The organism is Candidatus Paceibacterota bacterium, from assembly GCA_030583765.1.
In the GTDB taxonomy this organism is placed as follows: domain Bacteria; phylum Patescibacteriota; class Minisyncoccia; order 2-02-FULL-40-12; family GWA2-44-9.
The window spans coordinates 170,281-400,966 of record CP129474.1; the positions used below are offsets into that span (position 1 = coordinate 170,281).

The 230,686-nt window shown below is 52.4% G+C and carries 234 protein-coding genes, 18 tRNA genes, 2 other RNA genes and 1 pseudogene (2 of these 255 running past the window's edge); 79 read left to right on the plus strand and 176 right to left on the minus strand.

From position 1 onward, the window contains the following. The 6 genes from lon to ruvA all read right to left on the minus strand — a co-directional run. A protein-coding gene (gene lon / locus QY311_00890) for an endopeptidase La (protein WKZ27299.1) crosses the window boundary here: on the minus strand, positions 1-1,946 show its 5' portion. 382 nt of this gene lie to the left of the window's left edge; the window shows 1,946 of its 2,328 coding nt (coding positions 1-1,946); the start codon lies at positions 1,944-1,946; its stop codon lies off the left edge, out of view. A 65-nt stretch (positions 1,947-2,011) separates the two neighbouring features. Further along, a complete protein-coding gene (locus tag QY311_00895) occupies positions 2,012-3,394 on the minus strand; it encodes an MBL fold metallo-hydrolase (protein ID WKZ27300.1) in 1,383 nt (460 codons plus the stop codon). Positions 3,395-3,402: 8 nt separating this feature from the next. Continuing rightward, on the minus strand, positions 3,403-3,879 hold the full coding sequence (locus QY311_00900; protein ID WKZ27301.1) for a hypothetical protein: 477 nt from the start codon (positions 3,877-3,879) through the stop codon (positions 3,403-3,405). Between the two features lie 31 nt (positions 3,880-3,910). Further along, complete coding sequence (locus QY311_00905; protein ID WKZ27302.1) at positions 3,911-5,143, minus strand: UDP-N-acetylmuramoyl-L-alanyl-D-glutamate--2,6-diaminopimelate ligase; 1,233 nt, start codon at positions 5,141-5,143, stop codon at positions 3,911-3,913. Then, entirely contained in the window at positions 5,140-6,063 is a 924-nt protein-coding gene (locus QY311_00910) for a peptidoglycan bridge formation glycyltransferase FemA/FemB family protein (GenBank protein WKZ27303.1), read from the minus strand. The genes QY311_00905 and QY311_00910 overlap by 4 nt, the downstream gene beginning before the upstream one ends. Beyond that, positions 6,063-6,671 (minus strand): Holliday junction branch migration protein RuvA, encoded by a 609-nt coding sequence (ruvA, locus tag QY311_00915; GenBank protein WKZ27304.1) that lies wholly within the window; start codon positions 6,669-6,671, stop codon positions 6,063-6,065. Before ruvA ends, QY311_00910 begins: the two co-directional genes overlap by 1 nt. A 23-nt stretch (positions 6,672-6,694) precedes the next feature. Here ruvA and uvrB point away from each other — a divergent pair, with 23 nt between their 5' ends. Together uvrB and rpsT are read left to right on the plus strand one after the other, a co-directional pair. Then, the gene (gene uvrB / locus QY311_00920; protein ID WKZ27305.1) at positions 6,695-8,701 is read left to right on the plus strand and encodes an excinuclease ABC subunit UvrB; all 2,007 of its coding nucleotides are present in this window, start codon (positions 6,695-6,697) and stop codon (positions 8,699-8,701) included. Between the two features lie 32 nt (positions 8,702-8,733). Further along, entirely contained in the window at positions 8,734-8,994 is a 261-nt protein-coding gene (gene rpsT, locus QY311_00925) for a 30S ribosomal protein S20 (GenBank protein ID WKZ27306.1), read from the plus strand. A gap of 48 nt (positions 8,995-9,042) precedes the next feature. Here the strand turns inward: rpsT and ftsW are convergent, their stop codons facing one another. The 5 genes from ftsW to QY311_00950 are packed head-to-tail and all read right to left on the minus strand — an operon-like array spanning position 9,043 to position 14,004. Further along, positions 9,043-10,125: a putative lipid II flippase FtsW gene (gene ftsW / locus QY311_00930; protein ID WKZ27307.1), complete on the minus strand. Its 1,083-nt coding sequence runs from the start codon at positions 10,123-10,125 to the stop codon at positions 9,043-9,045. A 12-nt stretch (positions 10,126-10,137) separates the two neighbouring features. Beyond that, complete coding sequence (gene mraY / locus QY311_00935; protein ID WKZ27308.1) at positions 10,138-11,214, minus strand: phospho-N-acetylmuramoyl-pentapeptide-transferase; 1,077 nt, start codon at positions 11,212-11,214, stop codon at positions 10,138-10,140. Positions 11,215-11,217: 3 nt separating this feature from the next. Beyond that, positions 11,218-12,168, minus strand: a complete 951-nt coding sequence (locus QY311_00940; GenBank protein ID WKZ27309.1) for a serine hydrolase — start codon at positions 12,166-12,168, stop codon at positions 11,218-11,220. Between the two features lie 12 nt (positions 12,169-12,180). Further along, the gene (aspS, locus tag QY311_00945; protein WKZ27310.1) at positions 12,181-13,572 is read right to left on the minus strand and encodes an aspartate--tRNA ligase; all 1,392 of its coding nucleotides are present in this window, start codon (positions 13,570-13,572) and stop codon (positions 12,181-12,183) included. Positions 13,573-13,632: 60 nt separating this feature from the next. After that, complete coding sequence (locus QY311_00950) at positions 13,633-14,004, minus strand: cupin domain-containing protein (protein WKZ27311.1); 372 nt, start codon at positions 14,002-14,004, stop codon at positions 13,633-13,635. A gap of 53 nt (positions 14,005-14,057) precedes the next feature. On the opposite strand from QY311_00950, the gene QY311_00955 reads away from it, so the two are divergent. Further along, positions 14,058-14,429, plus strand: a complete 372-nt coding sequence (locus tag QY311_00955) for a hypothetical protein (protein WKZ27312.1) — start codon at positions 14,058-14,060, stop codon at positions 14,427-14,429. Between the two features lie 450 nt (positions 14,430-14,879). Here QY311_00955 and QY311_00960 read toward each other — a convergent pair whose 3' ends face one another. The 16 genes from QY311_00960 to QY311_01035 all read right to left on the minus strand — a co-directional run bounded on the left by QY311_00960 (position 14,880) and on the right by QY311_01035 (position 31,106). Continuing rightward, entirely contained in the window at positions 14,880-15,167 is a 288-nt protein-coding gene (locus QY311_00960) for a hypothetical protein (protein ID WKZ27313.1), read from the minus strand. A 14-nt stretch (positions 15,168-15,181) separates the two neighbouring features. Further along, a tRNA-Lys gene (locus tag QY311_00965) sits at positions 15,182-15,254 on the minus strand. A 37-nt stretch (positions 15,255-15,291) separates the two neighbouring features. Beyond that, positions 15,292-16,938, minus strand: coding sequence for a type IV secretion system DNA-binding domain-containing protein (locus QY311_00970; GenBank protein WKZ27314.1), 1,647 nt, complete (start codon positions 16,936-16,938; stop codon positions 15,292-15,294). Positions 16,939-16,960: 22 nt separating this feature from the next. Beyond that, positions 16,961-18,271: a hypothetical protein gene (locus tag QY311_00975; GenBank protein ID WKZ27315.1), complete on the minus strand. Its 1,311-nt coding sequence runs from the start codon at positions 18,269-18,271 to the stop codon at positions 16,961-16,963. Between the two features lie 55 nt (positions 18,272-18,326). After that, positions 18,327-19,391, minus strand: a complete 1,065-nt coding sequence (locus tag QY311_00980; GenBank protein ID WKZ27316.1) for a sigma factor-like helix-turn-helix DNA-binding protein — start codon at positions 19,389-19,391, stop codon at positions 18,327-18,329. A 62-nt stretch (positions 19,392-19,453) separates the two neighbouring features. Next, entirely contained in the window at positions 19,454-20,356 is a 903-nt protein-coding gene (secF, locus tag QY311_00985) for a protein translocase subunit SecF (protein ID WKZ27317.1), read from the minus strand. A gap of 3 nt (positions 20,357-20,359) precedes the next feature. Continuing rightward, a complete protein-coding gene (secD, locus tag QY311_00990; GenBank protein ID WKZ27318.1) occupies positions 20,360-21,688 on the minus strand; it encodes a protein translocase subunit SecD in 1,329 nt (442 codons plus the stop codon). A 61-nt stretch (positions 21,689-21,749) separates the two neighbouring features. After that, positions 21,750-23,192: a TM0106 family RecB-like putative nuclease gene (locus tag QY311_00995; protein ID WKZ27319.1), complete on the minus strand. Its 1,443-nt coding sequence runs from the start codon at positions 23,190-23,192 to the stop codon at positions 21,750-21,752. 2 nt (positions 23,193-23,194) lie between these two features. Continuing rightward, entirely contained in the window at positions 23,195-23,938 is a 744-nt protein-coding gene (locus QY311_01000; GenBank protein WKZ27320.1) for a PD-(D/E)XK nuclease family protein, read from the minus strand. A 96-nt stretch (positions 23,939-24,034) separates the two neighbouring features. Continuing rightward, complete coding sequence (locus QY311_01005) at positions 24,035-24,598, minus strand: hypothetical protein (GenBank protein ID WKZ27321.1); 564 nt, start codon at positions 24,596-24,598, stop codon at positions 24,035-24,037. 157 nt (positions 24,599-24,755) lie between these two features. Next, on the minus strand, positions 24,756-24,929 hold the full coding sequence (locus tag QY311_01010; protein ID WKZ27322.1) for a DUF378 domain-containing protein: 174 nt from the start codon (positions 24,927-24,929) through the stop codon (positions 24,756-24,758). A 161-nt stretch (positions 24,930-25,090) separates the two neighbouring features. Next, complete coding sequence (locus QY311_01015) at positions 25,091-25,525, minus strand: hypothetical protein (GenBank protein ID WKZ27323.1); 435 nt, start codon at positions 25,523-25,525, stop codon at positions 25,091-25,093. A 233-nt stretch (positions 25,526-25,758) separates the two neighbouring features. After that, a complete protein-coding gene (locus QY311_01020) occupies positions 25,759-26,250 on the minus strand; it encodes a hypothetical protein (protein WKZ27324.1) in 492 nt (163 codons plus the stop codon). 96 nt (positions 26,251-26,346) lie between these two features. After that, positions 26,347-28,986 (minus strand): preprotein translocase subunit SecA, encoded by a 2,640-nt coding sequence (gene secA / locus QY311_01025; protein ID WKZ27325.1) that lies wholly within the window; start codon positions 28,984-28,986, stop codon positions 26,347-26,349. Between the two features lie 12 nt (positions 28,987-28,998). Next, positions 28,999-29,331 (minus strand): ribosome-associated translation inhibitor RaiA, encoded by a 333-nt coding sequence (gene raiA / locus QY311_01030; protein WKZ27326.1) that lies wholly within the window; start codon positions 29,329-29,331, stop codon positions 28,999-29,001. A 47-nt stretch (positions 29,332-29,378) separates the two neighbouring features. Next, positions 29,379-31,106, minus strand: a complete 1,728-nt coding sequence (locus QY311_01035) for a hypothetical protein (protein WKZ27327.1) — start codon at positions 31,104-31,106, stop codon at positions 29,379-29,381. 81 nt (positions 31,107-31,187) lie between these two features. Here QY311_01035 and QY311_01040 point away from each other — a divergent pair, with 81 nt between their 5' ends. Next, complete coding sequence (locus QY311_01040; protein WKZ27328.1) at positions 31,188-32,486, plus strand: sugar transferase; 1,299 nt, start codon at positions 31,188-31,190, stop codon at positions 32,484-32,486. On the opposite strand, the gene QY311_01045 is transcribed toward QY311_01040, so the two are convergent. Together QY311_01045 and QY311_01050 are read right to left on the minus strand one after the other, a co-directional pair. Further along, positions 32,483-34,756: a tetratricopeptide repeat protein gene (locus QY311_01045; protein ID WKZ27329.1), complete on the minus strand. Its 2,274-nt coding sequence runs from the start codon at positions 34,754-34,756 to the stop codon at positions 32,483-32,485. The two genes, QY311_01040 and QY311_01045, sit on opposite strands and share 4 nt — an antisense overlap. Positions 34,757-34,769: 13 nt before the next feature. Then, positions 34,770-36,119 (minus strand): oligosaccharide flippase family protein, encoded by a 1,350-nt coding sequence (locus QY311_01050; protein ID WKZ27330.1) that lies wholly within the window; start codon positions 36,117-36,119, stop codon positions 34,770-34,772. 71 nt (positions 36,120-36,190) lie between these two features. Between QY311_01050 and QY311_01055 the strand changes: the two genes are divergently transcribed. Genes QY311_01055 through QY311_01080 form a run of 6 tightly spaced genes read left to right on the plus strand, consistent with a single transcriptional unit; the run spans position 36,191 to position 42,393 of the window. Further along, the gene (locus QY311_01055; protein WKZ27331.1) at positions 36,191-37,981 is read left to right on the plus strand and encodes an ABC transporter ATP-binding protein; all 1,791 of its coding nucleotides are present in this window, start codon (positions 36,191-36,193) and stop codon (positions 37,979-37,981) included. After that, positions 37,978-39,168 (plus strand): hypothetical protein, encoded by a 1,191-nt coding sequence (locus QY311_01060; protein ID WKZ27332.1) that lies wholly within the window; start codon positions 37,978-37,980, stop codon positions 39,166-39,168. Before QY311_01055 ends, QY311_01060 begins: the two co-directional genes overlap by 4 nt. Next, complete coding sequence (locus tag QY311_01065) at positions 39,168-40,001, plus strand: NAD(P)-dependent oxidoreductase (GenBank protein ID WKZ27333.1); 834 nt, start codon at positions 39,168-39,170, stop codon at positions 39,999-40,001. Before QY311_01060 ends, QY311_01065 begins: the two co-directional genes overlap by 1 nt. Next, positions 39,998-40,705 (plus strand): sugar nucleotide-binding protein, encoded by a 708-nt coding sequence (locus tag QY311_01070; protein WKZ27334.1) that lies wholly within the window; start codon positions 39,998-40,000, stop codon positions 40,703-40,705. Before QY311_01065 ends, QY311_01070 begins: the two co-directional genes overlap by 4 nt. A gap of 6 nt (positions 40,706-40,711) precedes the next feature. After that, complete coding sequence (locus QY311_01075; protein ID WKZ27335.1) at positions 40,712-41,419, plus strand: class I SAM-dependent methyltransferase; 708 nt, start codon at positions 40,712-40,714, stop codon at positions 41,417-41,419. Continuing rightward, positions 41,416-42,393 (plus strand): hypothetical protein, encoded by a 978-nt coding sequence (locus QY311_01080; protein ID WKZ27336.1) that lies wholly within the window; start codon positions 41,416-41,418, stop codon positions 42,391-42,393. Before QY311_01075 ends, QY311_01080 begins: the two co-directional genes overlap by 4 nt. Here QY311_01080 and QY311_01085 read toward each other — a convergent pair. Genes QY311_01085 through QY311_01105 form a run of 5 tightly spaced genes read right to left on the minus strand, consistent with a single transcriptional unit; the run spans position 42,383 to position 47,556 of the window. Next, the gene (locus QY311_01085; GenBank protein ID WKZ27337.1) at positions 42,383-42,730 is read right to left on the minus strand and encodes a cupin domain-containing protein; all 348 of its coding nucleotides are present in this window, start codon (positions 42,728-42,730) and stop codon (positions 42,383-42,385) included. The genes QY311_01080 and QY311_01085 overlap by 11 nt on opposite strands. Next, a complete protein-coding gene (locus QY311_01090) occupies positions 42,720-43,436 on the minus strand; it encodes a methionine biosynthesis protein MetW (protein ID WKZ27338.1) in 717 nt (238 codons plus the stop codon). Before QY311_01090 ends, QY311_01085 begins: the two co-directional genes overlap by 11 nt. Then, positions 43,433-45,289: an asparagine synthase (glutamine-hydrolyzing) gene (gene asnB, locus QY311_01095; protein WKZ27339.1), complete on the minus strand. Its 1,857-nt coding sequence runs from the start codon at positions 45,287-45,289 to the stop codon at positions 43,433-43,435. Before asnB ends, QY311_01090 begins: the two co-directional genes overlap by 4 nt. Continuing rightward, on the minus strand, positions 45,276-46,088 hold the full coding sequence (locus tag QY311_01100; GenBank protein WKZ27340.1) for a hypothetical protein: 813 nt from the start codon (positions 46,086-46,088) through the stop codon (positions 45,276-45,278). The genes asnB and QY311_01100 overlap by 14 nt, the downstream gene beginning before the upstream one ends. Positions 46,089-46,092: 4 nt before the next feature. Beyond that, positions 46,093-47,556 carry a hypothetical protein gene (locus QY311_01105; GenBank protein ID WKZ27341.1) on the minus strand — a complete coding sequence of 488 codons (1,464 nt, stop codon included), beginning with the start codon at positions 47,554-47,556 and terminating at the stop codon, positions 46,093-46,095. A gap of 87 nt (positions 47,557-47,643) precedes the next feature. On the opposite strand from QY311_01105, the gene QY311_01110 reads away from it, so the two are divergent. Then, positions 47,644-48,615 (plus strand): radical SAM protein, encoded by a 972-nt coding sequence (locus tag QY311_01110; GenBank protein WKZ27342.1) that lies wholly within the window; start codon positions 47,644-47,646, stop codon positions 48,613-48,615. Positions 48,616-48,662: 47 nt separating this feature from the next. Here QY311_01110 and QY311_01115 read toward each other — a convergent pair whose 3' ends face one another. The 3 genes from QY311_01115 to QY311_01125 are packed head-to-tail and all read right to left on the minus strand — an operon-like array spanning position 48,663 to position 52,665. Beyond that, on the minus strand, positions 48,663-49,631 hold the full coding sequence (locus tag QY311_01115) for a KpsF/GutQ family sugar-phosphate isomerase (protein WKZ27343.1): 969 nt from the start codon (positions 49,629-49,631) through the stop codon (positions 48,663-48,665). Next, a complete protein-coding gene (locus QY311_01120) occupies positions 49,628-50,479 on the minus strand; it encodes a glycosyltransferase (GenBank protein WKZ27344.1) in 852 nt (283 codons plus the stop codon). Before QY311_01120 ends, QY311_01115 begins: the two co-directional genes overlap by 4 nt. Further along, positions 50,476-52,665 (minus strand): glycosyltransferase family 4 protein, encoded by a 2,190-nt coding sequence (locus QY311_01125; GenBank protein ID WKZ27345.1) that lies wholly within the window; start codon positions 52,663-52,665, stop codon positions 50,476-50,478. The genes QY311_01120 and QY311_01125 overlap by 4 nt, the downstream gene beginning before the upstream one ends. Before the next feature lie 89 nt (positions 52,666-52,754). Between QY311_01125 and QY311_01130 the strand changes: the two genes are divergently transcribed. From QY311_01130 to QY311_01145, 4 genes are read left to right on the plus strand one after another with little or no spacing between them, the layout of a single operon-like run. Then, positions 52,755-53,576, plus strand: coding sequence for an alpha-1,2-fucosyltransferase (locus tag QY311_01130; GenBank protein ID WKZ27346.1), 822 nt, complete (start codon positions 52,755-52,757; stop codon positions 53,574-53,576). Further along, the gene (locus QY311_01135; protein ID WKZ27347.1) at positions 53,573-55,345 is read left to right on the plus strand and encodes a glycosyltransferase family 9 protein; all 1,773 of its coding nucleotides are present in this window, start codon (positions 53,573-53,575) and stop codon (positions 55,343-55,345) included. Before QY311_01130 ends, QY311_01135 begins: the two co-directional genes overlap by 4 nt. A 22-nt stretch (positions 55,346-55,367) precedes the next feature. Beyond that, positions 55,368-56,294, plus strand: coding sequence for an NAD-dependent epimerase/dehydratase family protein (locus QY311_01140; protein ID WKZ27348.1), 927 nt, complete (start codon positions 55,368-55,370; stop codon positions 56,292-56,294). Between the two features lie 21 nt (positions 56,295-56,315). Further along, positions 56,316-57,260, plus strand: a complete 945-nt coding sequence (locus QY311_01145; protein ID WKZ27349.1) for an NAD(P)-dependent oxidoreductase — start codon at positions 56,316-56,318, stop codon at positions 57,258-57,260. On the opposite strand, the gene QY311_01150 is transcribed toward QY311_01145, so the two are convergent. From QY311_01150 to QY311_01190, 9 genes are read right to left on the minus strand one after another with little or no spacing between them, the layout of a single operon-like run. Next, complete coding sequence (locus QY311_01150) at positions 57,257-58,408, minus strand: glycosyltransferase (GenBank protein ID WKZ27350.1); 1,152 nt, start codon at positions 58,406-58,408, stop codon at positions 57,257-57,259. The genes QY311_01145 and QY311_01150 overlap by 4 nt on opposite strands. Next, positions 58,405-59,007 carry a class I SAM-dependent methyltransferase gene (locus tag QY311_01155; protein ID WKZ27351.1) on the minus strand — a complete coding sequence of 201 codons (603 nt, stop codon included), beginning with the start codon at positions 59,005-59,007 and terminating at the stop codon, positions 58,405-58,407. The genes QY311_01150 and QY311_01155 overlap by 4 nt, the downstream gene beginning before the upstream one ends. Positions 59,008-59,038: 31 nt before the next feature. Continuing rightward, positions 59,039-60,088, minus strand: coding sequence for a glycosyltransferase (locus QY311_01160; protein WKZ27352.1), 1,050 nt, complete (start codon positions 60,086-60,088; stop codon positions 59,039-59,041). Beyond that, positions 60,085-61,104, minus strand: a complete 1,020-nt coding sequence (locus QY311_01165) for a glycosyltransferase (protein WKZ27353.1) — start codon at positions 61,102-61,104, stop codon at positions 60,085-60,087. Before QY311_01165 ends, QY311_01160 begins: the two co-directional genes overlap by 4 nt. Then, positions 61,101-62,144 carry a glycosyltransferase family 4 protein gene (locus QY311_01170; protein WKZ27354.1) on the minus strand — a complete coding sequence of 348 codons (1,044 nt, stop codon included), beginning with the start codon at positions 62,142-62,144 and terminating at the stop codon, positions 61,101-61,103. Before QY311_01170 ends, QY311_01165 begins: the two co-directional genes overlap by 4 nt. Continuing rightward, positions 62,141-63,274, minus strand: coding sequence for a glycosyltransferase (locus tag QY311_01175; protein ID WKZ27355.1), 1,134 nt, complete (start codon positions 63,272-63,274; stop codon positions 62,141-62,143). Before QY311_01175 ends, QY311_01170 begins: the two co-directional genes overlap by 4 nt. Then, the gene (locus QY311_01180; GenBank protein ID WKZ27356.1) at positions 63,250-64,407 is read right to left on the minus strand and encodes a glycosyltransferase family 4 protein; all 1,158 of its coding nucleotides are present in this window, start codon (positions 64,405-64,407) and stop codon (positions 63,250-63,252) included. Before QY311_01180 ends, QY311_01175 begins: the two co-directional genes overlap by 25 nt. Then, on the minus strand, positions 64,404-65,105 hold the full coding sequence (locus QY311_01185) for a glycosyltransferase family 2 protein (protein ID WKZ27357.1): 702 nt from the start codon (positions 65,103-65,105) through the stop codon (positions 64,404-64,406). Before QY311_01185 ends, QY311_01180 begins: the two co-directional genes overlap by 4 nt. Continuing rightward, complete coding sequence (locus tag QY311_01190; protein WKZ27358.1) at positions 65,102-66,223, minus strand: glycosyltransferase family 4 protein; 1,122 nt, start codon at positions 66,221-66,223, stop codon at positions 65,102-65,104. Before QY311_01190 ends, QY311_01185 begins: the two co-directional genes overlap by 4 nt. A gap of 47 nt (positions 66,224-66,270) precedes the next feature. On the opposite strand from QY311_01190, the gene QY311_01195 reads away from it, so the two are divergent. Beyond that, positions 66,271-67,467, plus strand: a complete 1,197-nt coding sequence (locus QY311_01195; protein WKZ27359.1) for a glycosyltransferase — start codon at positions 66,271-66,273, stop codon at positions 67,465-67,467. On the opposite strand, the gene QY311_01200 is transcribed toward QY311_01195, so the two are convergent. The 13 genes from QY311_01200 to QY311_01260 all read right to left on the minus strand — a co-directional run bounded on the left by QY311_01200 (position 67,424) and on the right by QY311_01260 (position 85,128). Then, positions 67,424-68,890, minus strand: a complete 1,467-nt coding sequence (locus QY311_01200; GenBank protein ID WKZ27360.1) for a hypothetical protein — start codon at positions 68,888-68,890, stop codon at positions 67,424-67,426. The two genes, QY311_01195 and QY311_01200, sit on opposite strands and share 44 nt — an antisense overlap. Then, positions 68,887-70,644 carry a tetratricopeptide repeat protein gene (locus QY311_01205; protein WKZ27361.1) on the minus strand — a complete coding sequence of 586 codons (1,758 nt, stop codon included), beginning with the start codon at positions 70,642-70,644 and terminating at the stop codon, positions 68,887-68,889. The genes QY311_01200 and QY311_01205 overlap by 4 nt, the downstream gene beginning before the upstream one ends. 3 nt (positions 70,645-70,647) lie before the next feature. Further along, the gene (locus tag QY311_01210) at positions 70,648-71,202 is read right to left on the minus strand and encodes a hypothetical protein (GenBank protein WKZ27362.1); all 555 of its coding nucleotides are present in this window, start codon (positions 71,200-71,202) and stop codon (positions 70,648-70,650) included. 21 nt (positions 71,203-71,223) lie between these two features. After that, a complete protein-coding gene (locus tag QY311_01215) occupies positions 71,224-72,987 on the minus strand; it encodes a tetratricopeptide repeat protein (protein WKZ27363.1) in 1,764 nt (587 codons plus the stop codon). A gap of 42 nt (positions 72,988-73,029) precedes the next feature. Continuing rightward, a complete protein-coding gene (locus tag QY311_01220; protein ID WKZ27364.1) occupies positions 73,030-74,799 on the minus strand; it encodes a hypothetical protein in 1,770 nt (589 codons plus the stop codon). After that, positions 74,796-76,067, minus strand: a complete 1,272-nt coding sequence (locus tag QY311_01225; protein WKZ27365.1) for a PQQ-dependent sugar dehydrogenase — start codon at positions 76,065-76,067, stop codon at positions 74,796-74,798. Before QY311_01225 ends, QY311_01220 begins: the two co-directional genes overlap by 4 nt. A 106-nt stretch (positions 76,068-76,173) precedes the next feature. Beyond that, positions 76,174-79,833: a hypothetical protein gene (locus QY311_01230; GenBank protein ID WKZ27366.1), complete on the minus strand. Its 3,660-nt coding sequence runs from the start codon at positions 79,831-79,833 to the stop codon at positions 76,174-76,176. A gap of 643 nt (positions 79,834-80,476) precedes the next feature. Continuing rightward, the gene (locus QY311_01235) at positions 80,477-81,445 is read right to left on the minus strand and encodes a lamin tail domain-containing protein (protein ID WKZ27367.1); all 969 of its coding nucleotides are present in this window, start codon (positions 81,443-81,445) and stop codon (positions 80,477-80,479) included. 131 nt (positions 81,446-81,576) lie between these two features. Further along, complete coding sequence (locus QY311_01240; protein ID WKZ27368.1) at positions 81,577-82,167, minus strand: hypothetical protein; 591 nt, start codon at positions 82,165-82,167, stop codon at positions 81,577-81,579. Between the two features lie 262 nt (positions 82,168-82,429). Then, entirely contained in the window at positions 82,430-82,945 is a 516-nt protein-coding gene (locus QY311_01245; protein WKZ27369.1) for an FKBP-type peptidyl-prolyl cis-trans isomerase, read from the minus strand. A gap of 6 nt (positions 82,946-82,951) precedes the next feature. Continuing rightward, on the minus strand, positions 82,952-83,869 hold the full coding sequence (locus QY311_01250) for a DUF5671 domain-containing protein (GenBank protein WKZ27370.1): 918 nt from the start codon (positions 83,867-83,869) through the stop codon (positions 82,952-82,954). 82 nt (positions 83,870-83,951) lie between these two features. After that, positions 83,952-84,389 carry a lycopene cyclase domain-containing protein gene (locus tag QY311_01255; protein ID WKZ27371.1) on the minus strand — a complete coding sequence of 146 codons (438 nt, stop codon included), beginning with the start codon at positions 84,387-84,389 and terminating at the stop codon, positions 83,952-83,954. A gap of 220 nt (positions 84,390-84,609) precedes the next feature. Then, the gene (locus QY311_01260) at positions 84,610-85,128 is read right to left on the minus strand and encodes a peroxiredoxin (protein ID WKZ27372.1); all 519 of its coding nucleotides are present in this window, start codon (positions 85,126-85,128) and stop codon (positions 84,610-84,612) included. A 188-nt stretch (positions 85,129-85,316) separates the two neighbouring features. On the opposite strand from QY311_01260, the gene QY311_01265 reads away from it, so the two are divergent. The 3 genes from QY311_01265 to QY311_01275 all read left to right on the plus strand — a co-directional run bounded on the left by QY311_01265 (position 85,317) and on the right by QY311_01275 (position 88,013). Beyond that, positions 85,317-85,787 carry a hypothetical protein gene (locus tag QY311_01265; protein ID WKZ27373.1) on the plus strand — a complete coding sequence of 157 codons (471 nt, stop codon included), beginning with the start codon at positions 85,317-85,319 and terminating at the stop codon, positions 85,785-85,787. A gap of 10 nt (positions 85,788-85,797) precedes the next feature. Continuing rightward, complete coding sequence (locus QY311_01270; GenBank protein ID WKZ27374.1) at positions 85,798-87,393, plus strand: hypothetical protein; 1,596 nt, start codon at positions 85,798-85,800, stop codon at positions 87,391-87,393. 80 nt (positions 87,394-87,473) lie between these two features. Continuing rightward, a complete protein-coding gene (locus QY311_01275) occupies positions 87,474-88,013 on the plus strand; it encodes an undecaprenyl-diphosphate phosphatase (protein ID WKZ27375.1) in 540 nt (179 codons plus the stop codon). A gap of 192 nt (positions 88,014-88,205) precedes the next feature. Here the strand turns inward: QY311_01275 and QY311_01280 are convergent, their stop codons facing one another. The 4 genes from QY311_01280 to QY311_01295 form a co-directional block, all read right to left on the minus strand. Next, positions 88,206-88,433, minus strand: coding sequence for an MGMT family protein (locus QY311_01280; protein WKZ27376.1), 228 nt, complete (start codon positions 88,431-88,433; stop codon positions 88,206-88,208). A 73-nt stretch (positions 88,434-88,506) separates the two neighbouring features. After that, positions 88,507-89,379 (minus strand): A/G-specific adenine glycosylase, encoded by an 873-nt coding sequence (locus tag QY311_01285; GenBank protein WKZ27377.1) that lies wholly within the window; start codon positions 89,377-89,379, stop codon positions 88,507-88,509. Continuing rightward, entirely contained in the window at positions 89,312-89,953 is a 642-nt protein-coding gene (gene nth / locus QY311_01290; GenBank protein WKZ27378.1) for an endonuclease III, read from the minus strand. Before nth ends, QY311_01285 begins: the two co-directional genes overlap by 68 nt. A gap of 6 nt (positions 89,954-89,959) precedes the next feature. After that, a complete protein-coding gene (locus tag QY311_01295; GenBank protein WKZ27379.1) occupies positions 89,960-90,301 on the minus strand; it encodes a methionine--tRNA ligase in 342 nt (113 codons plus the stop codon). Positions 90,302-90,392: 91 nt separating this feature from the next. Here QY311_01295 and QY311_01300 point away from each other — a divergent pair, with 91 nt between their 5' ends. After that, positions 90,393-90,887, plus strand: coding sequence for a hypothetical protein (locus tag QY311_01300; GenBank protein WKZ27380.1), 495 nt, complete (start codon positions 90,393-90,395; stop codon positions 90,885-90,887). Between the two features lie 58 nt (positions 90,888-90,945). Here the strand turns inward: QY311_01300 and QY311_01305 are convergent, their stop codons facing one another. The 4 genes from QY311_01305 to QY311_01320 form a co-directional block, all read right to left on the minus strand. Continuing rightward, positions 90,946-91,233 carry a hypothetical protein gene (locus tag QY311_01305; GenBank protein ID WKZ27381.1) on the minus strand — a complete coding sequence of 96 codons (288 nt, stop codon included), beginning with the start codon at positions 91,231-91,233 and terminating at the stop codon, positions 90,946-90,948. 5 nt (positions 91,234-91,238) lie between these two features. Continuing rightward, positions 91,239-91,532 (minus strand): hypothetical protein, encoded by a 294-nt coding sequence (locus QY311_01310; GenBank protein ID WKZ27382.1) that lies wholly within the window; start codon positions 91,530-91,532, stop codon positions 91,239-91,241. A gap of 107 nt (positions 91,533-91,639) precedes the next feature. Further along, positions 91,640-91,885: a hypothetical protein gene (locus QY311_01315; GenBank protein WKZ27383.1), complete on the minus strand. Its 246-nt coding sequence runs from the start codon at positions 91,883-91,885 to the stop codon at positions 91,640-91,642. 2 nt (positions 91,886-91,887) lie between these two features. Beyond that, a complete protein-coding gene (locus QY311_01320; protein ID WKZ27384.1) occupies positions 91,888-92,055 on the minus strand; it encodes a hypothetical protein in 168 nt (55 codons plus the stop codon). Between the two features lie 98 nt (positions 92,056-92,153). Between QY311_01320 and QY311_01325 the strand changes: the two genes are divergently transcribed. Next, positions 92,154-93,473: a S41 family peptidase gene (locus tag QY311_01325; GenBank protein WKZ27385.1), complete on the plus strand. Its 1,320-nt coding sequence runs from the start codon at positions 92,154-92,156 to the stop codon at positions 93,471-93,473. Here the strand turns inward: QY311_01325 and QY311_01330 are convergent. The 7 genes from QY311_01330 to QY311_01360 form a co-directional block, all read right to left on the minus strand. Continuing rightward, complete coding sequence (locus QY311_01330; protein ID WKZ27386.1) at positions 93,470-93,703, minus strand: exodeoxyribonuclease VII small subunit; 234 nt, start codon at positions 93,701-93,703, stop codon at positions 93,470-93,472. The genes QY311_01325 and QY311_01330 overlap by 4 nt on opposite strands. A gap of 29 nt (positions 93,704-93,732) precedes the next feature. Further along, positions 93,733-94,866: an exodeoxyribonuclease VII large subunit gene (xseA, locus tag QY311_01335; protein WKZ27387.1), complete on the minus strand. Its 1,134-nt coding sequence runs from the start codon at positions 94,864-94,866 to the stop codon at positions 93,733-93,735. A 12-nt stretch (positions 94,867-94,878) separates the two neighbouring features. Next, positions 94,879-96,258: a pyruvate kinase gene (pyk, locus tag QY311_01340; protein WKZ27388.1), complete on the minus strand. Its 1,380-nt coding sequence runs from the start codon at positions 96,256-96,258 to the stop codon at positions 94,879-94,881. A 98-nt stretch (positions 96,259-96,356) separates the two neighbouring features. Next, on the minus strand, positions 96,357-96,755 hold the full coding sequence (locus tag QY311_01345; protein WKZ27389.1) for a DoxX family protein: 399 nt from the start codon (positions 96,753-96,755) through the stop codon (positions 96,357-96,359). 91 nt (positions 96,756-96,846) lie between these two features. Continuing rightward, entirely contained in the window at positions 96,847-97,362 is a 516-nt protein-coding gene (locus QY311_01350) for a hypothetical protein (GenBank protein WKZ27390.1), read from the minus strand. A gap of 6 nt (positions 97,363-97,368) precedes the next feature. Next, positions 97,369-97,770 carry a vitamin K epoxide reductase family protein gene (locus QY311_01355; GenBank protein WKZ27391.1) on the minus strand — a complete coding sequence of 134 codons (402 nt, stop codon included), beginning with the start codon at positions 97,768-97,770 and terminating at the stop codon, positions 97,369-97,371. Between the two features lie 5 nt (positions 97,771-97,775). Beyond that, positions 97,776-98,378, minus strand: a complete 603-nt coding sequence (locus QY311_01360; protein ID WKZ27392.1) for a hypothetical protein — start codon at positions 98,376-98,378, stop codon at positions 97,776-97,778. Positions 98,379-98,575: 197 nt separating this feature from the next. On the opposite strand from QY311_01360, the gene QY311_01365 reads away from it, so the two are divergent. After that, entirely contained in the window at positions 98,576-98,851 is a 276-nt protein-coding gene (locus QY311_01365) for a hypothetical protein (protein ID WKZ27393.1), read from the plus strand. 350 nt (positions 98,852-99,201) lie between these two features. Here QY311_01365 and QY311_01370 read toward each other — a convergent pair whose 3' ends face one another. Beyond that, a complete protein-coding gene (locus tag QY311_01370) occupies positions 99,202-100,449 on the minus strand; it encodes an abortive infection family protein (GenBank protein WKZ27394.1) in 1,248 nt (415 codons plus the stop codon). A gap of 355 nt (positions 100,450-100,804) precedes the next feature. After that, positions 100,805-100,875: transfer RNA gene (locus tag QY311_01375), tRNA-Gln, on the minus strand. An 83-nt stretch (positions 100,876-100,958) separates the two neighbouring features. Between QY311_01375 and QY311_01380 the strand changes: the two genes are divergently transcribed. Together QY311_01380 and QY311_01385 are read left to right on the plus strand one after the other, a co-directional pair. After that, complete coding sequence (locus QY311_01380) at positions 100,959-101,165, plus strand: hypothetical protein (GenBank protein ID WKZ27395.1); 207 nt, start codon at positions 100,959-100,961, stop codon at positions 101,163-101,165. Between the two features lie 66 nt (positions 101,166-101,231). Continuing rightward, positions 101,232-101,489: a hypothetical protein gene (locus QY311_01385; GenBank protein ID WKZ27396.1), complete on the plus strand. Its 258-nt coding sequence runs from the start codon at positions 101,232-101,234 to the stop codon at positions 101,487-101,489. On the opposite strand, the gene QY311_01390 is transcribed toward QY311_01385, so the two are convergent. The 20 genes from QY311_01390 to QY311_01485 all read right to left on the minus strand — a co-directional run bounded on the left by QY311_01390 (position 101,484) and on the right by QY311_01485 (position 118,883). Then, positions 101,484-102,044, minus strand: a complete 561-nt coding sequence (locus QY311_01390; protein WKZ27397.1) for an HAD-IA family hydrolase — start codon at positions 102,042-102,044, stop codon at positions 101,484-101,486. The genes QY311_01385 and QY311_01390 overlap by 6 nt on opposite strands. Before the next feature lie 3 nt (positions 102,045-102,047). After that, entirely contained in the window at positions 102,048-102,959 is a 912-nt protein-coding gene (locus tag QY311_01395) for a permease-like cell division protein FtsX (GenBank protein ID WKZ27398.1), read from the minus strand. Between the two features lie 5 nt (positions 102,960-102,964). Next, entirely contained in the window at positions 102,965-103,648 is a 684-nt protein-coding gene (ftsE, locus tag QY311_01400; protein WKZ27399.1) for a cell division ATP-binding protein FtsE, read from the minus strand. Beyond that, positions 103,645-104,421 carry a PCRF domain-containing protein gene (locus QY311_01405; GenBank protein WKZ27436.1) on the minus strand — a complete coding sequence of 259 codons (777 nt, stop codon included), beginning with the start codon at positions 104,419-104,421 and terminating at the stop codon, positions 103,645-103,647. The genes ftsE and QY311_01405 overlap by 4 nt, the downstream gene beginning before the upstream one ends. After that, a tRNA-Thr gene (locus tag QY311_01410) sits at positions 104,387-104,461 on the minus strand. The genes QY311_01405 and QY311_01410 overlap by 35 nt, the downstream gene beginning before the upstream one ends. A gap of 166 nt (positions 104,462-104,627) precedes the next feature. Beyond that, positions 104,628-104,873, minus strand: a complete 246-nt coding sequence (locus QY311_01415) for a GIY-YIG nuclease family protein (GenBank protein ID WKZ27400.1) — start codon at positions 104,871-104,873, stop codon at positions 104,628-104,630. A 73-nt stretch (positions 104,874-104,946) separates the two neighbouring features. After that, positions 104,947-105,017 (minus strand) — tRNA-Gly (locus tag QY311_01420). Between the two features lies 1 nt (position 105,018). Continuing rightward, a complete protein-coding gene (locus tag QY311_01425; protein ID WKZ27401.1) occupies positions 105,019-105,408 on the minus strand; it encodes a septum formation initiator family protein in 390 nt (129 codons plus the stop codon). A gap of 135 nt (positions 105,409-105,543) precedes the next feature. Beyond that, positions 105,544-107,343, minus strand: a complete 1,800-nt coding sequence (gene lepA, locus QY311_01430; protein WKZ27402.1) for a translation elongation factor 4 — start codon at positions 107,341-107,343, stop codon at positions 105,544-105,546. A gap of 20 nt (positions 107,344-107,363) precedes the next feature. Next, the gene (gene murJ, locus QY311_01435) at positions 107,364-108,710 is read right to left on the minus strand and encodes a murein biosynthesis integral membrane protein MurJ (protein WKZ27403.1); all 1,347 of its coding nucleotides are present in this window, start codon (positions 108,708-108,710) and stop codon (positions 107,364-107,366) included. Positions 108,711-108,718: 8 nt separating this feature from the next. Next, on the minus strand, positions 108,719-111,223 hold the full coding sequence (locus QY311_01440; GenBank protein ID WKZ27404.1) for a DUF4012 domain-containing protein: 2,505 nt from the start codon (positions 111,221-111,223) through the stop codon (positions 108,719-108,721). Positions 111,224-111,280: 57 nt separating this feature from the next. After that, positions 111,281-112,375, minus strand: a complete 1,095-nt coding sequence (locus tag QY311_01445) for a glycosyltransferase family 1 protein (GenBank protein WKZ27405.1) — start codon at positions 112,373-112,375, stop codon at positions 111,281-111,283. A 98-nt stretch (positions 112,376-112,473) separates the two neighbouring features. Next, positions 112,474-113,553, minus strand: a complete 1,080-nt coding sequence (locus QY311_01450; protein ID WKZ27406.1) for a glycosyltransferase — start codon at positions 113,551-113,553, stop codon at positions 112,474-112,476. Beyond that, positions 113,550-114,932, minus strand: coding sequence for a sugar transferase (locus tag QY311_01455; protein ID WKZ27407.1), 1,383 nt, complete (start codon positions 114,930-114,932; stop codon positions 113,550-113,552). Before QY311_01455 ends, QY311_01450 begins: the two co-directional genes overlap by 4 nt. A 55-nt stretch (positions 114,933-114,987) precedes the next feature. Beyond that, positions 114,988-115,380, minus strand: an RNA gene (rnpB, locus tag QY311_01460) — RNase P RNA component class A. A 108-nt stretch (positions 115,381-115,488) separates the two neighbouring features. Continuing rightward, complete coding sequence (locus QY311_01465) at positions 115,489-115,848, minus strand: hypothetical protein (protein WKZ27408.1); 360 nt, start codon at positions 115,846-115,848, stop codon at positions 115,489-115,491. 69 nt (positions 115,849-115,917) lie between these two features. Beyond that, positions 115,918-116,361: a ribonuclease HI family protein gene (locus tag QY311_01470; GenBank protein ID WKZ27409.1), complete on the minus strand. Its 444-nt coding sequence runs from the start codon at positions 116,359-116,361 to the stop codon at positions 115,918-115,920. Further along, entirely contained in the window at positions 116,348-117,433 is a 1,086-nt protein-coding gene (pgk, locus tag QY311_01475) for a phosphoglycerate kinase (GenBank protein ID WKZ27410.1), read from the minus strand. Before pgk ends, QY311_01470 begins: the two co-directional genes overlap by 14 nt. Continuing rightward, positions 117,430-118,179 (minus strand): triose-phosphate isomerase family protein, encoded by a 750-nt coding sequence (locus tag QY311_01480; GenBank protein ID WKZ27411.1) that lies wholly within the window; start codon positions 118,177-118,179, stop codon positions 117,430-117,432. The genes pgk and QY311_01480 overlap by 4 nt, the downstream gene beginning before the upstream one ends. Continuing rightward, complete coding sequence (locus QY311_01485) at positions 118,176-118,883, minus strand: glycosyltransferase family 2 protein (protein ID WKZ27412.1); 708 nt, start codon at positions 118,881-118,883, stop codon at positions 118,176-118,178. The genes QY311_01480 and QY311_01485 overlap by 4 nt, the downstream gene beginning before the upstream one ends. Before the next feature lie 81 nt (positions 118,884-118,964). Between QY311_01485 and dprA the strand changes: the two genes are divergently transcribed. The 3 genes from dprA (at position 118,965) to QY311_01500 (ending at position 124,530) form a co-directional block, all read left to right on the plus strand. Beyond that, complete coding sequence (gene dprA / locus QY311_01490; GenBank protein WKZ27413.1) at positions 118,965-119,846, plus strand: DNA-processing protein DprA; 882 nt, start codon at positions 118,965-118,967, stop codon at positions 119,844-119,846. Further along, positions 119,843-121,879: a type I DNA topoisomerase gene (gene topA, locus QY311_01495; GenBank protein WKZ27414.1), complete on the plus strand. Its 2,037-nt coding sequence runs from the start codon at positions 119,843-119,845 to the stop codon at positions 121,877-121,879. The genes dprA and topA overlap by 4 nt, the downstream gene beginning before the upstream one ends. 728 nt (positions 121,880-122,607) lie before the next feature. Beyond that, on the plus strand, positions 122,608-124,530 hold the full coding sequence (locus QY311_01500; protein WKZ27415.1) for a RelA/SpoT family protein: 1,923 nt from the start codon (positions 122,608-122,610) through the stop codon (positions 124,528-124,530). Here the strand turns inward: QY311_01500 and QY311_01505 are convergent. Beyond that, complete coding sequence (locus QY311_01505; GenBank protein WKZ27416.1) at positions 124,527-125,414, minus strand: ParB/RepB/Spo0J family partition protein; 888 nt, start codon at positions 125,412-125,414, stop codon at positions 124,527-124,529. The two genes, QY311_01500 and QY311_01505, sit on opposite strands and share 4 nt — an antisense overlap. Before the next feature lie 2 nt (positions 125,415-125,416). Beyond that, positions 125,417-126,181 (minus strand): ParA family protein, encoded by a 765-nt coding sequence (locus QY311_01510; protein WKZ27417.1) that lies wholly within the window; start codon positions 126,179-126,181, stop codon positions 125,417-125,419. Between the two features lie 340 nt (positions 126,182-126,521). Here QY311_01510 and QY311_01515 point away from each other — a divergent pair. Together QY311_01515 and QY311_01520 are read left to right on the plus strand one after the other, a co-directional pair. Then, positions 126,522-126,607, plus strand: a tRNA-Leu gene (locus tag QY311_01515). Between the two features lie 6 nt (positions 126,608-126,613). Next, a complete protein-coding gene (locus tag QY311_01520) occupies positions 126,614-127,093 on the plus strand; it encodes a DUF3750 domain-containing protein (GenBank protein WKZ27418.1) in 480 nt (159 codons plus the stop codon). On the opposite strand, the gene QY311_01525 is transcribed toward QY311_01520, so the two are convergent. The 6 genes from QY311_01525 to rpmF form a co-directional block, all read right to left on the minus strand. Further along, positions 127,090-127,926 (minus strand): bifunctional 5,10-methylenetetrahydrofolate dehydrogenase/5,10-methenyltetrahydrofolate cyclohydrolase, encoded by an 837-nt coding sequence (locus QY311_01525; GenBank protein ID WKZ27419.1) that lies wholly within the window; start codon positions 127,924-127,926, stop codon positions 127,090-127,092. The two genes, QY311_01520 and QY311_01525, sit on opposite strands and share 4 nt — an antisense overlap. Beyond that, a complete protein-coding gene (locus QY311_01530; GenBank protein ID WKZ27420.1) occupies positions 127,895-128,563 on the minus strand; it encodes an L-threonylcarbamoyladenylate synthase in 669 nt (222 codons plus the stop codon). Before QY311_01530 ends, QY311_01525 begins: the two co-directional genes overlap by 32 nt. 49 nt (positions 128,564-128,612) lie before the next feature. Continuing rightward, complete coding sequence (gene rpsP, locus QY311_01535) at positions 128,613-128,897, minus strand: 30S ribosomal protein S16 (GenBank protein WKZ27421.1); 285 nt, start codon at positions 128,895-128,897, stop codon at positions 128,613-128,615. Positions 128,898-129,122: 225 nt separating this feature from the next. Beyond that, positions 129,123-129,839, minus strand: a complete 717-nt coding sequence (gene rnc, locus QY311_01540) for a ribonuclease III (GenBank protein WKZ27422.1) — start codon at positions 129,837-129,839, stop codon at positions 129,123-129,125. A gap of 28 nt (positions 129,840-129,867) precedes the next feature. Continuing rightward, positions 129,868-130,392 (minus strand): transcription antitermination factor NusB, encoded by a 525-nt coding sequence (gene nusB / locus QY311_01545; protein WKZ27423.1) that lies wholly within the window; start codon positions 130,390-130,392, stop codon positions 129,868-129,870. A gap of 10 nt (positions 130,393-130,402) precedes the next feature. Then, the gene (rpmF, locus tag QY311_01550; protein WKZ27424.1) at positions 130,403-130,627 is read right to left on the minus strand and encodes a 50S ribosomal protein L32; all 225 of its coding nucleotides are present in this window, start codon (positions 130,625-130,627) and stop codon (positions 130,403-130,405) included. A gap of 94 nt (positions 130,628-130,721) precedes the next feature. Here rpmF and QY311_01555 point away from each other — a divergent pair, with 94 nt between their 5' ends. After that, the gene (locus QY311_01555) at positions 130,722-133,940 is read left to right on the plus strand and encodes a DNA polymerase III subunit alpha (GenBank protein WKZ27425.1); all 3,219 of its coding nucleotides are present in this window, start codon (positions 130,722-130,724) and stop codon (positions 133,938-133,940) included. Between the two features lie 50 nt (positions 133,941-133,990). On the opposite strand, the gene QY311_01560 is transcribed toward QY311_01555, so the two are convergent. Then, positions 133,991-134,179, minus strand: coding sequence for a hypothetical protein (locus QY311_01560; protein WKZ27426.1), 189 nt, complete (start codon positions 134,177-134,179; stop codon positions 133,991-133,993). 8 nt (positions 134,180-134,187) lie between these two features. Further along, positions 134,188-134,436, minus strand: a complete 249-nt coding sequence (locus QY311_01565; protein ID WKZ27427.1) for a hypothetical protein — start codon at positions 134,434-134,436, stop codon at positions 134,188-134,190. A 103-nt stretch (positions 134,437-134,539) separates the two neighbouring features. Between QY311_01565 and thrS the strand changes: the two genes are divergently transcribed. From thrS to QY311_01580, 3 genes are all read left to right on the plus strand, one after another. Continuing rightward, positions 134,540-136,282, plus strand: a complete 1,743-nt coding sequence (gene thrS, locus QY311_01570) for a threonine--tRNA ligase (GenBank protein ID WKZ27428.1) — start codon at positions 134,540-134,542, stop codon at positions 136,280-136,282. A gap of 274 nt (positions 136,283-136,556) precedes the next feature. After that, positions 136,557-137,441 (plus strand): tRNA (adenosine(37)-N6)-dimethylallyltransferase MiaA, encoded by an 885-nt coding sequence (gene miaA / locus QY311_01575; protein ID WKZ27429.1) that lies wholly within the window; start codon positions 136,557-136,559, stop codon positions 137,439-137,441. Between the two features lie 39 nt (positions 137,442-137,480). Then, positions 137,481-137,930 (plus strand): nucleoside-diphosphate kinase, encoded by a 450-nt coding sequence (locus QY311_01580; protein WKZ26827.1) that lies wholly within the window; start codon positions 137,481-137,483, stop codon positions 137,928-137,930. Between the two features lie 39 nt (positions 137,931-137,969). On the opposite strand, the gene gatB is transcribed toward QY311_01580, so the two are convergent. The 7 genes from gatB to QY311_01615 all read right to left on the minus strand — a co-directional run bounded on the left by gatB (position 137,970) and on the right by QY311_01615 (position 144,843). Then, positions 137,970-139,457 (minus strand): Asp-tRNA(Asn)/Glu-tRNA(Gln) amidotransferase subunit GatB, encoded by a 1,488-nt coding sequence (gene gatB / locus QY311_01585; protein ID WKZ26828.1) that lies wholly within the window; start codon positions 139,455-139,457, stop codon positions 137,970-137,972. 84 nt (positions 139,458-139,541) lie between these two features. After that, on the minus strand, positions 139,542-140,186 hold the full coding sequence (tmk, locus tag QY311_01590) for a dTMP kinase (protein ID WKZ26829.1): 645 nt from the start codon (positions 140,184-140,186) through the stop codon (positions 139,542-139,544). A 77-nt stretch (positions 140,187-140,263) separates the two neighbouring features. Next, the gene (rplK, locus tag QY311_01595) at positions 140,264-140,686 is read right to left on the minus strand and encodes a 50S ribosomal protein L11 (protein WKZ26830.1); all 423 of its coding nucleotides are present in this window, start codon (positions 140,684-140,686) and stop codon (positions 140,264-140,266) included. 63 nt (positions 140,687-140,749) lie between these two features. Next, on the minus strand, positions 140,750-141,295 hold the full coding sequence (nusG, locus tag QY311_01600) for a transcription termination/antitermination protein NusG (GenBank protein ID WKZ26831.1): 546 nt from the start codon (positions 141,293-141,295) through the stop codon (positions 140,750-140,752). 3 nt (positions 141,296-141,298) lie between these two features. Beyond that, positions 141,299-141,472, minus strand: a complete 174-nt coding sequence (gene secE, locus QY311_01605; GenBank protein ID WKZ26832.1) for a preprotein translocase subunit SecE — start codon at positions 141,470-141,472, stop codon at positions 141,299-141,301. 78 nt (positions 141,473-141,550) lie between these two features. After that, positions 141,551-143,617, minus strand: coding sequence for a DNA topoisomerase (ATP-hydrolyzing) subunit B (gene gyrB, locus QY311_01610; protein WKZ26833.1), 2,067 nt, complete (start codon positions 143,615-143,617; stop codon positions 141,551-141,553). A gap of 59 nt (positions 143,618-143,676) precedes the next feature. Beyond that, positions 143,677-144,843 carry a hypothetical protein gene (locus QY311_01615; protein ID WKZ26834.1) on the minus strand — a complete coding sequence of 389 codons (1,167 nt, stop codon included), beginning with the start codon at positions 144,841-144,843 and terminating at the stop codon, positions 143,677-143,679. Between the two features lie 38 nt (positions 144,844-144,881). Between QY311_01615 and QY311_01620 the strand changes: the two genes are divergently transcribed. Next, positions 144,882-145,337, plus strand: a complete 456-nt coding sequence (locus QY311_01620) for a hypothetical protein (protein WKZ26835.1) — start codon at positions 144,882-144,884, stop codon at positions 145,335-145,337. A 65-nt stretch (positions 145,338-145,402) separates the two neighbouring features. Beyond that, complete coding sequence (locus QY311_01625; GenBank protein WKZ26836.1) at positions 145,403-145,693, plus strand: hypothetical protein; 291 nt, start codon at positions 145,403-145,405, stop codon at positions 145,691-145,693. Between the two features lie 101 nt (positions 145,694-145,794). On the opposite strand, the gene QY311_01630 is transcribed toward QY311_01625, so the two are convergent. From QY311_01630 to QY311_01715, 18 genes are all read right to left on the minus strand, one after another. Next, positions 145,795-145,869: transfer RNA gene (locus tag QY311_01630), tRNA-Asp, on the minus strand. Continuing rightward, entirely contained in the window at positions 145,860-146,549 is a 690-nt protein-coding gene (locus tag QY311_01635) for a hypothetical protein (protein ID WKZ26837.1), read from the minus strand. The genes QY311_01630 and QY311_01635 overlap by 10 nt, the downstream gene beginning before the upstream one ends. A 57-nt stretch (positions 146,550-146,606) precedes the next feature. Next, positions 146,607-147,155 carry a C39 family peptidase gene (locus QY311_01640; GenBank protein ID WKZ26838.1) on the minus strand — a complete coding sequence of 183 codons (549 nt, stop codon included), beginning with the start codon at positions 147,153-147,155 and terminating at the stop codon, positions 146,607-146,609. Further along, positions 147,148-147,609, minus strand: a complete 462-nt coding sequence (locus QY311_01645; protein ID WKZ26839.1) for a hypothetical protein — start codon at positions 147,607-147,609, stop codon at positions 147,148-147,150. Before QY311_01645 ends, QY311_01640 begins: the two co-directional genes overlap by 8 nt. Before the next feature lie 86 nt (positions 147,610-147,695). After that, positions 147,696-148,622: a hypothetical protein gene (locus QY311_01650; protein WKZ26840.1), complete on the minus strand. Its 927-nt coding sequence runs from the start codon at positions 148,620-148,622 to the stop codon at positions 147,696-147,698. A gap of 166 nt (positions 148,623-148,788) precedes the next feature. Continuing rightward, on the minus strand, positions 148,789-150,009 hold the full coding sequence (locus QY311_01655; protein WKZ26841.1) for a pitrilysin family protein: 1,221 nt from the start codon (positions 150,007-150,009) through the stop codon (positions 148,789-148,791). Positions 150,010-150,032: 23 nt separating this feature from the next. Beyond that, positions 150,033-150,506 carry a hypothetical protein gene (locus QY311_01660; protein ID WKZ26842.1) on the minus strand — a complete coding sequence of 158 codons (474 nt, stop codon included), beginning with the start codon at positions 150,504-150,506 and terminating at the stop codon, positions 150,033-150,035. Positions 150,507-150,559: 53 nt separating this feature from the next. Next, the gene (locus QY311_01665; protein WKZ26843.1) at positions 150,560-151,525 is read right to left on the minus strand and encodes a hypothetical protein; all 966 of its coding nucleotides are present in this window, start codon (positions 151,523-151,525) and stop codon (positions 150,560-150,562) included. Positions 151,526-151,642: 117 nt separating this feature from the next. Continuing rightward, the gene (locus QY311_01670; protein WKZ26844.1) at positions 151,643-151,834 is read right to left on the minus strand and encodes a hypothetical protein; all 192 of its coding nucleotides are present in this window, start codon (positions 151,832-151,834) and stop codon (positions 151,643-151,645) included. 201 nt (positions 151,835-152,035) lie between these two features. Then, positions 152,036-152,743, minus strand: a complete 708-nt coding sequence (locus QY311_01675) for a hypothetical protein (GenBank protein ID WKZ26845.1) — start codon at positions 152,741-152,743, stop codon at positions 152,036-152,038. A gap of 344 nt (positions 152,744-153,087) precedes the next feature. Then, positions 153,088-154,725: a PKD domain-containing protein gene (locus tag QY311_01680; GenBank protein WKZ26846.1), complete on the minus strand. Its 1,638-nt coding sequence runs from the start codon at positions 154,723-154,725 to the stop codon at positions 153,088-153,090. Between the two features lie 4 nt (positions 154,726-154,729). After that, positions 154,730-155,206, minus strand: a complete 477-nt coding sequence (locus QY311_01685; protein ID WKZ26847.1) for a hypothetical protein — start codon at positions 155,204-155,206, stop codon at positions 154,730-154,732. 95 nt (positions 155,207-155,301) lie between these two features. Further along, a complete protein-coding gene (locus tag QY311_01690) occupies positions 155,302-155,595 on the minus strand; it encodes a hypothetical protein (protein ID WKZ26848.1) in 294 nt (97 codons plus the stop codon). A gap of 15 nt (positions 155,596-155,610) precedes the next feature. Beyond that, on the minus strand, positions 155,611-156,051 hold the full coding sequence (locus QY311_01695) for a DUF3232 domain-containing protein (GenBank protein WKZ26849.1): 441 nt from the start codon (positions 156,049-156,051) through the stop codon (positions 155,611-155,613). Continuing rightward, positions 156,048-157,349, minus strand: a complete 1,302-nt coding sequence (locus QY311_01700) for a glycine--tRNA ligase (protein WKZ26850.1) — start codon at positions 157,347-157,349, stop codon at positions 156,048-156,050. The genes QY311_01695 and QY311_01700 overlap by 4 nt, the downstream gene beginning before the upstream one ends. 6 nt (positions 157,350-157,355) lie before the next feature. Beyond that, complete coding sequence (locus QY311_01705) at positions 157,356-159,107, minus strand: hypothetical protein (GenBank protein ID WKZ26851.1); 1,752 nt, start codon at positions 159,105-159,107, stop codon at positions 157,356-157,358. 8 nt (positions 159,108-159,115) lie between these two features. After that, on the minus strand, positions 159,116-159,766 hold the full coding sequence (gene recO / locus QY311_01710; protein WKZ26852.1) for a DNA repair protein RecO: 651 nt from the start codon (positions 159,764-159,766) through the stop codon (positions 159,116-159,118). Next, positions 159,763-163,209 carry a class I tRNA ligase family protein gene (locus QY311_01715; GenBank protein WKZ26853.1) on the minus strand — a complete coding sequence of 1,149 codons (3,447 nt, stop codon included), beginning with the start codon at positions 163,207-163,209 and terminating at the stop codon, positions 159,763-159,765. Before QY311_01715 ends, recO begins: the two co-directional genes overlap by 4 nt. Before the next feature lie 90 nt (positions 163,210-163,299). Between QY311_01715 and QY311_01720 the strand changes: the two genes are divergently transcribed. Continuing rightward, entirely contained in the window at positions 163,300-163,692 is a 393-nt protein-coding gene (locus QY311_01720; GenBank protein ID WKZ26854.1) for a hypothetical protein, read from the plus strand. Here QY311_01720 and argS read toward each other — a convergent pair. Continuing rightward, on the minus strand, positions 163,689-165,407 hold the full coding sequence (gene argS / locus QY311_01725) for an arginine--tRNA ligase (protein WKZ26855.1): 1,719 nt from the start codon (positions 165,405-165,407) through the stop codon (positions 163,689-163,691). The genes QY311_01720 and argS overlap by 4 nt on opposite strands. A gap of 100 nt (positions 165,408-165,507) precedes the next feature. Here argS and QY311_01730 point away from each other — a divergent pair, with 100 nt between their 5' ends. Beyond that, positions 165,508-166,536 carry a trypsin-like peptidase domain-containing protein gene (locus QY311_01730; GenBank protein WKZ26856.1) on the plus strand — a complete coding sequence of 343 codons (1,029 nt, stop codon included), beginning with the start codon at positions 165,508-165,510 and terminating at the stop codon, positions 166,534-166,536. A 2-nt stretch (positions 166,537-166,538) separates the two neighbouring features. Then, on the plus strand, positions 166,539-166,982 hold the full coding sequence (smpB, locus tag QY311_01735) for an SsrA-binding protein SmpB (protein WKZ26857.1): 444 nt from the start codon (positions 166,539-166,541) through the stop codon (positions 166,980-166,982). On the opposite strand, the gene QY311_01740 is transcribed toward smpB, so the two are convergent. From QY311_01740 to QY311_01755, 4 genes are all read right to left on the minus strand, one after another. Further along, on the minus strand, positions 166,948-168,141 hold the full coding sequence (locus QY311_01740) for a glycosyltransferase family 4 protein (GenBank protein WKZ26858.1): 1,194 nt from the start codon (positions 168,139-168,141) through the stop codon (positions 166,948-166,950). The two genes, smpB and QY311_01740, sit on opposite strands and share 35 nt — an antisense overlap. Beyond that, the gene (locus QY311_01745) at positions 168,138-168,854 is read right to left on the minus strand and encodes a PIG-L family deacetylase (protein ID WKZ26859.1); all 717 of its coding nucleotides are present in this window, start codon (positions 168,852-168,854) and stop codon (positions 168,138-168,140) included. The genes QY311_01740 and QY311_01745 overlap by 4 nt, the downstream gene beginning before the upstream one ends. A gap of 88 nt (positions 168,855-168,942) precedes the next feature. Next, a complete protein-coding gene (locus QY311_01750) occupies positions 168,943-169,968 on the minus strand; it encodes a hypothetical protein (GenBank protein WKZ26860.1) in 1,026 nt (341 codons plus the stop codon). 317 nt (positions 169,969-170,285) lie between these two features. Next, on the minus strand, positions 170,286-170,558 hold the full coding sequence (locus tag QY311_01755; protein ID WKZ26861.1) for a hypothetical protein: 273 nt from the start codon (positions 170,556-170,558) through the stop codon (positions 170,286-170,288). A 74-nt stretch (positions 170,559-170,632) separates the two neighbouring features. Between QY311_01755 and ssrA the strand changes: the two genes are divergently transcribed. Beyond that, positions 170,633-170,983, plus strand: a transfer-messenger RNA (tmRNA) gene (gene ssrA / locus QY311_01760). Between the two features lie 110 nt (positions 170,984-171,093). Here ssrA and QY311_01765 read toward each other — a convergent pair. Next, on the minus strand, positions 171,094-172,008 hold the full coding sequence (locus QY311_01765; GenBank protein WKZ26862.1) for a thermonuclease family protein: 915 nt from the start codon (positions 172,006-172,008) through the stop codon (positions 171,094-171,096). A gap of 128 nt (positions 172,009-172,136) precedes the next feature. Here QY311_01765 and QY311_01770 point away from each other — a divergent pair, with 128 nt between their 5' ends. The 5 genes from QY311_01770 to QY311_01790 all read left to right on the plus strand — a co-directional run bounded on the left by QY311_01770 (position 172,137) and on the right by QY311_01790 (position 174,427). Next, positions 172,137-172,343 (plus strand): hypothetical protein, encoded by a 207-nt coding sequence (locus QY311_01770; GenBank protein WKZ26863.1) that lies wholly within the window; start codon positions 172,137-172,139, stop codon positions 172,341-172,343. Positions 172,344-172,485: 142 nt separating this feature from the next. Then, complete coding sequence (locus QY311_01775) at positions 172,486-172,731, plus strand: hypothetical protein (GenBank protein WKZ26864.1); 246 nt, start codon at positions 172,486-172,488, stop codon at positions 172,729-172,731. A gap of 103 nt (positions 172,732-172,834) precedes the next feature. Continuing rightward, a complete protein-coding gene (locus QY311_01780) occupies positions 172,835-173,461 on the plus strand; it encodes a hypothetical protein (protein ID WKZ26865.1) in 627 nt (208 codons plus the stop codon). A 91-nt stretch (positions 173,462-173,552) separates the two neighbouring features. Continuing rightward, positions 173,553-173,969, plus strand: a complete 417-nt coding sequence (locus tag QY311_01785; GenBank protein ID WKZ26866.1) for a DoxX family membrane protein — start codon at positions 173,553-173,555, stop codon at positions 173,967-173,969. A 2-nt stretch (positions 173,970-173,971) separates the two neighbouring features. After that, a complete protein-coding gene (locus tag QY311_01790; GenBank protein ID WKZ26867.1) occupies positions 173,972-174,427 on the plus strand; it encodes a peroxiredoxin in 456 nt (151 codons plus the stop codon). Positions 174,428-174,453: 26 nt separating this feature from the next. Here the strand turns inward: QY311_01790 and QY311_01795 are convergent, their stop codons facing one another. Next, complete coding sequence (locus QY311_01795; GenBank protein WKZ26868.1) at positions 174,454-174,966, minus strand: hypothetical protein; 513 nt, start codon at positions 174,964-174,966, stop codon at positions 174,454-174,456. A gap of 50 nt (positions 174,967-175,016) precedes the next feature. Between QY311_01795 and QY311_01800 the strand changes: the two genes are divergently transcribed. Genes QY311_01800 through rplT form a run of 4 tightly spaced genes read left to right on the plus strand, consistent with a single transcriptional unit; the run spans position 175,017 to position 176,713 of the window. Then, positions 175,017-175,559 (plus strand): 3'-5' exonuclease, encoded by a 543-nt coding sequence (locus QY311_01800; protein ID WKZ26869.1) that lies wholly within the window; start codon positions 175,017-175,019, stop codon positions 175,557-175,559. 58 nt (positions 175,560-175,617) lie between these two features. Further along, positions 175,618-176,181, plus strand: coding sequence for a translation initiation factor IF-3 (infC, locus tag QY311_01805; protein WKZ26870.1), 564 nt, complete (start codon positions 175,618-175,620; stop codon positions 176,179-176,181). Beyond that, positions 176,135-176,362 carry a 50S ribosomal protein L35 gene (locus QY311_01810; GenBank protein WKZ26871.1) on the plus strand — a complete coding sequence of 76 codons (228 nt, stop codon included), beginning with the start codon at positions 176,135-176,137 and terminating at the stop codon, positions 176,360-176,362. The genes infC and QY311_01810 overlap by 47 nt, the downstream gene beginning before the upstream one ends. A 9-nt stretch (positions 176,363-176,371) precedes the next feature. Then, positions 176,372-176,713, plus strand: a complete 342-nt coding sequence (rplT, locus tag QY311_01815) for a 50S ribosomal protein L20 (GenBank protein WKZ26872.1) — start codon at positions 176,372-176,374, stop codon at positions 176,711-176,713. Between the two features lie 589 nt (positions 176,714-177,302). Here rplT and QY311_01820 read toward each other — a convergent pair. Then, positions 177,303-177,374, minus strand: a tRNA-Glu gene (locus tag QY311_01820). Positions 177,375-177,443: 69 nt separating this feature from the next. Here QY311_01820 and tsaD point away from each other — a divergent pair. The 7 genes and pseudogenes from tsaD to QY311_01855 all read left to right on the plus strand — a co-directional run bounded on the left by tsaD (position 177,444) and on the right by QY311_01855 (position 181,834). Further along, a pseudogene (tsaD, locus tag QY311_01825) lies at positions 177,444-178,526 on the plus strand (tRNA (adenosine(37)-N6)-threonylcarbamoyltransferase complex transferase subunit TsaD). Then, a complete protein-coding gene (locus QY311_01830; GenBank protein ID WKZ26873.1) occupies positions 178,507-178,656 on the plus strand; it encodes a hypothetical protein in 150 nt (49 codons plus the stop codon). Before tsaD ends, QY311_01830 begins: the two are co-directional and overlap by 20 nt. A gap of 5 nt (positions 178,657-178,661) precedes the next feature. Continuing rightward, positions 178,662-178,964 (plus strand): class I tRNA ligase family protein, encoded by a 303-nt coding sequence (locus QY311_01835; protein WKZ26874.1) that lies wholly within the window; start codon positions 178,662-178,664, stop codon positions 178,962-178,964. 307 nt (positions 178,965-179,271) lie between these two features. Beyond that, the gene (locus tag QY311_01840; protein ID WKZ27430.1) at positions 179,272-179,571 is read left to right on the plus strand and encodes a class I tRNA ligase family protein; all 300 of its coding nucleotides are present in this window, start codon (positions 179,272-179,274) and stop codon (positions 179,569-179,571) included. Next, the gene (locus QY311_01845) at positions 179,534-180,679 is read left to right on the plus strand and encodes a class I tRNA ligase family protein (GenBank protein WKZ26875.1); all 1,146 of its coding nucleotides are present in this window, start codon (positions 179,534-179,536) and stop codon (positions 180,677-180,679) included. The genes QY311_01840 and QY311_01845 overlap by 38 nt, the downstream gene beginning before the upstream one ends. A gap of 36 nt (positions 180,680-180,715) precedes the next feature. Beyond that, positions 180,716-181,444 carry a PrsW family glutamic-type intramembrane protease gene (locus QY311_01850; GenBank protein ID WKZ26876.1) on the plus strand — a complete coding sequence of 243 codons (729 nt, stop codon included), beginning with the start codon at positions 180,716-180,718 and terminating at the stop codon, positions 181,442-181,444. 6 nt (positions 181,445-181,450) lie between these two features. Beyond that, positions 181,451-181,834 carry an Hsp20/alpha crystallin family protein gene (locus QY311_01855; protein ID WKZ26877.1) on the plus strand — a complete coding sequence of 128 codons (384 nt, stop codon included), beginning with the start codon at positions 181,451-181,453 and terminating at the stop codon, positions 181,832-181,834. Here the strand turns inward: QY311_01855 and QY311_01860 are convergent. From QY311_01860 to QY311_01910, 11 genes are all read right to left on the minus strand, one after another. Then, a tRNA-Leu gene (locus QY311_01860) sits at positions 181,835-181,916 on the minus strand. Positions 181,917-181,997: 81 nt separating this feature from the next. Then, positions 181,998-182,369 (minus strand): pilin, encoded by a 372-nt coding sequence (locus tag QY311_01865; protein ID WKZ26878.1) that lies wholly within the window; start codon positions 182,367-182,369, stop codon positions 181,998-182,000. 32 nt (positions 182,370-182,401) lie between these two features. Further along, positions 182,402-182,854, minus strand: a complete 453-nt coding sequence (locus QY311_01870) for a hypothetical protein (GenBank protein WKZ26879.1) — start codon at positions 182,852-182,854, stop codon at positions 182,402-182,404. Between the two features lie 10 nt (positions 182,855-182,864). Beyond that, positions 182,865-183,206 carry a hypothetical protein gene (locus QY311_01875; protein ID WKZ26880.1) on the minus strand — a complete coding sequence of 114 codons (342 nt, stop codon included), beginning with the start codon at positions 183,204-183,206 and terminating at the stop codon, positions 182,865-182,867. Then, complete coding sequence (locus QY311_01880) at positions 183,203-183,649, minus strand: TrbC/VirB2 family protein (protein ID WKZ26881.1); 447 nt, start codon at positions 183,647-183,649, stop codon at positions 183,203-183,205. The genes QY311_01875 and QY311_01880 overlap by 4 nt, the downstream gene beginning before the upstream one ends. Before the next feature lie 29 nt (positions 183,650-183,678). Next, positions 183,679-184,629 carry a hypothetical protein gene (locus tag QY311_01885; GenBank protein WKZ26882.1) on the minus strand — a complete coding sequence of 317 codons (951 nt, stop codon included), beginning with the start codon at positions 184,627-184,629 and terminating at the stop codon, positions 183,679-183,681. After that, positions 184,626-185,987 (minus strand): extracellular solute-binding protein, encoded by a 1,362-nt coding sequence (locus tag QY311_01890; GenBank protein WKZ26883.1) that lies wholly within the window; start codon positions 185,985-185,987, stop codon positions 184,626-184,628. The genes QY311_01885 and QY311_01890 overlap by 4 nt, the downstream gene beginning before the upstream one ends. Beyond that, entirely contained in the window at positions 185,984-186,535 is a 552-nt protein-coding gene (locus tag QY311_01895) for a methyltransferase domain-containing protein (GenBank protein ID WKZ26884.1), read from the minus strand. The genes QY311_01890 and QY311_01895 overlap by 4 nt, the downstream gene beginning before the upstream one ends. A 41-nt stretch (positions 186,536-186,576) precedes the next feature. Then, positions 186,577-189,030, minus strand: coding sequence for a DNA gyrase subunit A (gene gyrA / locus QY311_01900; protein WKZ26885.1), 2,454 nt, complete (start codon positions 189,028-189,030; stop codon positions 186,577-186,579). A 23-nt stretch (positions 189,031-189,053) separates the two neighbouring features. After that, entirely contained in the window at positions 189,054-189,416 is a 363-nt protein-coding gene (locus QY311_01905) for a hypothetical protein (GenBank protein ID WKZ26886.1), read from the minus strand. A gap of 11 nt (positions 189,417-189,427) precedes the next feature. Then, positions 189,428-190,066, minus strand: coding sequence for an MBL fold metallo-hydrolase (locus QY311_01910; protein ID WKZ26887.1), 639 nt, complete (start codon positions 190,064-190,066; stop codon positions 189,428-189,430). Positions 190,067-190,164: 98 nt separating this feature from the next. On the opposite strand from QY311_01910, the gene QY311_01915 reads away from it, so the two are divergent. The 3 genes from QY311_01915 to QY311_01925 all read left to right on the plus strand — a co-directional run bounded on the left by QY311_01915 (position 190,165) and on the right by QY311_01925 (position 193,177). Next, the gene (locus tag QY311_01915; protein ID WKZ26888.1) at positions 190,165-191,223 is read left to right on the plus strand and encodes a S1 RNA-binding domain-containing protein; all 1,059 of its coding nucleotides are present in this window, start codon (positions 190,165-190,167) and stop codon (positions 191,221-191,223) included. A gap of 66 nt (positions 191,224-191,289) precedes the next feature. Continuing rightward, positions 191,290-193,104, plus strand: coding sequence for an ATP-dependent zinc metalloprotease FtsH (gene ftsH / locus QY311_01920; GenBank protein WKZ26889.1), 1,815 nt, complete (start codon positions 191,290-191,292; stop codon positions 193,102-193,104). Continuing rightward, positions 193,105-193,177 (plus strand) — tRNA-Ile (locus QY311_01925). A 98-nt stretch (positions 193,178-193,275) separates the two neighbouring features. On the opposite strand, the gene QY311_01930 is transcribed toward QY311_01925, so the two are convergent. Both QY311_01930 and QY311_01935 read right to left on the minus strand, forming a co-directional pair. After that, positions 193,276-193,641: a hypothetical protein gene (locus QY311_01930; GenBank protein ID WKZ26890.1), complete on the minus strand. Its 366-nt coding sequence runs from the start codon at positions 193,639-193,641 to the stop codon at positions 193,276-193,278. A gap of 268 nt (positions 193,642-193,909) precedes the next feature. Next, the gene (locus QY311_01935; protein ID WKZ26891.1) at positions 193,910-195,160 is read right to left on the minus strand and encodes a hypothetical protein; all 1,251 of its coding nucleotides are present in this window, start codon (positions 195,158-195,160) and stop codon (positions 193,910-193,912) included. 105 nt (positions 195,161-195,265) lie between these two features. Between QY311_01935 and QY311_01940 the strand changes: the two genes are divergently transcribed. From QY311_01940 to QY311_01960, 5 genes are all read left to right on the plus strand, one after another. Then, positions 195,266-195,339: transfer RNA gene (locus QY311_01940), tRNA-Val, on the plus strand. Between the two features lie 172 nt (positions 195,340-195,511). After that, entirely contained in the window at positions 195,512-196,204 is a 693-nt protein-coding gene (locus QY311_01945) for an RluA family pseudouridine synthase (protein ID WKZ26892.1), read from the plus strand. 12 nt (positions 196,205-196,216) lie between these two features. Then, the gene (gene rplS / locus QY311_01950; GenBank protein ID WKZ26893.1) at positions 196,217-196,636 is read left to right on the plus strand and encodes a 50S ribosomal protein L19; all 420 of its coding nucleotides are present in this window, start codon (positions 196,217-196,219) and stop codon (positions 196,634-196,636) included. Positions 196,637-196,833: 197 nt separating this feature from the next. Further along, a tRNA-Leu gene (locus tag QY311_01955) sits at positions 196,834-196,917 on the plus strand. A 13-nt stretch (positions 196,918-196,930) separates the two neighbouring features. Further along, a tRNA-Val gene (locus QY311_01960) sits at positions 196,931-197,004 on the plus strand. Here the strand turns inward: QY311_01960 and QY311_01965 are convergent. Continuing rightward, positions 197,005-197,646, minus strand: a complete 642-nt coding sequence (locus QY311_01965; protein WKZ26894.1) for a uracil-DNA glycosylase family protein — start codon at positions 197,644-197,646, stop codon at positions 197,005-197,007. Positions 197,647-197,682: 36 nt separating this feature from the next. On the opposite strand from QY311_01965, the gene QY311_01970 reads away from it, so the two are divergent. Both QY311_01970 and QY311_01975 read left to right on the plus strand, forming a co-directional pair. After that, positions 197,683-198,162, plus strand: coding sequence for a hypothetical protein (locus QY311_01970; GenBank protein ID WKZ26895.1), 480 nt, complete (start codon positions 197,683-197,685; stop codon positions 198,160-198,162). Positions 198,163-198,269: 107 nt separating this feature from the next. After that, complete coding sequence (locus QY311_01975; GenBank protein WKZ26896.1) at positions 198,270-198,902, plus strand: HD domain-containing protein; 633 nt, start codon at positions 198,270-198,272, stop codon at positions 198,900-198,902. A gap of 53 nt (positions 198,903-198,955) precedes the next feature. Here the strand turns inward: QY311_01975 and QY311_01980 are convergent. Continuing rightward, positions 198,956-199,030, minus strand: a tRNA-Phe gene (locus QY311_01980). Between the two features lie 308 nt (positions 199,031-199,338). Here QY311_01980 and QY311_01985 point away from each other — a divergent pair. The 6 genes from QY311_01985 to QY311_02010 all read left to right on the plus strand — a co-directional run bounded on the left by QY311_01985 (position 199,339) and on the right by QY311_02010 (position 201,633). Next, the gene (locus QY311_01985; protein WKZ26897.1) at positions 199,339-199,869 is read left to right on the plus strand and encodes a hypothetical protein; all 531 of its coding nucleotides are present in this window, start codon (positions 199,339-199,341) and stop codon (positions 199,867-199,869) included. A 46-nt stretch (positions 199,870-199,915) separates the two neighbouring features. After that, positions 199,916-199,986 (plus strand) — tRNA-Gly (locus QY311_01990). Between the two features lie 191 nt (positions 199,987-200,177). Beyond that, on the plus strand, positions 200,178-200,738 hold the full coding sequence (locus QY311_01995; protein WKZ26898.1) for a hypothetical protein: 561 nt from the start codon (positions 200,178-200,180) through the stop codon (positions 200,736-200,738). Positions 200,739-200,833: 95 nt separating this feature from the next. Next, positions 200,834-200,905 (plus strand) — tRNA-Arg (locus QY311_02000). A 173-nt stretch (positions 200,906-201,078) separates the two neighbouring features. Beyond that, positions 201,079-201,151, plus strand: a tRNA-Lys gene (locus tag QY311_02005). A 116-nt stretch (positions 201,152-201,267) separates the two neighbouring features. Next, positions 201,268-201,633 (plus strand): hypothetical protein, encoded by a 366-nt coding sequence (locus QY311_02010; GenBank protein ID WKZ26899.1) that lies wholly within the window; start codon positions 201,268-201,270, stop codon positions 201,631-201,633. Positions 201,634-201,675: 42 nt separating this feature from the next. On the opposite strand, the gene QY311_02015 is transcribed toward QY311_02010, so the two are convergent. Genes QY311_02015 through nusA form a run of 4 tightly spaced genes read right to left on the minus strand, consistent with a single transcriptional unit; the run spans position 201,676 to position 205,855 of the window. Beyond that, positions 201,676-202,851 (minus strand): cysteine desulfurase family protein, encoded by a 1,176-nt coding sequence (locus QY311_02015; protein ID WKZ26900.1) that lies wholly within the window; start codon positions 202,849-202,851, stop codon positions 201,676-201,678. 1 nt (position 202,852) lies between these two features. Then, complete coding sequence (locus tag QY311_02020) at positions 202,853-203,230, minus strand: DoxX family membrane protein (protein ID WKZ26901.1); 378 nt, start codon at positions 203,228-203,230, stop codon at positions 202,853-202,855. Positions 203,231-203,262: 32 nt separating this feature from the next. After that, positions 203,263-204,552 (minus strand): trigger factor, encoded by a 1,290-nt coding sequence (tig, locus tag QY311_02025; GenBank protein ID WKZ26902.1) that lies wholly within the window; start codon positions 204,550-204,552, stop codon positions 203,263-203,265. A 4-nt stretch (positions 204,553-204,556) separates the two neighbouring features. Next, on the minus strand, positions 204,557-205,855 hold the full coding sequence (gene nusA, locus QY311_02030) for a transcription termination factor NusA (protein WKZ26903.1): 1,299 nt from the start codon (positions 205,853-205,855) through the stop codon (positions 204,557-204,559). A 91-nt stretch (positions 205,856-205,946) separates the two neighbouring features. Here nusA and QY311_02035 point away from each other — a divergent pair, with 91 nt between their 5' ends. The 4 genes from QY311_02035 (at position 205,947) to QY311_02050 (ending at position 209,772) form a co-directional block, all read left to right on the plus strand. Then, entirely contained in the window at positions 205,947-207,725 is a 1,779-nt protein-coding gene (locus QY311_02035) for a GspE/PulE family protein (protein ID WKZ26904.1), read from the plus strand. 238 nt (positions 207,726-207,963) lie between these two features. Next, the gene (gene ruvB / locus QY311_02040; protein ID WKZ26905.1) at positions 207,964-208,965 is read left to right on the plus strand and encodes a Holliday junction branch migration DNA helicase RuvB; all 1,002 of its coding nucleotides are present in this window, start codon (positions 207,964-207,966) and stop codon (positions 208,963-208,965) included. Beyond that, the gene (gene ruvC, locus QY311_02045) at positions 208,931-209,455 is read left to right on the plus strand and encodes a crossover junction endodeoxyribonuclease RuvC (protein ID WKZ26906.1); all 525 of its coding nucleotides are present in this window, start codon (positions 208,931-208,933) and stop codon (positions 209,453-209,455) included. Before ruvB ends, ruvC begins: the two co-directional genes overlap by 35 nt. Before the next feature lie 98 nt (positions 209,456-209,553). Beyond that, positions 209,554-209,772 (plus strand): hypothetical protein, encoded by a 219-nt coding sequence (locus QY311_02050; protein ID WKZ26907.1) that lies wholly within the window; start codon positions 209,554-209,556, stop codon positions 209,770-209,772. Between the two features lie 33 nt (positions 209,773-209,805). Here the strand turns inward: QY311_02050 and tyrS are convergent, their stop codons facing one another. Next, on the minus strand, positions 209,806-210,984 hold the full coding sequence (tyrS, locus tag QY311_02055) for a tyrosine--tRNA ligase (protein ID WKZ26908.1): 1,179 nt from the start codon (positions 210,982-210,984) through the stop codon (positions 209,806-209,808). Between the two features lie 67 nt (positions 210,985-211,051). Between tyrS and QY311_02060 the strand changes: the two genes are divergently transcribed. Then, on the plus strand, positions 211,052-213,166 hold the full coding sequence (locus QY311_02060) for a PBP1A family penicillin-binding protein (GenBank protein WKZ26909.1): 2,115 nt from the start codon (positions 211,052-211,054) through the stop codon (positions 213,164-213,166). Here QY311_02060 and QY311_02065 read toward each other — a convergent pair. The 3 genes from QY311_02065 to dnaA form a co-directional block, all read right to left on the minus strand. Next, complete coding sequence (locus tag QY311_02065) at positions 213,149-213,448, minus strand: hypothetical protein (protein ID WKZ26910.1); 300 nt, start codon at positions 213,446-213,448, stop codon at positions 213,149-213,151. The genes QY311_02060 and QY311_02065 overlap by 18 nt on opposite strands. A 5-nt stretch (positions 213,449-213,453) precedes the next feature. Next, positions 213,454-214,545, minus strand: coding sequence for a DNA polymerase III subunit beta (gene dnaN / locus QY311_02070; protein ID WKZ26911.1), 1,092 nt, complete (start codon positions 214,543-214,545; stop codon positions 213,454-213,456). Positions 214,546-214,802: 257 nt separating this feature from the next. Beyond that, entirely contained in the window at positions 214,803-216,185 is a 1,383-nt protein-coding gene (gene dnaA, locus QY311_02075) for a chromosomal replication initiator protein DnaA (protein ID WKZ26912.1), read from the minus strand. A 182-nt stretch (positions 216,186-216,367) separates the two neighbouring features. Here dnaA and rpmH point away from each other — a divergent pair, with 182 nt between their 5' ends. The 3 genes from rpmH to QY311_02090 all read left to right on the plus strand — a co-directional run bounded on the left by rpmH (position 216,368) and on the right by QY311_02090 (position 217,716). Continuing rightward, a complete protein-coding gene (gene rpmH, locus QY311_02080) occupies positions 216,368-216,505 on the plus strand; it encodes a 50S ribosomal protein L34 (protein ID WKZ26913.1) in 138 nt (45 codons plus the stop codon). Between the two features lie 309 nt (positions 216,506-216,814). Further along, a complete protein-coding gene (gene yidD / locus QY311_02085; protein ID WKZ26914.1) occupies positions 216,815-217,036 on the plus strand; it encodes a membrane protein insertion efficiency factor YidD in 222 nt (73 codons plus the stop codon). Next, on the plus strand, positions 217,036-217,716 hold the full coding sequence (locus QY311_02090) for a YidC/Oxa1 family membrane protein insertase (protein ID WKZ26915.1): 681 nt from the start codon (positions 217,036-217,038) through the stop codon (positions 217,714-217,716). The genes yidD and QY311_02090 overlap by 1 nt, the downstream gene beginning before the upstream one ends. Here QY311_02090 and QY311_02095 read toward each other — a convergent pair. The 14 genes from QY311_02095 to QY311_02160 form a co-directional block, all read right to left on the minus strand. Further along, positions 217,700-218,773 carry a hypothetical protein gene (locus tag QY311_02095; protein ID WKZ26916.1) on the minus strand — a complete coding sequence of 358 codons (1,074 nt, stop codon included), beginning with the start codon at positions 218,771-218,773 and terminating at the stop codon, positions 217,700-217,702. The two genes, QY311_02090 and QY311_02095, sit on opposite strands and share 17 nt — an antisense overlap. Beyond that, entirely contained in the window at positions 218,770-219,309 is a 540-nt protein-coding gene (locus QY311_02100) for a hypothetical protein (protein WKZ26917.1), read from the minus strand. The genes QY311_02095 and QY311_02100 overlap by 4 nt, the downstream gene beginning before the upstream one ends. Positions 219,310-219,311: 2 nt before the next feature. Beyond that, entirely contained in the window at positions 219,312-221,060 is a 1,749-nt protein-coding gene (locus tag QY311_02105; GenBank protein ID WKZ26918.1) for an ATP-binding protein, read from the minus strand. Continuing rightward, positions 221,057-221,695, minus strand: coding sequence for a hypothetical protein (locus QY311_02110; GenBank protein ID WKZ26919.1), 639 nt, complete (start codon positions 221,693-221,695; stop codon positions 221,057-221,059). The genes QY311_02105 and QY311_02110 overlap by 4 nt, the downstream gene beginning before the upstream one ends. After that, positions 221,695-221,970, minus strand: a complete 276-nt coding sequence (locus tag QY311_02115; GenBank protein ID WKZ26920.1) for a PrgI family protein — start codon at positions 221,968-221,970, stop codon at positions 221,695-221,697. The genes QY311_02110 and QY311_02115 overlap by 1 nt, the downstream gene beginning before the upstream one ends. A 6-nt stretch (positions 221,971-221,976) precedes the next feature. Continuing rightward, entirely contained in the window at positions 221,977-222,378 is a 402-nt protein-coding gene (locus tag QY311_02120) for a hypothetical protein (protein WKZ26921.1), read from the minus strand. A gap of 1 nt (position 222,379) precedes the next feature. Then, positions 222,380-224,665: a hypothetical protein gene (locus QY311_02125; protein ID WKZ26922.1), complete on the minus strand. Its 2,286-nt coding sequence runs from the start codon at positions 224,663-224,665 to the stop codon at positions 222,380-222,382. Between the two features lie 68 nt (positions 224,666-224,733). Further along, positions 224,734-226,272: a hypothetical protein gene (locus QY311_02130; GenBank protein WKZ26923.1), complete on the minus strand. Its 1,539-nt coding sequence runs from the start codon at positions 226,270-226,272 to the stop codon at positions 224,734-224,736. Next, positions 226,269-227,168 (minus strand): hypothetical protein, encoded by a 900-nt coding sequence (locus tag QY311_02135; protein ID WKZ26924.1) that lies wholly within the window; start codon positions 227,166-227,168, stop codon positions 226,269-226,271. The genes QY311_02130 and QY311_02135 overlap by 4 nt, the downstream gene beginning before the upstream one ends. Before the next feature lie 97 nt (positions 227,169-227,265). After that, complete coding sequence (rsmA, locus tag QY311_02140) at positions 227,266-228,048, minus strand: 16S rRNA (adenine(1518)-N(6)/adenine(1519)-N(6))-dimethyltransferase RsmA (protein WKZ26925.1); 783 nt, start codon at positions 228,046-228,048, stop codon at positions 227,266-227,268. Then, a complete protein-coding gene (locus QY311_02145; GenBank protein ID WKZ26926.1) occupies positions 228,045-229,997 on the minus strand; it encodes a 3'-5' exonuclease in 1,953 nt (650 codons plus the stop codon). The genes rsmA and QY311_02145 overlap by 4 nt, the downstream gene beginning before the upstream one ends. A 185-nt stretch (positions 229,998-230,182) precedes the next feature. Continuing rightward, positions 230,183-230,255 (minus strand) — tRNA-Ala (locus QY311_02150). Between the two features lie 61 nt (positions 230,256-230,316). Next, positions 230,317-230,387: transfer RNA gene (locus QY311_02155), tRNA-Pro, on the minus strand. A gap of 34 nt (positions 230,388-230,421) precedes the next feature. After that, positions 230,422-230,686: the 3' portion of a CCA tRNA nucleotidyltransferase gene (locus tag QY311_02160; GenBank protein WKZ26927.1), read on the minus strand. The gene runs 1,211 nt beyond the window's last position; only the last 265 of its 1,476 coding nucleotides appear in the window; the start codon falls outside the window, past its right edge; it ends in the stop codon at positions 230,422-230,424.

Genomic DNA, 230,686 nt, shown 5'->3' on the forward strand with positions numbered 1-230,686 from the left:
CCACGCGCAAAACTCAAAGCAGCTTGCGCAGACTCACGGGTCATGTCTCCCAGTTGTCCTGTAAGAGTAAGACGTCCTTTGCCAGGCATCATCGTCGCCTCGATCGTGAGTACGTCGCCGCCAGTTGGCATCCACACCATGCCTGTTGCTACACCAATTTCATCTTTTGCTTCCGCTTTCTGGTGGGTGAACTTCACGGGGCCTAGGTACGTATGAAGAGTTGCAGGTGTAATTGCAATTGATGTCTTCTTAGGATTTTGCACGAGTTGGCGCGTAGCTTTGCGCACAACGGTAGCAATCTGCCGCTCGAGATCGCGCACGCCCGCTTCATAGGTATGCTTGGTGACAATATCCTTAAGCACTGGAACAGGGAATGTTACTGAGCGCTTCGTCAGGCCGTGATTTTCGAGAACCTTTGGGAGGATAAATTGTTTCGCGATCTCAATTTTTTCAAGCTCGGTATATCCAGGGAAACGGATGATCTCGAGACGATCACGCAACGCCGGTGGAATGGTATCAAGCGTATTCGCCGTTGCGATAAAAAGAACGTCCGAAAGATCGAATGGTACCTCAAGATAGTGATCTGAGAATGAACTGTTTTGCTCCGGATCAAGGGCTTCAAGGAGCGCCGCGGATGGATCTCCTCGAAAATCGGCGCCGATTTTATCGATTTCATCGAGCATAATCACGGGATTCTTCACCTTTGCGTTGTTCATGCTCTGAATGATGCGGCCCGGCATCGCCCCTACGTACGTGCGACGGTGCCCACGGATTTCAGCTTCATCGCGGATGCCGCCAAGCGACATGCGCACAAAAGTGCGCCCCAGTGCACGGGCGATAGATTTCCCGACAGATGTTTTTCCAGTTCCTGGCGGACCGACAAAACACAAGATAGGACCGCGGAGTTTCGCAACCTTCTTTTTTACGGCAATATATTCCAAAATACGCTCCTTCACCTTCTCCATGCCGTGGTGGTCGGTGTGTAAGATTTTTTCCGCCTCCTTGAGATCGATTTTTTCTTCCGAGATTTTCTGCCACGGTAGCTCAATCAACCAATCTAAGTATGTACGGATGTAAGAGGTCTCCGGACTGTATGGGGGCATGCGGGAAAGGCGGCCAAGCTCCTTGAGGGCCTTCGCCTCTGTTTCTTCTGGCATATGCGTTGCGAGAATTTTTTCACGCAATACCTCAAACTCAGCCTGCTCGTCATCAACGCCAAGCTCTTTTTCAATACTCTTCATTTGCTCACGCAGGAACATCTCTCGTTGCATCTTTCCAATCTTCTTCTTTGTTTCGCGGGCGAGCGAGCGTTCTGTTTCAAGAATTTCTAGTTCGCGCGCAATGAGCACGTTTAAATGAGAAAGCGCATCCTTGCTTGCAACCTGCTCAAGCACACGCTGCTGATCGTCGGGGCCACCATGGTTCACGTTCACTGCAACGAAGCTAATAATTTGTTCGACGTCTTTACTGTTAGAGATCATGAATGCAACCTCTGGGGCAACTGATTGCACAGAGCGTAGTTCTGAAATTTTCAAAAACTGATCAATAACACGGCGCAGCAAAACCTGCGTCGGGAGATCATCGTGTGTGTGCTGCAGAGGCAATGCGGAAACGCGCACGCGGAACAGCGGATCATCCTGAAGGATGTTTTCCAAGCGCACACGCATGATGCCCTCTACGTCTACCTTTGCCGAACCGTCCGGAAGGCGGAATACAGAAATAACTCTGCCCACAACGCCAATGCGATAGAAGTCATCCGCCGAGACATCATCGCGCATATCCTTTTGCGCAACAAAACACACGAGCTGATCTCGAGCCATAGCAACATCTAAAGCATGCACAGACTTCTGGCGCTGAACCACCAGAGGCATGACGATCTTTGGGAAAAGCACCGTATTTTTCAACGGAATTAACGGCAGCTCTTCTGGAATTGAAATGGTTGCCATATGGAGAGAATAACGGACAAGCGCCCCTATCCTAGCATGGAGGGCCGCTAAAATCAACCCGTTTTTTATTTTTCGTCAAGAGGGAATGAAGCCCCTTGGTCTGGCGTGAACGCCTCAACGCCAAGCTCTGTAGTAATGCGCTCACTTAATGCTGCAACAGCATCCGGCTCCCCTTGTACAACAAACACGCGAGAGAGCTTGCCCTTAGCATGAATGCGCTTGAGAAAATCCATGAGCCCCTGCTGATCTGCGTGTGCTGAATATCCGCCAATTGCCTTCACGCGGCATTTCACCGGAACCGGTTGGCCAAAGATGGTGACTTGCGGCTCTTTGTCGAGAATGCGCCTCCCAAGACTTCCTTGTACTTGATACCCCACAAATAAAATGGTGCTCTTTGGGTCGGGAAGATATCGCGTTTCATGGTGCAAGATGCGACCACCTTGCGACATACCCGATCCTGCAATAATAATCTTCGCGCCTCGGACATTGTTAATGCTCTTTGATTGCTCCACTGTGTGCGTGAACGTAAGCCACGGGAAAGAGAAGAGGCCGCCATATTTCTCCAGTGTTTGCACTGCATCACTATTCATATAGTTTGAGAATTTACTGTATACCTCAGTGATATGAATAGCGAGCGGGCTGTCTACAAACACAGAGATGGAGCTAGGAATTTGCCCCGTGCTGAAAAGCTCTTCGAGTTCAAGTAAAATTTCCTGCGTTCGCTCAATGGCAAACGAAGGGATCATCAGCGTTCCTTCCGAACGGACTGTTTCTAAAATAGTATCGCGCAAGATCGTGCGTCGTTCATCACGATCCTCATGCAAGCGATTGCCGTATGCGGCTTCAATAATGACATCGTGAGCAGCTCCTGGCTCATCAATGGGATCCAAAATAGCCGAAGGAGGATTGCCGAGATCGCCCGTAAAGAGCACAAGTCGCTCCCCCGACGCCTCAGGGATGCGCACTTCTACAAATGCCGAGCCGAGAATGTGGCTTGATTGACGAAATGTGACCGTCAACGAGCCGACACCTCGCGGCTCGTCGTAGCGGATAGGTTCAATGAGCTGAAGGACGGCTTCAACATCTTCACGATAATACATCGGCTGACGGCCTTCCTCCTGGGCATCTTGCATCATCTTCTCAAACGTATCAAAAAGTGCGACGCGCATAACTGCAGCTGAAGGCTCGGTTGCCAACACCGCTCCGCGAAATCCATCACGATAGAGCTTCGGCAAACGCCCTACGTGATCTGCATGACTGTGGGTAATGCAAATAGCACCAACAGAAACTGGATTATATGCGAAAGGCTCAAAGTTGAGAGATTCATTGTAGCGTGAACCCTGGAAGAGGCCGCAATCGATGAGAATACGTGCATCATTAGTTTCAATAAGGTAGTTCGATCCCGTAACCGTTTTTGTGCCCCCGTGAAATGAAAGAGTTTTTGCCATGAGTAATGTTAGCGTACCATGATTGCCCCCGTTTCTGAACTGTCGCGCTCGTTATGATATCCAAAGATACCGACTTTCGTAAAGGTAAAAGCAAAATAACTTCCTTGTGGAATATCGGAAATACTATCAAAACCTGGTAGACCTGTGTGGGAAGGGTGCGGATCACTCACAACTCGCAACGGAGCGATGCCATCATTCCGTATACGCACCGTGTCCCCTACATGAATGCGCAAATTTGTAGGACTAAAGACACCGCCACGATATGACACAGTGTATATGCGTGGCTGGCGAACCTCTGTCTGTGTAGGCGTTGGTTGAATGGTTGTACTGGGATCAACCGGATCTCCAGCGCGGAACATAAGGACGGCGGCCACTAACAGCAGGAGTACGAGCACAATAAGCCCCCAAAAACCACCCGTGTCGCTGAGTGTATTGAGACGCTGTTCTTCGCTACGCGCAAGGCGTGCATAGAGCTCCTCATCCATAGTAAAAGTATAAACCAGTCACCTGGGGTTGTCAGGACCCTAATGCCTGCTGTGCAGTCTCCGCATCAGACCACGAAATACGAAGGCCGCGAGGACCCGCAATTGATGTTTCTGAGCCCTTCCCGGTAATGACCACAACATCACCAGGCTGAGCGAGACGAATAGCGGCTCGAATTGCCTGGCCACGATCCATAATGACACGCACCGATGCTCCCGCAGGGATACCCGCATGCACTGCGCGCACTATCGCATCAGGATCTTCGTCATACGGATCTTCATTCGTAAGAATAATTTCGTGTGCATGTTCTCCAGCAATTGCTCCGAATTGAGGACGCTTCCATGTATCGCGCCCGCCGCCAGCCGCTCCCAGTACCACAATTAAACGCCCGCTGCCCTGTGGCTTCAGTGTTTCGTATACCGCCCGCAGAGAATCTGGCGTGTGTGCATAGTCAATCACAACTGCAAAGGGCTGGCGCTGCACATACTGCATACGTCCCGGCACCATGGTGAGAGCTTTTAAAGCGGCGCAACTGGTTGGCACATCGATGTCATACATTGCCGCAGTTGCAATTGCTGCCAGCGCGTTCATGACCATAAAACGACCCCCCAGCGGCAGCGTGCATTGCGTGTCAAATACCTGAAACGATGCTGAATATGCGTCGGCAACCACATGACTCGCACGAATATCTCCACGCTCAATGCCAAAAAAGATGGTGCGTTGCGCAGGGTGGCGTGCAAAAAATTCACTCGCGGCATCATCGGCATTAACGATATGCGTACCTGGTGTGACAGCGAATAGCTTTTCTTTTGCCTCCCGATACCGATCAAAAGATCCGTGGGATTCAATGTGCTCGGGATGCAGGTTAGTAAACACCGCAGCATCAAATGAAACGCCGTAGTGACGATTCTGGGCGAGTCCCTCAGATGTCACTTCCATAACCACATACTCACAGCGAGCCTCGCGGGCACGCGCAAGAAAGCGTTGCAAGTAGAAACGCCCTGGCATCGTCATTTTGAGCGTATTCGGCCACGACTGGCTGCCGATACGCGTCCCAAGAGAACCAATCGAAGCAACGCGGTGGCCGGCGGCCTCCAAGATGTGGGCTATCATGAGAACGACAGTCGACTTCCCCTTTGTTCCCGTCACCCCGATGACTTTCATGTGGCGTGATGGGTGGCCATAATATACTGCCGCCAGATGGGCAATGCCGCCGTGATACCACGGCGCGATAAAAGTTTTTATACGACGAAAAAATGTACTCATGAAAATCGAAGAGCACGGGCAATGCGGTACACGACATGCCACCCGCGCGATATCGTCATATCACATGCGCCCGGATATTCAACCTCCCCACCCCCGAACCCTGTTTTAAAGCGCGTGACGCCAGGCCATCGATCATCGTCAATGCCCCAGAAGTTATACCACCGCATCCCCTTGGCTTGATAGTGACGAATAATTTCCCAGCGCATAAAACTAGGCGCTTTGAGTGTTTTATACGCGCGGTCCATGGCCCCATGAAGGTAATAGATGGTATCGCCGTATATGAGGATAATAGCACCGGCAACAAACGCATCTTCGTACCGCACAAGAAAGAGCTGTATCTGAAGAGGACCTGGGCCCGCGAATGTATCAATGAGAGCCTGGTAGTAAGATGCCGGATGCGGTGAAAAGCCATCATGCTTTGCAGTCTGCTGCATAAGACGCCAAAACGCGGTCCCGTCCATACTTGGCTCGAGGCGCAAACCCTTTCGCTCACCCAAACGAATGTTATACCGAGTTTTGTGATGCATGCCCGCAAGGAGCTCCTCTGCCGACTGAGAAAGATCGAGTAAAAGAGAGCGGGTGGGCTGTAGGGCTTTATCGCTATGCGAAAATCCAGAGCGAATAAGCATCTGCTTCACCGTGTCGTGGAGCGGTTCACATTTCACAAAGATGCTGCACTCTTTTTGAGCTATCGCAACAAGAGCATCTACAAAAGCTCGAATGGCACGATCATACCCACCACGCGCTGCCTGAGTATCGAGTATCGGCCCGTGCGGAACATAGAGATAATTTTTTCCAAAAGGAAGATCGTGGCGAATGATATTTGCCACAACGCCGCCCGCATCATATCGCCAAGCCGCGCGACCTAGTGTTTTTTGGAATGTCAGCCATTCTGGCGTCGTAAGGAAAGATGAATCCATTATGTCTGTTTACTAAGAATACGAAGCGCTTCTCGAACGCGCTCACGAGCATCGCGCGCCTCGGCTGGCACGTGAGATAGCGCCTCCTTCGCCTGGTATACTGAGTATCCAAGTGCAACAAGTGCCTCCATTGCCTGCCGCTCTGCATCAAGATCGACATCAGGAGCAGACCCAACATCCATGCCCTCAATCTTCGTCTTCAGCTCAATAATTAACCGCTGCGCCGTCTTGGGACCAAGGCCCGCCACTGTACGCAGGTAATCCGCATCTCCTTTCATAACAGCCGCCTTCAAAAGGGCGGGGTCAACGGTTGCAAGAATACTCATGGCATTCTTGGGACCAATCCCTGATACCGAAGTAAGAAGCACGAAGAGCTCCCTTTCACGCTCTGAAAGAAAGCCGTATAGGTCAAAAACGCCCTCGCGCATGTTCATTTGGGCATGCACAAAAGCCTTGACGGTGGCGCCTATTTTTGTTACACTTTCCTGCAATTTTGACGTACAGACAAGGGTGTACCCCACCCCTCCTGTAACAATAGTGAGCGTGCGTTCACCACGCGCGATCACCGATCCTTCCAGATAACTCATCATACGTATACGCCAGAGCATAGCACGATTCTTCTCTCAGCGACATGCCACTCTTCAACCTCAAAGCAGCCTATGAACCGGCCGGCGATCAGCCGGATGCCATTGCGCAGCTCACCAAGGGACTCAAAGAAGGCCTCCGTGACCAGGTGCTTTTAGGCGTCACGGGCTCCGGAAAGACGTTTACCATGGCCCACGTCATCCAGAAATATAACCGTCCAACGCTTATTATCTCTCACAACAAGACGCTTGCAGCACAGCTCTATCGAGAATTCAAAACATTCTTCCCTGACAATGCCGTACATTATTTTGTAAGCTATTTCGACTACTACCAACCGGAAGCATATCTACCAACCACCGATACCTACATTGAAAAAGATTCGAAGATCAACGAAGAAATTGATCGCCTGCGCCACGCCGCAACCCAGGCGATCATGAGCCGTGATGATGTTATTATCATCGCATCTGTTTCATGTATCTATAACCTTGGCTCTCCAGAGGACTATAAGAAGATGGGCCTTGAATTGTTTAAGAAGAAGAAAATGACGCCTTCTGATCTCGCGCGGAACCTCATGCGGCTCCAGTACGCCCAGGACATCGAGCTCAAGCGTGGCACATTCCGTAAAACACGCGATGAGATTGAGATTATCTCGCCAAGCGCTCAAGAGGTGACCCGCGTAACGTTCCGCGGTCCGACCATTGTTAATATCGAACAGGCCCGAATCCCTGATCCTGATGAACTTGCCACACTCACTCCAGTGTATGAGCCTGTCGAAGAAACGACGATCTTTCCAGCAAAATATTGGATCGCTGATGATTCAAAAAATGGAATCGCGATCGAGAATATCAAAAGCGAGCTGCAGAAACACATTAAAGTGCTTAAGGCGCAGGATAAACACCTAGAGGCCGGCCGCCTTCACGAACGGACACTCCATGACATGGAGATGATCCGCCAAACTGGCTACTGTCATGGCATCGAGAACTATTCGGCACATCTTGATTTTCGTAAACCAGGAGCGCCCCCATACACACTGCTCGACTTCTTCGCACAAAAGGGAGAGTTTCTCACTATTATCGATGAGTCCCATATTTCTGTGCCTCAATTGCGGAGCATGTATGCAGGCGATCACGCACGCAAAACGACACTTGTGCAATATGGATTTAGACTCCCATCTGCCATTGATAATCGCCCACTGACGTTCACGGAATTTTCAAAGCGTATTCAAAAGACGGTCTACGTTTCCGCAACTCCAGGAGAATATGAGCTGAAGAAGGCAAAGAAAAAGGGCATAGCCGAGCAACTGGTGCGGCCAACAGGACTTCTTGATCCGACCGTAGAGATCCACCCAAGCGAGGGGCAGATCCAGCATCTTTTGGAGCGCATTCGGGAACGAAAGGCCAAAAACGAGCGCGTCATCATAACAACACTCACGAAGCGCATGGCGGAAGACTTGGCCGAGTTTTTAGCGCGCAATGATGTAAAAGTAAACTATCTCCATTCGGAAATTAAGACACTTGATCGACTTCAGATATTGAAGGACTTTCGCCTTGGGACATACGATGTCATTGTTGGCGTGAATCTTTTGCGTGAGGGGCTCGACCTCCCAGAAGTATCGCTCGTTGCTATTCTCGACGCAGACAAAGAAGGGTTCTTGCGCAATACAACGACCATGATTCAAACCATGGGTCGAGCAGCGCGCCACGCGCAAGGGCACGTCATTCTCTATGCTGACAAAGAGACGAAATCAATCCTCGCCGCCGTTGGAGAGACGCAGCGTCGCCGCGCAAAACAAGAAATATATAATGCCGAACGTGGCATCACTCCGCAGAGCGTTCAAAAGCATATTGGCGGATTCGATCTCCCCGTAAGTCGCGCACCTGCGGAAGTGCAAACGCCTACCATTGCTCAGCTTGCAAGCTCTGGCTCACAGGGTGCCGTTGCACAGCTCACCAAGATGATGGAGCGAGCAATCCGTAAAATGGACTATGAAACGGCAATGAGCATCCGCGATCAAATCCAAAAGATCAAACATCGAGATAACACGAATACTTGATTTCGTTCAACCATTATTGTATACTCGCGACCATGCCAAATACGAAATCTGCAGAGAAGGCACTCCGCCAATCAAAGACGCGACGCGCTCGTAACGTTGTGCGCGCAAAGGCATATAAAGATGTTGTGAAGCAATTCCGCAAACTCGTTGAAGCGGGCAACATCAAGGAGGCGCAAAAACTCCTCCCTGCCGTGTTCCAAAAGATTGATAAGGCTGCAAAAACTGGTGTTATTAAGCCAAATAAGGCCAGCAACTTGAAGTCTGGAGTTAGTAAGCGCCTTGCAAAGAAATAGATTGTCACCGCACATCTACAACACCACCGCCTCAGGCGGTGGTGTTGTTTATACGCGCTGCTCGCGTGCAATGGCAAGCGTCATACCAACTCCCGCCAGTAGCGCAACGAGTGCCGTCCCGCCAAAGCTAATGAATGGGAGCGGCACCCCGGTAAGCGGCAATACACCGACCATTGCCAAAATATTCACGAGCGCTTGGATCATGATCCATGATTGCATGCCGACAACAACCAGCTTTCCATACATATCATTCGTCTCGCGCGCCAATTGTGCATACGTAACACAGAGGGCTCCAAATGCCAGGAGCACCAGCATGCCGCCCACAATACCAAGTTCTTCCCCAATAATGGCAAAAATAGAATCACCAACAGCTTCAGGGAGAAAGCCGAACTTCTGCGTGCTCTGTCCAAAGCCATTCCCAAACACCCCTCCAGAACCGATCGCGATAAGCGACTGGCTCACTTGGTACGAACTTCCACGCGGATCAGAAATGATACCAAGCGCTACCTGGATACGCTGGAGACGATAAGGCTGCACCGCAACAAAAATACCCAGAAGCGCAACGCCCAGAAGCGCAACCACGCCAAGCTGTTTTAATGGCATGCCTGCGGCAAAATATACCGCTCCTGCAATGGCAAAAATAATCGCCAGTGTTCCCACGTCGGGCTGAAGCCCAACTAGTAGGGCGATGATGCCGAGCATGGTAAGAAATGGCGCAAGTCCGGCAGACCAGTGCCCACTCCGCTCTTTTCTCCCACTCAACCACGCAGCAAGGTAAAGAATAAATCCTAACTTAAGAAATTCCGTAGGCTGGAACGAGAAGCCGCCCAACATAAGCCAGCTCTGCGCCCCTTTACGCTCATCTCCAAATCCAGGGATGAGCACAAGTACCAGCAAGCATAGAATAAGCAGCAGTAGGAGTGGAGAAACCCGCCGCCAAAAACGCGAAGGCGTAGCGCGCGCTATGCCGAGCGCCACGAGACCCGGCAAAACACCCGCCGTTATTTGGTGTAATACAAAATAATATGACGAGCCAAACTTCTGCTCACCCAACACAATACCCGCCGATGACAGCATCACCAGGCCGAATACCACAAGTCCACCAACGAGCCAAAAAATGCGACGCTCCATGAGAGCTGAAGCTTACCGAAAAAGCGGAGGAATTTTGCTGTCCACGAGGAACAGGATAAGTCCCACTGCAGCTCCGATTGCATTAATCATCCAAAACCGCATTGTAATTTGTGTCTCGTGCCACCCGAGCGCCTCAAAGTGGTGGTGAATAGGCGATGAGTGAAACACTTTTTTGCCTCGAAGCTTCTTAGAGATCATTTGTACAATAACTGAGAGCGACTCAATGACTGGGATAATAGCAATGAACAAAAGAAGAAAGGGCGTGTTGGTTAACATAGCTACCACGCCTGCGGTGAAACCCAGCGCCATAACCCCCGTATCTCCCATAAAAAACTTTGCAGGGTAGATGTTGTACCACAAAAACCCGATCAGCGCCCCCATAATTGCCGCCAGAAGCGCTGCCATGTCCATGCGTGCCTGATCGAACGCAATCACTACAAAAGCGCCAAAGATGGTAAGGAATACGCCCCCCGCGAGTCCGTCTAAGCCGTCCGTTTCGTTCATTGAGAATGCTGTGGCAACAATGATAAAAACAAAGAGTGCAGCATACCACAGTGGACCAATTACAAATTCTCCCAAGAACGGAATGGTGATGGCGTCACGGCCAAGCTTCTCTACGAACCACCACGCGCCGATACTCGCCACAAAGGTGTAGAGCAGCAAACGCTGCTTCATAGAGAACCCACCACGTTTGAAGATACCGAAAACATCATCCGCCATTCCCACCAGTCCTGCGATTACGAGGAATCCGAGCGGTAGATACGTCTGAGGGCGCGACAGGAAATTCATTTTAGACCAAAACCCATCAACCGTATTTGCGAGAATCGCGAATACTCCCGCGAGGAACGCCACGGTAACCCAAATAGGAAGCCCGCCCATAGTTGGGGTCCCCTCTTTCTTTTTATGGAGTGCGTTAAATACGGGGGCGCCTTCTTTTTCTATCTCCTTACCAGGACGAAAATATCGAAAGAGAACCTTCGTCCACAACCACGTCACAATCAGATTCAGGACAAAAGCGATTGTCCCAACGGCAAACAATCGCACTACATTAAAAACAGTAAATTGTTCAAAAGCGATAGAGACATCCATACATTATTGCCACTGAAAGGCGGTGCGTGCCCATGTCACGAGTTCCGCAGTATGGGTAAAGCGGTCTTCCGAACCCAATAGTACAGCTGCGATAGTGTCGCGAGTTTCGGGCACTCGTACGAGCAATATCATACACCCACGCGCACCATCTGTATACCCCGTCTTACCGCCCCGAATATCTTCTAGTGTTTCGAGGAGCTGGTTCGTATTGGTAACAGTAACCACGCGCGTTTCATCAACGGTTGTTATAGAGATCACCTTTTCACGCAATGGGCTAAAAATATGGTCCTCGTAACGCAATGCATAGCGAATGAGAAAGCTTAAGTCACGAGCCGTCGCATAGCCGGTGTCATCAAGACCAGCTGGATCCTTAAATACAGTATGCGTCATGCCAATACGTACCGCGGTATTATTCATCTCTTTCACAAAATCAATCCCATGCTCACGGGCATACACTGCCAGCGCAACAGCCGCATCATTTGAGGACTGCACGAGCATGTATCGCATAAGGTCTGATACGGTAAAACGATCCCCCACGGTCAAGTCTCGCTTCGTACCATCAACCCGTATCGACTCTGGCGTAACCGTTACCACGTCGTGTGCGTGGAGATGCTCCAATACAACGATTGCGCTCATGATCTTTGTAAGCGACGCAATAGGCAGACGCATGTCTTCATTTTTTGCAAAAAGTGGGCGAAGCGTTTTCACGTCAAAGAGATAGGCGGCCCGAGCAGGAGTTATTGCCTCAGCACTCCCAGCCTTACGGGCGGGGAAGATACTTGCTTCCGCGAGAGGAAGCAGATACGCTTGCGCGTCATTAATATCAGAGAGCGCCTGTCCCCATGCCGGAGTCACTTCGGCCGCTGGAGGCGTTGGCCAATGCACAAAGGCGCTTATACCAAGCGCCATGACGCCACCGATCACAACAATTGTTGCTCCATAGATGCGTCCCATAAAAGGTGTGCCTTATGAGCGAGTTACGATGTGTAGCTCGCGCTGCTGCTTCTCTTCAATCGGTGAAGGACTCTGCATCATAAGGTCTCGTGCGTCCCCCGTCTTTGGGAACGCAATGACCTCACGAATATTCGGTTCGTTCTGCAAAATGGCCATAAACCGATCAAAGCCCCAAGCAATGCCACCGTGTGGCGGTGCCCCAAATTCAAGCGCCTTGAGCATGTGACCGAAATTTGCCTCGATACGCTCTGCCGGAAAACCCATAATCTCAAATACCGCGCGGAGAGCTTGAGGCTGATGATTGCGGATACTGCCGCCACCGATCTCAAACCCGTTCAACGCGACATCGTACTGCGTGGTAAGAATCTCGCCGATGTTTTTCTGTGCAAGGAGATCAGACATGTGTTCCGGTTTTGGCGCTGAAAATGGATTGTGCGTAAACGTCCATCCGCCTTCGTCCGTTTTTTCGAAAAATGGGAAATCAATAATCCAGCAAAACGCGAGGAGGTTTGGATCCTCTTTATCAGTGCGAAGATCGGGACGATCTGTGCCGTACTTTTCCATCGCCTCCTTGTATGAGATCCGTGGAAATGGGATCTCCTGAATTTTCTTTTCTGGCCACAATTTCTGGACAAGGTGGATGAGTAGCTCTTCGTTAAGCGCCATGACGTCCTCCCGCTGCACAAAGCTCATCTCCATATCGAGCTGAGTAAATTCAGGCTGACGATCACCTCGAGTATCTTCGTCTCTAAAGCATCGCGCGATTTGAAAATAACGCTCAACGCCCCCAGCCATGAGAAGCTGCTTATACTGCTGCGGGGATTGCGGCAACGCGTAAAACGAGCCTGGGTAGAGGCGAGAGGGTACGACGTAGTCGCGGGCCCCTTCTGGCGTAGACTTCGTGAGAATAGGAGTCTCTATCTCAAGAAATCCGTGATCAGAAAGCCATGTGCGAATGGCGAGTGCCGCCTTATGTCGCATGTCGAGCGTGCGCGCAAGGCGATCGCGTCGCATGTCGAGGTAGCGATATTCCATGCGATGCTCTTCTCCAATATCATACCCCGGACCATCGAGTGGGAACGGCGGCGTTGGAGATTCGTTGAGAATTTCAAGCGCCGTCGGCTCAACCTCTACGCCGCCCGTAGGGATGTCAGCGTTTACCATTTTTGCCGGACGTTCTTTTACGAGGCCCTTGAGCCGCACAACCCACTCATTACGTAATTTTTGTGCATCCTCATATCCAGGAGATGACGGCGTGAACACTACTTGTGCAGATGCAGATCGATCACGAATATCAATAAAAATAAGCTTTCCGTGATCACGACGGTTCGCGATCCACCCATAGAGCTCAACTTCCTGACCAGCTAAACCCGCTATGTCTTTTACCCACGTTTCTTTTGCCATGATGGCCAATCGTACCACATCACACTCCCCACAGAAAAGGCCCGTTTCCGGGCCTCGTCTTTAGTGGTGCGCCGCATCGGCTTCCGCCTTCGTGGCATGTATGGTCCCATCCGGATGCTCTGGCGGCGTATAGAGCGTGTATAAGCGCATCGGCTCGGTCCCCGTATTTACAATGTTATGCCTTGTTCCCGCCGGAATAACGAGCGCGGAGCCATCGGCGAGATCGTAGGTTGTCTCGTTCAGAAACGCCTTACCTTCACCAGACTCAATGCGAATAAATTGGTCGTGCTCTGGGTGAGTTTCAAGGCCAATTTCTTCACCACCACGGAGCGTCATGAGCACTAACTGCGAGCGCGACGTTGTGTATAATACTTTTCGAAAAAACTCATTTTCGAGCGTATCTTTTTCTATGTTGGTGTGGAATCCGTCCATATCTGTCATCATATGCCGTCCAAAAAGAATGCGCAACGTGCTATGCTGTGTGCATGGAAGATCGAACTCCCTTAGAAGAACCGAAAACGTTGAGCCCGCAGGAGGGTCAGGAGCTTGCTCGACAGCTTGAAGCAGCTGGGTTGCGAGACAAGCAGGCGCCACCCATAGACACCTCCCAGCGCCTCTCGCCAGAAGATGGTGCAAAGGCGTGGCGCATCGCCCAAGAAATCATGCGCCAAAGAGCTGAAGCAGAAGCGCGAGCACAGCGTGAGGCAATGCCCACGCGGCACGACGAACCTAAAGATCACGTGCAAGAGCTTTCAATAGCGGATATCCAAAAAGCACTCCTCGAAAAAGACGCCATCGAACGAGCAGAGAAAAAGCAGGCAGTATATCGCCAACTCCAAGAAATCTACGGTTCTTGACGCACGTTCCGCCGGGTGCTATCTTCGCAACGGGTCAGATCCTTGAAGACATTCCCCTAGCTCCACTTCTCCCTGGTGAATAGCCTGGGAGGGGTGCCTAGCACGTTGTTCACACCAACGTGAAACTGCCGCCAAGTTCAGCGAGCCTAGGCTTAATGAACAAGGCCCCGAGGGATAACAGTTCTTACAACTGTGGGTTTAAAACCTACTACTGGGCAGCCTGCGAGGGTCTTGCATACCCTAGCCGAGGCTGGTGAGTAGAAAGAGGTGGGATGGCAAGAAAGGGGCTTGCGCAAACGCACGTGGCGAAAGGAAAGCTATGCGCGGAGCGTGGGCAACCATCTTAGCCGAACGAGGAGGCATCCTCAAACCACAACGAGGGTCTGACCCACCCTCTCCATCATTCAGTTCTTTCGTTCCCCACGAGCGCTCTACCCGAGCGCTCTTTTTTTACAAAAATTTTAGAATAAATGTCTCAACAGCTCCTACGGCAAGCTCTGCCCACACTACAAGGAACACGAGAATAATGACGACATACGCAGCCATGCGCTGCGCCGGGCGCTGAAAACGCTGTGAGGCAAGATCGAGGGCGATACCAACGCCCGCGAACATCACTGCAGCAAACACAAAATCGAGCACTCCCCAATTCCATCCATCAACCGAAAAGTTCGCAATCAAACAGGCAAAGAGAATAGCACCGACCACTGTCACAATTCGCGTAGGATGTTCTATGTGCATAGGAAAAAATCTAGTGCCCCCACCAGGACTCGAACCTGGGACCGTCTCCTTAAAAGGGAGCTGCTCTACCAACTGAGCTATAGGGGCAAATGCAGAGCCTAGTGTATCAGATATGGCCCGATTTTCAACGTTCATCGGCAGTTGAGGCAACAGCCTCCTCTTTGCCAAGTGCAACAGCGAGCACCTTGCGCAGCTCTTCGTTATTCATATGTTGCCGTGGTTCTTGAGGCTGGCCTGGCCCCGTTTTCTGCGACGTAAACGGCATAACTCCCTGCCGCATCGCCTCTGCAAGCGAAAGTTCCTTTCCTCCCACAGAAACAGTGATCTTCCCGCTTGGTGCCGGCCGCTCGGACTGAGATCCACCACGACCACCGCCTCCGCCTCGAGAACGGCGAGGTGGCCTATCTCCTTGTGAACGACGTGGGCCAGCAGATTGCTCCCGCGCTGATGAATGCCCTTCTGATGCGTGATCATCACGGGCTACACCAGCCTCTCGCCAGTCCCCAATTGTTTTTTCTACCTCAGCGCGAGGACGACCAAAGGTTTTCCGAGACGCTTCAATTGCATTAAAGCGCTCCGTTGTTTCTTCTGGCGGCAAGGTGTCCATCGTCATAGCAGAAAACGCCTTAGACGCGACTCCGTCAATCATGAGTTTGAGATAAATCTGCCGCTTACCAAGGTTTACAATATCCTGCGCCACAAATTCCGGTGCAAATTCTTTTTCTAACATTTCTGCATCTTCCGCGCCCACGCGGAATGAGATAATAGTGCCTACGTTTCCAAACACGGCATCACGCACAGCATCTTCCATCTGTGCGATGTATTGGTTTGCGATCACAAGACTCAGATTAAATTTACGTGCTTCGGAAAGGATGTTTGCGAAAGAAGCGGTGGCGAAGTTTTGGAATTCATCAACTACAAGGATAAAGTCATTGCGCTCATTCTTTGCGATATCTACACGAGACATGGCAGCAAGCTGGATCTTCGTAATAAGCATGGCGCCCAAAAGACGGCTTGCATCTTCACCCACGCGCCCCTTAGAAATATTCACCAGCACGATCTTGCCCTCGTCCATCGCTTTGCGCATATCGAATGCTGATTTTTCCTGTCCGACAATATTACGAATGAGTGGGTTGGAGACAAATTGACCAATTTTATTCTGAATGGCGGCCGTTGCTTCCCCGGCATACCGTTCGTTATATTTCGCAAATTCCTGCGTCCAAAATGCTTTTACCTCTGTATCAGTAACTTGATCTACCACAGATTTACGATACGCCTTGTCCGCCAACATACGATTAATTCCCAGAAGCGTAGAGCCAGGCGCTTCAAGAAGTGCCAAAATCGTATTGTTGAGAATGTATTCCATACGAGCTGACCATTGATCAACCCAGAGCTTCTTGAATACCGCCATCATGCCATCTGCAACAAGGTGACGGTTATCAAAACTGACATGCTCCATGATATTAAAGCCAATCGGGTGCTCTAGATCTGCGGGATTGAAATAAATAACATCCTTCACGCGGTGTGCGGGAATAAAGTCCAGAAGATCTTCAACAGGATCTCCGTGAGGATCGATGAACGCGATGCCACGTCCGTCACGAATGTCTTGGATGGCTAAATTCTTCAGCAGTTCTGATTTCCCCATGCCCGTCTTTCCAATGACGTACATGTGGCGACGTCGATCGTCCATCTTAATGCCAAACGGCCGCAACTCATTGCGGAAGGTTGTTTGTCCAAAGAGGACTACCGGATTTTCTGGAGGAAGCGCCATGTATTGTTAGTGTACCACGAAACTAAAACCCCGGGAGGTTTGCTGGTGGCGTACTCTTCTTTGCCTCAACGCGAGGTAAGCCAGCAGCCTTCACATTCAAGCCAGGCAAGTGCCAAAGCGTTGCAAGCTCTTCGATATTGAGAATCGCATAGTCTTTCACGAATTCGCGACCACGATATTTTCCAAGAAGATCAACTTTCTTTTTGTATTCTGCCTCTGCGGCACCGAACCCACGCCCCGAAGGGAAAAGCCAGGCTAATTTACCATCGGCTGCGGTTGTGACCTCTCCATTTGGTTTAAATGAGTTAAGGTCATTCGCATAAAATTGCTTAAAGTATCCAATTACACCAGCAATGCGCGCACGATTAAATACCGTCTTATCTGCAAGGTATACAAAGCGAAAGCCCGCCTTAAACGCAAGCTTTGAGAGTTTTAATTCAATCTGCTCTAAGGCTGCGCGCTGACCAGGTGAAAGTGCCATGACATTAAAATCTTTTTTCTCCTTTTTCTCTTCGCTGGCCTTGCCGCCCGGAACGAAAAGATCAATAAACGATATGACTTTTTGCCCAAACGTTGGGTCCGGAGCTTTCGGATCTTTCCCCATGATTTTATCGACGACCTTCTGGCCTTCCTTTACCCAGTCACCGCCTGTGGGGCGCAACGTGAGTTGCAACCACACATGTTCACCCGGGCGAAGGGAGCTCATCACTTCGGCCAAAGCTGCCATAGGATCAGTACGGACGTATTCATCCTTTCCACTCTGCTCTTCAAAAAATGGGTACGTGCGGATGGGATATGCGTGTTCTTTGGTGAAAATAAGCTCAGTGCCAAAGAGATCATACTGCTCATTGGGTATGTCCTGCGGGAGACGAGAGGTGTAATCTTCTGCTTCGCGAATTTCGGCTTCAGGCCACTGAGCAAAGACATGCGCCTCAAGAAGGTTTCGATGTCCCGCAGGGGTGCGTATATAAAAACGCATACCCTGTGCATCCCCTACAATTTCACAGGTAAACCAGTCAGGAATCTTGCCGTCAAAGAACATTTTTTTCCACTTCAAAGAGCTCCCATAAATACCATGGAGGCCCGAGAAGAAGTTCTCGGCAATTTTTGGACTCCGCTGTACCTCGGGAGGCGGGACAACCTCCAAAAGCACCCATTTCATGCCTCGGAGATACCGCGTGCGCGTATACTCTTGCCACTGACGCAAGGCGAGTGATGCAAGCACGATGGGCAGCCAAAGCCACCATACACTAAACAAGATCCCCACAATAAGACGCGCTACCGGAAGAACCGGCTCAAATACAGAAAACGTCTGAGAGAGAATCGAGAGCATACAAGATCCTCTGTATCATACCACGACGGCGCCTATGGCGCCGTGAGTGTGTGGACTAAGCTTTGCGAAGAGTGTATGTACCGTCTGCCTGTTTTGCGAATGTCGCACTGTCCTGGAGGTTGAGAACGATGGTGCTTTCTTTCACCATACGGTTTGCAAGCACACGAGAAATGAGTTCCGCCTTCGGTAGAGGTGACTTCGCCTCTTTCAGAGTATGCACAAGAACGTCCTTTACTGTTCCGGCTTGGTAACCCCATTCCGAGAGGGCATAGAGTCCGCGGCCAACGAGAATAAAGCGCTTGTCTTTAATGAGCTCGTTGTGAACCGTCTGCATGTTCACGCGCTTACCGTCTGGGAACGTAGCAGAACTAATGAGTTTGGTAATTGCGGAGAAATGTTGTGGCTTTGCTTCGCGCTTAAGTACTAAATATGCCTTATCACGGATGCCCTTCGGATTCACCTGCGGCCATGCAGAAAGACCAACTTGGCCATAAATGTTCTTGCCGATATCCTTAGAAATGGCGAGAGCGGCAACAAGGTGCTTTTCATTGACCGGCATGCCCGTCGCAAGCACCGCACTGGTAGACTTTGCAACGCCACAAAACGCTTCCCACTCCATTGGTTCTGCGTGCGACTTAAGCGCCTGGGAAAGTGCCTGGATACCCGAACGAAAAGCATCAGCTTGCGCACGATGTGCTGCCCAAAATGCATGGAAATGATCGCCCTCGGGAGCATGGAACACCTGGTTGCTCACCGTCAGTACAAACACGAGTGCGGCATTCGTGGTGGTAAGGCTTGGAGACCCGCTCATCTCCTGGAAAAGAAGGTCTTGGCGCATAACGCCACCTTCGCGCTGCAATACATCAATCACGGAGGCTACCACGGCATTTACGTCAGCGTCGCGCTGGGCGATTTTAGCAACCGCCGAAACCGTTGCTTCTTCAATCTGGCGTACGCGTTCGCGAGTAATCCCATAGCTCGAGCCAATCGCCTCAAGGGTCTCGCGACGGCCGGAAGCAAAACCAAAGCGTCGCGCAATAATATCGCGATTACGAGGTGCTACTTCGCGCACAAGGCGGGTAACGAGTTTTTGAATGCCGGTAAGTGATGAACGTGCCATAAGATTTCGATGTTTTTAGAATATCACTTTCTTTACATACTGTCAATTATGCTGTGGATAATCTACCGCTTTCTTGGCGAAAGCCACAAAAGGAGCGGCGATGCCACGAATACGGATGAATACGCCCCAAGCCCTATGCCAAGGATGAGCGCAAGGGCGAAATACTTCACGCTCTCCCCTCCAAAGAAATACACCGCAAACAACGAGAGTAGCGTAGTAAGCGTCGTGTTCAACGAGCGGACCAGCGTCTGCCGAATACTAAGTGGAATGATTTCTTCTAACGAACTACGGCCATTACTGCGGATAATATTCTCGCGCACACGGTCAAACACAACCACGGTGTCGGAAATCGAGTAGCCTAATACCGTCAGGAGCGCGGCAACAAACACCGCACCGATTTCGACATGTGCTGCGTGCCCCAGATACGCAAAGACTCCAACGGGAATGATGAGATCGTGCAGGAGACCAACCAACGTAGCGAAAGCCATTGTCCACGAAGAAAGCACGGGGCCTACGCGGCGGAACACCCAGGCGATGTAGAGGCCAACGAGCACCAGCACGATGACAATCGCTTGGATGCTTTTCGTCTTGAGCTCTCCCCCAATTGTGGGGCCAATGGAATCAAATTTATCCTCTACAAATGGGTGTTGGGGAAGTCCTTTTTGTAATGCCTGTAGCAACAATTGGTGCTCTGCTTCCGTGAGCGGGCCAGTGCGAATAATCATTCCCGCATCATTTGCGGGTGTCACCGTTGCAGACGCCCATGGAGCGTCGGCTCGCCCCGTTAGCACTGCCTGCATGGTTGCGACATCGGGACGCTCATTCTCAAACGATATCTCCATGACTGTCCCTCCGGTAAAATCAACGCCGAAGAGAAGTCCGTAGCGCACAAACGACCCAGTAGCCACGATCATCGCAATGACCGAGATTATGAAACCAATAGTGAGGATGCGTCGAATATTCATACGTTATGAAAAAAGCCAACGGATTTTACCTAATCGCGTATTCGCAACGCCGCGCAAGAACGCCTGCGTAACAATAGTCGCGGTAAATAGACTCGTGAGCACACCAAGGCCTAGTGTGAGCGCGAACCCCTTCACCACAGAAGATGTAAATCCATAGAGTACCCCAGCACCAATGAGCGTTGTCATGTGTCCATCACGGATAGAGAGCCAGGCACGAGAGAACCCTTCGGTAAGCGCTAATGAAAGCGCCTTGCCCTGAGCAAGTTCCTCGCGCATACGCGCAAAAATAAGCACGTTCGCATCTACGGCAATACCAACGGAGAGGACAAACCCAGCGATACCTGCAAGTGTGAGCGTAACAGGAATCGCCTTATAGAGCGCGAGCACAATGAGCGTGTACACGCCAAGCGCGAGCACAGCCATAACGCCAGGCACGCGATAGAACAGGATCATGAAGAGCGCCACAAAAAGAAATCCGAAAAGACCTGCGCGCAAGCTCTGCGCAAGAGACACGGCGCCCAGTGAAGCACCAACGGTCTGTTGCGAAATGAGGGAGATCGGCACCGGAAGCGCGCCAGAGTTGAGACGCGTCGCAAGTGTCTTTGCTTCCGCGGGCGTAAAGACTCCGGAAATAACCGCTTCACCATTTGGAATTTCAGATTCAACGATGGGAGCGGAGATAATTTGCCCGTCAAGATAAATGGCGACGATCTTCCCAAGGTTGCGTTTGGTAATTTCGGCAAAAAGTTTTGTACCCTCTGCGTTCAGGTTCAGACTCACTAAAGGGCGGCCCGTATTGGGATCAAAAATGACTTGAGCACGAGCGAGGTGGCGGCCATTGAGACCCGTTGTTACAAAGCCATCGTCCAGCGGATTTGGCGTTGGCGTCGGCCTTCCCGGAGCTACTGATGGAGTAGGGACCATTTCCTTAAATTCCAAAAAGGGCGTCTCACCAATGAGGCGGATCGCCTGGTTGATATCAGTAATACCTGCGAGCTCAACGATCAAACGATCGCTGCCGCTCACCTGCACCAGAGGCTCAGCAACGCCGAACGCGTTCACACGACGTTCGATGACATCACGAATACCTTCCATGGCGTCGTCGGGATCAATGCCCGAGATTTGCGAGAGGTCAGCCTGATAAAGCAAGTGCGCACCGCCGACAAGATCAAGACCGAGGTGGAAATCAGATGCGGGAACGCGTGGTAGAGAAATCCCTATCTTCCCGTCAATCCATGCAATCCCCCGGTTCACAACACCTGGCGCAACATAGACAAAAAGCGCTAGCGAAAGGACAAGTAACACAATGATTCGAGTCCGCTGTGAGTTCATAGAAAATGCGCTCGCGCGCAACGCTCGTCATTCAACCACACTGGCTTTGAAAGTCAATAACCTACGATGCATCAAGCATTTCATGCTCACCTTTTTGGGGCTTCTGCGCCGCCAGCCACTCCTTCACGAGCCGTGTTGCGCGCACGTCATCTTCGTTATACGCGAGGAGCTGCTCTAAAATCGCCGCATCACCTGTGCTGATATACTGATCAAACCAAAGCACCGATTCAGCACCACCCGCACGCGGATCACGCCACGTAAATCCAAGGAACTTTGCTACATCTTTGAGTGTGTAGAAGTAGAGCGGCAACACCACCGCATCTAATACGCGCTGGTGTACGTCAATGGATCGCTCGCGAAATGCGTCAACGATCACGCTCGGCGCATTGTATTTAAGCGCAAGACGATCGAACACCTGCCGCTCATATCCTGCATAGTGATATACCGCATAATTTTCAAGCGGCGCAAGAAAATCAAGAAACGACCGCCACATCGCCTCCTCACCCGACGCATCTTTTGCCACAAAAGAATGGTAGGTGCCCTTACCCGTTGCACTCTCAACCTGCAAAACACCTAATAGATAGTCAACATCCCGAATAGGGTCGCTCTCGATGTCAAAATAGAGCTCCGTAGCAACTTCAGGAAATGATGTCGTGCGCAATACCAGGGGTTGGCCGGAGTGCAATGCGCGCGCTTGGTTAGAAAAGCGGATGATTTTATCGTATGGCCAATCCTCCAGCTGTGTGCGGAGCATTTCTGGGTTTGCTTCGGCCAAGTCACGCACTGTGTGAATACCGATGTCATAGAGTCGCCGCTGGTCTGATTGCGAAAGTCGATACACCAACGAAACATCATTGCATCCCTCTGTCTCTTCTAAGCATAGAGAGTACCAGGGTGTACGCTTGCAGGTGGACTTCAAAAACGGCGCGGGCTTTTCACCATCAAGCACGCGTTCTATTTCTTCACGCGTCAGGTGGAACTGATCAACAAAATCCGCGATCGCGAATGAACGTTCATTGCCGGCGGGATCAATCATGTACGCTTCGGTGGGTCGCACACCCTGAATGGTTTCGAGAATGAGACTATAGAACACAAGCGGAAACTTGTGCTCATCGCGCAATTCGAGCGAACGCTGGGCATCGTATACCACATACTGCCACGGACCGAAGCGAGAGGAGCCAGGGCGCGCTTCAAGCAAGTCTGGCATACCTACCCATTCATTGTGCATTAAAACGCCATGGTAAATATTCTTCCCCTGCTTCATAAGCTCCAGCGTGGCGCGGTGTGCTTCTTCTAAATCTTTATAGGCTTCTGGCTTGAGTTCTTCAAATTTTTTGTGCGTCCTTAGAGCGCTACTAGCTGCCGATGTCTTCCCACGGTTAATCAGCTCTAAGAGTGCAGGTACCGCACCCTTGCGCGACTGATCGCCATAGATGTCATACCAAATCCAGTGCGGACACTGAAAGAATTTATAAAAATGTTCTGCGGTAAGTGGTTTGTTCATAATTATTCAGGGACAATCACGTAATCAGCGTCACGGTCTGTCGCGGCGAGCTCGGGCAAGCCATGTGCCGCGGCGCTCGCAACATAGTAACAGTGTACGCACTGTGGCGCAGGCGCTGGTGCTTCTTTCTGGCGCGACGTAGTAACCGCACGAGCAAATGCGTCTGGCACCCACGAAGGATCCACAGACACCTGTCGCACCGCACTTGTAAACGGTAGCGCATCTTTAAAGCCCCCGCCCGTTTTATCCGCCATGTAGAATACAAAATATGCATGCGGCTGCGTAGTATATCCCATGTGCTGGAGAATGTACGTGTAGGTGTCCATCTGCTTTTGGTAATCCGCGTACACCGTTATCTCGCGTGCGCCCGTTGATTTATAATCCACTACCGCAAGCGAACCGTCAGCGAATGTGAGAATGTCATCTATAGCACCATAGAGCGTTGCTTGCAGGTCTTCATCAGTGTAGGCGATGCCTTTGAAGTTATTGCGCCATGTTTCCAAGTCCGGTCCGTCGTAGAGCTTCGCATCAATGCCAGCACGCACAAGCACCTCAGGGAGCACGCCGCGAACACGATACGTGTCGAATTCTTGCTTCACGAGATAGTCTACTGCGGCGGCGAGGGTGTAGGGGTAGCTCGGCGGCCGTTTGATTTTATGGTGCGTGTCGAGCCAAAAACAACGCGGGCACTCTAGAAAGAGCTTTAAGCCACTCCGCGAGATGCGCATGGGGCGTGCGAATGCCATGCCCAATCGTACCAGCATCACCATCCACAGTCCACGCAAAACAAAAAGAAAGCGCTCGTTCGTGTTATGCGAACAAGCGCTGAAAGGTCAGGATGCCTACTTACTTGCCATGTCGGCAGGCAGTTGAACCGCGGCTATCCAAGTATTGTAGCCCCACCTGCGGTTGCGGTCTTCAAGAATTAACACGCGTCTCGCATCACGCTCCGCGAGATACGGAACGTACGCGTAATCCTGACCACGCAAAGGCGTCCACGCAGACCCCAAGGCAACAATCGGGAACCTGCGCTGGTAGGATGGATACGTCGCGCCGAAGGCGAGCAACTCGGGAAGAGTCGCCGAGCGCATGCCTCTGGACTCAAGCTCCCATCGCACCTCTTCAGCCGACATGCTGGAACTGAAGTACACAAGCTCGATCACAACCCTCTGCTTGCCGCTGCCCCGTATCGGGAAGTGGTTCGCGGTGATATGACCGTCAACGTATACGTACTTGCCCTGCGCAACCATCTGCGCCAGGCTCTGCCCGTAGTCCACGATGACGCCGTGTCGATAGATCGTAGCGCTCGCCCCGTCATCTCCGTCAGCTGCGAAAAGAAGCATCAAGAACCACAGGGAGAGAAACGCTGGCAACGGCGAACCAGATCTACCTCTTTCCATCGTCATGACTCATTCTCCTTATTGTGGGATGATCACACGCGGCCCACAAAAACTGCGCGTGAAGAAATAATCATATAATAAATATAGAAAATGTCCAGCCGCCCCACAGTCCACGCAAAACAAAAACGCCCCACGTATGAGAGGCGTTTTTGTTGGTGTCGCCTTATGAACGACGGAGCAACTGGTATATTGCCGAGAGACCGACGGCAACATAGATGACTCTTGGAAGCCACGAAGCGATATCTACTAGGAAGTATCCGATTTCCCAGTTGAACAAGCCCAGCAAGAGCCAGTTCAAGCCACCAATGATCAACAACCAGAAGGTGAGTTTATACATGCGACACCCCCTTTCTTTTTATCGCCGTCTGCGGCAAGCCGCCCGGCAACTACTTAATGCAAGTATACCATTCCTACCACTCGCGCGAGCGCACCCTGTGCAAAACAAAAAGAAAACCGCCCGCCTCTGCATGATGCAAAGACGGGCGCTTGGTTTTGGGACTACTTGCGAACGGCGGCGACCCGACAGTCGTCATCCCACCTCCCGTCGTACCAGCTCAGGCTCAGCCCGCGCTCCGAGCCGATCCTGTCGAGGCAAGGCGCGAAGCGGCCGCCGTCGCGATGCTGCCACACGGAGCCGAGGGCGACGATCGGGAACTCGTACTGGAGGTCGGGATGGCTGGTTCCCAGAGCGAGAAGCTCCGGCAGTGTCGCCGGACGCATGCCCTTGGACTCCAGGTCCGCGAGCACTTCGCTGGTGGTCATCTCACGCCCATCGTAATAGACGGTCTCGACAACCACCTCCTGCCTACCATTGCCGGTGAGCGGGAAGTTGCTGGCGTTGATGTCGCTGATGGCGTAGTCGTACGCGCCGACCGCGATCATCTGCGCCAAGCTCTGCCCGTAGTCGACGACGACGCGGTAGCTCTCAGTCATACTGCACGTCCTTTCTTTAATCTTAAGGTTCTGGGTTAATTATAGCACTTTTTTACTGAAAAGTCAACCTACACTGTGCGTGCAAAAATGTCTAGAAATGGGCGAAATAAGGACGATTATCCCTTATGGTGTGGGGCGTTGATGAGAGTCCACACTTTTTATATTTGTCGCACCCTATCCCTATAGGGATGTGTCAGAAAAGATCACGGTGATTAAAAGGGGTCCACACTCACTTATTTACTATTTAAATCTTTTAATTTTTCTTCTATATCGGTTAAGCCTATTTCTTTTCTTTCTGCATCGGTTTTAGTACCACTCTCGAACGGTTCCGTTAGCCGCCATGGCCCGTCAGCAGTTTTTCTACTAAATTGAGTGCCCCAAATCTGAGCCTTACCGATAGACAATAGATAACGATCTTCAGCTAATGCAGAGAATCTTTTCCCATCAGGGTGACCACGTTCCCCGGCTTTTCTTGATAGCTCCATAGCCCTTAGGTAATGCTCGGGCTTATCCCCGTGCTGATATATCATTGCGGCATTATACATATCATCAGGAGTTTGTAATAATCCTCGGGCGTATAGCTCCTCTATTCTTTTCAGCCGAGCATTGTCTCGTGGTCTAACGGTTTCCCAATCAGTGCCAGTACGCCAATTCGCCCGATCCTCTTGATCTGCGTCGTACATCTCTTGTAATTCCTTACTTACGCTATTCGGCTCTTGTTCCATAACTATATCATGAACTATATCATGAACTATATCATGAACTATATCATGAAATTACTTCCCACAGCATCTCAATACAATCTATTTACTCCAGCACTCCTACGCCCCGTGACACTTTTTATACTTCTTTCCGCTGCCGCAAGGGCACGGGTCATTGCGGCCAACACTTCCCTGCGCTGATTGTGTCGATGGCGAAGCAACTGCTTCTTGTCCTTTTTGCAGGGTCATCGTTTCTTGCATCGGTGTTGGGCGCGGCTGTTGCGTTACCTCTACTTTGTAGATCACGTGCGCAAGCTGACCACGGACTCCCGCAAGGAGTTCGTTGAACATGCGCTGTGCTTCAAGTTTATATTCTACGAGTGGCTCGCGCTGACCATAGGCGCGCAGGCGTACAGAATCTCGCAAGTGCTCCATGAGCTCCAAGTGATCCATCCAGAGCGTATCAATGGTGCGCAGAAGCACCATGCGCTCCACTTGACGCATAGAATCAGCGCCAATCTTTTCTTCTTTCAGCGCATAGGCACGCGCCGCCTCTTCAGAGAGAAATGCAATCACGTCTTCCGGAGACCCTGATTCGCTCTTTTCTTCCAGAGCCTTCTGCACAGAAGCCCCGGGAACAAGCGCAGCGAATGATTCGGCGATCTGCTTTGTATCCCACGCACCGGTTTCAACGCTCATGTGCGTGCGAACCATGGCATCGATTGCTTCTTGAATCGCATCACGCACATAGGAAGCGAGATCTTCGCCCATGAGCGCTTTGCGGCGAAGGCCGTAGATCGCCTCGCGGTGCTTGTTCATGACGTCATCGTATTCAAGGACGTACTTGCGGCTATCAAAATGGTGCCCCTCTACGCGCGTTTGTGCCTGCGCAATTGCGGACGTCAGCATGGAATGCTCAATGACGTCGTCTTCACCCAGTCCCAACCGTTCCAAAAGGTTTTTGACGCGGTCGCCCGCAAAAATACGCACGAGCTCGTCATCCAGTGATACAAAAAATTGCGAAGAGCCAGGGTCACCCTGACGACCTGCGCGGCCGCGGAGCTGATCATCAACACGGCGAGAGTCATGACGCTCTGTGCCAATCACATGCAAGCCGCCCGCAGTGCGAACTTTTTCTGCATCCTCTGGCGTTGGTGGGTTGCCACCCAAAAGAATGTCCACGCCACGGCCAGCGAGGTTAGTTGCCACGGTTACCGCTCCGCTCTTGCCCGCTTGCGCGATAATTTCTGCTTCTTTTTCATGGTTCTTTGCATTCAACGTGTTGTGAGGAATGCCCTCCTGCGTGAGGAGTTGGTCCATGAGTTCATTTTTCTGGATAGACGACGTGCCGATAAGCACGGGCTGACCTTGTGCGATACGCTCGCGCACTTCGCGAACCACGGCACGGAATTTGCCTGCTTCTGTTTTGTACACGCGGTCTGGCTGGTCTGCACGAATCATGGGGCGGTGCGTCGGCACCGAAATAACATCGAGACTATATACCTTATGAAATTCTTCACCCGAGGTGCGTGCCGTACCCGTCATGCCTGAGAGTTTTGTATAGAGACGGAAGTAATTCTGGAATGTCACCGTTGCGAGCGTGCGCTGTTCCTTTTGAATGCGCACACCTTCTTTTGCTTCTACCGCTTGGTGGAGCCCACCGGACCAGCGACGTCCGGGCATGAGGCGGCCCGTGAATTCGTCAACGATCACTATTTCTCCTTCACGGATGACGTAGTCGCGATCGCGCTTAAAGAAGACATGGGCGCGAAGTGCTTCTTCGAGGTGGTGTACGTAGCGCACACCCCCTTCGTCGTAGATGTTGCCGATTCCTAAACGCTTCTCTACTTTTTCAATGCCTGCTTCAGTGATACTTACTGCTTTGAGTTTTTCATCAATCGTAAAATCAGATTCCTGTTGGAGCTCGGGCACAATGCGCGCAAATGTTTCGTAGAGCTGTGTGCTCTCCTGATCTGGAGCTGAAATAATGAGTGGCGTGCGCGCTTCATCAATGAGAATAGAGTCGACTTCGTCTACGAGCGCAAAGTGGTGCCCTCGCTGTACCATGTCTTCAGCACGGTATGCCATGTTGTCGCGGAGATAATCGAACCCGTATTCGTTGTTCGTGCCATAGGTAATGTCTGCCGCGTACGCTTCTTTACGCTCTACGGGACGCAAAAACTCATGCACAACACGAAAACCACCCGTGACATCACGCGCCTCGTCTGCTGCGTCTCCTGATTCCGCCTTCGTGCTCTGGTGCGTCGCATCATACTGATAGCTCGCATCGTGGTTGATGCAGCCAACGGTCATGCCGAGCGCATCGTAGATTTGCCCCATCCACACCGCATCACGGCGGGAGAGGTAGTCGTTCACCGTAACCACATGTGCACCCTTGCCCTCAAGGGCATTAAGATACGTGGGGAGCGTAGCAACGAGCGTTTTCCCCTCACCGGTGCGCATTTCTGCGATAGCGCCCTTGTGCAATACTGCGCCGCCCATTATTTGAACATCAAAATGTCGCTTGTTGAGTGTGCGTCGCGATGCTTCACGAACCGCAGCGAACGCTTCGGGCATGAGATCTTCGAGCGTTGCACCATTTGCAAGCCGCGCGCGAAATTCGCTCGTCTTTGCGCGAAGATCAGCATCAGAAAGTGCCTGCATCTCCTCTTCGAGTGCGTTGACTTGCGCAACAAGCGGAGAAAGCGCGCGAATCGCGCGCTCATTGGCATCGCCAAATATGCGTGAGAATAAAGACATGCAGATGGAATCCTATCTCTTCTTGGTCCTGCGAGCGAGGGCTTTTTCTTTACGCTTTGCAAGCTGTGCCTTGAGCGCCTCACGTACGTCAACAATGGCGGCGCGAAGATCATGGTGGGTGCTCTCTGCGCGGAGCGTAGCGCGACCCATTTTCAGCATCGCTTCAGCGTAGAACACTTCACCACTTTTGTGATGGCGCGATGGCTTGCCGATCTCCACCACTGCGTAGCCCTCTTTCAATTCAGGAACTCCACGATCCAAGCTGCCAATCTTCTCTTCCACAAACGCGCGAAGCGGGTTTGTGAGCTCGATCATTTTACAGGTAATATCGAGTTTCATAGGCATATGGTAGCACACCCGTAGACACGAGCAATGCTTCACAAAAGGGTTCGTTATTGCGTAATATCCACCCCTGTTTTATAGGCAGCAGCTTCGGCTGGAGAAACGGTAAAGATTGCGTTCCAATCGCGTCCAGAAGCCCCAAATTGCGCTCCGGACATGCGCAGCCAGTGCTTTGTGCCGTCGGGCCACACGGCATAGACTTTCTCATCCCCCTCAACGCGAATGTAGCTAGCGGTCGGGTAGCTATCAAAGACCGCGGGTTCTAGCGGGATTACTCGCGCAGGATCTAAGTGGCCATAGAGCGCGATAATCTCTGGGCGCAAATAGCGCTTGTATCCGCGCGTAATAACATACATCTCCGTTTCCGCGTTATTCCGCTTTATGAGAGCGCCCTCGAGATCCGTCGGTGTGCCAGGAATCATAAAAGCGTCGGATGGAATCTCAGTAAGAGGAATCACACGCATGCGAGCCTCCCAAGGTAGCGCGGGCGACTGCTCCCAGTTGCTCTGCTGACCAATGTGGGCGCCGGCTATTACTATACGTTCAATAGTATGTCCTGGCTCTATGATGAGCGTCGCTGCCCCTCCGTTGACCGGCACGTCATATGCGCGAAGCGCGCCGTCTCTGTTGATGGTCACCGCGCGAATTTTCCAAACACCACGCGAATCGCCATTGACCGCGATGCGCACCGCAGAATCTCCAGATGCTAAGACGTCTGCGACTCGAAAATCATGAGTTATCGGCTCCCAGCCTGCTGCTTCCGCAACCGCAACATGTTCTGTGTCCTGGCGCGCTAAGGCAACAAAAGAAGGTTGTGCGTGCATTGCTGTAAGCTCCGGGCGTGCATAGCCGAATCGCGGATCCGCAATTGGATCATTCACAATGTTGGCGACCCACCAGTCCGCGATAACATCAGCAAAGCGTTCACGGTGTCCGCGACCTGCAAGCCATGCATCGATCGACGCAATACCTGCAGCGTTTGCGCGTAGCGTATCACGCAAGATGCCCTCACCAAATCGCCCCACAAGATATTCTGCAAGGAGCGCCACTTGACCATAGTCCGCGCGCGTCCCGCCCCACGCAAGAGCGCTATCAGTAGGGAACCTCTTGAGCGTATCCACTCGGCTCTCAAGACTTGATCCTGCGAACGGCGTGTTGTACCCCATCAGCGATACCGTATATTCTGCGCGCAGCTCGTTAAGCCATACATCTTCAGAAATGCCCCAGGTAAATTCCTTCTGATTCAATGAAATCAGGTGCTGGAATTCGTGCGCCAAAAAAATATGCGCCTGTCGCGAAAGCAAAGAGTCGAGATTCACTACAACCATTTCACGCGCGTTGGTCCCCTGCGCCTGCTGCGGACTATAGCTATGAATGGTATCAAAGTAGCCACCCGCACCTTGATTGAGTCTATGTAAAAGGATGGTGATGCGCGCATCGCCATCAATGCCAGGTCGAGCTTCAGCGCCCCACATGGCGGTGGTAGTAGGGTATATGCGCGTATCGAATTCGGTTGCGAGCGCCACCAGCGCCTCAGAAATGCGCACGCGATCTGTGGATGCAAGTTCGGCCCATGCCGCATCTTCGATATACCAATATGCACGCTCACTGATACGGTGTAATGTAGCATCGAGGCCCTGACGGTTTGCAATATCAAAGCCAGCATTCACAAAAAATGCCTCACGTTGGCCGAGAATATCTGCAGAGGCATGCGGTACCCAAAGCGCCATGCCCACCAAAAAAGATACGAAAAAACGCGCAACTATGCGTGGTGACATATACATGAGAGTATACCATGGATATGCGCACACGATTCATTGACAAAATGAGTTAAAAACTGTATTATTTATCAACTCTCTATGCGTCGTTTTCTTATCTTATGCGCAGATATTGTAGCCCTCGCTGGGGCCCTTGCGCTTACTATCTGGGCACGTTATCCGGATACTTTTGAGGCACAGTTCCTCCTCCACGGGATCCCCTTTTTATTGATCGGCTTAGCGTGGATCATTGGTCTGTATATCGCCAACCTCTATGACCTCACTGCACAGAACACCTCTGCGCACATTGCAAGCGGCGTCATTCAAGGCGCAGCACTTGCATCGGCAGCGTCGATTGCGCTGTTCTACCTCTCTCCATTTTTTGAGATTACTCCAAAGACAAACCTGTTTCTCTTTATTACCATCGCGACGTGTCTTTTGATCACAGCGCGCATGATCGTCATCCGTGCCTCGGCTCGTATTGCACTTCGTACGCTGTTTATTGGCACAGACGCAGCAACCGAAGAAGTTATGGGAGCACTCGTCGCAAACCCATATCTCGGATACATACCTCTGCGCATGCCCGAAGGCTTTGATATTCTCTCCGCCATCACGCACGGCGCATATGACATTATTGTCGTCGGCCCACAAGCGCACACAACTCATCGCGTGCGCGATCTCTTTGCTGCATGCATGGAGCACAATGTGCGCTTTATGCGCTTGTCTGATTTTGCAGAAATGGCACTTGGAAAGGTGGTGCTCGGAGCCGTAGATAATGAGTGGGTTACCAGTAATATTCCTACGGCATCCCAACGTGGCTATGCGATTGCTAAGCGCGCCGTAGATATTACATGCGCCGTAGTCCTTGGAATTCCGACGCTCCTTGCGCTTCCGCTCGTCGCAGGAGCGATTCGCCTCTCTTCTCCTGGTCCACTCTTATATCGTCAAATGCGCATCGGAAAAGGACTCAAACCTTTCACACTGCTCAAATTCCGCTCTATGGTTGCAAATGCGGAGGCACACACAGGCGCCGTCTGGGCTCAAAAAGAAGACCCTCGCGTTACGCGCTTTGGACGATTCATGCGCAAGACACGCATTGATGAGCTGCCTCAACTGTGGAATGTTTTGAAAGGCGAGCTTTCATTTGTTGGTCCGCGCGCCGAGCGTCCAGAATTCCATGGCATGCTCCGAGACGCAATCCCGTTCTACAATGAGCGCTACCTCGTAACGCCTGGGCTTACAGGGCTTGCACAAATCTTGTACGACTATGGCGCCTCAGTGCGCGACGCCGCAGAAAAACTCCAGTACGATCTCTATTATATTAAACACCGCTCTCTCGTGCTCGATGTGAGTATTTTACTTCGTACCATTGCACTTGTTCTCTTTGGAAAAGGCCGCTAGAGTTCCCGCCCAAGACTCCGCGCGAACATGCGCGCTTCATCAATAAGCTCCGGATTGATCTTCACTGCCTCACGTGCCGCTTGGAGCGCATCGTCGATTCGTCCAGCGCTCGCATACGCCGCAGAAAGTGAAACGCGATACTGAGCATCGGCTGGCTGAATTTTTACGAGCTCTTCAAAAATCTGCACAAGTCGCGTGTAGTTGTTAAATTCGTTATAGAGCGGCACCACCCGATTGTAGTCCACTTCTGTGCCGACATAGCCACGATCAAATGCTTCTTCGAAATAATCCATCGCAACTGCTTTGTTATTGCGCTCCAATTCAACGGCGCCAACATACCAGTAAGAAACTGCTACTTCTGGGTTGAGCTTCGCTGCCTTTTTAAACCAGGCAACGCCCGTTTCGTAATCGTTCTTATTGAGATACGCCTGACCGATCTCATAGTATGTACGCACAAATGTTTCTGAAAGCTTGAGAGCGGCGGTTGCGTTTTCAAGCGCCTTATCGTTCCACGCAGATGTAGGATCATCTTTCCCAAGCGTCACATAGAGACGGGAGAGGTAGAGAAGTGGTAGATAGTCGTGCGGATTTTTAATTTTATTTTTTTCCACCTCTGCAATTGCATATTGCATCGCATCAGTAAACTGCACTCCCAGTGGCGCGAAGCGGCTCACGTCATCAAGGAGGAACTGCGCAAAGCGATGGCGATATTCATATAGCCCAATAGTGTTCTTTTCAATGCCTTCTTTAAACGAGCTCACCGCGCGAGGAAAATCATTATTCCATCCATACACGATGCCCCACGTAATGGCGCGGTTTGCCCTCGCCGGGATTACCGCAGTTGTCCAAATGAAGATGCACGCGATAATACTCAACGCAACGCCGATAGCTGGGGCAACCCAGCGGGCCGCGATCAGCCTCTGTGGAGCGGTGGCGCCTTGACCAAAGCGCTCCCACGCAATGAAGGAAAAGATGGCAAAGAAAAGGAGCCAATTAGCCGTAGTATCAAAGATAAATGCATTGTGGATCATGTACGCCACTGTGCCACTCCCTAGTGCCCACGCCATGCGCCACGAAGCATCGTCGCGCTGAGAGATGCGGTAGAGAGCCCAAAATAGCGTAGCAAACAAGGCTACATAGCTCCCTAAGCCTAAAAGGCCCATGGTAACGAGCACCTCAACAAACATATTGTGCGCTCGATCAAAGAATGTTTCCGATCCATAACCACGGAAAAATTGTGGGTTGAAATGTTGTGCAAAAGGAATGTTGAAGTTTTCAGGTCCCCAACCAAGGAGCATCGTTTTTGGCGACTCCTGCCATCCACGCAAGCCAGCATCCCATGCCCAAAAACGCGTTTTCGCTGTGTAGGAATCAAATGATGTATCGGTGAGACGACGCATGAAGCGTGAGCCCTGAGCGATTGAGGAATCCTTTAACGCAGGGACCGAGATAAGAAGACCGAGAATCGCGGCAATCCCGAGCACACCAACAAGCGCATTGCGCGACCACGTTTCACGAAACTTCCACCACATGCCTGCCGTGAAGAGCAGCGCGCCAAGGCCCACACCAAGGAGCGAACCACGAACAACGGTCATAGTAACCGCCAAAAGACCAAGCCCGATCATAGCCTGATAGAGACGGCGCTCCCACGTAGAACCCTGTCCCCTCACCCATAGCGCAAGAGCTAAAAACACTACAGAGATCTGATACCCCGCAAACAGAGCCGCATTACCTATAGTACCAAAAATACGTTCACGGCCTCCGCCTCCGATAAACCACGATGACAGCGCACAAATACCCGAAGAGCCAGGTGTACACACGGGGAGCTTTTGGCCAAAACCATACAGCGCCGAAAGCACTCCGCCAGCGACAAGAAGATTCAAAAAGAATATCCAGTGCGCTCGTTCACGAAGGACTGATGGCACAATGAGCGCAAACGCAGTGAAATGGAGGAAGCTAAAGAACCCACCCATTCGTTCAAGTGAGCCCCAAAAACTCGCCCATGGCACAATGCTTGTCGCCGTTGCGATACCGAATGCCGCAGTGAAGGTGAGCATGGCCACGGTGAGGCCGTGCATACGAGGCGCATAGGAGCGATCAACGATCACGAGCATACCATACACCACCACTAGAAGCTCTATGATCGAACGAAAGATAATCGCCTTCCCAAAATGAAATGGGGAAATATACTGCGCAAAAATAATCAGCGGCACCACTGCCGTTGCATACACGAGAACGCGCGCGATCCGAGCCAGGGTCTGGGATTGCATAGCTTGTAGCAGTTTACGGAATTATCGGTGCTGTGGCAACGGCTATCCTTCGCGACATAATACGCCAGAGCATAAGCCACGAGACTATGTGCGAGGCGCCATACCATACTGTCACCATCCCAATCGCGCCCAAAACTCCGAAATGCCCCATAGCCCACAAGCCTGTTGGGATGCCGAGAGCGAGCACGCCGATATTGATGCCTATGGAATAGTGTACCGCATGGAGCGCGCGCCATAGGGGCCCCAACGCAACGCCAATGCCGTATACCACGCCATACCCAAACAAGAGCGCAACAAGGTGCGAGGCATCTGCGAACAGTTCGCCGTAGAGTATGGGAAATACCGTTGGAGCGATGAGCGCCAGTACGCCAGCGATAGCGGCTGTTATAACAACACCAACGGACGTAGCGCGCACAAAGGTGCGCCGTACGGCTGCAAGCCCAACAAGTTCAAGACGTGGGAATTCCCCATTCAATAGCGTGGAGAGCGGCCCAATCATGCCGACGCCAATATTGATAAAACCAAATGCGACCTTAAACGCTCCCACCTCTCCCGCAGTGACAAATGTACCCAAGAGGACCACGGGGAGCACCGCAAAAAGCGTACCGATGTTTCTATCAAATGCCACCAGGGCACTTGCGCGCATGTAGCGCGCAAGTGATACGCGAGCAACGTGCGAAAGAATTTCTTCCCAGCTCGGCATGAGCGAATCTCTCACGTGAGTGCGCTGGAGAAGCCAAGCGCTCACAAGAGCAATGACACACGCACCTACAAAGTGTCCCGCCATTGCACCGGCAACTCCAAATCCTAACAGAATAGCGCCGAGAGCAAGACCGTTGCGTACAAAGATATCGAGAAATACAAATGCAGAAAGCGAACGCACGCCGCCAGAAATCTGTAATGCAACACTCGCAAGCGCGAAGAAGAGAGTCGAGATCACCGACGCGCACACCACAACAAGCGCATACCATCCGATTGCGGAAGCACCGTACCACGCATGGGCGATCCACGGCGCCAGAGCCCCAATCGCAATACCACACATTCCAAGCATCAGCGAAGCCTTGAGCGCATATGCAAAAAGAGAAACTACCTCCGCCCGATCACTGCTATGATACGCACGACCAACCATCGACGTTACTGACTCTTGTATACCGACGCCAAACACAATACTCATCATGCCAGCCAGCCCCATCGCAAGTGCATAGATACCAAACGCTTCTGGTGCCAAAAGCCGCGCAATAAGAACGCCGGCAACTGCCTGGGTCAGAGTCGCCGCAACAGTACCAATTTGCAAAATTGCAACCCGCCGCACAAACCAGTGTTGCAGGACACGCCCTATGCGACCGCGAAGATGTGCGTACATTTTGCGTATCATAACAACCCCGAAAAACATTGTAAAATCAATAAAAATATGGTATGGTATAAGTCGCAAATATGGCACTCGTCCCAACAAAAAAACTAATCTCTATAGCGCAGCTCGTGCTCTTTGCGTTTCGAAAATATAAGCTGCAATTTGCCGGTCTCATCGGCCTTGGGTTCTTAGGCGGTCTTTCCGAAGCGGTTGGCATTAGCGCTGCGATCCCGCTTTTTTATCTGATGACGGGGCAGGATCTTCCATCCGCGAACATTATCACGGACTTTATTACTACAGCATTCAATGTTTTACACATACCCGTCACACCACCGTTCCTACTTGGCTTTATCATTACCCTTTTCATTTTTAAAGCCGTAGTGCAATTTGCCGTGCGCTATATGAATGCCCTTACTGTAGCACGCTTTGAGGAGCAGACACGAAACGACCTGCTTTCCAAGACGCTTCAGGCAACGTGGCCATATCTTCTCAATAAAAAAGCTGGGCATTTAGAAGCGGTCATGATTATGGATGTGGAACGCGGCGCAATGGTATTTAACCAAGTAAGCGCTGTTGCTATTTTTCTCACCGGATTCATAACCTATGCCCTTGCCGCGCTCAGCATCTCAACGCCAATTACTCTTTTATCGATCGGTATTGGTGGAGCGATGTTTTTTCTCTTAAAGCCAGTTTTCTATCGCAGCCGCAAATTGATCGAAGAAGCTGCCACAAGCACACGAGATATACACCATTATCTCAGTGAGAGCTTTTTTGGCATTAAAGCTATTAAGGCCGCTGCGCGCGAACATCCTGTGCTCGACACGGGCAGACAATATTTCCGGAACCTGCGCAACGCGCGTGTCAAAACTTCTTTTTACAGACAGTCCGCGCTCGCGCTCATTGAGCCGGTGAGTTTCATTTTTATCAGTATACTTTTTGCCCTCTCATACACTGCACCAACATTTTCTATCGCATCATTTGTGGTGATCATGTATCTCATTCAAAAAATGTTTTCCTTTTTACAATCAACACAGAGCAACCTCCATGCAATCAATGAATTTACTCCGCACCTAAAGAGCATACTCCGATATCGCAAAGAAATCGTAACACAACGGGAACAGAATACTGGCACTACGCCCTTCTCTTTCCAAAAAGAGCTCACGTTTGACAATGTAGACTTTGCTTACAATGAAACAAAGAAAATTCTTGTGAATGCGTCTTTCTCGGTGCCACGCGGATCATTTACCGCAATCGTTGGTCCTTCGGGCATTGGGAAAACAACCATCGGAGACATACTTCTACGACTTCTGACGCCTCAGGCTGGGCGTGTCACCATAGACGGACATGACATTTCTACTATTGATATGCATGAATGGCGCAAGCACATAGGATACGTGCCACAAGACCCGTTTCTACTCAACGATACTATTGAAAACAATATCCGTTTTTTTGATAACGAGGTGACGCAGGAGCAGATCATACAAGCCGCAAAACGAGCGCATATATATGATACCGTTATGGAGCTCCCTGAGCAGTTCGCGACAAGAGTTGGCGATCGTGGATTAAAACTTTCTGGCGGGCAACGCCAACGCATAGTGCTTGCGCGCGCACTCGCACGCGAGCCAAGCATTCTTATCTTAGACGAGGCGACAAGCGCCGTAGATCATGAGTCAGAAGAGCTCATCCAAAAAGCACTGCAGAATCTTCGTGGAAAGACGACTGTCATCGCCATCACACATCGCATTGCGTCAATCCTTTCTTTTGACCAAATTATTGCCCTCGATCACGGAAAAGTTGTAGAAGCAGGCAACCCTCAAGACCTCCTTGGGCAAAAAGATTCTTATGTTGCCCGACTTTCATCGATACAATTATGAAAAAAGCACGCTATCTCCTTGCGCACGGGCTTCGCAAACTCGCTTCGCGTATCATGCCGCGCGGGCACGCGCAGGGAATCACGTATCCAGACCTTGGTAGCGAGCGTCTTCCGAACGACGCGCCACGAGCACTGATTATTTATAGCGCAACCGGTATCGATCGCTACGTGCGCGGCGTGCCTCTCTCTGACCCTATTTTTAATAAGCACACCATTTACTGGGAATCAGTCAGGATGGTTCAAATCCTCAACGATGCCGGATATATCGTTGACTATTGCGATGTTTGGAAGCCATTCTCGGTCGATTGGAAGCGGTATGCCATTGTCATAGATAACCTCAACAATCTCAAAGATATACCCGAGGAACTCCCCATTAAGAAAGTATACTGGGCAACGAATAACCACTGGCTCACCTGGAATGCTGCCGAGCTACGGCGTCTTACGTGGTTCCGCGAGCGCACGGGCATAACAGTACCCATGGCGCGACAACTACCCAGCACACTCTCAGATGAGTATGCCGATCACCTCACCTATTTTGGCACCGCACTCCAACGAGATTCATTCAGCCAGCGCCCACGTGGTCATTGTATTCCTATAAGTAGCTGTGTACTCCCTCCATATAAGAAAAAAGATCTTTCAGTAGCTCGTAATAAATTTATATGGATGGGAGGTGGTGGTCTTGTACATAAAGGCTTAGACATTGTACTTGAAGCATTTTCGAGAATGCCACATGCAGAGCTGTACGTCGTGGGCAACATGCAAGAAGAGCCGCGGTTTTGGCAATGGGTACAACCGCTTATTGCAACTCATGCAAACATCCACCCACTAGGATGGATGGACCTTACATCAAAAGAGTTTTGTGATATCGCAGACCAATGCATCGCTACCGTATACGCAAGTGCGGCAGAGGGCGGTCCTGGCACTATTGCACGATTATTACATCACGGTACGATACCTATCGTTACTCCAGAAAGCTTCGTGCGCGCAGAAGTGCACGGATTTCAAATCAACGGGTCAACAGATCAGGAGATGATCGCCTCCACCATGCACCTCGTAGAGATGGTCATGCGCATGCCCGATGGCGAACTCCACAACGCCTCGGAGAAAGCCCGCGCATTTGCTAAAGACAACCATACCCGTCATGCGTTCGAAAAAAGCTTCGCATCATTCATTAAAGAAATAATGTAATGTCTCATATCTACGTCACGGGGGCGCGCGGAAACATTGGCTCAATGCTCCTCCAATATATGCCGCATGCAACCCCCGTATATGGCAACATACTCACCGAGCCATTGTTGGAAGACGCTTTTGAGCCCCATAGCATCCTTGTACACCTTGCGGGGAAATCTAATATTCAGGAAAGCTACACGAAGGAACTGGAATACCACAAAGTAAATGTCGCCGGTCTAGAGCGCATTGCACGCATGTGTTTGCAAAAAAATATAAAGATGATATTCCCATCATCCATTCACATATACGGATCAAGCCCTCCCCCGCTTACAGAACGCGCCCTCCTACATGCGTATAGCCCCTATGGCGAAACAAAGATACGCGGCGAGCACATACTGCACCAATGGGGGCGCGAAGGATTAAAATATGTCATCTTGCGGCCAGGTGGTATTTTTGGCTATTCTCCAGGCATGCATTTTGATACCACAGTTAATAAATTTACTTTTCAAGCATTTCAAAATGTGCCGCTCTCTATTTGGAAGGAGGCCCTTCATAAACGGCGAGGGCATCTATATGTTGGCGACGCAGTGCGAGCAATCGCGTTTTTTATAGAGCATGATATATTTACCAACGACGCCTATAACGTTATTACGGGCAATTTCACCACCAACGAGATAATGCAAGCCATCCGAGAATACATACCCCATGTACAGACTACCTACAGGACAAGTATAGCCGCCAACACTCACCTCGAAATCAGCGATGAGAAGATAAGGAATCTCGGGTTTGTCCCCACAGGCACCTTGAAGCAAGGAATCGGTGAAGTCATGCGCCACCTCCAAGCACTATGAAATATCTCGTAACAGGAAGCCATGGAAAGCTGGGCGCTGAATTGTGCCCCCTTATACCCTGCGTGACGCCAACTCATGCAGAAATGGATATTCTGAATCCCGATGCCGTGGAACGCTTCGTGTCTCGAGAGGATATAAACGCGGTCGTGCATCTTGCCGCAATCACAAGCCGCGCTGCAGCAGAAAAAGATAAGCTGCAATCATATAGAGTGAATGTACAGGGTACGCGCACGATCGCAACAGTCGCCGCGCGCCACCAAAAAAAGGTCATATATATTTCCACCGAGATCGTATTTCCAGGGTCTGAAGGAAATTATCGAGAAGACGACACCCCATCACCTAAAGACTGGTACGGGTTCACAAAACTTGCAGGAGAGTTTGAAGTGCAAACTGCAACAGATGATCACCTCATCATCAGAACTACATTCCGCCCAAAGACATGGGAATTCCCAACAGCCTTTACGAATGTAGTGACCGTAGGAGACTATGTAGATATCATTGCGAAAGAGATCGCCCTCTGTCTCACTATAAATCCCGTTGGGATCATTCACATTGGAACTCCAAAGAAAACTTTTTTTGAGCTCGCCAAACGAAGGAAGCCCGACATACAAGAGGAACTATTTCCAGATAACACGTTCTTAAGGAGAGACCTTAATATTGAAAAGTGGGAGATGCTCAAAAAAGAGAGCGGTTCTCATATGTAGACCAACATGAACGAATATCAAAAGAACCATCTTGCCACGATCACTGAAACCACCATCCGTGGCATCGGAGATTCTGACCGACATGCGCTCACACTCTTTGGTATTGCCGCTGGCAGCAAGGGCAAGCTCTTCTTAGAGCTAGGCGTACGCAATGGTGATAGCACGTTGCCGCTTCTCCTGGCCGCTCATCTGGTTGGCGCCAAACTCATCTCCGTAGACATCCAGCAGACAACATTCACTCCGCCACCCGACCTTGCTCCACATTGGCAATTTATTCAGAGCGACGCGCTCGCCTATTTGAGTAACGTCCCGAATGATACCGTTTTTGATATTGTGTTTGTTGATGATTGGCATACATACCCGCATGTCAAAAAAGAACTAGAGCTACTCACGCGCCACGTTACACCACAGAGCATCGTCTGTCTCCATGATCTGATGTATGGGGGTACAGAGCCTCGCTATCATACAAATCCTGGCATGCATAAGGGTGAGTGGGCATACGGTGGGCCATATAGGGCCGTTGCGAACCTCAACGACTCGTGGGAGTGGGCAACGCTCCCTTGGCACAGCGGGTTGACCATCTTACGCAAGAAAGATAGCGTCTTTGCAGAAAGCCGCATTAAAATGTGGGCTAAGCGCACTATACGCCACTTAGTACCAAATCTATGGCAGAGGCTTCTCGCAATATACCGACACTTTAAAACATTATCATGAGTCCAAAGATTTCATTCATCATGGCGGGGAGAAACGACGACTACGGCGGCAATTTCCTCAACCGCATGCATACATCGTTGCGCACACTACTCTATCTTGCAGAAAAGCACGCCGCCCCTATTGAAGTGGTAGTTATAGATTATAATCCACCTATTGAAGTGCCCACACTTCGCGAGGCGCTAGGTCTTTCTGGCAACGCTTGGTGCACGCTCCGATTTATCTCTATCCCCGCAGAATTTCATGCGCGCGTCAGTAATGGCGGAAAGAACCCATTTCCTGAATACATCGCCAAAAACATCGGCATCCGCCGAGCGCGAGGCGAATACGTTGCTTCTGTAAATCCAGATATTATTTTTTCGGAAGCGTTCTTTTTGAGCATTGTAAAAGGAGATCTTCACCCCACATCGTTCTACCGCGCCAATCGCCACGACCTTGGCATTCGTGCCATCGACCCAACCATCTCCGTCCCCGATGTACTCCGCCTGTGCGCACAAAATACCGTGCGTATATGGACGAATAACGGCTCACCTTACGTATCATGGAAACGATGGTTTAAGCGATTCCGTAAAAGTCCAAAACCCTATAACCTTTTCTTTGCGCCGATATTTAACTTCCTCCATGACTGGAAGGTTGCGAAGAACCCAAATCGCCTCCACGATGCAGCATCTGGCGATTTTATGATGATGCATGCAACAGGATGGGCAACAACGCGCGGATTTGATCAAGTCCCATTTCTTTCGTATGTGGACGGATACCATCTCCACCTTGCGCATTGTCTCGGCCTCTCACAGGTTATTCTTAAAGACCCGATCTATCACGTTGACCACCGCACCAGTAACGGCACCCGCCCGAGCCTTGATCTACAAACATACCTTGATACCACGCAAAAAATGCTCACGACTGGTATCCCGTACAAAGAGTACGATGCCAACTGGGGATTCCCTGACACAACATTCAGCGAAACTACTGCGTAGAAGGCCCATCAACTGCAACGCCCCAATATAAAAAACGGTGAGGGGCTTCAAGCACATCCTGAAAGTGCCTTGTTTTCGGTGGCACCGCCACCACATCACCGGGTCGCACTTCGTGTATCGCATCTCCCACAACATAGCGAGCCACGCCCGCAAGGATATAGTAGACCTCCCACATGGTTTCGTGTGCATGAGCGTACTGTTCCGTTGACCCAACGTTGACGATCTCTCCGTGCGCAACTTGGGTGAGGTGTGGCACGTCTCCGTTTTTGAGAAAAACCTTCTTCAAGCCCCCATGTGCGGTCTCAATGACCGGTGATGCATCTCCTTTAATAAGCATGGTCCGTATTTTTAGGCACCACCACCATGAGTCCCGCCGCAAAAAGGGAGGGCCATAGCTTATATAGTACCGGGACTCCGACATAGCCGATAACTTGTGCGTGCTGATACCCAATCGCATCGAGCCACCATCGCATATCTCTCAGCGTCCAAAAACGAACGTGCTCTGATGGATGCGCGCGCCATTGGAGCGGAAAGCGTCCCAATAGAAGCCGTAGTCGATGTGCAAAAAATCCTGTGTTGGGGACTGAAAAGACAACTGCTTTGCGGGCGTGCGCCATGCCCCACTCAAGGAGCTTCTCGGCGTGGGGCATATGCTCTAAAACTTCGAAGAAGGTTACATAGTCGTGCATATCGATCGCAGGTAGCGCATCTGGATCGGCAATATTTCCTTTAATGACATCAATTCCATTACGCCGCGCAGCCTCTAGTGCGCTTTCTGCGATATCAACGCCTCGTAGCTCTCCAGTCTTCCCGTGCTCTTTCAAAAAAGCAAGCATTGCCCCAGTGCCACATCCAACATCAAGCACCGAGCTTGATTGGCCTATGACACCACATAAAAACAGTGCACGCGCTCTTTGAAATGCGTTCAAGCGCACTACGCCACGGGACTGCCAATAAGCTGCATAGTCAACGCTATGCTCGTTGTAGCGTGGATACTTAAATAAGTCACGGATATAGTGTTTTGTTGTGTTAAGAAAACTCATAGCGTTATACGTAATTGCTTTGCCCACATTTGAAATGTGAAAATAGGGAAGAATGCTTTGATGCTATTTTGAGAATGCGCCGATCCTGATGCGGTGTATGTTCGCAAAAGCTCGAAGTTAAAGAGCGGGGCTGTTTCATTGTAGAAGTTTGGCTCGAGCACCTCGCGTACCATATCACCAAATTGCGAACGCATCCAGAGCGCTACTGGCGCAGTCCAGCCTGATTTATGCTTCTCCGTGACATAGGTAGGGAGCATGTCGTGATACGCCTTACGAATAAGACCCTTGGTCCCCGGCGCTTGTAATTTCTCCTCGGAAGAGATACGAGACGCGTAGTTAGTGACACGTGCATCAAGAAATGGAAAGCGTGCCTCCATACCAAAATGCATACCGATTTTATCTGTCATTGTAAGAGAGTCTTCGGGAAGCCAGAAAAGTCGGTCAAAATCTGCAACCGCATTACCAAAATCATATGATGGGCTTTGCACACATGGCATGCTGATATGTTCCAGATGGGAGAGCGCACTGCTCACTTTGAATGGAAATGTGAAAAGGTTAGCGTGCCGCTGTGTGAGGAGCCGACTCACATACCACCAGCGCGTTAAAGGCTCATTGAGGCGCAATGGCAATCCAAACGGCGCCTTACCCTGATACGCTTCTCGTAGGGAAAGTGCCGCATTAAGCACCCATGTGGGATAGCGCTGATAGAGCTTCGACAGCGCTGCGGAGCGGTAATACTTGGGGTAGCCCATGTATTGCTCGTCTCCGCCATCGCCCGTCAAAATAACAGTGCATGTCTTACTCGCCTCTTGCGCGAGAAGATAGTACGCGGGACGAGAAGAGTGGTAGCGAGGCTCTTCGATCACATCGATGGCTTTCAATGTTGCGTCAGTGAATGCCCTTTCGGTAATTAAAAGCTCGTCATGTTCTGCGCCATACTCTCTGCTTAGTCGCTGAGCGATATCAGCATCTTCATTAAACCGCGGATCGTTCGTATCAAATCGCGTGGTGAACGTGCGCGGTTTTTGTATGCCATGAGCAACAAGCTCGTGGAGTACGATCGATGAATCAAGACCGCCGCTGAGATACATCCCGAAAGGACGCAACCCCATCGTGTGATCAATAATCGCCCCTCCTAGTGTTTCACGGAACTGCTCCACGTCAAACGCCGTACGTTCATGATCATTACTGAGATCTTCTTGCCATCCAGTCTCTAAAAACTTCCGGTCTCGCAGAGAGAACACTTTATATTCTCCCGGCATCACCTTATGAACATCTTTGAGTAATGTCGCCGATCCGGGGAGATATCCGATGCTAAAAAATGCCGAAAGCACTTCATGCCGTAACGCCCGAGGCATTCCAGGATCTTCTAGCAGTCCTCGCAGCTCTGAAGCAAACGTAAGCACCCCGTCGCGCTCAACATAATAGAGCGGCTTCATGCCGGCTCGATCACGGGCAATCATGAGCATTTCTGCATCTCTGTCATACCAGGCAAGCGCAAACATGCCATTGAGGCGATGGAGAAAACGATACCCCTCGCGCCGCAAACCCGCAAAAAGTACTTCTGTATCACCGCGCGTATGGAATACCTCTCCGAGACGTTCGAGCTCGCGCTTGAGATCAAGATAGTTGTAGATTTCGCCGTTATATACGAGCGCGTAGCGTTTATCATCTGAAATCCATGGCTGAGAACCGACGCTAGGAGTTTCTGTGATGGCAAGGAGGTTGTGCCCGAGACTCACTGAACGATCCATAAAAACGTGTGCCCCGTCAGGGCCACGGTGACGCAGCGCGTGTGTCATGCGATCAATGCGCTCTCTATCGGGAAATGTAAAGCCGCTAATGCCACACATGTCGTATAATTTTATCCAAAAAACTCTCACGATATGCTCGAATATCAAACAATGGGTCCCTCACTTCTCCTATCACGTTAAAAAGTAGGCGTGGGAATCGCGTTACTGACCGAGGCGAGACGCCATGAATCGCATGAGGGGTATTGAGAAAAAAGACAAACGTATTATGAGTATATGGGATTGAAGTAATTTTCTCTACGAATCGATTCGCGATTAGACGTGGGCCGTGGAATCGAGGCTGGCGTTTGGCGCGATATATCTCTAAATCACCTCCCTGTGAGTCGTCGCGAGGGTCGCGCAGATATAAAAGTCCTGCAAAAAGCTCGCGCTCGTTATCAATGTGGGAAATTTTTACAGACGAAGCCCGGTCAACAACGGGAGTATTAATGGAAATTTGGGCATCCAGTAAAATATCGCGATCTGTAAACGTATCCTTGTTGCGCATGCCCACGCGCCATGAGTCAACGCCCCCTATGTGCCCTGAGATGTTTGGATACTGTGCTTGCATATGCTCCTTAAAGCGAGAAAGCACCTCCCCAAAAAATGATTGGGACACATGATAGCTCACCATGTCACGCCATTCGCGCGAAAGGGATGCATTATCTAATGCCTCTGCTGCCGTATAGCTAAATCTCTGATTTGATACATAGGGCTCGCCACCCGTGATAGCACTAAGAGGTGGAAAGGAACGCAAGAGCGCATCACACAAATCCGGGTCCAACGCATTGGGAATAACAACATAAGGGAAGGGGGCCTTATGAATCTGCGCTGACGTAATGCGTCCAAGAAGAGAGTGCATGTGCCTATGTTACTGTTTCTAAAATCTGAGGCAAGGTACTATGAAGGTCGTCCACTGAGCGCAGCACGGAGCTGCGGCGCGCCAATACATCCTGAGGTAATTCCGCCAAGGCTCGTACTGTCGGTACAATATCTGACACGCTCACCAGCTGTGCTAATTCTGCTTCGACCAGATCCTGTGCTTGAGTGCTTTGCATTTGCAGAACGCCAACAGGCTTTTGGGCCTCAACCATTTCATATAAGAAGGTGGAGTAACTGCCCAATACAACATTAATCGTGGCGAGCGTTGCAGGCGTAAGTTGTTGTACACATGCAAAACGGGGATGCTGTGTTATGGCATCCGAAAGGCCACGTAACTGATCTTCTGCCGACGCATCAGGCCTCACTTTGAAATAAATGTGCGCCGCTGGGTCTTGGAGTAGCGCCAGTATGTATGAAGAAACTTCTTTTCTATCAGCTTGTGGCTCAAACGGGATGAGAATATGCAACTCAGCGCCGTTCGTAGTGCCTGGCATTGGTACATAGTGCGTTTTGTGCGGGCTCCCTCCAATAAGAATGCGCTCAGCGTGCAATGCGAATAATGGACTCAGGGACATTAGTTGCTCCCGCCAAAACTGATTCCATACTACATAGCGATCCGGCATTACGCACAGGCGCGCATCAATGCCTACATAGCGCCACCCCACGAGGTGTCGATTAAAACGGCCGTGCTGAAATACTAGAGATGGAATGTGCGCACCGCGCGCGGCAGCAATAACTTCGTGAAAGTTTCGAATATCATCAATACTTAATACACGAACCGTCCCCACCATACGGAATACACGCTCTAAGAATAGTATGCGATAAACAGAAAGTTGCGCTTTCTGTTTATACGTCTGAATAAGATATGCAACGAGTGGGGTTTCTGACGCATTGAAACGCTCCGCATCAATAGGAATGTGAGGGAATTGTACTAGATTTAGAAGTCTAAAACTTTTTAACAAACCGAAGAGTATATCGATTCCTTCGAGATATATCACTGGACGCCGCCGAGAAAAAAATCTCCGAATAAGCCCGCCGTTCATGCGGCCATGGATAATTTCGAAAAAAGACTCACGCTGCTTATACAAAACCTCATACACCTTGTGTAAGCGTGGGTCATTCTTAAAATCGCCTACAGCAATATCAACCGTATAGAGGGCGTTGCGAGGACGTCTCAGAACAAGCCATGCACATGAGAACAAAGAAATGCATAGGGCAGCATATCTCAAAAGCCAATCTTTTAAGCCCATGGACGGTGGCGTGCACTGCTTCTGCGGAGACCACGAACGGATTTCAGACCAAAGATGCTGCTGAAAAAACGACCAGAGTGAGTATGTGCGGAATACAAAAACGTCGGTTAACGAGCCGGAGCCGACGCGCATCGTATTAAGCCGCTCAAGTAAATTCAGATGTTCTGCAAAGGAAAGCATACCGAGTATAGAGAGCATAGCATCCTATTGACATCGATACAACTAGACATTCTAATAACGTTTGCTATAGTGCTAAAAGTTCTTCTCACAACGAAACGAAAGGAAATGTACGTGGAAAGGATCACCGATCGGATCGATGCCATAACCAAGATCCCTGAAGCATATCGGACCACGACCCCACCGCCCCCCAAGAGCGTCAAGATCGAGCTGACGGGGCGATGCAATTACCGGTGCGGTTTTTGCGCTCTTCGCACGCGCGAAGCGCAACCAACGCAAGACATGTCCTGGGACTTCTACGCATGCATCGTCAGCGAGATGCGCAATGCTGGCGTTCAGGAGCTTGGCGTTTTCTTCCTGGGGGAACCCTTCATGAATCCCGATCTCCTCGTGCGCGCCATCAGGTACGCCAAAAAGGAGGTTGGGTTCCCCTACGTCTTTCTCACCACGAACGGTTCGCTTGCGCAACCTGAGTACGTTCAGGCGTGCATCGAAGCGGGACTCAACTCTCTCAAATGGAGCCTGAACAACGCCGATCCAGAGCAGTTTGCTCGGGTGACCGGTGCACGCCCCTCCCTGTGGAACCGCGCCCTCCACAACATGGAGCACGCGAAGGCCATTCGTGATCGTATTCACGCCAAAACGGGCCACCGTTGCATCTTGTCGGCATCCAGCATTCAGTACGACGGGGACCAGCAAAAAAAGATGCAGGCGCTCGTCGACGACATTCTGCCCTTCATTGACCAGCACTACTGGCTCCCCCTCTACTCGATGGGAAGCCTCGCCGCACAGAGGGAGAAGGAGCTTGGATATCGCCCGATTGCTGGCAACCAGGGGCGCATCGGCGCACTCCGAGATCCGCTGCCTTGCTGGTCGGCTTTCACCGAAGGACACATTACCTCCAGTGGCAATTTGTCGGCATGCTGCTTTGATGCCGATGAACGCTGGGCGATGGCAGACCTCAATACGGTTGGGTTCATGGAGGGTTGGCACAGTGCAGCCTTCCAAAAACTCCGCGCCGCACACCTGCAAAAAGACGTGCGCGGCACGGTGTGCCAGTTGTGCGTTGCATACACGTAAAGCACTTCCGTTCTCGCGTGCCCCCAAGTCTCATTGGGGGCACATTTTTATATAAACCCTCGCGACACAATATGATGCATGTGAATAATCCCTACCGGTAGACCGTCTGTGGTGACGAAGAGGGAGGTAATTTTAAATTTCTCCATATCATAGAGAGCCTCTTTGAGCGTACTTTCCTTACTCGTTGTTTTTGGATTCAAGGTCATGATATCTTTCGCCTGTAAATCTTTTGAAAACGTTTTTTGAGCAAGGGCGCGGCGCAAATCACCGTCAGTAATAACGCCACGCAGTAGACCATCGCGGGAAATAACACCTGTCACGCCAAGCCCCCTTTTCGTGATCTCCTTCACAACCTTTGGAACTGCTTCATCAAGGTACACTAGTGGTAGGCGCGTTTTTCCATGCATGCGAGCGCTCACACGTGTAAGCTCTAATCCTAATGAGCCGCCAGGATGTGTCCGCGCAAAATCGTTTTTCGTTGTGCACGCATATGTGCTCAGACCAACCGCAAGCATGTGACCAATACCGAGCGAAGCAACCGCACTAGCCATCGGAGCTAGGTTGAAAGGAGACCCCTCGGTAGGCGCAGAAAAGCAAAGAGCCACCTGGCTCATCTTTACAAGTGGCGACTCTGCGCGCCCAGTGATTGCAATAACCGGCACCTTTATCCGACGCACATACGCCAGCGCATGTATTAATTCCTTTGTTGCTCCACTCTGAGAAAGAGCTATCAGAACATCCCCTTTTTGTACCATTCCAAAATCACCATGCATTGCCTCTCCGGGGTGGAGCGGGGTCGCTGGAAATCCCAGACTCGTCAAAGATGCAGCAATTTTTTGGCTGATATGCCACGACTTCCCAATGCCGCACACAATAATTTTGCCCCTTCTTTGCCTCAGGAGATCGAGGGCGCGCGAAAGAAGGCGTGGCGAAATGAGGGAAAGGCTTGCGATTGCTTCTTGCTCAGAAGCAATGAGGTACCTTACAGCTCGCATGATCTCATGTATTCCTTTCATATATAACGAGAAATGCACTCCCAGAGGTCTTGCCGCACATGGCCTCGTTCTATTTCATGCTGGATCTCTGTTCTCGAAATAGTATTGGCTTGCAACGCCCGCGCAACAAGCTTGAAAAAGTATGCCTCAATCTCCGGGTCAGGATGGCGTTGATATGTCATATGGTATTTCCCTAATACACGCAACAGCGGCTCACGAGGAATGATTCCAAAAATCTTCGGCAATGGACGCCGTTTAAAATCTACAGGTAAGCCAGTTTTCCATGGTTGCGTAATACGATTCGTCGTGTGGAGCATGCGAGCACCTGGTGATAACACATCAAGGCTATTCCAATCTCGGGAGAGCTCCAAAACAGACCCCTCGCGCGCCAACGTCATAATTTCATCATAATCACGCTCGTGACTATAGAGATCATGGAGGAGATCTTTTATGCGCCAGTGCGACAATTGAGCACAGTCGAGCAGCATAACACTAGAATCCCAAGCGCCCTTCTTAGCACATGCTGCAATTGCTCGCCCCTGCATATCTAAAGAAAAAAGTTCTCCAATATCGCTCAGGGCAAATATGTCAGGGTCAATCACAATCGCCCGCCCCTGAAATCCCATGAGCTCTGGAGGCATAAATCGGCTTAACGTAAACGACTGTAAGTCCGCCTCCGATGCGTCAATCAATTGCCCCCACCGCTTAAATGTCTTCCCGTGTACATGGGCAAAAGGTGATAAAGAGTCAACGTTTAATATTTCAATATGAAATGCACGCGCATCCTTTGCGGTCATTGTTAATGCGAATGCCGCGAGACGCGCTCCAAACAGTTGTTTATTATTTGCCTGAATAAAAACTGTGTTCATGAAAGAATGCTCCTATAGAGGCCGCCGTATGCCGCCCGCGACCGTGCAGAATCGTGCGCGCGAGCATGCTGAACGCTAGCCACACCCATACTACGACGCCTCGCCTCATCCACCAAGAGTAACTGCATGGCATCGGCTAGCGCCTCAATATCGTTCTGAGGCACGAGAATCGCATTTTCTTCAGAGACCGCATCTTCCGCCCCAGTGCCTTGTGTTGCGATAATAGGCAATCCAGATGCGGCAGCTTCTACACACACAATACCAAAGCCCTCAACATGGGCCCCACTATTCACTGAAGGGAATACAAATAGCGCCGCTCCTTTATACAGTTTTTTTAAGCGCTCAGAAGAAGCTAGGTTCTCAAAGAAGACGTGTGCATCTAATCCAAGTTCACGCACCAATGCTCGCACACGATGCATATATGCTACGTCTCTCTGATCGCCAACAATAATATAGCGCGCATCCGGAGCAGCGGATCTCGCTTGAGCAAACGCGGGGATACTTATGTGATATCCCTTTCGCTCTTTGAGAGCACCGACACTTAATATGTACAGTGGATGCTCTTCTTCGTGGCGTTGCGTAAACTCTTCTATATGAACTGCTGGATGAATAACATCGATGACTCCGGAAGAATAGATGCCTCGGATACGTCGCTGCATGAATGAGCTAATCGCGATTCGCGCGCGCGCACCCTTAAGCGCAAGACGTGCAATATACATTATTGGCCAATGCTGTAACGGACCGAGAGAATACGTCCCTACAAGAGTTATGACATATTTTCGCCGCACCATACGTGCAAGCACCCATGCCACAATGCCTAAGGGGTTTATATCAATCGCATGTATAGAAATACTTGCTCGAACTAGGGGCAGCGCCCTCCACATCCCCCAGAGCATCTCCTGACGTCGCCCAAAGAGTGGTAGCGCACCACCCTCTTGAAAGCCGGCCATAGTGACAACCCCGACTCTATATTGAGCATCGCGAAGCCCTTGCACAATGTCGGCAGAAAGTCTCCCCCAACCTGATACCAATCGCGCATCCGGAGTCAGAAATGTGATGATGTGCTGTGAGTAAAAAAGGGCAATATTCTTCGCCCGTTGATCCCACGTCATTTTTTGCACTTCTGTATATGCTCGCTCAATCATTTCAGAAGCGCCTTCGCCAACTAACGCGCGCTGTAGGCAACGCATTAATGAGTTTGGATCATCGGGGACAAACCATAACGCGCTCTCGTCGCTCAAAACTTCGCGAAGCGCGGGCACATCTGACGCTACAATGACACGCCGAGAAGCCATATATTCGAAAACTTTCAGTGGTGAGGTAAGCGTCCTCGAGCTTTCATAGCGACCCGAATTGGGAATCACGAGCACGTCCGCCGCGCATAAGAACATGGGCATCTCGTGGTGTGGCCGATGACCTATTATGTGAATGTTGGGAAAGTTCTGATACCGCTCCTGAGCACGCTGCACGTCTTGAGGCATGCCCCCTACAAAGACAAAGTGTGTGTGGGGCATCTGTGTCGCCGTCTCAAGAAGTGTGTCAGCTCCTTTGTGCGGAAAGAGTTGGCCAGTGTACATGATAAGACGTCCATCAATCGGGAGATCGAGCATAGATCGAGCATCGTGGCGAGATAGAGATGTCTGAAAAAGAGATACATCAACGCCGTCAGGCGCCGAAAGTATGAGAGCATCAAAAAAGCCATGATCCACAAAGGCTTTACGAATTGACTCATTAATAACTACAAGGCGAACACCAGAACGACGAAGGTACCAATAGATAAAAGAGCGACGCTTTGAAAATGTGTGCGCTTCAAACACGATCCGCCGAGGAGAAATGATGGCAACACACAGTGCAACGAGCTCGTCGCGCGTATATACCAAATCAGCATCAGATCTCCACGCGTGCCACGCAAGAATGAGTCCTGAAAAAACCTGCTTACCCCAAAAGAGTAGTTTTTCTGGAAAAAATGGGTGTACCCATTCGGGTGCCCATACTCGCCTCACCGAAAAGACACGAGGCACATTATAGTAGGCGAAAATGTCCTCTCCAACCCTTGGGTGCCGCGTTGGGATGAGCAGTTCAGTGGAGATGCCGCTCTGCCCAAACGCTTTACACATATGGGCAATCTGTACGCCGTACGCCTTTTCAGTGGGGAGACGCTGACTACTGATGTAGAGAAGCTTCATAGGAGTTCACGATACTCTACGAATAAATAGACGCGCGGTCAATTGCTTTTTAGCTGCAAAAATATATGATGGTGCCAGATTTCTCCTTTATGATCACATTCCGCTCTCTTGGGCAACTAGGGCGATTCGGCAACCAGCTTTTTCAATATGCAGGGACGCGCCTCTATGCAGAAACCCACGGCTTCGCGCATGCATTCCCCACGTGGATAGGCGCTCAAGTATTCAATAATATTGCCACCTACACTCTCACAGAACAGCTTCTCGCAAGCATCCTGCCGACAATCCAACTCGATGATATCCAGTCGTATGGCGTCAAACAAAAGATTGCTTTCGCTCTTGGCCTCTCACCCTCACTGCCATACACCGTCTCCCTATCAAGTCTCTACGCTCATCCGCGTGATCACAAAAATCTTTTTGGATATCTCCAAGATCACAAAAGTCTCTCCCTCTTAGCGCAGCACAAAGAAAAGGTGCGCACGTGGTTCTCGTTTCATGACAAGATAAGCTCCGCGTACACGAAAGCAACGCGCAATCTAAGCCCATGGATCGGCGTCCATGTGCGCAGAGGAGATCTCGTAAAGCGCGGCGTTACTGTGCCGCTGCACTCATTCTTAGAAAAGCTCGATAGCGTGCGAAACGGTCGGCCGGTTTTCGTTGCATCCGACGACCCTAATATGCATTCCGAATTTGCACACTGTGATCCGATCCGCATACGCAACCCATTACCTGAAGTACCGCGAGAAATTTTCGATTTTTGGATGCTCACGCAGAGCCGTGCGATCATTGGTTGTGGATCAACATTCTCATGGTGGGCAGCATATATAAGTGGAACGCAAGAATACTACGCCCCGCTTCTTACGCATCTCTGGCCCGCTGGATACATCCCCGTGCTTGAGCAACAATCAATATGATACGCCGCCTATTTAAACGCCTCTATCGAGCAGTATTCAAAAATCGATTCATCACTCCACTGATAGAAGTGAGGCCGTTCAACGTATTCAATTATATCGCCTACGCTCTTGATTATGCGGTATACCGTCGCATGCTTGGAGCTCAACGCGACAGCGTTTCACTGTGGCCACAACTTGGAGAAAAAACACCGCGCACATCAATTGATCCACACTATTTTCATCAGGGAGTATGGACTGCTCAAAAAATTGCACACGCGAAGCCGGGGCGACACGTAGATGTCGGGTCGCAGGCGGATCTGATCGGCTTTCTCACCACGCTTACGCATGTCACCTTCGTTGACCTTCGCCCATTGCCAGTGCGTATTGCTAATCTGGAAAATATAAAGGGAGATATTCTCCATCTTCCATTCTCGAATAATTCGGTTGACTCTCTTTCATGCCTCCATGTAGCTGAGCACGTGGGGCTTGGACGATATGGCGATCGCCTTGATCCCGATGGGACTATAAAAGCCTGCGCTGAGCTTTCTCGAGTACTTGCGCCAAATGGCAACCTCTATTTTTCGATACCGATCGGTTCACCGCGAACATTTTTTAATGCTCACCGCATACATGCACCCGAAACAATCCGGAGATATTTTAGTGAACTATCTCTGGTTGAATTTTCAGCAATCGATGATCGTGGCAACGTCATACGCAACGCAAACATGGAACAACTGCGCCACGCTAAATATGCCTGCGGACTCTTCCATTTTACAAAGAAAGATCCGGCCCAAGTGCAAAATATCCTTATTATCAAAATGGGCGCTGCAGGAGATGTCGTCCGCACTACAGCACTACTGCCCGGCTTACAAGAGAAATATCGGGGAGCAACGATCGATTGGCTTACCCAGCCACGTATGGAACCCCTCCTGCGCGACAACCCGCACATCGATCGCATTCTTATAGCGCCGACCGATGCGTGGCGCGAACGTGAATACCAACTGGTTATTAATCTCGATGAAGAAGAGGAGGCATGCCGCATTGCGTCGGCAGCAAGAACGCAACGTATTTTTGGCGCGTATATAGATGGTGACAAAATATCATACACTAATGATGCCGCGCCGTGGTTCGATATGGGCCTGATATCGAGATATGGAAAAACAAGGGCGGATGAATTGAAAAAACTAAACCGGAAAACATACCAGGAGCTTTGTTATGAAATGCTCGATATCCCCTATAGAAAGCAAGAGCCGCATTTCCCTCTCTCGGGCGTCGACACAGCATTTGCACAGCAATTTGCAGAAAGATACGGCATAAAAAAGAATACGCGCGTCATTGGCATAAATCCTGGCTCTAGTAAGCGATGGGTCGACAAGCGCCTTCAGGTGCACGAGGCGCGGGCCCTTATAGCTGGACTCCGCGGGAAATATCCAGATGCGAAAATCATACTTTTTGGAGGACCAGAAGAGCGTGAATACATTAGCGCAATCATTGAAGCGACGCGAGATCTCAGTATTATCGACGCGGGAATTGAAAACTCCCTTGGGCAATTTGCGGGCCTTATTAATCTTTGCTCCGACGTCATCACTAGTGATAGCATGGCCCTCCACATTTCCACTGCGCTAAAGAAAAAAGTGGTCGCCTTCTTTGGCCCGACGTCACCATGGGAAATAGAGCTCTATAATCTCGGAACAAAAATACTCCCCGTACGTGGATGTCTAAGTTGCTATAATAAAAACTGTAACACACCTCCCGAATACGACATTGACGCTCTTATAAAAGAAGCCTAGTATTCTCTTTATCTAAAATACCATGAATAAAGTACTTGTACTCGGTGGAACTGGATTCCTTGGCACTCAAGTTATGCGATTGGCTCGTGAGCAGGGGTATGATCCCGTATCTCTCTCTCGAGGCGAAGGGACGGATATTCGTAATTTCGACCAGCTCTCCGCACGACTAGCGGAAATCAAGCCGGACGTTATCCTTAACTGCGCTGGACACGTAGGGAATGTGCACTACGTAACAAAAATGGCCGGAGACGTTATTCATGATAACGTACAGATGGCCATTAATCTTTACCGAGCAGTAAAAGATGTTGTGCCACATGCGAAGATTGTGAACCCCTTTGGCAACTGCTCCTACCCTGGAAGCGCTGACGTGCAGCGAGAAACGCAATGGCAAGATGGGCCCGTCCATGACTCCGTTCTTGCTTTCGGCTTTGTAAAGCGTGTCCAGCATACACTTGCCGAGTCATATCGAAAACAATACGGCATTAAGACTGTAAACTGGCTCGTGTGCAATCCATATGGACCAGAAAACCATATCAATCTTGATAAAATGCACGCCCTGAACGGCATCATTATTCGCATGATGCGCGCTCAGCAAAATGGAGATAAGACTTTTGAGATTTGGGGAACGGGAACACCTATACGTGAATGGCTCTACATTACCGATGCAGCACGCATAATGGTTCACTCCATTGAACACGTAGCCGAGCAAACGCACCCGGTCAACGTCGCCAAAAAACAGGGTTACTCGATTAAAGAAATTGCCGAACTCGTCTCGAAAATACTTGAATATCCAGTTGAATTCGTATACAAAACCGACATGCCTGACGGAGCTCCCGTAAAAATCATGGATGATGCACTGTTCCGATCAAAATACCCAGATTTTACATTCACGAAATTAGAAGATGGCATTCGAGAGACAATAGCGCACTTTAAGCCAATGCTTGTATAAATATTTATGGATAATACACATATGAAAGTTCTTGTTACAGGTGGCGCAGGATATGTCGGCACAACGCTGGTGCCACAACTTCTAGAAAAAGGCTACGAGGTGACTGTTCTCGATCGCCTCATGTGGGGCGGTGCCGTTTTGATCCCATTCTTTAAACATCCCAATTTCCACTTCATTAAAGGAGATGTAAGGAATGAAGAGCTCATGAAAAAAGTGGTTGCTGATAAGGACGTTATTATTCATTTAGCAGCAATAGTTGGATTTCCAGCATGTGACGCAAACCCTATCATGGCAGATACAACAAATGTTGAATCCTGCCGCATTCTCAGTAAATTAGTGAGCAAAGGCCAGCATGTTATTTTTGCCTCCTCTGGATCTAACTACGGGCGCGTTGTCGGCCAAGTTTGCACAGAAGAAACACCAGTTAACCCTATTAGCCGCTACAGCAGAAATAAGCTAGAAGGGGAGAAAATATTAATGGAGGGCACCACGTGCACCGCCCTACGACCTGGGACGGCATTTGGAGTTTCTCCTCGATTGCGCCTCGATCTCCTTCCTCACGAACTTACACTCCAAGCACTCAAAACAAAAAGCATTGTACTCTATGAAGCATGGGCGATTCGTCCCTTCATTCATGTACACGACTTTGGGCGCGCATTCGTGTTCGCGGTTGAGCATAAAGATGCTATGAAAAATCAAATCTATAACCTCGGGGCGGACCCGCTCAACTACACCAAGCGACAGATCGCGGATCTTGTTGCAACGCACACTGGCGCGACCGTTGAAGAATCAAATGCGTGGCAGGATCCAGATCAGCGCCACTATCAGGTCTCTTATAAGAAGCTGCATGACGTTGGGTATCGACACACGATTAGCATGGAAGACGGCATCAAAGAACTACTTCGCGTGCTCCCCGTAGCAACACTCTTCAACCCGTACTCAAACCAAAACGAAATGCTCGGTTAGGGCAGAAGAGATACGAAAAACTGAAAAAACCGCCGACGAACCTCTGTATACGCATAGTGGGCTTTAATAAATGCCCGGCCCGCTACTCCGAAACGCTTTCGCTGAGCAGCATCTTGCGCCATTCTCACCATAGCATCCATAAGCGCATCACTATCCTGAGGCGGCACAAGCAATCCTGTCTCGCCATCACGAACTACTTCGCTCATAGAGCCGGAATGCGTTGCAATAACCGGCAGCTCCATAAGCGAAGCCTCGGCCATAGAATAACCGAATTGTTCCTCCCACCCACCATACGGGATGCTCGGATAGACAAATACATCGGATCTATTCAGAATATCGCGCACGCTCTCGCGCGAAGTCCATGGAATGCGCTCCACATATGCCTCTAGCCCACGTTCCACGATCGCGTTTTGTATGACAGATTCCTCTTCACCAGAACCAGCAAGAATAAATCTGACGTTTGTATGTCTACGGAGAACCTCAGATAATGCATCGAGTAGGTAGAGAAGCCCCTTGCGAACACCGATCGCCCCAATGAAGGTAAATGTACAGACATCGGCATGCCCCTCGTCCCGTGATGGCGCAAAGAAGGCATCGTCTACGCCGCTCATTGGAATGATGGCGGTGTGTTTAAAAAATGGAGCATGAATCCGCTCACTTTTCTCGTTGCCGCATACTATTCCGTGTGCGAGTAGTCCATGCACCCTAAGTAGGAGTTGCTTGATCGCAAGATGCACGCCCTTTAACTTTTGTTCATACGGAACATTCTCCCACGAAAAAAGCACGAGCCTTTTGCGCATGAGACGCGACCAGAGAGCAACATACAGCGTCGATAATAACGTGGGTTCGCCGCACCAATAGACAAGATCGACTTTTCTCCGATGTCGGAACAGGAACAACGGAAAAAACGGCATCCATCCTTTCAGAAGGCCTCCAATAACTGGGTAGTGCGAGTGGTGAAAAAAGGTTGATGTTATATGCACGCCCTTCCACTGCGGAGGGGTATAGATGAATGCCCCTTGTTTGATGGGCCAGCGGGCGGGCAAGAGAAAGAGCATTCCATCATCCGCGGGATGCTCATTATCTAAGAAGAAAGTTTTTAGGTAGTTCTCCCGCACATAAGGAAAACCCGCAATGAGAATCTTCATGGTGATATTTTGCGCGCACGGACAATAAATTGGAATGCGAAAAAGCTCGGGAAAAAACGCGCTACGAAAGCAAGCTTGCCGGGGAAAAGGATGTGTCTCTCCTTTTCTATGGTAAATCCAACATCACGGAGCGCACGCTGAAGCGAAGCGTATGTAAACCATCGAATGTGGCCAAAATCAAACATTCCTTGATCTTGGTATTCGAAGAAGCCGAACATAAATCGAATACGGTTTGTCCAAGTAAGGAAGTTAGGGGTGGTAAGAATAATAAACCCATCGTTTCGAAGAGCGCTATGGCACTGACGAAGGAACGGCTTTGGGTCAAAAAGATGTTCGATCACCTCTGACGCTATGATGCCGTCGAACGGCTGGCCTATCACTTCTCTGGGCCACTCTTTTTCGATATCGCACACCCATGCGCCATCAAGCACGTTGCGCGCCGCCTCAACCGCACGAGGAGAAATGTCGACACCGAAGACCGCATGCCCACGCTCTTTGGCGTGTGCGCCAAGACGACCTTGAGCGCACCCGATGTCCAGAATACGAGAGGGGTGCGATGGCAGGAGAGATAGTATGCGATCGCGCCGCGTATGGCTCATACCGTATTGAGGGGCTTTGTGAAGATAATAATCAGTAGGCATAAGAGGAGAGGATGTCGTCAATCTCTATGGCAAGTTGGCGCGTAGATGCCTGACGTACATACTGCAAACGCGCACCTTCTCCGAGCATTGTACGCAGTCCATGGTTATCCGCAAGCGTTTGGATGGCATGAGCTAGCGCGCGGGCATCGCCAGCGGGGACATAATAAATCGCTTTATCATCAAAGAGCTCTCTCATCGCAGGAGTATCGGCACTAATGATCGCCCTACCAGATGCCGCAGCCTCGAAAATTTTATTTGGTATTACAAGATCTGTCTTCTGACTTGTACCAAAAATACCCAAGCATATGTCAGAATTCGCTATGTATTCTGCTAAATTCTTATATGAAACGGAATCAATGAAAGTTATTGAGGGCACTTCATGAGCCATTTCACGAACTCGCACATACGTCTGCCCTTTTCCTATGAGGATCGCGCGTACATGCGTCTGGGGGCGCAGCATACGCATGGCCTCAACGATAACTTCCACTCCGTGAAGCGGAATAAAAGTACCGTGAAAATGTACCACGATCTCCGAATGGGGAGCGCTCGACGCGCGTGGAAAGAATACTGATTCGTCAGTACCAACAAATATACGGTGAAAAAGTTCCCGTGGCAGCTTAAACTCGCGCATGAAAAAATCGATATGCGCCTGGGTGTCCAAAAGTACTTTATGTGCGAGCTTGCACGACCACGTATCAAGAAATCTATACCACCATGCGCGAATACTTTTTGTCCCTGCTTTTTTGCGATCTAAAATATATCCACCGTAGTGGGATGTAAACGCATCGAAAATAATAGATCCCCTAAACAGTAGGCGGGCTAAGAACATAACTTTTTGGCCAGGGAAAAGCACAAGCATTATAGAGAACGCCTCCTTGCGGCGCATATATTGCACGCATAAATCGATGTAGCCGCGAAGCCCCTCGTGCTCTGTGCGCATATGCGTAATGCTATACCCCGCCATTAAGCACGCCTGCGCAAGCACCCTATTGCGCGCATAGAGAGGATCATATGTTCCAAAGAAGAGAATGTTCTTCATGGTGTGCGGAATATGATAGAAAGGGCCTGTTGTATACGCACACGCATGGTGTGATCGCGCAACACTCGGTTGCGCCCACGAGCGGCGATGGATTGACGCTCTACAGGATGAGCGAGCCAGTACATAACCTTAGGCTGCAGATCGGATATGTGTGTAAATGTAGCAACTTCCTGCTCAATAGCAAAAACGTCTTTAAGACCAGCGCGCTCATCGGTAAGCTCAAACCCCCCTGCGGCAGGTATCTCAAATGTCTTCACATTCACCCCGTGCGTTTCAGGGAGCAAATTCATATTGATACAAATCGCTGATCGCCGATATATCTCTGCGGCTTCCTCCGGAGTCACCGAGCCGCGATAAAACCTAGCAAGTGGCGTTGCGCGCCACCCTGACCACCCGAAAAGTCCAAGACGTATGTGCGGCAACGTAGTAAGAGTCATGAGAGCCTCCTGACGCTCGGGATATGGGGCGCCAATAAAACACACGTCGAATTCGGGCGCCGCGGGCATGGATCCATGGAATCTTTCAGGCACAAGCGCAAAGGGCAATACAAAGAAGCGATCTCGCCGTTCTTCCGGCATATACGTCACCGCGCTTGCATCAAATGAAAAAAATGTATCATACAATCCGGCAACCGAACGCATCCATGATGCATAGGGTTCGTGGGCGACATTTTCCGGGCACCAGTGAGCTACGCGTACTCCGCGATCTTGTGCATAGCGTATAGTGTCTGGCTTTACTAACAAACTCTTGTGCACAAAGAGAGCATCCGGCCGCCAAACGTCTATATGCTGCCGTATCATTGCGGCAAGGCGCTGGTTACTTATGCGGCGCAGCATGTGTATGCGCCGAGTAGCGCGCCACACCCACCCACTCTGCAATAAGCTCCATGCAGGGAAAAGCCAGTTGAAGCGGTCATCGACCCAGCGCACATCGCAATCATTCTCACGGAAGCCCTGCATCATCTGTTCCGTGAATGAGCCTCGTGGCGCGATAAGAAGAATGCGTTTTTTCGTCATAAGCCGACACAAGTAAGAATGCGGGCGGTAACACCAAGTACCGAATGCCGCTCTCGCACACGACGCATCAAATAATCACGCATTTCTTCTCGCTCTGATGCACTGAGCACGAGTATCTGTTTGATACGCTCCGCTACAGCGTGCTGTGGCAGAGATTCATCAAGTAAAAGAAGGTGTGCGTATGGCCCAAAATCATCGTGAAATATGTGGTTGGTTGTAATCGGAAGAACGCCATACGCCATCGCTTCCAGAACGGCCTTATCAAGCCCTCCCCGTGGCGCTAAATTCACCGCGATATCAGCCCATGCATAGTGTGCTGCGATCTCATTATGTGGCACCGAGCCTGCCCACTCGATATGAGCGGCGTGTTGTGCACGAGCATGAATGCTTCTAGCGTATTGCTCATCGCTCGGCATCATTGGAGAACCGACAACACGCAAGGTATGCGAAATACCTTCACGCATAAGCTGCAAGGACGCCTCAATAATTCGGTTAATGCGTTTTAAGGGCGTAATGCGAGCTACGCTGATGATGTGAAGCCCCTCGTGCTCGTCTCGCGCCCGAGGGACATCGGGGATAGAAATACCGTGCCCAACGCTCACAATCTTTGAAGATGTGATGCGGAGACTGCGCGCATCGGCAGTAATTAAAGCATCGCTCAAGAAAAGAGCGAGGCGGAGACGAGTAGTAACCGACCGGTGTAAGTACCAAAGGAGTAGTTTTGTTTTCGAAAAAAGTGTCCACGGCCATGCGGTGATAGCGAAAATGGGCGACATGTGAGCCAGCACAGCGCGTGAACCGGGGATCAGCCGCGCAGTGAGTATGAGATAGCGAAAAATCTGAACCAATTTAGACACACCCCGCTCTTTTCCAAGTGAATAGACGGATACATTGGATGGTAGTGAATAAGCGCCCTTTGCAAGCGTTATCACATCAACATGATCAACGCGATGCGCCAAAGCGCGGATCCACGCCACAAAAAATCCAAGCACATCACTACGCTCATCAACGCTCTGGGTTATGATGACGATGCGCTTCATAGCTGAAAAATATTCTGGATGGCACGGGCAGAGGCGCTTATAACCTGTTCACGAGCATACCTTTCACGAATGTCGTGAGATCCTTTCTCTGCCCGAATCTGCCACGAAGGATCTTCGAGCACATCTCGCATCCCCTGCACAATATCGTCTAGCGACCAATGCACGATACGTACTGCTGCGCCCTCTTGTCCAAGGTCTTGGATAACCCCCACGGGAGTTGCGATCACTGGAATACCGCACGCGAGCGCCTCTACGGCAACGCGCGGACCCCCTTCACTGTCTGACAACATCACCAAAGCCCGAGCTTCTCTTATTGCTTGTAATACCTCGGCCGCTGAATCGACCCACCCACTCCACGTTATACGGCTGCTCACTCCCTGTTGGCGTGCGTATTGCTGCGCCCAGTCCAAGAGAGATCCTGTACCAATAACACGCATCGTTGCGTGCTCAAGACGCGCAAGCGCCTCTATGGCACGCTGAATGCCTTTATTACGCTCTATACGCCCTACAAAAATAAAGTCGTGTGTCACGGGCATTTGAGGGGGCTCCTGCATCGTGGGGAGAAAGAGAGCGGGAATGAGATGGAGCTTCTCGCGAGCTACACCCCACGCTAAAAGACGCTTCCCCGTTTCACTCATATTCATCACACGAACGCCCGAAGCAATGCGCGCTTCGACGGGCACTATAATCCGCGAGAGATACCGGTAGACCACCTCACGGAATGAGCCGGCCCGAGGGACTCCTGGAATATGAAAAATCTCGAGAAGCGCGGGAATACCCAAACGTCTTGCAAGGAAAAGCCCCCCTATTCCATTGTAAAATGGTGGGTATTCATGGATGGTCATACCTCCGTATGTGCGCTCGCGCCCAAGGCGCATCCCCGTGCGAAAGATATGTAGCCACTGCATCAGGAGAGGAAGGCGGGATGCATGCACATATACATTAGGGAATGGATTCTGTCGTACCATACACCCTCGCGCTACTCGAGGCACAATAATATCAATACGGTCCCAGTGCTTATGGAACTCTGTGAGCATGTGAAAAAATGCTCCGTCCATACCCGCAGCAAGCATACGATCACCGCTCACCATGAGAAGTGTTTTATTCATAGGTGTAGCGCCTTTATCCATGCCTCACGCATACGCGCCTCATCATACAAGCGAGCCGTTGCCTTTCCCGCCTCACTCATGTGTGCGCGAAGCTCTGGCATATCCCATAGCGCACGAATGGCTTCGCGGAGATTGAATTCATCATTGTACTTTACCATCAAACCATTCTCTCCCTGCGAGATAATTTCGCGATTGCCGCCGGCCGTGGTCGTAATCACAGGAACGCCCGCAGCCATCGCCTCAATGATCTGATGCGAGAATCCTTCATATCCTGTGTTAAGCACGAAGAGATCTGCCGCAGCGAGATACGTCGGGAGCTCTTCATGGGACTTCGCTCCGACAATAAACACCTTCTTCTCCAAACCAAGATTTCTAGCCATGGTACGAAGTACATCGCGCTCAGGACCATCACCCACGATCACTAATCTGAAAAACTGATTAAGCTCGAGAAGTTGCGGCATGATTTTGATGAGCATGCGAAATCCCTTCCAAGGAACTAACCGGCCGACCGAAACAATAAGTGTCCCCGGGATACCGATTCGCGTACGTGCATCTTGCTGCGAGATCTCTGATGGTGAAAATGTTACAGCGTTGGGCACAATCACGATACGCTCGGAATCGTACCCCCATCCCTGCACAATAGATTGTAGGTATTGAGATGGCACAACCACCTGAGCACTACGACGCACAACCCACCGCTGTATGCGGCGAAGCATACCCGCCCAACCACCTATCTGCACACCCTGAAAATCATCAATGAGAAGATGCGTGTGGCGCTTTTGTATTGCATATTCCCATGCATAGTCTCCAGCAATACGCACCGTTACTGGAATGCGCCGCAACATGCCCGCTATATGTGCGGCAATTCCAGGCGTTTTTCCCGAAAGCGCCAAGAGGTGGGTCGCTCCTGCACTTACCCACCACACCCGAAGCGCGTAGAGGATATGGCGCACCATCCAAGGCCACCAGCGCGATACACGATACACCTCAATACCCTGCTCCTGCTGACCCCGCCCAAATGCCACCACGCGCACGCGTACCCCACGCTCATGAAACGCACGCGCTACCGCATGCGCAACGGTTGCTGGGCCACCTATATCAGGGGGATAAATGCCAGTTGCGATAACAAGAAGTGGTTTCTGTTCGTTACTCATGAAAAAAATGACGCACGAATGATGTGCCATATTGCCGCGACACCGTCGGCCCATTGAATTTTCTTTCCTTCTGCATACGTGCGACCTCGATACGAAATCCCCACCTCATATATACGGAGTTTTTGCTGAGCTACCCGTGCTGTAATCTCCGGCTCAATGCCAAAACGAGCCGCGCTGAGATGTGGCAGAATGCGCATGAGTGCATCGCGCGTAAAGACTTTGTATCCCGTTTCCATATCAGAAAGATTGAGCCCCGTGCACATATTTGAGAGAAATGTGAGGAAGACGTTTGCAACATAGTGAGAGAAGTAGAGCGCACGACGCGGGAATGCAGAAATAAATCTCGAGCCGTAGACCACATCTGCATCGCCAGCAAGAATGGGCTCAAGAAGGAGCGGGTACTCTTTGGGACTATATTCTAAATCTGCATCCTGAATGAGAATGACGTCTCCAGAAGCTTTTGCAAAACCAGTGCGGACCGCGGAGCCCTTCCCCAGATTCTGCGCGTGGCGCACCGTAACCCATCCCGGACGCACATGATGTGCAATGACCCGAGCGGTGTCATCAGTTGACGCATCGTCAACAATCACAAGCTCCTTCTCCCATTCCGGCAGGACAACTGCATCAATGGCCGCAAAAAGCTTCGGCAATGTGGCGGCCTCATTAAATACGGGAATAATAATGGAGAGCTTTTTCATGCCAAAGTATCGTACACTGCAGCCATGCGCGGGGCAATAAGGCTCCAAAGATACTCTTGAGAGACCATGCGTTGTGCTGCAGACACAACAGCATCTCGCTCAGCGCCCGATTGCGCCGCACGCACCAGAGCGCGCGCCACAGAGGGGATATCATCGGGATCACATACGAAGCCTGTCACGCCATCGTGCACAAAGTCGCGTAGCCCCCCACGTCGCGAGGCAACGACAGGCACGCCCGCAGCCATCGCTTCAAGAAACGCGATGCCCTGTCCTTCAGATCGAGAAGGCCGCGCGTAAACATCTGCGGCCCCTAGTTCCTGGAGCACGTCACGGTGGCTCACGGGCCCGCGCCAGACGATGCGATCATGAAGGCCGAGACTTTTTGCCAACGTTTTCAGCGCGTGGGCATCCTCTCCAGTCCCGGCCAAAACAAGACGCCACGGAAAGGAAAGTGTTGCACACGCACGAATGAGAGCATCGATGCCATTCTTTGCGACAAGACGACTTGCGGAATATATGCACACTTCATCAGCACGCACTCCCCACGACTCACGCAATTGAGCTCGCTCTTGAGCAGAGCACGTGGGCGCTGCGTCGACTCCATTAGGAATCAACACGACCTTTGCATCATGGCGCACGTGGCGTGCATAGGTCGCAAGAGGAGAGCTAATTGCCGTCACCACATCTGCATATCGTACCGCAAGCCATCGGCCAGCCCGGACAAGAAAAGATTGCCGGCGAAAATCGGCGCCCTCTTGGAGCGTGAGGACAAGTGGCGTGCCGGAAAAGAGCCGTACCACCAACGCCGCGAGAGCTGCATATGACGCCTGGTACGCATGGAGTACCGAAGCGTGGCGCGCCTCCCAGAGACCCACAATCGCACCGAGCACCAAAAAGAGATACTTATCAAGCCACGCGATACCAAGACCGATGCGATAGATCCGCACATTGTCGTACGTTTCTCTAGCGGGAAATGTCAGCGAATGGCGCGGCGTGAGCACCACAAAAGAACGCTCAGACATATGGCGCATAAATGCCTCGAGGGCCAATTCCGACCCGCCAATAAGGGGTCGGAAAGCAGGGGAAAAAACGAGAATATTGCTTGCTGAATGGGTCACGGGTTGGTACTATCATAGCGCGCATAGCAACGTAAAACAACGCCCTTATGCCCCACGAATCCTCGGCTTTAATCCGTATTCTGTGCATCATAACCCAGTCTGATATGGGCGGAGCACAGCGTTTCATCAGCGAACTTGTGACGCATAGCGATGCACAGCGTTTCACATTCTCTGTTGCCGCAGGTCCTGATGGCAATCACGCATTGCGCAATGCGCTCCCAGAGCGCGTTGCGTATCGCCCCATTTCGTCTCTACGTCGCGCAATTGCGCCATGGCACGATCTACGTTGCATCCGAGATATCCGTGAACACATCCTCGCGGAGAAGCCTGACATCCTGTTCCTCAACAGCTCTAAGGCGGGTATTCTTGGTGCCATAGCGGCGCGCTCATGCAGAAAAGCCCTCCCTCACATGCGCATTGTGTATCGTATTGGTGGTTGGCAATTCCGAGATCCCATCCACCCGCTTCTCCAAACGACATACCGAACGCTTGAGCGTTGGTCTGCGCGCTGGAAAGACGTCATAGTCGTTAATAGTGAATCAGATCGCGACGCTGGCATCACTCACCACATCGCGCCACGAAGGGAGCTCATAGCCATTCACAATGGCATTGATCCCTATCCAACAACGTATACGAGAGCAGAAGCCCGTGCGCACATTGCTGAAGCAATACAAATACCGATCTCGGATACCACAACTCTCATTGGCACGATTGCGAATGCGTATCCAGCAAAGGATCTGCCAACATATATTCGTGCCGCCCTCCACTTTAATCCTCAAGCGCACTGGATCATTGTCGGAGACGGACCGGAACGCCCCGCGCTTGAACAACTCATACGCCGCTTAGATCTACAATCCCGCGTTCACATCATAGGCCAACGGCAAGATGCTAAAATGCTCATTCCCGCATTTGACGTTTTCGTGCTTGCCTCAGTGAAAGAAGGGTTTCCGTGGGCGCTCCTTGAAGCAATGGCTGCTAAAGTCCCCAGCGTTGCAACGCGTGTTGGTGGCATTCCGGAAATTATTACCGACGGCGAAGACGGCTTACTCGTTGAGCCACAAAATCCAGCAGCACTAGCGCAGCGCATACACACGCTCGTTGCAGAAGAGCGACTCGCCCACGATATTGTCATTGCCGCCCATCAGCGGATCGTCACGCGCTTTTCGCTCCAGAGCATGATCGCCGCGTACGAGCGCCTTTTTATAACCCTTTTGCGCGAGCAATCTCCTGCGGGATCAAAATAAGCGTAGAGCTGTCACGAAATACTTCCTTCCAGCGCGTGTCGCTCGCCATGCGCTCTAAAAATGTACGAGACCAAGGAGTGAGATCCCTGTGCGACCACACAATCATTTGGATATTCCAGCGAGCACGCTCCTCCTCCCACACCGCAGCATTTTCTTGCATGGGGATATACACTGACGACGCAAAGTCGGAAGGATATGCCTCTGGCCGCCCATCTACAAATACTTTTTCTTCAGGAAGCTTCCAAATTAAAAAGCTACCAATATCAAAATTATTAAACAGAGGGCCCTTTAATTCATGAGCCCGAATAAAATCAACTGCCGCCTGCGCACCAACGGGCACATGCACACCGAATTGTTGCGGTAGACGGGCAAGCGGGAAGAACTGCCCACTGATAACGCTGATGCCTATAAGTATAATGAGCACTCCGGAAATCCAAAAGCCTTGGCGCAGCCGCACGGGATGCTGTTGGGCAAGTGCTCCAAGCGCCGCAATCCCCGCGAGCCCAAAAATGGCATAGTTTCGGATCATGATCTGCGCGAATATAAACGTTATCACCGCTAAGGCTACTGGCCCCACAACATGGCGCACCCGACTGCCGGCAATAAGACTATAGATACATACGCAACTGGCAAGCACAAACAGCATCACCGTAGTAATCATCGGATACCCCCACGCTAAAAGAAAGAACGGGCCCTTATTCTCAAGCACTGAGTAGCCATATCCGGACATGATCTGTAGCGGATAGAGAGCGCCAGAAAGCCCCCACGGATTTACCAGCAGAGCAAGCGCCAGCGCGATACCAAGAGGCAACCACTGGCGAACAGACTCACGCCACAAAGGAAAAGCACGCACCACATCACCCATCACGATACAGAGATATATAAGGGGACCCATAAAGAATGTGATGTGTGTATTCACCCATACCGCCTGCACCAAGGGGAGCGTCCAGCGCAATGAACTCCGCGGATAACGCAGGAGCACAAACAAGAACCACCCCATAAAGAGGTAGCTAAATATCTCAGGCCGAACATCGGTTCGCTCTAACATAACCCCCCATGCCACAAGGCCTGCGAAGCCCATGAGATACGCTCCGTCTCGTCGCCAGGCACTTGCTAATGCCAGCATAAAAGCAGTGGCCAGAATCAGGGCTTTTATGGGAATGAGCCCCGGAACGCCGTTAATGCCCGAAAGCCAATATAAAAACACCTCACCCAGCCAGTGGTGATTAAGGAATGGCTGGTCGGGATGCGTGAAGGAAAAAAGGTTCGTCGCGGGAACCGAGCGAGTTGAAGTAATAATCTCTCCAAGACGAAGATGTCGCCCGATATCTTGATTGATCGAGGTGAGTGTATGAATGCTCGAGAGCGCCATGAGCGCCCCAAGTAAAAGAATCAATATGCTATAGCGAAGCTTTGACATCATGGTTGCGGCAATACGTCCTCGAGCGCACGCTGCAATCGCGGCGTAGTGATGCCCGCCCCTAGCGCTCGCGCATCTTCAGTGCGACCTTCTGCGTGCGCGAGCAGCGCCCGTGCAAATGTAAGCTCGTCAGGGACCGCTCGCGCCGCGTGTGTATCTAATAATACACGCGCTGCATCAGTATCCCCAAGCGCAATGTGTACAAGGGAGAGGTACCACACTTCACTCCAACGTGGGTATACGGCTAACGCATCGGAAAGCACCGCACGCGCGTCTACAAAATAACCCGCATCATAGTACAGCGCTCCAAGGCCACGATACGCATTGAGATAATCAGGACGAGCCTGTATCGCTCGCTTCCAGAACCCCTCAGCAGCCGTGTAGTCACCTTGGCGTTGCGCGATAGCGCCCGCAAGATTCAACGCTGGAGCATGCTCCGGAGCTTTAAGTAGTACCGCGTCAATACGCGAGCGTGCATTTGCAAGGCGCTCGTTTTTGAGATCGAGATACGCCATATTCGTTTGATTCACCACGCTCTCTGGCTGTGCAGCAAATGCGCTCTGGAATAATGCTTCTTCTGAAACCCATACACCCGAACGCTGGAAAGACACAATCGCATACACCGCTATCGCCGCGATTCCCCCAACCCGCACTATACGAGGCCATTGCTCATACATGCGCATACAGACGCCAGCGGCAAGAAGTGAAAGCCCAGCAGAGGGAATATACCACAGTCGCTCTGCGAAGATCGTACCAATAGGCACAATGATATTCGCCACAACGAGAAGAGGAAAAAGAAAGAGCGCGCCCGCATATCCATACAGCGTGTTTCGATAGCGCACGACGGCAAGGATCGCACTCAATATAATAAGGGCACCTAGCAGGCTACCAAACCACGACAGCGATGAAAAGACGCTGTATGAATAGTCGGACGAAAGCGAGAAAGGCGCCCATACCCGCGCGAAACCCTCCCACACGACGCGCAGCGCCATAGCAACCCCAGTGAGCCATGAGGGCGCATGCGCAATTGCGTTATAAACCATAGACGCATCAGTAGAAAAAGCATACTCACCTAACACCATAATGCGAATCCCCAGAAAGAGGGCGAGCGCGGCAACGTGCCAACGCATTGCCATCGCGATATCCCTCATACCGACCCCCCGATACCACAGCATCACCCCAAGCACCGGGAGGACTGCAACAGCAGTTTCTTTGGATAAGAGCCCTGCAAGGAACAAGAGAGCAGAAAGAAAAGATTTTCTGGAAAGTCCCGCTATGATGGCGCCTAGAAAGCCAAGTGCCATCATGAGCTCCGCGCGCCCGACGATAGAAGCGACCGCTTCTACATGTATTGGCAATAGAGCGAAAAGGAGTGCCGTCGCCCCAGCAATGCGAGGTGTAGACAGCATACGAACAAGCACAAATACTGCGGTGATCACTCCTGCATGCAGTACAAGGTTCACTACGTGAAACGAAACAGGCCCATCCCCAAAGAGCCACGCATTCAACGCGTACGAAAGAATAGTCAGGGGCCTATAGAGTCCCGTGCGCGGTTGGTATGCATGGTATGAGGTACTAAAAATGCTTCCCACGTCAGGAACGCCTCCGATCAGAGGGTTGCCGACGATGACAATGCCGTCATCAAATACAAATGCGCCGCCGATACTCGGCGCAAAGAGCACCACGGAAAGCGCAAGGGCTGTCAGAAAGACAGCCCAGGGGGTTCGTGCTACCAATGCGCGCTCAAAAAATGCCATAGGCTAAAACGCCACGTCGACAACAATCGAACCACTACACTTTGCCTGCTTCACCACCACGTTGCCATCAATAACCTGCCCGTAACCAACCTCCGCTCCAAGTGTATAGCGCTTCGCAGGGTTTGCCGGAAGGGCCACAGTAATGTCAGATGACCCGCTCGGAAGATTAAGTGACTCAAAAATATTAGGGCCAATGTTGAGCCCACCCGATGGAGTTGTCTTCCACACGATGTTGCGCCCTCGACTATCAATATTCTCCCAAGAGATGCGGGCATCTCTTAACTCGTACGTATCTTTGCTCAAAAACCGGACAGACCCCTCAAGTTTGCATGATGCTGGCGCCTTGAGTCCTGTTGGTCCAAAAAATGGAGTTGTCGTTGGACGCGGTTTTTCTGAGGGAGAGGGCGAGCTACTCGGCGACGGAAGAACGCTCGGACTTCCTGAAATGCTCGGCGATGGAGACGCTTCTATGCGAGCGTCATTCCAGCGTACAACCCCCCACGCGAGAGCAAGCACAGCCCCCGCAATAACCGAACCTACAATAAGTGATTTCTGCATATAAGGCATCATAGCAAGCTCCTAGAGAGAGCTCAACTCCTTCTCAATGAGGGCTCGAATCTCGCTCCCCGGCGCCGCTAGGGAGAGCCCCTTTTCTAATGCCGCGAGCGCCTCCGCCCTATTCCCGATCCTTGCCTCAATGCGCCCTAAATTCAGATATCCGATAGGATGGGAGGGAAGGAGTTCAACCCACTTTTGTATCATCGTGCGGGCAAGCGCCAAATCACCCTCTTTTGCAGCAATGCTGGCGAGTCCCTCATATGCATAGGGAAAGGCGGGGTCAATGGCAACGGCCTTTTCAAATGCAGCTCGCGCGCCATAGATATCGTTACGGGCCAAAAGAATACTCCCGATATTATAGTGTGGCTGTGGGAAGGTATCTTCGGCAGCAACCGCTTTCCAGTAGTACTCTTCAGCGCGCGCGTATTCACCTCGATCGTAGTAGATGTTGCCGACATTGTTGTTAATGCGCGCACTCTGTGGCTCATAGCGAAGAATGTCTAGATAGAATGCGAGCGGATCTCCCCACAGACGATTGCGCTGGATCGAAAGTATGCTGAACACGATGACAGCCACCACAAACCCTGTAGCCATGAGTGGGCGCACCCACGTAAACATATTCCGTTCCCATATACGCCATGCGGCCCACGCGCCTGCGGTAAGTGGCCCCACCATCGCAAGGTAGAGCCAATGTTCATAGATCAGCGCGTTCACGGGCGTAATGCCCGAGGTCAACGCCATGCAGGAGAAGAACCACCCCAGCGCAAAAAACAAAAGGTGCGCGCTGTTCGGGCGGCCCTCCTCAACGGTTCGCAAGCGTCGCACCAATATGACACAGAGGCCAATAAGCGCACTCACAAAAAGTACCGGGATCAGGACGGGTAGCTGCAAAATGTGCGTGTAGACCACCGCGGAACGCTCCATGTGCAATCCAAGAGGCCACAAGAACATCGATGCATATTCGGTCAGCAGCGACGCAAAGGTCATGAGTCGGACAAACACACTCTCCGTATATGGATTGCTCTGCGCAAAGAAATTAAGTGTATTTTCAAAATTTAAAACCGTAAGGCGCAATATGCCGTACACCAACGAAATGCCGAAAAACGGCCAGAGGTAGCGCGCCACCCCCACAATCGCCTGTCGCACCGATCCCACCGCAACAAACGAAAGAAAATACACTGAAGCAAGGAGGGGGAAGATAACTGCGGTCTCCCTACTTAAGAGCGCAAGCACGCTTGCCACCATGGCGCCGATATACCAGCGTCGCGCATGTGTTTCACGGGCTTTCAGAAGCATCCAGAGCGCCGCAAGCATGCCGAAAACATGGAGAGGATCTCCGCGACCGGCAACGTATGTCACCGCCTCAGTTTGGAGCGGATGCAACCCAAATATCGCCGCAACAACAAAGGGGATAAAGCGCTTCTGAAAGGCGCGCTCTAGAAGCAAGAACACAAGCACTACATTCGCAATGTGGAGTACGTTGTTCACAAGGTGATACCCAAAAGGAGCCGCACCGTGGAGCACATAATTTATGGCGAACGTAAAGAATAAGAAGGGGCGATAATAGTTGCTCTGCAGACCAATACCGGCAAGCGTATTGTGCGAAAACCAAAACGTAATAGTGTCCCACGAGATAGAGTGCACCGCGGGATTGTTGACGATCCAATCAGTATCATCCCAAAACAAGGGATTTTGTAAGTTTGTTGCGTATACAAAAAATACCGAAATGCAAAGACCGAGAATCATGAGCATGCGGGTGCGTTGTTGTGCGGATGATCCCAACATAGGCAAAGATAAGTATGCCAAGCAACAAGCGTCAGCGCAATCCTACGGACGACCGAGCCACAGTGCGCTCTGTCCAGCGTGTGTGTGGGCCATACGACGAGCATAATCGCGCGCAGCTGTATCCCCAAGCACGTCGTAACATTCAGCAAGCTTCCGATACGCAACTCCTCGCGCAATGCTTGAACCCGTCAGCGGCAACCATGTGTCTCGCGCAAGGTCGCATCGCCCAAGTGCTTGGAAGAACATACCCAGACGCATACGCGGCAATACCGCATCCGGTGCTCGCTCGAGCACGCGTGTATATTCGCGTAAAAGCTCTGGAATACGTGCCTCGGGAATTTTACGAAGCGTTGCTTCAATGGTGTCATTGATGTGCGTAATGGAAAGCGCATAGCGTTCTATCAGCGTGGCATGCTCTGGAATGCGTTTTACAAAAATCATGCCGAAATTATCCCAGTAGACAAGCGCCCAGTCTGCACGCGTCGAAAGCATATATGCGAGCGATTCCCACGGGCGCACGAGCGCGCTTGTGAACTGGTAGCGTTCCAATATTTCATCTACGCGCTCTCCTTGTGCGAACGCCACAGAGTCTTGAAGTGGGCCGTCGTAGAAACATTCGCACCCGCCCCATAAGAAGACGTTACGCTCGGGGTAGTGGGCGAGCATATAATTCCCCCATGTCATCGTGTGATACATGCGAGCATCTCCGGGCACATGAGTATCTGCGAAATGTATGAGATCTCGTGGCCACACGGCATAGGGATCTCGCAACCCCGCCCCTGCACGCCATCCGAAAAAGAGAACAACGCAGATCGCGCACGCAGCACACACCCACTCCCATCGCACGAGCACGCGCAGGTGGGTCATCGCGCGAAGAGCCATAGGCAGCAGTACGAGCCACGCAAAAGGAATGTACTTCATGGACACCCACGGCATAAGCCAAAAACCAACTGACAGACCAAGCGTTCGGAATGCACGATTCTCAGAGCGAAAAGCATACCAGAGCGCAAGCGCCCCCAACACTATATGCATCACAAAAATAAATACGCCCTGGCTCGTGCCCATATGGGCGGTAAGTGGCATTGTCTCAAGCAGTGCCGCAAATACACCGGTTTGTCGTAATGGTTGGAGGGCATACGTATAGATCGAAGCGCCGAGAGGATTTGCAAGCGTCGCTAAAAATCCGACGCCCAAAGAAGAAAAGAGGATAGTCTTTGTCCGAGAAGATACATGGGACAAATTCCCCCACACCGTATCAAGGATGAACGCTAGGCCAACTCCAAGCGCGAGAATGATCGAAGCATGCGTATTCGCCCAAAAGAAAAGCGTGCCCACAAGGAGCGCGCCCCATCGCCATGATGCATGCGCAAAGAGGCGCTCCAGCACAAAGAGCATCCCCGCCAATCCTAGGTATGCAAAAAGTTGCGGGCGGGGAGTGATAAAAGGCGTCAGCGCTCCGGCAACCAAAACAAAAAGAAGCGCCGTGTGTCCCGATAGTCGCCCGCCGCGCCATGAAAGCGCAAGAACCGCCGCGCCACAAAATGCAGAAAACCACGCCACAAGAGGCCACTCGCCTATGCGCCACACCAACGCGGCAACGGCTTGGAATAACCACTCGTGGTTCTCCCATGCCGCACCAAAGCGCGAAAAAGAAAATGATTCAGTGCGTATAAAAGATCCTTGCTGAAGTAATTCTTCGCCAATACGGAGATGGAACCACGTATCAGCATCGGGGGCCACAGGAACAAGCATGGCTATAACCAGCAATGCGCCAACAACAGAGATCACGATGCGCTGACGTAACGAGATCATGATTGCGGAGCAACGCGCCAGATAGCACCAGCGGCATCGTCAGAAATATACAGCGCACCATCGGGACCAAACTTGAGATCAACGGGCCTCCCAAAGAGCTTGCCGTCACGCAACCACCCGGTAATAAAGTCACCGGAATCACTCACGTTACCTTTCGCATCCACGGCGAAGCGCACCACCTTATACCCTGTGGGCGTACTCCGATTCCATGAGCCGTGATATGCCACCAGTAATTGCCCGCCGAGTGAGCCCCAGCCCTTCGCCGGAACAAATGCAATACCCAAAGGCGCTGAATGCGCAGGAAGCTCAATCGCCGCGGGAATAGTTTTTGCACAATCAGTTTGAATATCCGTTCGCGAGAATCTCCCTGGGTTAAACTTCGTATCACGCACCCGATCACCATAACAAAACGGCCATCCATAGCTCTGCTCTGAACGAATAATGTTTACTTCGTCAGGCGGAAGATCGTCTCCCAAGTTGTCGCGACCCATATCGGTGCCCCATATTTCTTTCGTTATGGGGTGAAATGTAAAAAAGACCGTATTCCGCAAACCGCCCGCAAACTCTGCAGTATACGTGCCCTCAGGGTCCGCTTCGAGTAATGACCCGTATTTCCACGTCGCCTCTTCAACGCACACATCACACGAAGAGCCGACCGTTGCATAGAGCTTTGTCTCACTCAAAAATCCTGAAAGTTTTGGCGCTCCAGGGCCACTCACGATCTCATTTTTACGTAGCTTTGGCCCAAAGGCGATTGTGCGCGTCACGTGCCTCCCGCCAACAGGAAATGACATGATCTGCTCTCGCTTCGCAGTGTTGGTAATACTGCCCGTTGCGAGATCATAGGGATACCGCCACACACCACGCTCCTCCGCAATGTAGATAAAAGTCTTTTTTGCGTCGTTCGTATAAAACGCAATCCCGTGGGGATTCGTAAGGCCAGCCATAAGCACCGTGCGGGCCTCAGCGCTCCCATCGCGATTTGTATCATCAAGGCGCGTGATGCGTCCTGCTTTCATCTCACTTACCACCATGCGGCCGCGCGGATCAAACGCAATGGCGCGTGGTCCTTCAAGACCCTGCGCAAATGCGCGTGCGCCAACAGTTGGAGGAAGCGTGAGGAAATCAGCAGAGCCGTCGGCAGGAATTGGTGTCGGTTCTGGCACCCGATACCCGACCCAATAAGCGATACGCATTGGTCCAACGATAAAAATAGCGGCAATGAGCACCGCAACAATGCCGACACCTATAAGAAGCTTTTTATGCATATCGCCATTCTATGCAAAGACTAGGACCGATGCAACAAAAACCAAACCCCGCCCTTTCAGGCGGGGTTGGCTCTTGATGAGTGCTCGTGAGAGCGCTCATTTCAGATTACTGCGCGGTGAACTGGTAGCCACTCATCGGCAGGTTGCGCAAGAAGCCTTGCGTCGACGCAACGTCAGCATCCGAAGATGAGTTCGTTGAGTTATCAACCCACTGAATCAAGCTGTCCTCGTTGTCACGCAATACGAGCTGGAAGTAGTCCGATGCAACGCCAGAGCTGGTGTTGGTCGGCGTGTTGAAGCCCGTGATGGTGTCCAAGTAGACCCTGAGGGTCTTCGAGGTACCGCCCGTGATTTCAACGTCCTGGCTCGAGAAGTCGATCGTCATGCTTGCACCCACGGATGGGTTCGAAGCATTCGTGATCGTACCGGTATCAACAATCGTTCCAACTTCATCGCGAACGGTGAAGGTGGGACTTGCGGTACCAGTGGCACCAGATGCAACGGTATCGAATTTAATCGAACCGGATGCAGTTGCGGTGTTGTCGAAGAACAAGCGGGAGTCCGAGAGACCCTTTGCCGTGATGGTAAAGGTCAAGACTGGATCAACCGTTGAGAGCTTCGTTGCGGTTGGAGCAACAAGTGCAAATTCTGGGAATACGCGGTAGATACGCGTACTGCGGCCGGCGTCTGCCAAGTCGCGATTTACAATGTTGGAATCCGAAGCATCAATCGTGACACCGGATTCGCCGGTTGCCTTGAAGATGCTTGTCGCGCTTACACCCGCCCCATGGTCACCAATGAAGGCGAGATCCCAAACTTTGCCGGAGGTTGCACCCTCAGCCTTAGTCATGTAATCCACCTTAAGGATGATATCGAGCGAGCTGTCTTTCGCAACATACGGACGATCATTGTCAGCGAAGCCGCTGAATGACGCTGTTGCGAGAGCACCATTGGATGATTTCGTGATCTCAGAGCCAGCCTTGTTCTTGTACGTGATGTACATATTCTTTGCGTTTTGGGCAAAGTCGGTCTTCTGAGTTCCGTGGTCATCTTCACCAAATGTGATGGTGTCGATGTAGTAGCCTTCGTTTGCCGCTGTAAAGCGCCATACGCCTGCTACATCACCATTTTGACCCCAGTACACAGAGTGCTTCTGTGGAGAGTCGGCTGTGTTTGTAGCAACTGTTAGAGAACCTGAGTTCTTGACAGTCACTATTGTGGTCGGTGACGTACCACCATTTGGATCAGCATTGCCTGCGTTTACCTGGCGAGATGAATCATCAAGCGCGGTAACATCAGTCGTTGCATCGATGTCGAACGAGAAGTAGTCACTGCCTGATGCGCTCGTTGCATTCGCGCCAAGGTTGACACGAACTAAGAGCGTCTTTGTTGCACCAGCTGGGATATTCCAGTTCATGTTATTGAACGAGACCTTACCAGTGGTCGCTGAGAGCGAGGATGCCACACCCGAAGCGATCGGGTTCGTCATGTTTTCGCTATCGTAGAGAGCAACCGAGCTAACGAGGTTAGCAATAGTGATCCCCGTATCAGGCGCTGGAGCAGTGCCTGCCCCGAAGGTACCAGCAACGCCAGAGTCAGAAACATAGCCCGTGAGGGAGATGTCCGTCACCTTAAGCGCTGAAGCCTGGGAGGCCTTGAATGTGATGCCGACGGCGTCAACATTACTGGTTCTGCGTACAAACGTCTGACTATTTACTGAGCCGAGACCAAGCGTCAGTGAAGAAGCCTGGATCGTCAGCGCTGGACCCGCCATATCAGATTGCGGAACGATGTCTGCATCTGCTACCGCGGTGTTGGTGCCCGCATACTTCATGACAGTGATGTCAGGAGTATCGTCGGTGAAGTTGTCCAAGAATACCTGGATTGCATCACCAGCTGCGAGCGCAGTACCGGAGCGGCTGTTTGCCGTCTTGATGTCTGCAGTGACCTTGAAGTTGTAGGTTTTGCCTGCAACGAGATCGTAGGTGTCAGTAAAGGTCTTCTGTGCACCCGTTGCGCTATCTTCACACGTGCCCGAATCGGACGTGGTGAAGGCCGAGCCATCCTGAGGACCCATAACCGTTACGCCGGTGTCCTTGTTGACGACCTTGAAGTCATCGAGGTCTGCCCAACCGTTGGTGGTGTCTGCCGCGTTTGCGTAAGAACCATCAGCACCAGGATCATGACAGAGCGTGAACTCCGTCTTGCGAACTTCGATGTTGCTTGCGGCAGTCATCGAGTACTCAAGCAAGGTGGTGTCGGCTGTATCCGTACCAATGTTTGCTGAGCTCAACGAAGACGAAACAATCGTAAGAACGCCACCCTGGAGGGTTACGTCGAACGCTTCCGCTGCGGAGTCCATGTCGGAGATCGTTGCGGCCATACCAAAGCCGTACTGATCACCGATCGCAAGGATATCGGTCGAATTTTCGAAGTAGAGGTTTACGTCCTCATCTTTGCGCCCGCCAAGATCTGCATAGACCTTGAAGACCTGCTCACCACCCTTCACGATAGAGAAGCCAGAACCAAGATCAAACACGAGATAGCTGTCGCTCGTCATTGAGCCAGACCATTCGTTCGTGCCTGCCTTGAGCTTGATGTTCGTGATGTCAGACGGCTTGACCGTGCCACCCTGGAACATCGTGATGCGCTTCACGGAAGCTGCTTCGGTGTTTGCCGTAAGCTTGAATTCCGAGATCTGTGCGCCCTTCTGACCAACCGTCGGGTTCGGGATCGAACCAACCTTGTTCATCGTGATGCCACCGCTGTCTGAACCAGAGATGGACATTGTGTTGCCCGTGACTGGCAAACCGCCGACAGAACCCGATGCGAGCATTGCGCCCTTGAGCTCAAAGTAGTTGACGTTACCGCCCGTTGCCGAGAGGTCACCAACCAATGAGAGTTCGCGAGTACCGCTCACCGAAAGGTTGAGGTTCGCAAACGTCACTTCACCCGTGGAAGATGAGAGCGACTTGCCTGAGGTCAAACGGCGTGCACCTTCGTACACGTACAGGTTGTCGAAATCGTCGGTGGAACCTGCACCCAAGCGCTTGAACGTTACTTCGCTCAATGTGCCCGTGCCCATAACCTTAAAGCGGAGGAACTCAACACCCTGTGCGTTCTTGGTGAGAGTTGCTGATGCTGGGTTGTTCGAAGACAAGCTGAAGTTTACCGATCCAGAAACTGGAGAGGATGACGGGCTTGCTACGCCACCGCGGGTGTATGCAGGAACCTGCAACACAGAGGAAAATTCTGCACCCTTGTTGTAAGAGTTGAATTCAGCTGTGTTGATGCAGAAGACCTTCGCAAAGAAGTTCGGGTCATCTGCGACTGCCTGCGCACCGGAGGTGTTTACCCAACGGAGAACTGCGGTGTCTTCACCAGTAACATCGATACCGTACACCTTCTGATCGCCTGCTTCACAGTTGCGGAAGAGGCCAGAGGTGCCGAATGCATCGCGGGTTGCTGGCGTGACTGACTTCACATTGGCGAAACCGCCAAGGTGACCGTACATGTTGAAGATTGCTGGGTTCAAGAACAAACGCTTGTACCCGTGCTCATTCACAATGTACACGTCCGGATCCGAAGATCCAGCAGCGCTGATAGTGTCGCCTTCCTTAAGACCATAGTCTGACGGCTTTGCAGCCGCGAGTGCTACGCCAGAGGAAAGGACCAGCGCCATGCCCGTGAACGACAATACTGTCGCTACGGTTGTGAGACCTGCGACAACTCGCTTGAGTGTCACAAGGTTTTTTGAAGTTAACATGGCTTAAACCTTTCAGAACCACACTTCACGTCATACGCCGCCAAACGGTGGAGTATATACGCGAGCAGTGGTAGTAATACGAACACTAACAATTGCCCTGTATAGGGCGAGGCCTTGATTGATTCTGCTCCTCCTCCAGCGGGAGGGAATTTCCGCTAGGTGCGTTGTGCTCGTTCTTTCGACCGAACACGCAGCTGGAGCGAATCTTCGACGCCAAGACCTTTTATGAATGCGAACTGACCGTTGCAATGGAAAATGGGGAATGCACCGTTCGTCTCTATCATCTCTTTAGCCATTGCTTTCGTTCGTGGTTGTCAACGATCTTTTCTGCACTCCCTCCCGCTACGTGTCACCAGGGGGGTGGCATCGTAAGGGGAGAGGGTTCAGACGGCAAAACGCAACCATGGGCATGGTTGCTCGTTTTTTCCTGCTATGTGTAGATAGTTCCCATTGCGTGAGGTTGCGCATTCCACGGGTGCGCTTCCCTATGCTTCGGGCCGACTTACCGCCTTATATGATAGCAAAAAGGCTGGAAAAGTCAACATTTTCCCGACATTCGTCCCCGACGGTTTTCAGGAGCGAATACCTACAGTATAGAGCTTGCAGAGAGGGAAGCAACAGAAAAGATGTGGATATGCCCATATTACCTCATTTTTGGGCTTCCCAGCACTGGATTTCCACCCCCATCCAGCCCCTGCCCCGGGCCAGAATACGTGCGCCATGAAGACCCCTGCGAGCCGTCTAAAGCGCCCGAAATACGCTCCATAGAAGCATACGTGGCCGCATTGCCCGCAAACCACCCAGAAGAGCAATCTACGGCGTCTTTTTCGCTTCCGTCGGGCCCAATAAGTACGATACGCTCCCCGTTATTCTTAATACCGCCACGGCCAAAGCTCGTTGCGAGATCAGCCACAACGTCTGGTAGGGCGTTGTCATCAACGGTCCGCTCTATGAGAAACGTTCCACGGGCAGGAATGGTGCCAGAAAGTGCAATATCTGGGCTTCCGTCATCAGATCTCAGGCGCCAGCCCTCAAGCGACACGGGGGAGTCGCCATCATTCCCTAGCTCGATCCATTCATCAGAAGCAGAGTGTCGCGTCCCCGCCCAAGCAATTTCAGAGATAAACACGCGTTCACGAGATGGCGTCGGTTCAGGTGTTACGGATAGCGTAGGTGTCACCGAAGGTGTACTGATTGGTGTCACGGTAGGTGTCACGGATGTCTTTGGTGTCACCAATGGTGGCGTAGGTGTCACGAGTCTTGGAGTTAGTGTCACGGTAGGTGACACGCGTGGCGATGACGTTATAGTTGGCGTAATATATTGTGTTTTTTGCGTAGGTGTCACCGAAGGTGTACTGATTGGTGTCACGGTAGGTGTCACGGTTGTCTTTGGTGACACCAATGGTGTCACCAAAGGTGGCGTAGGTGTCACGAGTCTTGGAGTTGGTGTCACGGTAGGTGACACGCGTGGCGATGACGTGTCACCTACCGCCTCCTGAAACAAAAACGCGGTACCGTCAGTAGGTACCGCGTTTTGGCGCGACGACCACATGCCACCAAGTACAATGGCAATGCCAGATACACCAACCATGAGAACGGGGTAGCGGCCCATACTTCAGACAGGAGCTTTCGCCTACCACCTAGACCGTGCATTCAGGAGGGATGCGAATTCACGAGGTGATAGGAAAAAGCCCCCGTACGTACCTAGAGAGCATACCGTATCAGACCAACCACATGCAAGAACTATCGCGCGGCGTACGTGACGCTCCTTCCATCGACGATGCGCTTGACGACGCGCCCCCTTACCAAAAACTGTACGGCTCGCTGAACGGTTCGCCGAGAGTGCTCTGGAAATGCTTGGATCACCTCGTTCAGCGCCACATTGGGATGCGTACGAATAAAACCGAGCACATCTCCGTATCTTTGCTCCCCGTTACTTTCGTGCGATGCGGGTACGGCGTGGGTTGGCGCGCTCTGCGTCCGCTCAACTCGCGCACGCTTCGGTGCCACCCGTTTTGTTGGCTGCGCATCACGTGAAATCAACTCAAGCGCTCGTACACGAAGCAAGAGAACCGTACGAGCCTGACGAGTCGCATCGATAGACGTGCAAAACCCCGATGCTTCACAGAGCGCTATGCGTTCAAGCATCTCCTGCACCGCACGGGCGCAGAAGGAGTATGAATCTTGAGTAGGATGATGGGCATGAGCAGTAACGCTTTGAGCAAGTCTCTGGCTTGGCTCTTGGAGTAGTCGCGCAGCTCGCGCATCGCGCGTGAGCGCTCCAAGAGCGATAAGCGCATCGGTAAGCTCACAAATAAGCGGAGAAGAGGCCATGGGTAATACGGAAACAAAGAAACACTCTGTAATGGGCCGGAACGTATCACGTTTGCAAAAAAACAGCAACGCAAGCACAAGAGCGAGCGAAAGAATGCGCAGCGTACAAAAACGCACACACGCCACACGATAGTGCTCGTGTGGCGTGTGTTTTTGTGTGATGAGTGGCTATGAAACTGTCTTTTCGACTCTAATATTGTGCGACGTTAGAGGATGGGGAAACAAAAGTTATCCACAGGTTATATACATCTATCAAGGTTGCCTATTTTGCTTGCGGAGCAACGCCTACAAGCTCAACCTCAAAGCGGAGATCGGCATTCGGTGGAATTACATCCCCCGCTCCCCGCGCACCATACCCCAACGCTGAAGGAATAACGAGTACACGCTTCCCTCCTACGCGCATGCCAGCGATACCGAGATCCCAGCCACGAATCACCTGACCAGCGCCGAGCGTGAACGAGAACGGCTGTCCACGATTATACGAGCTATCGAATTCTGTTCCGTTCATGAGTGTCCCGCGGTAATGCGCAGTCACTACCATACCAGGCTGTGCTTCCGCGCCCTTTCCGACAACATAATCCTGTACCTGCAAACCGCCTTCGAGCGTACGGATTTCTGGTGTGACGAGCGGCGCATCCGCTCCCGGTGCAACGCTTACCGTTGGTGTATCAGTGGACATAGGCTCCAGTGGCGCATCATTTTTGAGCGAGAACAGCCACGCGGCAGTACCGACAGCAAGAATGACGACAAGAAAAATAAAGAATGTTTTAGTGTGCATGATTCGTTAGCGGTTCTTTAGGGGTGGATAGAGGTCGGGATCAATAGTGCGCTCAAAGCATGTCCGCTCTGCACCATGTTCCCATGATTCGTTTTTCTCCATCGGATACGCAAGTGACTGCTGGCTACCAATTGTGTCGGTTGCAAACGTAGCGCAAAGCTCAAAAGAACGAGCGCCGGTGACACGATATTCATATGCCATTTTGGTCACTGGGTCAGTGGGCACCAAAAAGCCAGAAAGCTCATTGTTGAGCACTTCAAGATTTGCAGGGAGTGCATTTTTTGCCTGCCAATATTGAATAATCTGCCACTGAATCGCGCTCAGATCGCCTATGCGGCGGTCGTCGAGGCGGACGAGACGTTGTGACTGTGGTGTACCGGCGATAACAAGACCGGCAACAAGCGCCGCCACTACAAAACCCATTGCACCAGCCTCAACTGCGCGGTGAACGCTCGTGCGCACGCCATTCAACTCGGAGCGATACACGGACATAATAACCCCTGCGATGAGAAGCACCGAGAGCGCCTTTAAGAGAAAGCGCAACGACAGATCACCCTGCAAATATGCATGGAGTACGGTAACAAGATCGCCAATAGCTACCAGTCCTGCGACAAAAAGCGTGAAATACAAGAGCCAGCGACGTACACGCATGTCGCGCTTTTCTGGGAATGCGGCGACGTCTCTGCGCAAGAAGCGAAGCGTCCAGAGCAGCGCAGGGAATGTGATCACGAGCACCGCGATCGCCCAGCGCATCAGGCTACGAGTCACTTCTCCACTCCATGCCCCGTCCAGAAATGGATCAGGAATACCAATATTCACCAGCTGGAATGCGAGCATGCCAACGTGGATCGAAACGAACGCAAGCAAAATGGTTGACAAGATGTATAAAAATACATCCCGTGGAAGATTTTTTGAATCAGACATGTTGCTATACTAGCACACTCTAGATCGCAAACAACGTTAGGACAATCACATAGCAAGAAGACCGGTATGTCTATATTCCGGATCACTCAGAGAGCTTATCATTACGAGATTTCTTCATTATTGGGATAAGTATAGCAAGCAATGTCCAAACCCCAAAAGTTGGCACAAGTACTCTCATTAAAATATTGCCGTGCTGAGCAAGATTGATAGCTTCCCAAGTGAATACAATATAAAGACTCGCAAAGATATAAAACATGTATTCTTCAATGGGAAGTCCTAAAAATTTAATACCTAACGTTTCGTTGAAGTTGAATTGCCACAGCCAGCCTGAATCTTTTCTACCGTGACGGGTTGCCCAAATATCCCAGATACTTCCCAATAACAAGATTCCGAATACAAAACTTACTAGATTTACAACATTGATCCTATCAATTAAGAGATACCCCTCAATGAAGGCAGGGATACCGAAAGCAAATAATAATGTGAGTAAGTAATAAAACTTTTTTGAGATAATCCCCATGAGATAGTAAGTACGGTAAAATATACCAAAATTCGAAGTAGTACGCAAAAAGCGATGGGGTGTCCTTCTGAAGACCATTCGGAGCCCGAGCGGGCAGGGTGTGCAAATAAAAAGAGTGGGGTTAGGCCACTCTTTTTATTTGCACGAGCGAGGGCGAGTGAGACCGCGCAGTCCCGCTGGGACTGCGACGGGAGTCGGAAGAAGGATACCCAGAGCGCGCCTACTTCCCCAGCGTCTTTTCGCCCGGATTCCATTCAACAGGGCAAAGCTCCCCTGTTTGCAGCGCCTGTAGTGCGCGGTGTACCTCTTTTACCGAACGGCCAACCGAGTTGTCGGAGACCATCATCCATCGAAGCGTACCCTCTGGATCAATGATGAAAGTGCCGCGCTGGCTCGCGCCATCAGAGCCGAGCACATTGTATTCCTGTGAGATGATCTGCGTCGTATCTGCGAGAATAGGATACTTCACTTCGGGTAGATCGCGCTCAAACCATGCCTTGTGAGAATGTTCACTGTCCGTTGATGCGCCGAGAATAACCGCGTTGCATTCTTCAAATTCTTTCTCAAGGCGCGAAAATTCTTTAATTTCCGTGGGACATACGAATGTAAAGTCACGTGGATAGAAAAAGAGCACTACCCAACGGCCGCGATAATCTTCGAGCCCAACCTTCACGAACTGCCCCGCATGATACGCCTGTACGTGTGAAAACGACGGCGCTCGTTCTCCAATTTTTACCATAGATATGACTCGCCTATCGGCCACCAGCGCGCAGCGTGCGCGCATGGAGAACATGAGACGAGGTATTGCCGAGTTAGTATACCCAACAAAAGCAAAGAGCGCGATATTGACTTAGCGTCAAAAAATCAGCAAAATGCGAAAAGCGGTATGGCACATTAACAATTTCATACCCTGTTAAGGAGGTTCTTGTGAGTATCGACCGCTTGATTGACCTCGCACGTCGCTTTTTCGAAGATGTGCAAAAGCGCGCTCCAGGAAGCGCGGCGCGCACCGTCGGCATGGGCATCAACGCCTTTTCGGAGCCCTTCTACGATCACCTCGTTGGGAGTACGAAGCTCGGTGAGCGCCTGCGAGCTCTGGGGCCCGAAAAAACGTTTGCACTTCTTGGGATGCTGTACTTCGCGTATTCGAGCATCCCCAAGACGTCGCCGTTCGCACAGCTCCTCGATGAGCTGTTCAGTAACGCACCGTCGGAGATCTTGGCGAGACTCATGCGCCACCACGATGCACGGTCGCTTCTCGAGGCACTCTTCGCACGCATCCGCCAGGAAAAGGGGTTCGAGCACGTGACACAGCAAGACATCGCCGATCTCATGGCGGCCCTCTGGCGCAAACAGCGCAACGAAAACTCGGCGGCTTTCAAGCCACTTCTTCCCTAAAGGAGAACCCATGATGACGCCCATTCGCCTCGTGCCAGCGCACGAAGTTCCGTGGCGTAACGCGTTTCTGGCGCTCTTCGGAGCGCTTCTTGCCGGAACGATCGCGTGGCCGATCTTGTTCATGATCGGAATTGCGATGGATAGCGGCGGCCTGCTCCTGTTCACGCTTGCTCTCGGAGCCGCCTTGACCATCGCATGGTCCGTCGCGATCTCTCCGGCACTTCTGTTCGCATGGGTCCTCACCTACATTCCGGGTGCGGGACGCATCGTCACCGGCATCGGAACAGCTGGAGTATTTCTCGTGACATCGACGACCCTCGCGTGGGTCTTCGGTTTCGCACAAAAGCCCAGCGTGCTCGCTACGTACACCGTGGTCACCATCGTCGTCGCGTGCCTCTTGGTGCTCTTCGGCGAGGAGTCGACGTTCACATGGATTCGCGAGTTCTTCTTCAAAAGACTTGCGGTTCTATGGTGTCTCCTTACCCTACTCGGCCCCGCCTACATGATCGTCGGCGACATTCCTCTAGCCGTGCGCGATCGAGCAAGAGCGAACGCCGCGCGCACCGCGGCGAACATCCGCAAGGGTGAGATGCAACGAATCACATACGCAACGCGAGCCGACCTCGGAAAGATCCAGTTCTTCGATTCTGAACTCCTGGATGGTCAGACCGTGCCGCGGCCTCTCGTTTGGAAAGGGTGCGCAGATCCCACAACAGGGCTCGTGCGCCTTTTCTACAACGGAGAAGGACGCGTGGACGGCAACTGCGGCAAGCCGCTCTCCAGCACCGGCCCAGATGATCCCGAGCTGCTCGCTGGCATCACGGCACACCAGGAAAAACTGGCTGAAGCAGCCGCCCAACAAGCAGCTGCTCGACCAACGCCAACCGTGGAAGCCACACCAGAGCCAACGGCTACCCCGAGTCCGCCTTCCACACCAACACCTGAACCGACCGCGGAACCGATGACCACCGCGCAAGTGCTCGCACAGGCGCACGAGCTTCGCGAACGCGAGCGTAAGAGACAGGAGGAGGCCTATGGTGCGCCGACCACAACATTACCGACGTGGTATCGCGCGACACCCACACCAACTCCCGCCCCTACGCGAGAGCCAGACTTCATCCGAGAAGGTACGGAGCTGGACATCACCATCAGCGAAGACTTCAACCTCTCTCTGCGCGAGCGCGCAATTTCCTTCTCGTGCGTCGTACGAACTGAAGTGCGCACGACGCACGGAACAGTCGCCATCCCCAAAAACTCCCCGTGCCGCGGACGCGTATCGCGCCTCTGGGAGGAGGACGGCACCATGCAGGCCGTGCTCTCCATCGTACAGGCTGGCACCATCAGCGTTGCCGAAGAGCAGATCGCCACGCGCGCGAGCTCCAAAGGCCAAAACACCAAAAAGCGCAGCATCGTCGGAGCCATCATCGGCGGAGCTGTCGGCGGCGCAGCCGGCGCCGTCGCTGACGGCGAGCGTGGCGCAAAACGCGGCGCCGCCGGAGGTGCCGGCGCTGGCCTTGCCGTAGGCATCGCCACCAGTAAAGGCCCTCACATCAAGAAGGGCACGGCGATCACGTTTTCGTTCTGGAGCAGCGTCTCTCTCTACTAGGGACGGGCGCGCTCACCACTCCCCACGTTGTCATAAACAGCGTGGGGAGATTTTTTATGCAATGTGCTACACTAGCGCGCATGGATATATTGCACGCGCTCATTCTTGGCGCCATACAAGGGCTCACCGAATTTCTCCCTATTTCATCATCAGGCCATCTCATCCTCGTCCCCCGCTTCCTTGGCTGGGAGGATCAGGGTCTTGCATTTGATACCGCCGTACACCTTGGCACTCTTGTTGCGGGTCGTGTGGGCATTCCGCACACGCATTCTTTCATTCATCAAAACGGTGGGCGGTCTTCTCGTGAAGAACAAAAGCTCGCTCAATATATTGTACTCGCCACTATCCCCGCCGGCGTAGCCGGCCTCGCATTCGGAGACGTGATAGAAAACACGCTCCGCTCCCCGCTCATTGTGGGCGCTTCGCTGATCTTTTGGGGCGTCATACTGTGGTGGGTTGATCGCGGCAGTAGCAATACACCGTCACACGCGCCCGACAATGCGCACGTGGCTCTTTGTGGGCTTTGCACAAGCACTTGCGCTGATCCCTGGAACATCTCGTTCGGGAATTACCGTTACTGCTGGTCTTGCCAAAAACATGTCCCCGAGCCCAAGCAGTAGAGCTCTCATTCCTTCTTTCTATCCCTATCATTGCCGCGGCGGGCATTTCACAGATTATAGACGTGGGCATCGCCTCCCTCCTTACCGCACCCATGATGCTCGGCATTCTCTCAGCGGCGGGTTTCAGGTTTTTCTCGCTATTCGCATCCTCGAGCACATCGCACGCACACGATCTCTGGCACCATTCGCCTACTATCGCATTATCCTTGGCGCAGTCGTACTCGTCCTGTTTTGGTAATTGCTCCTTCTTTGCGTAAAAAGTGCTTCTTTCGCACGCGCACCCTTATTATAGCCTCCAAGCGAGCCGTCGGAACGAATCACCCGATGGCACGGGATTTCTTTATTCGTATTCTTGTTGAGCGCGCTCCCTACGGCGCGTACCGCTTGTGGATTGCCAATCTTCTGCGCAACTGGCCGCATACGTCATCACTGATCCTCGCGGAATTTTTTGTACCACTGCATATACCTTTTCTGTGAACGAAAGAGATTTCTTTCATGTGAGAACAATAGAATTTTTTATTCGTTTTATGAAGCCCTCTTGTTGGAGAGCAGAAAGCGCACGAGTAAAGTGCATATGCATATGATCGTTGAGTTCATGGTGCAAAGCTTGTATCGATAACGACCGCCGCTCGGTCATGAGTCTCAATATTTTCCCGCGCATTTCACGCAAAGAACCGCGAAATGGTTTTTGTATCACATAGCCTGCGCTCCGCTTATTCGGATTGTCGATACTACGCGCCAAAAAAGCTCCATAATCCATGAGCGCAGCAAACCACTCGTGGGGACGGCGCGTGCTCATGGTCTGCTCAATCACCGGCAACAGCTCACGGTCAGGAACCCCCATGCGCCCAGAGAAAAAATGGTGCATATACACGCGACGAATATTCGTCTCGATCATTGGATGCGCCTGCTGAAACGCAAAAACACACACCGCCCGTGCCGTATAAGGACCAACGCCTGATAACTGCGTGAGAATTTCTGGGTCTTCGGGAACAACACCAGCGTGACGCTCCACAAGCTCTCTCGCACACGCATGCAGCATGCGCGCACGACGATTATATCCAAGCCCTTGCCACGCCTTTAGCACGTCTCCGAGAGATGCCCGCGCAAGAGCGCGTACCGTTGGAAATGTTTTTAAAAATGCCCCGAACTTTGGGACAACGCGATCAGTTTGCGTTTGCTGCAGCATCACTTCGGAAACCAAGATAGCATATGGGTCTCGCGTAGTGCGCCACGGAAAATCTCGACGATTCTTGCGCCAAAATGACCATATAGTACGGCGAAATGCGCGCGTTTTGCTATCCGAGATCCGCAAGAGGGCACGCACTGTGCTTGTGCTTTTTCGCTTGGCAATACGCTCTTCCATAATCAATAATTTTATATGTCAGATCGAACCATCTGGCGCGAGGGAAGAGTTCCATGAGATCGCGCTCAATGCGCACGGGGTCGCTCTGCTGTGTAAGTCCCCACCGACGCGCAAGGCGCTTTACGTGCGTGTCAACGGCGATGCCCTCAACAACGCCATATGCATTCCCGAGCACGACATTGGCGGTCTTCCGCGCAACACCGGGCAGCTTCAGGATGTCTTCCATGGTGTTTGGCACAACACCTCCGAACACATCGCGCACCATGCGTGCCGCTGCGAGGATATTTTTCGCCTTCTGTTTATAGAACCCCGTAGAGAAGATGGCTTTTTCAAACGCACGCGGCGATGCATTACAGTAATCGTCGAGCGTCCGGTACTCGCGAAAGAGTTTCTCCGTCACCTCGTTTACCTTTTTGTCCGTGCACTGCGCAGAAAGTTGCACCGCAACGACCAGTTCCCACGGGTTGCTGTAGCGCAATATCATGCCCGCCTTTGGAAAAAGCTTGGAAAGCACGCGCCACACACGACGAGCGCGCTCTTTTTGAGAAAGCGTTTTGCGAAGCGCGGTCTTCATAGCGTGCTATTTAACACCACTCCCTGCGGGCACGGGCGTAAGTGGGGTGAGAATAACAGGACCTTCTGCATCGCTCGCGGCAAGAAGCATGCCCTGGCTTTCTATGCCCATGAGAGCACGCGGCTCAAGGTTCGCGACGACCACAATTTGCACGCCAACAAGCGTCTCGGGTGCGTAACGCTTTCCGATCCCCGCAAGGATTTGACGATACACCACCTCCCCCGCCTCAGATCGCTCTCCTAAGTCAACAGAGAGTTTTACAAGCTTCTCTGAACCCTCGACGCGCTCCGCACTTTTCACCGTCCCTACCTTTAATTCTGTCTGTGCAAAAATATCATACGAAATCATGCCCCTAGAGTAGCACGGCCACATGACACAGCAATTGACTTGTTGATAAAATAGTGTATAATTATATTTCGTTCTTTTGAAAGGAGTGTGCGTGGAACAGGTGATTAAGTTAGGGTCGGGACTCCAAAAGATCGGGGTCACTCCTCATCTGCGGCGTCGTGTCGCAGTGCTTCGTCTCTGCGACGGCATCCGCCCAGAAACTGTAGAGGTGCCGTACGGACACTTTCTTGATGACTTCATCCACATCCTGGAGATTGTGCTGCTAGAGGTTACGTCGCGCAGCAGGCTGCGAGCCATCGTTGCTGAAATCGCATCACGACTCACTGCGCCAGACCCCCAGGCGCACCTCTTGTACCACAGACAGGACGCCAAGCGTATCTGCAAGGAGTTGCGTCGCGGCAACGCCGTCCGAGCGATCGTTGCAGATGAGCTCATCTGCGAGATCACTCTCGTGGGGAGGAAGACTGTCCTGGACTTCCACCACAAATCACGCCTGTCGGTGCGCAGCCTCGTGCGCCTTTCAGCTTCGGTAGAGGGGTTGCGGGGACTCCTCCGCGCCCTCAAGGCACTCCGCGTCTCTCCCTAAAAACCCAACGGCCCCGTGCACAGTGTGCGCGGGGCCATTCTTTTTATACAGATCACACCTACTTTGAAAGCTCGCAGACGGGGGCGCAAACTGCAGCGCACACTTCAGCGCCGGGAGCGCAGAGTGAGCCGCACGGATTAAACTTCCCGCCACGGTTTAGGCAGTGACGCGCGTACATTTCTTCATTCGATCCATCCATCATTTCATACACGATCCTGTTGCGATCCTCACGCTGGATAGAAACACCACGAGGCACCTGCATGTACCAGTACATGCCAGCAAGACTCACTACAAACAGCAAGACCAGCAGAACCTGCGGTGATGAGAAAAGATGTTTCAGCTTCATAACGCTTACTGCAATTCTTTTTCAGCAGACTCTAGGCTACTCATCTCAGCATCGAGATCACCGAGATCAAGATTTTGTAACTCTGCTTCACGTGCGCGGGAAAGTGCCTTAGCGCGAACCATGGCCATGACGTTTGCTGTATATGCTTCGTCATAGTCCGTGGCGAGCTCTTGTCCTTCAAGCCAAACCGCGTTCACGGCAAAGGCCGCGACGAGTACCGACAAGGAAAGATAAAAAGCGCCCTTATCGCTTGCTGAAAACTCTGAAAACAATGTTTGTAGTGAATTCTGTTCTTGCATATAGAGCAAGTATACCAGCGAATTGCCTATAAGACATAGGGGCTTCTGTTGATAGAAAAAGGCCGCGTGCTTCATGCACACGGCCTCGGAAAGAACGTCTTTGCGCCTTACGGCGCCGCAACCGCCTCTGACTCGGCGATCTCGATCTGGAGCAGTGCCATCTCAACGGAGATGCACTGCCCGTCGTACATCTGGAAACCGAGTTCGACGAACCCGTTTTCTTCCAGCGCCTTACGCAGATGGTACCGAGCTTCCTCGGTCATCACACAGGCGCACGCGAGCGGGCCCAGTCTGAACCGCTGCGCCACCTTCTCGATTGCGGCCCGAGCCCCGCTGTAGTTTTTCTCGGCCACGGCTAGCTCCTCCTCTCCTCTGCCTGATGGCGACGGCCACCACGATAGCGGTTCACGAGCTGACGCGCTTCGCCAGAGACCACCAGCAGAGCCAAAGGCACGCCGATGAGTGGCAACAGGAACAAAGCGCCCGCCACCGCATAGCGAGCACCGCGCACAACCTTCTCCATGCCCCCACCTCCTGAAATCCTATTATACCACAAAAATAGAATAGACTCAATATACTTATCCCTAGGGGCTTCTGGGGAGTGTTGCGTATACTCGAGAGATGATTCGCCCCACACTCATAAGCCTCGTGCGCTCCCCCGTTCGCATTACCCTCATCGCAGTCGCCGCCTTGAGTATTGCTGGTGGCGTCTATCTATCACAGCGGGCGGAAATAAACGATTCAGCTGCCGCCACTCTGCAAGAGCCGCGAACCGCGTTCATTCTTGAGGTGTTCGACACCATCCTCTCCTCACATTGGGAAAAACTCGAGCCCCAAGCCCTCGCAGAGCTCATGGAGAAAGGCATCGAAAAACTCACTGAAAAAGACTGGGCGCTTGCGACCCCCGACCGCGCAGGTGCAGAAAAGCTGTTTACCGAAGCACTCGCCTCGATCCCCGCCGAAAAACAGAACGAATTCACTGCGACGCTCGGCGACATTATGCTCGCCAATCTGAAACCGTTCGGACGAAGTCGCCTGTATAGCAAAAAAGAAGAGCAGAAACTGCGTGATACCGTCCTCAATAAAGATACGGGAGCAAACCTGTACACCTCACTCGGCGTAGACAAATCTGCATCTACAGCAGAGGTCGCAAAGGCATATGAAGCCAAGCAAGCGCAGCTTGCCGCGCAACCCGCGACACCAGAGACACAAGAGGCAAAAGTAGAGCTCGAGCGGGCCTTCACGGCTCTTCAAGACGAAAATCGCCGCGCACGCTATGATGAACATGGCGTTGAGCCAACGGTAACCGCCAAGGCAGTAGCAGATACTGTAGGCCTCGTCCGCATAACGCAAGTGTCTCCGCTTTCGTTTGAAGAATTTAAAACAGAAATGGCAGCGCTCTCAAAAAATAAAAGGCTCAGCTCGCTCATTATTGACCTGCGCGGCAACATTGGCGGTGCCGTCGACACTCTCCAATACTTCCTCGGCCCATTTATCGGCGCGGGACAATATGCATACGATTTCTTCCACCAAGGAGAACCTATGCCATTTCGCACGCGTACCGGGTGGCTTGAAAGCCTTGTACAGTACAAACGCGTCGTTGTACTCATCGATAGCAACACGCAATCTTCAGGAGAAGTGATGGCCGCAACGCTAAAAAAATATAATGTTGGCGTCTTGGTGGGAGTCCCCACAAAGGGCTGGGGCACCATTGAACAGGTGATGCCACTAAAAAATCAGTTCTCTGAGACGGAGACATATTCACTCTTCCTCGTACACAGCCTCACGCTGCGCGAAGACAATGAGCCTATTGAGGGTCGTGGCGTGGATCCAATGATAGACATCCGCACAAAGGGATGGGAGAAAGAGCTGGCACTCCACTGGAATGACTCTCAGCTCGTCCGCGCAGTACAGAATCTCATCGCAGGCAAAGATCGCTAGAGTGGCCTTTGCATCTCCTTTTCAAGATCTCGAAATTCGTTCTCGATATCAGTAATGCGCCCGCGGATGCTCGAGATAAGCTCCGCGCCTTGGCGCGTTTTTTTCAGAGCCTCCTCCAAGTCCACTGTGTCTTGGGCGCTAAACCACTGGACAATCTCTTCCAGTGTCGCAAGCGACGTTGCGAGAGAGTCTTTGTCTGCAGATTGCTTCTTTTTTGATGATGGCGACATAGGTAGTGCGTAGTGTACCGTGACCGTGCTCAAGATTCAATCTTGGCATCGCGCGAACCATCGCGCATGCGAATGCGTACCTTGTCGCCAGGCGCAACATCACGCGTCGTGCGGACAACACCATGAGGCACCCGCGTCACGACACTATAGCCACGCTCCAGCACGCGCTGAGGATCAGCGCTCTCAAGCAACAGCGCAAGTGAAGCAACGCGATCATGTGAGCGAGCCAGTGCAGTTCTCACGTGCGCCAAGAGCGGGGCCGCGTCGACCAGCGCTCGAGCACGATGTAAGGCGGTATCAGTTGCCCGTATCAACTGCTCCCGCAGACGTTCTACAGAAACAACAAACGGCTCCCACGATTGCGCAACCGCCATTGCAGCTGCGGTAGGAGTTGAGGTGGCAACATCAGCGGCTAGACACGCCAGCGGAACGTCGCGGTCATGCCCAATCGCACAAATAACAGGTATGGAGAGGCTGTGAATAGCGCGCACGACGCCTTCGGTATTAAACGCTTGGAGATCTTCGAGGCTACCACCGCCACGCATCACGGCGATAACATCAAAGTCATCGGCATGGTCCTGCATCCATGCACATGCATGAATAATCTCTTCCGGAGCGCGAGCTCCCTCAACGCGGACGCTGTAGAGAGATAGCGACATACCGCGCTGTGGAAGATTCTTCCGAAAATCATCAATAACTGCCCCCGTACGAGACGTGATGATGCCGATCCGCGAAATACGCTGTGGAAGTGGTCGCTTGCGAGCAAATAAGCCCTCGCGCTCCAATTGCTCCTTCAGCAATAGGTACGCGCGCTGGAGCGACCCTTCCCCAAGCGGCTCAAGATATTCAACGCGCAATGAGAAGCGTCCTTTTGGCTTATAGATGCTTGCGTTGCCTGCAACCTTTACCCGCATGCCGTCTTCTAGCGTTGACGCCATCATGCGCGCGGCATAGGGATTCATGTAGCAGTCTAAGAGGCTCCCGTCTTCGGGGTCCTTGAGTGAAAAGTAAAGTCCGCTGGGATGGTGGTGGACACCCGTTGTTTCGCCAAACACAAGAGCTGGCGCCTCTGCCAATACTGCATTGACGCCATCAAGAAATGCACTCACAGAGACCATGAGCGCCTCCTCGGCGGCTTTCGTCACCCGATTCGATGCAGTCATGACCCTATGGTATTAGAGTGTTTGCACAAGAACAAGGTTTGTTGTGCCCGTTGTGCCAAATTGGTCGCGGCCGGCAACCACAATATACCGCTCTCCTTTTTTCGCATATGCCTTCGCATGAGCTCGCGCCTCAGGGATTGCGGCGTCAAATGAGGCAATCTTCCCCGCCGCTACACCGGCAACGCCCCACGAGAAGTTCAGACGTCGCGCAATGGTCGCGGATGGCGTCAATGCAACGATGTGCTGATCATGACGGTATCGAGCAATGCGCTGTGCAGTGCGCCCCGTTTCAGTAAACGAAATGATCGCGCGCGCATCGAGCTGGTCAGCCATGTGTACCGCAGACGCTGCGACCGCATCGGCAATAAATGTATTCTCTGGGAATGTCTGCGGCATCACGTCTACTTGGGCACGCGTGATAATCCGCACCATGGTGCGGATGACCTCTTCTGGATATGCGCCACGAGCCGTTTCTCCTGAAAGCATAACCGCGTCGGTACCATCTAAAATAGCGTTGGCGACATCAGTTACTTCTGCACGCGTCGGCAAGTGATTTGCGGTCATAGATTCTAGCATCTGCGTTGCTGTAATTACCGGCTTACCCATCGTGCGGGCAACACGAATCAACTGCTTTTGGATGTGAGGCACCTCTGCAAGAGGGACGGCAAAACCGAGATCACCGCGCGCAACCATAAGCCCATCTGCTTCGCGTAAAATTTCTTCAACACGATCAACGCCAGCTTTTGTCTCAATTTTTGCGATCAGCATAGGCGTATATCCCTTAGGGCATGCTTTGCGCACTGCCTTCACGTCAGCCGCACTCTGCACGAAAGAAATTGCCAGCGCATCTGCGCCAACCTCCGCCATCATTTTTATGTCTGCTTTATCTTTTGCAGAAAGCGAAAACGCATTCACGTGCATCCCCTGCGCCGAAAAGCCCATTTTTGATTTCACAACTCCCGGCACGATAACGCGCGCTGTCACTATGCCTTTCTGTATCCGAGTCACTTCTAGTTTTGGCGCGCCATCATTAAGATAAATCTCTGCGCCAACCGCGAGGTGGTCAATAATCTCCGGAAAATTAATCGTGAGCGCATCAGTACCATCGTCACTCTTTACAAAGCGCAGCGTATCGCCCGCCTGCACGTGCCGTTCTGTGGTCATGCCCGTACGTATCTTTGGGCCTCCGAGATCGCCCATGATCGCCAACGGACGTTGTAGCTTTTCTTCGGCTTCACGCACTGCCTGCGTGCGCGCATGTGATTCTTCTAGTGTTGCGTGGGTAAGGTTAAAACGGAACACGTCCACGCCAAACTTTGCGAGCTTGAGGATCATCTCCGGTGAATCACTCGCGGGGCCGAGCGTAGCGACAATTTTCACTTTTTTATGCATAGAATGGTTTTTAGACAAAAAGGATATGCATTGTAGCTGAAGCACGGAAAAAAGAAAAGCCCCACAAAGGGGCTTTTCTCGATCAGCGTGCCGCGTGCTTACGATGACAAGCGGCGTGAGAATGCGAGCGGGCCAGGGCCAAAGGCGGACACACAAAGCGCGAGCGCGAGAAGACCAATTTCAAGCTCATAGCCACCGACAAAGCCCATTTTGAACTTCACCAGCGCGATTGCGCCCACCATCACGAGCGCCAAGAGGCGGCCGGCCCACAACGTCCATGCGCCAATGAGCACTGCGATACCGCCCAAGAACTCAACAAGGGCAACGACGTATGCCATGAACGCCGGCATGCCAAGTGTTCCAAAGAAGCCCACGATTGCATCCATGTTGTTCAGCTTCTGCCAGCCATGGGCAATAAAGACAGCGCCGAGCACTACACGAGCAAGAACAATAACCCATCCTTGCATTTTCGGTCCTGGAGCAAAAAATTCCTTCATGTGTCACCCGCATGTGTAGGTGCAACGCGTGCCACAGGCCAAGCGCTACATTCACGCATGCGCGTCTTTAATTGCTGTCTATTGTACACGCCTATACTGCACGCGCAATGCCAGCGATAAGGAAAATACCGATCGCGTTCCCCACAAATGCGAGGAGGAGAAATTGCCAGCGAGCCAACTTTGCAACTCCAAGAACAGCAACCCCTAACTCATCCGGCAATGGGCTTGCGATCACCATGGCACCCAGCACCCACAAGAGCGCGTGCGTAACTGGAGAGCACGGAGGACGGTGTAGCCAACGAGTCATGCGCTTCATAGGAAGCGCCCGATGAGCGGCAGATAAGAGAAGCGAGTCCCCCAACATGGCGCCAAGACCGCCCCACAGCGCCATCACCCATGGCGAGAAAGCGTCAGACATTTCAATAAAGAGCGCGGAGGCTGGCCCCGTAGTAAGGAGTGTCGTGAAACCGATGCCCGTCACAAATACTCCCAGCCACTTGAGATCAATCAGGAAGCGCACCAAAAAGTCATCGTCCGTCGACGCGAGCATGAAAAGCGCAACGCCAATGCTCGCGAGCGCGAAGATAAGAACTTTAAGAGCTTTCATGGGTGATTAGAGCAATCCAAACGTCACGACAAAGAGCACAAGGAAGTTGAGCGCAGACACCACGCACCACGTGCAGAACGCACGAATGACGGCTGCCTGTATGTACACAAAGTACATGGAGAAAACGAAGCCGAATGCAACCACTGCTTGGATTGCCGCGAAAGATGCAGTGCCAGATGCAACGAGCCCGCTTAACACCAACAACAATGTATAGATACCAAGTCCTGCTACGGAGTTCGGAATGCCGAACGTTTTACTATACGGACTGTGCTGCACTTTTCTGCACCACTCCTGCGGGAAGAACCAGCAAGCAACATCGGTGCCCCGCATTTTGTGATAGATCAGGTACAGCGTATCGAGGATGCCGATCACCGCACACACTTTTACGATTTGAAGCGTCGTTTCCATGAACATTATTTTCCAGAACCCGCGATGGTGAAGCTCTGTACGAACGCTTCAAAGTCACGCGTTACAGAAGAATTTGGTTTATACGGATAGTGTCCTAACGTGATCACTCGACCATCACCTGTGAAATAGACGTAGGTGAGCGTATCGCCATCGGCAATGTTTGCGCTCATCACCACGCGCGTCATGGTAAGTGGCCCCACCTTCACCGACCTACGCTCTTTGAGAAATTCACTCCCTAGTACCATGCCATTGCCCGTGAACCACTCTTGTTCATTGCGCGCTCCACTGCTCTGTCCCAATGGCGCAACGGTTACCGAGAATTGGTTGCCGTATGCGTATCCCTCTGTCCCCTCCAAGACCTCAAACTCTTTCTTTTGCGTAAACAAAACATGTCCCGACGTAATCTCATGCGGATACCACCCCGTAGGAACAGAGGCGGTATACAATCCACCCGCTCCACGGTATACACCCGTGTTTGAAATATCTGGCGTACCACTCACAGTCGGTTCTGCGGTTTCTGCAGGCGCACTCTCCCCGCCGCGCGTGAACAGCCACACACCGAGCACCACCACGAGCAATATTCCTGCAACAACAATAATGCGTTTCATATACGTATAGTATACCAAAAAACAAACGGGCACGCCCCTTTGCGTGGCGGTATTTGACTTATGCGATAAACAGACGTAGTGTATGGCCCGAAGGAGGACGCATGCGCAGTTGGCTTTTGATCGCAGTGCTTGCTCTCGGAGCGCTCTTCGGATGCACTCCGCCGCAAGAGCCCAAACACCGTCCCCCACAGCCCGTGATGACGCCCACCCCGGAACCGGTGCACTGGTTCCGGATCACGCGCCCCGGCCGGGAGAACGAGCTCCTAAAGGTCGTGGGGTACATCCGGGTCTACGCAAAGGACGGGTGCGTGACCATCACAAGCGACGCCCCGTTCATAGCCGCCGACACCAAGTTCCACGAATGTGGAGTCGGGGTCACGAACATCTCCAACCCCAACAAGGTGTCGATCGAGACCGAGCAGCGCCCGGGAACCCCGCAGCCCAAACCGCCGCAGCCGCTCGAAAAGCCGTAACTCCCAGCCCCGTGCACGATGTGCTCGGGGCTGTCTTCTTTGCTGGTTACAGATGTCTATAGGGTTACTACACCAGTCCCCGCCTGCGTATTCCATGGAAGAGTGCCTTACGTCTCAATGATGTACGAAATAGGCGTCTAACGATGCTTATCAATCCATCCTGATAAGTAAAATAGTAATGCCGACGGGATCGCAACAAACAACAACTTTTTTGTTAACTCCTCACTGCAAACAAAACTCGGCCATAAGCAGTTGTAATATCCGTCCACAGAGAGCAGGATCAGAATCGACGCCAAGACGATAATTGCTAATTGTATTTTTGATATATTGTACATAGTGTTTTAGCTTCCTCAGGTCTCGGGCGGAAAGTTATCATAGAGGTTCGCGAGAGCGGCCCCAAATAGCCCTGGCCGCTCCTTTTCAAGCTCTTCCGAGAAATCCCCCCATCCAATCATTTGGTCGTTTGTCTGACTTTCAATATACATATTTTCGATATCTTTTTGAGTCAGAACGTCCATAAGAATTCTCATGGCAGCAAAAAATATATCGCTTTGACGATAACTATCAACATTGTAATTTGCGATGATCTCATCCTTAATTAGTCTTCGGAGATACATATCGGAGTCAGCTAAGAGCCCTGAAATTATTGTGTCTTCGAGGAGTTCTTTCCTGGAAAGAAATCTCTTATTACTATTCAATGCAGTTAATAAATCCCTTGCCAAGTGTGTTTTTTGGTCCACCTGAAATTCAAGAGAACTATAAAGAAAGTCGGAAATTGTCTTGGCACTATCTACAACAAGCTTCGCCTGATGTTTAGCTGGTTTGAGTGAGCGACGATGGCGATCCCCTAGACGATTACTGAGAGAGTCAAGGTTCTGGATAATACCATTAAACCCTCGGACTAGGCCCTTCATTCCCTCATGCGCATGCTCATCTTCTGAAAGATTTAAGAGGCCTTTCACTTTCTTATAATCCGATAGTAGATTCCCAGTCTCCTCCAGTTGCTGACCGGTGCACTGCAGGTACACCTCACCAAGTATGCCTTCGACCAGAGATCGAGCGTTTGTGATTGCGCCGTCGTAATCACCGGTTTTTAATTTATCATCACACTTTATTATCTGCTCACGAACAAAACTGGAAGAAATTCTTTTCTCGGTGGCAATCTGAATAATTTCTGTCAGTAGTCGCGCAGCGTAAACGGGTCGCCCAGAAATCATGCGCGATTCAAAAATTTCATAACCATCTCCCTCGAGATGCTGGTTAAAAATCTTTAGGAGCTTAACGACCTCCTCGGACTTTGTTCGAACAACTGGGTGCAACATCTCGCAAATAAACATCAAAAACTTATCATCAGTGCATGCGAGAAGGTTAATGCGCTTATCTGTGAATACCCAATTATCTGGCCAATCAGAGTTATGCAACCTGTGCTGAATGATTTCGGCTTCCATGATTGGGAAACGAACATCATATGAAGGCATCTCACTCAACCTATACAAACGAGACAGGAAGTCGACCTCACTAAGTCTTCCGTGCCAAGCAAAAGTCGACCCTTGAATTTCATCGATGATATCCCTTCGAGTTACTTCTGATATAGCCATAATAACCTCCGGTCTCTCTGATGCTTAAAGTCAGCGACCCTGGCGGGGCCTGGACACAAATCTAACGCTATCTTTTCCCCACCTTACGCCCTTCGTTTTTCGCATGCAAGACCGCATTCTGGGCCCCAGAACACAAAGCGCCCATACATGGGCGCTTTGTTAAATAGATGTATGTGCTCATCGCCTACACTATGCGGGGCCTGGACTCACCTTCCGCTCTCGACCTTGCCGTCGCAAGGTCTCGGCTTCAGGCTCCTGCCCTCGCGGTACCATCTGCTGATGATACATCGCTCCGGGCAATGTATGTACCCGCCGCCTACTGGCGCTGGGCACTGCGCTCCTCTTCAGTCGCTTGCTGCGGGGCCTGGACTCGAACCAAGATTTTTAGGGCCAGAACCTAACGTCCTACCATTAGACGACCCCGCAAGAATCAAACAGCCCCGAGTGTACACGAAAAAGGGGCTTTTTTCAACGGCCCTCATTTCTGCTCGCCCTAATATTCTGGTACTATGGATGACATGGATACGCTCATTACGTTGAGTGCAGCGCTTGCCCTTGCGACGGTTATTGAATTTTACACGCTCGCATTGCGGCTTTCCTTTCATCTCAAATCACGGCACATTCAACAAGATGTGATCCGCATGCCACGCATCCACCACTCCTACCTTGGCATTGCCCTACTCATCGTTCACTACGCGTTCTATCCCTCGCTGTGACTTGCGGTCATTGGATGGGCGCTCATTCTCTCTGATGCCTTTCACCACGCCATAGCGCTTCCGCTCATGAAAAAGCGTGGCTATGACATTGGCATGCGTCGCCATGCACATGCGCACTCCTACTTTAAGCACGGCCTTGCAGTAGTGCTCATTGCAACAGGCTTGGTAGCATTTCTCACGCCATTCACGCCCGGTTCATGGCTTGTGTTCCCAGGTGTCGCGCTCATTGTTGGCAAAAAAAATGCACGCGCACTTGCACGACGCATACTAGGAAAGAAGCTCGTGGAGAATCCCCACGTAGCACGCATGCTTCAGAGGTTATAAGAGGCGACGTTCGTATGCCCTGGCAACACGAATGAACCATGGATCGGCGCTTGGCTCAAAAGGGCGCACGTGGATAGATTTCCACCCCGCCGTATTTGCACCGAGAATATCCGTGAGCACTTGATCCCCAATGTGCACGCACTGCTGCGGCGCAAGATTCCATCGCCGCTGCGCCACTCGAAAACCGTCAACTGACGGTTTTCTTTTTCGTGCCTGAATGACCGGAATATCAAGAGCTGCCCCTGCACGAGACACACGACTGCCGATAGCATTCGACAGAACGCACACATTACCACTAAATATGTGTGCCCACTTGGAGAGTATGGGGGCAAGCGAAGCATCTACTACACCAGAGCCATAGGCGGCGAGCGTTTGATCAAAGTCAAAACTCACACCACGGATTCCCTGTGCATACAGAGTGTGAGGATCTATGCGCGCAACAGATGCGTGGGCCTCCCACGGTCGCAACAACTGCAACGCGCGCTCATTGAGCGCGCGAAAGGGATTGAGATATGGGAGTAGGACAGGGTTCGTGAGAAAATCGATAGCCACCATTGGCTAAATGCGCAGGAAGCGGCGGATGGCGATCGTGCTGGACACAACGCCCAAGAGCACACCGATCACCAGTACCGTCAGCACCGTTTGCGGCGCATGACTTATGAAATATTGTGTAAGTGCAACGCCAGGAATTTTATCAGCTACATCGGCGCTAATGAACGAAAGCGCCGGATAAAACACGGCCAGCGACAGGAGCGACGCAAACACGCCGTACAGCACGCCTTCCACCAAAAATGGTGCGCGAATATGCCAGTTTGATCCCCCCACCAAGCGCATGATCTCAATTTCTTGGTGTTGCGTGTAGATTGTCAGGCGCACCGTGTTAAAGGTGACCAACACGGCGATGATCGAAAGGAGCAGTGTCGTTGCCATGCCCCAACTCCGCAAACCCTTAGAAATACTCTGCACGCGCGCGATCACTTGCTCGTTCTCATAGAAGTTAATCTTCTCAATCAGAGGACGAAAGCGCGTGCCTTCAAGGTAGTTGGCGATGCCCGCATATTCAGATGAGTCTTTCGCTTTGATGTTCACCGATGCCTGGAGCGGGTTATCGTCGAGCTCCGCGAGCGATTCTTGAATGAGCGCGTTACCCGCATGGCGCGCTTTAAAATCTTCAAAAGCTTTTTCGCGTGAAATGTATTCTACATATGCAACCGCAGGAAGCGCTTCAATGTCTTGCTGAATCTTTAAAATATCCTCTTCTGCGGTGGTGGTCTTGAAATACACACTCACGTCTACCTTGTCTTCGATGCTCTGGGTAATCGAGTTTGCGATCACATTGAGCGTCATGAGGCCCAAGAATACAAAGAGCACGAGCGCCATCACTCCCGTAGTGCCGAAGCTCACGTAGCTGTTACGCAGAAAGTTTGTCCATCCGGAGCGCAAAATGCGCTTAAACATTTCTTGAGACATAGAATTTAGATAACGTATTTACCACCGTCTTTCTGGTCGCGCACAATCTTTCCCTTCTCCATGGTAATGACGCGCTTTTCAAGCGAGTTTACCAAATCACGGTTGTGCGTCACCATAATGACCGTGGTGCCGAGTGAATGAATCTTCTTTAAGAGCTGGAGCACGTCGTGACTGTTGACGAGGTCCAAGTTCCCCGTTGGCTCATCAGCCAACATAATGCGCGGGCGGTGAATGAGTGCGCGCGCAATGGCAAGACGCTGCTTCTCTCCGCCAGACATCTGGTGAGGGAAGTTGGTCATTTTGTCTGCAAGTCCTACAATCGCAAGCACTTTAGGCACATCTTCTGCAATCTGGTCATCGCTCGCGCCCGTCATTTCAAGCGCGAAGGCAACATTCTCATAGGCATTTTTACTGGCGAGCAGTTTGAAGTCTTGGAACACCGTACCGATCTTGCGCCGCAAGAGTGGAATGTCAGCGCGGTGTACATCGGCAAGAGAAACGCCATCTACGAGCACCTCTCCATCGCTCGGCTCAAGCTCTTTAATTAAAAGGCGGAGCAACGTCGATTTGCCCGCACCCGCAGGGCCAACAATGGAGACGAACTCACCATCTTCAATGGTAAGGTCGATAGCGTTCAGTGCTACAAATCCGTCGTTATATACCGATGAGACGTTCTTAAATTCAATCACGGTGTTGCAAGAAAATCATCAAGATCACCTTCAAGTACACGCTCTGGCTGAGAAGATTTCTTTCCAGATCGGTGATCTTTCACCATTTGATACGGGTGGAGCACGTAGGAACGAATCTGGCTCCCCCACTCGATAGATCCCGCTTTCATTTCTGGCTTGAGCGCGGAGATCTCGCTCACTCGTTGCGCCTCCATGCGTTGCATCAGGCGAGCAGTGAGCATACTCATGGCCTTTTCTTTGTTCTGCGCCTGTGAGCGTTCGGTCTGCACTGCTACCGCAATACCACTAGGAATGTGTGTGATGCGAACAGCAGTTTCAACCTTGTTCACATTTTGCCCGCCCTTACCACCGGAGCGGAATGTATCAACCCGTAAATCATTCGGGTTGATAGTGAGCGCCTGGGCGGTGAGCTCGGGAAGAATCTCTACGAGAGCAAACGATGTGTGTCGTAGCTTCTTTGCAGAGAACGGCGAAATGCGCACTAAGCGGTGTACGCCACTCTCCCCCTGTAGTATAGCATACACATTCGGACCATTCACCTCACAGGCAACACTTTTTACACCGCCCTGCTCGCCGCGCGATTCATCAAGCACAAGAAACTTCCACCCACGCTTCTGCGCGAGGCGACTATACATGCGCAACAGCATGCCCGCCCAATCTTGCGCATCCACCCCTCCCGCGCCGGCGTAGATGGAAAGAAGCGCTGTATTAGGGTTATGAGGAAGCATACAAATAAAATGGAGCCGGAGGTGGGACTTGAACCCACGGCCTATCGCTTACGAAGCGATTGCTCTACCGCTGAGCTACTCCGGCGCGGTTTTAAAAATTGTCATCCTTGCTCCCTGCCTGCCGGCAGGCAGGTACCAGCTGAGCTAAGGTGGCAAAAACAAGGCTTACTATAGCGTAGGTGGCCCAAAAATACCAGATACCGATTTGGGCGATATTGGAACGGTGAGATGATACGGGAATCGCCTTCGGGCTATGGCGATGACAGTAGATTTTTTAGCTTTCTCCTCCCAGCACCGCTTTTCCAGTATAGCTCCCTTTTTCGTGCTTCTGCCGACGTCGTAAATGATTCTGAAAAAATGAGCTGCAGTGGAACTCGGTATTTTGTAGATGCTACCTTTCCTGCGTTGTGGAGGCGTAAACGCGCCTGAAGGTTATTTGTATATCCAACGTACGTTCTACCATCCTTAAGACTGCGCAAAATGTAAATATAAAACATTTACGACGAGCGGGTCGCTCCGCCCCTTTTGGGCGAGGCGGACCTCGCTCAAAAATTACTGTAATAATTTTTGAGCGGGATACGGGAATCGAACCCGTGTCTCCACCTTGGAAGGGTGGCGTACTACCATTATACGAATCCCGCACTAACGAAAGATATCATACAGCCAGGCGCGTAGATTGGCAAAAACCCCTCCGCCACCAGTTGCGGACACAGACGCCGGTCGCTCCTCATCCGCTAAGTGCACAAAAACCACTTCCTCTCCCTCCGCTTGCACATTTAAACGCAGGCGCGCTTGGCGCTCTAAGAACGCCGGATCATACGCACGCGAGGCCCGAAGAGATAGGAGGTCATTCTCCTCTTTCCCCTTCGCAATACGCTCTTCTAATTCGCGCACTTGGCGCTCCGCTTCACGCGCCTCAATGTGCACGCGTGCCGTAGCAACAAAGAACCAGAGCGCAAGGAGGCCCAGAGGAATAATGGCAAATGGTGATCGAATGATGCGCTGCCACATATTGCGATTCCGCTCTTCCATGGTAGAGTACACGTATTCCTATGATTCCTCAATCGTGGCTTCGCCCCATTTCAATGGTCGTTGCGATACTCCTCACCATCAGCATGGTGATCTTCCTCATCTTGCCGCTCTGGTACTAAGCGCGCAAATACCAGCCTAGCGCTTAAGCATGTCCAAGAAGACGCTGTGAGGAATCTCCACTTTCCCGAGTTCTTCCATCTTCTTTTTGCCTCGTTTTTGCTTTTCGAGAAGTTTCATTTTGCGCGTGACATCCCCACCATATAAATAGCCCGTCACATCCTTGCGGCGTGCTTTGATGGTTTCGCGAGCGATCACCTTGCCGCCAATAACAGCCTGCAGTGCGACCGCAAACCACTGTGCCGGAATGATATCTTTAAGCTTCTCCACCATCGCACGACCTTCCCGATACGCAAGCGAGCGCGGCACAATGCGAGAGAACGGTTCAACAAGGTCATCGGCGACAAGAATATCGAGTCGCACTAAGTCGTCGATACGGAATCCGGAAAGTTCATAGCTCAGTGATGCATACCCAGAAGAAACGCTCTTGAGTTGATCATAAAAATCCGTGATGAGTTCAGCTAGAGGAATGGTGTAGCGCAACACCGCCGTATCGCTACCCAAGTATTCAGTGGCTTCATAGACACTCCGTCGTGTTGCAGCAAGCTCCATCACCCCACCTACATATGTTGATGGTGTGATAATTTCTACGCGCGCAATAGGCTCAGCGATCATGGTAACGTGCGAAGGATCTGGCAAGAGCGCCGCGGAGCGAATGAGCAACTCTTCGCCATTTTTTAATGTCACCTGATATTCCACCGATGGTGAAGAAACGATGAGCTTCAACTGAAACTCTCGCCGCAGACGTTCAGAAATGATTTCCACATGCAGCATGCCCAAAAAGCCAACGCGAAATCCGCGACCAAGTCCCGCCGATGATTCTGGCTCGTAGACAAGTGATGCATCAGTGAGTTTCAACTTCCCGAGCGCATCTTTGAGCACGTCATATTCTTCGCCGTTCTCTGGAAAAAAACTTGCAAACACCATGGGGGTCGCTTGGCGATACCCTGGCAACGGCTCGAACGCGGTGTTCTGCGCCTCGCGCTGGAGGGTGATGGTGTCACCCACGTGAATCTGCCCAGGATCCTTGATCCCCGTAGCGATGTAGCCGATCATGCCGGGCTCGAGAGACTTCTCTGGTGTTTGCTGTGGCGCAAACCAGCCCGTTTCCAGTACTTCAGCGCGCGCCTTCGTCGCCCATGCAAGCACAGTATCACGATTACCAATTGCTCCGCTTACCATTCGCACGTATGCAATAACGCCTTTATAGGCATCAAATGAGGAGTCGAAGATGAGCGCGCGCGTTGGCCCATCAACGTGGCGAGGAGGTGGCACATCCCGAACAACGCGATCAAGAAGTTCAGCAACGCCGGTTCCCTGTTTCGCAGAAATACTAAGGATGGTTTCGGGAGTAATGCCAAGGAGAAGCGAAAGCTGTTCTTTTACAATCTCCGTGCGCGCGTTTGGTAGATCCACTTTGTTAATCGCTGGGACGATCACTAATCCTTGGCGCTGAGCAAGGTGGAGGTTCGCCAATGTCTGCGCCTGGATCCCTTTTGTAGCATCAACAAGCAAAATAGCGCCCTCAACTGCCGCAAGCGACCGTGAGACTTCGTATGAAAAATCGACATGGCCCGGCGTGTCGATAAGATTTAAGGTGTATGGCTGCTGTGCGCCCTTTGGTGTGTAGCGCATGCGCACTGGCTGTAATTTAATCGTGATGCCACGCTCCCGCTCAAGATCCATCTGATCAAGATACTGGTTCTGCATCTTACGACGCTCAACGGCGCCCGTGAGTTCAAGAAAACGATCGGCAAGCGTCGACTTGCCGTGGTCAATGTGGGCGATAATAACGAAGTTACGTATCAGATCGTGCATGGACCCTACCCTACCATGAGTCAGCGCTTATCCGCAATTCGTGAAAGTCGCATCTGAAGCACAATAGTCAATACAAGCGCCTGCACCACCGAGCCCGCAACAGTCGCGACAATAAGCACCGAAAGAGAGATGGCTCCCTGTATGTATGCGGCTCCGATAATACTTCCCGTGGCAATAATCCCGCACAACGCGGCGTAGAGAGGCGTACGCGTATCGTGGAGCGCATAAAATGCACGGGCAACAATGTGAATGAGGCCCTGTGGTACAACACCGATCATAAAAAGGGCTATGGCTCCCGAAAGCAATGCGGCATCTGGCCCCGTAGGAGTGCCTGCACCAAACGCTATGCGCGCGATAGGCTCGGCAAAGAAAATGCCAAGACCAGCTGCGAGAAGTAGGAGCCCGGAAATGCGCAGTGCCGCTTTCGATACTAAGCGTCGAAACTCAGGCCACGCCTGTTGTGCCGCGGAGCGAGAGAGCTGTGGAAATGCCGCAGTAGCTCCCGCAATTGCGATGAGCGACACGGGGACAAAGTGCACATTCGAGGCAAGTGCGAGTATAGAAATACCCCCCGCCGGCAGCAATGATGCCGCCATCGTCGTTATGGTCGTGCTCAACTGTTGTGCCCCTAGTGCTAATGTACGGGGCACCATGAGGCGCACGACGGTAAAAAGACCCGTTCCCCGCAATGCCCACGAGGGAGCCCAGTGGAATCCTGCTCGCCGCGCGGCGATCCACTGCGTACATGCGTGCAATAAAGCGCCCAACAAAACGCCATACACAAGACCTGTTACTGGATCCCCTCCAAAACGCATCTCGTGTGGCGCAAGGTAAAGCGCTCCAATAATAATCCCTCCGTTATACAACACAGGAGCAATCGCGTATGCAAGAAATCTCTCGCGCGCTTGCAACACTGCGCCCGCGATAGTGCCAATAGCAAACAGCACGGGGCTCCAAGCCATAAGAGCAATCGCCGAGGCAAGGCGCGCCTGCCCCGCGACATCAAGCCCGGGACCTACAATGCGAGACACCGCATCTGCGCCCAATCCGAGCACAACAACGCCAAGCGCTGTGAGCGTTACCGCCCACGTTCCAAACACGCGCGCAAGCCTCCATGCCGTATCTTCACGCTTTTCAAGATACGAGACGAACACGGGAATGAATGCGGATGCAACGCCACCAAGTACCAACAAATTAAACAGAAGGTCTGGGAATCGAAATGCTGCATAGTAAATATCAAGCGTATCGCCTGCACCGAAAGAGCTGGCGAGAATTCGATCACGCAAAAGACCCGTCGCCTTTGCAAAGAAGGAAAAGAATGCCAGGAGTATCCCGGCACGCATGAACCCAAGAGAAGAAGTGCGCATACCCTATACTACTGCGTTGCGAACCGGATGGCGAGATCGCGATCCAGCGTACCGCTCCACGACCATGCAGCGTCCTTGTGTGCAATATCACCTTCCGCGCGAACATGTGGCGCATCGGGGAACGTGAACGCGACATCAAGAGGCTTAAGGAGCATGCCCGGCTGCTTTTGCACGGTCAGCTCATACGCTTTCGTGTCGGTCCGCGGAACACTATACGAGAGTGTAACCGTCTTTTCGGCGCCAGGCTTTGTAACCATCCAAAAGCCAAAGACTGTTCTGTCGCTTTCTGTGGTAACGCGCACACCATTTGCAAGCTCGGTTCCCTGTTCGATACTCTGCAACACTGGATCGGTAGTCGCGTCTGCATAGGTGACAAGTGGCGCATGCGCCGGAGTATCGTTCCCCGTTATCGCGCTCAACTGCGCACCACGCGGCACAACGACGCGCACATATGCCGGATTCTCGGTGTTATAGATGGGTAGCGCATGATCCCCGCCACGGTGCACGCGCGTGAGCGTGAGCGTGTGCTCGCTTGCAGCGTTATAGACAGTCGTCTTCAAGGATGCGCGTGTATCCGTCAACGCATCGGTCTTGGCCCCTTTCACGTTTGCAAAAACCGTCATCAAAAAGTCCCCCGTGTCAGAGCGAACGTGGCCGTCAAACCCCTTCTCTCGCGCAAACGCCTGCACATCCTCGTTGCGGAAGTACATGAGCATATCTTTTCGCTCAAGTGCCGCAACAAAAATACGCAGCATGGAAAGCCACTGCTCTCTCCCACTCGATGCGATCTTTTCCACGACGAGTGGTGCAGCATCAATGATAACCTGCTTGGGTTTATTCTGCTTTCGATTTTCCCCGTATTCCACTTCACGCTGAAGCTCTTCCAAAAATGTATCGCTCTTGAGTGTGATGTTATATGCCGGCATTGGGATCGCCCCCACCACATCTAACACTTCACCAAGCACCTTTGTATTAATCGCGATCACGCCATCCGCATCAAGGCCTGTCTCTTTTTTAAAGAATGAGAGCGTTACCTCCGCTGATGTTGGCCCGTCAATGAACCAACCCGCATCACGCATCGCCCAGTGAGGGGTGATGTGCTGGAGCGCTTTGGGCGGAACTATTTTTTCTTTTAACTGCCCGTCTGGATTATAAATATCATCTGCCTTAAACGAACTCATGCGACCGCCAGAAAACTCCAAAATGCCATAGCTGCCCGGAAAACCGCCCATTGGGCGCGCCTCGCTATCGTTCAAGAAGAGCACGAGAAAACGACGATCATCCCCAATCCCGATCATGTACTGGAGGAGGTCGATATACTTTACGCCATCCCGCACCACGGTGTGGAGCGCGGGAAGCTGTTCGGTAAACGTAGCGAGCGCAGCACGCTTGTCTTCGGGAAGCGTGGCGGGGTCAATATCAGCAACGAGCTCTGAGGCGCGCTCCATGTTTGCATCGGCAAGTGCCAGCGCCGCAGCAAGTGGACGAATTTTTTCAGTGACGAGTGTTCGTGTATTTGCATCCTGCTGCAGTATGGCGCCCGTACTGGAAAGCTTATCAACCGCATCCGCAAGCGCGTGGCCCGCATCTGCGATGAGCGTTCCTGCGCGGACTAAATTCCTCCCTGTACGATATGCCTCTGTCCCCGGCAGCTTCGCGATCAGTGCGCCAAGTCCTTCGCCAAAGACATCAACGTCTTTTTGAAGCTGTGAGAACTGCTCAAATGCAGATAAGAAATTTGCTGACGCATCATGAAAACGTAGCTCTGCGATATGCTGCTTTGCTTGTGATAGGTTATCGATGGCGATCGTTGAGTCGCGCATGACACGAGACTTCAATTCAGACCCGTAACGAGAAAGGCCGATCATGCCCGCCGTCACCAAGCCCGCGGCAATAAAAAATGCGAAGAGTGGCCCCCAGCGCATGCGACGGCGCGGTGCCTCAACGCGGATAGGCGGCATATGGATAACGCGCGTGGGATCCGCTGGAGATTGTGCGGAAGCACCGCTCCACCACTCTCCCACCTCTTCAGATCGCATCGCGGACGCAAAACGCACAGAAGACTCTTGCGGATCTAGGTGCGCCATTACGCTATATTCAGAAACAGGACGCTGGCGACGCAGCTCGGTTGCGATATCATCATGCCAACGCTCCGCCACTGCCGGAGATGGCTTTTGGAGCGAACCGCGAATGCGCGTTGGCTTTGGAGCGACTTCTTGGCTTCCACTCGCAAGCGTTGCAGAAAATGCAACCTCCTTAGCAATAGACTCCTCGAGCATTCGCGAGAGCTCAGCACGAGCTTCCGCATCAGACATGAGGCGTGAGGTAGCCCGAATCACCGGCTCCGCTTCAAGTGGCGCCGTCGCAGCTACGGCAACGCGCGTTTGGCGTGGCTCAATGCGAAGGTTTACCTCCGCAGGCAGTGGAGCTTGCGCACGAGAGAAAGCGCCCGTACCTGGTGCGGGTTTTACATCGAAAAGGGCCCCTGTTACGTGTTGGGATTTCTGGGGCATGCGTACCCCTTCAGTATAGCCGTTTTTCCCTCACTCGTGAGTAAAAAATGTGGAGAATCACCCACGCAAAACGGCCAAAGTTGCACGCGCCGCGTCCTCCCACGAAAAATGCTGCGCACGAGCCTTTCCACGCATAGCCATCATATCGTGTAGCGCATCATCGAGTACCAGTTCACGCATGGCACGAGCAAGCGAATCGCTATGATACGGAGAAACGAGAAGTGCGGCATCGTGGAGCACTTCGGGCAACGATCCGACGTCAGACGCGATCACGGGAACGCCCAACGCACACGCGGCAAGAGGTGGAAAACCAAATCCCTCCAGAAAAGATGGATATACCAGCACGCGCGCACCAGCGAGAAGTGTATCTCGCTCTGATTCAGAAACGTCTGTGCGCACATCGATGCGATCACGAAACGGATGCCACTCAATCGCGCTCGAAACAGCGTGCATATCGTGTCCCGCGTAACCCACAAGACAAAGGCGCACATGGGGAATGCGTGCGGCACACTGCGCAAATGCTTCGAGTACACTTGCAACATTCTTTCGCGGCTCAAACGTTCCCAGAGCCATGATGTACGGATCGCCAGCGCGCACGCCACTCACTGAAACGCTTGCATGCGGAAGCCCTGAATAGACGACCCGTACACGCTCATCCGGAATGCCGTACTCACGCACGATATCAATTTTTGTTGCATGCGAGACCGCAATCACCGCATCAGAGGCCCGAACGAACCGCCGAGGTTGCATGGCAATGTGCCAGAGCTTCTGTTTTAAGGAAAAGAAATGAGGGGCAACGACAAACGAAAGATCGTGCACGGTCGTTACTCGCCGACACTTCTGCGAAAGAGCTCCCGCAAGAATGTGGGGAAAGAAAAAAACATCAGCGCCGCCCACAAGCTCATCAAGTGGCAGTGCGCCCAAGAGCGCGGCACCAAAGAGTACGCGGTTAGAAATGCGCCCGTGCACCACATGCACGTTGGGCGCCTGCGGCAGAAGGTCAGTAGGAACTGGCCGCGCGCCAGCCCAAAAGAGCTTGAATGTAACGTCGGGAGCGGAAGCAATAAGCTGCGGCAACAGCGAGAGGATATACTCCTCAACGCCACTGCGCCTCCCCGACCCAAGCGCACGAATATCAACGCCAATAACCATAGCACCAGCATAGAGAAAGATCCGCATAAAAACAAAGGCCCGTGCCGAGAGCAATGTGCTACTTTGCCACTTAATTATAGCACTAAATTATACAAAAGTCAATCTCGAAAAAGTGCCTGTATTCGGCTTAAAAAGACGCTCGTTGAGAACTGCTCTGCACGCTTTCTGCACGCTTCTGGCGTGTATGTTTCTCCACGGAATGTATGCAGAGCACTTGCAAATGCTTCCACACTCTGCTCATGCACCAAAGTACCCGTGACGCCATCAAGCACCGTTTCTGCCGCTCCCCCACGCGCATACGCGATCACTGGCGTGCCACACGCCATTGCTTCAACGGGCACGATACCGAAATCTTCTTCTTGCGGAAAGACGAGCGCTTGCGCATGGGCGTACAAATCTCGAAGCTCGTCATCCGACACGCGGCCTACGAACGTTACCGCACCTTGCGCGAGGCGCTCAAGTCGCGCGCGCTCTGGCCCGTCACCAACGATAACCAGCGGCACGCCAGCCGCCCTTGCTGCGCGAATAGCAATATCAAATCTCTTATATGAAACGAGGCGCCCCGCAGCAAGGAATACATCTCTCCGCGCATTCTGCACGGGATAAAATACATCGGTGCGCACGGGAGGATAGATAATAGGAGCACTTCGCTTCCAGTACGCCTCGATTCGTTCTGCGACAGTACGCGAAATAGCAACCATGTCCGTTGCTCGTTGCGCCGCATGTGCATCCCATAACCGAATGTATGCCTGTATGGGCGCAACTGCCGCCCGTGTGATTGCAGGGTACCCAAGGTGTTTCCAAAACGCATGGCTCCCCTCCCATAAAAAACGCGGCGGCGTGAGGCAGTAGGCAATATGGCGAGTGTGCGGACGAGTGATAATTCCTTTCGCAAATGGACCAGCAATGCTGATCACCGCATCAAACGAAGAGAAGTCCCAGCCCTCTACCGCAAGTGGAAGAAGTGGTGTATACGCATGCGGATACCGCGTTGCAAGCGGAAGCGATTGAATAAATGATGTTCGAATAACACGTCCTGCGAATACGCCTCCCGTTCCTTGCTCGTCATACACCGTAGTATATATGGGCGCATCGGGCCACAGCGATGCAAGCGCCTGGAGCACGCGCTCTGCGCCACCAAACTGCGTGAGGTGATCGTATACGAGCGCTACCTTCATACAGCAGTGCGGTCGCTGACCAGCCGCATGAGCGTGCGCACGATAATGCGCACATCCATCCAGAATGACCAGTTCTCAATATAAAACGTATCGAGGCGTACCTCCTCTTCAAATGAGAGCGTGGAGCTCCCGGAAATCTGCGCGAAGCCTGTTACCCCAGCTTTTATACCCAACACTCGCTTATGATGACGCTGGTAACGCGCCACTTCATCGGGTTGATGCGGTCGTGGCCCCACAAGACTAATATCCCCCCGAAGCACATTCCACAACTGCGGCAGCTCATCCAGGCGCAGACGACGAAGCCAACGACCCACATGCGTTACGCGAGGATCGTTGGTCATTTTAAAGAGCGGGCCGTCGGCGCGTTCATTAAACGGCAAGAGTAGCGGTTTCAGCTCCTCTGCATTTTCAATCATGCTTCGGAACTTTAGGAGATAGAACTCCCGATTTTTACTCACACGTGCGAGCCGCACAAACACCGGTCCGCGTGTCTCCCATGTAATCGCTAGCGCGATTGCCGCAAAGAGTGGCGAGAGGATGAGGAGGCCAAGTGATGTCGCGCACAGGTCAAAGACACGCTTAAACACCCTCCCCCACCCATCAAGTGACGTGCGCTTGAGCTCGATCACGGGGATGTCACCAATAGCATCGACGCTGTAGTGAGTTGTCAGTGTCTCGTGCATGTTGGGGACAAACGTGAAGGGAATGTGGTGCTCGTGGCAATACTCGACCAACTCTACGATCGTCGGCGCGTCGAATGTAGGTTGCGCCAAGAGAACACCATCAATAGCATCCGATCGCCACGCATCACCAATGATATTCATATCAGGCACCTGCATGTGGCGTGCCACCACATATCCAAGATCGCTCTGCGCCTTAATCGCAGCAATGAGACGTTCCGTCACCACATCATGACCTATCACCAAAAGTCGGTGTATTCCAAATCCACGACGCATCAGGTGTCCATGCATCCAACGGATGAAGAGTCTCCCAGCGCAGACGCATATAATGGCAAGGATCCAGGCACCAAGCACCAAGAAGCGTGAGTCGAAAAGCTCTCGGCTGACGAAGATAAAGACGATGACGCCCAAAATGCCCGCCGACGACGCAAGGGCGACTTTCGCACATTCTTCTGCGCGAGACATGCGAACACCCATCGTGTATAGTCCCGCCACTGCATAGCACGCGATAAAGAAAAGCGATGTAGGGATAACAAGCGCAATGTACTTATCTAAAGGCAGCCTGAGCTCAAACAAAACAGGCCGGAATGTATCCAGAATATTCGTGCGCAACACGTAGGTAAGCACGCCCGCCAAAAAAAGCATGCCCATGTCTACGGGCACCCGAGCTACATTGAGTATAAGATCGGACCGCTTCATGCGCCGCGAATGTATCACTTACGAGCCGGAAACGCAAAACGCCCCGAAGGGCGTTTTGGGAGGCATACCGATAAGCCGGGTTCTGTCTGGCCTTGCGGTGAGACTGTCATGTATCTAGGCGTGTCGTTGCCGCCACGCTCAAGCGATCGAACTTTTCGAACCTCGTCTCACGCATTGCTACGTGAGCGGGAACGCTGATCTTGCACCCGGGTAAGGATTTAGCCGTTTCACCCCAAGCCTTTAATCCCATCAGCTTGGACTTGGCTATGATATGACGAATCACATCACATGGGTTTGCCACCGATGCCCTTTCGAACATCGAACGTCTCTGCTCGCACCTCTCACATTACTGTGTGCGGGGGTTACCCGCTACCCTGCTCCTCTGCATACGCAAAGGGAGTGCCCGGACTTTCCTCTCCTGTTAGGGAGCGACAGTCCAGTATACCTCAATGCATATTATACCAGATTCCCCTGCCGTTGGCGAGCCACTCGCGTTCATGCATGAAAAAGTAAAAGCGGAGGGGTGTTTTCCTCCGCTTTTGGATGTGCCCAGCAGCTAACGACAGCCCTCGATGGTGCCGCCGAGAAACCGAATCTCGCGACCATCGGAAAGGTACATCGTGCCGACGCCCTGCGAGATGTATACGCGGTAGGGGTGATACGTTCTGCCCTCCACCATCACCACACAAGCCGACTCGCTCTCGATGGGCACGCCCGATTTGGCCCTTGCCGCACCCAAGATGCCGATCAGAACAAGTGCCACGCCACCGAACATCATCCAAGTAGGATCTGGCGCCTGAGACGCAGGAGTCCCCTTGACAAGCCTGTAGACCGCCCCCGCAAAGACCCGCAACAACAACGTAAAACCAACGGCAAGGAACCAAAAAACCGGATCGGCGATTTGCTCCTGCATCACATCCCTCCCCAAAAAAGGACCGAACCACTATCGGAAATATTATAGTACAGTCTTTATATTTGTCAAAAGCTATACCAGATTCCCCTGCCGTTGGCGAGCTTCGCGCTCATCGAGGGCGCGGTTCACGAAACCATCTGCTTTTCCGTTCTCTTCTCGCGGAATGTGTATAAAATCAACGGAATGAAAATCTTGGCGCGCATTCCAAAGCTCCATAAACAACTGCTTGAGCCCAGCTTCTTTTACACGATACTCGCCGAGCGCTTGGCGCACAACGAGCTGACTATCAGCGCGCACAATCACCGCAGATCCTTTTGCAGCTTCAGCGCCAATGAGTAATTTAAGCTTCCGGAGTGCCTCAATGACAGCCCGGTACTCGGCAACGTTATTGGTCGTTTCGCCAATGTAGGCGCCGTGGCCGTCCTCCACCCCTTCGCCACTAATAACAAAACCGATAGCCGCCGGCCCTGGGTTTCCCCGCGCACCACCATCTGTCCAAATATTATACGTGTTCATAGTAACCGATAGCTTCAAGGCCCGGAAGTTTTTGCCCCGCGAGAAATGCGAGCATTGCCCCGCCGCCCGTCGATACAAATGAGAAGCGATCTCGGATACCGAGCCGATCGATTGCTGCGACAGTGTCACCGCCGCCGATAATGGTGCGCGCTGGCGAGTCAGCAACTGCGCGAGCAATGGCGAACGTCCCCTCTGCATATCGCTCATCTTCGAATAAGCCAAGGGGGCCATTCCACACGATCATGCGAGCACGAGTAATATGTTCTTTAAACAAAGCAACCGACTGAGGCCCAATATCAAGCGCGCGACCATCGGTAATAATAAAATCTGGAGAAAGAATAATGCGCTCATCATGCACATCAAGTCCCGCAAGGAGTTCTCCTATGTTGTCGTCAACCAGTGATGTGCCCACGTCGATGCCTCGCGCTTTTGCTAAATCATTTGCCACGACACCGCCAACAAGCACCGCTTCAGCGCGAGAGAGAACATGTGAAATAACGGGCACCTTTGTGCTTGCTTTCGCGCCACCAATAATGACTACCTTTCCCGCGGCCGGCGCATCGAGCGCTTCAGTGAGTGCGTTCGTCTCCGCAACAACCAGTGGGCCAGCATAGGACGGCAAGAGTTTTGCGACCGCATCTACAGAAGCGTGCGCCCGGTGACATACCGCAAACGCATTTTGCACATACGCATCCATGCCTTGCGCAAGAGCCTTCGCAAGATCTTCACTATTTTCTGTCTCACCACGCCATGTGCGTACATTTTCGAGCAAGCCAACGCCTTGTCCATTCTTCTGGAACGCCTCTCGGTCAGCAAGTGTGGGAAGGAGGGTGAGCGCGTGACCAAGCGTCTCTTCAAGCGTCACGAGAATCGACTTAAAAGAATCAACCGCGGAAATGTGTGCAACGAGCACGACACGCGCGCCCGCAGATACCAACATGTCGAGAACTTCTTTTTGACGAATAATTCGGTGATTCGCCTGGATGCGCCCGTCGACAACAGGCACATCAAAATCGGTGCGCACGAGTACCCACTTTCCTTTTAAGTCCATGCCTGGTGTAAGTATGTTCATGAAAAAAATGGGGTCAGTGCATCTAAAAGCTCTTTCAGTGATTCGGGCGATGCGCTTGCGCGTCCAACCAGCACACCATCTACTACCCCACTTCCTAATACGCTCCCCACCGTAGCGCCCGTCACCGAGCCACCATACAGAACTGCGTGCGGTTGGGCGCCTTGCAATGTCTCACGAATAACCTGTATGGCGCGAACGATATCTTGCGGCTCTTCTACGCGCGCACCTGGCGTTGTACTTATTGCCCACACCGGCTCATATGCAATCACGCATTGCGCAATATCGGTAGCAGATGCGCCTTCGAATGCTCCGCGCACCTGCTCGCGAAGCTCAGCAAATGATGCGTCGGGAGCATGCTGACCAACGCACACGATCGGGAGGATGTCGTGCGCGACTGCCTGCTGCCATGCTGCACGCACATCCGCATTTGTCTCTCCAGACTGAGTGCGTCGATCCGAGTGGCCAATCAACGCCGCGGTGGCACCAGACGCACGGAGCATGGCTGGAGTAAGTCCGCCCGTCTTTGCATCGGCGTCGAGATATTGCGCACCCACGACAACGCTAGCAAGACGCGCATCTTCTTTCTTGCACGCCTGCGTGTCATCAATGAGTGTTGTAGGAGGACATATAATGATAGTCCCGCTTGAAACAACTTCGCGCCATGAGGCAAGGACCCCACACAGTGGGCGGATATCGTCTGCCGACGCAGGATAGCTTTTCCAATTAAGAATGCAGAATGTGGTCATGATGTCCATGCGCGCGTAAAGCGCCACCACGCAACCTTACACACATCACGGAGCACGCTGACATAAGCTCGTGACGTAACTTTCGTTGCCGGATGGTTCTTCCATACGACGGGTACTTCATCTATACGGTACCCGAGGGCGCGAGCAATCGCAAGAACTTCTACGTCAAAACCCCACCCCGTAATGCGCAGTTTTGGGAAAATGGCATCAGCTGCGATACGCGAGAATACTTTAAAGCCCCGTTGCGTGTCCCAAATTCCTGGGACTGCGAGAGCTTGAATAAAAAGGTTGCCGAGCTTACCGCCCACCACCCGCCACCACGGCTCATGCCCCCCTTCCAAAATACGCGCACCGGGAAGGGCAAGTGACCCAATAACAATATCAGCGCCGCGCTCGAGACGCTCGAGCATGGGCACAAGATGATCAATCGACGTTGAGTGATCCGCATCCAGAAAAGCCTTCACATCACCAGTGGCAGCGCGCATGCCCGTGCGCACTGCGGCACCCTTGCCACGCACAGGCTCAAACACAACGGAAACGTCATATGCTTGCGCTACCGCTCCGGTATCATCCGAAGAGGCATTATCGACAACGATAATCTCAACATCCCAAGGTTGCTGCGCGCAAAACGCCTTTACCGCTTCAAGAGTGGGGCCGAGGCGTGGCGCCTCATTATATGCGGGAATAATGAGCGATATTCGCATAGCTTTGTGTGCATCATACGCCTTTACGTGCGAGAGTAAAAATTGACGCGCTTTTAAAACATCCGTATGCTAGTCTCAAGCATGCGCACTTCTGGTGTTACGCACATAGCGATCACCGACGCCCGTTACCCCGAGCGCCTGCGGCACATTCCCAATCCACCGCGCATACTCTACTGCCGCGGCAACATCGCGCTCCTTGCGAGCGAAACGTGCATCGGAATTGTCGGATCGCGCATGCCGACGTCTTATGGAAAAGATGTCACGCACACCATTGCGACGGCGCTTGCACATGCGGGCGCTGTTATTGTCAGTGGTCTTGCACTTGGCATTGATGGCATCGCCCACCGCGCAGCGCTTGCGGCACATGCCCACACTATTGCCGTTATCGGCTCTGGCGTTCATGAGAGCGTACTCTACCCACCAAGCCACCGCTCACTTGCACGCGAGATCATTGCGGCCGAGGGCCTTATACTATCAGAGTACGAGCCAGGCACGCCCGCCCGTGACTACATGTTTCCAGAAAGAAACCGAATTATTAGTGGGCTCTCTCGAGGCATTATTGTTACCGAGGCAAACGAAAAGAGTGGCGCATTGATCACCGCACGCTGTGCCGCCGAACAGAACCGCGACGTCTTCGCGGTGCCCGGCAGCATTCTCTCGCCCCGCTCTGCGGGGCCAAATCGCCTCATTCGAGATGGTGCCACGCCGATCATGGGAGCGGAAGATGTCATTCATGCATATGACGACCTGTTCTCAATACAGCCATCGCGAAGAGCGCGCATACAAGATGACCTCCAGCAACGCATCGTTGCAGAGCTCGCCGCGCATGGACCGCAGCACATTGATCATCTCACTCGCGCCCTTGCAGTCTCTTCAAGCGAACTTTTTGTAGCTATTACCCATCTCGCTCTCGCAAAACATATTATTCAAAGCGCACCGGACACGTGGCGCATCACTTCATGAAATTAGTCATCGTAGAAAGCCCAACAAAAGCAAAGACAATCTCCCGTTATATCACGGGAGATGTTGTCGTTCTCTCTTCTTTTGGTCATGTGCGCGACCTCCCCAAGAGTGATCTCGGTATTGATGTTGAACATGATTTCACGCCGAAGTATGTGGTCCCCACAAAAGCAAAAAAGAACCTCTCACTCTTAAAGAAGGAGGCGGCAAAAGCAGACACTGTTGTGCTGGCGACCGATGAAGACCGCGAAGGAGAATCAATCGCATGGCACCTCCTTGAGGCGCTCGGACTTTCGGGTACGAAGAAAAAGAAGACAGAAGAAGGAAAAGATATTCAGCGCATCGTTTTTCATGAAATTACAAAAGAGGCCATCCTCCACGCACTTGAACATCCGCGCACCATTGACCAAAGTCTCGTGGATGCACAACAGGCGCGACGTATCCTGGATCGCCTTGTGGGATATAAACTCTCACCACTTCTTTGGAAGCGCTACTATCGCGGCCTTTCGGCAGGGCGCGTACAGTCAGTCGCACTCCGCATTATTGTGGATCGCGAGCGAGAGATCCAGGCATTCAAGCCACAAGAGTATTGGACCGTTGACGCAACGCTCCTCCCAGAGGCCGGAACATCCTTTACCGCGCATCTCACTGGCGTCGATGGAAAGCCATTGGGTGACATGGATATCGCATCACAGACACACGCCGATATTATCACTAAAGATCTCGAGGGGGCGAAGTGGCAGGTACAGGACGTACAGCGCACCGAGGTTACGCGCTCACCGATGGCGCCATTCACCACGAGCACCATGCAACAAACAGCGTCGCGACGCCTCCGCTTTTCATCAAAGCAGACCATGATGCTCGCCCAGCGCCTCTACGAAGCTGGATACATTACGTACATGCGTACGGACTCCGTGAATCTCTCCGAAGAGTCCCTCGCAAAAGCAGCGACGTATATTACTGAAAACCTTGGGGCGCAGTACTACCAACGACGCACTTTTAAGACAAAGTCTAAAGGCGCACAGGAGGCCCACGAAGCCGTTCGCCCAACGGATCCATTCCGTACCCCAGAAGAAATGGCAAAAGAACTCGATCCTCGTCAGGCAAAACTGTATGACCTTATTTGGCGGCGCTTCATCGCAAGCCAGATGCCACAAGCACGGATCGATTCTACCGGCATCGACGTACGCGCATCGCGCGAAGGCAGTGAGCACGTCTACGACTTCCGTGCTACGGGAAGCATTATGACATTTGATGGCTTCACAAAGATTTATCCATCCTCCTTTGAGGAAACGCCACTTCCGATTGTAAAAGCAAATGATGCTCTCACACTCGAAGCGCTCCTCCCCGAACAACACTTTACAAAACCACCTGCACGATTCAATGAAGCGTCGCTCATTAAAGTTTTGGAGAAAGAAGGCATCGGACGACCTTCAACGTATGCGTCTATTATTTCAACGATTGTAGATCGTGGATATGTCGAAAAGGATAAGTCGCGCTCATTTGTGCCCATGGATATTGGCATGCTTGTCACCGACTTCTTGGTTGAGCACTTCCCCGCTATCGTGGACACCCATTTCACATCACACATGGAGGCAAAACTGGATGACATCGCCGAAGGCAAAGAAGAGTGGGTGCCCGTAGTAAAAGAATTCTATGATCCGTTCGCGCAAACACTCGCTGCGAAAATGGATATCGCGAAAGATGCAAAAGCTGCTGACGTCGAAACCACCGATAAGGTTTGCGACAAATGCGGAAGCCCCATGGTAGTAAAGCGTGGTCGCTTTGGGAAATTCATCGCGTGCTCTAACTTCCCCACCTGTAAGAACGTACTCAAAGAGAAAAAGGATACGCCGCCGCCAGAGCCAACGGGAGAAAAATGTGACAAGTGTGGTGAGGGAGATCTCGTGATGCGCACGGGACGCTTTGGGAAGTTTATCGGCTGCTCTCGCTATCCAAAGTGTAAGAACATCAGAAAGCTTCCGAAGGAAGAGCGTGACGCACCGGTCGCGAAGCTTGACGAGCAAGAGAAATAGCGTATTCTCTGCGCCAAGGAGGTGGGTTGGGTGTACATCTATCCGCCGCAAAAGACGCATGAGATTCGCGAGATTAGAGGGGCGCTCCTAGTGGATCGTCCTCTGTACCATGACGAACGCGGCCAGTTCTCTGAACTCTTGCCTGCGGGAGGAATACGGCCCCCGCGGGGTCGCGCAATCACGTTCGCAGGCGGACAGACGAACAGCTCCGTGTCGTTCATGGGCGCCGTGCGAGGCATGCACTGGCAGCATGGGCAGGGAAAGCTCATCACCGTACTTTCTGGTAGGATTCTAGACATCATCCTTGATGTCCGTCATGGGTCGCCTACTTTTGGCGCCACTCATGAAGTCCTACTCCAGGACACGACGCACGAAGATGTGGTCGCGCAATCACTCTACGTCCCGCCAGGAGTCGCTCACGGATTCATGGCGCTTTGTCCTACAACCCTGGTATATCACACGACCAGCGCATGGCAGCCCCACAATGAAGGCGGCGTTCGCTTCGACGATCCAGACCTCAGCCTTCCATGGCCCAAAGAGTGTGCGCCAATCGTCTCGAAAAAGGACAGTAAGCTCCCCTTGTGGAGCTACTGGAAGCATAACCTAAACAAACTCCCGCAGTGGCCCCGCACCGAAGGGTGACGGCCCCTGCACGGGCGCCACCTCTCCCTATGAGGTGGCGCTTTTTCTTGCAAAGAGCTCGCCCGGGTGTACCATACATGATTACTATGACCCTCCCGGAATCTGGAGCATCATTTTTAGAAACCCTACATCGTGCGCGGCGCTTTGGTGACGAAGAGCGCGAACGCATCGTGCACGCTTTTGCTATCGCACAACGCGCGCATGCGATGCAAACGCGAAAAAGCGGAGAGCCCTATCTCTCGCACCCAATCGCCATCGCACAACACCTTGCAACACTTGGTATGGATGCTGCAACTATTGCCGCAGCACTCCTCCACGATGTGCTTGAAGATACCGCAACAGACCAAGCAGAGATTGCGCGCGCATGCGGGAATGACGTGCTCTTCCTTGTACAAGGCGTCACAAAGCTTTCACACCTTCCCTTTGCGCCTCGCACCACAGCGGAAGCACACGATGCATATGTAGCCTCTTTTAAAAACCTCGTCTTTGCCATGGCGGAAGATCTGCGCGTCATCATCATTAAACTCGCCGACCGCCGGCACAACCTCATGACCCTCGATGCGCTTCCTGAAGAAGACCGCCAGCGTATCGCGCGAGAGACGATAGAGATTTATGCGCCCATCGCTTCTCGGCTTGGCATGGGAACAATGCGTGGCGAGCTTGAGGATCTTGCCTTCCCATATGCGTACCCCGAAGCCCATGCTCACCTTTCTTCACTGGTACATGAGACCTATGATGACCGTCTCGCCTATACCAAACGCATCACCCCCATTGTTGCACGAACCCTTGATCTCGCCGGCGTGCGCGTGCGCGATATTCATGCACGCGCAAAACATACATGGAGTTTGTACCAAAAAATGCAACGCGACGGCCTCACAACGCTCGACACCATTTTCGATCTCGTGGCGCTGCGCGTCATCGTAGATTCAATTCCCGCATGCTATGAAGCCCTAGGCGCCATCCACGCCCGCTATAAACCTCTTCCAGGCCGCATTAAAGACTATATCGCCCTCCCGAAGCCAAACGGGTATCGCTCGCTCCACACGACAGTGTTTTGTGAAGAAGGCCGCGTCACCGAAATACAAATACGAACTCCGGATATGCACGCGCATGCAGAGCATGGTATTGCGGCGCACTGGGCGTATAGCGAGTCAGGAAAGGTACGAGGATTTACCGCCGACACCAATCACGCCGCGTGGGTTGCCTCTCTTCGCGACACCCTCAAAGATATTAAAACAAGCTCTGGCATGGCGCGCGCAACTAGCGACTTTTTGAAAAACCGCATGTATGTATTCACGCCACAAGGCGACGTAAAAGACCTCCCCGAAGGCTCGACTCCGGTCGACTTTGCATACGCGGTACACACAAATCTTGGGCACGCGATCGTAGGGGCAAAAATAAATGGGGCAATCGCACCACTGAGTGCCTCTTTGCATAATGGAGACGTCGTTGAGGTTCTCAAAAGTAAAACGCAAAAGCCGTCCTTTGACTGGTTGGCATTTGTACGCACATCGCACGCACGGCAAAGCATTCAGTCATGGTTCAAGAATAATGACCCACGAACCATGATAGCCAACGGGAAGGCCCTTCTCGCAAAAGAACTCCGACGCATTGGCATTGCGTGGGATAGTATCCCGCGCGCAACTATTGTCCAGATGATTCATACCTATTCCGCGCGCACCACTGATGGACTCCTTTCTCGTATCAGCGTGGGGGATGTAAGCGCATCTGAAGTAGTAAAAAAGTTTTTCCCTGAAGCGCGGACGCCTCGCAAGCAACAGAAAAGAAAGAAATCAACCAAGGCACCCCAGCGCACTCAAGCGCTTATCGTGGCGCACGACCCAACGCTCCCGTGGCGTATTGGCAAGTGCTGCGCCCCAGAGCAACCCGAGCGCATTATCGGATACATCACCCGCGGCAAGGGCATTACTGTACACGCACGCACGTGCACAAACGCACAAACCGCCCCCAAGGAGCGGCTTGTGTCTGCAAAGTGGAATGCAGATTAGTCAATAATATTTCGAGCGATGAGGTTGAGCTCTTCGTGATCTGCGAAGCGAATAACAATTTGTCCGCCACGAGCGCCCGTCTTGATAAGTACCGGGGCTTTTAAGCGCTCACACAGCGTACTCTGAAGCTCTTCAAACCGACGATCTGCGTTCGTACCCGCACGGCCGCCCTTATCACGTGACGAAGCAAGTTCGATGTCAGACTTTGAAAACCCGTCCTCAACGATGCGCCGGAACATTTCTTGCTGCTTCGTAGGGTCAGAGAACGCCAAGAGTGCGCGCCCATGCGTAGCGCCAATTTTCCCACTACGAATCGCCTGTTTAATGTTATCCGGCAACTTCATGAGACGCATGGTGTTGGCCACCGTTTCACGAGACTTCCCCACTTTTTGAGCAATTTCTTGCTGGGTAAGGCCAAACTCGCTTGCGAGACGAGCATAAGCTTCCGCTTCTTCCATGCCGTTCAGATCATCGCGCTGTACGTTTTCAATGAGCGCTACCTGAAGGCGCGTAGACTTCTCATTGCCAAGATCGTCTTTGATGATAACAGGAACGGTTGGTAGACCCGCCATCTGCGCTGCGCGTAAACGACGTTCACCGGCAATAAGCTCATAGAACACGTCCATGCCCCGCGGACCATGATCCTCTTTCTTTGAAACCAAAAGCGGCTGGAGCACCCCATAGCGCCGGATAGAATTCGAAAGTTCCTTCAACGCATCTGCGTCAAAATCCTGGCGCGGCTGATCTGGGTTCGGACGAATCTTGCCGACTTCAATATAAAAGACACTCTCTTTCACTGCAGTCGCCTCTGCGCTCCGCACGCTTGAGTCTGCAGGAATGAGCGATCCGAGCCCCTTACCAAGTCCAAATAATTTTTTCACCATAATTACGCCAGTTTAATAATTTCTTCTGCAAGCTGTCGGTATGCGTACGCTGCTTTTGAATACGGATCGAACTGAAGAATTGTTTTTCCAAAACTCGGCGCCTCTGCAAGCGATACGGTGCGCGGAATGACTGAAGAAAACACTCGGCCCGGGAAATGTTTCATCACTTCGTTCACGACTTGGTTCGCCAACTGGTTACGCTTGTCATACATTGTAAGCACCACACCGAGTACTTGCAAATCATGATTCAATCCATTGCGCACCAACTCGACAGTGCGCAATAGCTGCCCCAATCCTTCAAGCGCAAAATATTCACACTGCACTGGGATCATCACCTTCTCCGCAGCCGCAAGCGCGTTAATAGTGAGAAGGCCAAGTGATGGCGGGCAATCAATGAGCACGTAGTCATAGTTGTGCCGCACTGCGTCAATCGCACGCTTGAGACGACTCTCGCGAGCATCCATAGACACGAGTTCAACGGTAGCGCCCGCAAGATTCTGCGCCGCGGGTAGCACATCAAACCCAAAAAGCTGCGTGCGCTTTAGGATGCGTTGCGGATTTTGATCACTGACAAGCACGTGGTACACATTCGCGCCTTCATTGTCTTCGTGGCCCAATCCCAAGCCTAATGTTGCGTTTGCTTGAGAGTCTAAATCTACCAAAAGCACATACTTTCCGAGCGCCGCCAAATATGCGGCAGTGTTGATAGCCGTCGTTGTTTTTCCTACGCCCCCCTTCTGGTTGCACACTGCGATAACGCGGGCCATAGCTGTACCTGCATCGTAGCACGCAGGCATACGGGGGGCAATGAAGAAGCGTTGAAAAACCGGCTTTTCCGTGGTACGCTATGCCCGCAGTAGTTAGCGCAGTGAAGCGAAAAAATGCCGGGGTGGGTTGATATCGAGCATCATGCACAGATATCAACGGGTTTCAACAGAAACCCGGGCCACAACCCCGCTCCGCTTTTACAGCGGAACACAGTGAAGCGAAAAAATGCCGGGGTGGGTTGATATCGAGCATCATGCACAGATATCAACGGGTTTCAACAGAAACCCGGGCCACAACCCCGCTCCGCTTTTACAGCGGAACACAGTGAAGCGAAAAAATGCCGGGGTGGTGGAATGGCAGACACGATGGACTCAAAATCCATTGAGGGCAACCTCGTGAGGGTTCAAGTCCCTCCCTCGGCACCAGATCAGATGACCCCCCAAGAAGCCACGTTCCATAAGCTCGTAGACCCAACAAAAGTGCAGGTGTTTGTATTCACGTGCCCTGCGAATATCCCAACGAACATCGGTGCGCACCCTTGGTTCGTCGTTAATCGACACGGCACGCTCTCGCGATGGGAGGTGCTTTTTCAGAAAAAATCACGATCCGCACAGCATTGGGGCCACATTTTTAAAGATGCCTTCCCTCCATTCTCTGGCATCAACATTTTTCCCTTTTTCTACGCTCCACGCTGGAATGCTACGCTTCTCGAAGTAGTTGAGGGCGAGACCGCAGAACTACTCGCTCAACGTATAGAAAACTCACCAACAGAATATCCATTGCGGGATACTTATTTCATCCTCGGCCCCAATAGCAACACGTACGGACAATGGGTTTTAGATACGCTCCCCATCCCTACCATCAAACTTCCCTGGAACTCATTTGGAAAAAACTACAGGCCCCGCACCTAGAGCTCGCAGAGATTTTCAAGCATTGCGGCAACCATAATAGGCCCCATGCCGCTGGGCACAGGAGTGAGAAGGTCGGTAAGCGAAGCAACCGATGTTGCGTCCACATCCCCCACTACCTTTCCTTTCTGGAGTGCGTAGCCAAAATCAATCACTGTCGCACCTTCTTTGATCCATTTTTTCGTAATCAGTTTTGGCTTACCTACTCCTGAAACAATGAGGTCTGCACGTGATGCGATTGTGGCGGGATCTTTTGTGTACTCATCAATAACCGCAACGACTGCACCTTGCGCCTGAAGCCAGCGCGCGACGGGCTCGCCAACGAGCTGGCCCCCGCCCACGACAGCACACTGCATGCCGGGCAACACAACACCGCGCAACTCGCACACTTCACGCAACGCTCGTACCGTTGGAGGCAAGAGCACGAGACCAGCGGGATCGGCATGGAACATCGCGCGGCGCTGGGAAGTGAGCACATCAACATCCTTACGAGGATCAATGAGATCCATACATACACTTGAGTCCATACCAAGAGGCAATGGAAGCTCTAAAAAGATGCCGGTTACTTCATCATCTGCATTGAGAAACGCAATGGTCTCGCGCAAGCTCGCATCAGAAACATCTTCGAGAACGTATGATGAAAACAATATGCCGCACCGTTCAGCGGCCTTCTTTTTGATAGCAATAAACTTTTCAACCGCGGGATTTTTTCCCACAGACACTGCCGCGAGCATGGGCGCGACGCCAAGCGCATCAACGCGCGCGCGAATACGCTCATGCATGTGCTCCGCGATGATAGTGCCATCAAGAATGGTTGCCATGGGCTTCTGTTGCATGAGTAATGAGCGAGAATGTACGGAGTAGGTCTTCTGGTTTTGCTGCACCAACGCGCGTAATGCGCGGCTGCGCCCCCGTGAGATCTACAATGGTAGACGGGGCCGATGCAGGCAGCGTTCCCACGTCAATCACAATATCAGGTTTGAGACGAGAAAACGATGCCAAGATGCTCTCAACATCACGAAGCGGCTCCTGCCCTGAAACATTCGCCAATGTGAGCGTGATTGGGTACCCGAATGACCGAAGCACGGCGTCAACGAGAGGAGCAGCGGGGGCCCGAAGCGCAACCGCCTGCGTGTGCGCCGTAACGATCTGTGGCACGATATCGCGCGCTTCAAGCACTACACAAACGGGACCAGGCCACACAGCCTTAAGGAAGGCCCCTTGCCTGGTGTTCACATGCGCAAGCTCTGTCGCCCACCGATCATCACGCACGCCAACGGGTACTGGCTTATGCTCTGGCCTCCCTTTAATGCGAAACACGTGGCGCACATCTTTTTCATTGAGTGCATTAGCGCACAACGCATAAAGCGTATCAGTGGGAAGCATAGCAACGCCACCACGAGAGAGCACCCACGTCACACGTTGGACAATGTCTTCGGAGATAGTGTCGGGGGTACAGCGAATAACTTCCATGGGATAAAACACAACGAGGGCCCCGTGGCCCTCGTTCTCTGCTCGGGCATTACGCCGTCGCCGCTTTCTTCTTTGGCTTCCAACTCTGCACTTTCTCGCGGTCAAGAATCTTGTGATTTGCGAGAAGATTATTAGCCGTTGGGCTCAAGAGTGCGCCTTGGCTCAGCCAGAACGTAATGCGCTCAGTTTGCGCCGCAAGCCTCTTTGCGTGCGGATCATAGGTACCCAAAAGCTCCTGGTATTCACCCTGGGGCTTTTTGGTGTGCTCAGTGAGCACAACGCGAAAATAGGCTTGTTTCTTCTTGCCAACGCGTTGGAGACGGATCATTAACATGGTGCGGAATATACTAGCACAGACTCAAAAAAAGACAAGTAGCGCCATTCGGTAATGGCCTCAGCCTTTTGGGCATGAAAAGCATAGGGGTCCCGAGACCATTCGGAGCCCGAGCGGGCAGGGTGTCTCCGTGAGGAGACGAGCGAGGGCGAGTGAGACCGCGCAGTCCCGCTGGGACTGCGACGGGAGTCGGAGGGACCTCTGTGCTGCATCATGCCCCATGCCCTATTTCCCCCACTTTTTCCTTGCGAGAGCGTCCTGCGCTGCCGCCTGTTGTGCATCTTGCTTCGATGGACCCTCGCCTACGCCAACCTGCTCGCCGTTTAGGAGCACCCCGACACGGAAATGTCTCGCATGATCTGGGCCCCACTCTTCAAGCACTTCATATGTGGGCGTGGCGCTGACGCGCTCTTGCGCCTCTTCTTGCAAGACGCTCTTTGGGTCGCGATAAAGACGCTTTTCAATAATATCAGGAAGGCGGCTCAGTACGTGCGTTTGGATAAGGGCTGCCGCGGGAGCATACCCTCCGTCTAGATATACAGCACCAATGAGTGCTTCCATAGCATTTGCGAGAATGTACTGTCGTGCGCGACCGATATCACGAGCCTCCCCCTTAGAAAGGAGCATGCACTCATTCAGCGCAAGGTCGCTCGCGATAATGGCCAGCGTATTGGCGTTCACGAGCGCTGCGCGCCAATTCGTAAGCTCCCCTTCGGGATTTGGGTATGTTTGGTAGAGGTGCTCCGTCACCACAAGCTCCAGTACGGCGTCGCCCAAAAACTCAAGACGCTCATTGTGATCCAATGGCCACGAAGGATTCTCGTTGAGGTAGGAGCGGTGCGTCACCGCCTGCTTGAGTAGCTCTGGCTGTGCGAACGTATGCCCGATAGCCTCTTGAAGGCGGGCAAGAAGTGCGTCGTGTTCCATGCGAGGTTCACGCATGGCAACAGAGAACATGACGATTCACAACTTACGATTGTGCACTGTCATGTGCGCTGTCTGCCTCTGCGGTATCAGCGGAATCTGAAGGCTTTTTTGCGCCCTCACTGCGATGGGGGGCGTCGTCTTTTCCTGGCTCCCCGATCTCACGATAGACCGTCCCTAAAACACCATTCACAAATCGTCCTGATGCCTCGCCGCCAAATGATTTTGCCAGTTCAATCGCCTCATTAATAGCAACTTTCGGAGGAACCGCGGAACGATCTCCGAACAAAAGCTCATAGAGACCGAGGCGGAGAATGTTGCGATCAACAATTGCGATCTGATCGAGCGGCCATGCAGGCGCCGCTTTTTCAATAATCTGGTCGAGCGCTTCGCGATGCGCCAAAACGCCCTTGATAAGGTCGCGGACGAACTGTGCGTCGTCGAGTCCGGTTCCGAATTCGACGAGATTCTTTTCAATAACAGCATCTAACTTCTCCTCATTTTTGTCTCGGAAATCCCACTCGTAGAGTGTCTGCAGTGCGATCGATCGAGAGAGGTGTCGTGATGCCATGCTTGAAAACCTAGGATGCGGTGCGCTGACGGGCTTTCTCCTGCTTGCGGAGCGCCTTGCCAACAACGTCCACTACCTGACGCCCTTTGTAATACCCACAGTATTTGCAGGTTGTGTGGGGGCGAATCATTTTTTTACAGTGTCCGCACGCGCTCAACCCTGCTGGCTTTCGTGCCAGGTGGCTGCGACGGCGACCCTGTCGGCCTTTGGCCAAATGGTGTCGTGGTACTGCCATACGTGAGGCACAGAATACCACGGAAAGATGCCCCCTGCAAGCGTCATCGGTTATCCATTGCAGACAGCCTCTGGTCGGGCCACAATGGGGACGCATGCGGTTCACTCATTTGCACACCCATTCGCACTACTCCCTCCTCGACGGCCTTTCAAAGGTTGATGCCATTGTCTCACGCGTCAAAGAGGCTGGGATGGATTCAGTCGCCATTACGGACCACGGCGTCATGTATGGCGCTATTGAGTTTTATAAAAAAGCAACAAAGGCCGGCATCAAGCCAATCATCGGGTGTGAAATGTACATCACGAGCGGATCGCGACATGACAAACGACCCGGGATCGATGATCAACGCTATCACCTTATCCTCCTTGCAGAAACAAATGAAGGCTACCGCAACCTCATGAAGCTGGTTACGGCAGCGCACCTTGAAGGCTTCTACTACAAGCCGCGCATCGACAAAGAAATTCTGCGCCAGCACAGTAAAGGACTCATTGGCCTTTCGGCATGTCTTGCCGGAGAAATCTCACGTGCGCTCACTGGCAATGATTACCCCGCTGCGTGCGCAAAAGCGCGTGAGTATGAAGACATTTTTGGAAAAGGAAATTTCTTTATTGAGCTCCAACAGCACACCAGCATCCCCGACCAAAATATGGTGACGCCCCAGCTCGTGCGCCTTGCACGCGAGCTCGACATCCCTATGGTTGCCACACAAGACTCTCACTACACACACCACCACGATCAAGAGGCCCACGACATTCTCCTTGCAGTCCAAACGGGCAATAAGCTCGACGATAAAGATCGCTTCAGTATGAATCAAGATGACTTCTCCCTTCTCACCGTTGAAGAGATGCGCGAGAAATTTCTACCACTGGGAGAAGATGTCATGCACGAGGCATTTGAGAACACGGCGAGGATCGCAGATCGCTGTTCCCTCACTATTGAGATCGGCAAAACACAACTCCCCTCGTTTCCTCTTCCCACGGGACACACCGACGCTTTCGCGTACCTCACCGAGCTCGTCGCACAAGGCGTGAAACGCCGATTTGGCGAAACAGAGCGCGTTGATGTCACCGAGCGTATCGCCTATGAAATGGGGGTTATCAAAGAAACCGGGTTCGCCTCCTACTTCCTCATCGTCCAAGACTTTGTGAACTGGGCAAAGCGTCAAGGCATCATTGTGGGACCAGGCCGTGGCTCCGCCGCAGGAAGTCTTGTCGCCTATGTTTTAAACATTACCAACATAGACCCACTCCACTACAGCCTCCTCTTTGAGCGATTCTTGAACCCCGCGCGTATCTCCATGCCTGATATCGACCTCGACTTTGCCGATCATCGACGCGATGAAGTACTGCACTACGTGTCAGAAAAGTATGGCAAAGATCACGTCGCGCAGATTATCACTTTCGGAACGATGGCTGCTCGTGGGAGCATCCGCGACACCGGTCGTGCGCTTGGACTCAGTTATGATTTTTGTGATCGCGTCGCGAAGATGATCCCGTTCAACCCGAATGCGGGCGGCGACAAAACGGGACAACTAGCGAAGGCTCTTGAAAGTGTTGCGGAACTCAAAGAAGCATACGATAAAGATCCCGACATCAAGCGCCTCATTGATTCCGCTGCCAAGCTTGAGGGCGTCGCACGACATGCATCTACACACGCGTGCGCTGTAGTGATCTCCCCACAGCCACTCACGGAATATCTCCCCCTCCAACAGGGCACCGATGATGGCGACATTATCACGCAGTATGAAATGCATGCTGTTGAAGATCTTGGGCTCTTGAAGATGGACTTTTTAGGACTTGCCAACCTCACCATCATTGAGCGCGCCCTGTCTATGATTAAAGAGCGTCACAACGTCAGTATAGACATGGACGCCCTCCCCCTTGATGACGCAAAAGCATTCAAACTCCTGCAAGAGGCAAAAACAACAGGAGTATTCCAGCTAGAGTCCGCCGGCATGAAGCGCTACCTCAAAGAACTGCGCCCCACCACTATTGAAGACATCATCGCCATGTGCGCCCTGTACCGCCCAGGACCAATGGACCTCATCCCCGACTACATCAATCGCAAACACGGACGCAGTAAAGTCACCTATCTTCACCCCGCGCTTGAACCAATCCTCAAAAACACCTACGGCATCATGGTATATCAAGAGCAGCTCATGGCCGCCGTGCGCGCGTTGGCCGGATTCAGCCTTGCTGAAGCGGACATCATGAGAAAGGCGGTTGGCAAGAAGATTAAATCACTCCTCGACGAGCAGGAGGGCAAATTTAAAGACGGATGTGCGCGCGTTGGAACCCCGAAAGATGTTGCCGAAACATTCTGGGGACTCGTTGAACCATTCAACCGCTATGCGTTCAATAGAAGCCATGCCGCATGCTATGCAGTCATCGCCTACCAAACGGCCTATTTGAAAGCCAACTTCCCCGCCGAGTTCATGGCCTCATTCATGAATAGTGAAACGGGTGACGTAGAACGTATTGCCTTTTTAATCGATGAGTGCCGCTCCATGAAGATTGAGGTCCTCCCTCCTGACATCAATCAGAGTGGTGAAAGGTTTGCTGTCGTCTCAGATTCACCGGCAGCAATCCGCTTTGGGCTCACCGCCATTAAAAACGTTGGCGAACATGCCGTACAGGCGCTCATCGCTGAACGTGCAAAGAACGGCCCCTTCACCAGCGTCGCCGACTTCGTCACTCGCATTCCTTCAAAGGACCTCAATAAAAAATCACTGGAGAGCCTTATTAAATCAGGCGCGCTTGATGCATTTGGTGAGCGTGGCGCATTACTGGCGAGTATGGACAATCTTCTCAGCTACGCACGTGATCACCAAAAAAATGCGTCGAGTGGTCAAGTAAGTCTCTTTGGTGAACACACTGCAACGGCGCTTCCTCCAGTCAGTTTAGTGAAGGCAGAACCAGCAACGACATGGTCGCGCCTCTCGTGGGAAAAAGAGCTTCTCGGACTCTATGTCTCCGAGCATCCGCTCGATTCATTTAAAACACAGCTTGCGCAAGAACGCGTCATTCCTATTAAAAATATCGTGCCGCGCGTCACGCACTCATTTGCCATCGGAGGTATGGTGACTCGGGTGCAAAAGATTATTACCAAAACAGGAAAGCCGATGGCGTTTCTAGAACTTGAAGACCTTACGGGGAAAATGGAGGCGGTAGTTTTTCCAACAGTGCTCGCAAAGTTTCAAGACATTTGCACCGAAAACCACATTCTTGTCGCACAAGGAAAAGTGAACGAACGAGATGGACGTGTTTCATTCCTCTGCGATTCACTTAAGTCACTCGCGGAGCTCGGAAAATAAAAGAAGGCCGGCGACACCCTAAGGTATCTCCGGCCCGGAAAGAACTTGAGCTAGTGGGCCTCGCGGCACCACACGTGGGGAGGGGCGCACACAGGACGAGACGAATTCGACACGAGGATCTCTCGCTTGAGCTCCTCGACGGCGCGCTCCATCTCCTTGAGCGCGGTCGCAACGGGCACGCCGCGCGCCATGTCGTCCTGGAGAATCTTCTCCAGACGACCCTTCGTTTCGAGCTTCATGCCTCCTCCTATCCCACGCCGCCAACGGCGATGAACCGGGCGGTTGCCTCGGGCACCAGGCGCACGGTGCGCAAGTGGGCAGCGCGCAGGCCGTGCGGTTCGCCGAACACCTTGCGCTCCGCAGCGGTGTCCGTGGTATGCCCCGTCACGTGAAGCACGCTCATGGCCTCTTCACGCGAAGCGCCACGCTCCCGCATGCCACACAGGAACTCCTCCTTCAGCTCGAGGGATTTTTCCTCGAACGTCTTCTGCTTCATCTGCCCTCCTTGATGTAACGACGAGAGAAGCCATTATAATACAGTTTTATGGATAAGTCAAAACCTTTCATTCGTGGGCATTATTCGGTATTCTACAGAAACTATGGCACAGCAATTAGAACACATTCGGCATTCTCTCGCGCACCTGTTAGCCGCCGCGGTTATCAAACACTTCCCCGACGCACAGCGAACGCTCGGGCCAGCTATCGAGCATGGGTTTTACTACGACTTTCTCTTCCCGACGCCCGTCAGCGAGCATGACCTTGAAAAAATAGAGGCAACCATGCGTAAGCTGCTTCCTGCGTGGACTTCATTCACACATCGAGAAGTATCTGCAGATGAGGCGCGCGAAGCGTTCAAAGGCAACCCTTTCAAGCTGGAAATGATCGAAGAGATTGTTGCCAAGGGCGAGCCCATCACCCTCTACACGAGCGGCGAATTCACCGACCTGTGCCGTGGAGGCCACGTCGAAAACCCTGCACAAGAAATCCCCGCCGATAGCTTTAAGCTTGAGAAGCTCGCAGGCGCCTACTGGCGCGGCGACGAAACCAAAGCACAGCTGACGCGCATCTACGGGCTCGCCTTTGAATCAAAAGAAAAACTTGAAGCGCACATCGCCATGGTTGAGGAAGCAAAAAAGCGCGACCATAAAATCCTCGGGCCCGCGCTCGACCTCTTCACCTTCTCGGACCTTGTTGGCGCCGGATTGCCGCTCTGGACACCAAAAGGAACCCTTCTCCGCAACATTCTCGACGACTTTGTGTGGTCGCTCCGCGCAAAGCGCGGCTACATGAAAGTAGAGATTCCACACATCACCAAGAAAGACCTCTACGTCACCTCGGGCCACTGGGAGAAATTTAAAGACGACCTCTTCCGCATCACCACGCGCGAGAAGCATGAGTTCGCTATGAAGCCAATGAACTGCCCGCACCACACGCAGATCTACGCACGTAAGCAGTGGAGCTATCGTGAGCTCCCCCAGCGCTATGCGAATACCACGATGTGCTATCGCGACGAACAGTCAGGTGAGCTTTCAGGCCTCTCTCGCGTACGAAGCTTCGCGCAAGACGATGCGCACGTCTTTTGCCGCATGTCACAGGCACGAGAAGAATTCTTGAAGATCTGGGATATTATTCACGAATTCTACACACCATTTGGCTTTGAGCTCCGCGTACGCCTCTCGCGGCACGATCCCGCACAGCCAGAAAAATATCTTGGGGATCCGCAGCGCTGGGAAGCTGCAGAAGGCATTTTGCGAGACATAGTCAAAGAAAAGAACGTCGACGCAATAGACGGGCTTGGCGAAGCTGCATTCTATGGACCGAAGCTCGATTTCCTTGCACAAGATTCTCTGGGCCGCGAGTGGCAAGTTGCCACCATCCAGCTCGACATGAACATGCCCGAGCGCTTTGACCTCACCTGCGTAAACGAAAAGGCAGAGAAGGAACGCATCGTCATGATCCACGCCGCAATCATGGGTTCCATTGAGCGCTTCCTCTCCATCGCCATCGAACACTTTGCGGGAGCATTTCCACTCTGGCTCGCGCCGGTGCAAGTTGCCGTGCTGCCTATTTCAGAAAAACAGCTTGAGTATGCACAGAGCGTTGTGAGCGCGCTCGCCACTGCAGGATTTCGCGTAGAACTGCGCGATGAGAACGAAAGTATCGGCAAGAAAATCCGCGCCGCAGAGATGATGAAGATTCCATATCTTCTCGTAGTGGGTGCGAAAGAAGTAGAAGCGCAAGCCGTGGCCGTACGTCAGCGCGGTGCTGGCGACACGGGCGCCGTATCACTCGAAGCATTTATTGGGAAGGCAAAGGGAGAGATAGCGCAGAAATCACAGTAAGAAAAAAGCCCCCGGTGGAGTGAGTGTGTTTGGTAAACACTCCACGCGCGGGGGCCGGTTGCTACTCGGATGACATTATGGGCCGCGATGCCCTCCTGTCTCCTTTCGCGTCCCCACCTTCAGGCGGGGACTTTTTCATGTCACCCAGGGATTCAGATTACCTGTCCCCGGGCCCGGTTATGCTGTCCGCTTACTGGGCCTCGAACCCAGTGCGGAAGCCGGCAACCTTGGCAGCCATTGCATATATATTACCATATGGTATATATTCTGTCAAATGTCTCAAAAAGGCTCCCCAGACAAGCCGAAGCTCATCGTTATCGCCGGCCCCACTGCATCAGGAAAATCTGATCTTGCTATTCGTCTTGCTCGCGCGCTCAACGGCGAGATCATTTCCGCAGACTCGCGGCAAGTGTATAAGGGCATGGATATTGGGACCGGCAAAGTTACGAAGCGCGAGCAAAAACTCGCACGACACTGGCTCATTGATGTCGCCTCCCCTACGCGCCAGTACACGGTCGCCCACTTCGTGCGCAACGCTACAAAAGCAATCCGCGACATCACCAAGCGCGGTAAGGTGCCTATCATCTGCGGTGGGACAGGTTTTTGGATTGATGCGCTCGTCTATGGCACTTCCATTCCTGATGTAAAACCTGATGCCAAACTGCGCGCTAAATTACAGAAACTTTCAACCTCACAGCTTTTTTCAAAACTACAGAAGCTTGATCCCACCCGCGCCCAATCCATTGATCCCAAAAACCCTGTGCGCCTCATCCGCGCGCTGGAGATTGTAATGAAAACAGGAAAGCCGGTGCCCCAGCAAAGCGCTACCACTCCCTATCACGTCCTCTATCTCTGTGTTTCGCGTAACGCGGAAGAGCTCCGCGCTCGCATTGAAAAGCGTCTTGATGCACGCTTGCGCCAAGGCATGATTGCGGAAGTACAAAAACTCCACACACAAGGCGTAAGCTGGAAAAAGCTTGAATCTTTCGGCCTTGAGTACCGCTGGGTTGCGCGCTTTCTCCAAAAGAAAATCGCACGCGATGAGATGCGCACCGCGCTCCTCCACGACATCATCGCCTACTCAAAGCGCCAGCTCACCTGGTGGCGGAGGAATGGGGATGTGAGGTGGGTAAAAGCTGGCATTGCGCAGATGGTATGAGTACGCTAGGATGTCCGCGGTTCTTTCTAGGAGGCATGAGTGGGGATTGCGGACGGCAACGTGACGCTCGCCATGGTAAAGCCGTGGCCAGAAATCGAGACGCGCTACGAGATCCGTTGTTTGGCGCGACAGATGTACCACGACGCCGAACTGCGCGTCGTACAGGAACACGAGATGCAGTTCACGTATCTGGGAGCCGCGGAGTTCTACGCGGAGCACCGCAACAAAGGGTGGTTCGAGCAACTCGTTGCCTACATGGCATCTGGCCCCGTGTGGGTCATGCGAGTCGAAGGGCTCGACGCCATAATTAACGTGCGCCTCATTAACGGGGCCACAAACCCTCGCGAAGCGGCGCCGACAAGCATTCGTGGCAGGCTACGCGAACGCTTCGATCCCGCCAAGCCGGCTGCCAATTTCATCCACGGATCCGATTCACTGACAGCAGCACGGCGTGAGCTCGCGCTCATGGGCCTCTGGATGAAGCGTTAGCACACGGGCGCGTCAGCAATGACGCGCCCACTTTTCTTTTTATTGAAGCGCTTTGAGAATTAACTCTTGAGCAACTTGTGGGTTTGCCTTCCCTTTTGAGGCCGCCATTACTTTTCCCACGAGGAATTTCAGCGGAGCTTCTTTTCCTGCTTTAAAGTCTGCCACTGCCTTTTCATTCTCTGCAAGTACACGAGATACAATTTCCAAAAGCGCACGAGAATCAGAAACTTGAGCAAGATCTTTCTCTCGAATAATAGCCTCTGGCGATGCGCCGCTTGCGAACATGCCGGCGATGAGTGCCTGTGCGCCAGACGAAGATACTTCTCCATGGAATACGCGGACAATTGCATCAGCGAAATGCTCTGGGGAGATAGGGCACTGCGAGATGTGTAGCCCGGCGGCATCAAGATGGCGCGCAAGCTCTGTCATGAGGTAGTTCGAAGCGAGTTTATATAAACGAGGCACGTGCTCTACGCCTGGGCGGTTGAGGTGAGAAAGTTTTTCAAATGAGGCAAGCTCACTCGCCACATGTTCGAAATAGTCACCGAGTGCGCGATTCGTGGTCATCACTTCGATATCGTGTTCTGGAAGGGCATATTCCTTCGTAAAACGAGTGCGGCGTTCTGCGGGAAGTTCTGGAACCAGCATTTGCACATCGGCGAGCCATTCGGGCGTGAGTACGATAGGTGGCAAATCCGGCTCTGGGAAATAGCGATAGTCCGCGGCCCCCTCTTTCACGCGCTGTGAGATCGTTTTTCCTTGCACCTCGTCCCATCCGCGCGTTTCTTGAATCACGCGCTCTCCAGAGCGAAGCGCGTCTGCTTGGCGCTCCATCTCATAGGTTGCCGCGCGTCCAGCGGCGTTGATTGAGTTAATATTCTTTACTTCAACTTTGGTTCCAGTGCCTGGCGCATTACTTGGAGCCATGGAGATGTTTACCTCAACACGCATCTGCCCCTTTTCCATGTCAGCATCGGAAACACCTGCATAGCGCAAAATAAGGCGGAGCTCTTCTGCAAAGGCAACCACCTCTTCTGCAGAAGAAAAGTCGGGTTTCGTTACGAGCTCCATAAGCGGCACGCCGGCGCGGTTAAAATCAAGAAGCGTGTCGCTCCCATCGGCGCTGTGATATGAGCGGCCTACGTCTTCCTCAAGGTGGATACGTTCAATACGGATTGTTTTAGGCTTTCCCTCCCCATCAGGAATGGTGAGTGCCCCATCTTTACAGAATGGTCGCTGATATTGGGTAATTTGGTAACCCTTAGGAAGGTCAGGATAGAAATAGTTCTTACGCTCGAAAAATGTTTCCGGGTCGATTGCGCACCCCAACGACATGCCGGCAAGCACCACCTTACGGATGGCTTCTTCATTTGCCACTGGAAGCGTGCCCGGATGCCCCATGCACACGGGACAAATGTTCGTGTTCGGACGCTTCTCGTCGGGGTCGTTCAAAGACGCGCAGAACATCTTCGTGCGCGTCTTGAGCTCGACGTGAATCTCAAGGCCAATAGTAGGCGTATATTCCATACGAATACCCAACGGTAGCATGTTTTGTTGGCAAAAAAAAGCGCCCCCAGACTCGAAAGTCTGAGGGCAGTTTTCCACTTACGCTTACGCTGCGTAGTGCGGAGAGAACTTGCGGACCACGCGAGAGAAGATCTCGTGATGGATCTCTTCAATGCTCTTAGTGCCGTCATCGACGACAGCGGAGCAATTGGGCGAGACAGAGATCCACTCTCTGAATCCTTCATGTACGCGGCGATGGAACGCGAGCTCTTCACGCTCGAAACGATCCATCTTCTCGCCACGTCCGTGCACGCGACGGATCCCCACCTCGGGCTCCACAAGAAGCACGATCTGCAGATCGGGCATCAGACCACCCGTCGCAAGGTTGATGGCCTGCATCCGAGCATCGCGGTTGTCCATGTCTCGAGCAACCAACTGGTAGGCAAACGTGGATCCGATGTAGCGATCGCTCACCACCCAATCACCTCGCTTGAGCGCGGGCTGTACGATCTCGCGGACATGTTGAGCCCGGTCCGCAAGGAAGAGAAAGAACTCCGCATCGGGGTACAGGATGGTATTCCGCGGGGTAAGCAGCAGTTCACGGACGCCTCGACCTACGGCGGTATCCGCGCCAGGCTCCTTGGTTAGTACTGCATTTCGCCCCAAAAAGCCGTGAAGCATAGAAACGAGTCGCCTCGCCTGCTCCGTTTTACCAGCGCCCTCAATTCCCTCAAATGTGATGAACGGCATGCACGCCTCCCCTCAATAAAGAACGACGCCCTGGTGGGCGTCGTTCAGTCTAAGCGAGATTCTCTATGCATGCAACCTTACTTCACTTCGATGCCCATTGAGCGGGCGGTGCCTTCAACAATCTTCATTGCAGCCTCTACGTCGTTTGCGTTGAGATCCTGCATCTTTTTCTCTGCGATCTCGCGCACTTGCGCCTTGGTGACAGAGCCCACTTTCTTCTTATTTGGCTCACCAGAACCCTTCTCAAGACCTGCGGCTACCTGCAGAAGATATGCTGCTGGCGGGGTCTTAAATTCAAGAGAGAACGAGCGGTCGTCATAGATAGTAACAATGACCGGCGTCACCTCGCCCGGACGATCCTTTGTTGCATCATTAAACTGCAGAACAAATTGCTGCAAGTTGATACCAGTTGGACCGAGTGCCGTACCCACTGGAGGTGCCGGAGTTGCCCGACCGCCGGGAATCTGAAGTTTTGCGACTGCTTTGATATTCTTTGCCATGTATACGTGCTTTGCGCGGGAGAAGCATCACCGCACCAAAGCGATAAGCCAAACGAGTATATACTACAACTTCTTCATCTGCAAGAAGTCAAGTTCCACGGGCGTTTCGCGACCAAAGATCGTTACCAACACTTTGACGCGGCCACGCTCCGGATCTACTTCTGCGATTTTACCATCGAAATCTTTAAAGGGGCCGTCAGTGATCTTCACGCGCTCCCCAACCGCAATGTCCACTTGGTACGAAGGCTCCTTTGCGCCGGAGCGAGCAAGAAGATCATTTACCTCCGAGGCAGAGAGTGGGGTTGGCACCGTGCCAGCACCGATAAAGCCGGTCACGTTTGGCGTGTTGCGCACTACATACCATGACGCGTCATTGACGAGCATCTCCACGAGCACATAACCTGGGTAGATCTTTTCTTCGATCGTTTCACGCTTGCCGTTGCGGATACGAATCTTCTTTTCTTTTGGAACGAGAATGTTGAAAATCTGATCTTCAAAACCGAGCGTTTCCACGCGTTGTTTTAAACTGCGGCATACGTTGTCTTCGTAGCCAGAATACGTGTGAATAGCGTACCAGCGGCGCTCTTCAATATTAGCTTGCTTTGCCATAGGTTAAGAAACAATAAGCGTGAGGATGTAGGTAAACAACGCATCCAAAACACCTAGATAGGCGGACATTACAATCGTGATCGCGAGAACAACACCCGTATAACGGATGACTTGCGAGCGGCTTGGCCAACTTACTTTTGCTAATTCTGTGCGTACTTCTTGTAAAAAGGTAGTCATGTCGTGGTAGAGAAAAACGCCCGGGGGCGCTTACAGACGATAACGATAGCACGTCTGCAAGCGAACGTCAATTCCCTTTTAGATGTCGATATTCTGCACACTGCGCGCGTGTGACTGGATGAACTTTTTGCGAGGCAACACGTCGGAACCCATGAGAATGTCGAAGGTGTGGTTCGCCTTTTCCGCATCAGTAATATTCACCTGGTAGAGTAGGCGCCGCTCCGGATCCATAGTGGTCTCCCAGAGCTGCTCGGCATTCATCTCTCCCAAGCCTTTGTAGCGTTGGATCGAGACGCCCGCGATCTTTTGCTCTCCTGCAGCTTCTTCCGTAGGAGCCGCTGCGCCATCAAGGGCTTCAACTTCCCACTCTTCGCTTGCTGCAGCTTTCTTCTTTTTGGCCTTTTCTTTCTCAGCGGCCGCGGTGCCCAGCTCTTTTAAGATGCCGTCACGCTCCGCATCGGAATACACGTAGCGCACCATACTTCCCTTTGCGATCCGGTAGAGCGGCGGCTGAGCTATGTAGATATGTCCCCCTTCGATAAGCTGCGGGAAGTAACGGTAGAACAGCGTGAGCAAGAGCGTGCGAATGTGCGCTCCATCAACGTCAGCATCCGTCATGATCACAATCTTGTGATAGCGCAACTTATTAATATCAAACTCCTCTGCAATAGCAGTGCCGAGCGCAATGATGAGCGCTCGAACCTCTTGCGAGGCAAGCATTTTATCCAAGCGAGCCCGCTCAACATTCAAAATCTTTCCGCGCAGTGGCAGAATCGCCTGCGTCTTGCGATCGCGGCCCATCTTCGAGCTTCCGCCTGCACTATCACCTTCTACGATGAAGAGCTCTGATTCTGATGCATCGCGGCTCGAGCAGTCAGCAAGCTTGCCTGGGAGCGTCATGCCCTCGAGCGCGCCCTTGCGCAGCACAGTTTCACGAGCAGCCTTCGCGGCCAAGCGCGCCTTTGATGCTAAGATGACCTTTTCCAAAATACCGCGGGCATCAGTAGGGTTGCGTTCGAGCCAGTCGGCAAGCTCTACGTTCGTAGCGGCCTCAACGGCGGTACGAGCTTCTGTGTTTCCAAGTTTTGCCTTTGTTTGTCCTTCAAATTGAAGCTCTTTTGATTGAATCTTTACAGAAATGACAGCGGTGAGACCCTCACGCACATCTTCACCCGAAAGGTTATCGTCTTTTTCTTTAAGAAATCCATTCTTGCGTGCGTAGTCGTTCAGCGTACGCGTCAGCGCGGTCTTAAAGCCCGTAAGATGTGAGCCGCCCTCTGTAGTATGAATATTGTTGGCAAAGCTGATGTCTCGAGGCTGAAGATCGTCAACATATTGGAGTGCCACTTCGACAAACACGTTATCTTCCTGCTTTGCAGCATAGAAAATGTTCTTGTGCTTCGCCTCCATGTCGCGGTTCAAGAACCCCACATAGGACACGATGCCGCCCTCAAAGTAGAAAGAGTATGGGAGCACTTGAGGCTCTTTTTCTCCCTCCACCTTCAGCGGCTTGCGGGCATCGATAACCGTGATTTTGACGCCACGAGAAAGATAGGCCTGCTGACGCAAGTGTGACAAGATTTTATCGAGATCAAAGGCAATCTCCTTAAAAATTTCTGGGTCGGGATCAAAAATAACCGTCGTCCCTGTGCCTTCGGCGCTCCCTACGCGACGCACAGGTTTCTTTGGCTTGCCACGCTCATATTCCTGTTCGTAGAGCCCTCCTTCGCGACGCACCTCAACCTTCAAATAGGTTGAGAGCGCATTCACTACCGAGACACCAACACCGTGCAAACCGCCGGCGACTTTATACGCGCCGCTGTCAAACTTGCCTCCGGCATGGAGGGTGGTGAGCACCGTTTCCAGCGCGGAGACGCCAGTCTGCTTGTGCTTCTCTACCGGAATGCCGCGGCCATTATCTGCAACACTTACGCGACCATGCGGAAGGAGGGTAACCGTGATATCGGTGGCGTGGCCCGCCATCGCTTCATCCAACGAGTTATCAAAAACCTCCCACACGAGGTGGTGTAGGCCATCGGGCCCCGTAGACCCAATGTACATACCCGGGCGCTTGCGCACCGGCTCCAAGCCCTCCAGAACATAGATATCCTGGGCGGTATATGAGGAAGTGTTTTTACCAGCCATGTATGTTCTATTCTACGCTGATAACGTGGGATATTCAACCCTTGCCAGGGTGGCTCGACCTACCGCATATCTGCCTTGAAAAGGCGTGCAGTTTCGGCATAGATATTCGCCTGAATAGGGTCGATTTCCTCAGTAGTGAGTGTGCGCTCATTGCTGCGATATACAATGCGATAGGTGTAGCTCCGTCGGCCAGCACCAAACTTCTCCGCGTTCTCATACGTATCGAGTAGTTTCACTTCTTCAACGAGATCGCCTCCAAGGTCACGGATAACGTCGAAGTAATTGTTTGGGATAAAGTCATTACTCACCACAAAAGAGATGTCTCGCGTGATTGGTGGGAACTTGCTTACCGGCACAAACGTGCGACCGAGCTGAAGCTGCGCCTTTACGCGCGGATCAGTGGACCAGAGCAATCGGATGTCAGGAAGCGCCATGCTAATAATCGCAAGGCGCTCTAAGCCAAACCCGAACGCCCATCCTGTATACACATTCGGATCAACATTCAGCTTTTCGAGAACACTTGGGTGCACAATGCCGCCGCCGAGCACCTCAATCCAGCGGTCGCCCACTTTTACTTCCATCTCGAGGCTCGGGTGTGTGTACGGAAACGTATCTTCGTTAAAGCGATACTCAATCTCACCACCATAGAGTCCTTTTGCCACCTCAACAAGCGCCTCTTCTAAGTCTGCGCGGGAAAGATCCTTTTGCGCTTTTGGCACCATGTAGAGCCCGTCCATTTGATGGAAGATGTTCATGTGGTTCCGATCGATCTCATCTTTGCGGTACACCTTTCCATGTGAGAACACGCCGAATGCTTCGTTGTTCGCAATGCGTTCGCGCACGACATCGGATGCAAAGTAGTAGTACCACATCACCGTGGTATGCGTGCGGAGAATGTGTGTGTCCGTAACGTAATAGGTGTCAGAACGACTCCGCGCAGGGTGGCTCGGAGGAAAGTTGAACAGATCAAAACTGATATCAGCGCGCACAATTTCGGGCACCTCGATGCGGTCGAACCCTTGGAAATAAGGGCGCTCAACAATACGGCGCACCAGCTCAGCGATAGGGCTTTCTGGTGTGCGGGACAAATCGGGCATGCCGAGATAACGCTTGAGGCGTTCGCTATCAGCGTCGTTTCGTGTCTGTAATTCGGTACGGAGCGCCTGCTCTTCAGAACGATCAATCTGGATATCTGCACCAGTCGTGCGGGTAATAAGTAATGACATAACGGGAAAGAATATGTGAGAGTGTAGCATAGCACACCATGCTCTGCATCTTGACTTCAGTTAGAAAAATTGGTATTCCTACCACCCAGAGGAGGCTGACGGTTATGCAAGAAAACGTGATCCGGTCAGGATCTCTCCTGCTGGTAATCAACCCGAACAGACCGAATTTCGGAAAGATCGTCGTCGTGGAGACACTCTCCCCACCCGACATGGCATTGTGTGTGGAGCAAGACACACCGAGCGGGCGCCTCGATAGCTACTTGCTGCCAGGCGACCACGGGGGAATGGAGGATGCGATCCCCGTTCAGCTCAAAGACTTGCCGCCAGACAATGCCTTCGTGAGGGCGCTTCGGGCAGCCAGAATCACCCTCGGCCCCTGGTGGGAAGAGATCCACTACTTCAGCAGAGGGGCTGAGACACTGGAATCTCGGGCGAAATACCGAGAACACATCCTGCGCCTGGCGTGGAGCTGGTGCGGAACCAAGGAGGCTTGATGAGCGCCCCCCAGCAGTTCGGGATCATCACTGATCCCGATAACGAGTACTTCGCACGGGTCTGCATGATCACGAAAGTGACTCCTGCGGGCTGGTGCACGGTGCGAGTCGGAAACCACGAGATGCGCCTGCAGGAGCACACCTGTATCGACGCTCCCGATGTGCCTCAGGTGATGCGGGTCGCCTCGCCTGAGAACCGCGCACTCCCTCTGGAGCGGGCGCTCAAAAACTTGAGCAGACCGCTCACCCACTTCGCGGCGCGCATCCGGAGGAGTAGCGATCCCATCGCCGAACGCCAGACAGCGCGCGGCGAGTTCATGAAGACGCTCTTTTCCGCGAGCCAAAGCACGCGGTAGAGACAGAAAAAGCGCAGCCCCGCAACACATCGCGGGGCTTTTTCTTTATTCGCATCCGGCCCAAATATATATCCCCCAGAGGGGGGGGGATATATAACTTGCGCGGGCGGCCGGATTCGAACCGGTGACCTCTTCCGTGACAGGGAAGCGCTCTAAACCAGCTGAGCTACGCCCGCAGCGTGCTATCGAATTGCCTGAATATCTTACTTGCTTTCTGGAAAATTTTCAACTTGCGCGGGAGAAAAAGGGTCTCCCCATCTCTCTTCTTATACATTAAAGCGTAAAGCCCAGCAGAGTCGCGCCAAGAAAAAACAAGGTCAAAAGATCTATTTTTTTGATATATAAACCCAGATTGCACAGCGCCAGTGGCTCTGAGAGCCGAAAGAAGGGCTAATAAAAAGTCTTTACTCCCCGAAGAAAAGCGTGATGTTATCGTCCAGCGGTATGCATTGTTCTCTGAGCGCTTATAGCGCCCAAAACTAATACATCCATCGCCATCAAAGTAACCCCTTACGAATGAGGCGAAAAATTTCTTTGGGATTTTAGGGAGCTGAATAGAGAAGCTTTTATTCGCAACAACTCCTAATTTCTCTAGATCACGCACCCAAGCAACCGACCCTATCTGGACGCGATATGCGATCTTCCAACGCACATTCTGTTGGGTACGCCTTACGGGACGAACTGGGTGAGGAAAGCCAATCCTCTTTTTTAACTGCCTCAACAACACAACATCGGTACTATAGAGAGATACATACCGAGGCGGGCTGCCTTCAACTGCGCCGTCCGCACAGATAAACCCGAGCGCATACGCCATGTCATCACTCCACTTTTTGAAGAAGTCATCCCATTTATCCATAGTGCATTCTAACCATTTTTGAAAGAAAAGGCCAGCGCCCATCTACACCACCCCGCCTTACAAACGAGACACGATGCAGATGAAGCGCTGGCGGAAACCAGCGAGAAACTGGTCGTTGGTCAGCACGCGATACCCTTTCTCGCGCGTAGACTCTAGTGGGTCTTGCACAACAACATGTCCCCCGTCAGCGCCAACAACTACGACGAGGTGCCCGCTCTTTGACCGTGGGTGGAAATCTTTCCACACCGATGCGATCACCGGCCCTTGTGCCAGCGCCTTGCGCAACAGTTCGAGCGATGCGACGGGACTTTCGGGTGTTTTAGATTGTGGCGCGAAGTCAGCATTATAGCCGTCGAGGCCGTACTGCCGTGCAAGCGAAACAAGCCCTGCATGTCGCCACCCAACGCCGGACATGTACGCTCCTATGGCGACCCCCTCAGCGAAGAGATCGTCACAGGTTTCTTTTCGGAGCTCTGGCTTCCAGAATTCAATAACGCTCTGCAGCGCAGCGATGCCGCACCCTTGCGAGCGCCATGTCTTGTTCGTAAAGTCCGTGACTTGCGAATGCCACGGAACGCGCCATTCACGACGCGGCGCTCTACGCATCAAGCTTGGAGTGCCAGTAGATACGGACGATCTTCCTTGTGTTGCCATAGGTGTAGTGATGCGCGTGCGGAATCAGCGTTCCGTTGGAATCGTTGCTGACGGCCTCTTCGCCACCGACAAAGAATCCAGCGTGATCATGCATGGAGCCATCGGTACCAGGACGCGCCTCCCACACGATCACAGCGCCTTCGCGGAGCTCATCGATCAACTGCCAGCCGGAAGCGCGCATGTCGCGCTCAAGACCGCCAACGCCTGCGTGCATCTCGGCGATCAGCCCGTTCATGAGGAGAACGCCCGACACGAACAGCCCACATGAGCGAGCCCCTCCCCGTACGATGTCTTCCTCGACGCCATCGACTTCAGCGAAGAGCGTTTGGAACATGTGATTCTCGCCACGAGCCGCGTTGCGGATCATGGCAAGGTAACTTTTGGTACGCAGAAGCTTTACACTCATAGCCCGCATAGTATCAGACTCCTCACAAGAAGCACAAGGAAAACAAAAGGCCCTCGGTGTGTTGAGGGCCTTGCCACCACCTCTCGCTACGGTGTGACGAGAGAGCGCGGGAGAGAACACGCGAGCGTTACGCGTATCGGGAGCACGTGCGACACAGCACCCCCTTGCGACGCGGCGCCCATGAAGCGCGCATAGTCCGGCGTTATGCCGGGCCATGCGGTGCCAGGTTCGGCAAACTGCATGAGCCAGAGCGCGCGACGCTCTGCCGGAATGAGCGAAGGATAGTCCCAGCTTACTCCGGTGCGAGACATGAGCCCCTCTGCCCGATGCAGATGACCCAGACCAAGCGCATGGACCAGTTCGTGAGCCAGCGTGTGGCTTTCGAAGTACGCGGAGCGCAATTCGATGTAGGCCTCCGTGATCACCGAGCCTTCGGTGATAGCCCACGCCCACCCAGCAACGTTCTCTGGGATGCGATCATTCACGTACACGTATACGCGAGTCGCATTCGTGGGCATGGCCTGCTCCGGCCTCCGCTCCACCAGCCTAATCCACGGCACTGCCGGCTGAAGATCTGCGATCGCCTTACTCACCGCATCGGGATCGCGCACGCCGCGCAGTGGGCTCATGACAGTGATCACGAACTTCTCCGCGACAGGACGCGTGAGGAGCTTCTCACCCTCATCACCCGCCGTGCGGTACCACAGCTCGTAGAGCGTGGTGAGCTCGTTGTCATCCCCACTCGGGGTGAGTTTGATGACCTCCTCGCCTTCCCACGGCGCGATGCCGAAGTGAGGAAGAAAGCCATCCGCTTGAGCGACGAAGAACGAGCCTGGTCGCACAATCGTACGTGAGCCCGCGGCAACGACAATGCCGCTCGGGTCTCCAACCGTTGCGGCGACGCTTCCACCTCCTCCCAAAGCAGTCGCGTCACGAAACTTCAGAACCGCTTCCTGCGCGAGCGCCGAAGCGGTTGAGAGCACGAACACGGCCGCGATCAAGAAGGGCTTCATCCCCTGCCTCCATACTACATATTATGCATTAAAAACAAAGAATTGCAAGAGGCTTATATCTCTCTCGCAAGTCCCGCCGATTTCAATCCCACGCTCTGCGACATCTGTCCCCAGTAGGGGCCAGTTCTCCCGCCCGCGGTATGCACTACATGCATAGCGCGGGCTTTTATTTTTTAATAAATACCCTTCCCTCTCCACTTAAAAACTTTTGGTAGGTGCGCATGAGCGTCTCGGTATCCATCCGCTCTGCAATAGCCAAAAGCTCAGAAAACGCAGGTGGCTCATCAAAGAATTTCATGAGTTTCTGCATCTTTGTGAGAGCGCCATCATGCTCCGCGATAGCACGGCTCGTAAGTCCCTTAAACTGTGATGCGAGCCACGCCACATCTTCATGTGGTATTTGTACAGCGAGTTCTTTGATAACGTTTTGTACAACACTGGCGGCCTCTTCTGGATGTTGCGATGGGCCATCTATAAAGAAACAGAAGGCGTTTCCAAATATCTCATGGTATGCATTAATTTCATATACAAGCCCACGCTTCGTTCTGAGCTCGTCACGCAACAAAGAAGAATATCCAACGTTAAGGCGGTGGCGTAAAAATTCAAGCGCAACAAATTCTTCACGCAAGGGCTTTTCTAAAGATGGATACGCCACCATCCAAAACGACATTTGTCCATTCACGGAAATAGATGAGCCACGGTCTGAGACTGTGACAGGTGGCAACTTTGGAAGAGTGAAGGCTCCTGATATTGGCCATACTTTAAATGCCTCTTCGACTTGTGTCCGCGCTTCATTGGCCGAAATACCACCAACAATGAGTAGGGTTGCGTTTTGTGGGACGATCATGTGCCGCCAATATGCAATAAGGTCTTCACGAGATGCCCTTCCTATAGCCTCTAAGCTGCCGAGAGAATTTAGTGCGGAAGGGTGTCGAGAAAATAATGCTGCTACAGCTGCATCATAAAACATCCTGTGGGTGTTTGCTTGAGATCTCGCGAATTCCTCGCCAATAACTTTTTTCTCATTTTCAAGCACCGCTGGATCTATCAGTGAATCAGTGACGTCGTCTCGCACAATATTTAGTACAAGAGGAAGGTCATCTCGAGCTCCCTGCATAACAAAGGTAAGATGAGTAGCTCCTGTATTTGCACTAACAAACGCTCCAATGCGGTCTATCTCCTTTCCAATTGCCATACTTGAAGGACGCGCTTTCGTGCCTTTCAAAAGCATGTGCTCAAGTAGGTGCGCGTATCCCTGCTGATCCTCCTGCTCATAGGCGCACCCTGCACGAAACACGAGATTCATTGTTACCACTGGCGCATCGGGCTGTTCTAATACGGCAAGTCGCATGCCGTTAGGGAGGGTTGTCCAAGAAAAATCATTCATTGCTAGATTGCGAACGTTTGATATTATTGTATGCCTTCTAACCCCATTTTGATACGACGCTTTTCCAGGTTCTTCGGATCCTTCACGGGAAGCATCTTAAGCGTCCCGTCTGATAGGCGCTGGCGCTGTGTTCCGTAGAGTTGTAGCTCTCCCCGATTGATAAGGACGCGATCCGTAAGGTGCGCTTTTTCGTTTGGTTCAAAGTCACAATACTTAAGGCACTGCTCTTGGAGTTTGGTATCGTGCATGACGTGCTGCACGAGCAGAAAGAGTGCTTTCATCGCCTCTGCGCCAACCATCTTCTGCGTTGGGTATCCGTATTCTTTGATAATCTGACGCACATTCTGGTAGTGAAGTGTGTCTATGGCGTAGATAAGATAGTTCACCAGCTCCTTCCCAGGCTTTGATTGAAGACGCAACTCCTGTTCAACCGCCGCCATTTCTAATATGTAGCGCGAGAGCGATTGTTTTTGTTGTACGGTAAGTTTTTTGGGCATGTATTGATTATATAAAGAAGTGGGGTACTAGGCTTTGCCGTTCCCCCATTGTCCTACACGAGCAAGTCCGCAATCGCTTCAGCGATTCGGGCCTGCGTCCTTAGCTGCACGAAGTACCATTGGCCATTCGGATTGATTTCGAGAAAAATGTAGTCGCCACTTGGCGAAACAATCATATCGATACATCCGAACCTTAGGCCAAGCTTTGCCACCAGCTTGAAGAGACGAGCCTCAACATCACTAGGCAGCGTGACTGAGCTCATCTTTAAATCCGTGTCGTTTAGTCTCGGCTTGCGGCGCCAGTCCACTGCCGTTTCAGGATCTACTTGGGAGTCGATTTTTGCAGCGAAGATCTTGTCACCAACAACCGTGATACGAAGTTCGTATGCCTTTTCGACATACCCCTGGAAGATTGCGGGGGCCTGCTTGATACGATCAATCCCCGCCAGAGCTTCCTCAGAAAGTCTGTTCGTGTACATCACGTTGTTCATGATCATGGCAGGAGCTAGGAGCTTCATTATCACACCCCCGCTCTGCTGATAGAAAAACGCGCGCACACGATCGGGGTCCGATGTCACAAGCGTTGGTGGGATCGAAAAACCAAGATCTGTCGCTACCTTTAGCTGCAGCAGTTTGTTCTCAGCTATGGCTTCTGCCCAGGGATCGTTAACCCACTTCTTGTCTCGAAAAAGCGTCCGGAGCGCATGACGCATCTCCTGGAACTGCCTGTTCACCATCTGCCGATACTCACCGGGCTCTAGTAAGAGCAGCTCCTTTGGTAAGTGCGGCTTGAGGTACCAGATTCCCGTGAAGTCGTCGATGCAGTAGGGCGTCGAGTCGATGACGACATCATACCGAACTCCGGTAGCATTGGCTTGATAGACGAGAAAGTCAGACTCCAGGCACTTGTCCTGCCGAAACAGAACAACTTTGTTTACACCACGACTCTGAAGAGCTGTCACAACGGATTGGAACGCTTCTACTTCATGGATTCCAGAATTGCCAATTGCAAGTATCATCTCACCCTCCTCCTCGCCCACTACCGTACATTTAAATTATTGATTAGTCAAGCATCTTTTTAAAAAGAGGGGCGCTGAATCCCGTTAAGGAATCAGCGCCCAAAGGCGTGAGGCTTGCTACGTCGCGTCGAGAGCGTCGGTGTCGTTCCAGTACCCGGTCGAGGTGCCAGCGAAGACACCTTCACGGTACTCGAAGTAGTCCATGATGAACGGCTTGGGGCTGTTGGACGGAAGCTGCTGGGGCCGAGTGGCGGCGAGAACGCTCGCCGGGATCCTCGGTTGCGTCGAAACGGCCTGTGCGATTTCCATGAGCCTTACTCCTAACAAATACGGTACTGACACTAGAATACTTCTTTCTAATAATTCGTCAAGAACCTCGGAAGGTCGCGGAGCACATGAAAGAAAAAGAAAAGCGCCGAAGGGGTGAACCTTCGGCGCGGTGGCAAGAACGGGACGGTATCACATCGCCCCGCGATCGCCGGAAAGAACAGAGAGTGGGAACGGGTGAGGCTAGTGGAGCGGGCAGTCGATCTCCACGGTGCTGTGCGCCGTCGAGAGAGCGGTGGTGACGTCACGATCGTTGTCGGGGGCCGAAGTCCCCGGCCGACGACGGAACATCATGCGCATGACGTAGGCTTCGGTGTTCGTAAACACCGGCTGGAACAAGGCTCCGTTCGAGTGCATCGTATCTCGAGCATCGATTGAATGCCCCATACCCAGGCCATGACCTGCCTCATGGCAAATCGCAAGCCTCGCCTTCTCAACGCTCGAGAATCGCATACGCGACGAGGAGATGAGATTCCCTGCGAACGTGTTTCCGGTTATCCCGAAAGCTTGCAGCGATGGGTCGATGAGGAGCGTGAACTGCACGCCGGATCCACCAACCGAAACGCTCGCCCTCTGGGTCGCAGTCGTCATCTCGCCAGCGCAGGCATTGATCACGTTCATCGCCTGCGCATCGGCGGAGATTTCCGCGGACGGCGCGAGTCCGATGGAGCCCGCCGCAGGACGGGACAGGCGGTTGCCCGGCGCCCACTGATGATACACCAGTGCGTCGATGTACTCTCCAGACACCACGGTGGTATTCCAGAGGTACACGTTCCATGGCGACTCCCCACGATACGCCGTGTTGAAGTCGCGGTGACCGGAAGCAGAGACGTCCACCGCATCACCCGAACGGAGCGACACGGAGACCTCGCCGCTGGCGTTCGTCGTCACGCGACCTGAAGGGGTCGCGATGGACGCGCCGGCCAACGGCATGTCGTCCCAGCCCGAGAACACTCGGACCGAAACGGTCTGCGCGCCCGGGGTGGGCGTTGCCGTCGGCCCCGGGGTGGGGCCAGACGGGCTCCCCCCTCCGCCGCACGCGGCGAGGGAGAGGAGGACGAAAGCCACCAGAAGGCGGCTCATCATCTTCGTCATGTTACTACCCTCCTACCGCCATACGGCGGCGAAAACGTGTGAAAGAACTTGTATATATTATACCACAAAAAATGGTGTTTTAGCAAGATGCTCTTTTTGCACCAAAAAGCCCCATTTCTGGGGCCTTTTTGTATCTACCGCTATTGTGGTAGCACTTCCTTCCACTTCGGAAGCGGGAGCGTTTCTACGGTGATATTCTGACTCGCAGGCGCTGCGGGGCAGGTGTATCCCTCGTTATCTGTAACCTGCATCGTTGCGGTGTATGTCCCCTCTGCAGAGTAGGCGTGTGAGGTATTGCCAAGGTTCGCGCCGGGGCCAGCGCCCGTGCCGTCACCAAAGTTCCATGTCCACGAAGCGCATGCCTGTGGGTTGCCGCCGCCGTTGTAGCACACTGCTTGGGAAGCAAACGCTACGTTCTGGTTAATGCGTGGGGTTTGTGGCGTCGCAGTAAACGTTGCACTGGAAGGATATTGGTGTTGTGGCGAAGACCACGACTGTTGGTTTGCCGCACATCCAGGACCCGTGCAGAGCGACATGTTCGCGTAGCTTGAGACAAGACCGCCAGCGTCCCACGTGCGCACGCGGGCGTAATATGTTCTGTTAAATGCTAGTTGGCCCTGCGGAATGCTGTATGACGTTGCAGAAGAGGAAACCTGTCCTGAGTCATGGTTGACACTCGTAAAGCCGCTGTTGTCATCCACTTGGACTTGGTAGGCGCTCTGGGTATCTCCTGCATCATTGAACGTCCATGAGACAATACCTCCAGGACCAAGGGCGCAGTAGTCTGGCTCAGTGAGGCGCACACTGCTTACCGTTGGCGCACTATTTGCAGCCACGGTTACCGTAACGCTATCTGCGACACCGTTACAGGTGAGCGTATAGGTTCGTGTGCTGGTAAGGGCGCCGGTAGATTCACTGCCACTCGTTGGCTTACTCCCCGACCACGCGCCCGATGCCGTGCAGGAAGATGCATTGCTGGCACTCCACGAAAGCGTAGCACTTGCACCATTTTGAATGGAACACGAATTTGCATTGTTACACTGAATGTCTACCGTTGTATTCGGAGCATAGGTAAGAGTCCACGAAAGCGTCACTGTGCCCTCTGCGCTACCGCGCGTTTGTGTAGCGCCTGGTGAAACACTCTGGAGCGTATAGCCGTTTCCGCTACCCGCAGAGAGCGTGTAATCTCCTTGGCCGGCGAGATCTCCTTGGTTTGATGCATATGAACTCGTACCAGAAAGCGGGCATTCACTATTCTGGTTGGTGTCTGGGCATGAAACGCTCCAGGAACCACCGTTAATGGCGTTGCCACTCGTATCTTGCACATTCACTACAACATTCACCCACTTTGTAGTAGGGGTCGGTTCGGGGGTCGGTTCGGGGGTCGGACTCAAGAGAGGCCCACTAGGCACTGTCTCGGAGCGAAGCTCATATTCCCCTATCTCACTCCAACACTCAGTAACAAAATCATTGTTCCCAGCAACTAATGCAATGTCATTCCTTGTCAGGGAGGCATTTTGATACAGCTGGTTTGATGCCGCGCTCCCCGTTGGCCACATACTGGAAACCCACACCGTCCACTCACCGCCTCCAGAACCAACCTGCGCGCTTAAGTCTACAGTAGAGCCATCATAGCCCGAAAGCCCTTGAAAACAGGACATTGGGCAAAGGTTTTCTTCAATACCTACGGAGCAGAGGGCTTCTGCAGGAAGCGGTACTACGAACGTAGCGCTCATCAGGACTACTGCGGAAATAATGAAAAGACGGAATGCGTTCATGGGTTTAGCGTTGGATAAAAATAATATATGCGTTCGACTGGGATTGAATCCCTGTTACCGTTACCTCGATGGACTGCGCCATACGTGTAGCGCGGAGCGTGAACACGCCGTTACGCTCTTCGTCGCTCGTAATGTTCCACTGTGCATTTTTCAGAAACATGCGATACGCCGCGGCAAGGCGCTGAGGCTCATCGCCCGTTCGCGTGCGGATCCACAGCGGACGGTAGTCGTCTGGGTATCCCGCGTCTACTATGCGCCCACCAGCGAGCACTTCTGGAGCTGTGCCAAGTACCGCATAGGGCGGCATACCATTAGGCATGTTGCTTTTTGAGGCTGCAGAAATCTGAGGCAGTTTTATAGAAAAGGAGTATGTCCCCGGCTTCATGTCGCCACCAGAACGCGTCGTGAAGTATGCGACGACGATCACTGCAAGGAGTATCCCTGCACCACTCAGCAACGTGCGACGTGATTGCATGTCCATGTGCCCTTATTGTACCACTCTTGACCGCTCCATATTTACGTTTCTGTGTGGATAAGAAAAGCCCCCTACGCACACAGTGTGTGGCGCAGGGGGCGCTAGGGCTTGTGACGGCGATTGTACTGCAGATGCTGATCTGCGAACACTCGCCACGAGAGATCTGGAATGAGGATGCCCTCCGCAAGCGCGACGGCTTCCAGCCGTAAGCGAACGGCGTTGAACGCCGACTCCGCCTGCTCTCGTTCGTGGGTTTCACCGGGAAGCTCACCGAGGAGCTTCCCGCGAACGCGCAGGAATGCGGGATCATACGAGAGGCCCCACAGCAGCTCCCAGAGCGGTGACAGCGCGGGCCGACGACGGCACTCACGCGCGAATGCCCTCAGTTCTTCCATAGGAGCAGAGCCTCCTTACCCTGCAATTGCACGAGCGACGGCAAGCGCCCATCGCCCTACAACAGTCCTATCAAGCGGATGCAATCCTACAACATCTTTCCACTTCGTGTCAAGTTTCCCCTTTACGCATGCGCGCATGATAGCATTCAGCGTGCTAATGAGCGCATCGTGTACCCGCGTGCGATTGTCATCCGCGCCCTCAATTGCCTGAAGTTCTTCGGCGGTTGCAGAGCGCCCCTCTACAACGTCGCGCAACTGATTGTGCTTTATAACCGCGCCCGCATACGCAGAAAGGCCCTGTTTTAATTCTGGGATAAAACGCCGCACATCTTCACTCTTCTCCCCAAGATCTACGAGATACCAAAATATATCAAGCGCCTCTTCTTCGGGAGTAGGAGCTCCGTGCTCATGGTCTGCCTTTCTCTGCCACAACTCTTCAAGACTCGGTTCACTCATAGGCGGATAGCGTTAGCGATAATGCTGTCCAGCTCGCTGATGGGCACCCGCTTTTGTTCTGCAGTGTCACGGTCGCGAATAGTCACCGTGTCATTTTCGAGCGTATCAAAATCAATGGTGATGCAGAATGGCGTGCCGATCTCGTCTTGCGCAAAGTAGCGCTTGCCAATGTTGCCGCGGTCATCCCACGCAACCATATATTTTTCACGGAGCGCACCAAACACGGTGCGGGCCTTCGTAACCAGCTCTGGCTTGTTCTTTAAAAGTGGAAACACTGCGGCCTTAAACGGTGCGAGCGCGGGGCGCAGCGCAAGGTAGGTGCGCTCGCCGTCTTCGCGATACGCACTGCAGAGCACCGCAAGCACCGTGCGGTCTACGCCCCATGTCGGCTCGATCACGTGCGGAATCGACTTCTCTCCCGTTTCTGGATCGGTGTATTCCAGCGATTGCCCGGAAGCTTCTTGGTGGTTGCGCAAGTCAAAGTCGGTGCGATATGCCAAGCCGTAGAGCTCCTTGGTGCCGAATGGAAACTCAAATTCAAAATCGATGGTGCGCTTTGAGTAGTGCGCACGCTCGCCATCGGGTACATCGAGCTCGTGTACTTTTTCGGTATCAATGCCCACGGCGGTCATCCACGCGAGCATTTCTTTGCGCCAGTGTTCAAATGACTCCTGCCACTCTGCATCCGCTTTCGGCGATGGAATAAAATATTCTATTTCCATCTGCTCAAACTCACGCGTACGGAAGATGAAGTTGCCCGGCGTGATTTCATTGCGAAACGCTTTCCCTACCTGCGCGACACCAAAGGGCAGCTGCACACGCGTTGAATCAAGGACGTTCTTAAAATTCACGAACATGCCCTGCGCCGTTTCTGGACGAAAGTATGCAACATTCGCCTGCTCTTGCGCCGCACCGATGAATGTTTGGAACATGAGATTGAACTGCTTTGCGGGCGTAAACTCTTTTCCACCACACGAAGGACACTCGCCTTCCATTTGGTCTTCGCGCAAACGTGCGTGGCACTTTTCACACTCAACAAGCGGATCAGAAAAACCAGCTACGTGCCCGCTCGCCTCCCACACTTTGGGGTTCATGATAAGCGCGGCATCAATGCCTACTACATCGGTGCGGCGGTGCACAAAGCGCGACCACCAGGCGTTTTTAATGTTGTTTTTGAGCTCTACACCCAAAGGACCGTAATCCCACGAATTCGCGAGGCCGCCATAAATCTCCGACCCTGGATAGATAAAGCCGCGGCGTTTGGCGAGAGAAACAATCGTATCGAGTGACAATGTCATGGTGTGCTATTGTACGGCACCGTTGTTCCGTTGGTCAACGAGATCATCGGTGGTGAGGGTGCGCGAGCTCGTGGTCATTACCTGCCCCGTGAACGCGTCAGTTGCGGTCAGCGAGATGTTGCGCAAGAGCGTTATCACCGATCCGCGCTGAATGAGTGAGGGCGTTACCGACACCTGAAATGCCGCTTCTGGTTTTGCGCCAGAAAATCCGGCACCCTGCGCAACTGATGCGAGCGACCACGCCACGGTGCTCGTGTTTGCGTTGTATGCTGGTACGCCAAATCCGCCACCCCCTGCAGGACCGAGGAACTGCACACCCGGCGGGAGCAGTGCAGAGACGGTAACGTTGCGAATGTCATTGCCCGGGTTCGCGACACTCCAGCGCACCGTGTACGTTGTCGCCTGATCTACCTGTGGTGGGAATGGGCCCGTGGCGCCCAACGAAGGGTCGTTGTAGTACGCTTGTGTGCCAAGGCTCGGCTGTGTGCTGATCTTTGTAGTAAGTGAGTCTTGTGCGGCTACGTCTTCTCCGTCGACGCCAGAAGGAACATTAGGCGTGATGAGATTTGCGCTTGCCTTTACAGAGAATGCGCGCGAACCAAACGAACCGCTGGGGAACTGCTCTTTCAAGACGATAGAGAAGCGCGTTTCGCCGCTCGCTCCTGGCGGGAGTGCCGCAAACTGCGGCACCGCAGCAGAATTCCATGTGATCGTTTGTGTAGCGCCATCAAAGAAGCCGCCCTGCGTGTTAAGTGTTGCAAGGTTGTACATGTCTCCCTCAAGGCGGACGCCGAGCGTTAAGCCAATGAGTGTTGTATTTGATGTATTGCGCCACCGCACGTAGTAATCGAGACGGTCCCCTACGCCAGCAACCACGTCACGCGCACCCGCGATAGAAAGCTGCACAGAAAGAAGTGGGCTTGAAATAATTGTTGCCGCCGACGCTTTTTCGTAATCAAGATACTGGTCATTCACCTTGCGCTGGAGCACGATATCAAGGGTCTTCGTCTCCCGCTCTACACCTGAAAGCGTCCCTGTCACCGCAATGCGGGCCCCCTTGTTTTGAGCCAACGTACGCACGTCCCAGATGTTTGTGCCTTCGGTAGGCGCCGGCGTTGCGCGCTTAGGCGTGAAGCCATCAGGAAACGTGAACACAAAGCGAAGGTCGGAGATATCATCAGTGGTTGCATTCCGATAATCTAAAATGTACGAAACTTCCTGCCCCGAAATAGCGTTCGGTGGCACAGAAAGCGAGAGTGGCACAGGAAGATCTGCGATGGTCGTGCTGACGGAAGCGCTCTTTTCAAACACGGAGCGAAGACCCTTTGCAGAGAACGCCATCTCGAGTGTAGCGTTTTTAATATTTCCCTTGTCACCGATAAGATAGACGGTAAATGTCTGCTCACCCGATTTTCCTGAACCAACATCGCCCACCTCAAGCACTTCGTTCACTACGGGAGAGAACGTACCGTCACGCTCCTGCACGGAGCCTTCTGGGTAGAAGAGGCGCATGCGCACGTCGGTGAGATCTACTTTCGTGTTGTTCTGCCACTTGGCCGTATAGGTGATCTGATCACCAGAAGATGCTTGTGGCGCAGCCTCAAGCAAGAGCACGACGTCACTCTCACGGAACGATGGCGCACTGTAGAGAAGCATACCAATGCTCACCACCACCAAGAGCCCCGCAAGGCCCATAAGCCATGCAAGCGCTTTGCGAGAGCGCGGCTGTGCTGGAGTAGTCCATTGTTGTTCCATCATAGATACCATTATTGTAGCACAGCTCGCAGCAGCGGTAGAGACGCAAAGCGAGCGCCAGCAGTCATTTCAAATTGAGCACCTACATCACCAGCACCCGCACCAGAAGCAGTAAGCGAGCCGTGCGGAGCGCAGGACGCGCACACGCGCCCGCCAATATCGGCGTGCGTGAACCACCCATCGGGATGCTCCTCGCGAAGGCACAGAGCGCAACGACCTCGCGGGCCCGGATATCCCAACACCGCAAGTAGCGCCTCTTGGCGAGCGGTTATCGCGGCACGCGTAAGGAGGCGTCCAGCATTTAAATCTTCATATGTCTGCGTAAAAAAATCCCAGAGCGCTTCGTCGGGGTCATGGAATGGAACGAGCCGCTCACACGCCTCGCTCATGAAGCTTGCCATGGCAAGCGAAGGAAGTGAGGCGTGCATCTCGGGATATGCATGCACCGTCTGGGCACTTGTCATGATGGGAAGCGCGCGCCCACGCACCACACCACAAGTGATTTGTGAGAATGCGTCAGTGTGCATGCGTTGCACCGATGTGTTGCGTTGCGCACCCTTTGCAACCAACACCATGCGCCCCTCCTCACGAGAAAAGACGCTCACGAGACGATCTCGCTCCCCTGAAGGACGCGACGCAAGGATAAATGCGTGAATGGTCATGCACGAACGCCGATCCAGACGCTCATTCCTGGAGCAAGCTCAACGGTGCGTTCTTGGTCAAGCGTTGCATCGGCATCTTTCTTTTTTACAAATGCAGAGAGCACCGCGTCTTCGGTCATAGCATCCGTCCACGCAATCAGCGCGGCGGAGAGCTCTGCATGTTCAGTATACCACTGACAGTACACCTTATCTTGCACACGATATCCTGCATCTTTGCGCATGTCTTGGATGATGCGCATACACTCGCGAGCAAGGCCTTCGGCACGAAGCTCTGGGGTAAGCGCCATATCAAGCGCGTCGGCGGGCGCTCCGTAGGCAAGCTCTTTTATATTCAGCTCATCGCATATGATTGCAGCAATATCCGCAGAGAACGCCTTCGGTTGCGCAACGAACATGCGCGCAAGCGGTTGGCGCACGCGAATATTGTGCTCTTTACGCAAAGCAAGTCCACGAGTCACCACTTCCTGTGCGAGCCGCATTTCTTCTTCAAGCGCTTCGTCACGCTGTGACGCATCAACAGTTGGCCATGCGGCAAGGTGAATACTCTCCTCCCCATCGCGCTCATGAAAGCCCATGCGTGACGCAATGTCTTCTGCTGTATATGGCGTAAATGGCGCAAGTAGTTTCGCGCACGTTAGTAAAGTCTCGCGCAAGAGCGGGAGCGCTTCTTCACGCTTTCGCGAGCGACGCAGCCACCACTTGGAAAGGTCTTCAACAATGAACGATTCAAGCGCACGAGCCGCTGGCGTTGGGTCATATGCGTCAAGGCGCTCCGTTACCGTGTTGATCACGAGTGCAAGGCGAGACACCAACCACCGATCAAGCGCGTGCGTGCTCACGTGTAGCGGCGCATTCTTTTCATGTACGTAGAGCTCGAAGAAGCACACACAGTTTTCAAGCGTTCCAAAGAACCCCTTCAGTGTTGCAATGAACTCTTTGGGGTCAATAGATTTTGGCTCCCACGGCGCGTTCATGCTGTAGAGCTTCCATCGCGTTGCGTCGACACCAGCAGCGTCCATAAGCTCCTCCGCCTTGATTGTGTTCCCAAGAGACTTGGACATCTTGCGACCCTTCGCATCGAGCGTGTGCCCCAGCACGATGACGTTTTTATATGGCGCCCCACGGCCCAATAAAGTTCCCACCGCGAGCATTGTATAGAACCACCCACGCGTTTGGTCGACGGCTTCTACGATAAAATCTGCAGGGAATTGTCGCTCGGGACTTTTCGGATCAAGACGCTCTGCATGTTCAAAGGGCCAGTGCCACTGCGCGTATGGCATGCATCCAGAATCAAACCAAACGTCTATTACTTCTGGCACGCGCCGCATGTCGCCATCACACTTTTCACACCGAATGACAATTTCATCAATATAAGGACGGTGCGGATCCAACTGGCCCTCATCGTTAAACGGCCAGTTGGGGAAGGTGAGCTCGTGTACGCTTCCCTGTTCGATGTACTGCGTATTGCGGGCGGCAAGAATCTCTGCATCAGAGAGACCACGCAAAGCGCTCTCTAAAAGCCACAGTGGGTCACCGTGAGAAACAATGAGTACGCGCTTGCCCGCATACTGCACGTTCAGCTCGCGGGCGACGCTCACCATGCGACGCGTGACGTCACGCCACGATTCTCCGTCTCCGAAGGGAGCGTCCATCGTGTTTGCTACCTCTGGGACCTGGCACACGGCGTGCGTTTTCCCTTCACACACCAAGCCGTGATTAAGCTCGCCAAGACGTTCGTCGGTGGCGACAGGAATACCAAGCGCTTCACTGAAAATCGCTGCAGTTTGTTGGGTGCGTCGGAATGGCGATGCGATAATCGCATCAACGCCGCCCGATGCTTTTAACAATTCCGCTCCTTTCCGAATCTGTTCCCTGCCCTCTTCGGTGAGATCGTAGGTATCGTGCTCGAGAAGCGAGCTAATGATGAGGTTGCCGTCTTTGCCGCGAGTGGTCAGCCCGTGGCGGGCAAGCACGAGGCGCGTTGGCTTTGTTGTGCGCAAACCGTCAAGATCTGCATATGAAGAAATAACGCGCATGTGCCGACACTCAGGCTTACCACACACCCACACCGGCAACGGCGTGCCCCAGTAGCGCTCACGCGAGAATGCCCAGTCTTTCCCTTCGCGGAGCCACTGTCCAAAACGACCATCTTTGATGTGCTCTGGATACCAGTTGATCGTCTCATTATTTGCAAGAAGCTCTTTGTTAACCGCGGACATGCGGATGAACCACGATTCTTTTGCGTAGTACAACAACGGCTTGTGGCAACGCCAGCAATGTGGGTACTCGTGCTCATACGGTTCAGTGCGCACCACGCGCCCCTGTGCCGCAAGCGTTTCGAGAATCAGCGCCTCGGTCTTTGGATCCTTCGCGTAGCGGCCATCGAGTAGCTCACCCACACCGGTAAAGAACCCGGCCGCATCCACGGTGTGCACCTTTGGCAACCCCACGCGCGTGCCGAGCGCATAGTCATCTTCTCCATACATCACCGCAGTGTGCACGATACCCGTACCATCTCCGGTTGTTACAAAGTCTGCGGCGTACACTTTATAGGAAGCATCAGATTGCAATGCGGGGACAGAAAAGAGCGGCTCGTACGAGAGCCCGACAAGCTCTTTGCCAGAACACTCGCGCTCAATGACCGCGTCGGCACCATAGATTTTTTCTACGAGATCACGTGCAACAATGTGAAAGCCTTCTTCGCGTCGCACGAGCGCATAGGTAATATTCTCTCCCACTGCAAGCGCAACGTTCCCTGGAAGCGTCCACGGAGTTGTTGTCCACGCAACGATTGCTGTTCCTTTTGGAAACGCAGATTCACCACGCAGAGGAAACAGCGCATACACGGAAGTGTCGGTCACCGTTTCATATCCCTGCGCAACTTCATGAGACGAGAGGCCCGTGCCACAGCGCGTGCAGAAAGGAATAACACGGTGCGCCTGGTACAAAAGCTGTTTATCCCAAATTTGCCCAATGACATTCCAAAGAGACTCTACATAGTGAGCGCCGTAGGTGATGTAGGGATCGCGCATGTCGAGCCAGAAGCCCATGCGCTCAGTCATCTTCTCCCACAGATCTCGATACTTCCACACGCTTGCCTTCGCCTTCGTATTAAATGCTGCGATACCGTATGCTTCAATGTCTTTCTTCCCCTTAAAGCCAAGTTCTTTTTCTACTTCGAGCTCCACGGGGAGGCCGTGCGTATCCCATCCCGCCTTGCGGAGCACACGAAAACCGCGCATCGTTTTGTAGCGCCCATAGAGATCTTTAAAAATGCGCGTGAGGAAGTGCCCAATATGCGGCAAACCGTTTGCCGTCGGTGGCCCCTCGAAGAACACGAATGGCTCTGCGCCTGCGCGACGATCGATGCTCTTTTGAAAAATGTGGTGATCTTTCCAAAAACGGCGGGTACGCTCTTCGCGGGTATGGAATGTCTCAGTCATAAGAAATGTATTGTTACGCTAGCAAAAAAAGCGGAAAATCTCAACGCGAAAGCATTGCGCGAAAAGAGGAGTCTGTCGTACACTGCACGCATGCATCTCCGCGCCCCTTTGGTGATACTCTTTGTAATCTTTGTGCTTGGCGTCTTTGTAACAGGCGCCACAAATCTTTACGACATCGTCCCGTGGTTCGATAAGCTCATGCACCTCACGGGCGGCGCAGCTATTGCGTGGCTCGCGCACCGGCATTTCTCACACCGCGCACAAGGAAACCACAATCCCCTTCATACATGGGCTATTCTCGGCGTTGTTGCCGTTGTCGGTATTGCTTGGGAAGTTGCCGAACATACTTCGAGTCTTTTCGGAGAGGTCTATTGGCCTTCTATCTATGCATACTTCCACGGCGGTGACCTTACCGATACGCTCGCTGATCTCGTTCTTGATCTCGCAGGAGCGCTTGCTGTTCTGCACCTTTCTCGTCGCTAGATCTGCTCGGGAGCTTGAATGCCCAAAAGGCCGAGCCCCGTTTTCAACACTTTCGCCACCGTTTCAATAAGAAGAAGCCGCGCATTCCGGCGTTGCGTTTGCGCGTCCTCTAAAATACGCACCTGTTCATAGAAGCGGTTTGCTTCATTCGCAAGTTCAGCAATATATAACGCAAGGCCATTTGTTGTTCGCGATGTCGCGCTCTGACGCACAACATCAGTAAAGTGGAGAAGGTGCCGCATGAGGCGCTCTTCGCATGGCTCAGAGAGGAGCTCTAATTGTGGGCGCACTAACAATCGCGAAAGCCGCGCCCATGCACCAGCCTTACGCGCGATACTCATGAGTCGTGCATAGGTATATTGAATGTAGGGTCCACTTGAACCAGAGAAATCGAGCATACGATCCCAGTCAAAGCGAATATCCGATGTGCGCAATTCGCGAAGGTCATTGTATTTAATAGCGCCAATGCCCACCGCTCGCGCAACACGAGCGCGCTCCTTCTCTGAAAGGCGTGGGTTTTTCTTTTGTACCACTGCGTCGGCGCGCTGAATTGCCTCAGCCAATACTTCAGTAAGTGGCGTCGCGTTCCCTTCGCGCGTGGATAGTTTTTGTCCTTGCGCATTCAGCACAAGTCCATACTTCACGTGCATGAGATCCGCAGTACGCAGCCCGAGTATTTCCGCCACCGCAAAAAGTTGTTGGAAGTGGAGCGACTGTTCATTCCCCACTACATAGAGCATCGCTGTGGGGTTGTGGTGGTCAAGGCGCTTTTGAAGCCCCACGAGCTCCCGCGTGAGATACAGACTTGCTCCATCGGACTTGCGGATGAGTGCTGGCGGAAGGTTTTGCGCTGAAAGGTCCACAATGAGCGCACCCTCGCTTTCTTTCGCGATGCCCTGCGCTTCTAAAAACGCCACAAGCGCGGGCATGTCTTTTTGGAGATCGCTTTCGCCTGTCATAATAGAAAACCTGATGCCCAGCTGTGTGTAGGTGTGTTCAAATGCGCGCAGTGATTCTTTTTTAAACCACTGCCAAAGTTTTTTGTTTTCTCCATCGCCGCTCTCCAGCTTGCGGAATTCTTCTTGTCCGACCGCTTCAAGTGAAGCGTCAGTTTTCAGCTCTTCATGGAAGCGCACATACAACCTCACGAGTGTGGCGATAGGATCTTTGCGCACATCATGCGGATTACCCCAACGCTTATACGCGGCGATGAGTTTTCCAAACTGCGTCCCCCAATCGCCCAAATAGTTCCACCGAATGACGCGGTAGCCGAGAAAGTCGTGGATATTCGCGAGCGCATCTCCGATTACCGTAGAGCGCACGTGCCCCACATGCATGGGCTTTGCAATATTTGGAGATGAATATTCAACGATGATTGTTTTTCCCCTTCCCTCTTTTGTCGCCCCTGGCCGCTGAGCACTCGCGAGCGCACGGAGCGACGCGTGCAGTGCAGATGCACGAAGCGTGATATTAATAAACCCAGGCGCAGAAGCGGTGATAGATTCGCACGCGACGGAAAGCTCTGGGTCAGCGCGCAGCGCAGAAGCAATGTGTTCAGCAACTTCCATGGGCGACTTCTTCTGCTCTTTCGCGAGTGGGAACGCAATATTTGTGGCAAAGTCACCCAGATCCGGAGTAGGCGGAACTGAGACATCAAAAGAAATGCCGGGCACATGTGTTGCGATACGAGCACGTATCCAAGAGATATCGTACATGCTTGTATGCTACCGCAGGCGCCGCTCCTTTACTAGACCTCCGCAATCGCCTTGAAAAAGCAGCCCGCGACCCCCATAATGAAGGAGATACTTTTTTATTATGTCCCTCAAAGAACACGACAAACACATCGTTGATATCGTCAAAGACATTTCGCCAGCCGTAGTAAGTATCGCGATCTCAAAGGAACTCCCCACAATGCGTGGGCGCCTTTCTGATTCCCTCTTCGGATCATTCGCTCCGCCACGCGAAACAGAGAAAACAAAAGTAGGCGGTGGCTCTGGCTTCATCGTGCACGCAGATGGACTCGTACTCACCAACAAGCACGTCGTCATCGACCCCGACGCCGCATACACTGTTATTATGGGTGACGATACCGAATACCCCGCGAAGGTGCTTTCACGTGACCCCGTCAACGACATTGCCGTATTGAAGATAGAAGGCATGAATCTCCCCGTCGCACCGATGGGTGATTCAAAGAAGATTCAGCTCGGGCAAACAGTGCTCGCCATTGGCAACGCGCTGGGCATGTTCTCAAACACTGTTTCAAAGGGTATTGTTTCTGGTCTCGCACGGAGTATCGCCGCGGCGTTGGGCTCGGGCGAGCACATGGAAGAGCTTCGTGGTGTTATTCAAACGGACGTCGCTATCAACCAAGGAAACTCTGGAGGGCCGCTCATTGATTTAGACGGTAACGTCATCGCCATCAACACGGCGGTCATCTATGGCGCGCAGAATATCGGCTTTTCTATCCCCATTAATTGGGCAAAGCAAGACATCAAGGACATTTTAGAGCACGGGCGCATTCGCCGACCGTACATCGGCCTCACCTACATTATGTTGGGCAAGGAAGCACAGAAGAAATATGCACTCGCCACAGATCACGGCGCGCTCGTAGCCCGCGACCACCTCCCCGGCTCTGTCGCTGTGGTCCCCGGCTCCCCCGCAGACAAGGCCGGCATTCGCGAGAACGACATCATCACTGAAGTGAATGGCGAACCGCTCACCGAGAAAACGACGCTCACCGAAGCGCTCCAGGTATTCGCCGTAGGAGAAACCGTGAAGCTCTCACTCATTCGCAACGAAAAACCGATGCACGTCTCTTTGACGCTTAAAGAGCGCACCGCATAGCTATGAAAGAGTACGCCTCAAACCCGCGGGCCGCATTCGACTTCGAGATTATCGAAACACTCGAGGCTGGTGTTGTGCTCACAGGCAATGAAGTGAAAGCAATTAAAACTGGTAAAGCAGCACTCCGCGGCACCTATGTGCGCATGATTCACGAGCGTCCGTTTCTTGTAGGCGCCACTATCACGCCCTACCAGCCCGCAAACACACCACCCACCTATAACCCGCAGGCAGATCGCGCGCTCCTCATGTCCAAGAAACAGATTGCCGCACTCTCGGGTATCGGCAAGGCAGAAGGCCTTACGCTTGTTCCCCTGAAACTGTATGACAAGGGCGGGCGCATTAAACTGTTAGTAGGCATCGCGCGCGGGAAACGCAAATACGACAAGCGAGAAACGATAAAAAAGAAAGATCTCACACGAGCGAACCAACGCGGACTTGAGGATTAATATTCTCAGTATAATGCTGCGCTCCAATAGTGTCGTAAAACGAAAGTAGCTCGGTTATTCTTTTTTTTATACAGTATGTTGTACGCACCTCTCGAGAAATATGTGGGGCGGTAAGACGCGCGCGAATAACACGACTGTAAAGCACCTTCTCAAGCGCAATCGCTAAGGCATGTGCGTCTCCCAACGGGAATAATAGCCCACGCCGCCCACCATCCAAGAGCTCCGCGAGGCCTTCAATATCGCTCGCAACCACCGGGGTACCAAGTCCGAGCGCTTCCATCGCCACATTACACCAAGATTCTGTTCTCGACGGCACCGCGAGCACGTCGGTCGCGCGCAAGAAAGCGGGCATACGGTCATGCGATATATAGCCCTCAAAACGCAAAAGTGAACCAACGCCAAGCTTCTGTGCCAGTGCCAGTAGCTTGCGCTCGTCCTGCCCCGCACCAATAACGCGAACCGAGCGTGGCGATAAGACGCGTTTGAGCTTCACAAGCGCGCGCATGAGCACATCAACGCCCTTCATGTGAGAGAGCTCGCCAGCATATGTAATAGCCACGCGCGGAATCACCGGCCCATGCAAAGCTTGTGTATCTAGCTCATCCCAGTCTTTGGCGTTATGAATAACGTGTACTCTTCGCAGGATACCAAGCTCGTCTAAGGACGCCTGCACGGCACTAGAAGGACCGGATATAATACACCGCGAATTGCGAAGATGCGCACAAAATTCATCAAGGAGCGCTTGCCGCATAATCAACGGCAATTTCCCAATCCTTGAAAAGGGTATGTGTCTCACTGTCGTGCGGAGTGACACTACAAGGCGTGCGCCGCACCTATCGGCGCATCGCAAAGCAGTCATCATACCATCACGCAAAGAAAACGTCGCCTGTACATGAATAACGTCAGCGCACCGCATAAGTTGCACGATGTCGGCTTCGGTACTCGCCTTCTCGAGGCATAACCGTGGCGCTACAATATGCGGATATCGCACATGCGCATCAGTAGTAAATGTTTCTGATACGGTGCGCGTTGTCGCAATAGTGACCGAGTGCCCAAGACTAGCTAGGGCACGAGCATCTTGAAATGTCTGCACCTCAACACCGCCGCCTTCAGCGTGTGGATAGTCGTGGATAAATAAAATATTAAGTGGGCGGTTCATGGTGTTCTAGGAGATCCAATCGCCACAAACTCGGCAAGAATTCCGGCCGATACCGCCGTTAAACGATACCATGGCGGGTTTACTATTCGGAACGCCTCGGCATATGTGCTTTTAGCACGCCCGCCGCGAAGCATGGCAAGCCCCTCATCAAAGCGGAGTAGGTCACGCCCCAAACGCTCTGCATACGCAGCACGCATAGCACGCATCTTTACGGCATACGTCTCAGAAATATCAAAGAGAATGAGCGGGTTCGCTAAAACGTTAAGGCCGTCGGTTTCCAGAATAATGCCGTGCTCAAGACGCGCACCCAAGTGAAGGAGCGTTGAGCGAAATGCGATTTCTATTGCTCGTAGACCAATGGCGTGAGCCGCGCGATGTTCGAAGTGGTAGTCTCCGCGATTGAGAAGAATACATACATCAGGCCGCACTTCGCGTAGATACGCCGCCAGCTCAAGCACTATATCTTCGGTCGGCGAGAGAAGTATATTCCCGCCAACACGAATACGCGGTGGCTCCATGCCAACGTCACGTGAGAACAAGTCAATTTCTTTGCGACGATTATTTGCCATCATTGCCGTTCTCTCTCGCGCATTCGGCTTACCATTACTACCATCGGTGCATACGAATTCGTGCACCTTCCATCCACGCGCCGCGAGCGCAGCAACAGTGCCGCCAACAAGCGTGTCGTCGTCAGGGTGCGCAGATATAATCACAGCTGTTCGAGTATTAGATTGTATTGTTTTCATGTATAAAATAACGAGGATGTGTCGGAGCCCTATACAAGGGCTCCGACACGAAGACCTAGGTGACAGTAATCGTGATGGTGCGGCCGTCAGAGATGAACGGGATGTCGGAGAGTGCCTTCCCCACCCTTGACGCATGGGCGTCCAGACAACGACGGAGATCATCCCACCCGGCGTCCTTCTTGTCTGGCGTGACCACAGTTACCCTCGTGCTTACACTCAAGCGATCGCGCCACAGGGAAGTGAGGCTGTTGAGTGTCCCGCGCGAATCGCTATAGTCGCGCACATGCACGCGGGCGTCTGGAGACGTGATCTTTTTGATCGCAGCGTATGCGGCAAGCCCGTTGAGTACGAGCCCCGTCTTTCGCATGAGGAGACCGACGCTCGTATCGTCAGAGATACAGGCGGACAAGATCCGCGCCCCCTTACAGCGCATCGGCCGCGTACTATGAACAGCAGTAACCACGTACTGCCAATCCCAACGCACGCTATGGTACGACACCGTGTCCGCAGAGCACGCAGGGCATGGCACCCTGCAGATGGCTCGTCTAGACGGCAACGCCTCTCGAAGTTCACCGAGCGTGATGTTAATCAGGGCGCAGGTCAGGTCGCGCACACGGAGCGAACCGGCGGGCATCCCCGATGGGACAATGTGCTCCACCAGCCGCTCACGCACCTCCATGAAACGCGCCAAGCGCGTGGAGATAATCGTATCCACCGCATCTGGCAATAGCCCAATTGGTACGTGTGGGCGCAGACGCTCCTTTCCAATGAACGGAACATCTCCCCAGAACTCCTTCCACAAGTTGGAGCCGAAGTCGTCACAGTCGGCGTCCAAACCCCACTCCTGCCCGTACTCGCCGACCGTACCAGCCGTACTGATGTCGGTCACCACAGTGCCGGGCAAACGCAGACTCGCCCATGCGGCAACGAGCAGTTCCGTTGCCCTACAGTTGGGCACGGGCGAAGAAGCGTCGCACACGTAGTGCGCGTCTTCGGTGAGCACATCACGCCGTACGTAACCGGCGCGCAAAGCTTCGTCAAGGCCACTGCCAATATTGGAACGTCCGATTTCGCAGATCATTCTAACTACCCTCCTGGATTTTCGTTAAAGAACAGTCGAGCCCCCGATCATCGGGGGCTCGTTGAGATATTTATGTGGTGAATGTAGCTGTCTAAATTAATACCTTAATGAGCCTCCGATGTCGGAAGTAAACATAATAAAGGTATAGAGATGCCACTGGGCGGCGTGGCACGATGGGATGTTGTCTGAAGCTGGAATCATAACTATTGAATTCTAGAAAATATACACGAGGCCATAGGCACCGTCAAGCCTGCCGCCTGGCTCACGTCACTCACGTGGTGGCGACGAATAAAGACCCCCGGCACGGTGCCGGGGGCTTACGGTTTGGTGAAAACGAGCGCACGCAAGTGCGCGGAGTCTGGCACATCGTTGCGCACGAGCACGCCATGCTCTTGCATGAGCTGCGCTTCTCTGGCTTGCGCCTCCTGAATGTGGCGCCGTTGGAGCGCGTTGTCTTTTTCCCACAGCGCACGCGCTACGGGGAACAGATCAACGCAACGCGCAACGCTTGGCGCCCGCGGGCGCCGCGTGATGCCACGCACGAGCGTGCCAAGACGCGTTTCTCTCGTAGCCATAGAGCCCTCCTTCATGGCGCAGTATAGGGATTTTTACGCACTATACAAGCACTTTGCAGGACTTCCGTTTTGTGGTATAATGTGCCCTTGGGGATGATCGGTTTCGACGAGGTCGTTCATTGATACATCGCTGTGCGCGGATGACTATCCCCCCGCGTAATAAATCTAGTCAACTCATATTTGGCAACTCTCAACCAGTTGTTGCATACGCCTAGCTTTAGCGCGTAAGCCATCCAGCTCGGATACTCGCTACGAGATTCCTGGGTGTCATCAGCGAGATGCTCGTTTGTGCGTCCGTCCGCACGAACGCTAAGACCTGACGGAAACCCATGCACGACGTTTGGCGAAGTCATACGTGCACGGATACCAAATCGCCTATCACAGTACACGCGGTATCAGTAACACTTTGGACTGGGGTTCGATTCCCCACATCTCCACTACAGAAAAACAAAGCGCCCCATCGGGGCGTTTTGTTTTTCTGTCTTGAAGGAAGGGAATCGAACGGGTAGCGATAGGCCGATGCATAAAAATATAGCGGAAGAATTCTTATCTAGTTACAATTCAGCGCCTTGCGCCAGCCGGCACTAAGGGCTTCACTTTCGCTACAAAACCATCGCTCGCCCGCATCTTCGTTAATTTTCGTGGCGTTGTAAGAACGGCACCCTTCCACGTGATAGATTTTCTCTCCTGACGAGCTAATGTTCCCTTTTATATCGCATGTGCCACTTTGTGGAGCTAAAGTAGGCGTAGCTGCCTGCGCCGGCGCAGGAGTGGTAGTAGTTGAACAGGCTACGCCCCACAAACCAGTAGCGCTATTTCGGGCTTCAGTCTGCGCCGCTAGAAATACAGAATCGTATTTTACATCTGGCGGATATGTATATACCTTCGCAAATCCATTCTTTACCAGCTCGAGATTCACAAAGAAATCACCCACATATACATAGCGAAGTAGTCGGCCGTACGCATCGCGATCTGTAACGTCTTTTTCTAACCTCACACTTTTTCCCAATACTAGCTCCGTATTTCGGCGAGAAGCTTCTTTCCCAAAGCATTGGACGGGCTTTCGAGGGTCGACTGTTTCCGGCGTATCGATGCCGATATAACGAACGCGTTCGATAGTTCCATTATAGTCCACGTCAATCGTATCCCCATCAACCACGCGCGTAACGATAAACACATTTGGCAAACTTTGCGGTGATTGTGTTTGTAGGAAGGGCGGTGTTGATACTGGAGCACTCTGTTGAAGCGTCGGTTGTTGGGTGGAGCGTTCTGCCCGCGGCGTTAGTGTTGGGGTGCTTTTTGGTAGCACAGAAGGAGTAACCGACGGACTCAATGTTACATCGCCAGTTTCAATGGCTTGGATCAGCAGCGCGCTTTCCTCCCCTTCTTCTTTCGGAGACTCCGAAAACAACGTGAGAAACAGAACCCCTCCGAGAAGAATAAGGCCTATGTTTTTGAATAACATCACCATGCGCCTAGAAGTATTGATTATTTGTTCAAGCACTGCAATATAAGCACGTTTTAGCCCTTTCAGAGGTCGGTTGACACGTATGCATATTATGTTGTATAATTATAGCTTAGAGAGGTGTCGAGATGAAGAAGGCCATCGCAGTCTACGGAGTGAATTCCGTTCTGGGTCCGGTGCTGGTCGGCATCAGACTCGACGAGGACGCAGAAGCGCTGGCGCGGCAGTGGGAGCTCACGGTGGAAAAGAAAGAAACCGTGGGCGGATCGATCCGCCTCATCGCGCGCGACGGAGACAACCGACTGCTGTACCTGGACGAAGTTCCCATCCTCTAGCCCACGCCGCCCCGCACAAGAAGCCCCTCGCTTCGTCTGTGCGGGGTTTCTTTATTTTTAAGAACTAGATGAGCGGGATCCCCCCCTCACCCATACTTGCCGCGCACCTCTCGCAGTGCTACCGTGCCGGAAGGAGGTAGGCATGAGCACCAGTCCGAGCGGTCCCATCGCACCCGAAGCCCCGTCGCCATCCCTCTGGCAGATGTCTCAAGAGGAGCTCTTGGCGCTGGCGGTTGTCAGGCTGCAGCTCGCGTGCACAAACTACAAACTCGCGCTCGAAGCCTCCGATGCGGGCACTCGAGATGCGATGCGGCTTGCCGCAGAGCTGCGCAAAACAGAAGCCGAAGAGATCCTCGCGATCTACCGCGAGAGACTCCACCTCGACTAACCTCCCCTCCCCCGCTCGTCACACCAGACGAACGGGGGCTTCTTTATATATTGACATAATGCTGAAAGCAGCGTAATATATACGTCAGCCAAGGAGGCGTGAAGTGTATGAGATCGCCGTTCTAGGGACTATCGTTCTCATGCTGGTCTCGGCGGCGGACTACGTTCGTCGCGCATGGATCCGCGAAACAAACCCAGTACCCGCAACGTGGATCCTCATGATGGTCATGATGGGTCTGTCGTTCTGGATGTATTGGGACAGTCCTCGGAAGTCGTTGACCGCCAACATCGGCGTTACCGCTGGCGTAGTGAACATTGTGATCATTCTCTCGGGAGTGATCGCGGCGAACATTCGCTACGGAACGCTGTCGGTGGCCTTCGACAAAGTGCAGAAGTGGTGTCTCGCAGGCGGAGCGGGAGTTGTGGCGTTTTGGTCCTTCACGGACCAACCGCTCATCTCTTACGCCCTTGTGCAGTGCGTTGCTCTCATAGGCTACTTCGCTACAGTGAAGCGGCTGCTGAAAGCGGAACGGAGCACGGAGCCACTTTTTCTCTGGGTTGCGGTGCTGTTCGCAAACCTGTGCGCACTCTACCCCGCCTGGGTCAAGAACGATCCGTTCTCGTGGATCTACCTCGGCCGCGCAGTGCCCTCAACAATCCTTGTGATCTTCTTGATCGCGAGGATCAAGGGTAGGATGCGCCGAACAAGAACAAGAGAACTCGATGCATAACCGCCCCCGCTCGTCACACCAGACGAACGGGGGCTTCTTTTTACACACCCTGCGCACCGCATCCGTCATAAATACAGTACACTAGAGCGATATGAAACATCCTATCTTCTGGCTTCGCATCGCGCTTGGTTGGCTTTTCGCATACGCAGGGATCGTGAAGATCATCAACCCCGCATGGAGTGCGGCGGGCTATTTGATGAGCGCAAAAACATTTTCCGGATTCTACGCATGGCTCGCAGGACCCAGCATGATCGGTATCACCAACCTCCTCAATGAGTGGGGCCTTTTGTTGGTTGGCCTCGGGCTTTTGAGCGGCGTGCTCGCCCGCCCCGCAGCATACGCAGGCGCACTCATGATGGTCCTCTACTACTTCCCTGTTCTCGATTTCCCTTACATTGGCGAACACTCCTTGTTAGTGGATGAGCACATCATCTACGCATTCGCACTCCTCCTCATCGCGCGAGCACCGTCGCTCGGCCCCATTCTACGCATCCCTAGACGCTCCTAACCATGCGCGTCCCCTCTTTTTCTCTCCAAGATCAGGATGGAGTCACTCACACCCCAGAAGAATGGATGGGCCAATGGCTGTTGATCTACGTTTACCCGAAAGATAACACGCCGGGATGCACGAAGGAGGCGTGCGCTATTCGCGATGACTTTGAAACATTCCGCACGCTTGGCATTGCGGTGGCAGGCATGAGCGGAGATTCCGTACAGAGCCACAAAAAGTTTGCCGACGCATACCAGCTACCGTTCCCACTGCTCTCTGACCCCACCAAAGAAACCATGAAAGCACTGGGCGCCATTGGAGAAAAGAAGTTCATGGGACGCACGTTCGAGGGCATTCAACGAAAATCCTTTTTAGTGAATCCGGAAGGTGAGATTGTGAAAACATACGAGAAAGTCACGCCCGCAGAGCATGCACAAGAAGTGCTCGCGGACGTTCGCGCTCTCCTAGACAAATAACCGAAGACAGCGTATTGTATGCCTTCTCAAGGAGGAGGCTTTTGAGTAAAAAGAAGGTCATCAAAGGCGTGCCACTCACGCCCCTGCATATCGAGATCATGTTGGCGGCACACGCCGTATGCCGCTACCACAGGTTCAAGCTGGTCTGGGGAAGCCAGCAGACTGGGGCCGCCCACCCAAGCTACGTAATCTACCCGTGTGAAGATCCGAACACGTGGCACGGCGCGAGCCACCTGTGCCGGATCAGCATCCCCGAATGGGGACGCGGGGGCGCGATCGAGCTCCCCATCGCGCACGACCAAGTCGGCTTCACCAACGGGTGGACGCCCGTGCGCGTCCACATCGGATCCGAGGCTTCGTACGGCGTTTCGGATATCCCCCTCTATGGGCTCATCTGGGGTGTGGATCTCCGACGCCTCGGGCCCGGGCCCTATCGCACCAGGAAGTCCAAAGAGTTTGAGTACCGGCGCCTTCTGGAGTTCCGCGTTCGCGGCCGTCGCTACCTCGGCCCCATCCCCAGATAGCCTCTCGCCCGTCATGAGCACAGCTCGTGGCGGGCGCTGTCTTTTTTTGGTAGCATCTGGACACCATGAGTACGCTCTCTCACCCCATCGCCATCACTGATATTGAGACATCGGGCCTGGACGCACGCATCCATGAGATCTTAGAGCTTGCGGTCATTGTGGTTGACCCGCACACGCTGGAGCCGCTCACCACATACAGCACGAAGATTCGCCCCACGCGGATCGAACGCGGCGCTAAAAAGGCGCTTGAGGTGTGTGGCTACGCTCCCGCCTCATGGCGCTATGCCGTAAACCTCCGCACCGCAATGGAAAACTATGCGGAAGCATGCAAGGGGGCTATTTTTGCAGGGCACAACGTCTTTTTCACGTGGTCGTTCATTGCCGAAGCGTTCCAGCAGAGCGGCATTGAAGACCCCACGGATTACCACCGTCTTGATCTCTTCTCTGTAGCGTGGGCGCACCAAAACATTCTCAACCGTCCCCGTGCCACCATGCGACTTGAAGACATTGCCAAAGCGCTCGATATAGACCCAGAGCCAAAGCCCCATAGAGCCATGCAGGGAGCCAAGCTCCAGCTCGCCATTCTGCAGAAACTCATGCGGCCGTAGCCCCTCTTCCCTTTTTTCTCAAGGCGTGGTACACTGCGGTCCGTTCACTTTTCCTGCATTGCAGAACAAACTTCGCATCAACAATTTTATCCGAGCGCCTGAAGTTCAGGTCATTACTGACGAGGGCAAGCAGCTTGGCGTCATGAAGATTACTGACGCTCTGCGCATGTCCCGCGAAATGGACCTTGATCTGGTAGAGGTTGGGCCAAACGCTCAACCCCCTATCGTGAAGATCATGGACTATGGGAAGTACCAGTACCTGAAGTCGCGCCAGGAGAAAAAGACAAAAGCTAAGGCGAAAGACCAAGAGACAAAAACGGTCCGCGTTGGCTTCAAAACGGGCACTCACGACATTGAGACCAAGGCCCGAAAGACGGACGAGTTCTTGCAAGAAGGCCACCCGGTGAAAGTAGAGCTGACCCTGCGCGGACGTGAAAAAGCGCTTGCGCACATGGGACTTGAGAAGCTCAAAAGCTTCCTTGCCACCCTCTCACAGCCCTACGTCACGCAAGGCGAACCAAAGCGTTCTCCGTTCGGCTGGGTAGTGATGATTCAGTTTGATAAGAAACGAAACCATGGCTCGACACAGCAAAACAAGCAAACCGCGCAACAGCAAGACTAACCGCTCGCTCAAAAAGCGCGTTAAGATCACGGGTCGCAAGAAGATTCTCAAGCGCCCACCACACCAGAACCACTTCAACGCGAAGGAGTCTGGCGAGCGTGCCCGCAACAAGAAGGGACAGTTGCACGCGCCAAAAGAAGTGCTCAAAAAGGCACGCGCACTGCTCGCAAACGAGTTTTAATTATTCACCATGACACGCGTAAAACGAGGAGTACAACAGCATAAGCGTCGCGAGCGAATCCTGAAGCAGACCAAGGGCTTCATGTGGACCCGCAAGACAAAGATCCGCCAAGCAAAAGAGGCGCTCTTGCACGCATGGTCCCATGCCTTTGCAGACCGCAAGAAAAAGAAGCGCACCTCTCGCCGCCTGTGGCAGATTCAACTCAATGCCGCGGCACGCGAACAGGGCATCTCCTACTCAAAGTTGATCGCCCAACTCAAGACCGCGCAGATCGCCCTGGACCGCAAAGTCCTCGCCGACATCGCCCAGAACCACCCCGAAGTATTCAGCAAGGTTCTCGCAACGAAGTAAGTAGCTCTCCAACCACAACACCCGCCTCAAGCGGGTGTTGTTTATTATTGGTAGCCCTCTATCCCCTAAGACACAATAGGAGAAGTTGCGCGTCTTGCGGCTTCTTTACATGTCTCCAAAAGAGTATCGAGGATCGGCACGTCGGGACAATCTTGACCAACCGACGCTTTATATAACGAGCGCCGGAAAAACCGTCCTCAATACCTATGATCAAATTAAACTTTTCCCTCTCATATCTTGCTTCCATTCTGCAAGCTCAAATCTGGAAGTCTGGGCATATGACCTCCCGCAGTCATGAGTAGACTCCTTCGCAAGCCAAAATAGAATTGCTCCGTTCTTGGCGCTCTTATTTAAATATTCCGTCTCCCAATCTACCTGTTTTTCGTAGACAAATTCGTTATCGAGATACTCTCTGCGTGGGCTTGGCAATGTATATAGTGGGGTCAATCGTGTGAATAATTTTTATGGCCTCGCTCTGCCAATCTGGCGCTCCCTGAACTGGCCTGCTAAGAAAATAATGGGGCCCGTCTAGTGTGTTTGCTTTCTGGTGGAAGAATTACTTTATCATTCATGGGAACACTCATGGTAGTAGCCCTACGGGGAATCGAACCCCGATTTCCACCGTGAAAGGGTGGCGTCCTAACCGTTAGACGATAAGGCCATTGAAACGGTTACGAGTATCGCATGAAAATTGAAGAAAATCAACGTGCGTGCTAGTTTGGTGGGACACATGGCAACCATTCTGGCCATTGAGACCTCGTGCGACGAAACCGCTATTGCGGTTGTTCAAGGCGCTCCAGATCGCGTACGCGTGCTCTCTAATGTCATCTCTTCGCAGATCCCCGTGCACGCAGAGTGGGGTGGTGTCGTACCGCACATCGCCTCTCGCGAGCATGCCGCAAACATTGAGCACGTGTTTCAGCAGGCAATCCGTGACGCAGGCGTTGCATTCCTCAAGACATTGATGCTATCGCAGTCACCCACGGTCCTGGCCTTGGGCCAGCACTCATCATCGGCCTCACGTTCGCAAAAACGCTCGCCGCAGAAACGGGGCTGCCACTCATCGGCGTAGACCACATGGATGGGCACATCCATTCCAATTGGCTCGACGCAGAACAACCCATGGATGCTGTCTTTCCAGTGCTCAATCTCATTGTGTCCGGTGGGCACACGGAGCTTGTCGTCATGCGCGATCACGGTGACTATGAAGTGATCGGAGAAACGCAAGACGATGCCGTTGGCGAAGCATTTGATAAAGTGGCGCGCATGTTGGGACTTGGATACCCAGGAGGCCCCGCGATTTCAAAGCTGGCACAAGAGGGCAATCCACTTGCATTCCCCTTCCCTCAACCCATGCGCGATAGCAATTCGTTTCACTTCAGCTACTCGGGCCTTAAAACCGCGGTGCTCTACGCACTCCGCGACATGGGAGACGCGTTGAAAGAATCTGCCCGCGCAGATGTTGCCGCATCGTTTCAAGAAGCAGCCATTGAAGTGCTCGTGCATAAAACTATTCGCGCAGCACACGCAAACAGATGCGAAAACGGTTTTGCTCTCTGGCGGTGTTTCTGCAAACAAACTCCTCCGCGAGCGCCTCGCACAGCGCCTTGCCGAAGAAGGCATCGCCCACGTACAGCCGCTCATGAAATACACCACTGACAACGCCGCGATGATCGGAGCCGCAGGCTATTTCCGATTCCGTGCAGGCGCCATTGGGCCATGGCACACGGTCACCATGCGCCCCAACCTCACGCTTGGCGAAACAACAAGAGATACGCTACAATCAACAGCACATGCCTCGCGAACTTCCTAAGCAATACGACCACACAGGAACGGAGTCGGATATCTATGCACTCTGGGAAAAGAGTGGCTTTTTTAACCTGACAACTCCTCCGAACGCCACAAAGAACCATTCTCCATTGTTCTTCCCCCACCAAACGTAACGGGCGTGCTCCACATTGGACACGCATATGAGGACGCACTCCAGGACGCCATTATTCGCTACCAGCGCATGCGCGGCAAGCGCGCGCTGTGGGTGCCTGGCACCGATTCTGCGGCCATGGCAACGCAGCCAAAAGTAGAGAAGATCATCCAAAAGGAGGAGGGAAAGAACCGCCATGAGATCGGCCGCGAAGAGCTTCGTGCGTCGCGTTGCCGCATTTGCAAAGGCAAGCGAAAACACCATTCTCTCGCAGGTAAGAAAAATGGGGGCATCACTCGACTGGTCCCGCTATGCCTACACCATGGATGATGCGCGCAATACGGCGGTAGCAACCGCCTTTCAGCGCATGTATGAAGCAGGCCTCATCTACCGCGGGAATCGTATTGTGAACTGGATCCCAAGGGCCAAACGGTTATCTCAGACGATGAAGTAGTGCACGAAGAACGTGACGCGAAGCTCTACACGTTCACCTACTCAAAAGACGTTCCCCATTCCTATCGCCACCACGCGACTTGAAACAAAAGTGGGAGACACCTGCGGTTGCCGTGCACCCTGACGATCGCGCTACCAACAATACATCGGCAAAGAATACGATGCTGTCTTTTATGACGTCCCCATTCACATAAAGGTGGTCGCGGATAAGGGCGTGGACATGACTTTTGGCACTGGCGCGCTTGGCGTCACCCCAGCGCACAGCATGGCCGACTGGGACATCGCCGATAAAAATGACCTCCCGCGCCCACAGGTTATTAATGAATACGCAAAGATGAGCGTTGAGGGTGCGCTCAAAGACAAGAAAACAACGGAGGCGCGCGAGCTTATCGCAACGTGGCTTGCGGAGCAGGGCCTTTTGCAAAAAGTAGAAGACATAAAACAAAATGTATCGATTGCCCGAGCGCACGGGCGGCATTATTGAGCCACTTCCCAAATTGCAGTGGTTTATTGATGTCGACAAGCCATTCACCATCCCCCATTCACAGATCACCGGCATCTCCAGCGGCTCAGAAACAACTCTGAAAGAGATTATGCGCGTTGCCGTCACCAGTGGCGACGTACACATGCCTCAAGAGAACTTCCGCAAGGCATACATGCACTGGATTGATAATCTGCACGACTGGTGCATTAGCAGACAGATTTGGTTTGGGCACCGTATTCCTATTTGGTATCGCGGCGAAGAAATCTTTTGCGGCGTGAGCGCACCCAGTGGCGACGGATGGGAACAAGATCCCGATGTGCTCGACACGTGGTTCTCCTCGGCGTTGTGGACGTTCTCTACGCTTGGGTGGCCGAACGCGTCGCAAGACCTGAAGACTTTCCATCCCACCTCTCTCATGTCTCCTGCGTATGAGATCCTCTTCTTATGGGTTTCTCGCATGATCCTCATGAGCGGATTTCACCTCGGTCAAGCTCCTTTTCAATCCGTGCTCATCCATGGCCTTGTGCGCGATTCAAAGGGAAGAAAGTTTAGTAAGTCCCTTGATAATGGCGTCGACCCGCTCGATATTATCGGGAAATATGGCGCAGATGCACTGCGCATGGGCCTGTTGGTAGGAACGGCTATTGGTAATGATTTGAAATTTGATGAAAGTAAAGTAAAAGGCTATCGCAACTTTGCAAACAAACTCTGGAACATCGCCCGCTTTGTACTCATGAATGCGCCAGACCAAACAATAGCTGAAGCACCCAGTCTTACCAGTGAGGACGCGCAGGCGCTTGCCGAACTCGCCACCCTTACGAAAGACATCACCAAAGATATGGAAGAGCTGCGCCTCTATCTCGCAGCTGAAAAGACGTATCACTACATCTGGCACACCTTTGCGGACATTCTTGTAGAGCGCGCGAAGCCACACCTCACCGGAACCGACCCGACAGCAAAAGCATCCGCGCAGTGGCTCATGCAAGAAGTGCTCGCAACGTCTCTCATACTACTCCACCCATTCATGCCGTTTGTGACAGAGGCAATTTGGCATGAAGTATTCCCAAACAAAGGGCTTCTCATGATTGAGCCGTGGCCTTTGTCCTAGAGCCTTCGCCGCTTTTGCTGTATACTAACGTACAGCATGCATCCTGCACTTGAAGCTTTTCTGCTCGTTAGCCTCGGGCTCCTCCCGAGCCTTCTCTGGCTCGCGTTCTTTTTGAGAAACGACTGTCATCCAGAACCAAAAGATCTTATTGCTCGCGCCTTTCTCATGGGGATCATTATTTCTCCCCTCGCATTGGCAGTTCAGTGGGTCTTGTTTTCTTTTGGGCAGTCGCTGTACGGCGTTGGCTTAAGCCTCACCGACCCACGGTTTCTCTTCTTGAGCGCCTTTGCCGAAGAAGCGATAAAACTCGGAGCAGTCTGGTTCGCCATTCTTCAACTCCCTGAATTTGATGAGCCCGTTGATGGCATGATTTATCTCATCACCGCGGCAATGGGCTTTGCGGCGATGGAAAACATTCTGGTAATGTTCCGCGCAGCAGAGAGTGGCGCTGGACTCGCGTTAGGCACGCACCTTTGGTTTCTGCGCTTTGCTGGCGCCACGCTTCTTCATGGTCTGGCATCAGCGTTGGCGGGATACTTCCTTGCGCTTGCATGGTTCTTCTCTCGGCATCGCACGTGGCTCATCCTTACCGGCCTTGCCGCAGCGACCGGTTTTCATTTCGTCTTTAATGTGCTCATTGCACAGCAAACGGGCGGCACACTCTTCCCTCTCACCGGCCTGTTGATATTCCTCGCATTCCTTGTTGCCATACTCTTTGTTAAAATACGAGAGCGTAGACAGCGAACTCACGTGCAACTTGCATAACACAGCATGAACGACTACCACGCAGAACTTGCCATCTCTAAAACACGAGCGCCAGCAGAGCCTGAGGGCCAGCTCACCATCGACGTCTTCCAGAATGAAGACAATATTGTCATACAATCAACGATTGCCGGTGTCGCTCCCGAGAATCTCGACATTTCCATTACCGATGACATGGTTACTATTCGTGGTACGCGCACACCAGAGCAGCGTGTACGCCCCACGGACTACTACTACCAAGAGCTCTTCTGGGGCCCCTTTTCACGCTCTATTATTCTCCCCGTAGACATCGATCCCGATAGCGCGAAAGCCTCAATGAAGAATGGCATCCTCACCATTACATTACCGAAACTTGAGAAAGTAAAAACCCGCAAGATACGGGTGATTGAATAGTGCTCCCGGCAGGACTTGAACCTGCACCTCGTGAGAGACATGGTCCTAAGCCATGCGCGTCTGCCAATTCCGCCACGGGAGCGTTTCCCTAGCATACCCCAGAACCCCCAAAACACACAACGCCCCATAAGGGCGTTGTGTGTTTGCGTGATCACGCAGAGAACTAACGGAGCGAGCCTCGAGAGATGAGGCTTGCCAACGTGTTCAAGATAAGACCAATTGCCAAGATAACCGCTGCGCCCTTGATACCGTTCCAGATCTGCTCTTTTGCAGCACCGGCACCCTTGTCATCAGCGGACATGATCCATTTAATGCCACCGATACCGATGTAGATAACGGCCAAAATCAAACCAATCGTGAGAATGAAGTTCGCGATCTGCTTCAAGAGGTCCTCAAGTTTGGTAAGGTCCAGAGTCGTTGTTGACTGAACTGGAGGGGTGGGGATGTTGATCTCTGCAGCGAGTACCAAGGCAGGAGAGAAGACAGCAAGTGCCAAGAGTGCTCCAGCTAGAATTTTTATATTACGTTTATTCATACGCCACCCCCTTTCTAAGAAATCGTACGGACCTATCGCACGCACGAGCCACTACTTGAGCAATAATAACCCGCGGGGCACTGCGAACTACTAGTACAAGGGCCGACAAACCCGCCCGAATTGAAGCTCTGTGACTGGATGATCTCGTCAATCGTTTTTACCACAATGCCAAAGCCGAGAATAATCGCGATACCAATAAGCGCAGCTTTTATTGTACTTTTTGCCCCTTCAACGGCCTTAGTATCGGTCGCCGAAGTAATCCAGAGAATTGCTCCATAAGCAATGTAGCCAATACCGATCACAAGGCCTATGCCGAGTAGGAAGTTCACTACTTGCACAATAAGCTCTCGGATTTTATCAAGGGTAAGCGGAGTTCCTGTCACCGTAATCCCCTGTGGAGCCACGGCAGCAACGAAACTTGGAAGAATAATGAACGACAGAGCGAGTGTGACAATAAGTCCAGTAGTAAATTTCCGTAGTGTCATAGTGTGTATATTATAAACCAACGCATGAAGGAAGTGAAGGCGTAGGCGCGCCGATAAACGCCGCGACGGTTAAAATAATCGTCCCCGCCCCCAAGATAACCGCCAGAGCAGTAAAGGCCCATATGAGTCCAGCTTTTGCCGAGCTAAACGGCCCAGGAGAACCCTGGCTCATAATCATCTTAATGCCGTACCATGCGATTCCTCCAATGACAAGAATGATGCTGACGCGGAGAAAAAAGCACATGAGCCCCGTGGCGATGATAATCACTCGCTCGTAGCCAAGATCCATTCCCGGAGTTTCTTGTATCCCCTCGGTAAGCGCTCCCGCCGCCATGTAGATAGGGTTGCTCATTCTAAGATAACGCACGTACCATCACGGCACACCGCCCCTCCTGTGCACGGTGGATTACAGGCTGGGATTGGCGTTGGAGACGTGCCACTACCCCCAATATTCAACACACTCTCCACTAAATCTACGAACCCCCTGCCAATAAAGATGATAGCGAGACCGATCACTACTGACCAAATAATGTTATTCGCCTCTCCGATGGCTTTTGGATTTGATCCCGCGGTAAGGTATTTAATCCCCGCCCAGATGATCATAATAACCGCGATAGGAATAGCGATGGCGGTGATAAAGCGCAGTGCGGCGTTGATGAGATCAATAACGTTACCTGATGCAAGCGGATTTCTAAGACACAGAGAGCCCTCTGGACATGGGTCCGCGGCAAACGCAGAGCTAGAGCTAAACAGGAGAACGCCAACAAGAAGAGTCATAAGCAGTACTCGCATCATATTAGTTATTATATCACGCCTCATTTAAGCTAATTTAATTGCCAGTGAATATGATTCGTTTGCGAAACCGCGCAGTCTGCGACAACCGCACCGCCCGCCGCTTCACAAATAACGTATCCCCCACGCAATGCGAGAAAATCACGGGCCGCTCGCCATTTTGCTGAGTCGCCGCTCGGGATAGTAATGTCAACCGCAGTGCCGCGATAATGCTGACTATTGGCGCTATGGCTTCCAGTCGTAAGCGACGATACGACAAATTGGTGCCCATTCTGAGAAAGGGCTATAAGACCGTCAAGGATGCGTTGGTCAACGGTAACCGTACCCGACGCGCCACCTGGAGTGCATCCAGCAGCGCATCGGTTACTACACACCGACGGAAGTTGTCCCGCTGCCAGCGAATCTATATTCCCCCGCGCATGATTTGGAGCACCACAATCGGCACTTGTAGAGAATGTAACGCCACCCTGCGTAAGAAGACGTTGAGCTGCGGCCTGCACCGACGAAGATGGCGGCACCGAAACGGTATTCGTCGGAGCTGGAGGAAGATTTATATTCTCATCGGGCGTACAGGTAATCGGTTCATACCATTTTACATTCGCGCCGAAATAGTTACTCGCCACAAATTTTAAGAATGTATTCACCACCATCCATGCAAGCATAATCACCACAAGCCCAATAATTGCATTTGAAAAAAGCGTATTGCTCTGTGAGACGCTCTTTGTGTTTGTTGCTCCCGCAACCCGGATAAAACCGGCAATGATAAAAAGAATAGTGGCTACCAGGGGCGCCGCAACAAACATCACGAATCGAAGAGCAGAATCTGCTGCCTCAACGAGATGGCACGTCTGACACATCGCATTCACCCCTGTGTCAGTCGACTTCCCACAAGGGACCACAGCAGCCTCTACGGGAAGAGCAAAGACTCCACTGAACATGACTGCGAGTACCGCCCCCGACATGATGCGAGTGAGTGTGCTCATGGTTTACGGCGAAGTTCCTGCATGAGGACTGATACACGAGCCTCTGCGTTGCGCAGCGCCTCACGCACTGAAGATCTACCGAAATTGACACTATCAATCATCTCCGCAAAGATCGTTTCGATTGCCGAAAAATCCGCCTGGAACCAACTTTGCGCAGTGAGCGCTTGATCTGCAAATACGCCAAGATCGGGATCGGTTTTTTGGCGTGTAATGATGCTCCGCAACGCCGCGGGACGGCGCGCCTCTGATAGATACAACGTTGCCCCCTCCTCTGACGCCAAGAAGTCGACGAACTCCCACGCCTGATCCACATACGGCGACGCCGCAGACACAACAGGAGTCCAGTAGTTTGCGTATGTGCGCACATCGTTGCGCGCCAACTGCTGTGCGTGTTGTGGCATCGGCGCAACTGCGATATTCAAACGCGGCGCACGAGCACGAATCGCGTCAATTTGGTGAGCATAGTTAAACATCATCGCCGCATTTCCTTCCACAAAAGCATCGATCGAGTAGTGTTGCGAATCGTTCCACGTGTACGAAACTTTCCCCGGATTAGTAAAGTCAGTGTAGTATTGCAGTGCAACCTCCCCTACGGCCTGATTATTCACCGAGCGACCAAACGTTGCTTCTGTGCGGTCAGCGTCCGTCATTTGAACGCCGCTCTGCAGCATCAGTGCCGCAAGAATATCGGTTGAACGATTAATATTGCGCGCAGAGCCGATCGCCGCCCCCGCGCGAACGATATTCTGCCGATCGTCTCGTGTTGTCAGCTTCTCAACCGCCTGATTAAATTCCTCCCACGTACGCGGAGGGTTTTCTATGCCCGCAGCGTTGAAAAGGTCGCGGTTCCAGTAGAGCGCAAGAGAATCAACGTACAGTGGCAGTGAATAGATTTTGCCATCAGCGATAAGGTCCCTCTGGGCGACGTCGACAAAAGATTCTTGAAATTCACGCTGTGTCATAAGCGGCCCGTCGGCGCCAGACACACGTTCTGGCATGGGGGCCAGTTTCGCCTTATGCTTCGGGAGCCAAGTGTGGTGAATCATCCACACGTCCGGACCGCGACCAGACGCGAGCGCTTCAATTACGTCACGCTCATATGTTGCATAAGAAAACAGTTTGTAGGTAACGCGTATGTTTGGGTGAAGCGACTGGAACTTGTCGAGCGCGGGGCGCATGATGCGCGGATCGTCGAATACTCCCCAGAACGTAATTTCAGCTCGCGCTTCTTGCTCATTACCCCCTCCTCCAAAACCACGGAGTACAAGAATGGCGGTGAGAAAAACGAGTAGCCCAACAGAAATGCCAAGAACATATACGAGACGATTTGGGCTAGTAAGCGTTTGAAAAATACTCATGACGTCTTTTTAAAAATGAGAATGTAGTGAAATGCCCCTGCGTCCGCATTCCGCTCAAAAACAAAACCCTCTTTTTGCACGATAGTGCGCATATCGTCCACGCTCGTGCGCATATCGTCCACGGGCCCCATGCCACCGGCCCCCTTTGCCCATTCTATAACCACTAGGCGCCCGTCTAACTTGAGTACCCGATGCGCTTCTTGAAGAATGTTTTCTTTTTTTTGAGATTGGAAGAGGACGTTTGCGATTGTCACCATATCGAGGGCACCGTCTGGAATGCCGGTGCTCTTAGGAACCTCAAGATCCGCTCGAACAGTCCGAATATTTTCAAGCCCAGCCGCTTGCGCACGAGTTCGCACGCTTTCGAGCGGTGGATTTTGCACATCGATCGCAACAACCTCGCCGCGTGATCCCACGCGTTGGCCAAGCTGAATCGTATAAAAACCTGTGCCGCATCCAAAGTCGGCAACGCGCATCCCCTCACGAACGCCGACGTCCTTCAGAGATGCTGATGTATCTAAAAACGGCCGCTGTGCATGTTCTGACATCACCTACAGTGTATCATGCTTTTGCAACCGCGGTATCAACACTATGCGAGAACAACCGAAACAACACGATCGCCCGCTTCAAGTTTCATCACACGAACTCCCTGCGTTGCGCGGCCTAAGAGCGAAACAGCGTCGATGGTTGTGCGGATGACCTGCCCCTTGCTCGAAACGGCGATGAGCTCCTTGAATTCTTCAGACGCAATGTGCGCCGATACTAGGCTTCCCGTTTTTTCAGTGATCTTTGCCGTCATAATGCCCTTGCCGCCACGCTTTTGCACTTTATATGCCTTGAGTTCCGTACGCTTTCCATAACCCCGCTCCATTACCGCCAAGAGTTGCAGGCCCTTTTCTGATCCTGCAGGAACACAATCTGCGCCCACCAGCCGCTCGCCCGCTTCGATACGAACACCGATCACGCCGCCGGCGGTACGGCCCATTGGACGAACTTCTTTTTCTTCAAACCGAATAGCATTCCCTCCAGAGGTTGTCATGATAATCTGGTCTTTTCCTGATGTGACGAGCACCCAGCGCAATGCATCGCCCGGCTTGAGGTTCATGGCGATCATGCCGTTCTTTCGCACATTTGCGAAAGCGTCGAGAGGAACTTTTTTCACCACGCCCTGTTCGGTCGTCATGAAGAGGAACCCACCCTGTCCTTTTTTGCTCTTTGGGACAGGAACCACCGCGGTGATCACATCGCTTGAAGAGACCTGTAGGAAGTTTGCGATTGCTCGTCCCTTCGATTGGCGCGAAGACTCAGGGACTTCGTATCCCTTCGTTTGGAATACCTTACCTGACTGCGTGAAGAACAAGATGTTGTCATGTGTATTCGCAAGGAAGAACTGGGTAACGACATCTTCTTCTTTTGTAGCAATGCCAACAAGTCCCTTACCGCCGCGCTTCTGGGCACGCAAATCTTCTGGGGCAAGACGCTTGATGTACCCGCCATGCGTCATCATGAAGAGGGCGCTCTCTTCGGGGACAAGCTCTTCGTCTCCAATCTCTCGGAGAGCCGACTTCACAACATTCGTGCGGCGATCGTCGCCGTACACATCTGCGATGTGCTGAAATTCTTCTTTAATAACTGCGAGAATCTTTTTCGGATGCTTGAGTAGGTCTTCAAGATATGCGATGAGCTTACGCTTCTCCGCGAGCTCGTCATCGATCTTTTTCCGCTCAAGGCCGGCGAGCGTCTGTAGGCGCATGTCCAAAATTGCGTCGGCCTGCCGCTCCGAAAAAGCAAACTTCTTCATCAAATTTACACGCGCATCTTCGCGTGCCTGAGACTTTTTAATAGTCTCGATGATCTTATCAATGTGGTCGAGCGCCTTACTCAATCCTTCAAGGATGTGCGCCCTGTCCTTTGCTTTTGCAAGATCGTATTCTGTGCGGCGCGTTACCACCACCTTGCGATGAGAAATAAACTGCTCCAACAGGGGCTTTAGCCCGAGCACATTGGGCTGAATGCCGTCCACAAGCGCCAACATGTTAAAGTGAAACGTTTTTTGGAGTTCCGTAAACTTGTAGAGCTGGTTGAGGATCTTCTTTGGAAATGCGTCCTGCTTTAATTCAATGACAACACGAATATCGCGACCTGATTCATCGCGCACATCCTTAATACCCTCAACCTTCTTTTCTTTCACGAGATCTGCGATCGCGACAACGAGATCGGACTTGTTCACCTGATACGGAATCTCGCTAATGATAATGTCAAAGCCACGCTTTGATTCCACAATCTCCGCTCGCCCACGCATCACTACTGGACCGCGGCCAGTTGCATATGCATTAATAATGTCCTTCTCGTTATAAATGGTGCCGCCCGTTGGAAAGTCTGGGCCCTTCACAAATTCCATGAGGTCTGTGACGTCGGCATCAGGGTTGTCGATAAGATGCACGAGCGCCTGACACACCTCACGTAGATTGTGTGGAGGAATGTTAGTCGCCATACCGACGGCAATGCCCATCGAGCCGTTCACGAGCAGATTAGGAATGCGCGCCGGAAGAACCGCTGGCTCCTTACGGGATCCATCGTAGTTGTCTCGAAATTCAACAGTGTCTTTTTCGATATCCGTAAGGAGTTCGTCACTGATGCGTGCGAGACGTGCCTCAGTGTAGCGCATAGCTGCGGCGTTATCGCCGTCAATTGAACCAAAGTTTCCCTGTCCTTGTACGAGCGGGTAGCGGAGTGAGAAGTCTTGCGCCATGCGCACCAAGGCATCATAGATCGCAGAGTCACCGTGCGGATGGTAGCGGCCCATCACCTCACCAACGGTGTTCGCAGACTTGCGGAGCTTTGCCCCCGCAACATTCCCCGACTCCCACATGCCCCACAGAATGCGGCGATGCACTGGCTTAAGACCGTCGCGCGCGTCAGGAAGTGCGCGCGAAATAATAACGCTCATCGCGTATTCCAAATATGAACGTTGTACTTCTTCGGTGATATCCCGGGGAAGTACGTTGCTCGTGCGCTCTATGTGGTCGTCAGAGGATGCCATAGCTGAAGTATTCAATCATAGGCTCATTGAGAGCGCAACGACCTGTCAGGCGTTGTAGGGAAAGTATACACGGGAGCGTTGGTTTCCACTTCTTCTTCTCGCTCGCCTGCAGTGGAAAAGCCAAAAAGTGAAGCGAGGTTGGCGCGCAACGATGCGAGCATATTCGCCAAGCCACCAGTAGCACCGTCGCCCACGAGCGCTGGAGATTCTTGTGCCACCGCGGGCGCGTCAGTGGCTACAGGCGGATGAAGAAGCGCGTACATGTCGCTCCGAAACCCCCGAAACCACAGTGCGCCAACAAGTGCGACAGTCAGCACGACCGCGAGAAAAAAGATCAGCTCGCGAACATGTTGTGGTTGGCCTTGAATGTCTTGAATGAATGACATACCAAAAGCTGCTACAGAGTAAACACGAATAGCTTCGTTTCATCTACCGGCAAATCTTTGGCGGTCACGCGCAACGTTTCTCCTTTATCTGGAGAAAGGCCCACCTCTTTAAGAAAGCGCTCTGGCCCATCTAGGTTTGGAATAGAGAGGCCATCAACCGCATAATGCATCGGGATGATAATTTTAGGCTCAATTGCGCTGACAATGGCGGCCGCCTCTTTCCCATCAATAGTATATGTACCTCCAACCGGAACAAAAAGTACATCTACGTCACCAATCGCCTCAATCTGTTCAGTGGAGAGCTCTGTCTGACCAAAATCTCCCAAATGACAGAGCGTTACGTCTTCAACGCGCACGCGATATATGGTGCTCATACCCCGCTCTGCGCCTTCTTTCTTGTCATGAAACGCGCGTATGCCCTGAATAGCAACGCCCTTGCGCTCATACTCGCCAGGATTGCGAATGATAAACGTCTCTCCATCCGCCCCGTCGGTTGCATTGTGGTCATAGTGCTCATGAGACACGAGAATAATGTCATCACGAATGCGCGGCGGCCGAAGACCAATCTCCTTAGAGAATGGATCAAAGAGGATGTTCACCCCTTTCGCTTCCACGCGAAAACAACTATGCCCAAACCACGTAATTGTCATACCCGTAGCCTATCATAGCCCCCCGCTCCCTTCAATATGGGACGGGGCTCAAAAGGGTTGCTTTTTTCAGTCTTTTTCGATACACTCGTGCGTACCTTATGTTTATGACGACACCTAATGTAAAAACGATGAAAGACCTCCTGACGCGGGACGAATTTCGCCTCCCAAAGCCAGGATCCATCCTTTCCGGCACAATTGTAAGCGTTTCTAAAGGAAGCGTTCTTGTTGATCTTGGGCCGGTGGGCATGGGCATCGTCTACCCTGGCGAATTTCTTGATAGCCCAGATCGCATGCGCGCATTGGCGCCCGGCCACACCGTTTCGGCCGTGCTCCTTGAGCTTGAAAATGAGGACGGGTACCGCGAGCTCTCGCTACGCTCCGCCCAAATGACAACCGCTTGGCAACGTATCCGCCAAGCAAAAGAAGAGGGCACTATTATCTCAGCCCCCGTTACAAACATTAATAAGGGCGGGCTTATTGTTGAGGTTGAAGGCGTCCAAGGTTTCCTTCCTCTCTCACAGCTCTCTGCGGAGCACTACCCAAAGGTAGAAGGCGGCGACACTGCAAAGATCGTCCAAGCACTCCAGAAGTTTAAGGGCGCTGAAATGAAGGTAAAGGTGCTCGACTTCATCGAAGAAGAGAAAAAGCTCATCGTTTCAGAGCGAGCCATTCGCGATGAAGCGGTTCGCGAAGAAATCGCGAAGCTTTCTGTTGGCGCGGAAGTAACGGGCACTATTTCAGAAGTGACCGACTTCGGTGCATTTTTAAAGATCTCGGACACCCTCGACGGACTCATCCATGCGTCGGAGATGTCGTGGGGCTACGTTGAAGACCCGCGCACCCTCCTTGAAGTTGGCGCTGAGGTAAAGGCGAAGATCATTGGCTTGGACGGTGGTCGTGTATCTCTCTCCATGAAGGCGCTCACACCGGATCCATGGCTTAACGTTGCGGATCGCTACAGTGTTGGCGCACAGGTCACCGGAACCGTCGTGAAGCTTCGCTCACACGGCGCATTTGTTGCACTTGATAAAGACATTGTCGGCATGGTCCCAATGGCAGAACTCGAAAAGACTCCCCTCATCGCGGGAGAAAAGCGAACGTTCACGATATCAGCCATCGAACCGGCGGAGCACAAGCTGCTCCTTGCAACGCAGTAAGAAAAAGACGCGTTGCTCGCTCCGCCGCTTCCGTGATACACTCGCGAAGCGGCGGTTTCGTTTCATATGATGAAGCTTATTCGTTCAATTGCCCTCACATTCCTCGTCTTTTTGGCGCTCTCCGGACTCGCCTCTTTTTTCCTTGGGGGGCCAGAGCCTGAGCGCATTTCGCTCACTGAGTTGGCTCAGAAAATAAATGCAAAGGAGGTAAAAGAGGTGGTCATCGAATACGACCGGCTCGCTATTACCCTTGCCGATGATTCGCGCGCCGTCTCACAAAAAGAGCTCAACACTCCCCTTACCGAAACCCTTGTTGCGCTCGGTGCAAAACCAGAGCTTCTAAGCGGTATCTCGGTGCGAGTCCAGGATCCTAGCGGCGTAGGAACATGGCTTGGTGCAATTCTCCCCAGCCTGATCCCCATTCTCATTACCGTTGGCATTTTGTGGTATTTCTTCCGCCAAGCACAGCGTGGCTCTCTACAAACCAATAGCTTTACTAAAACAAAAGCGAAGCTCGCCGTAGGATCCCAAAACGGCAAAGCGATCACCTTCAAAGATGTTGCGGGGCTCATTGAAGCAAAAGAAGAGGTCAGCGAAGTGGTTGAGTTCCTCAAGGAGCCAGAGCGATTCCATAAATTAGGTGCGCGCATTCCTCGAGGAGTGCTCCTTGTGGGCACGCCGGGAACTGGTAAAACACTCCTCGCAAAAGCCGTTGCGAACGAGGCGGGCGTCCCCTTCTATTATGTCTCTGGCTCTGACTTCGTAGAGCTCTTTGTGGGCGTGGGCGCAAATCGCGTGCGCGACACCTTTGAAATCGCGAAAAAGACCGCCCCTTCTATTATCTTCATCGATGAAGTTGATGCTGTCGGTCGCCAGCGCGGCGCGGGACTTGGCGGCGGACACGATGAGCGCGAACAGACGCTCAACCAGATTCTTGTAGAGATGGATGGCTTTGAGGGCAAAGACGCGGTTGTGGTGATGGCAGCGACAAACCGCCCTGACATTCTTGACCCGGCCCTTCTCCGCCCAGGTCGCTTTGACCGTCGCGTCATCTTGGATGAACCCTCGCTCAATGATCGTGAAGCGATTCTCAAAATCCATTCGGAAGACAAGCCGCTCGCACAAGATGTCGATCTCCGCCTTGTCGCTGAGCGCACGCCTGGATTCTCGGGCGCAGACCTCGCTAATCTCATTAATGAAGCGGCTATTCTCGCCGCGCGATCACGACGCACCGAAATCCTTCAAATTGACGTCCTGCAGGCAATTGAAAAGGTTATGCTTGGCCCCGAACGCCGCTCCCACGCACTTTCGGTGCGCGAAAAAGAGATCACCGCATACCACGAAGCAGGCCACGCTCTTGTTGCATACTCACTCCCCCACACAGATCCCGTGCATAAAGTGTCTATTGTTTCGCGTGGACGGGCAGGCGGCTACACATTGAAACTCCCCTCTGAGGATAAGCACATGAAAACACGAGCAGAATTTGAATCAGAGCTCGCAGTGCTCATGGGTGGATATACGGCAGAGCAAATAATTTTTGGCGACATCACCACGGGGGCCTCAAACGACCTTCGTGTTGCATCAAACATCGCGCGCCACATGGTAACGCAGTACGGCATGTCCACGAAGATTGGCCCCGTCTCTTACCCAGAGCCAAGTGGTGAGATATTCTTAGGGAGAGATTTGGCGACGGGGCGCGAATATTCAGAAACGATCGCTGCACAGATTGATGACGAGGTGCGAACACTCCTCCTGCACGCGCAAAAAACAGCAAAGGAAACAATTACCAAGCACCGTGAGCAGTTGGAAAAAATTGCAAAGACGTTGATAGAAAAAGAAACGATAGAACAGCAGGAGTTCTACGCCCTCATGAAGGGCTAACGGCCCGTAGCTCAGTTGGTAGAGCAGGCGTCTTATACACGCCGGGTCCCTGGTTCGAGTCCAGGCGGGCCGACTATATACTCAATACAATGCCCACTGCTGGGCGTTGTATAGAAAAGAAGACGCCCCTCGTGCAAAGCACGTGGGGCGTTTTTGTCGTCGCCCGGTCCACTAGGGGCCGGTCGGCGCAGAGGTCGGGGGCGTGGTGGGCGCTCCGCCACGGGGACGGCGCTGACCGTTCTTGCGCCGCTCCTCCGCGCGACGCTTGAACTCGGCTTCCATGGTACGACGCACCGCTTCGTCCATGGACCCACTGTTGAGACGGGCCTCGAAGGCCTCTCTGAAGCGCTCGTCGAACCTCGCACTGAGGTCGCGCTCGAAGGCCTCGAAGCGATCAGCCTCCGTCGCCGAAGGCGGCACAGGAGAACTTCCCGCGGCCGGAGTGGCCGGCGGGGTGGCAGCGGCCACCGCCTCCTTCGGCCAGAACACCGCGGCCAGCAACAGAAGCGCAGCACACAACAAAAGGAATGGGGCCATCAGACACCTCTCTTTCGCTCAATAGTATACAATATAAAATGCATAGTTGTCAATCTCGCTTTTCAGCTCCAAAAAAGCGAAAGGCCTAGTGATACCGGTATCACTAGGCCTTGGTGGCTTATCTTTTACAAGCGAGCAAGCTTGGATGTTTGAGCGCATCACGCTACGGCGTTTTAGAGATTATCCCCTCTCAAGCGCGCACGCTGTGGGGTACGAATCGGACGAAGTCGCTACTACCGAAGAACGACGTCGGCAGTTCTAGGGCGGTTCACGCGTTTACATCACGGAGCCACTCCTTATTTACACGCTCGCGAGCGGCGACAAGTCGCGCCTCCACGCTCGCGATATCCTCACGAGACGACGCGGACGATGCGTCGGCGAGTAGTTGCTTGAGTTCACTCGATGTTCCTGCATCTTTTCGTGCCTCAGCCTTCACAAAAAGATCGTAGATCTCTTCGTAGATCGGCTGGCGGTCTGCGTGTGGTAAGAGTGATGGCCCCGCTGGAGAGCTCCGCCACAACGACTCGGCAGCAAGAGATCCGGACGTCCTCAGAGCAACCTCATCGGCAGCGCGCTCCTCCAGTTTTTCAGCTTGAAGAATGGGGCCGGTCGCCATCGTGAGGGCAACCGTTTCACCGCCAGCCCCTTCTTCAGGTACCTGCGGCTCAAGAGCTGCGATCGCAGCGAGTTCCTCGGGAGAGAGGTCGCGGATCGTCGAGGGCTCTAGTTGTTCGCTCTTGGTGGGAGCCACCTCCTCTTTCGGAAGTTCCGGCTCGCCCGACGGCGGAACCGAAAAGATGGGAAGCTCTTCGGTTGTCGGCTTACGCACCTCGTCAGCGCGCAGACCTTCGTGAGTGAGCTTGCGCTCCCCTCCATCGGGCCCACGCGGACCTTGTGGAGGATCATCACCGCCCCTGCGGCCCGACCCCCGCATGAAGACAAGGGCGACGGCCATGCCGAGCATGATGGACAGAATTCCGACCACGAACCACATCGGGCGCGCGAGCTTTTCATCGCGATCCTCAGCAAGAGCTCGATTCTGTTCGAGTGCCTGCCGAGTGAGCGCGTTTGCGGTCAGCTCACGCTGTACCGCAGCGCGAGCTTCGGCTTCCAGTTGCGCAACGCGACGCTGTAGGGGCTCGACCTTCGCAGCAACCGCCGCGTCGATCTTCTCCTGCAGAAGCCTGTCGGCTTCCGCCTTGGCCGCCTCGGCACGCGCCTTGCGCACCGCAGCAGCCTTTTGAATCTGCTCGGGAGTGAGTCGCTTGCGCGGCTCCTGGCCCTTGAAAACTCGGGTCGGAACCCGTTCTGCGTTCAGGACACATAGGTCGTTTTCGGCGACCTGATAGTCCTTCGAGACTCCGGCGCAGTATCGCACCGAAGCAAGGACGTCCTGCAACCCAGCGGGCCCCAGGGCATCCAACGGCGACTGGGCGCGCGCCACGGGGGCGGCGACCAGTGCCAACATCATCGCGACCATCGCGATGAGTCCGATCCTTCTCAACCTCATCATTGTCATTGTCAAAGACCTCCTCTATCCCCTTAGGGAGACAGTCATATCTTTTAACATAAAAACAGACTGGCGTCAATGCCCTTCTCGTGCTATACTCTCTACATCTTTTTTGGGCGCTTAGCTCAGTTGGTTAGAGCGACTCGTTTACACCGAGTAGGCCGGGGGTTCGAATCCCTCAGCGCCCACAACTTATGATGAAGCCGCCGTTTGGCGGGTTTATCACAAGAGGTTATATATGCTGAGGATTCGAACGCCGGAGCGATGTCCCGCAAGCTTGTGGGACCGCGAGGCGGTGCCTAGCCTGAGTCGAGCGACGGCGAGACGAAAGGCGAAGGAGAATCCCTCAGCGCACACCCCATGACACCTCCGACTGTTCTTTTAGAAACGCCCGATCTCCTCTTTATAGACAAGCCGTCTGGGCTTACCGTCCATAAAAAGACGGCGGAAGATCCCCAACACACTCTTGCGGATTGGGTTGTCGAACGCTATCCCGATATTCGAAATGTTGGCGAAGACCCACTTCGCCCAGGTATCGTCCACCGCCTCGATAAAGAAACGTCCGGCGTGATGGTTGTCGCAAAAACAAACGCGGCATTCTTTTCATTAAAAAAACAGTTTCAAGACCACATTATTGAGAAAGAATATTGGGCCCTGGTACATGGGACTCCTCGCCCACCTCAGGGCACCATAGATGCTCCCATTGGAGCCCTTGGAAACAAGCGCACTACACGCATCCATGGCAAGCGAACCCTTGTGGCCCACGAAGCCATCACTGATTATAGAACCCTCAAAACCTTTGATCGGTTTTCACTCATCGCCGCCCACCCTCGCACGGGGCGCACGCACCAAATTCGAGTGCACTGCAAGCACATGGGGACGCCAATCGCAGGAGACCTGCTCTATACCACATCTGCCCCAATCCCCCAGGGCCTCTCTCGCCTTTTTCTCCACGCCCACTCCCTTTCCGTTGCCGCCCCAGACAGTTCTCGTGTAAGCGTTCAGGCCCCCCTCCCAGGGGATTTACAAAACGTTCTTGATGCGTTACACTAGGCCTCGCTTATTATGACGAACGCAACCAACCAATTCATCGCAAAGTACGCCCCCGCAAAGCGCTTTGAAGACATCCGCGTCGGCTGGACCGTCCGCGTCTCTCAAAAGATTATTGAAAAGGGCAAGTCAAAGAATAGCATCTTTGAAGGCATTGTTATTGCTCGCAAACACGGCACCGGGCCTGGCGCAACCATCACCGTCCGCAAGGTTTCCAATGGCATCGGCGTCGAGAAGGTTCTCCCGCTCGCTCTCCCAACCATTGAGAAAATCGAAGTTGTAAAGAAATCCCGCGTCCGTCGCGCAAAGCTCTACTATCTCCGCACCAAGTCTGCTCGCGAAATTCGTAAGAAGACTCGCGCCCTTTCGGCAGCCATCGCCCCAGAACCAGTAGTAGAGGCGCCGGAACCAGAAGAGACTCCTGCAGCAGAATAACCGGCCGGCGCCCACAAGGGCGCCGTTCTGTTCTCCTCTGGAAAAGGTTTGCAAAATGCGGTATCCTCTCTTCCTGTTAGGATGGTAGGTTATTTGTTTTTTAAATTATGCGCGGGTGGGCCGAATGTGAGCGGGTGAACATTCGGCGGGTTTCAAAAGAAACCCAGGTCGACACCCGCAACAGTTTTTTAAATTATGCGCGGGTGGCGAAATTGGCAGACGCACTACCTTGAGGTGGTAGCGCCCGCAAGGGCATGGAGGTTCAAGTCCTCTCCCGCGCACAGTATAGTTTTGGGGCGGTTAGCTCAGTTGGCTAGAGCGACTCATTGACGTTGAGTAGGTCATAGGTTCAAGTCCTATACCGCCCACTATCGCAGTATCTCTCTGATTCTCTGAATAGCGAGTGGCATATTACGCCTCCCTTGTCCCACTGGATAGTGGGTAGGGTATACGCAGTACGTAGCCCCACCGACGCTCAGGCGCTCGCACGTAGCGCCAGAATAGCCACTGACGCTAATATTCTTCTTTAATAACACCGAGGATACCTGATTGCCAAAGGTAATAATCTTTTTAGGATTAATCATCTCAATCTCTTGATACATTAGATCAAGGTAGTCTCTAAACACGCCGTTGTTCAGGGGCCTGGCGTCAAGCTGTGTGCACTTAGCGAGATTGGTTATAAAGATTGATTTTGATTCTATATCTTTGTACACAAGGTTTGTAAACCTTACATCCCATTGTTGTTTTAATTTAATTGCATCGTAGAGGCTTGTGTTAATTAGGTTAAGCTCATTAAAAATATCCCACACGTGCCTTGTCCCAACCCAGGGAGCTCTTAGCCCGCCCCAATCAGGGTGGCTTGAGATGTTCCTCCCCGTTGGGTTCATAAACACAAACATAGCCGCTGGGCTATCTATACATCCGGCGCCATAAATTGGACGGAGGAGAGGCGCTCCGTGCTTCTTCTGTAAAGAATCATACAACTTGTGGAGCTGAGTAACTTGTCGCATAATGCGCACTATACAGCATAGGGCTGCTACTAGACAATGAAGATAGCCTGGAAAAAACCAAGGGACAGCCACATTATCTACGAAGCGCTCTCTGCGCTTGCTGATGGCAGGCTTAAGCTTATCGATAGCCATAAAGCAACTTGCGAATCTACGTCCCGAGGAAAATCTTATGAGATCGAGTTCGACCCCGCAACCAGCTCCATTATGTCAAACGACAACATGGCGTACTATGCCAGAGAAGTGAGCTATCCGATGGCGGCAATGTTTCTAATAAAAGAGATCTATGCCTTTGATAAAAATATCCTTCACTATTTTAAAGATATAAGATGGAAAGACATAAATCAGAAGAATGGTAATAATTATATGAAATCTGTCGACGAGGTATTAAGGGGCCTAGAGAAACAGGGCGTTGCTACTGGATATATTAAAAAGATGGCACAGAAGATTTATGACGACATCTCAAGCGCAACCTGGTATATGCTTGGAGAAAGAAGGGCGCCGCCAAATGTATATTAGTTAAGAATCAGAGCCGCCCGCGGCTCAGTATTCGTGCTGCAAGCTTGGGTGCAACGCCCCCACCACATGCCTTCCTTTTTCTCAAGAGACCTGCTACGGTGTAGGCCATGAAAAAAGGCATCTCCGAAAAACATTCACGTACTCCCCTACAGCGAGTCGCGGGGTTCATCTACGAAACCAGCATCCACAGCAGAACGCCCCGATCGGGGCTTTGGTTTTTAGGAACTGGCTCCCAGTCAGTCGCCGAACACCTCTTTCACACTGCCATGATCGCATACGCGATGTGCTCCTTCTTTCCTAAGATCAACAAGGAGAAAGTGCTCCTTATGAGCTTAGTCCACGATATTGGCGAGGGTCGCACCTCTGATCTCAACTACGTCCACCAGCGCTACGGACGGCTCGCAGAAGCGCACGCGGTCAAAGATATTGCGAAAAGCGTCCCCTTCGGACAAGAAATTGAAGACCTCTATCACGAAGAGCAGGCGCGGATTACCCTCGAAGCTAAGGTGGTAAAAGATGCAGACCAGCTTGAATGGATGGCAACGTTGCGCGCAGAAGAAGTGAAGGGAAATAAAAAGGCGGGCACGTGGGCCCGTATTGCGCTCAAGCGCCTCAAAACGCCCGTTGGAAAGCAGCTTGGGAAACTCCTCCTCTCCACCAGCCCAGATGGCTGGTGGTTCGATGCTCATGACTCATGGTTTGTTGATCGCGATCCAAATGACCGCACGTGGAAGAAGTAGGGCTCTTGGGTATTTTAAACGGCAAAAAGCGACCTTGTAGGTCGCTTTTTAACTGGTGCCGCGGGAGGGAATTGAACCCCCGACGCCATCCTCTTCAGGGATGCGCTCTACCACTGAGCTACCGCGGCAATTGCACAGCAATCCTACCATGAATATGCCCATTTGCAACCCGCTTGCTCTAGTGCAATAAAAAACGATATCCACAAAAAGTGGCAGTAATCCACATTTTCTCTGTTCATAACGGAACCACGACATACTATAATCATACATACGGAACGGTGGTTTCATAATTCATCCACAAACCATGAGAAGTGACCGAAAAAAGGCGGAAGAAATGAGAAGAGCCGGCAAAAGCTACCGGCACATTTCACGCGCGCTTGGCGTATCGAGAAGCACCCTCAGTCGATGGTTTAAGGATGAAATCTGGTCAACAGTAGTGCGAGAAGCGCTTATTGAGAAATCGTCGTTTGCATCTCCTCGGGGAGCGGCGCTGGCCTCTGCAAAAAAGGAAGCGGCAAAGGCTCGCCGGGCATCATGGCGCGCGAATGCGGATACGCTCTTTCGCGCACACGCGCGCTCCCCTTTGTTTATGATTGGAGCGGGCATATATTGGGCCCATGGCGACAAGAGCCCCAATACTCGAGCCGCGCGCATTACAAGCACCGACCCTGGAGTGCTCCGTACATTTATCAGATTTATGAGCGAGTGCCTTCGAGTTCCAGAGCAATCTATTATCGCCATTCCCCTTGTGTACCCAGGGACCGCAGCGTTAGCTCAACGGCGCATGTGGGCCACACATACAGGGATTCCACTAGAACGCGTCCGAGAAGGCGTGCTCGTCCGCGGGAACATTGCCGCCCAGCGCCGTTCGCTTGGAGCGTGCACCGTCGTGATATATGGCGCCGAATGGAAAGAGAAGGTTTTGCGCATCTTAGAACGCCTCGTACAAGAGCCTGCGCCCCTCTAAAACACTTGATTCACACCTAAAAGCACGCTAGAATGCCATAACTCTCGCGGGTATCGTATAGTGGTAATACGCGACCTTGCCAAGGTCGAGCCGGGGGTTCGATTCCCCCTACCCGCTCACGCAGGGAACGTGAAGGAAATAGCGCAGAAAAACGGCTTTAAATGGCCGTTTTTCATTACTTTGGAGGGGTTGACTTTTCAGTATGGATATGCTATCATGTACGTACAATCAGAGTACGGATAGTGAATGATAACTCATGGCATCCAGCCATGTTTTATTTTGCTCTCCTCCTTCTGGTTGCACACACTATGAAAAGCTTGCTTCGTTCGATGATGGTAGCCTTCGTTCTGTTCTTTGGAATGACGGAGTACGCATCGGCTGGCATCCTTGATTGGGTCAGCGGCCTCGTAAAGCGGACTGAAACTATTGAAACCGCGCCTACCGCATTGGTGGTTGGTGTTGGCTCATTGAACATCCCTTCTCTTGCTGCCACTGACAGCGTGCGCATCACAGAAAACTCTGCGGCAACACTGAGTTCGCCGGAGACGACTAGCACGATCCGCGCCGCAAGCGCAACTCGTGAATACGTTGTGAGTGTTAGCGCATATTCCTCTACACCAGACCAGACCGACGATTCGCCGTTCATTACCGCCCGCGGAACGTTTGTACGCGACGGTATTATTGCGGCAAACTTCTTGCCATTCGGCACTCGCGTGAAGATCCCTGATCTCTTTGGAAACAAGATCTTCGTCGTTGAGGACCGCATGAACAAGCGCTATTGGCACAATGTGGACGTATGGATGCCAGAACGCTCTGACGCACTAAAATTCGGTCGCAAAACAACGGTGATTGAGGTTGTGTCACTCTAGCCTCCGCACATACAATAACAGCGCCCCTGGGCGCTGTTATTGTATTGAACAGAAGTCCGATCTTTGGTATAGTTGCCCCGTCTTGCACAGGGCACGTCCCCATAGCTTAACGGATAAAGCAGCAGCCTTCGAAGCTGTTGATGGGGGTTCGATTCCCTCTGGGGACACAGTGAAGCTGTGGCGCCAAGCAAGATGTGAAGACATCTTGCGCGAGGGAGAGAACGCCGGAGCCACGTTCAACTAGAAAGTTGAACTGGTGAGGCGGTGACCAGCCCGAGTCCTGACGGTCGGTCAGGACGAGAGGCGAGGTCGATTCCCTCTGGGGACACAGGTAAATATTCCGCCCGTAGCTCAGTTGGTAGAGCAGTTGCCTCTTAAGCAAACGGTCGTAGGTTCGAATCCTACCGGGCGGACACATAGACTCAAGAAGGGTGCAGGATTTTGTAAAACAAGGGACACTCTTTTTATTTGACAGTCGCCGCTATATATATTACTATATGTCTCGTTGGAAATCTTAAGGAGGTGGCCTGTGTCCGCAATCACGGGACGTGATGCCTTTCCGAGAAAAACCATCGCGGAAAAAGACGGATGGAAACTGACCGTCGGGTACGAGGGGTGCCTGACTGAATTCGTTTACGAGTTTGGGCAGGTCGGCGACCCCGTGGGGTGGGCTACGCTTGAAGGACCCGGCGTGCACATCACTATTGGTAGGCCGGGCTGGTGGAGTATCCTTAGGGGAGCCCGCCTTGGCGAGTGCGCTCGATTCGGGCTCAATCTCAAAAATGCCGTCGCCGTCCCAGAGATTGGGGCCGCTCTGCGTAATCGCTACAACAAAGAGCCAAACTACAGGTTCCTCCACGTGCTCGCGCAGGAGGCTTTCGCCCCCTACCGATAACCGAGCACGGCGGCCATCTCCCCGAGAGATGGCCGCTTCTTTTTAATACGCAACAGAACTAACGGACACAGATTGATAACGCGAGCGCACCTCTGCGATGCTCGCAAGATAGGCCTCGGCAATGCGTGGAGCATCTTCCTGCGCAATGCCCCTTCCTATAGTAATGCGCACGGCACTCGTGACAAGATTAGGGTGAATACCCATAGCGGCAAGCACGTGGGACTGGGTTCCCTTTCCCGACTGACATGCGGCGCCAACTCCAACGCATACGCCACGGTCTTCCATGGCGAGCATAGTATCTTCGCCTGGCGCCCCAGGGGCAATAAGGCATAGGTGCCCCGGCAAAAAGGGTTCTTGCCCTACTCGTATAATAGATGGATCTGCGTCGTGGACCTGTGTCCACACTGCATCACGCAGCAAGGCTATCGCATCACCACGCACGTCATCGTGCCCAAGCTCCTCTAAAGCAGCGCCGAGGCCAGCAACTCCGCTCACATTCTCACTTCCACCTCGCACTCCCCACTCTTGTCCGCCACCGTGAATAAGAGGACTTGGGATCGTGGTTCGGGCGACCAACACCCCGACACCAAGTGGTCCGTGGACTTTTGCGGCATTGAAGGAAACGAGGTCGCAAACGCTTGTGCGAGCCAACATGTTCCACGGAGCCGACTGACATGCGTCTGTGTGCACTAGCGGCCTGCGAATACCAAGAGTCTGCGCACGCTCTGCGACAATTCGACACATATCTTCAATTGGCTGGATAACCCCTGTTTCATTATTTGCGTGCATCACACTAACCATGCGCACGCGCGCATTAAAAAGCGACTCTAACTCAGAAAGTGAGATCCTCCCCCCTGCATTAACCGAGAGCGTCCTGACCTCAACTCCAAGAGCAGAGAGCTCTGTCGCCGTAGCCGCCAGAGAAGCGTGCTCAATAGCGCTCGTAATAAGAACGTCCCCCGGCTTCCACGCAACCGCTCCGCGGAGTGCAAGCGCGTTCGATTCGCTCCCCGACGACGTAAAGATGACGTGCTCTGGACGAGCGTGAGCAAATTGGGCGACCCTCCTCCGCACGCCCTCAATAGCTTTGCGTAAACTACGACCAAAGACATGGGGCGCGGATGGATTACCAGAAAGCTCAAGCGCCTCGCCCATGCACACACGCACCGACTGAAAAGTCGGTGCGGCGGCTGCGTAGTCGGCATAAATCATTCGCATACTAAAGTGCCCACGGGCGTCGTGGCGGCCAAAGCGCCAACGCAAGGCACGCCCCCAAAAGGCCAATATCTCGAACGGTCACCTCATTAAATCCATACACGATGAGAATGCCCGCCAAGAGAGCGGCGCCGATGGCGGCACACCACCGGACGAGGAGGCCGGACGCTAGGCCAATACCAAGGAGAGTTTCACCAACACCTTGCAGTCGGATAAAATCAGCCGCACTGATCGAAAGACGCTCTACAAAAACAATGAGCCATTGAGGAAGCCATGCATCGACCCAGTATTGTGGTTCGAGAATTTTGTGCACCCCAAACCACACAAACACGATCGCAAGGCTTATGCGCAGAATGAGTGTTGGAGATGCAGAAAACGGCATATCTGCAGTATACAGTTCATACCCGCGCACGTCTATGCGCGCTCTACACAGCGCTCTTCGAGAAAAGCAAACGTGCGCTCGCGGAGGAGAGAAGGAGCGATGCGGGCCCGAAGCGAGACAAGATCGATGGCGCTCGCATCTTTTGCAAAGCCCCTCGCGAGCGCTTCTTGAACTGCCCTTGTAAGCGCCTCCTGCACTTCTTGCTCCTCAAGACGAACTCCGTGCTGCTCCGCCACGGCCTGTAATACGAGTGCGATTTGCGCTTGACGCATTGCCGCTGGACGCCACTGCGCGCGAAGATCGTCTTGCGTCTGCTTTAGTTGTGCGAGATACATACTCAACTCCAAGCCACGCTCATGGAGGTCTTGGTCAAATCCAGCGATCATGCTGTCGAGCTGCTCATCAACAAGAAATGCGGGAGCTGGGACTGAAGAGGCGTTCATGATGCCATCAAGAATGGCGAGACGAACTCGCTGCCGCTCTTTTTCTTTCGCTTCTTGTAAAAGCCCTTCGCGCACACGGCCCTCAAGAGCTGAAGCGCTGGGAAAATTACCGAGCGACGCAGCGAATTCATCCGAAAGTTCCGGCATCATTACAGAGTCAACCTCTTTAACGGTTGCGTGAATAGAGAGCTCTTTGCCCGCGATAGCATCGTTACCAAAATCAGCCGGTACGGCCAAAGAGAATGCGCGCTCCTCCCCCGCTCGTGCGCCAACAAGCTTTTCTTCAAATCCGGGAATCATTGTATTGCTCCCTAAAATAAGCGGGTATGCTTTCTGCTCTCCACCTTCGATGATCTTTTCAGCGTGGCGCACTGAAAAATCTACAACCACACGATCGCCCAGCGCCGCTGGGTCGTCTTTTTTGGGAGTAAACGTGGCCCGCGAGCGACGCAGCTGCTCAATGGCGCGTGCAACATCCGCATCACTCACAGAGACAGCCTTCTCAGTAACCTGGATTGAATCGAGGGCTGGAAGCGTATATGGCGGATAGGTGCCAACCTCAACCGAGAAACTCACCCCTTCGTCGGTCTTTTTCTGCACCTCAATCGAACGGACAGACGCAATCCGCATGCCCTCCTTCTGAGCCAGCTCGTCGAGCGACGCACGCACGGCACGCTCAGCGCCAGCCTCGCGGATAGCCTCAAGTGTGCGCGCATCAAGTGAATCGACGGGTGCCATGCCAGGACGAAATCCGTCCTGAGCTGCATGCGCACGATGCTCATCGCGCACCATTTTTACATGCTGAGCGACGTCTTCTGTTGAGAGCGTCACCTCATAGGTCCGCACAAAGTCGACATCTTTTGTCTTGGTGTATTCCATGAATTTAGTTTGATTCTGGTTGTGTTGGCGCGTCCTGCGCTGGCGTCTCGGACACGCCCGCTCCGGGCGTTTCGCCCCCCTCAGCCATTGCCTCTTGAGCGGTCATTGTCTCGTTTGGAGAGCGAACATCGATGCGATACCCCGTAAGCTTCGCCGCAAGTCGCACGTTTTGGCCACGGCGACCAATTGCAAGAGAAAACTGATCTTCAGCAACGTGCACCAGCGCGGTACGCTCCTCACCAGTACCGAGCTCGACGCTCATAACTTTTGCTGGCGAAAGCGCGTTTGCAATAAATTTTGCCTCGTCAGCGTCCCACAAAATAATGTCGATTTTTTCTCCGCCAAGGTCATGAATAACCGTCTGTACGCGCACACCTTTCTGGCCCACAAGCGAGCCGATCGGGTCAACCCCCTCTTCGTGCGACGCGACGGCAATCTTTGAACGAGATCCCGCCTCGCGAGCAATGCCTTTTATCTCAACAGATCCGCCCTCAATCTCAGGCACTTCAACGCGGAACAATTCCGCAACGAGCTGTGGGTGCGCGCGAGACAGAACAATCACTGGACCACGCGCGCTTTCTTCAACCCTAACGATGATGAAGCGATAGCGCTGGCCGATGCGGTAGTGCTCAGTAGCCATGTGCTCCATAGGCGGCAAGACGGCGGTTGTGCGTCCAATGTCGACAAGTACAAGCGGCCCCTCACGGCGCTGAACCACGCCGCTCACCAATTGGCCCTCCTTGCCTTTGAATTCCGAAAATACCGCGTCGCGCTCTGCTTCGCGCAGGCGCTGAATCACAACCTGCTTTGCCGTTTGGGCGGCGATGCGCCCAAAGTCACTCTTTGGTTCAAGGCGCTCCACAATCTCCTCGCCAACCTGCACGTCGGCGCGCTTTTCTCGCGCTTCAGAGAGAAGAATGTGTTTTTCTGGATTAAATTTTACTCGGACAACACCGTCTTCGGTTGTAGTAGTCGCCTCATCAACAACCCCGGCGGCACGCTGAGCGCGACGCTCTTGAGCGTCGACGGCATCAAGACGGTCGTGAAGAAGAGCTTCTGGAATAGTCCCCGTAATATATCCTTCGTCATCGACGCCCTCCACAACAATGTGTGTCTGCGTCACAGAGATGCCGCCAGTTTCACGATCAAGGACGGCGCGAATGATTTGCCCCTTTTTACCGTAGTCACGCTTATACGCCGCAGCGATTGCGGCCTCAATGGTTTCAATAACACTTGCTTCAGTGATTCCTTTTTCATCAGCGATTTGGTGTACCGCTGACAAAAATTGCTTCATGTCAATCATAGATCAGTGCCGCTGATAACGAATTGGCCCGCAAAACTGCGGACCAAAAGCACTATCGAGCGAACATTGGGAGTGATTCTATCACGATAAAATGCCTCCGTCAATAAATCTATTTTCACGCCACAGAAGGCTGACCATTATCCACCGTCCGCGCCTTTACAACACCCCACGCTCGGGTAAGGTTGCCTCAGGCATGATGGCATCTCGAGCACCACTACCCCACTCTCCTGAAGAGCTTGAAAAAAAGCTTGAAGCGATCGCTGCAAAAACGGCAGAAGAGTCGGCGCGCAAGCGAGCAGACCAAGCACAGCTTCCATTTTCCACACTCACAGGGGTCCCCATTGATTCTGAAGCACTGGCCCTTATCCCAGAGGACGTCGCCCGAGAAGCGGGGTTTATTGTCCTCCACCGCGAAGGAATGACGCTCATCTGCGCAACTACCGATCCGACATCTCCGCGCGTTGCTGCATTAAAGGAAAGCCTGGAAAAGCAGGGCCACACACTGCGCATGCTCGTAACCACGCAACATGCCATTGACCAGGCTATGGAGCGCTATCGAGACATCGTCTCCGCCCAATCTTTCACAGCCGGCTCAGTTGCCGTAGAAAAAGAAACCTTAGAAAAGGCGTTGGAGCAAATTTCTTCTCTTGCCGACGTTGCTGGCGCCCTCCATGGAAAAGCCACCACTCAAGCAGTCGAATTAGTGCTCGCGGCTGGACTCGCTCTCCACGCCTCAGACGTCCACATGGAGCCGCAGGCTAAGAGCGTCCGTCTCCGATTCCGCATTGACGGATATCTCCACGATGCAACCACGCTTGGCTCGTCAGATTATCAAAAAGTAGTAGATCGAGTTAAGGTTCTCTCTCGCCTCAAGCTCAACGTTCATACCACTCCTCAAGATGGTCGTTTTACGATCATTCAGGGCGACACCCCTATTGAAGTGCGCGTCTCGCTCCTCCCCAGTGAATATGGCGAAACGCTGGTGCTTCGCCTCCTTGATCCTCGGACAATTTCCGGGGACATCGACACCCTTGGCATGCGTCCTGACCTACTCGAAACACTCACGAAAGCGCTCGAGCGACCAAACGGGTGCATTCTCACCACGGGCCCGACTGGATCCGGAAAAACGACAACACTCTATGCATCTATCCGAAAACTCAACACCCCAGACACAAAAATAATTACCATCGAAGACCCGATCGAGTACCACCTCTCTGGAGTTTCCCAGACACAAGTAGACGCTCCGCGGGGCTATACGTTTGCTTCGGGGCTGAGGTCGATTGTGCGCCAAGACCCCGACATTATTCTCGTCGGAGAAGTGCGCGACAATGAAACGGCAGACATAGCAATGAATGCGGCGCTTACGGGCCACCTTGTACTCGCCTCGCTACACACAAACGACGCAGCGGGGACGATCCCGCGCCTCTTAGAGCTCGGCGTCTCCCCCGGGATTATTGGGTCCGCGCTTTCTCTTGCCATCGGACAGCGTCTCGTACGCGTGCTGTGTCCCGCCTGCAGAGTAGTCGAGAAAGCAACGCCCGACGAGCTCTCCTTCCTTCAAGGGCACCTTGAGGCAGTTCGCGAGAGGTTCGCCCTCCCCCCGCTCGACGACTCACTCCTTATCGCAAAGCCCCCAGAAAAAAGCACGTGCCAAGAGTGTGGAGGGATCGGGTATCGGGGTCGTACGGGGGCGTATGAAATCATTCCCATGTCTTCCGCGCTTGAGCAGAAGATCGCCCAAGCTCCGACTGTCTCCGACGTGCGAGAGCTTGCGCGCACTGAGGGCATGGTGAGCATGACACAAGATGGATGTTTGAAAGTGTTAAACCAAACAACATCCATAGCGGAGGTGCGTCGCGTCCTTTCATAAAATAAAGAACCGCTGAAACCTGTAGGCAAGTCCACTTCCTAAGAGGATGTGGGGCAGGATAATTCCGAGGAGCAGCCCAGTCGGGACCAAGCTGTCCGAGCTAAGAGAGTATCCCAGATTGAGCTGGAGTGTGGAAAGCCACGGGAGCCCAATTGCCTACAGATTTCAGCGGTTCTGATACGAAAATAAAAATCCCGAACCTTTGCGGGAACCGTGCGTTAATTATACTCTATAAGATATGGATGTCAAGACGTCCCCAATCGCCCCAACCCCCACCCAAGACGACCGCTCTCTTGATCTTGCCCTGCGCCCAAAGCTCTTCTCAGAGTATGTAGGACAAGAGAATATAAAAGAGAATCTACGGGTCCTTTTGGGCGCCGCGAAGCAGCGTGGCGACCCGGCAGAACACATCCTCCTCCATGGTCCATCCGGACTTGGTAAAACAACGCTCGCCTACCTTATTGCATATGAGCTCGGAGCCCAGCTAAAGATCACCTCAGGTACTGCGCTCGAAAAAGCCGGCGACGTAGGGGCGATTCTTACAGGGCTCTCCGATGGCGATGTGCTTTTTATTGACGAAGTCCACCGCCTCAACTCTTCCGTTGAAGAAGTTATCTATCCCGCAATGGAAAACTTTAAGCTCGACATCGTTATCGGCAAAGGGAATGCGGCAAAGACCCTTCAAATAGACCTGCCACGCTTTACGCTTGTCGCGGCTACAACAAAAATATCCGCCCTCTCGGCGCCGTTTCGCTCTCGGTTTGGCGCACACTATCGCCTCGACTTCTATACTGAAGCGGATATCGCTCATATTATTGATCGCTCTGCGAAGCTTCTTCAGATACCCCTAGATCCTGGCGCTCGGGAAGCATTAAGCGTCGCATCGCGCTTCACGCCACGCGTTGCAAACCGCCTTCTCAAGCGAGTTCGTGATTTCGCCCAGGTGCATGGACATTCGGTCGTTTCTACCGATGTCGCACGAAGCGCGCTCGCAATGCTCCACATTGACGAACGCGGGCTTGAAGAAACAGATCGCAATATCCTCAAGGTAATTCATCGCCAGTTTCAAGGCGGCCCCGTAGGACTCAAGTCGATAGCGGCCACGCTTGCAGAGGAAGAGTCGACGCTTGAGGAAGTATACGAACCATATCTTATGCGTATCGGGTTCCTCGCGCGGACACCAAAGGGCCGCATCATAACACCTGATGGAAAAACCCACATTGAGCCACGCAGCTCGTAGGCCATCTCTCGTTAGGATTTTGGGCATTGATCCCGGCACTCACCGAATCGGTTTTGGCGTTATAGAGCTTGAGGGGCAAAGGCTTTCCCCTCTCGCATTTAACACCTTAGAATATACCGCGTCGTCTCATGGGGATCGCCTCGTGGCGCTTGAAAAAGATGTCGAAGCGCTCATAAAAAAGCACCGCCCACATGCAGTCGCTATGGAACGACTCTTTTTTGCACAGAACAAAACGACCGCACTAAGCGTTAGCGAAGCTCGAGGTGTTGTCTCCTTATGCGTTGCGCGGCGCGGCCTAACACTCCTGGAGTTTACTCCGTCACAAGTAAAACAGGCCGTCGCCTCCCACGGAAAGGCTGACAAGCACCAGGTTACACACATGGTAAAACTCCTCCTCCGCATCACCGACAAGATCGCTTACGACGACACAACAGACGCTCTCGCCGTTGCGATTTGTGGCGCAAGTGCGTATCGCCCAGAATATCGTTGACATAGAATTTAGAAGCACTACAATATCGACACACTGATTCGTAACGCTGCGTTGGTATGGGGGCCCACGCACCCATACACGTCGCTCCGTTGCGCTCCATGATGTACGCGTTTGAAGAGTTGTGGCTCCACGCCGTTGCACGCCTTGAAGAGGGAGAAGAATCCTTTGAACTTGGCGACGACGAAGACGATCTTGATGATGAGGATCTCGACGAGGAAGAAGATGAGGACGAAGAGGAAGACGACGAAGACGATCTTGATGATGAGGATCTCGACGAGGAAGAAGATGAGGACGAAGAGGAAGAGCTGCTTGCCTAAACATAAACCCCCAGCATTGCTGGGGGTTTATGTTTACTTTATTTTTCGAAACTCACGGCCCACTTGAACAACATCTCCGCTTTTTAGATCCAACCGCGCGGCCCAGTCGGTTATTTTTTCTCCATTCAGACGTACCGCTCCCTGCTCAATGAGGCGCTTCGCTGCTGCCTTTGATTCAGCAAGACCCCATATAACGAGAGCTTCGGGCAACACTTGCTCAGGGCCGGCCACAGCCTCCTGCATGTCGCTCGGGAGCTCCCCTCTCGCAAAAACGCTCTCAAAAGATTCTTGCGCGTTTCGCGCAGCATCTTCCCCGTGATAGAGCGTTACGATTTCTTTCGCAACTTCTTGTTTTATGTTTTTAGGATTCTCTGTCTTCAGGCGCTTCTCAGCATCATGAACGCGCTCAATCGGTGCCGCGGTTGCATAGGTAAAGAGCGGGATGATGGTAGTATCTGGCATTGCCATAATCTTCCCAAACATATCAGAGGCAGAATCTCGGAGTGAAACATATCGCCCCTCGCTCTTGTTCATAATCTTCTTGCCCGTCACCGGATCTTCAAGTAGTTTTGTCGTGATCACAAGCTTGTCTTTGTGTTTCAGTGCTTGGAGGAGCTCCCGGCCCATCATCATATTAAAGAATTGATCATTCCCCCCGACTTCTGCGTCGGTATCGAGCGCCACGGAGTCATACCCTTGCATGAGGGGGTAGAAAAATTCGTGCAGGTGAATGGGGTTGCCCGCCTCAATGCGTCGCTGAAACATGTCTCGAACGATCATCTGTTGCACCGTCACATGGCTCGCAAGTTGAATGACGTCGGTAAATGTCATCGGACCCAGCCAGTCGCTGTTATAAGCAACCTGAAACGAACCTGGGGTAAGTATTTTGTGCACCTGGTCCAAATATGAACCCATGTTTTGTTCTACTTGGGCACGCGTCAGGGCGGCTCGAGCGGCGTCCTTACCTGTCGGATCTCCTATTTGTGCAGTAAAATCCCCTATAAGAAGAACTGCTTTCTGTCCCGCCGCGATCCACTCCCGCAACCAAAGAAGATTTGTCGAGTGCCCGAGATGGATATCGGGTCCCGTAGGATCAATGCCCAAATACACCGTAAGAGGGTGAGAGGACGAGGAAATGCGTCGGATCGCCTCTTCTTTCGAAGGAATTACCGTGTGTACGTAGCGCTCAAAAAGAGCTTCGATATTTGTCATAACAATACCCCATTGTACCATACGCGCGTTTCTTGTGTGCTAGCTCTTTTTATTGTATAGTTTCTCAATGCTTTCTCCCGCCGTGCGGCACGCACTTAACCAAATTCTTTGGCTCTTTGTTTGGATTATAACTCTTGGCATTATTGCCGGGCTTCTTTTTTTTATCTACATTCAGGCGACACTTCCCGATCCTCAGACAATTATCGACCGACGAGTTGATCAGTCAACGAAAATTTACGATCGCACCGGAACCGTTCTCTTGTACGACATTTACAAGGAGGAGCGCCGCACAATCATTCCGTGGGACAAGATTCCACAAAACGTTCGTGATGCAACGGTCGCAACTGAAGACGCAAACTTCTATAACCATCGCGGCATTGATGTAAAAGGCATTCTCCGCGCATTTATCGAAAACCTCAAAGAAGGGCGGCTCTCTCAGGGTGGATCGACGATCACTCAGCAGCTTATCAAAAAGGCTCTCCTCGGAGATCAAAAAACATTCTCTCGCAAGGTTCGGGAAGCCATGCTTGCGCTTGAAATTGAGCGCCAGTTTACAAAAGACCAAATCCTTGAGATGTATCTAAACCAAATCCCGTACGGATCAAATGCTTACGGAATCGAGGCTGCGAGCCAGACGTTTTTTAAAAAGCCGGCAAGCGACCTTACCACAGCGGAAGCGGCGCTATTAGCTGCCCTGCCTCAGTCCCCGTCGCGGCTCTCGCCCTACGGCTCTCGCACGGACGAACTGTATGCTCGCCAAGCGTATATTCTCCGGCGCATGTATGAGCTTTCCTTTTTAACAGATCAAGAGTATGCGAGCGCACAAGCAGAAAAGCTCACCTTCGCTCCAAAGGGAGCAACTATTTCAGCTCCCCACTTCGTTATTATGGCTCGAGAATATGTACTCCAGAAATATGGAGAGGAAACAGCACAAAGTGGCGGTCTAAAAATCATCACTTCCCTTGATGCCACTCTCCAAAAAACAGCCGAGGAGTTGGTTGCCAAGCACGGCGAAGCAAATGAAAAAAAGCATGGGGCAACAAACGCAGCCCTTGTCGCCATCGATCCAAAAACAGGAGATGTCTTAGCGCTTGTCGGTTCAAGAAACTATTTTGACGTAGAACGAGAAGGAAACTTTAATGTGGCAACCGCTCTCCGTCAGCCGGGCTCTGCCTTCAAGCCGTTCGCGTACGCTGCGGCGGTCCAAAAAGGCTACCCCGATGGGACAATTCTCTTTGATGTAAAGACGGAATTCAACCCCCTTTGCAGCGCAGAGGCAACCCAGCGAAAAGACTCTCGCGGAAACGACTGCTACCATCCACAAAACTATGATGGGCGCTATCGCGGTCCGGTTTCTCTACGCCAGTCGCTCGCGCAGTCTCTTAACACTACGTCTGTGAAAACGCTTTACCTCGCGGGGATTCAAGAAACCATTTCTCTTGCAGAGCGTATGGGCATCACCACTCTTCAGGATCGCTCCCGCTTTGGACTCGCCCTAGTACTTGGTGGCGCAGAGGTTCGTCTTATCGATCTCGTTTCAGCATATGGCGTGTTTGCAAACGACGGTCTGAGGGCGCCTTGGGCTCTTATTAATAAAATCGAGCGCGCTGACGGATCTGCGCTCGAAGAACGCGTGGTGCAAGCAGCGCGGGCGCTCGATCCACAAACGGCGCGCATGATCTCTGATATTCTCTCTGATAACGCTGCGCGAGCACCCGTTTTTGGAGCATCAAGCCCCCTTGTTATTAGCGGGAGACAGGTTGCTGCAAAAACAGGAACGACACAGGAGAATCGCGACGCATGGATCGTTGGCTATACTCCATCCCTCGTTGTTGGTGCGTGGGCCGGCAACAATAACAACACTCCAATGAATCGAACAGGAACGGGTGTTGGCGTCTCAGCTCCTTTGTGGAATGAGTTTATGCGCTCAGCTCTCTCTGGTAAGCCCGCAGAGACCTTTATTCCTCCCGATCCAATGTCCTCAGAGAAAATGATGCTCAACGGCCTCTGGCAGTCGTTTAACACCTCTACAGGGACCCCTGAGGCGCATTCTATTCTCTACTACGTTCAGAAGAATAATCCTCTCGGTCCAACGCCCACAAATCCGGAAGCGGACGATCAATTCTCTAACTGGGAAAGAGCGGTACAGCTCATGTATCCGCCTTCACCGAGCGTCTTGTGAGACTCGTATAGAGATTCGGTATTCTGAAAAGGTCGCTCGCTCAAGCTCATATTGAATTTTTGGAACAAGAAGCGCTAACTCTTGAGCATAGACACTCTGTGGAACCGTGAGGATAATGTGCTTCGCCTGAGAATCCAGCGAGCACCGAACTCTCCTTTCAAGCATTGGGCTTTCTTGTCTATAAATCTCCCCAAGAAGACTCTCGATAGCAGCCTCATCTTTCATGTGGCGCGCGTACGTGTTTAGTTTTTTCGAGAGAATATACTGAATTGATCGTACCATAACTCCTAAGTTCTCAGTGGCATAATAATATACTGCGTCCCGCCCTGTTCTTGGGTCGGTTTTAGAATAATGGGGCTTGTGGGGCTTGTGAATTCCAATACAAGCGCATCGGTATCAATAACTTTTATCCCATCAAGTACGTACCGAAAGTTTGCAGAAATTAAAAACCCATCCCCCTGTATTGTAGCTGGTATCTTCGTCTCCACCTCTCCCCTCTCTGTGTTCTTTGCTTGAATAATACATTCGTCTTTTTCAGCGCGAATAAGAATGTCTGAAATACGAGAAGAAAACAGTCCTCCTAAGCGAATTGATTGCTCAAAGTCTCCTTTTTGCACCAACAATTTACTCTGTGGACGATCTGGTATAACCCGCGCATAGTCTGGGTATACTCCATCAATAACACGCGTCACACATACGCACGAATCGTGAACAAATGCGACTTGATGCTCATGTATATAAATTGCCACATCACCCTCAAGATCTCCGGCGATACGAGAAACTTCTAATATAGCTGACCGAGGAATAATGACGCTCGTTTCTCGGTTTGTCTGCGCCGGAATTCTCTTTTCTACAAGACGGAAGCTATCCGTTGCGGCAACAATACACTCTTTCCCTGTAAATCTCATATATGCGCCGGAAAGTTCTGGGCGCGCATCAGAAAGAGCCATGGTATCGTGGGTGACTTGAAGTAGTTTTTGTAAATCTCCAGAATGCAAGACAGACACTTTTCCTTCAGTAATATTTGGAATGATAGGAAAATCTTTTGCATCAACGCCGAGGAGCGTTGTTCGAGCGCTCTTTCCCTTTATAATAATCTTTTGATCTTTTACAGAAAGCTCTAAAACGTCGTCGTGGATACTGTGAAGAAACTCATGAATGACTTTCCCCGACACTGCTACACTCCCCTCTTCATCGACTCGCGCACCAAGGGTTGCGGTAATGCCCACCTCAAGATTTGTGCCAACACATTCAATCTTTCCCGGACGAGCTCGAATGAGGACATATGAGAGAATAGGAAGCGCCCCTGCCTTAGCGGTTGTTCTCTCAACATAGGAGAGAGCTCTTAAAAAGTGGTCTCTGGAAAAGTGTGCTTTCATAGCGTAGTAGTTACTATAGTATATATACAAACTATTATCATTATTATAGGAGAGGTTGTCCGTGTATAATTCTGTGAATAACACCCTACCCCTCTCATATTTCCTTGATTATTTTTCATACGACTCGTGTTGATAGAATGTGTAAATGTCGGTGGTAGTGTGGGGAATGTGCGGGGCGAGTCATGGATATCTTTTGTATTCTACTCAGATACACTGAAGTAATCACTCCGCTAAACACAGGGATATCAACAAGATACTCACGACTTTAAAAGTGAATCGTTATAGACACGTTCTCGAATAAGGGTGAGTTCTTGTTTTACAGACTCGTCTTCTGATTCCTCCTTCTTTATTTTCTCGCAAGCATGAATAACAGTTGAATGGTCTCTTCCGCCGAGCTTCGCTCCAATTTCCGGGAACGAAAGCTTCACCTCTTCGCGGAGAAGGAACATAGCAATCTGTCGTGGTTTTACAACCTCTTTCTTTCTACTCCGCTTCAAGAGGTCGTTTTGAGAGATGCTGTAAAAATCAGCGACGGATTTTAAGATCGACTGAGGCGACGTTTTTCTATAAGGAACGCTGAGATATGCCGTGAGAATGTTTTTTACCTCTTTTACGTCTGGGAGCTTGTTATATATTTGAGCGAACGCAAGAACTCTATTAAGAGCCCCCTCAAGCTCGCGAACATTTTTTTGAATATGTGTGGCGATGTAGACAAGAACCTCATCATCTGCTGCGTAACCCTTTTCTGTGCACTTGGAGCGTAAAATCGCGAGACGTGTTTCAAAATCGGGCATTCCAATATCAGCCATCATGCCCCCTTCGAAACGTGAGCTCAGGCGCTCTTCAAGGGTCGGGATTGCTTTAGGAAGACGGTCTGACGTGAGAATTACCTGCTTATTTCTTACGTGAAGCTCATTGAATATAGAGAATACAATTTCCTGTGTTTTGTCTTTTCCAGCTATAAACTGAATATCGTCGATAATGAGCAAATCGAGGCGGGCATACGTATTTTTTATATCCTCTATCGTTCTTAGGCGAATACTTTCTAGAATAGTTGCGGTGAGTTTTTCCGCGGAAATATATAAGACGCGTCGCTGGGGATTTTCTGTAAGAAGTTTGTTTCCCACCGACTGCACGAGGTGTGTTTTTCCAAGCCCAACACCGCCGTATAAGAACAGGGGGTTATAAAGTTTGCCAGGATTTTTTGCTACTGCCTGGGCGGCCGCGAATGCAAGCTCATTATTGGACCCGACAATAAAGGACTCAAAGGAATACTTTCTATTGAGATGGGTTGTTTTGTCGATATCCGAGCTAATTTGGGCGCTATTTTCCTCAATCTCCTTCTCTAAAATAATCTTAGAAATATCTTGCTTTGTAATATCTTGCTTTGGCTGCCCGATAATGTAGCGAACGTCACGAACTTCCGGGGCATGCTTTCGAATAAGTTGAATAATTTGCTTATGAAACTTGTTTTCAAGCCACTCGCGCACAAAGCCATTTGGAACGCTTACAAAAACACCATTCTGATCACGCGAAACTATTAGGGTGTTTTTAAACCAAGTTGTAAAGTGTGCGCGAGAAAGAGACAACTCCATTTCAGCGAGGACGGCTTTCCAAAGTTGCTCGTTCGTCATTTGCATGGAGATGGGCTCAAACCAGACCGTGCTCAACCCTACCGCGCCCTCCAAAAATCACAACACGATACAAAGTTGATAACTTGTTTATAACAGGTGGAGAATCGCTGTAAATATTGACGGACGATTTTATCCGTTGTTTTGTCCCGTTTGACCCAATATCAGCAGCTGTGATATTCTATGAACACATGAAATCAACATTGTTTCGTCCTAAAAAGACAAAACGGAAGCGTAAACACGGCTTTCTTTCTCGTATGCAAAGCGCCTCGGGGCGCAAAGTTCTTGCGCGCCGCCGAGCAAAGGGTCGCTCGCGCCTCTCGGTTTAATATGCCCCGGCGAATAACTCGCTTTGGCTCTGAGCGCGCGGTGCGCCTTTTTCTTCGCTCAAATCCAAGCGTGAGAAGGGGTTCGGTGCAGTGCTGGTATGCACACGATAATCAGGGGCGGCTCGCTATTGTTATCCCAGCCAAAGTGGCTCCCCGAGCAGTAGATCGCACAAAACTTCGGCGCGTCATTAGAGAGATAGTCCAAAGTATTGCAAAGCCGCCACTTCAAGACTCGTCGCTCTGTGTTCGGGTGATTGGTGACTCCGAGAGTGTTGCAAGTGACCTTCGAGAACTGTTCGTCAAGTCGCTATGAGGCACGTTGTACTATTTTTTATCCGAGCCTATCAAGCCATCTCCCCCGTCCTTTGGTCTGCGCGGATTGTTCCCGTTGTCAGTGGGTGCCGATTCTCTCCGTCGTGCAGCGAGCGCCTTGCTCAAGAGATTCATTCACATGGAATTACTCGCGGAATAGCGGCAGCACTACCTCAGCTTTCCTCTTGTCATCCTTGGCATAACACAAAAACATCCTGATGTTCGAAACCCTTCTTCATAAACCAGTAGTTAACATCCTTATTGGGATTACTGGTAGCGTCTCAGGCGGCTCTCTCGGCGCAGCAATCATTATTCTGACGGTTGTTGTAAGGCTTTTTCTTGCGCCCCTCTCAATAAAAACACTACGATCACAGCAAAAGCTTCAAGAGCTCTCAGATAAAACAAAGGCATTGCGTGACAAGCACGCAAATGATCCAGCCGCGCAAAACGCGGCAATTCTTCAGCTGTATAAAGATCACAACGTCAATCCACTTTCAGGATGCCTTCCGCTGCTTATACAATTCCCACTCATTATCGCTCTTTATAAAGGATTTCTTTCCGTGCTGAGCGGTACGTATGCCTCTCTGCTATATGCGTTCACTCCTCAGCCAGAGCAGCTTGTTACCACGTTTGTTGGCATAGTGCTTACGGCGCCGAACCATTTACTCGCCATTATCGCAGGGGTTGCGCAATTTGCGCAGCTTTGGGTTAGCGCGCGCTATCAAGCCCCCTCCGCGACCCCCAACCCACTGCAATCAAAGCAGTTTCTCATTCTTTTCCCCGCGCTCGTTGTTGTTATCGGTTGGAATTTGCCCGCCGGGCTCTCGCTCTACTGGGCTATTTCAACCCTTCTCTCTATTGGAGAGCAGCACTACGCTCGAGTTACTGCAGGCCGCTAAGAGGAACTGTATATATCCCAACGCCGCTTGCTGGGACCACGAACGCACTCGTCTCGAGCGTGTTGATCGCTATAGACCGGACTCCCATGGCCGTTACTGTGTCTGAGGGAATCGTAGAAACCTTTTCTGTACCAAGCGCGTATGACACAAAACGTGTTTCTTGGCCGCTTTTAACCACACAAAGAATGCCGGCGGAGTTTTTTCTCCAAGCACATAGGTGTGGCGAGGTTGCAACCCCCACCTCGTAAGATCCAGTGAGTGTAGTAATAAAAAGATTGGACGCTTCCCCTCCCTGTTGTGCGGTGTGTAAGAGCGCTTCGCCATTCGGCGCCCAGAGTAATTGGGGTGATCTATGATGCGCTATAACACGACCAAGCTCCCCGCTTCTAGATATTAACAGTACGTCACCGGTCTGCGAGCTCTGGTTCTTTACGAGAAGACTCAACGTGTTTTGTTGTGGCCAAAAAAGATCTCCACCTAGGGCGCGCGTTTGTGTCCACTGAACGCGCTCGGACCCATCAAGCTTCTGGGTAAAGATACCACCAGGCTCCCCAGGCTCCAGCGTTGCTATGGAAAGGCCGTCGGGAGAAAACGCCGCCGCTACTGCTTTTTGCAATACTGAAGTTTTCTGCTCGCCAAGTCGAACAAACTTGAGCTGCTCGCCTTGGGGCGTGCGAACCCTTGCGATGAGGCTCGTTTTGAGTGGCGACCACCGTACATCAATAAGGTCTGGTATGCGCAAGGAAAGAGGAACCTCTTCTCTTGTTTCTGTATCTATTCGATAAACGCGACCTGATGGAGTATCTACAAACAACACCGAAGTGCTTGTGGGGCCAGCGGTCATAAACGAGACGGTGCGCTCTGTGACGAGGGTGCCGGAGCTTTGTTGGGGCGACGGCGTCGGCCCTTCTTTACTGGGGACGTATGCGGCGCCCTGCTGGAGCGTCAAAGCGACACCAGGTGTCTCGTTTGGGGTGTTTATAATATACCAACCAAGTCCGCCAGATGCGGAGAGAGAAAGCGCTATGAGTGCCAAGAGAAGGTTTCGTTGATTCATGAAGCTGGTTTCTTTGGTGTTTCCGGCGTCATTCCGACCATTCCCGCTGCTTGCTGCGAGGCTTTCTTTACAACTGGGCTTTTCAGTACTGGAGCAATGATACTCGCCCCCTCCACCGCCCTCGCTGCCGTTTTCTTCACTATATCGCGAGAGGAGAAGAACATCCAGATAAGCACAATGCTTCGGATTGGAAGGGCTGAAGGAAGTGTCGGAATCTTTTCAATTCCCGCCGATATAAGAAACTTTCGCATCTGCGATTTCGATGCTGAAGTGACGCTAAAGAGTACATAAAGGAGGATGTCTGCACAGAGCCCCACGAGCCACCCCAATGTTCCGCCGGTAAAAAATTCTGCAGCATCAGCGGGGATTGCAAGAAACGTGAGTCCAAAAAGAAAGCTCACAACTCCCATTTTTTTCTCCTCCTCGCCCCCCTCCTCTTCTACGACGCTCTCTGCCCTCTTTTGCGCAACGGCCCGTGCAAGCGCCTGCGCTCTGCGGGCTTCTTCGGCGAGCTCTTGTCGTTCCCAGTCTTCCATGGCTATGAGGCGTTCAGCTGGGCCCACTCCTTTTTAGCCTTCTCAATTTCAAGCAGTTGGCGTGGATCGGAGGTGATGACCTGGTCTTCTGCGTATGACGCGACAACTCGAATGCCGATGTGGCTCTGTCCCAAGAAGAAGAGGCCAAATCCGACGCGGGCCTCAAGGAGGTAGTATTTTTCAGCATCGGTGAGATTAAATGTTTCTTTTACGACCTCGATTGCTGCCGTCGATTGTTTCATGAGGATTTGCATCGATGAGTTGGTCACAATTGCTTTTCCTTGAGGGCTCGCCATAAAGTCCGGAATATCTTGGGAGATGGTGGTGAGGCCGACATAGTATTTGCGGCCGCGTTTTGCGATATTGAACAAGAACTCAGCCCCGACGGGATATTTCATGAGCCACCACGCTTCGTCCACTACAAGAATGCGCTTTTTAAGCTCTCGGCGCACCTGTGTCCATACGTGGTTGAGCACGAGATACATTGCGATTGGGCGGAGCTCTTCTTCCATGTCTCTAATACCAAAGACGACAAGCTGACTCTTGAGAGAAACGTTCGTGGGACGATTTAAAAATCCGCCGAACGTCCCCTCGGTAAACTTCTTCAAACGTGTTGCCATGGCCTCTGCGCCGGTCATGCCCTCAAGAATCTGCTGAAGGTCGCCGAGCACGGGGGCTTGGGCTTGTGAGAAGTCTGTTTCGGGAGAAATGTCTCTGATTGCGTATGTCTGAATGAGCGCCTCGTCTAAGAGCGAATCTTCTTGGGGGGTAAGCTGTCCCAAAAGAAGCTTCATGAGGCCTGCAAGATTGAGAATGTGGGAGTGAAACACGTCAGCCGGCGACTCTCCTGGGAGGAGGGCTGGAAGATCAAACGGATTAATGTGTTGGTCTGAGTTAATGGAGATGCGGACATTTGTCCCACCAACCGTTTCCGCAAGGAATCGATATTCGTCTTCGGGGTCAATAACAACGACCTGCGATCCAAACATGAGAGATCTCAAAATTTCGAGCTTTACCGTATAGCTCTTTCCCCCACCTGATGTTCCAAAGACTACCGCATTCGCATTGGGGAGGCTAAAGCGGTCGAACAAAACGAGGGAGTTGTTGTGTGTGTTAATGCCGTAGAGAATGCCCGTGCTTGATGTGAGGTCGAACGACGTGAACGGAAAAACCGACGAGAGCGGCTCTGTGTTGAGGGGTGTGCGCGCTTCAATCTTGTCTTCGTGGAGCGGTAGTGTGGTGAGAAAGCCGTCGAGCATTCGAAACGTTGCTTGCCTGGTGGTGATGAGTTGGTATTCCAAAAGGCTTCGCGCCTTACTCTCTGCCTCATCGAGCTCCTTTACGCTATTTTCAAAGAGTGTGACGTATACGCCAAGTTCAAAAAACTTATCCGTTCCTTGTTGGAGGCGGTCGCGAAGGTCTTCGATGTCCACCATAGCTGTTTCAAGCACAGGATCGCGCACCTTTCCTTTTGCCGTGTCTTCAATAACCTGTGACTGGAGCCTCGTGAGTTGGTTGCGGAGCTCTTTAAGAACTGCTGCCGTGTCTTTGGGTACGACATAAATACCGATATCAAATGTGCGATCAAGGTTAATAAGCGGCGAAAGCCAGCTCGTATGAAGGTAGCGCGGGAAGGTTCCAAGGAATAATGTTCTTGCGAACCGATCCCCCACCTGAATGTAGTTGGGGGTTACTTGTATGCCGGATGGGGCAACGCTGTCGGCGATTTTTTGTTCTTGTGCGGTGGTCATACGTTTTTTTGTAGCTCGACGCGTTCTTTTGGATTGTACCACTCCGCAAGTAGTGAGCGGAGCTCGTCTTGAGTGAGTATTCGTCCGCGCACCCCGATACTCACAAGCCCACTGATCAAAAGCTCTGCGCGTTGCGCAAGTTGGTTTTTATACGTAGCAAACTGTTGGTCATCAAACTTTGGCGCCTCAGTTTTTGCACTACGAAAAACATTTTTTATATTCGACAGCACTCCCTGCGACCCGGAGAGCTCGAGGACATAGAGCGGAATGACGATGTAAAACTTTTTCGTCATGATGTTGGAGAGCGTAGAAAGCTCCTGCACGAATTTTGCATATTCACTTGCCTGTATGCGCAAGAGTTCGTTTTGCTGTTCCCCGACCATAGTCTCCACCTCTTTTATATAGGCATCGAGAGAGAGTTTACGTGAATTAATCACGATTTCTATGGGGAAGTCGACAGAGTTTAAGATCCCCTGAAATCCTTGGAGGATGGCCGCCTGTTCGTCTGGAGATCGGAGTTCAAAGTTTACCGCACTCACTTCGAGCACAGAGCGCAGCGAGCCGTTTTCAAGGACGATGATGCCGTCTCGGATGTCGGCGACGTTTACAATTGTTTTAGTGGACTGTTCGGCCATTATTTGTATAGATACTTTTTAGGATTAAGCCCATACGAGAGCGCGTATGCAACATAGTTAATGAGCGGCATGTCCTCTATTTTTAAGAACGCGAACGCGAGAGAGGTAAATGCCGCAAGCGCCGCTACGGCAATAAAGGCGATTCCGTTAAGGAGCGCAAAGGCGATGAAAACTATAGAGCCCCCCATGGCGACCCACAAAAATTGGCGAAGCGTAAATGGCCCCACGAGGCGTGGCTCCGTCTCAATAAATTGTGGGACTTGGAATCGGGCCATAATGTATTATACCCCACTCTTGTTCCGGAGATCGACCACATTGTTTGTTACCTGTTCAGCGCTACCCGTTGGTGTGCCTAAGATGTTTTCGATTTCTTTTGCCGCGGCGATAGCAATATCATTTTGCAGCCCCCGCGCGACAAGGAACGACGGAACTTTTTCTAGTGCGATGGTGCGCGTAGCTACTTCGCGGAGCGCGAAGGCAATGTCTTCGACTACATCATATTTAAGATTATATTGATCGCCGAATGCGACAAGTTTTTCAGCGGTTTCCTGCGCTACTAAGATAGCCTTTATGTTTTGAGGAAGGGTTCCAAATACAGCGATAAAAGCGCCCCTAGTCTTCGGATCCTCTTTTAGGCGTTTTGCCAAGTATGGCGCCGCAAAGTAGTAATTCAATATAGACATGTTAAACGATTATTCCAGCCGCATTGAGTTTGTCGCGATTCTCTTGGAGAGATAGTTTCTCATGTACGGCGCGCAGGTCAGCAGAAGCCTTCTTCAGCGCATCTTCTTTTGCGGATAGCTTTTTATTCAGTGAATTTATCTTCCTTTGCGCGTCGCGTGCCACCTGTTGGGCTTGTGGCGCATTATTCCCTTGATTTGTAGATAGCCTCTGCTCCTCTGCATTAAGTTCTTGCTGCAGGTCTTGGAATTCTGAGCCAAGGTCTTGGATACTGCTCGTGAGGGCGTACGTTTGTGCTACGTCTAGCCATAGCTCAAGTTTTCGTAGCTGTTCCGGAGTAGCGTCGTCCATGATTTTTTCAATTCGGTGACCTTCTTGAGAGAGCATCTTTACAAGCTGTTCGATAAAGACGCGATTTTCTGGCTTCGGATCGAGCGCGCTCGACGGAAGCTCCCGTATTGTATTGTTGTTTAAGCCGGCGATAGCTGCTTCAAGGCCTTGTTCGAGTTCTTGCTCGGGCGTGAGGCCGCCAGGGACTTCTCGGAGCTTCTCGCCGAGCACGTTCTTAACAGTAATATAGTCTTTTATCTGTGGGACTCCCTGCTCATCTTTCTCCTCATAGGTTTGCCGTAAGATCTGCCTCTCCGTGGCCCAGTTCGGATCTTTCTTCTTTGCTTTCTTGAGGAGTTCTTTTATGCGATCGCGTGCAATCTCCGTTTTTTGTTCAAATGCAACGATCCGCTTTTCACGCTCCTGCTCGGTCTCTCCGGCGGCAAGCGGTGCGAGTGTTGTCTTGTCTGCGCCCGAGATTTGCGCCATGAGCTCAAGGGCTTTGTTAAGGTTTGGCGCGCCAGTAATCTCTCCGTCCTCAACCTGCTTGTTTACCTTTTCAGCGATCTTATCACCAAAAGCCTTTGCGGCGCGCGGAGATATCTCCGCGTACTTTTGATACACGTCGCGCATGCCGTCGAGAGAGAGCTTTCCTTTATCCAAAAGAATTTGTGCAGCAGCAAACGTCTCCGGGTCTTCGTAATTTTTCTTACGTAGAATATCGCGCAGCGCTTCAATAGAAGCGTCTTTGTCCTGGAGCGACTTCTTTTCGTCTCCAATATTCTTAGCAAACTGAGACTCACTTGCGCCAAAGCGTTTTGCGTTAGTCCACCACTTCTGCCACTCCTCATTGGCCTTCTCTCCTTTATAAAGTCTTCCGAGCGTTGCGTCGCTCGCTCTCCCAACCCAACTCGTGCCAACCTGTCCCTTGAGCCCGCTCTTTTCTATCTCCTTTACTTTTGCTTGCCATGCGCGCTGGGCCCCCGTAATGCCAAGCGCGTCATAGGTCATCTGCTTTGCCTTTGTTGCGCCCCACACAGCCCCCGACCCTGCCACGATGCCACCACTAATTGCGGCTGCTGTCCCACCGAGAAAGATAAAGCCAACAAGGAGGTAGAAGAAAACGACGCTAAGTGGGAAGCCAAGGATTCCGGCCCCGTTGCCGTATGGTTGCTGGACCTTAATAATGGCATCTTGTTGTGCAAGTACGTAAAGGCCAACATATAGACATAGTAAAAAGATTGGGAGAAAGGTGTTCCATCTGATATATTCACTCAGCCAACGATCCCACACCTTCTTCTTTAGGCTTGGAATTAGGTATGAAAAAAGTGCCACCGGAGAGGATATAAGCAGTGCCCACAAAATGGGAATTTTTATAAGGACAAAAACAAATGCGATGAAAAATGAAACTCCAACGAATCCGTACATTAGTATAGAAAAGAAAGACTTTGGGATACTCGCTGTATTGCTGTATGGGTCAAAGCTAAGGAAGGTTTTTATAGAAAGAGCCGGCGCGATGCGATCCATGGCGTCCTGCATGTTCGCCAGGAGTGTTGTGCTTATTGAATCAAAAATTTCAACCCCAGTTATTGTGATGGCGAAACTAAAATTCATAAGAATTGCTACCGCAAGCACCTGAGGCAGCATTTTTTGGATGGTGTAGTTTGGCCAGAGCTTAAGAATGCTCGCATACGCCATAGTGATCATGGCGAGAATGAAGAGCATATTGACGAAGTTTCGCGCCAATATCCAAATATCTCGAATAAACGTGTATTCGTGAGTTGTTGTAGCGTAAACCAGCGCAAAGCCTAGGCCTTTAGCGAGCCAGGCGACAATGCCTCCAACTATAAGTAATAGCGCCTTCAAGAATCCAGCTATAAAACCCGTGGCATTGCCAGTAAAAAACTCAGCAATAGTGAGTATGCCGTCAGTCCAGCTAGCTTGCGCGCCGGTCGGCATGAAAAAGACTACTCCTCCGAGAGTGATTATCCCCACTAAAGCTATCCTTTTTGCTGAAAGCAGTTTCATTAGAATTGCGGTGGGATACAGATGGCGTTTGGAATGAAGCGCCGAATGAACCCAGTCCCAGTGTCGCGGAGTGCGGAGATGTCAGAGTTCTCTTGGAAGTTGTCTCCTGAGCGGTACATGTTCACTTCTTCGCCATCGTGTTGGGCTGTAAATCCTGCAGCCCGCATTTCACTAATGACCGCAGTGTGGAATTTGGTAGCGTTTACATCTCCCGGCGCCTCAATCTCGTTTGGATTTCCAGGATTAAGACCAACGTCCTCCCCTGCGCGCGCCTTGTCCTGTACGCGGTCAATGGCGAGCGAGAGGTCGTCTAAATATTGGAACCGTGCCTTAAAAAGTTCGTATGCAGGATCTCCTGGGCCGCCAGGTGGCTTACATTCGCACCCTGGACCACAGTTAACCTGTGGAGGTGTTGATGCCGTTGGGGTGGGGCTGGTTGTCTGTGTTGGCATTGGAACACATCCGCTCGTTTGCCCGGGCGCACATGGCGGTAGCGGTGTTGGTACGGTGTAGTCGCTGTCCGTTTCCGATTCATCAAAGACTCGCTCCACCAATCTGCGCGCAATGTTGCTTACCACAAGTTCAAGCTTCTCATCTACGACAGTGACCCAGTCAACCTCTCCTTGGTAGCGGAGATTGTCTATATTCCCCACCGTTGTCCCTGGCGTTTTAATCTTTGCATACACTAAGCATCCAGTGTTGAAGAGTCCGGGCACTAAACAGCTTGATTCTTTCGTGTCGCCGCGCACCCCACGAAATCCTTGATTTGCAATAACCTCATTCATCTCGGCGCCTTCTATGGCAGCAACCTGACGACTCATCTCGTCGCGGAGGATCGCCTGAAGTCCCGCGGGGTTGTTTTGCGGTTCGGCGAAAAGTTTATATACCGTATCCCAGCCGCCAGCACCCACAAAGTCTTCCGAAAGCTTTTCTAACGTGAAGCCTTCTGGGAGCGTGCAGCGCGCAGCCTGGTCAAGCGCTTGATCCCCTACTCGTGGATTGAGTAGGTTTGAGGCAATGCGCCCCTCGTGTTGTGGAAGCACAGAATATGCGCTGCGAGCCCCCTGTTTCAGATAGTCACAGATGGCATTTGAAGATTCGGCTGTTGCGTTTGCAAGAATGACTCGGAATATTTCTTCGCCGCGCCGTTTTGAGTTCAACTGAAACTCTCGCCAATTAGTAATAAATGTTTCGGCGCCATCAGGTCCTCGATCTCGTACGATATTTTTAAACCCTTCAAGGATGTCGTCAAGCGCTGCTCGTGCGAGACAGCGTTCAAATATGGCTTTAAATGCAGATTCGAGCTCAACCCAGCTGGGCTTTTCTGCAAGACCAAAAAAAGAGAGCACTGTGTCGATAGCTGCATTTTTTGCCGTTGCCCTCATGGCACGCACCGAGCACTGAAAAACTTGGTTTGCAGATCCTAGGATGCTGTTGAGATTAAAGCTGAACGCTTCTGCGCGTAGCGGCATTAAAGAAGATGTGGAAAGTGCTATAGAAACTAGGATCGCAACAGATATTTTATGAATATGCGTCATGGTCGTCGAGGAGAGAAAATGTCTCGGAAGGCGCCAATGCTCTCTGGTGTATCGACAAAAAGAAGGCGCCACAGCCCACCCGTAACGGATATGTACTGGAAAGGATCAGAGACTAGGATTGGGGCGGTTGCATAATGTTGGCGCATGCGCTTAAGACTTGTAAGGAGCGCATCGTGTTTTGATGCATATGCCCGAGGCACTATAAGTGCATCTAGCTTTCCAATGAGGGCATCGAGCGCCGCTAGATCAGAGGCAATAAACTTTGTGATGGAGTCTGGGTTGCGCTGATATGCCTCGAGTGCAGTTAAGAAGCTCTCAAACGTTATATAGTGCGCATCGATAATGCTCTGGAGTGGATGTTGCATAGCCTTACTATAGGCGGCGATAATCTCCGGCGTATCGGCAACGACTTGGTACCGGTGAGTTTCAATTGCTGGGATATTGAGCTGTGCCTGCAGGATAATATCGTCAACGATAGCGCCCGCCGCTTCTTCGGTGAGGTCTCCTGATTTGGTTGTTGCGCCACTTGCGAGCGCCCCAAGCACAAGATTGGTGGTTCGTTCGGTCACGTTCCCCTGCCCTTGATATGGAAGGAGATCATCAGGCCCAGGAATAAGAGGGTCTCTACCAGAGACAGTCTCTTCTCCATCTTTAAAGCCGTCTCCGTCAGTGTCCGGGTTCTGGTAGTCAGTGCCCCAGAGCGCCTCTTCTCTGTCAGGGAGGCCGTCTTTATCTGTGTCTAGGAACTGGGGCGTTGGCGATGGGGCTGCCGCTGAGCGAGTGAGGCCGAGCGAGGCTTGCTCTGCAGCGTCTCGAATAGTTGTGAAGAAAAAGCTAAAAGCCCCGAGTGCCCCGAGGGTGAGTACGGCGATCGTGATCGTCGCCTGTCTATTCATTCACACAAAGCAATGGCCACACAATATGCGGGTTCTTGCTTCCTGTAGTATACGCCACATCCACCAGTTTTTGCGGCCTTTTTGTTGATAGAAAATCCTACGAAGTGCGCATGCGGGTGAAGAGTGCGCTCCACTCTTCACACGAGAGCTCTTGGGCCCTTGTGGTGGCAGGTTTTTTGAGGTCGGCAAGGAGGAGCTCGACGCGTTCTCGTGGCAGCGAGGCGTGGGCCGCTAGCACGGCGGCAAGTTGCTTGCGGGGGTGGGCAAACCCTGCGCGCACAAAGGCGCAGAGGCTTTCATGCGGGCGTTCAGCGTGGGGCGTGAGCTGGATGACAGATGAAAAGACACGTGGCGCTGGGCGGAAGCTTCCCGGCGCAACGTTCATGATTCGTTGCACAGATGCAAAAAGTTGCGTACACACCGCGAGGATATTCATATGAGGCGGCTGTGCCATCATGCGCTCTGCTACCTCTTTTTGCACCATAAAAACAATTGTGCGTGGTTGGGGCCATGTTTCTAAAACGGTGCGGAGAATTGCGCCAGTTATGTTGTATGGAATATTTCCAACAATACTATACGCTTCGTTTTCGTTGAGTGCTTGGCGAGGGTCCCACGTCAAAACATCTGCGGTCTCAATACGTACCGAGGGCATGCCGCCAAACGCGGCGATGAGGTTGTTCGCGAGAGCCGAATCTTTCTCAATAGCGATGAGACGATGGGCGCGTTGCGCGAGGTGTGTTGTCAGCGCTCCGGGTCCCGGTCCAATTTCAATGATGGTTTCTTGTGGCTGCGGCGCGAGCGCGTCAATAATCGCGTTTCGCACCCCTTCGTTCACGAGGAAGTTTTGCCCCAACATTTTTTTGGCTCGAGGAAGGCTCATGTGTCGTAGTGTATAACCTCATCTTCTCCCCCATTGTGCCGCTCCCACTTTATCAAGTGCTCGGGGATCTCTCCCAAGAATCGAGAGGGAATATTTGATTGCGTGCTCCCGAACATGCGCCGGAATCGTGCATAGGAAAGAAAGAGCCTTTCTTTTGCGCGCGTAATGGCAACGTAACAGAGGCGCCGTTCTTCTTCGAGCTCATGCGGTGATGCAAGGGTGCGGTTGTGCGGAAAAAGCCCTTCCTCCATGCCAACGACGAAAACCACAGGGAACTCGAGGCCCTTTGATGAGTGAATGGTCATGAGCGTGACGCTGTTCGTATCTTCGCGGAGGCGGTCCATGTCTTGGAGTAGCGAGATGTGCTCGAGGAGCCCCGTGAGACCTCCCGCCTCTGGGTTGTCGAATTTCTGAGCGACTGAGACGAGTTCGCGGACATTTTCCATGCGCTCGTCCCCTTCTTTGCCTGTTTTGGCAATGCTGGTGCGTAGGAAGGCTTCGTAGCCGAGTGTCTTTGTAACGTAGTGTATTAATGAGCTTGGGGGCAGGTTTTTTGCGGCATCCGCAAATCCTGCAAGGGCGCTTGCGAGGGCTGCTATTGAGCGCACCGCTCGCGGTGTGAGCGAGGCAGTTTGCGCAATGCTCTCTGTTGCTGCAAGGAGATCCCCGTCACTTGCACGCACAATGTGTTGCACTGTTGCAGTGCCAATTCCGCGTGCGGGGACATTCGCGATGCGCTCAAAGCTGACGAGGTCTGCGGGGTTAGCCGCCACCTTGAGATATGCAAGAATATCCTTGATTTCTCTACGGTCATAGAACTTTAGGCCGCCGATAATACGGTACGGAATGCCCGTGGTAATAAGCGCCTCTTCAACGGCGCGCGATTGTGCGTGAGTGCGATACAGGATAGCGATGTCGCTGCGCTTGCGGTTCCGTGCGGTGAGGTGCTGAATGTTGTCTGCGACACGAAAACCCTCATCTCGCTCATTGATCGCTTCGCGAATAGAAATAGGTTCTCCATGTGTATTAGCGGTCCAGAGCTCTTTGGGAATCTGCGATGCGTTCTGTGCGATCATATGCTGCGCCGCCGCAATGATATTTTTCGTAGAGCGATAGTTTTGTTCTAAGAGAATAACCTGTGCATCCGGATACTCTTTTTGAAAGTTGAGAATGTTGCGAATGTCGGCGTCGCGGAATAGGTAGATAGATTGCGCATCGTCGCCGATGCAGAAGATGTTCCGATGCTTTGCGGCAAAGAGAGTGACGAGCTGGTATTGGTTGTGACTCGTGTCCTGATACTCGTCAACAAGTACGTACTGCCAGCGGTTCTGATAGCTCTCTAGGATGTCCGGATGTTCTTTCAAGAGCCGTACAGTGACGGAGATGAGGTCATCAAAATCAAATGTGTGCGCCTTGAGGAGTGTGTCTTGGTAGATGCGAAACACCCTGCCGACAATTTTCTCGAAATGTTCTTTTGGTGCGTAGGTGTCGGGCGTGATGAGCGACGTTTTAAGCTTTGAAATTTGAGAAAGAATTGCCGCGGGGACATATTGCTTCGGATCAAGCTCAAGCTCAGCAAGGGCGCTCTTCACTATTGAGAGCTGGTCATCACGATCTGCGATGCTAAATTGCTGGCGATATCCAACAAGGTGTGCGTGTACGCGCAGGATACGAAGGCAGATAGAATGGAATGTGCCCATTGCCGGCTCGCTCGCCATTGCGGGCATGAGGGCATGCACACGATCCCCTATTTCTTTTGCTGCTTTATTTGTAAACGTCACCGCAAGAATGGATGTAGGAGGAATGCCGTGGGCGATGAGATACGCGATGCGATGAGTAAGGCACCGTGTTTTGCCGGATCCAGGTCCAGAGATAACAAGCACCGGCCCCTGAATGGCCTGCACTGCTTGACGCTGCTTCTCGTTAAGACCTTTTAAGATGTGCTCCACAGAAAAATGTAGTGGACCCAAGGAGATTCGGCTTCGTCTCTCATCCTGACCGACCGTCAGGACTCGGACTAGCCACCGCCTCCCGACCTCACAAGCTTGTGAGGTATCGGTCCGGCGTTCGACTCTCCTTGTATTAGTTACTAGCTTGGAATCATTCCGCCTCAAGGCGGACTCATTCCAAGATGTGGACCCAAGGAGATTCGAACTCCTGACCTCGTCAATGCGAATGACGCGCTCTACCAGCTGAGCTATGGGCCCTCAAGCTGCCACTATACCAAAAGGCGAACTGCGGAGCTTTTTGTGTTCGTACAGTACACAGTCGGGCTGCCGAGAATCGAACTCGGTCTTCATGAACCCGAATCATGCGTACTACCGGCATACTCCAGCCCGACGGTGTACTCTAAAGACACAAGAAGCGCACAAACTATACCCTTTTTTGAGGCGTTTTGGCAACTGGCTCTGCCGCTGATACAGAGTATTTTTTCATGCGCTCTTTCTCCTCTGCTTCGCGTGCGGCTTCAATCTTTGCCAAGTGAGTGCGGAGAGAATCAAGTGGCATTTCTGCATATTCCTTAGCGAGAGCAAGGAGTTGTTCTTTAGTGTTGTGCTCGGGGGCGTCCAAGACGTCGGCGAGAAGCCCATTGAGAACGAGGCCCATGCGCGGGCCGGGCTGCATACCCAACTCCTGC

Bases quoted from the DNA above. Each gene is read 5' to 3' on its own strand.
- QY311_00895 (WKZ27300.1), bottom strand. From the start codon at position 3,394: ATGGCAAAAACTCTTTCATTTCACGGGGGCACAAAAACGGTTACGGGA.
- QY311_00900 (WKZ27301.1), bottom strand. From the start codon at position 3,879: ATGGATGAGGAGCTCTATGCACGCCTTGCGCGTAGCGAAGAACAGCGT.
- QY311_00905 (WKZ27302.1), bottom strand. From the start codon at position 5,143: ATGAGTACATTTTTTCGTCGTATAAAAACTTTTATCGCGCCGTGGTAT.
- QY311_00910 (WKZ27303.1), bottom strand. From the start codon at position 6,063: ATGGATTCATCTTTCCTTACGACGCCAGAATGGCTGACATTCCAAAAA.
- ruvA (WKZ27304.1), bottom strand. From the start codon at position 6,671: ATGCTCTGGCGTATACGTATGATGAGTTATCTGGAAGGATCGGTGATC.
- uvrB (WKZ27305.1), top strand. From the start codon at position 6,695: ATGCCACTCTTCAACCTCAAAGCAGCCTATGAACCGGCCGGCGATCAG.
- rpsT (WKZ27306.1), top strand. From the start codon at position 8,734: ATGCCAAATACGAAATCTGCAGAGAAGGCACTCCGCCAATCAAAGACG.
- ftsW (WKZ27307.1), bottom strand. From the start codon at position 10,125: ATGGAGCGTCGCATTTTTTGGCTCGTTGGTGGACTTGTGGTATTCGGC.
- mraY (WKZ27308.1), bottom strand. From the start codon at position 11,214: ATGGATGTCTCTATCGCTTTTGAACAATTTACTGTTTTTAATGTAGTG.
- QY311_00940 (WKZ27309.1), bottom strand. From the start codon at position 12,168: ATGGGACGCATCTATGGAGCAACAATTGTTGTGATCGGTGGCGTCATG.
- aspS (WKZ27310.1), bottom strand. From the start codon at position 13,572: ATGGCAAAAGAAACGTGGGTAAAAGACATAGCGGGTTTAGCTGGTCAG.
- QY311_00950 (WKZ27311.1), bottom strand. From the start codon at position 14,004: ATGGACGGATTCCACACCAACATAGAAAAAGATACGCTCGAAAATGAG.
- QY311_00955 (WKZ27312.1), top strand. From the start codon at position 14,058: ATGGAAGATCGAACTCCCTTAGAAGAACCGAAAACGTTGAGCCCGCAG.
- QY311_00960 (WKZ27313.1), bottom strand. From the start codon at position 15,167: ATGCACATAGAACATCCTACGCGAATTGTGACAGTGGTCGGTGCTATT.
- QY311_00970 (WKZ27314.1), bottom strand. From the start codon at position 16,938: ATGGCGCTTCCTCCAGAAAATCCGGTAGTCCTCTTTGGACAAACAACC.
- QY311_00975 (WKZ27315.1), bottom strand. From the start codon at position 18,271: ATGCTCTCGATTCTCTCTCAGACGTTTTCTGTATTTGAGCCGGTTCTT.
- QY311_00980 (WKZ27316.1), bottom strand. From the start codon at position 19,391: ATGGCACGTTCATCACTTACCGGCATTCAAAAACTCGTTACCCGCCTT.
- secF (WKZ27317.1), bottom strand. From the start codon at position 20,356: ATGAATATTCGACGCATCCTCACTATTGGTTTCATAATCTCGGTCATT.
- secD (WKZ27318.1), bottom strand. From the start codon at position 21,688: ATGAACTCACAGCGGACTCGAATCATTGTGTTACTTGTCCTTTCGCTA.
- QY311_00995 (WKZ27319.1), bottom strand. From the start codon at position 23,192: ATGAACAAACCACTTACCGCAGAACATTTTTATAAATTCTTTCAGTGT.
- QY311_01000 (WKZ27320.1), bottom strand. From the start codon at position 23,938: ATGGCATTCGCACGCCCCATGCGCATCTCGCGGAGTGGCTTAAAGCTC.
- QY311_01005 (WKZ27321.1), bottom strand. From the start codon at position 24,598: ATGACGATGGAAAGAGGTAGATCTGGTTCGCCGTTGCCAGCGTTTCTC.
- QY311_01010 (WKZ27322.1), bottom strand. From the start codon at position 24,929: ATGTATAAACTCACCTTCTGGTTGTTGATCATTGGTGGCTTGAACTGG.
- QY311_01015 (WKZ27323.1), bottom strand. From the start codon at position 25,525: ATGACTGAGAGCTACCGCGTCGTCGTCGACTACGGGCAGAGCTTGGCG.
- QY311_01020 (WKZ27324.1), bottom strand. From the start codon at position 26,250: ATGGAACAAGAGCCGAATAGCGTAAGTAAGGAATTACAAGAGATGTAC.
- secA (WKZ27325.1), bottom strand. From the start codon at position 28,986: ATGTCTTTATTCTCACGCATATTTGGCGATGCCAATGAGCGCGCGATT.
- raiA (WKZ27326.1), bottom strand. From the start codon at position 29,331: ATGCCTATGAAACTCGATATTACCTGTAAAATGATCGAGCTCACAAAC.
- QY311_01035 (WKZ27327.1), bottom strand. From the start codon at position 31,106: ATGTCACCACGCATAGTTGCGCGTTTTTTCGTATCTTTTTTGGTGGGC.
- QY311_01040 (WKZ27328.1), top strand. From the start codon at position 31,188: ATGCGTCGTTTTCTTATCTTATGCGCAGATATTGTAGCCCTCGCTGGG.
- QY311_01045 (WKZ27329.1), bottom strand. From the start codon at position 34,756: ATGCAATCCCAGACCCTGGCTCGGATCGCGCGCGTTCTCGTGTATGCA.
- QY311_01050 (WKZ27330.1), bottom strand. From the start codon at position 36,119: ATGTACGCACATCTTCGCGGTCGCATAGGGCGTGTCCTGCAACACTGG.
- QY311_01055 (WKZ27331.1), top strand. From the start codon at position 36,191: ATGGCACTCGTCCCAACAAAAAAACTAATCTCTATAGCGCAGCTCGTG.
- QY311_01060 (WKZ27332.1), top strand. From the start codon at position 37,978: ATGAAAAAAGCACGCTATCTCCTTGCGCACGGGCTTCGCAAACTCGCT.
- QY311_01065 (WKZ27333.1), top strand. From the start codon at position 39,168: ATGTCTCATATCTACGTCACGGGGGCGCGCGGAAACATTGGCTCAATG.
- QY311_01070 (WKZ27334.1), top strand. From the start codon at position 39,998: ATGAAATATCTCGTAACAGGAAGCCATGGAAAGCTGGGCGCTGAATTG.
- QY311_01075 (WKZ27335.1), top strand. From the start codon at position 40,712: ATGAACGAATATCAAAAGAACCATCTTGCCACGATCACTGAAACCACC.
- QY311_01080 (WKZ27336.1), top strand. From the start codon at position 41,416: ATGAGTCCAAAGATTTCATTCATCATGGCGGGGAGAAACGACGACTAC.
- QY311_01085 (WKZ27337.1), bottom strand. From the start codon at position 42,730: ATGCTTATTAAAGGAGATGCATCACCGGTCATTGAGACCGCACATGGG.
- QY311_01090 (WKZ27338.1), bottom strand. From the start codon at position 43,436: ATGAGTTTTCTTAACACAACAAAACACTATATCCGTGACTTATTTAAG.
- asnB (WKZ27339.1), bottom strand. From the start codon at position 45,289: ATGTGTGGCATTAGCGGCTTTACATTTCCCGATAGAGAGCGCATTGAT.
- QY311_01100 (WKZ27340.1), bottom strand. From the start codon at position 46,088: ATGCACTCTCTTCTTGGACGCATTACGTCAGCGCAGATTCATAAGGCC.
- QY311_01105 (WKZ27341.1), bottom strand. From the start codon at position 47,556: ATGCTCTCTATACTCGGTATGCTTTCCTTTGCAGAACATCTGAATTTA.
- QY311_01110 (WKZ27342.1), top strand. From the start codon at position 47,644: ATGTACGTGGAAAGGATCACCGATCGGATCGATGCCATAACCAAGATC.
- QY311_01115 (WKZ27343.1), bottom strand. From the start codon at position 49,631: ATGAAAGGAATACATGAGATCATGCGAGCTGTAAGGTACCTCATTGCT.
- QY311_01120 (WKZ27344.1), bottom strand. From the start codon at position 50,479: ATGAACACAGTTTTTATTCAGGCAAATAATAAACAACTGTTTGGAGCG.
- QY311_01125 (WKZ27345.1), bottom strand. From the start codon at position 52,665: ATGAAGCTTCTCTACATCAGTAGTCAGCGTCTCCCCACTGAAAAGGCG.
- QY311_01130 (WKZ27346.1), top strand. From the start codon at position 52,755: ATGATCACATTCCGCTCTCTTGGGCAACTAGGGCGATTCGGCAACCAG.
- QY311_01135 (WKZ27347.1), top strand. From the start codon at position 53,573: ATGATACGCCGCCTATTTAAACGCCTCTATCGAGCAGTATTCAAAAAT.
- QY311_01140 (WKZ27348.1), top strand. From the start codon at position 55,368: ATGAATAAAGTACTTGTACTCGGTGGAACTGGATTCCTTGGCACTCAA.
- QY311_01145 (WKZ27349.1), top strand. From the start codon at position 56,316: ATGAAAGTTCTTGTTACAGGTGGCGCAGGATATGTCGGCACAACGCTG.
- QY311_01150 (WKZ27350.1), bottom strand. From the start codon at position 58,408: ATGAAGATTCTCATTGCGGGTTTTCCTTATGTGCGGGAGAACTACCTA.
- QY311_01155 (WKZ27351.1), bottom strand. From the start codon at position 59,007: ATGAGCCATACGCGGCGCGATCGCATACTATCTCTCCTGCCATCGCAC.
- QY311_01160 (WKZ27352.1), bottom strand. From the start codon at position 60,088: ATGAAGAACATTCTCTTCTTTGGAACATATGATCCTCTCTATGCGCGC.
- QY311_01165 (WKZ27353.1), bottom strand. From the start codon at position 61,104: ATGACGAAAAAACGCATTCTTCTTATCGCGCCACGAGGCTCATTCACG.
- QY311_01170 (WKZ27354.1), bottom strand. From the start codon at position 62,144: ATGAAGCGCATCGTCATCATAACCCAGAGCGTTGATGAGCGTAGTGAT.
- QY311_01175 (WKZ27355.1), bottom strand. From the start codon at position 63,274: ATGGATAAAGGCGCTACACCTATGAATAAAACACTTCTCATGGTGAGC.
- QY311_01180 (WKZ27356.1), bottom strand. From the start codon at position 64,407: ATGAGTAACGAACAGAAACCACTTCTTGTTATCGCAACTGGCATTTAT.
- QY311_01185 (WKZ27357.1), bottom strand. From the start codon at position 65,105: ATGAAAAAGCTCTCCATTATTATTCCCGTATTTAATGAGGCCGCCACA.
- QY311_01195 (WKZ27359.1), top strand. From the start codon at position 66,271: ATGCCCCACGAATCCTCGGCTTTAATCCGTATTCTGTGCATCATAACC.
- QY311_01200 (WKZ27360.1), bottom strand. From the start codon at position 68,890: ATGATGTCAAAGCTTCGCTATAGCATATTGATTCTTTTACTTGGGGCG.
- QY311_01205 (WKZ27361.1), bottom strand. From the start codon at position 70,644: ATGGCATTTTTTGAGCGCGCATTGGTAGCACGAACCCCCTGGGCTGTC.
- QY311_01210 (WKZ27362.1), bottom strand. From the start codon at position 71,202: ATGCAGAAATCACTTATTGTAGGTTCGGTTATTGCGGGGGCTGTGCTT.
- QY311_01215 (WKZ27363.1), bottom strand. From the start codon at position 72,987: ATGTTGGGATCATCCGCACAACAACGCACCCGCATGCTCATGATTCTC.
- QY311_01220 (WKZ27364.1), bottom strand. From the start codon at position 74,799: ATGATCTCGTTACGTCAGCGCATCGTGATCTCTGTTGTTGGCGCATTG.
- QY311_01225 (WKZ27365.1), bottom strand. From the start codon at position 76,067: ATGCATAAAAAGCTTCTTATAGGTGTCGGCATTGTTGCGGTGCTCATT.
- QY311_01230 (WKZ27366.1), bottom strand. From the start codon at position 79,833: ATGTTAACTTCAAAAAACCTTGTGACACTCAAGCGAGTTGTCGCAGGT.
- QY311_01235 (WKZ27367.1), bottom strand. From the start codon at position 81,445: ATGGGCCGCTACCCCGTTCTCATGGTTGGTGTATCTGGCATTGCCATT.
- QY311_01240 (WKZ27368.1), bottom strand. From the start codon at position 82,167: ATGGCCTCTTCTCCGCTTATTTGTGAGCTTACCGATGCGCTTATCGCT.
- QY311_01245 (WKZ27369.1), bottom strand. From the start codon at position 82,945: ATGCACACTAAAACATTCTTTATTTTTCTTGTCGTCATTCTTGCTGTC.
- QY311_01250 (WKZ27370.1), bottom strand. From the start codon at position 83,869: ATGTCTGATTCAAAAAATCTTCCACGGGATGTATTTTTATACATCTTG.
- QY311_01255 (WKZ27371.1), bottom strand. From the start codon at position 84,389: ATGGGGATTATCTCAAAAAAGTTTTATTACTTACTCACATTATTATTT.
- QY311_01260 (WKZ27372.1), bottom strand. From the start codon at position 85,128: ATGGTAAAAATTGGAGAACGAGCGCCGTCGTTTTCACACGTACAGGCG.
- QY311_01270 (WKZ27374.1), top strand. From the start codon at position 85,798: ATGATGACGCCCATTCGCCTCGTGCCAGCGCACGAAGTTCCGTGGCGT.
- QY311_01275 (WKZ27375.1), top strand. From the start codon at position 87,474: ATGGATATATTGCACGCGCTCATTCTTGGCGCCATACAAGGGCTCACC.
- QY311_01280 (WKZ27376.1), bottom strand. From the start codon at position 88,433: ATGCGGCCAGTTGCGCAGAAGATTGGCAATCCACAAGCGGTACGCGCC.
- QY311_01285 (WKZ27377.1), bottom strand. From the start codon at position 89,379: ATGGAAGAGCGTATTGCCAAGCGAAAAAGCACAAGCACAGTGCGTGCC.
- nth (WKZ27378.1), bottom strand. From the start codon at position 89,953: ATGAAGACCGCGCTTCGCAAAACGCTTTCTCAAAAAGAGCGCGCTCGT.
- QY311_01295 (WKZ27379.1), bottom strand. From the start codon at position 90,301: ATGATTTCGTATGATATTTTTGCACAGACAGAATTAAAGGTAGGGACG.
- QY311_01305 (WKZ27381.1), bottom strand. From the start codon at position 91,233: ATGAAGCTGAAACATCTTTTCTCATCACCGCAGGTTCTGCTGGTCTTG.
- QY311_01310 (WKZ27382.1), bottom strand. From the start codon at position 91,532: ATGCAAGAACAGAATTCACTACAAACATTGTTTTCAGAGTTTTCAGCA.
- QY311_01320 (WKZ27384.1), bottom strand. From the start codon at position 92,055: ATGGAGAAGGTTGTGCGCGGTGCTCGCTATGCGGTGGCGGGCGCTTTG.
- QY311_01325 (WKZ27385.1), top strand. From the start codon at position 92,154: ATGATTCGCCCCACACTCATAAGCCTCGTGCGCTCCCCCGTTCGCATT.
- QY311_01330 (WKZ27386.1), bottom strand. From the start codon at position 93,703: ATGTCGCCATCATCAAAAAAGAAGCAATCTGCAGACAAAGACTCTCTC.
- xseA (WKZ27387.1), bottom strand. From the start codon at position 94,866: ATGACTGCATCGAATCGGGTGACGAAAGCCGCCGAGGAGGCGCTCATG.
- pyk (WKZ27388.1), bottom strand. From the start codon at position 96,258: ATGCATAAAAAAGTGAAAATTGTCGCTACGCTCGGCCCCGCGAGTGAT.
- QY311_01345 (WKZ27389.1), bottom strand. From the start codon at position 96,755: ATGAAGGAATTTTTTGCTCCAGGACCGAAAATGCAAGGATGGGTTATT.
- QY311_01350 (WKZ27390.1), bottom strand. From the start codon at position 97,362: ATGAAAGCTCTTAAAGTTCTTATCTTCGCGCTCGCGAGCATTGGCGTT.
- QY311_01355 (WKZ27391.1), bottom strand. From the start codon at position 97,770: ATGGAAACGACGCTTCAAATCGTAAAAGTGTGTGCGGTGATCGGCATC.
- QY311_01360 (WKZ27392.1), bottom strand. From the start codon at position 98,378: ATGAAACGCATTATTGTTGTTGCAGGAATATTGCTCGTGGTGGTGCTC.
- QY311_01365 (WKZ27393.1), top strand. From the start codon at position 98,576: ATGACGCCCACCCCGGAACCGGTGCACTGGTTCCGGATCACGCGCCCC.
- QY311_01370 (WKZ27394.1), bottom strand. From the start codon at position 100,449: ATGGCTATATCAGAAGTAACTCGAAGGGATATCATCGATGAAATTCAA.
- QY311_01380 (WKZ27395.1), top strand. From the start codon at position 100,959: ATGGATGACATGGATACGCTCATTACGTTGAGTGCAGCGCTTGCCCTT.
- QY311_01385 (WKZ27396.1), top strand. From the start codon at position 101,232: ATGAAAAAGCGTGGCTATGACATTGGCATGCGTCGCCATGCACATGCG.
- QY311_01390 (WKZ27397.1), bottom strand. From the start codon at position 102,044: ATGGTGGCTATCGATTTTCTCACGAACCCTGTCCTACTCCCATATCTC.
- QY311_01395 (WKZ27398.1), bottom strand. From the start codon at position 102,959: ATGTCTCAAGAAATGTTTAAGCGCATTTTGCGCTCCGGATGGACAAAC.
- QY311_01415 (WKZ27400.1), bottom strand. From the start codon at position 104,873: ATGTTTTATATTTACATTTTGCGCAGTCTTAAGGATGGTAGAACGTAC.
- QY311_01425 (WKZ27401.1), bottom strand. From the start codon at position 105,408: ATGGAAGAGCGGAATCGCAATATGTGGCAGCGCATCATTCGATCACCA.
- lepA (WKZ27402.1), bottom strand. From the start codon at position 107,343: ATGCACGATCTGATACGTAACTTCGTTATTATCGCCCACATTGACCAC.
- murJ (WKZ27403.1), bottom strand. From the start codon at position 108,710: ATGCGCACTTCTTCTCTTGGGTTCATGCGTGCCGGGATACTCCTGGCA.
- QY311_01440 (WKZ27404.1), bottom strand. From the start codon at position 111,223: ATGCCCCAGAAATCCCAACACGTAACAGGGGCCCTTTTCGATGTAAAA.
- QY311_01445 (WKZ27405.1), bottom strand. From the start codon at position 112,375: ATGGTTATTGGCGTTGATATTCGTGCGCTTGGGTCGGGGAGGCGCAGT.
- QY311_01450 (WKZ27406.1), bottom strand. From the start codon at position 113,553: ATGAAGGTAGCGCTCGTATACGATCACCTCACGCAGTTTGGTGGCGCA.
- QY311_01455 (WKZ27407.1), bottom strand. From the start codon at position 114,932: ATGAAGCGGTCCGATCTTATACTCAATGTAGCTCGGGTGCCCGTAGAC.
- QY311_01470 (WKZ27409.1), bottom strand. From the start codon at position 116,361: ATGAACACGTATAATATTTGGACAGATGGTGGTGCGCGGGGAAACCCA.
- pgk (WKZ27410.1), bottom strand. From the start codon at position 117,433: ATGAACATACTTACACCAGGCATGGACTTAAAAGGAAAGTGGGTACTC.
- QY311_01480 (WKZ27411.1), bottom strand. From the start codon at position 118,179: ATGACCACATTCTGCATTCTTAATTGGAAAAGCTATCCTGCGTCGGCA.
- QY311_01485 (WKZ27412.1), bottom strand. From the start codon at position 118,883: ATGCGAATATCGCTCATTATTCCCGCATATAATGAGGCGCCACGCCTC.
- dprA (WKZ27413.1), top strand. From the start codon at position 118,965: ATGCGCACTTCTGGTGTTACGCACATAGCGATCACCGACGCCCGTTAC.
- topA (WKZ27414.1), top strand. From the start codon at position 119,843: ATGAAATTAGTCATCGTAGAAAGCCCAACAAAAGCAAAGACAATCTCC.
- QY311_01500 (WKZ27415.1), top strand. From the start codon at position 122,608: ATGACCCTCCCGGAATCTGGAGCATCATTTTTAGAAACCCTACATCGT.
- QY311_01505 (WKZ27416.1), bottom strand. From the start codon at position 125,414: ATGGTGAAAAAATTATTTGGACTTGGTAAGGGGCTCGGATCGCTCATT.
- QY311_01510 (WKZ27417.1), bottom strand. From the start codon at position 126,181: ATGGCCCGCGTTATCGCAGTGTGCAACCAGAAGGGGGGCGTAGGAAAA.
- QY311_01520 (WKZ27418.1), top strand. From the start codon at position 126,614: ATGACCCCCCAAGAAGCCACGTTCCATAAGCTCGTAGACCCAACAAAA.
- QY311_01525 (WKZ27419.1), bottom strand. From the start codon at position 127,926: ATGCAACAGAAGCCCATGGCAACCATTCTTGATGGCACTATCATCGCG.
- QY311_01530 (WKZ27420.1), bottom strand. From the start codon at position 128,563: ATGGAAGTTATTCGCTGTACCCCCGACACTATCTCCGAAGACATTGTC.
- rpsP (WKZ27421.1), bottom strand. From the start codon at position 128,897: ATGTTAATGATCCGTCTCCAACGCGTTGGCAAGAAGAAACAAGCCTAT.
- rnc (WKZ27422.1), bottom strand. From the start codon at position 129,839: ATGCGTGAACCTCGCATGGAACACGACGCACTTCTTGCCCGCCTTCAA.
- nusB (WKZ27423.1), bottom strand. From the start codon at position 130,392: ATGGCATCACGACACCTCTCTCGATCGATCGCACTGCAGACACTCTAC.
- rpmF (WKZ27424.1), bottom strand. From the start codon at position 130,627: ATGGCAGTACCACGACACCATTTGGCCAAAGGCCGACAGGGTCGCCGT.
- QY311_01555 (WKZ27425.1), top strand. From the start codon at position 130,722: ATGCGGTTCACTCATTTGCACACCCATTCGCACTACTCCCTCCTCGAC.
- QY311_01560 (WKZ27426.1), bottom strand. From the start codon at position 134,179: ATGAAGCTCGAAACGAAGGGTCGTCTGGAGAAGATTCTCCAGGACGAC.
- QY311_01565 (WKZ27427.1), bottom strand. From the start codon at position 134,436: ATGAAGCAGAAGACGTTCGAGGAAAAATCCCTCGAGCTGAAGGAGGAG.
- thrS (WKZ27428.1), top strand. From the start codon at position 134,540: ATGGCACAGCAATTAGAACACATTCGGCATTCTCTCGCGCACCTGTTA.
- miaA (WKZ27429.1), top strand. From the start codon at position 136,557: ATGTCTCAAAAAGGCTCCCCAGACAAGCCGAAGCTCATCGTTATCGCC.
- gatB (WKZ26828.1), bottom strand. From the start codon at position 139,457: ATGGAATATACGCCTACTATTGGCCTTGAGATTCACGTCGAGCTCAAG.
- tmk (WKZ26829.1), bottom strand. From the start codon at position 140,186: ATGCCGTTCATCACATTTGAGGGAATTGAGGGCGCTGGTAAAACGGAG.
- rplK (WKZ26830.1), bottom strand. From the start codon at position 140,686: ATGGCAAAGAATATCAAAGCAGTCGCAAAACTTCAGATTCCCGGCGGT.
- nusG (WKZ26831.1), bottom strand. From the start codon at position 141,295: ATGGCAAAGCAAGCTAATATTGAAGAGCGCCGCTGGTACGCTATTCAC.
- secE (WKZ26832.1), bottom strand. From the start codon at position 141,472: ATGACTACCTTTTTACAAGAAGTACGCACAGAATTAGCAAAAGTAAGT.
- gyrB (WKZ26833.1), bottom strand. From the start codon at position 143,617: ATGGCTGGTAAAAACACTTCCTCATATACCGCCCAGGATATCTATGTT.
- QY311_01615 (WKZ26834.1), bottom strand. From the start codon at position 144,843: ATGTCATTACTTATTACCCGCACGACTGGTGCAGATATCCAGATTGAT.
- QY311_01620 (WKZ26835.1), top strand. From the start codon at position 144,882: ATGCTCTGCATCTTGACTTCAGTTAGAAAAATTGGTATTCCTACCACC.
- QY311_01625 (WKZ26836.1), top strand. From the start codon at position 145,403: ATGATCACGAAAGTGACTCCTGCGGGCTGGTGCACGGTGCGAGTCGGA.
- QY311_01635 (WKZ26837.1), bottom strand. From the start codon at position 146,549: ATGGATAAATGGGATGACTTCTTCAAAAAGTGGAGTGATGACATGGCG.
- QY311_01640 (WKZ26838.1), bottom strand. From the start codon at position 147,155: ATGCGTAGAGCGCCGCGTCGTGAATGGCGCGTTCCGTGGCATTCGCAA.
- QY311_01645 (WKZ26839.1), bottom strand. From the start codon at position 147,609: ATGAGTGTAAAGCTTCTGCGTACCAAAAGTTACCTTGCCATGATCCGC.
- QY311_01650 (WKZ26840.1), bottom strand. From the start codon at position 148,622: ATGAAGCCCTTCTTGATCGCGGCCGTGTTCGTGCTCTCAACCGCTTCG.
- QY311_01655 (WKZ26841.1), bottom strand. From the start codon at position 150,009: ATGAATGATTTTTCTTGGACAACCCTCCCTAACGGCATGCGACTTGCC.
- QY311_01660 (WKZ26842.1), bottom strand. From the start codon at position 150,506: ATGCCCAAAAAACTTACCGTACAACAAAAACAATCGCTCTCGCGCTAC.
- QY311_01665 (WKZ26843.1), bottom strand. From the start codon at position 151,525: ATGATACTTGCAATTGGCAATTCTGGAATCCATGAAGTAGAAGCGTTC.
- QY311_01670 (WKZ26844.1), bottom strand. From the start codon at position 151,834: ATGGAAATCGCACAGGCCGTTTCGACGCAACCGAGGATCCCGGCGAGC.
- QY311_01680 (WKZ26846.1), bottom strand. From the start codon at position 154,725: ATGAACGCATTCCGTCTTTTCATTATTTCCGCAGTAGTCCTGATGAGC.
- QY311_01685 (WKZ26847.1), bottom strand. From the start codon at position 155,206: ATGGACATGCAATCACGTCGCACGTTGCTGAGTGGTGCAGGGATACTC.
- QY311_01690 (WKZ26848.1), bottom strand. From the start codon at position 155,595: ATGGAAGAACTGAGGGCATTCGCGCGTGAGTGCCGTCGTCGGCCCGCG.
- QY311_01695 (WKZ26849.1), bottom strand. From the start codon at position 156,051: ATGAGTGAACCGAGTCTTGAAGAGTTGTGGCAGAGAAAGGCAGACCAT.
- QY311_01700 (WKZ26850.1), bottom strand. From the start codon at position 157,349: ATGACATTGTCACTCGATACGATTGTTTCTCTCGCCAAACGCCGCGGC.
- QY311_01705 (WKZ26851.1), bottom strand. From the start codon at position 159,107: ATGATGGAACAACAATGGACTACTCCAGCACAGCCGCGCTCTCGCAAA.
- recO (WKZ26852.1), bottom strand. From the start codon at position 159,766: ATGACCATTCACGCATTTATCCTTGCGTCGCGTCCTTCAGGGGAGCGA.
- QY311_01715 (WKZ26853.1), bottom strand. From the start codon at position 163,209: ATGACTGAGACATTCCATACCCGCGAAGAGCGTACCCGCCGTTTTTGG.
- QY311_01720 (WKZ26854.1), top strand. From the start codon at position 163,300: ATGCATCTCCGCGCCCCTTTGGTGATACTCTTTGTAATCTTTGTGCTT.
- argS (WKZ26855.1), bottom strand. From the start codon at position 165,407: ATGTACGATATCTCTTGGATACGTGCTCGTATCGCAACACATGTGCCC.
- QY311_01730 (WKZ26856.1), top strand. From the start codon at position 165,508: ATGTCCCTCAAAGAACACGACAAACACATCGTTGATATCGTCAAAGAC.
- smpB (WKZ26857.1), top strand. From the start codon at position 166,539: ATGAAAGAGTACGCCTCAAACCCGCGGGCCGCATTCGACTTCGAGATT.
- QY311_01740 (WKZ26858.1), bottom strand. From the start codon at position 168,141: ATGAACCGCCCACTTAATATTTTATTTATCCACGACTATCCACACGCT.
- QY311_01750 (WKZ26860.1), bottom strand. From the start codon at position 169,968: ATGATCTGCGAAATCGGACGTTCCAATATTGGCAGTGGCCTTGACGAA.
- QY311_01755 (WKZ26861.1), bottom strand. From the start codon at position 170,558: ATGAAGGAGGGCTCTATGGCTACGAGAGAAACGCGTCTTGGCACGCTC.
- QY311_01765 (WKZ26862.1), bottom strand. From the start codon at position 172,008: ATGTTATTCAAAAACATAGGCCTTATTCTTCTCGGAGGGGTTCTGTTT.
- QY311_01770 (WKZ26863.1), top strand. From the start codon at position 172,137: ATGAAGAAGGCCATCGCAGTCTACGGAGTGAATTCCGTTCTGGGTCCG.
- QY311_01775 (WKZ26864.1), top strand. From the start codon at position 172,486: ATGAGCACCAGTCCGAGCGGTCCCATCGCACCCGAAGCCCCGTCGCCA.
- QY311_01785 (WKZ26866.1), top strand. From the start codon at position 173,553: ATGAAACATCCTATCTTCTGGCTTCGCATCGCGCTTGGTTGGCTTTTC.
- QY311_01790 (WKZ26867.1), top strand. From the start codon at position 173,972: ATGCGCGTCCCCTCTTTTTCTCTCCAAGATCAGGATGGAGTCACTCAC.
- QY311_01795 (WKZ26868.1), bottom strand. From the start codon at position 174,966: ATGACGGGCGAGAGGCTATCTGGGGATGGGGCCGAGGTAGCGACGGCC.
- QY311_01800 (WKZ26869.1), top strand. From the start codon at position 175,017: ATGAGTACGCTCTCTCACCCCATCGCCATCACTGATATTGAGACATCG.
- QY311_01810 (WKZ26871.1), top strand. From the start codon at position 176,135: ATGGCTCGACACAGCAAAACAAGCAAACCGCGCAACAGCAAGACTAAC.
- rplT (WKZ26872.1), top strand. From the start codon at position 176,372: ATGACACGCGTAAAACGAGGAGTACAACAGCATAAGCGTCGCGAGCGA.
- QY311_01830 (WKZ26873.1), top strand. From the start codon at position 178,507: ATGCCTCGCGAACTTCCTAAGCAATACGACCACACAGGAACGGAGTCG.
- QY311_01845 (WKZ26875.1), top strand. From the start codon at position 179,534: ATGTATCGATTGCCCGAGCGCACGGGCGGCATTATTGAGCCACTTCCC.
- QY311_01850 (WKZ26876.1), top strand. From the start codon at position 180,716: ATGCATCCTGCACTTGAAGCTTTTCTGCTCGTTAGCCTCGGGCTCCTC.
- QY311_01855 (WKZ26877.1), top strand. From the start codon at position 181,451: ATGAACGACTACCACGCAGAACTTGCCATCTCTAAAACACGAGCGCCA.
- QY311_01865 (WKZ26878.1), bottom strand. From the start codon at position 182,369: ATGAATAAACGTAATATAAAAATTCTAGCTGGAGCACTCTTGGCACTT.
- QY311_01870 (WKZ26879.1), bottom strand. From the start codon at position 182,854: ATGACACTACGGAAATTTACTACTGGACTTATTGTCACACTCGCTCTG.
- QY311_01875 (WKZ26880.1), bottom strand. From the start codon at position 183,206: ATGAGCAACCCTATCTACATGGCGGCGGGAGCGCTTACCGAGGGGATA.
- QY311_01880 (WKZ26881.1), bottom strand. From the start codon at position 183,649: ATGATGCGAGTACTGCTTATGACTCTTCTTGTTGGCGTTCTCCTGTTT.
- QY311_01885 (WKZ26882.1), bottom strand. From the start codon at position 184,629: ATGAGCACACTCACTCGCATCATGTCGGGGGCGGTACTCGCAGTCATG.
- QY311_01890 (WKZ26883.1), bottom strand. From the start codon at position 185,987: ATGAGTATTTTTCAAACGCTTACTAGCCCAAATCGTCTCGTATATGTT.
- QY311_01895 (WKZ26884.1), bottom strand. From the start codon at position 186,535: ATGTCAGAACATGCACAGCGGCCGTTTTTAGATACATCAGCATCTCTG.
- gyrA (WKZ26885.1), bottom strand. From the start codon at position 189,030: ATGGCATCCTCTGACGACCACATAGAGCGCACGAGCAACGTACTTCCC.
- QY311_01905 (WKZ26886.1), bottom strand. From the start codon at position 189,416: ATGTCATTCATTCAAGACATTCAAGGCCAACCACAACATGTTCGCGAG.
- QY311_01910 (WKZ26887.1), bottom strand. From the start codon at position 190,066: ATGACAATTACGTGGTTTGGGCATAGTTGTTTTCGCGTGGAAGCGAAA.
- QY311_01915 (WKZ26888.1), top strand. From the start codon at position 190,165: ATGTTTATGACGACACCTAATGTAAAAACGATGAAAGACCTCCTGACG.
- ftsH (WKZ26889.1), top strand. From the start codon at position 191,290: ATGATGAAGCTTATTCGTTCAATTGCCCTCACATTCCTCGTCTTTTTG.
- QY311_01930 (WKZ26890.1), bottom strand. From the start codon at position 193,641: ATGGCCCCATTCCTTTTGTTGTGTGCTGCGCTTCTGTTGCTGGCCGCG.
- QY311_01935 (WKZ26891.1), bottom strand. From the start codon at position 195,160: ATGACAATGATGAGGTTGAGAAGGATCGGACTCATCGCGATGGTCGCG.
- QY311_01945 (WKZ26892.1), top strand. From the start codon at position 195,512: ATGACACCTCCGACTGTTCTTTTAGAAACGCCCGATCTCCTCTTTATA.
- rplS (WKZ26893.1), top strand. From the start codon at position 196,217: ATGACGAACGCAACCAACCAATTCATCGCAAAGTACGCCCCCGCAAAG.
- QY311_01965 (WKZ26894.1), bottom strand. From the start codon at position 197,646: ATGCGACAAGTTACTCAGCTCCACAAGTTGTATGATTCTTTACAGAAG.
- QY311_01970 (WKZ26895.1), top strand. From the start codon at position 197,683: ATGAAGATAGCCTGGAAAAAACCAAGGGACAGCCACATTATCTACGAA.
- QY311_01975 (WKZ26896.1), top strand. From the start codon at position 198,270: ATGAAAAAAGGCATCTCCGAAAAACATTCACGTACTCCCCTACAGCGA.
- QY311_01995 (WKZ26898.1), top strand. From the start codon at position 200,178: ATGAAAAGCTTGCTTCGTTCGATGATGGTAGCCTTCGTTCTGTTCTTT.
- QY311_02015 (WKZ26900.1), bottom strand. From the start codon at position 202,851: ATGCGAATGATTTATGCCGACTACGCAGCCGCCGCACCGACTTTTCAG.
- QY311_02020 (WKZ26901.1), bottom strand. From the start codon at position 203,230: ATGCCGTTTTCTGCATCTCCAACACTCATTCTGCGCATAAGCCTTGCG.
- tig (WKZ26902.1), bottom strand. From the start codon at position 204,552: ATGGAATACACCAAGACAAAAGATGTCGACTTTGTGCGGACCTATGAG.
- nusA (WKZ26903.1), bottom strand. From the start codon at position 205,855: ATGATTGACATGAAGCAATTTTTGTCAGCGGTACACCAAATCGCTGAT.
- QY311_02035 (WKZ26904.1), top strand. From the start codon at position 205,947: ATGCCTCCGTCAATAAATCTATTTTCACGCCACAGAAGGCTGACCATT.
- ruvB (WKZ26905.1), top strand. From the start codon at position 207,964: ATGGATGTCAAGACGTCCCCAATCGCCCCAACCCCCACCCAAGACGAC.
- ruvC (WKZ26906.1), top strand. From the start codon at position 208,931: ATGGAAAAACCCACATTGAGCCACGCAGCTCGTAGGCCATCTCTCGTT.
- QY311_02050 (WKZ26907.1), top strand. From the start codon at position 209,554: ATGATGTACGCGTTTGAAGAGTTGTGGCTCCACGCCGTTGCACGCCTT.
- tyrS (WKZ26908.1), bottom strand. From the start codon at position 210,984: ATGACAAATATCGAAGCTCTTTTTGAGCGCTACGTACACACGGTAATT.
- QY311_02060 (WKZ26909.1), top strand. From the start codon at position 211,052: ATGCTTTCTCCCGCCGTGCGGCACGCACTTAACCAAATTCTTTGGCTC.
- QY311_02065 (WKZ26910.1), bottom strand. From the start codon at position 213,448: ATGGTACGATCAATTCAGTATATTCTCTCGAAAAAACTAAACACGTAC.
- dnaN (WKZ26911.1), bottom strand. From the start codon at position 214,545: ATGAAAGCACACTTTTCCAGAGACCACTTTTTAAGAGCTCTCTCCTAT.
- dnaA (WKZ26912.1), bottom strand. From the start codon at position 216,185: ATGCAAATGACGAACGAGCAACTTTGGAAAGCCGTCCTCGCTGAAATG.
- rpmH (WKZ26913.1), top strand. From the start codon at position 216,368: ATGAAATCAACATTGTTTCGTCCTAAAAAGACAAAACGGAAGCGTAAA.
- yidD (WKZ26914.1), top strand. From the start codon at position 216,815: ATGAGGCACGTTGTACTATTTTTTATCCGAGCCTATCAAGCCATCTCC.
- QY311_02090 (WKZ26915.1), top strand. From the start codon at position 217,036: ATGTTCGAAACCCTTCTTCATAAACCAGTAGTTAACATCCTTATTGGG.
- QY311_02095 (WKZ26916.1), bottom strand. From the start codon at position 218,773: ATGAATCAACGAAACCTTCTCTTGGCACTCATAGCGCTTTCTCTCTCC.
- QY311_02100 (WKZ26917.1), bottom strand. From the start codon at position 219,309: ATGGAAGACTGGGAACGACAAGAGCTCGCCGAAGAAGCCCGCAGAGCG.
- QY311_02105 (WKZ26918.1), bottom strand. From the start codon at position 221,060: ATGACCACCGCACAAGAACAAAAAATCGCCGACAGCGTTGCCCCATCC.
- QY311_02110 (WKZ26919.1), bottom strand. From the start codon at position 221,695: ATGGCCGAACAGTCCACTAAAACAATTGTAAACGTCGCCGACATCCGA.
- QY311_02115 (WKZ26920.1), bottom strand. From the start codon at position 221,970: ATGGCCCGATTCCAAGTCCCACAATTTATTGAGACGGAGCCACGCCTC.
- QY311_02120 (WKZ26921.1), bottom strand. From the start codon at position 222,378: ATGTCTATATTGAATTACTACTTTGCGGCGCCATACTTGGCAAAACGC.
- QY311_02125 (WKZ26922.1), bottom strand. From the start codon at position 224,665: ATGCCGACCGGCGCGCAAGCTAGCTGGACTGACGGCATACTCACTATT.
- QY311_02130 (WKZ26923.1), bottom strand. From the start codon at position 226,272: ATGACGCATATTCATAAAATATCTGTTGCGATCCTAGTTTCTATAGCA.
- QY311_02135 (WKZ26924.1), bottom strand. From the start codon at position 227,168: ATGAATAGACAGGCGACGATCACGATCGCCGTACTCACCCTCGGGGCA.
- rsmA (WKZ26925.1), bottom strand. From the start codon at position 228,048: ATGAGCCTTCCTCGAGCCAAAAAAATGTTGGGGCAAAACTTCCTCGTG.